Here is a 230,686-nt window from a genome sequence, read left to right on the forward strand (position 1 = left end):
CTATAGAAACTGATTATATGGAGTATCGTTTTAATGGGTCATCTTATACTTGTCAGGCATGGAGAACCTGGCTTAAAGCCCGAGGAAAGGCTTGCCGGCTGGGTGGACATTTCTCTCAGCAGGAAAGGAATCGAAGAGGCTCTTCAATGTGCAGCAGAGCTTGAAAAATTCGAACTGGACCTTGCTTTTGCCTCAGACCTTGTGCGGACGCAGGAAACACTTTTCTTAATATTGTCCGGGCAGAAGAAAACAGGGGTTGTTGTCCATGAGAGAACAGGAAATGAAGAAAATCTAGGGAAAATGGCCTGGTACTCGTATCCTGAAAAGCTCGGTAAAAACCTTATTCCGATTTATTTCACGCCTTCTTTAAACGAGCGCTACTACGGGAAGCTCCAGGGCAGGAAAAAACAGAAAATGGAAGAAAAATACGGAGCCAAAAAACTTGCCTCATGGCGGTGGAACTTTCAGCCAGGCCCACCTGAAGGAGAAAGCCTCAAAGTCGTGTACGAACGTGCAGTGCCTTATTTCAAGGAGAAAATCCTGCCTGCCTTAGAGGCAGGGAAAAATGTGCTGGTCTGTGCTCACCAGGGCAGTCTGAGAGCTCTGGTAAAATATATCGAAGGGATTTCCGATGAGGATATCAGGGAAATCAGGTTTTCCACCGGCGAACTTGCGATATATCAGTATTCTGAGGGCAAGCTAACACGGGAAAACTCTGAGATGAGCCCTGAAACTAAAAAGAACCTCTAAGTTCTTTCTTAAATTCCTTTTTTAGATATTTTTTAGATATTTTTTAGATATTTTTTAGATATATTTTAGATCTTTTTTAGATCTTTTTTAGATCTTTTTTCTCCTGTTTTCTTTCCCACTTTTCTGGTTTCGCAGTTTTACATATTATGGTACTGGAAAGGAGTTTGATCGTAAATGACTCTTCGAATGGTTCTGGCGCCGGAAAAGATTCACATGTAACCCAGAGGCAGAATATAGAGAGGATCTTCGTTTGCTGGCAGTTTAAGCACTTTTCTTACCTCTTCGTCCTCAAAAGCTCCTACTGTACAGGTTCCTATCCCGAGTTCCACTCCCAGGATACATACGTTTTGTGCAGCGTGCCCTGCTTCCATATGAGCATAACGAATGCCTCGACTGCCGTATTTGCCTGTTATCCTTGGATAAACCGCGGAGATTACAAATGAAACGGGAGCATTTCTTATCATGGGCTGTAAGAGAGCAGCTTTTGAAAGTTTCTCCCTCATATCACCGTCAATTTCCCGGACAAGAGTATGGCCTTCGGGAATGTATCTGTAAACCCCAGGTTCAAGCTTTCCATCTTCTCCGGTAACTACATGAATTTCAAGAGGATAAAGCGCACCCGCTGATGGTGAAGTCCTTAAACCGCCATTAGAACTTATACCCTGCGCAGTCCAGAGCAAGCGAGAAATAACGGACTCGGAGAGTTCCCTGTCTTTATATCTTCTTACAGACCTTCGTTTTGCAATGAGTTCCTCGATATGGCTTCTATCCGCAGCTTCTGGCTCAGGCAGTTTGACTTTCATTGGCAGGTCTGTAAGACCCTGATTTCCCATACTTATTTCCCCCATACTTTTGGTACAACATTTTTATTCCTTAATTATCCCTTAATTGTCCCTTAATTATTCCTTAATTATTCCTTAATTATCCCTTAATTATTCCTTAATTATCCCTTAATTAGTTCTTTTCCGTAATTATTCCAATTATTCCTTAATTATTTTGTAATCCGCTTCATTGCTTCTTCCGAAATCCTTTCAGGAGTCCACGGTGTGTCCCAAACGAGCTCGATCTTTGCTTCTTTTACTCCTTCTATTGCTTCGACCTTTCGCTTTACATTCTCTATAATGAGCTCTCCCATAGGACAGCCAGGCATAGTTAGAGTCATTTTTATATGGACCCGATCCCTTTCTACCTCTATCCCATAAACAAGTCCAAGGTCAATAATGTTTATCGGAATTTCGGGATCGTAGCAGGTCTTTAGAACTTCGATAACTTCTTCTTTCGTAACGATGGTACCATCTCCCCTCAAGTTATGGATCTAAAACAATTTTATGCATTCCATCTAATAAAAAGGTGAATAGAATTAAATAAATTTCCCAGAACCTCAACAAAGGCTGTTCTCCAGTTTGAAAACCTGTGTCCAGCAGTGAAATTATTCAAAAAAAATTACGCAGTTGAACTGATAAATCAACAGCATCGGACCGTTAACTGTCTAAAACGTGACTTTAATCCACAGCCTTTGACGTAGTTGATTTTGTTTCTCAAGTGCGTAAGTCCTAGAGGATACAAAAAAGCTAACGAATAGTTACTAACCCAGCTAGTTACCAAACCAGCTCTTTTTTCGATATACATGGATGTACAGGACTGTATAGATTATCGAGGAACTTAATTCACTGAAAAAGTCATTTTCAAACGTTAAATTATATATAAAAATCCTCTTAATTACTCTTACTGTGAAATAAACACAATGGGGGAGTGAATATAGCCGATAATTCAGATAAAGTTGCTGAAAATATTCCAGGACCTTATTATTGTGACTACAACTGTATAGCCTGTAATCTCTGCGTGGATACTGCGCCTGAAAATTTCAAGATGAATGACGACGAATCCAATGCCTATGTATATAAGCAACCTGAAGACGACGAAGAAAAAGAACTTTGTGAAGAAGCATTAGAAGCCTGCCCGGTTAACGCAATAGGAAATGACGGCTGAATGATCGTCTGAGGTAGCAGATGATGTAACGGCTGGTAATTTGTTTGATTTAAGCCAATTTTCTGGCTTTTTTTTAGTTTTATTGATTATTATTGCCTTTTTACATCATTATTGCCTTTTTACATCATTATTGCCTTTTTACATCATTATTGCTTTTTTATACCACTATTCTTCATTATTACTTCCTTTTTAAATTATTGCTTTCTTTTACCGTTTTTTATTGATTTTTCACGGCTTTTGCTTCTTTATTCATTTTCAATTTCAGAATATATTCTGGAAAGCCCCTGCAGGGTAGAGTAACCTTTCCTGGTAATGATATAGTCTCCCCGTTCATTTCGCTGTAAAATCATTCCTGTTTCAAGGAGTTTCTGAAGGTGAAATAGCAGATTCCCGCCGCGCAGGCCTGTAAGTTTGGAAAGTTCGGAAAATGTTTTGCTTTCCCCTGAAAGTGCTTTGAGCATCAGAAGGCGCTGTCGGTTTGCTACCGGCTCGCAAACTTCAGTGACCAGTTTTTCGGGCTCGATTTCGCTAATGTCTATTTTTTTCTCCTCTTCGTTCTTTTCTTCATAGATCTGGAGCGAACGCATAAGTTTGACCTGCTTTTCAAAAAGATTCGTCACTTCCGAAAAACACTTGCTGCAATTTGAGGTTTTAGATTCCTTTTTTACTTCTTCCAGCTTATCCCGATAAAGCTTTATGGTTTCAGCTTCGATCCGGCCTCTTCCAACAAGCCCTGCGGTTTCATGCAAGAGATCACGAAAAGCCTTTTCACAAAAATCCCGCATCCCACAGTCTGCTGTCATCCTGGTATGCATCCTATCACTTGCGTCCTCACAGAGATAGTCTACCATGGGCCTCATGAAGCTCTTTCTCATCTCCTCAATCATCCCTTCAATATGCTGCTGGTTTGCCTTCTGCAAAAACCGTGAAAATTCGTTCCGCAAGGATGTTACTTCTTCCTTAATAGAGTGAAGTTCTTCCCGGTAATAAGTCTCGGAATTTTCGTTAGCTATTTCCATTTTTTATTTGCCTCGGAAACTTTTTAAAAACTGAACTATAAAAAATTAAAATTATTTTAGTTAAAGTTTGTTGTAATCATGGCCAATAATTACTGTTACTAAAAATGCTGTTAATTGAAGGCACCATTGAATGTATTTATTAAAGTTGAACTTGAAGGGCTTACTAATGGTGTTTATTAAGACTGATATTTGAAGGAATAAGTGAAGGGATTATTAAAGTTTGTTCATTTAAGGTCATTTTTCTATACAATCGGAAGTATGTATATAATTATGACGCTCAGGTATATAAATATACACAACCTTTCTGATGCTGGTGATAAATCATGGAATTACAGGATATAAACAACTTCATACAGACCGCAAATGAAGATCAGCTCAAAGCATTTGGTTTTCTGGGGCAATGGATGGCGGAAAACGTCCCAAAGTACTGTAACTGTCCCTCAAAGTGTTCTCAGAACTGTGAACTTGCAAAGGCACTCGGCGGAGCGCTTCAGGCAGCAGGACAGAAGCTTCAGGGACAGTAAGCAGGGCAAACAGGCAAAAATAGGCAAATATAGGCAGAAAAAAGCAGAAATAGGAAGAAATAAGTAAAAATAGGCAGAAACAACTAGAAATAAGCAGAATCCTATCCGGATCTGCGCTCCTTTTATATTTTTAATCTTTATATACTTCTTTATACCATTTAGATATTATCCGGCCTGATATCTCAGAAACTCTTCCTGTGGTGGTCGGAAGCTGGCTGAAAACTGCATTGTGATTTTTATATGAGCCAGAAGATATACTTAATTTAGAATCTAATAGGGGGAACTCAAGATGGAACCAACGACATCAGAAAGGGAAAACTTCTGGAACGCAAAAACCTATGCATTCGTCACCGATAATACAAAGCCTGCAATGAAGTGGGCCATATCCGAACTTAAAAACCGGGGCAAAGACGTCTATGTCATTGATCTTTCCGACAAGCCGGAGCCCGGCTCTTTAAGAAAAGTCTCTGAACTTCCAGCTGGCCTCAACCGCGCCGTACTGGGCGTCACAATAACTGACCCTGGAAACTTTATCTCTGCCCTGAAGGAGAAAGGCATAAATAAAATCTGGTTCCACTGGAAAACAGAAACCGAAAAAGCTGTTGACACCTGCAAGGCAGAAGGCCTTGAATGCATGACCGAACACTGCCCGATGATGTACCTCGGAAGCGGGTTCAGTATACATGGGATACACAGGACGATTGCGAAGATGACGGGGAAGTATTAAAAAGGCGGACTTTACCCGGAACCTTTATTGTCCACATTTTTAAACCCGCTTCCCATTTTCGCCCACTTAACAGCCAGCTTTTGCAGAAATCAATTCGAAAAGCAATATTTGCACACCGGATGATGTCAATTTCAGTGATTTCATACTGGGAAGCAAACTTCACCTATTATTTACTTCAGTATTGGAATATCAACTTAATCAGAATTTAGCTGATGCATCTCACTATCAGAATTTAGCTGGTGCATCTCACTGCAAGCAACGGGATATCGACTAAAAAAAGAGCACAGGATATCATTAAAGAAATTGTTTTCATTCTCCTACTTCACTTACACTCCTACTTCACTTACACTTTTTGATATACCCCGATAATTGCAGGCAGGCAGCATGTCACAAATGGTTTCAGGGGTTGCCACTTGTGCCTGGGCGGGTGCTGCGACTGCTGCGCAGGAAAAACTTGATAACCTCATCGACAAGCCGCAAGGCAATAACAACGATGATGAAGATCAGCCACTGGTCATTGCTCAGCGAGGTCAGGCCCAGGATTCGTTGCAGGAGACGAAGCTCAGTTGCCCTATCTTGAAATGTATGTAGTGGAACAGATTTTTGTAGATGTTATGACTTTATTCCACTAATTTGACAACGGTAGTAAAGTTGTCGTCAGGACTTTTGTTTCGGCCCGCTGTGGATCGATGATGCCAACTACGACCAGAAGAGTGAGATCCTCCACCAGGTTTGTTCACCTTGGTCTTGTAGGTTAGGAATTGTAGGGAAGGCTTCTTGTTTTGTGATGTACATTGTATCCAATAACCCAAAACAAAGAGCACTTATTTTTATTTAACTTTCAAAGTCAGGTTGAAGAATAAAAAATGAAAAGTTGAAGAATAAAAAATGAGAAATTAAAAAATCTAAAATACAAAGATCATGTTTTAAAGAGTTATAGTGCTTATGGCACTTCTAAATTGTGAAATAAATGAATATATCTTTGGGATTAACCTGTTTCTCAGGAAGCTTTTTTGACAATCACTTTTTATCGACAAGTTTTGCTTCCAGGATCTTTAAGGAGCCAGTGTCACCCTGCCATTCAATTTCACTTTTTACAATCTCAATCCGCTTTTTAAAAAAGGGGGCATCGAGCACAACAGTCTCATATTCTCCGCCTTCTCCGGCCATGTGAACCATGTACCGCTTGTTCAGCGCTTTGAGATGCTCAATCGAGTTTACATTAATAGGGCGACCAAGCCAGGACTCGTCAAGGCCGTCAGCTGCGACTCTGACGATCCGGATATCGAGCACTTTTGACATCTCATTGAGCAATTCTTCAGGGTCTCTGTGCCAGAGAGGAGTATAGACCTTAAGCCCCAGGGCATCGCAGATCTTCTTCACCCTGCCTGCCTGGTACTGGGACTCAATTGCACCTACGGATACGCCGTCTACATCTACTTTCTTGAGGGCAAGGGTCAGGTCATCCAGTTCAAGTTCCTTTATTCCGCTGGACTCCTGCTGGATCAGGGGGATTTCACAGGCGGCAGAGATTAGTTCTACCATGTGGAGGTTGACGGAATGGTACATATAGGAATCGTCCCTTGCGGGAACAATATTAATCAGGTGGGTGACTTCATGCCCTTCCTGGAGGGCTTTATATATGGCAAAAATCGAGTCCTTGCCACCGGAAATCAGTGCTGCGAGTTTCATCTGCATCCCTTTTTGTTTTAATATCTATTTCGTACGTCGGGGGGTTATAATGCGTGGATCATTATGTAATATTTTATATACTTTTTGACTTTTGATCATGCTTCGTCGGCATTTGCAATTTCAGCACTCTTTCTCAAGCCTTCCAAAATTAACTTCATAACGAGCTTTCATTTCTTCCCAGGTGGGAAGGTCTGTCTGGCAACCTCGTGCTTGTACAGCAAAAGAAGCTACGGTAGATCCAATTTTACCGCAGGTGGTAAGCGGGTATCCTCTTGTGAAGGCGAGGAGGAATCCTGCCCTGTAAGCATCTCCTGCTCCGGTGGGATCTGAAGCCTGGACAGAAATTACAGGAATTAAAAATTCGTCTTTACCTGTGTAGATCCTGCTGCCCTGAGAATCATATGTGACCACAATGATGTTGATCATCGCCTTGAGTTCCGAGAAACTTTTTCCGGTCATCTCTGAAACTCGCTTTATCTCGTGCCGGTTCGCAAAAAGGATGTCAGTATGAGCGAGTATGAGTTCAAGGTTTTCTTTTGAATACGTAACAAGATCCTGTCCAGGGTCAAAGGAGACGAAGCCGGCAATTTGTGCAAGTTTAGCGTTATACACCGAGTCAGCGGTTGCAAGATGAACAAAATCAACAGGTTCGGGTTCAAGTTCTTTGAATTTTGAAGAAGCTCCCCAGTAAAAATAGGTTGTCTGGTTGTCTTCCCTGTCAGTGAAAATAAAGGCTTTAGAAATTTTCCGGTCCTCAATTCTATAAAGGCGGGAAAGGTCAACATGCGCGTCTGTAAGGAGTTTTTCATATCCTGAACTTACAAAATCTGTGCCTACAGGGGAAATCAACTGGCTCTTTCCACCCAGCTTTGCAATGGCAACCGCAATATTAGCAGCCCCTCCACCAGGATATTCTTCATAGTCAATGACAGGTGATGACTCGTTTTTTCCTGCGATTCTTTCAACATCTACAATGTAATCAAGGGCAGTATGCCCTACGATGGAAATTATTCTGTCCATGTAGTGTCCTCTTTTTTTCATGGGTTGTGAAAAAACCCGGTTCTTTACGCCGGGTCCAACTTTAAAAACAAAGCCTGAAGGAGAGATAAAACTTGCTTTTTTGCTGGGATTCGATCAGTGATAGATACTCTGTTCTTATGAAAAGCTCTTTTCTTAACGAAATATTCTTTTTAGCCTTATAAAGTCAGTCATGAACAAAACCCATAGACATAACTAACTGCATCATAATGTTTTATTCTTTCCCAAAAGGTTCTGGGAAAAAACTTTTATTTTCCTGTTTTGCTCTTATGCTGCTGTTCGCTCTTCTCAGCTGGCCTTTCGAATTCGGTGACTTCCACAACCGTCAAAGGAATGTCCCGGAGAGATTTTCCGATCACAGATTTTGCGATCCTTTCCGCATGTTCGGCAGACTCAGCATCAAAAACTTTCATCTCAAAAATAAGACCTACAAGAGCGGTGTTTGCCGCTATGAAAACACTGCTAAAGGGCTCACCACATACCGGACAGGATGTAGTTCCCACGTCAACCTCTACGAAATCCAATTTAGGATTCAGGCGTTTTCCAGCTTCTGAAATCGCGACTCCTATAGCATCATCAGCCGTCTTTACATCTCTAACCAACCAAGCTGCTTCAAGTACCACATGGAAGTTTTTCATTATTGTCCACCATAATTATTCAGTTATGCACGTTTTTTAAGAAGATTTCCCGATAGGGAAAAGTTTTCACAGAATCTAAAGAATAGAATAATGTATATAAAATTGTTTCTGCTTCAAATAAACAGTATCATGTTTGCTTTTATATGGTTTTTCAGTTAAGTTTTTAATTTTTGGTCCCACAACTTTAATCCTTTCAACTGAGTATCTATGCTTTCTTCCAGAATCAGGTTCAGGCATTTTTAATTTTCTCTAGTCATTTTTCTCTAGTCATTTTCCTCTAGTCATTTTTCTTTTATTCTCATTTCTCATTTATATAGTAAAAAGAGTTTCATCATCAACTGCAAAAACCCCTAGTTTTGCTCCCGCATCGAGCCAGGCGTGACCATAGCTGAAGGAGGCAAGGGCATTTACAGGATCTCTATTTTCCAGAAAATACACCCCATCTTTATAGTAGGCTTCTGCCATTGTATAATAATCCTTTGCAACGGCATACATATGAGACCCCTGGATTGGGGAATATTTGGCTTTCTGGAGGGCTCTTTTTAACATATCCTCGTATCTTTTGACTTTTTCATCAAGATCAGCAGGCATTATAATCACCAGTAGGCGCTATAAACAGTATTCTCTTTTTTACTCCACTTCTTTCATAAATCCTGCTGGGCCTCCTGCAAGTTTCACAAGCGCTTCGGCTTCAAGAAAATGCAGTTTTCCGGGAATTACGAGGATGTGGAGAGGTTTTCCAAAATCAAAGTCCTTGAGTTTTTCCGCATAATCTGCTTTTACGACCGGCTTTTCAGAGCCTGCCCTAGCTATTCCTACTGCAATAGCTCCTCGCATAATTCCTTCTCCCCTTTTTTCCTCAACCTCAAGGAGAAGCTCAAGGGCGGTATTTACAGTCATATAGCCTTTTTCCTTATCTATATCCAGGAACACCAGGGTATGCAGGCCAAGTTCCAGGTTTTGTTTTATAATATCATAAGGAGTTTCCGAGATTATCCTTGTGCCTCTTCTGCTCTCATAGGGATGAGGAATACTTGCGGATTTCCCGAAGCGGTAGTTCTGCAGTCCTGCAAGACCCGAGACAGCCGAGGCAATTGAAGCTCCATGAACCAGGTGGGTCTCTATCCCCAGTTTTTCAGCTCTCAGGCGTAAGTCTACATGAGTTGTGGAGACCATTGTATCTCCGCCAGTCAGGAAGCAAAGATTGCTGTCCTTTGCTTTGGAGAGCCAGTCAGGGTGCTGCTCCACATCCTCTCTTGAAAGCAAAAAGACTTTCTTGCCGTAGAGTTTCTCCATTTTTTCAAGGTTCGTACCCATGAGAACAGATGTATAGAACTCCGCGTAAACCATATCAGCTTCCCTGATAGCCTCAAGTCCCTTTAAAGAAATGTCATATTCGTCGAAAAGGCCCAGACCTATAAATGTAAGCATAGCCCGCTTTAAGAGCCCTGCTAGTTTAAAGCTTTTTGTTTGAGCAGATCCAGGCAATAATTCTTTATTTTCCGAATTTGAGGATATTCTTAACTTATTTATATATGTAAATTAATATTAGAATGGATTTACAACTGTAATTTTTAAAGGGGTTTTTATGGCTAAAGTTACGCTTATTCACGCCAGCTGGTGTACTGCCTGTCCGGCAGCTCGAAGATTCTGGAAAGACCTGAAATCCGAGTATGACTTTGAATACGAGGAAATAGATGTGGAAACTCCAGAGGGGCAGGCATTGATAGATAAGTATGGCATAGTTGGAGTACCTACGACTATTATTGATGGAGAGGTAGCTTTTACAGGCCTCCCGAAAAAAGCTGATGCTATATCTCGTATTAGCTGAGTAAATCTCAAAAGGGTATTCTATTGAAACTGTTTTCTGGGTTCAGGAGGTAAGTATGTATGACCTTATAATCATAGGAGGAGGACCTGCAGGGCTCGCAGCCGGTATTTATGCCGTACGCCTCGGACTTAATACTTTGATTCTTGAAAGAAGTGAAATTAGCGGACAGATTGCGCTTTCAGATCTCGTGGAAAATTATCCTGGCTTTCCAGCTATCTCAGGGCTAGAATTAATGGAAAAATATAAGGCTCATGCTCAGGCTGTCGGGGTAGAAACAAAGATAACTGAAGTCCTCTCCGTTCGCGCTGAAGGAGAAAAGAGAATAATCTCCACGGACAGTGGAGATCTTGAATCAATAGCTGTCATAGTTGCTACAGGTGCAAACCCCAAGCGTCTGAACGTGCCTGGTGAGAAAGAGTTTATCAGTAAAGGGGTTTCTTATTGCGCCATATGTGACGGGCCTTTTTTTAAAAACAAAACTGTTGTGGTGGTCGGGGGCGGCAACTCAGCAGTTACGGATGCTCTTCTTCTTTCAAAAATTGCCAGGAAAGTATATCTTATTCACAGGAGAGACCAGCTGAGAGCTGTTAAAGTCCTTCAGGATAGGGTTTTTGCAACTCCGAATATTGAATTCATTTTTAATGCCCAGATTCTGGAAATCATGGGAGGCAGCGGAGGAGTTCGAAAAGTCGAAAAAATAAACTATAAGGACCTTAAAAGTGGAGAACAGCGCGAACTGGCTACAGACGGTGTTTTTATTTACGTGGGTATTCATCCAAACACTGAAATCATTGACGTGGACAAGGATGATGAGGGCTTTATCAGGACGGATAACTTACTTGAAACCTCAAAGAAAGGAATTTATGCTGTAGGAGACTGTCGTGATACCCCAATCTGGCAACTTGTGGCAGCTGTTAGAGATGGAGCACTGGCAGCTACTGCTGCGAGCGTGTATATAGAGGACTTCAAAAAAGAGACTACATGAAAACTATCTAAATAAGGATATCTGGCTAAAGTTGCTTGAGATTGGTTACCTGAAGAGTCACTCTTGATTAGAGTCACTCTAATCAAGAGTTGCTCTAATCAAAAGTCACTCTAATCAAAAGTCACTCTAATCAAAAGTCACTCTAATCAAGAGTTACTCTAATCAAGAGTTACCCTAATCAAGAGCGATCCTAATCAAGAGCGATCCTAATCAAGAGTGATCCTAATCAAGAGTAATCCTGATCAAGACCTTCAGGCTGAATTTGCCTTAAAGTTTAATTGTTCAAAATTCAAAACTGTTCTTAAATTTAAAAGACGGGACAGTAGACCGTTTCTGCCCCTATTTTTCGTTTTCCGTACTTTTGTTTTTAAGGCTTATTCCAGCATATGGTTGATTTTATCGTAGAAATCTATGATCAGCCTTGTTGCCTCATTGTCCATGTTCAACTGGAAAGTCCGGATTTGCTTTCCCAGAGGCTTTTCTATGACGATGCCCGATGCGATCAGGGGCGTAATAACCCTTGATACGCTGGAGTGAGACAGGCCAGTTTCTTCAGCTATCCCCGAAAGGTAGGTTGATTCGTTCTGGTGTTCAATTAGATTCTTGAGTACTGTCATCTGTGCGGTTTTACCAAAAATTTTTTCCATTGGATCCATTTATATCATCTCAGAGGTGGCTGTTCTCTGTAAGTGATTCTTATTTCCAATATTAACTTGCTATTTACGGTTATAAACTTATCTCCTAATTGGTCAAGCCGACGATTCATAAGAAGTCTTCTGAATATTTGGATAACTCTATACTCTTTAGACTGTGTTAACTTTAAAACAATGTGATTTTTAAAAGATTTGAGAAATGTTTAAAAGCTAAGAAAATATATACTGTATGGTGATGGAGGGTTATGAATAATAAAAATCTTGATCATGAGATTTTGAAATTAATCGAAACACAACCTGAAATAAGTGAGAGAGAGATTGCATCCCGTCTTTCAGTTCCAGAAGAACTGATTAAGACCCGAATCGCAAATCTTATAGACACGCGGCAGAAAATACTAATAATGGGGGATGGAAACAGTGCCCTCAGTATTAAGGCAACACTTGAAGCTGAAAATTATAATGTTGTCAAAGTCCCTGGTGGTTTTTCCTCACTTGAAGCCATAAAAGCTGAAAAACCCGACCTTGTCTTGTTGGATACTGGGCTTGCAGACCTTGAAGGTTTCAAAATCTGCAAACAAATTAGAACAAGTTCAAGATACTGGTGGATACCGGTTATGGTACTCAGTGAAAAAGGAGAGGTAAAAAACAGGATTGAGGCTTTTGAATCGGGAGTTGACGACTACGTTACTACGCCTTTTAACCCTGTGGAACTGCGAGTCAGAGTAGGAATGATCTTGAAACGCACGCATTTCTAACTCCAAATCCAGCTTCTAACAGAAAAACTCTTTTGTATTAAAACTAGTAGGATATAAAGGCCGCTCTGAAGAGCTTTTCAGAGCATCCCTTTAAAATTTTTAATTTTTCTGCGTGTCAGAAATACTTTTATGCATTATAATTATTATTAAATAGATTCAGAAAATTTCCTGTTAAATTCCTTATCGAATGTCTTTATTAAATGTCTCTATCATTATTTTTATGAGCGCCCAAAATTACACTAATTAGTTTATTAAGTGTGCCGGGACTCTTGGGATATTTATCGTTATTATTTTTAAATGATGTTTTTAATAAACTTTAAAAAGACTGGGAGGTATTTAGAGCTAAGTTCGGCCCTAATTAAAGCATATGGTCCTTACATAAGTTTCTCCAGACCAGAGAATTCCTCAATTCCTCAATGTAAAAAGTCGATAATTAGACTTTTGGCAGGCCGTGAGAGGAGTCAATCTTAACTTTTACCAAAATCAAACTTACCGGATTTTTCAGGTTTTATTTTATAGATCAACTTTCCTCATGTCAGGGCAAAAACACTAATTAAATAAAAGAAAGACGGAGGAATTTTGAAGCTATAATAAATATATTTTTATTAATTTTACAAATAATTGAAAAAACATGTATAAAGTTATCTAACTTTATCGAATTCTTGCTCGCTCTGTGAAAACTCTATTTTTAAAATATTAAAGTAAATGAATTTTTCAAAATCCTTAAAAAAGAGCAAAAACATAGATTATCATGTATAACTGTAAATCATGTATAACTGTAAATCATGTATAACTGTAAATCATGTATAACTGTAAATCATGTATAACTGTAAATCATGTATAACTGTAAATCATGTATAACTGTAAATTTGTCTTTAACACAGAAATTATGACATGAAACTGTAGATATCTCCTTATTTTTAGTATGGAGCTAAAGTACAAAATTAATTTAACGCTCTGAAGGCATATTATTATTGCTAGAGTAGATGTGATAAAAAGTGGAAAAACATTATTGGAAAAAGGTGTGGTTGAGTGATGACTTTGAACGAGTGGTACAATACAGGTGTTGCACTCCATGAACTTAGACGATTTACAGAAGCTCTGGATGCATACAATAAGGCTCTGGAAATAAGCCCTGACAATGCAAAAATTCTGTTTAGCAAAGGTATGGTTCTGAAAAGCCTTTTCAGATATGATGAAGCTCTTGATGCTCTTAATAAGTCTCTTCAGATCAATCCTACGGATGCGAAGACCTGGTGCTCTAAAGGTGAACTGCTTGTAGGCCTTATGCAATATAAAGAAGCTATGGACGCATACTACCAGGCTACATATCTCGCTCCTGAAGATCCTGAAGTCTGGTACAGGCGGGGAATGGCTCTGAGGGAAATGAAGGCATACGAAGAAGCTATGGATGATTTTGAGAAGGCTATCTGCCTCTATGAGAAGAATTATAATTTGGGTTCCATGAGCGCAAGTGAGTGGTGCAAGAAGGGTATGGGGCTCTGCAAGATAAAAAGTTATGAAGAAGCCATCAGCGCTTTTAACAGGGCTCTTGAGTTAAACCCTGCGAACGGGAAGGCCCTTTATAATAAAGGTGTAGCTCTCCGCTGGCTTGGAAAACACGATGAAGCAAGACTTTATACCAAAAAAGCCGTGGAGGTTTTTGACAACAAGATAAAGACAAATCCCGATAATGCTCGGTTCTGGTATAATAAGGGAATTGCCCTGAGAGACCTGGAAAAATACGAAGAGGCACTTCAAGCTTTTGAGAGAGCTATCGATATCAATCCAAGTTTTACAAAAGCCTGGATTGGTAAAGGCATCGTATACGACAGGATTAAGAAACACCAGAAGGCAATGGAGGCCTATGAGAAAGCAGTTGATATAAACCCGATGTATTCTGATCTCCTTTGAGTAGCCAGACCTCAGTTTTTTCCATGTAAATCAAAGACCCAGAGCTAGAAGAAGCCGTTAGTCGAAAACTCCTTTCCAGAATTCTCAGGACTGACGGCCAAAAGTTTTCTTTTCTCCTGACATATTTGCACTATGTCGCCTCGTAACTATATAATCATAAATATTTAAATGTTGTTTGCTAAAAAAACATTTTATGCGGAGATATTATTTGTTCAGAACCAATTTTTCATATAATTAATTATAAATAAATTTAATAATTATTATAGTTTGTAAACTAAAGGGAACAGTCAAGTCTACTAGAGTTAGATATATTTTAGGTTCAAATGCCGCTGTAAAGATATGTTAACCTTTGTAAACTTGACTTAATCACTTGAAAACACTTGACTTAATCGCTTGGAGACATATCTATATGAAAGATAATTTACTTGAAAAAGGCGCAATTGTTCAAAGAGACCGTGAAACTTACACAATAGCTCCCCACATTCCAGGAGGTGTTGTAGATCCTGCAACTCTCAGGAAGATTGCTGATGCTGCTGAAAAATATGGAGCAGCGGCTCTTAAAATAACTTCTGCCCAGAGAATTGCAATTGTGGGCTTGAAAGAAGAAGATCTTGATAACATATGGGCTGATCTTGGAATCAAACCAGGAGCAGCTGTAGGACTATGTGTAAGAAGTATAAAGATTTGTCCCGGTACAACTTTTTGTAAGCAGGCAAAGCAAGATTCTCTGGGGCTTGGTCTGAAGCTCGATGAGAAATATCACGGAATGCCTATGCCTTCCAAACTAAAGATAGGCGTCTCAGGATGCCCAAACTCCTGCTCTGAATCAGCTATTAAAGACATTGGGGTAATTGGCACTTCTAAAGGATACACCCTGATGGTGGGAGGTGCCGTGGCTGCATCTCCAAGACTTGGTGACGTTGTAGCAAAGGAATTATCTGAAGAAGAAGTCCTTGAGGCCATTGATAGGATAATTGATTATTACAAAAATTCAGGTACTAAAAAGAGACTTGGAAAATACATTGACGACGTTGGTCTTGAGAATTTCAAAGCTCAAGTCGGGCTATAAGATCCTGGTGCAAAAATTGGCAAAACAGGCTGTCTCAAAACTCGACTCATTCCTACAATTGGGCAATTTATATTGTTGACTTTAAATGTAAGCCGGAAATTATTCTGGAACTAAGGTACACACTTGCTTTAAAATCTAATTTTTTAACCCATTTGTAGAATCAAATGTTATTTTGAGACAACCTGAAAAATATAATTTTTTATTACAATCCCTTGAATTTGAGCCTTCGATGGCAATTCACTGGTTAGTTTCTTGACGGCTTCAAGAATCGAAATAAGTACAACCTTCTTGCCCAAGATAATGATGGAGTTAAAGGGTAAAAAAGTAAGGTGAAAGTACTTTCATTTGTCTGTTCATGTTATTCGAAAAATTTCATGTGCGTTTTTAATGTTTTTATCTCAGCTGTTTTTCAGAGTACAGAGCAACTGTTTTTGGGACAACCTGACAAAATAGTTATTTAAAGCTTAACCAATGAAGCATGGGCTCAACTTTCCAAACTCAATAGATCAAGAAGTGGCCTGCAAACTACAGTTCAAGTATTGAAAATTTCCATGTAAAGTTAGGATAAAATCAAAAATTCCTAAAACCAAAAGCTATTATATAAAGAGCCACAAACCTTAACTGTTGTTTTTACCTAATTTTAGTTTCTTAACAATTATTTTTTTGCTCAGCCAGTAAAGGTGGAACTATGCCTCATATAATGGAATTACTTGGAAAAACAAGAGTCGTCGTAAAAGATGGAAAGGTTATTGAAGTAGGAGAGCCTGAAGTCGAATGGTGCCCCCTCTTTGCCAAAATCTGCGGAATTAAGAAGATCACCCCTGAAGAAGTCAAGAAGAACATGGAATTCAGGATCAATGACTTTGGAATGTTCACCGACAAACGCCTACTGGAACTCGAGGATTTTGTTGGGTTTGGAGCGTCGGAAGTTATGATGACGGGCCTGAGTAGGGGTTTACTCGACACAACAGTAACAGCCTGTGAAGGTGCAGGCACTGTAATTTCCAATAACCCTATTCTCGTTCAGGGCATGGGCGGTAGGATGTCCGGTCTGGTCGAAACCGAACCAATCGATGCCATCATAAACGGCATTCAGGAACGTGGCGGAATTGTGCTTGACCCTTCAACTGCAAAAATGGACCCTGTTGCAGGCATTAAAAAGGCAGCAGAACTCGGGTACAAAAAAATTGCAGTAACCGCAGCTTTCGCAGAAACCGCAAAAGAGTTACGGAAACTTGAAGCCGCACTCGGGCTTGATTTGATAGTAATTGGCGTACATGTCACAGGCTTAAACAGGGAAGAAGCTCAGAGCCTGATGGAAAATTCAGACATTGTGACCAGTTGTGCTTCAAAGCCTATCAGAGACCTCGTAAAGCCTCTTGCTCAGGTGGGAACTGCAGTTCCACTTTTTGCTCTTACCCAGAAAGGAAAGGAACTTGTGATCGAAAGGGCAAAGGATATCAAAAGCCCGATTCTGATCAATACTATGGCTCTACCTGTGCTTCCTGATCACAAACAGCCAAAAGAACTGAAGTAAAAATGGCTTTATAGAGTCATTATTTTTTTCTTTTTTGAAAAGTCAATGTTCTTTTTAAATCAGGCTTTTTAACTTGACGTTGTCAGATTAGACAGTTATTTCAATCGCTGTTATCGATTTCACTATGAACGATATATTTGACCCACGAGATCTACTGATGGCGTTTTACCTGTTAATGTGATATAGTCAAGTTAACTAAGGTTTAAAAAATTAAATTCTTGTTCTGATTACTGGCAAGTATCAAATTTAGACAGGAAAAATTAACGACAGTGAAAATAGTGAAAGTTTTAATAAGCCGGAAATAAAAACAAAAAACGAACACAACAGGGTAAAAATATTTAAAATTAACTATGTTTGGGTGGAAATTTGGGTGGAAATTTGGGTGGAAATTTGGGTGGAAATTTGGGTGGAAATTTGGGTGGAAATTTGGGTGGAAATAGGCTGTAATATATACAAAAATGGGTTAATGTGACAATATCACGTTATTTCTCTAACCATAATATACTGTTGAGTTAAATATAAGAGCGATCTGAGGGGTATTTATAAACTCCATAAATTTTATATGGATTAACTGCTAAAATTAAATGGTAATGAATGAGACTGATCTCTCGAACTAACTAAATTATCCACGAGTGGAACAAAAAGATTTTATTTAGTTACTTTTATTCTTTAATTGTTTGCGCTTACGCAGGGTATAGAGAAAGTACAGAATATAGAGTATAATGATAGTTTGATACTCTTTGTGAAAAGTCTTCATAAGAACTCATTAGAATAAACAGGGGTATTTAATGAGCTCAGTTAAGAAAAATAATTTGATTGTCGGATCTTTTATTCTCCTTGCATTGATGTTATATTTCTTTTCAGGTTTTTTATCTGTAGCAGGAGCTATTATGGGTAATGAACTGATTGCAGAAGAAAATGAGAGGAATGAAGTTTATGAAAAAACTGAAGTCGCTCCTGATTCTTATGAGAATATGGCACAACGCCCATCTTCTATAGAAGGTCTAATTGATAAGGGAAATGCATTATACTTTACAAAAAAATATTCATTATCTATAAACTGCTATAATGATGCACTTAAGATCGATCCTAATTCCTCATTGGCCTGGTATGGAAAAGGACGTTCTCTGGTCGGACTGGGAAAGAATGATCAGGCAGTCAGCTGTTATGAGAAGGCCCTTTCGACTTTTCCGGCCTCTTCCGAAAACTGGTATGATAAGGGTAACAAGCAGCTTGAGCTAGAGAAATATATTGAGGCTGTCAACTGCTATGACAAAAGCTTTGCTGCCAATACTTATCTCTCCACAGTGTGGTATCGAAAAGCTCTTGCTTCTGGGCAGCTGGGGCTTAATCAGGAAGCTCTGAACTCTTATGACAAATCTATCGAACTGAATTCCAATTCTTCCAGCTCTATGCAGATGCAGGGAATGGCTTACCTCGGCCTTGAAAAGTATCCTGAGGCAATTGAATGCTTTGACAGTGCTCTTAGTATCACTCCTGACAATGCTGAACTCTGGTATCAAAAAGGAGTGGTTCTTGATAAGTCCGGTGATTACAAAACTGCAATAGGCTGTTATGACAAAGCAATTTCTTTTAATCCGGATATGGTAAACGCCTGGAATAATAAAGGTGTTAACCTTGAAAAGATGGGAATTTATGATGAGGCACTTACTTGCTACGAGTTTGTTCTTCTTTCAGAGCCTGAAAATCTTGATGTTATACAGAGAAAGGGTGTCTGCCTTGAAAGACTTGGGAGAAATGAAGAAGCTCTTCAATGTTATGACGAGGTTCTGGTCTACAATCCTGGCAATTCCGAGGCCTGGTATAGTAAAGGCTCTCTGCTTAATAAGACAGGTCAGTATGACGCTGCAATAGCATGCTATGATAAGGCGCTTAACCCGGACACAGGGATTCAGGTTGAAGAAATCGGAAGTGATTCACTCGAACAGCTAAGCGCTTATGAAGCTGCACTTCCGTCTTATCCCAAAAATCCTGAATTTAAATCATCTACAGTTAAGATCTGGTACGAGAAAGCCCTATCTTTTGATAAGCTTGAAAAATACGAATCTGCAATTGACTGTTATGATAAGGTTCTTGAAACCGAGTCCGGACATGCTGTTGTCTGGTATATGAAAGGACTGGACCTGGAAAAGCTTGGCAGATATGAAGAGGCAATTGAATGCTATGACCGAGCCCTAAAACTGGGTTCCGGATATGCTAAAGTCTGGTATCAGAAAGGCTTAGACTCTTCAAAAATCAAAGAATACAACGATGCAGTAGAAAGTTATGATAAAGCTCTCGAGATTGACGAAAACTATACACTTGCCTGGGCTGGTAAGGCTTTTGCCCTGGCGAAACTTGGAGAATACGAAAGCTCTCTTACATGTTACAACAAAGTCCTTGGGGCCGTTCCCAGCAGTGCAGTTGCATGGTACAATAAAGGGCTTGCTCTTGATGAACTTGGAAAGCATGAAGAAGCTTCAGAATGCTATAACCAGACTCTCCTGATTGATCCCGAATATTCGGCTGCACGCTTCAAGTTAAACAAAAACATGGAACAGGACTCAACAGAAACTCCAGTATTGGAACACTTTAAAAACAATAGTGCAGATTCCAATCCTTCCCAGGTGCTTTCTGGAGGTTTCTGGGCTTATCTTCTGAACTATGAATACTCAAGTCCAGAAGACCTTGCCGAACCTTCCGAAGATCTGGACCTGTTTAGCCCCGAGGTCAGTTACGATGCTGCATGGTATGGAAAGGCCTCAATCTACAGTAAACTTGGAATGTATGAAGATGCACTTACTTCTTATGATATGGTACTTGCAATTAATCCTGCACGTGCCGAGGCCTGGTATGAAAAAGGCTCGATACTTGATAGGTTAGACAGAAGTGAGGAAGCTCTGGACTGCTACAGAAAAGCCCTGGAACTTGACCCTCAGTCAAGTACAGCCCTTTATGGGATAGCCTCTACTGTAGATGATCTTGGAAAGCTTGAAGAAGCAGTCAGTTACTATGACCAGTTGCTTGCTCTAAACTCCAGCAACTCGGATGCCCTACTTGGAAAAGGTCTTGCCCTCTCGAACCTGAGCAGGTATGACGAGGCAATTTCCTGTTACGCCACACTTCTCAAATCTGAGCCTAAAAACCTTGAGGCTCTCAGAAGTCGGGCTCTTGCTCTGTCGAAATCCAATAAACCCAATGAAGCGCTCGCAGATTACGACAGAATAATTAAGCTTCAGCCTGAAAATTTCCAGGCCCTGGCTGAGAAAGCTTCTTTACTTGAGGCACTTGGCAGGTATCAGGAAACTGCTGCATGTTACGATAGAATGCTTGAAATCTCACCTGACAACAGAGAGATAATTTACAAACAGGGAAGAGCTCTGGAGAACAGCGGAGACTTTGAGGGGGCAGTAGGCTGTTACGACAGAATTCTTGCGCTGGATCCGGGAAATCTGAATGCATATAATAACAAAGGCTTTGCGCTCTACAAGCTGGAAAAATACCAGCAAGCTATTGACTGTTACAATAAAGCTCTGGAGTACAGTCCAGATAATGTTACAGCCTGGTATTTCCAGGGCTGCACTTATCTCACGTTAAGCAGCAATAAAGCAGCCCTTAATTGTTTCAACAAAACAGTACAGCTTAAACCCGATTGTATCACAGCCTGGTATAACAAAGGATACATTCATAACATGATGGGAGAAACTGAAGAAGCAGTTTCATGTTATGACAATGTACTTGCAATTAACCCGAACTCACCTTCAGCCCTCTACAATAAACGGTTTGCACTTTATACTCTAAAGAAACTAGATGAGGCTGCTGTATGCAAGTCAAAACTAGATGAAATCGATCCCGGTTTTGCGGAGGCTCTGCAAAAAAGAGGAACTAAGTTCTTCCTTCCTGAATATTACAATAGTGCTCTGAATTACTCCCTTCCTTCAAGATGGTATGGCGGAGAAGAAAACGTCTCAGGTAATGTAAGTACAAACACGACTGTGCCTCCTCAATCAGGAAAGATAACTGAACTCTCTAACAGCCCGGAAAATAATAGCAGCAATAATAATAGCAGCAATAGCAATAGCAGCAATAGCAATAGCAGCAATAATAATAGCAACAATAATAATAGCAACAATAATAATAGCAACAATAATAATAGCAACAATAATAATAGCAGCAATTATAATACGGAGCTTGATGATGGACAGGAAAGTGAAGATCCAGATTACTGGTATGTTCCTGAACCTGATGAGTGAAGAGAAAATAGCAGTGAAGAATGAAGTATTACAGAACCCGGCTAAAATTCGAAATCCGAAAAATTGAAAATCAGAAACCTTTTCCGGTATGCAGATAAATGCACACCGGCACAATTTGTTTTTATTGTTTTTTATGCTACTAACCTGCTTTATTAACTTTTTTCTGGCTTACTGACTCTGTAACTTTTGCAAATAAAATTTTTTATCCTGAAAGTTTTAAGCTTTATGCTACCCTAACCTAAGTATCCATGACAGACAATTCCAATGAGATCGAGGCAAAGCCTGAGGCTTATGCTCATACCTCGAGAGAAAACAAGCATACACTGGAAGGTTATATCGAAAACCCGGATAACCCCGGTTTCGACCCCTCTTCTTTAAAGCTTGAAATTCCATATAATGTAGTCATAGTTCGGTATGGCGAACTTGCTCTTAAAAGCACAGGAGTTCGGAACTGGTATGAAAAGATTCTGATGAAGAATATTGCGGCAATGCTGGATTCTCGAGATATTCCATATTCCCAGATACGTCGGGAATGGGGCCGAATATTTATCGAGACTACGGATTTCCGCGCGGCGGCAGCAGCTGCTGACGTTTTTGGGATTGTCTCTACTTCCCCTGCATTGACGACTGAACCTACCCTCGAGAATGCAGCCAGTATATGTGCTACCCTGGCTAAGGACCTGATTTTAGAAGGCGAATCTTTTGCCGTCAGGGCCAGAAGAAGCGGGAACCATCCATTTTCTTCAGTGGACATAGGCAGAACCTGCGGAGATGCCGTATGGAGTGCTCTGGAAGAAAAAGGAAGGCACCCTAGAGTTGACCTGAGCTCTCCTGATAAGGAAGTTTTCGTCGAAATGCGGCAAAATCTCGCTTACGTCTATCTGAAAACATTCAAAGGCGTAGGGGGTCTTCCTCTCGGCACGCAGGGAAGTATGGTTGTTTTAATGTCCGGCGGGCTTGACTCTCCGGTTGCAGCCTGGCTTATGATGAAGCGCGGAGTCACGATTATTCCGGTATACTGCAATACTTCGCCCTATGCCGAGAATGCCGCAAGAGAACGCGCTTTTGAATGTATTCGTCAACTCCAGAAGTGGGCTCCAGGGCATCAGTTTAAGACTTATGAGCTCCCTCACGGCCCCAATCTTCGGACCTTTATCGATATCTGCAACCGAAAAAATACCTGTCTTCTCTGCAAACGCATGATGTACCGAGAAGCCTATGAGGTTATGAAAAAAGAAGGTGCAAGCGGAATTATCACTGGTTCTTCCCTGGGACAGGTAGCTTCCCAGACGGCTGCCAATATGTATGCTGAAATCTATCAGCTTGCTATCCCGATTTATCATCCCTTAATCGCCTTTGATAAAACAGAGATAATAGACATTGCCCGCAAAATCGGAACTTATGATATTTCCAGTCAACCCGCAGGCAGTTGCACCGCTGTGCCTGAACGGCCTGAAATAGGAGCAAACTACGACCTTGTTGTAACTGAAGAACAAAAAATGGATATCGAAACTATGGTTTTCAATGCTATGAAAGCAGCAAAAGTCCTGAAGCTCTGAAAAAAGTGATGGTTTTTTCAATTAATATTCAATACTTTCAATTAATTTTTAATTCTTTTAATTAATTTTTAATACTTTTAATTAATTTTGACTAATTTAAATTAATTTTTAAAATTTTAAACTAATTTATTGTATCATTAACTTGAGCTCTAAAAGCTCTCTGATTTTTTCTTTTTTGACCGGCTTTTCAGAAGAGCGGTCTCTATATTTTTACACAGGTCTTCTTCTTTGAAAGGTTTCGAAATATATCCTTCGGGGTCTGTTAGCTTTGCTCGTTCGAGGGTCTCAAAATCAGTACAGGCAGTAAGGTAAATTATGGGTATGCCAAAGCGTGATTTAATAATTCGTGCCGCTTCAATTCCATCCAGATCTCCTTTTAGCATAATATCCATCAAAACGATATCAGCGTTTGTAAGCTCAGCTTCTCTTATTGCTTCTTTCCCTGAACCCACAGCATTCGGAACAGCATACCCTAAATTTTTTAGTCGGTTTTTAATGTTCAGGGCCACAATAGTCTGGTCTTCAACAACCAGAATTTTTGTTTTGTCCATTTTTGTCATCCGTCTTTTGTATTTTTTGAATTGTGTTTCTATTTTTTGTTCATTTACTATTTTTTAACATTTCTAAAATCGCGCTTCTCTATAACTACATGTTCAAAGTCACGCATCTCTAGAACTGCACCCGATTATCTCGATTTTCCCCTTTAACGAAATAACTGCAAGCTATAAGCTATATAAGTTGCAGAGTAATAAACTTCCCAATCTTCTTATTCTCAGGTTTACGTATGACCACCAAAAATTATACATTTATTATAAATTCTTTTTTTATTAATGTTGCTGTTGCCCGGAAGCCTTTTAAAAACTGCTTGAGCACAATCCTTTACAAAAAAGCTTGAGCGAGAACTCCAGCAACAATATGTTCGGCGCAATCAACTGGAGCAGTGATTGTGTCACAACCCTTTTCAAAAAAAAGCTTGACTGCAAACCTTTTGTAAAACTATTTGATAGAAAACAAGACAGCGTTTGAATTTGAAGAACTTATCCTCTAACCCTAGCGTGATAACAACCCTTTTCAAAAAAAGCTTGCCCGCAACCCTTTTGAAAAAAGGCTTGACCGAAAACTCCAGCAACAACAACGTGGTCGGCGTGATCACAAGCTTTTTAATGAAAGGCTTGACCGAAAACCCTGACCATTTGAGTTTGAGATCCTTATCCACAAACTGTAAAATGAATGTAATATTTCTATTTTTATATTTACATTATCTCTGAAGCTAAGATCCATTACCCAAATCCATATCCTTACTTAGTTTTCGAGTTTAGTTAGAGGTGGGAAAATTCAATCCTCTATGTGCAAACAGACATGCAATAAGCTGGTGTTCGTCTCGGGAATGAACATTCCCTGGAGACGTGCACCAAAATTGAAAAAGAGCAGATTCTAAAATGAAATTGAGTTCGGAGGTATTAGACGATTCAACAAAAATCAATAGCAAGAACACCTGAGATAATATGGACTCTTGATATTAATGAAGATGGGAAATCTTATCAGGAAAATTACATGCTCCTGTTTCCCAGGTACGTCAGTGCAATTGACGAAGAATGAAAATTGGCAGCCTTAAAAATAAAATTTTAAAAACACAATCCGGTTTTCAATATCTATCAAATATCGCTCGAGGGTAGATACTCTCGAGCAAATCTCCAAAAACATGTAATGGATAAAACACTAAAAATCATGTAAATGTATAAACTTCTAAAAATCCTGTAAAAACCATGTAGTACCTTACTAAAACCTTACTAAACGAAAATGATATTCTTTGAATAACATGCACAAACAATGAAAGTGCTTGTGGATGGCAGTATTTTCATGCTGAATATTGCTCGAGGGCAGACACTCTCGGGCAAACCTCCAAAACCATTTACTTGCAACCGTTGCGCCGGTTGATCACGCCAATAGGGTTTGGGGATAAGGTTATCAACTCAAACGGTTCTTGGGGTTTTTGGTCAAGCTTTTTTTGAAAAGGGTTTTTGGTCAAGCTTTTTTTGAAAAGGGTTTTCGGTCAAGCCTTTTTTGAAAAGGGTTGCGGGCAAGACATTTTTGAAAAGGGTTTTCGGTCAAGCCTTTTTTGAAAAGGGTTGCGGGCAAGACATTTTTGAAATGGCTTGAAACTTCTCATTTCTGGTCAAAAATTCTGTTTTTACGGTCTTTTGTTAAGGCTGCCTTCTTTTTCTCTACCCGCTCAAGAAGAGCTTTGCCAAGGTTCGAATACTCTTTTTTCACAGTTTTTTCTTTTTTCACGGTTTTTTGGGTGAAAATAGCCTCTTCTTCTTTTTTTCCAAAGAGGCCTGAAAATTGATCAAAAAGCAGAATTGAAGTTTCAAGCAGTTTTTTCTGTCCTGAAAGGTTGCCAGGAGAGAGCTCACCTGCGCGTGTAAGAAGCCCTGAAAACTGTTTAAAGATCTCAAGTAGTTCCTGGCTTTCAGCCTGCTCCCTGACCTCATCTGTCATTTTTGAGAAGTATCGCTCACTTTCAGATTTTGCTATACCAGGCCGGTCGCTGAAAAGGATGAATAAAAGCGCTTGATAAAAGGGATAATAGAATTCTGGAATATGAAAGCCAACAGAGGCTTCGAATGCTTCCTTAAAGTAATTGACGGCTTCTTTCAGCCCATAAATATAAGTAGCTTCATTTTCTGCCCTTAGCGCCCTCCAGAGAGAAGCTCTTCCAAGCGAGCGGAAAGCATACCTTCGGACATAAACGTAAGGATTGTCAGTAAGCGCCTGCAGGTCTCTCCAGGCCTGGGTTTTATCAGGCATGTAGAAAAAAGCAGGTCCAAGAGTCTGTGTTGCCGCCCTTTGTACAAAACTGTCGCTGTGATCGGAAAAACTTAACAGGTCTTTCCAGGCTTTTTCCTTATCTTGCACCTCTACATAGCCTGAAGATAGGGCAAGAACCGCTCCTTTCCGGACTTCGCGGTCTTCAGATGATGCAAGTCTTACAAGTTCGTTCCAGGCTGCCTGCTTATCTTCACAATAGGCAAAAGCAGAAACAAGAAGTTCTGCAGCTCTCCTCCGAAGCCGGACATCCTGGCTTTCAGCAAGCTTTACAAGGTCGAAAAAAACTGTGGACTTTTCCTCAACCGCTGGAAAAACCTCTGAAAGCAGGTCTGCAGCATCCCTTCTGGTGTCTGTCTCCTCTTCCCCGGTCAGTTTAAGCAGTCCGTTCCAGATATCCTGTGTTTTGCCGGTTCGGGAGTAGGCTGCAAGCAGGGATTCTATTGCGCCTCTTCGCATCTGAGGATCCGGATCCGAAGCCAGTTTAATAAGCTTATTTACAGCTTCTTCTTCACCTGAAAGACCAGAGACTGACCCAGTAAATAAATCCGTCATATTTTTTCTTCGTACGTATGCCCTGTTTTCGGCTTCAAGCCCGGAATTATCAGACACTGATTTTTTAAAAAGGTTAGAGACTGGTTTTCTGTCTTCTGTTTTTTCAACCTGGAGACCACCAGTTTTTTCATATTCTCCAGTTTTTTCTTTTTCCCCTGATTTCTCCCCTGATTTCTGTTTTTCTCTAAATTCACCTTCTTTTTCGGGTTTGCTGTCTCCCTCCGATTCATACTCCTCCCAGAGTTTCTCCAGTTCTCCTGAATTATTTTTCCAGGTTTTATCCTGCTCTCCATAGTTGCATTTTCTTATCTCTTCCCACTCCACTTCACTTACCTCAGGTATACTGCATAACTCCGGATAAGCAGAAGTAAGCGTATCCACAACCTTTCGGAGCACAGGGCTATCCTTCATTTCAGCCAGGCGTACAAGCTCGGAATATGCCTCTCTTTTGCAGGAAATATGTGGAAAAGTCTTCGTGAGAATGTTAACCATTGTACTCTGCTTGCCTTCTTCCTCATTACCTGAGAGTTCAATGAGCTCCTTCCATAGTGAGTCTTTATTATCCATACCTGAAAATAAGGATACAAGCGCATCAGCGGCCATGTTCCTGATATAATGATCTCTGGCTTTTGCCAGGCTCAGGAAATCAGTCCAGACCTTTTTCTTGTCCGGCATCTCAGGGAAAATAAAAACCAGGGCATCGATAGCCTGCTTTCGAATATACTCATTCTCGTCATCTATAAGCCTGAGGATGTCACACCATGTTGTTTTCTTATCCGGGATATGAGAAAAAACCGAGGGTAGAGCCAGAAGGGCTTCTTTTTGGACTTCAGGGTTTCCTGATACTGCAAGTTCCATCAGAGTCTCAAGAGTTTCATCCTTCATCTCGTCTGGCATCTGTGTGTAAATAACTCCAAGAGTCCGGGTAGCCTGCTCCCTTATTTTTTCATCCGCAGATTCGCTAGCCAGTTCAAGTACTTCGTCCCAGGCTTCTTCTTTTTCTTCGTCTGTCAGTTCCGGAAAAACAAGGCTCAAAAGCAAAGTCGATTTCTCACGCACATAAGAATATTCTGAGGTTCCCATTTCAAGCAGATCTTTCCAGACCTGCACCTTATCAGGAATTTCCTTTATTAAATATTGAAGTGAGCTGACAATTTCCCTATTTACATCTTCCATGCTTGATCTGGAGTTTATCAGCCCGGCAAGATCTTTCCATGCTCTGTTTTTGTCCGGCATAAGGGAAAAAACACTTATTAGAGCACTGGCTGCAGCGATCATTACGGACTCTGCCGGATAAGCTGTCAAATTCACAAACTTGTCCCATACAAGCTTCCTATCCGGGACATTAGGAAAAACAGCGACAAGTGACTTGACGGCTTCTTCCCGGACTGCTTCATCGTCGTCAGAACAAAGCCTTAACAGATCTTCAAAAGCCTGTCTTCTGTCAGGCAAAGCCTCAAAAAAAGTTCCCAGCTGCTTTGCAGCCTTTATTCTCTCATCCGAAGACTGATTGAAAACTTTATTATGTATATCTGGCTGCTCACTCAAGAATTCCCACCAACTTTGCTATAATGCTGTCCTCTCTAAATATCCTTTATTTACTCTCTCAATCTGGCAGGTTCCCTCATATAAGTATTGATTCTGGATTTTAGCTGGAAGTAAAAATTATTAGTGTCTAACCGGAAATTACTGCCGTCTTTCAGAAATTAATTGCAACCATTATTAAAAACCATTACTGGATAAACTAACCGGACATATGGACAAAATATCTTTTATTAAGTAGAAAGCAAAAGGTGAGGATACAGTTTTCTTGGCTTTTCGTCGAATGCTATATCCGTATAAGTGCCTGGACTGCGTGTAGAGACACCTGATCCTTGTACTCAGGAAAAGTAAAACATGCAATTTCCCCCCTGTTGTTTTCTGGAGGAGATTTAAATGCACATATGATTACACATTGCTTTTCTTCAAGTGTAAGGTAAACAATTAATAGCGGGACGAACCTTCGCTTACACTTTCTAACCTTTCAAAAAGCTTAAATACCTCTGGGTATCAGATAGGTTCTCAATCAAAGATATATTGCATTATATTATTGTTTATTTATGCCATTACAAATTAATTCTTTTAGTCCAAAATTGTTTAACTATGGGCCTGTATCACGCTGAATTATAATGTACTTATATAATTGTGAATTATAGTATCCGATAGGATATAAAAATAGAAGGCTGAAATAATGCGGCAACAGGACGTAATAATTAAACAGTTGGCACAAAAAATAGTAGATTTTATCGAACCTGTTATTCCTTATCTGGTTGTTGGGTCTAAAAAAGCGGCTGAAGAAGCCTGCAAAAAAGTGGGGTCTGGAGTTTGGGAGACTAAAAGAAAGCTCTGGGAAAAACTGTGTTCAACAGAATGCACGGAATTAAAAGAAGCCGCCGCAGATATGATTGTTGCTCCCTCGGATATGGATGTAAGGCAAGTTTTTATTCAGGAGATATTAAAATTGCTTGAAAAAAACCCTGATTTAGTTAAAGAAGTTTCGTCTTTTATGGATTATAAAACAGTACAGAAGCTAATGACCGAAGATAGTTCGTCCAGGATTATAAAACAAACCTCGGAACAAGGTTCAAAACAAACTTTGATTGATAGAATCCAGGTGTTTGACGAATTTAACAGGCTGCTTGAGGTCTTCGTAACAAGAAAAGGTGTTTCTCAGGGTATGGAGCGAGAAGGAATGCCAGATACCGAAAAACCTGTTACTGGTCTGGGAGCCACAGGCGAAAAGAGTCCCAGCGACTTACGAATTGAGCAAATTGCAGAGATTAAACATATCACAAAAACAGATTCTGCAAGAGCCAACGTTGAAAAAACAGATAACGAGATTCAAGATAAGGTTCAAACAGCAAAGGCTCTTTTAATGACAATCTCAAGTCTGGAAAATCCGGAAAAAAGAGGGATTATGGAAGAGGCCCTTGACTTTGCCTCCCGGATCCAGTATGGAGATTTAAGGTCACAGGCCCTCTCCCTGTCTGTCCTGTACCTGGACGAGCCAAAAAAAGCCGAATCTATTGAGAAAGCCCTTGAATCTACCTCCCATATTCAGGATGAGAACGAAAGAGCCCTTGTCCTTTCCTCACTTCTCCCTCACCTGAGAGGACCAGGCAAAGAAGAGCTTATTGAAAATATCTTTTGCTTCTCACACCATCTCCAATATGGAGACACGAAATTCCAGATACTTTCCTCGCTTGTACCGCATCTTTACGGGTTAAAAAATGAAGCTATTATTGAAAGAGCCCTTGAACTCATAGAGGTAATTTTCTCTGACTATCAAAAGGTACAGGCTCTCTCATCTCTTATTCCATATCTAAATGAGCAGAAAAAAGAAGAAGTGCTTGAACAAGCCCTTCAATTAGCTTTTGGCCTTAAAGATAAGGACATGAGGCCCGAAGCTCTCTCGTATGTTCTCCCATACCTGGACGAACCCAGAAAAGAAGAGATTATTGAAAAAGCCCTTAATATGGCGTCCGGAATAAAATCCGAGTCCCAAAAAGCTGAGGCGCTATCCTCACTTGCTCCATATCTTGACGGGCTGGAAAAAGAATAAGTTATGGCTATGTAAAACGTTTATAAATAAGCTGCAAGAGGCTGAAATAATTATAAACATTCAGCCTACTCAGCTCAATTAATCTACTTAGTTATATTGCATAATTTTTATAAAAGTCGTTTATATTATGCGACGAAGAACAATAATAAATTACTCTTCGTATGCAGGAAGAGTGATAACACCTATCTCTGGAAGTGGATAGCCAACAGCGAAATGGTAGAGGTCCTGGAACTCAAGCCCTTTGAGCCCTATAGCCTCATGCAAAGGGTCATCAAAGAAACACCCGATTCCACAACCCCTGAGGCCATATGCTTCGGCTTCAAGGTAAAGGAGCTGCCCCAGAACTCCACACTCCCAGAAAAGGTATGGATATATCCAGGCCCCGAACCTGTTCAGAGGCTCTTCGAACTCCGAGAGCATGCAGGCAGTAAAACAGGCATCCGCAGCTTTTCTCTGTGTACAGGAAAGCTGGGCTGCAAAATAATCCAGAGTTTCTTCCATCAACAGGTAAAATTCAAGGTCTGACGGACAATTTTTCGGTTTCTCCCATAAAAAGTCCGACCTGATCGCAGCTTTAAACCTCTCTTTTTCTCCGGGTTTGCGAAGGAAAATATAAAGTCCCGGAAGCAGGTCCTTTACGTGGTTCACGAAAATAAGCAGGTGAGTAAAGGAACCAAAAGCAAGAGTATTGAAAATCGAGTTGTTTTGCGGAAGGGTTCTTTGCAGCATCGCATAGAAAGTTTCTTTTTCCAGGTATGCGCTGTTATTCATCTCAATAGCACTTCTCCTTCCCCGGATAACTCCGCGCAGAGGAACTTTATCAAGCTTGGACAGGTTCACGAAGCTGCTGGTTTGTAGTGATGAAGCAGTCTGCATATAGGATTTTGGTCCTTCATTTGGTCCTTCATTTGGTCCTTCATTTAGTCCTTCATTTGATTCTTCATTTGATTCTTCTTTTGATTCTTTATTTGATTCTTCATTTGATTCTTCTTTTTTCTCAAAATAATCGGTCCTCTTCTTTTGAGCTGACGAGGCCGCTTTTTCGATACTTACCCATTCAACATGTCCCGGGCTTAAACTGTTAGGAACACCTTCCCAGGAAAGATTTTTAAAAGCAGGAACCGCCCCGGAAGAAATTCTGCCTTTTGTACAGGTCTTTCCTGCCGGATAGACCGCAAGCAGACAGGCAGGTTCCTGTTTTTCAGGACCTTTCTCTCCGGAAATGCCAAGAAGCACTGCAATCTCTTCCGAGCCCATGTCTGCAAGAAGGCTGGTTTTCCAGCCGAGCCCGGCGGCAGCAAAGGTCAGGGCAGCGATTGCATGCCCAATATCATGCTGTGCATATCGAAAGGCTCTGAGCCCGTATTTCCAGGAAACCCGCCAGAAAATTGAACTCAGCCCCACGAAAAAAGTGCCCTCAGGAAAGCCCGAACTTAATAACTCCCAGGTCTCTGGCGAAAATTCCGCTCTGAGTTCAAGGGCATGAGGCAAAGGAGCATAATGGCAGACAGACGGGTTTTTCAGAAGCCCCTTCAAAGGGCCGGAAAGAAGGTACACCTCGGTAGGATGGAGGTTTCCACTTGAAGGATTAACGCGAAGAGGCCATTTTGTACCTTCTGCTCTCTTCCAGGCAGAAATGGCAAAACTGTCAAAAAAAAGCCTTGAAATCGATTTCGCGCTCAGATCATACGGCTTGAGTTTTTCCGGTGAGAAAGCCTGTTCATAGGCAGGAAAAGTCTCAGTTTTTAGACGCTCATCGCTCCAGATCTCCAGATTAAAAAGTCGAGTTCCATGATAGTTAAGGAAGGGATCGGGCTTGAGAGGCAGGTCCAGGTGGTAAGGACCCGGAGCATAAGCTTTGAAGTTGTGTTTACTTGCCTGGTGATAAGCCAGTATGGCTTCAAGTTCCGCTGTCATAATAAGCACATCCGGTAACCGGAGAAATCTAATTCTCAGACAATTTTTTTGGTAAGGAGATCTGCATTTCAGAATCCTTGATGAAAATTAAGCTTTTTTAAGGGCTTCAAGTACGGCTTTTCCAAATGCATCAGCACTTGCAGGATCTCGCCCTGTGACCACACGACCCGAAACCACTACTTCCCTGTCCAGATAGATAACCCCGTGTTCCTTCAGTTCACGTACAGTATCAGGACTTTTGAAGACTGTGCTCTCTTTGCCCTTCAAGATGCCTGTTCTTGCCAGTACTACAGGGGAAATACAGATTGCGGAGATCACCTTTTTCAGGTCATCAGCTCCTTTTACGAGCGCCTGCAGAGCTTTGCTATCCCACAGGTATTTTCTAGAGCCTGAACCCCCTGAGATTACTATTGCATCATAGTCGTCAATTCTGGCGTCTGAGATCGCGATATCAGGCTTGATTGTTCCTCCGAGCGTCCCTTTAGCCGTTTTCTTAGATTCGGCTGCAACAGTAACTTTTAATCCTGCAGCCTCAAAAAGCTGTTTCGGAACAAAACATTCCTCGTCCCTGAATTGCTCCTGAGCGATTACAAGCAGGATTTTCTTATCTTTATACTCGGTTTCTGTCATCTGGTTACCTTCTGTAAACTTGAAAATTAAGAGTCGAAGAAATGAAAAGTGAATGGTTCAGTACCCCTGTTTCCTTAAGGATATGTTATAAACATATAAATGGATACTTCTTTTCGGTAGTGAACAACCTGAGAAAATCTGTGAAGATTCTGGAAAAATGTAGAAAGATTATGAGAAAAAATAGAAGAATTAATAGAAAAGTAGAAAGGTTATGGGAAAAGTAGAAAATTTATGGTAAAAAATAGAATAATTATGATAAAAGTAGAAAGATACTGAGATAGGTGTAAGAAACCAGAGAAAATACATAAAAGACTGAAAAAAATTTTAACTAGTGAACAGTTTTTTGAAGCCTGGAGATAGTTGTGAAAAAATGAAAAAAATGAAATACCATTGTAAAGGGTCTGAGAGTCTCAGAAAGAGTCTGGGGAAATAGAAATCAATGAGACTGTTCCGTGCCCGGTTCAAGTTATAAGGAAATACAGAACAGCGGATATCCCTGCTCCTGCAAAGGTTGCCACTAAATTGACTCCGCTGTTTGAGAGCACTCCCCTTTTCTGAAGCGTAGCCCCAAGGAAACTGTCCACATTTGTCCCGACAAACCCTCCTGCGGTTGTAATAAGGACTGTTAATATAAAATTGTCCGAGATCCCAAGTAAGTATGCAAGGACTCCTATCACTGCAGAACCGAAGATTGCAGCAAGTTCACCAAGTAACGATACGGCCCCATCTACTCCGGGTTCCGAGAGTTTGAGGGTTGTTATCATTCTTGGCCTTCCTTTTGCTGTTGTCCCTATTTCACTTGCCAGGGTATCTCCGGTAGCTGTTGCAACCGTGCCCATATAGGCATAGATGATCGGAAGACTGTGCTCCGGGAAAACCCCGTATGCTACAGCAAGGGCAAGGGCTGCTGTACTATTCGAAAATACGTTTTCGTAACTCCGGATGCCGTCTTTAGCCTGTGCAATTCCTATGGATTCTTTGTATGCATATTTATACTTTGTAAACCCGCCTCCGAGAATAAAAAACGTGAGCAGTAGCAGGTACCAGGAAAGCCCGCTGAAGACAATTATCAGGAATCCTAGAAGGGCAGCACTCAGAAGGGCAGAAACATCTGCAATCTTCGCCCTGTAAGCCAGCACACCCAGGATAAACGAGAATACAAGTGCTACTACCATTTTTTCAGGAGACACCCAGTACCTGAAATCTTCAAAAATCCACATTGTCATGCCTGCACCCAGCGGCACAGAAATATTCTTGTCTATTTTGGAGGGGATTGACTCGAAAAGAGAACCGGTAACCGCCCCGATAACAGCTATGAAGAAAATCAGGTTATATGAAACCGGCAGTTTCTGCCAGTAGACAACCCAGCTTGCGGCAAAGAATGCAGCACTAATCCGAAGTGCCAGGAAAGCCGAGCTCCAGAGTATTGAAAAACTCCTCTTTTTGATTGTCTTCCGCCTTAAATTGGAATCAGGTACAGAATCTGCTTCAGAAAAAGAGGTTTTATGGTTTCCTACTGCCGCAATCGCAAATGCGGCGAGCACTATGTAGAAAGGATAGGTATAAGAAAAGTCTCCAGAAATCACGGAAACAAAGAGCATGAGAGCCAGGGAAAAAACAAGGCTGGTAACATCTCTGTCACACAAAATAGGATTTTTAGAAAACCTTAATCCCAGAAACAGAATGACAGAGATTAGAAAAAGAAGATTAATCCCTGCAAAAGGAGCTATAAGAATGAGCAGGAGATACAGGATATGCATTACAGGAATTCCCTGGCAGAAATCCCCGTTTTTAGTGAATCTGGCAGCTCTGTTCATTATAAGACATCTTTTGTTTTTATTCATTATGGAAAGTTACATACAATAGGCTTATCTTTATAAATAAGTAGTTGTTTTTCTTTCAAAGATAATCTAAAAATATGTATCAAAATTTAAAACGATTTGTTTTAGCAGTTGTAATCAAGGAAAATTTACGCAAATACTTCAAGTCCTATAGAGATTAGTCGATGAATAAAATAACTTTTGCCTCACATTTTATTATTCAAGGTTTCTCTTCTTCGCAGTATCTCAAATTTGCTGTTAATTTGAAGTCCAGTTTTTGTATACTATAGAAAAAACTGATTTCAGATATGGAATTTTCTACCCGATGATTTATTGAAATTTGAGAGTTTACAATAAAAATTGACACACTGCCTTTATGTTTCTTTCTATAAATTATTTAAAATTCTAATCCATAAATATAACCAGAATAAATTGTATATTATTTATAGCCAGCAAAGCTGGATGCTACATATTATGCGGTGAGGGATAAGTATGGAAAACTACGACCTTATTATAATAGGTACGGGTTCTGCAATGAACTACATAAATCCTATTTTTGATTCAAAACCGAAAATGAGAGTTGCCGTTATCGACAAAGATGAACCAGGCGGGATCTGTCTTACCAGAGGGTGTATTCCTTCAAAAATCCTGCTTTATCCTGCCGAACTAATCCGGGAAATTGAAACTGCATCTATTTTTGGAATTAAGCTTGAAATAAAAGACATCGATTTCCTTGCCATTATGGAAAGGATGCGCAGGAGAATTGGAGAAGACATAGAGGCAATAAGGAATAGTTTGGCCGATGACCCGTATCTTGATTACTATCACGAAAGTGCGGAGTTTATCTCACCTTATACCCTGAAAGTAGGTGAAAAAACCCTCCACTCCGACATGATCTTTCTCTGTACCGGCTCAAAACCTTCAATTCCTCCCATTAAAGGCCTCGAAGAAGCAGGATACCTTACAAGTGATACTATGCTTAAGCTCACGGAATGCCCAAAAAAGCTCGCCATCTTAGGAGGGAGTTTCATTGCAGCCGAATACGGGCATTTTTTTTCAGCTATGGGAGCCAGTGTCACAGTTATAGGAAGAAATTTCCAGTTTCTTCCAAAGGAGGAACCCGAGATCTCCAGGCTTGCCAGTATGAAGATGTCGGAGTACATGCAGATCATTACAAACCACGAAGCTATAGAGGTTAGAAAAGAAGACAACGGGCAGAAAACGGTTGTTGTGAGGGATAGAAATTCTGGAAAGGAGGTAAAAGTCACTGTAGACGAGATCCTTGTGGCAACAGGAAGAGCTCCGAATACCGATATTCTCCACCCCGAAAGAGCCGGGATCAAAACCGATACCCAGGGCTGGATTCTGGTGAACGAGTTTCTTGAGACCTCACAACCGAATATCTGGGCATTTGGGGACGCAAACGGAAAATACCTGCTAAAGCACGTAGCAAACTATGAGTCCGGAATAGTTTACCTTAATGCGGTCCTGAAAGAAAAAGTAAAGGCAGACTATCATGCCGTACCGCACGCAGTATTTTCCTGCCCTGAAATTGCTGGAGTAGGCATGAGAGAGCAAGAAGCCATAGAAAAGTATGGAGAGAAAAGAATCCTCATAGGCCTCAAGTTTTTTGAAGATACTGCAAAAGGATCGGCTATGGAAATAAGGGATTATTTCGTAAAAGTGATTCTGGATTCGGAGGAAGAAAAAATCCTGGGAGCCCACATAATAGGCCCTCATGCTTCAGTCCTGATCCATCAGATAATTCCTCTCATGTATACGGAGTCAAGAAGTCCTGAACCAATAATGCAGGGTATGGATATTCATCCTTCCCTGAACGAAGTTGTAACCAGGGCATTTTATTCGCGGCTGCCGCCTGAACATTATCATCACTTTCTTAAACATATCGGGCTTGAGGACTGAAAATGTCTACCCAATGAGACTGAAAAGATCTGCCCAATGAGACTGAAAAGACCTACCCAATGAGGACTGAAAATATCTACTCAATGAGACTGAAAATCTATAATTGTTTAATAACTCAAGTCTCTACACTTTCTTTCTTCACACTATTTTTTTAAGGTCAAAAACCCACCTGCTGATGCCTGGAGCAACGTTTCCAGCCCGCCTGTACAGTACTACTTCAAGCCCCATTTTTTTGTATTCGTCAATCAGCCCAGGAATCTGAGATTCGGCTTTGAAAGTGTAGAAGTGAATATGCCCTTCCTTCCTGACAAGTTTTGTGATTTCAACAAGAAAATGGTCCATTCCATATGGTGTAGGCACTATGGCTCTATCAAACCCGCTACTTGGGACCTGAAGCTCTTTATTTTTTCCCTTGCCGGGAACTGGGCAGGCGGACATGCCAGAAAAAGCCTTATTTCCTACTTTATCACCGTTTTCGATTTTTTCACTATCTCTGACTTTTTTGCAATTCCCACTACATTCGCCATTTTGAGATTCTTTATGGGTTTTTGAATCAAGTATCTGGAAAATCTCTCCAGTCCGAAAAAGATTTTCAAAATCGTCCTGGATTACGGTTACTTGCCCTTCAAGCCTGTTAATCCGGATATTTTCTCGCAGGCAGACACAGGCATCGGGATTTATTTCGATAGCATAAACCCTTGCCCCTTTTCCTGCAGCAGGAAGTACAAAAGGGCCCACTCCTGCAAAAGGGATTATGATATTTTCTCCCGACTTGATTTTTGAAGCTACCCGCCTTCTCTCAGAGTATAGACGGGGATTAAAAAAGACTTTTTTGACGTCCAGCTTATAGGCATAGCCGTTTTCCCTGTGAATAGTCTCAGTCGTGTCCCCAAGCAGAAGCTCAAAGTCCGCAACTCTGTGCTCTCCTTCGAGTTTGCTCACCTTATTAAGCACGGCCCGCGTATTACCTCGCATGGAAAATAGCTTTGAGGCAATAGCTTCTTTATAAGCCCCAAGTTCCGGAGGAATCGAGATTACGGCCACGTTCCCGATATAATCAAAACGTTTCGGAACCATGGGAAGCAGGGGCTCTTCAACTATTCCTCTCATTGCATCTCGCAAGCTCACCTTTTTTCGGAAACTCATTCATATGCCTCTACTTATCAGATTGCAAACTTTCACTTTAGATTTTAGTTTCAGATCTTAGTTTCAGATTTTAGTTCTGCTTTTAGGAAGCATTTTTAATATATGCTTTTTGGGAAAAGGCTGAGATAGTATGGAAAAAGATAAAGCCCAGAAGAAAGCTTAAACGGCTATTCCTTAATAATGCAGGCAGGATTATTTCCCATGAAAATTGTTATAGAGACTCCGAAATACAGTTTCTGGAAATATAACAAAACCGAAAATGGCTATGAAAGGGTTTTCTTTTCCCCTCTGCCCACAATTTTCAATTACGGTTTTGTAGAAGGAACGGAAAGTGCAGATGGCATGGAAGAAGATGTGGTAGTTTTAGGGCCCCGCCTGTCAAAAGGAAGTACACTTAAAAGGGATGCTTTTGACGGAATGGTAAAGTTCCTGGACGATTCGGTCAGGGACGATAAGAAAATCGTATATATCAGCGGGTTTCGCTCTTCTGTTCTGATTGCTTATTACTTCAGGCTTTATGCTCTTTTTAAAGTTTTCTTGTATGCTTTTCGCGAGGGAAGAATTGCAACTTGCAGGTTTGAAGGAATCGAATTCCGAAAATTGCGCTGAGACTTTTAGACCTTTGCCTTTATTTTTAAATTCATACACTTATATTTTAATTGCATATTCAGTCCGCTTCAGGTTCATCTTCAAGTATAAAGATACGTACACCTGCGGCACTTAATTTTACTGACTTGATGCCTTTCAGACAGCTTTCTTTTCGTTTGTAACTGGCTTAAAGCTATAACCTGCCCGATTCTTGCCCTCAACCTGAAGCGATATCTTCCGACTTCGTCTGTAATAAAACAAGTTAGAATTTGTAGTAATATTGTGGGCCAACTGGGGCCAACTGTATACTATATATAATTGAAATAAAAAAAAATTAAAAAAGCGAAATAATTTTGGGATAAAACATATGTGGAATTTGGGTGAACTTAATATAAACTCCTGATTGACAAAAAAGTAAAGAGAAATTTCGAAGAGGTTGAGTCGAAGAAGTTATAGAAACTGAGTATATAAAATATTAAAGAGTATCTCAGCCTTATTTTTCTCAATAGAACTTAGAAAAGTACTAATAATTTAAAGAAGCTTAAAAAAAAGGTGCTTTAAATATGCCTTTTCATGTGATGCTTATCCCGACCCTTGGTTGTCCTGCTAACTGCAGCTACTGCTGGAGTTCCGAAGAAAAGTCCCCGATAATGAGCATTGAAACAATAAAAGAAGTGGTTGAGTGGCTTAAAACTTTTAGAGGAGATGCCGTAACTTTCACTTTCCACGGTGGAGAACCACTTCTGGCAGGGGCAGAATTTTATCGGGAAGCATTGCCTCTTCTGGTTGAGGGGTTGAGTCCCAGGAAAATCGCGTTTGCGATACAGACAAACCTCTGGAAAATGACCCCTGAGATAGCCGAAATTTTTGCGGAGTATGGAGTTCCGATAGGCTCCAGCCTGGACGGCCCAAAGGAACTTAATGACTTGCAGAGAGGAAAAGGGTACTACGACAGAACCATGAAAGGTTATGAAATTGCTAGGGAGCATGGGCTTAATGTGAGGTTTATTACCACTTTCACTTCGCATTCTGTAAAACAAAAGGAAGATATTTTCAATTTTTATCTTGAGAAAGGATTGACGCTCAAGCTGCACCCTTGCCTTCCTTCTTTAAAAGGTGACAACCCTGATAAATGGACTCTTGCTCCTGAGGAGTACGGAGAATTGTTAATCTATCTTCTGGACAGATACCTGGAAAACCTGGGCCGTATTGACGTTATGAACATTGATCAGCTGTGCAAATGTGTATTCACAGGCAGGGGAACGGTCTGCACTTATGTAGATTGCATGGGAGATACCTTTGCAGTCGGTCCTGACGGAGATATATATCCCTGCTATCGTTTTATAGGAATGCCCGAATATGTCATGGGCAATGTTTATGACCGGCCGAGCATGGCAGACCTGGCTCAATCCGAAGCCTGGAAGAAAATGCACCAGTTTAAAGAATATGTGGACACTGCATGCAGCAAATGCGCCCATATCAAATATTGCAGAGGCGGGTGCCCATACAATGCAATAGTGCCCACCGATGGCGAAATAAAGGGTGTAGACCCGCACTGCACCGCCTACAAGATGATTTTTGATGAAATAAACAAGCGTGTCAATGATGAAATGTTTGGGGGTTCAGGTATGGATAATATGTTTATGCCCCAGACAATGAAGCCCTCAAAACCAGGAATAATGTCCCTCATGCTTAAGAAACTCTGAAACAAGCTCAAAATGTATGGGATTATGAACTTGTATGAAATCTATGAAGTAGCCACATTTTTGAAATAAAAAGGGATTTTAGAGGTATTATTGATGAAAGAAAGTTTGAAAATTGTAGCAATGCTCTTTGTTGTTGCTACTGTTGTCTTTGCAGCCGGATGTTCCGAAAAGACAACAAATCAAGGAAACGAAACTTCCGAAAATGTAGTTTCAGAAGACGAAGTTTCAGGTAATGAAACTCCAGGTATCTCAAACCAGACCGCTCCAGCAGTAGCAGAAACACCCTCCTCTGTTGAAGCATCAAACGTAACCGAAAAAACCAATGAAACTGTTGCGGAAGGCAATAACACTGAAAAAACTGAAAATATAACAGAACCTGTAATCAGGAAATCAACTTACGTAGCCCCGCATCAACCCAGTTCGGAAGCAAACCAGATAACCTATACTACATACAATAACAGCAAAAGTAATACATCAACTGCTTCAAATCAGGGTACTCTAAAGATTATATCAAATGGAACAAACACAACTCAGGGAAACACGACTACGACCAGTGATCCGCTGCGAAAACAAAAGATTGCTCAGAATCACACATCCAGTAATGGAACTATAAGTGTCTGAACTACAAGCAACATACTATAAAGCATCCGCGAATGGCAACGAAAACAGAATTTGACCTGTGATTTGACCTGTGATTTGACCTGTGATTTGACCTGTGATTTGACCTGTGATTTGACCTGTGATTTGACCTGTGATTTGACCTGTGATTTGACCTGTGATTTGACCTCGTTTTCTTTTTAATTCTCTATTTTTATTAGTTGAGAGAGTCGTAATAGTCAAAAAACTATTGAATTTATATTGACAAGTTACATATTTTATTTCTTTTTATGTCATCAAGGCTCTTCGCTATTTCGAGTGGGTAACTTACATCTAGCTCCTGAATGTTGAAGTATCATATATAAGGCATGAAAAAAATTGTTGTTGAAAAATCACATTCAAGCTTGATGTTTTCATGTTTTATCTGAATACTTTTTAGTAAGCAATTATTTTCAACCCACGCAAAACAGCGGAGAGCCAATAACTTTAAATAAATAATATCCCTATTAAGCTACGAATGAAAAAACAAATGATTCATTGAGATTAATAAATTAGCTCTTGAATGGATAAGTTAGAAGATTACGGAGTCAGCAAAATCTGAGAGAGCTATTTTCAGAGGAAAGCTATGAGATCTTTTACAGATGAAGAAAGAGAGATTATAAGAAGGAAAATTATAGACCGGGGCAAAGATTGCTTTGCAAGATACGGGATCAAGAAAACAAGCATTGAAGATCTTACTAAAGACCTGGGAATTGCAAAGAGTTCTTTTTATTCATTTTTCAGTAGTAAAGAGGATCTCTTTCTACAGATATTTAAAGAAGAGCGAGAAGCTTTAAAGGACAACTTACTCGAAAATTCATTCCTGAAATACAGGACAGAACCTGATAAAGCTGTAAGAGCTTACCTCCATTACTTGCTGAATATAGTGAATAACCACCCAGTCTGGAAAAAAGTTTTCATAGAAAAAGAGTACGTTGAGCTGACACTCTTCCTGTCTTCGGAAGAAAAAATTAGAAATATTCATAGAGAAAACGTGGCAATGATTCTGCCTTTTTTTGAAGAGTGGGCAGATGCTGGTCTCCTTATAGACAAAAATGCCAGGATTCTTGCCGAAACCACATGCGCGGTTTTTTCCCTCACACGTTTCAGGAACGAAATTGGGGATGAGGATTTCCCGAAGATTATGGATTTTTTTATTGATCTCCTGGCAGAAAATATTGTAAAAAAAGACGAGTAGAGCTAATAAAAGGACAGTGTGTCAATTTTTCTGTAAAATCAGAAATCTAAATAAGTTATTGGGTCGAAAATTCCAAATCGGAAGATCAATTTTGTTCATAGTACTCAAAAACTTGACTTCAAATTTACAGCAAATTTGAGACAATGCCAATAAAAGAGATATGTAGAGCTAATAAAAGGGATGAAGAGAATCCCCTTAAGAGAAAACAGGCTTTTTGAAAAAAACCTGATCATTATCAATAATGTGTATAAGGTGTTTGAATGAAACACATTTTATCTGTTTGTCCAGAGTGCAAAAAAGTTATTGATTCCATTATGTTTGAAGAAAACGGCAAAATAATGTTGAAAAAAACTTGCCCCGAACATGGAACATTTATGGACATTTACTGGTCGGACAGCAAACTATACGACAGGTTCAGACGCTATTCTTATGTGGGCAATGGAGTTTCCAGTGAGTCGACTCTTACTTCTAATGGCTGTCCCTGGGACTGCGGAATTTGCTCCAAACATAAAACAGGGACTTTGCTTGCAAACATCGATGTTACCAATCGTTGTAATCTTAGTTGTCCAGTGTGCTTTGCTAATGCCAAAGCAAGTGGCTTTATATACGAGCCAGATTTTGAACAGATAAGAGAAATGCTGCTGACTCTCCGGAATCAAAAACCTGTTCCCTGCTATGCCGTCCAATTTGCTGGAGGAGAGCCTACAGTCCGGGAAGACCTTCCGAAAATTATCGAAACGGCTCAAGAGCTTGGGTTTACACAGATCCAGATTGCAACTAATGGTGTCAGGCTCGCAAAAAGCCAGGAATACTGTGAAGCTTTAAAGAACGCAGGGCTCCATACTGTATATCTATCTTTTGACGGAGTCTCAGAAGAACCATACATAAAAAATCGAGGATTTAATGCCCTTCCTGTAAAACAAAAAGCTATTGAAAATTGCAGGCAGACCGGCCTGAGTAGTGTTGTGCTCGTGCCCACCCTGATAAAAGGCGTTAATGACCACCAGGTTGGAGATATTGTCCGCTTTGCGGCTAGAAATGAGGACGTAGTGAGAGGAGTAAATTTCCAGCCTGTAGCATTCGCAGGCCGCATTGATCAGGCCATGCGAAAAGAACAGAGAATAACAATTCCTGATCTAGTATCACTCCTGGAAGAACAAACCGATGGAGAAATTCCCAGCTCAGCCTGGTATCCTGCATCTGCCGCAGTCCCCATCATCCGATTCGTGAGTGCGGTGCGAAAGGTCCCGCTTCCTGAGTTCACAGTGCATCCTCTCTGTGGAGCTGCCACTTATGTCTTTGAGAGAGAGGGAAGATTAATTCCTATAAACGAGTTCGTAGACGTGGATGGGTTACTTGAGTTCCTTGAAAGTATTACTCCAGAATTTAAGGGGCAAGGTTCTAACGTAACGAAACTTGCAAAAGTTCTCCGCAATGTACCGCGCTACATTGATGAAGCCAGGAGTCCAAAGGACCTTAAGATAGTCTCCCTCATAAATAATTTTCTTAAAAACGGTACAAGAGAGCATGCTGCTCAATTTCACAGAAAATCACTTTTCCTCGGAGCTATGCACTTTCAGGACCTCTACAACCTGGATCTGGAAAGGGTTGAACACTGCGGAATCCACTATGCTACTCCTGATGGCAAAGTGATTCCCTTCTGCACTTATAACAATTTTCATAGAGAAGGAGTGGAGGCAAAGTATTCAAAACAATATAGGAAAAACATGGAGTTTGATAAGAAAACCCTGGGTGTTATGGAAAGAGAAGCACCTTGATTTCTCCTACAAAGGAAAGAATGAAAATTTTCTAAAAGGCAAAAATATAATTCGGTGGTGTAATACAAAATATTTATATTAGATAAAAAATTAACTGAATGAAATTTTTATATCGAATAAATTGGTTCAATAGAGCCAATAACTTTAACTGGACAAATACATTAATTGTGAAAACTATTCAGAAGAGTAACCATACAAAATGTAAATCTGAATTCAAATCTGATCTTTCTGAGGAAGAAGTTAGAGATGAAAACTAGACCTCGGAAATTCAAAAAATATTATTCATTGACCGAAAAATAAAAGTTTAAAATTATAACGGTTAAAAAGAACTTTCAGGACTCTATTTAAGTAATCAGTAGAAACCCTCAGAGCCTTTGGCACATGCATGAAACATGAGAAACTTTATACTGGTGTTAAAGATTTTCATGGAAAATAATGTGGCATTATACTGTGATGCCTTTCGGTTCATGCCACAGCATTTGCAAGAAAGAAGATTTCTACTGGTTAAGCATTATATATTAATTTTAAAATGTACAGGTGAGCTGGTGAGCCTTAATATAAACAGATATAAATGTGGATACTGTGGTGCCTGTGTGGGAGTCTGCCCTAAAGGAGCACTCGAACTTGTAGAGACCTGGGTCGAAGTAGACGAAAGTACGTGCATTACGTGCGGGATATGCGATCGAATCTGCCCTGTCGGAGCAATTGAGGTAATGAAATGAAGGACAGTTATGATGTTTTAGTTATAGGAGCAGGGCCTGCAGGTTCCATTGCCGCCAGAACTGCAGCCGAAAAAGGGCTGGATGTACTTTTAATCGAAAAACGCCAGGAGATAGGTGACCCTGTACGCTGTGCCGAAGGCGTGAGCAAAGTATATCTCAAAAAACACGTGGAAATTGACAATAGATGGATTTGTGCTGACCTTAATGCCTCCCATATTTACGCGCCGGACGGTACAAAGATAGAGATGGCAGAAGAAATTGCTGGTGGAGAAGTAGGCTACGTCCTTGAGAGAAAAGTGTTTGACCGGGCACTTGCAGAACAGGCCGCCAAAGCCGGGGCGGAAGTGAGGGTAAAAACCAGAGCAACCGGACTTATCATTGAAGACGATTTTGTCAAAGGAGCCAGGCTCATGCATCTTGGAAAAGAATACGATGTACGGGCCAAGATAGTAATAGGTGCTGATGGTGTAGAATCAAAGGTAGGCAGATGGGCAGGCATCGATACCTCTTTAAAGCCGATAGATATAGAAACATGTGCCCAGTACCTGATAGCTGGATTGAACATAGACCAGCACCACTGCGAATTTTACATAGGTAATGAAATTGCACCGGGCGGCTATATATGGGTCTTTCCGAAAGGCGGTGGAAAAGCCAATGTAGGGATCGGGATTCTCGGGAGCAAGACTGGAAAATTCAAACCAAGACCTGTAGACTATCTTAACAAATTTCTGGAAACGAAATTTCCCGATGCCAGGATAGTCGAGATGGTTTTCGGAGGAGTTCCGGTTTCTGGGAGCATTGAGAAAACTTCTACTAACGGACTTATGCTGATCGGAGACGCTGCCCGCCAATCCGACCCTATCACAGGCGGCGGAATTCTTAACGCAATGGACGCTGGAAAGATGGCAGGAGAAGCTGCATATGCAGCTATATCCGCAGGAGATGTCTCCTTCGAAAAACTCGAAGAAGTTTATGAGAAACCATGGAGAGCAACCCTGGGTCACGAAATAGACATGAGCCTCATCGTAAAGAATTGCTTTATCAATCTAAGCGACGAGGACCTCAATTCGCTTGCGTATTCCCTGAAAAATGTAAAATTCGAGAGAATGAGCCTTCTTGACCTGTTACAGGCCCTCTTTAAAGCCAATAAAAAACTTCTCTGGGACCTTCGAGTACTTTTCAAAGACGCCGCAAAAGAAGTGGTAAAGAATAAGCTGAACGCAGACTAAATGTAATATAGAGTAAGATGTAACGCCTGGAAGCCCAGGCACTTTCTTCCATTTATTAGACTTTTTTTAGGAAAACCGAAGCAGAATCCCCGCATTTCCAAACGTGGGATGAATGCGCAATCTGTCTCAGCATCACGTTTTTTGAGCAAATTAGCTCTCCTGAGAGCGTTGAAAATATAACCATTTTCCAGGGATTACTCCGCTTGAGCGAACGAAGTGAGCGAAACGGTACCATCCTCCCGAAACGGGACTCGTGAAGCGAAACTTTTGTGTTCATAAATTACCCCGCTTGAGCGAACGAAGTGAGCGAAACGGTACCGTCCTCCCGAAACGGGACTCGTGAAGCGAAACTTTTGTGTTCATAAATTACCCCGCTTGAGCGAACGAAGTGAGCGAAACGGCCCCGTCCTCCCGAGACGGGACTCGGGTGATGGGACTCGGGTGACGGGAATCAGGTGACGGGAATCAGGTGACGGGACTCGGGCGATTACTTGCTCCAGAACTCGGGCGTAAAAAGTAGAATTACAGTATAGACTTCAAGCCTACCAATCCACATATTTGCAATAAGGACCAGTTTACCCAGAGGTGGAATAGGAGCAAAACTGCCCATTGGACCTACGACATTCAGCCCCGGCCCTATATTACCAAGCGTAGCTATGGACGCAGTAAATGAAGTTATAATGTCCATGCCCAGAACCGAGAGAATCAGGGTGCTTAAGAGAAAGACAAGCAGATATATGACAACAAATGAAACAATCGAATTGACAATCTCATCGGGCACATTTTTATTGTTAAATTTAACGGCTTTTATGGCTCTCGGATGAATAGCTTTGAATAACTCCGCTCGACTGTGCCTGAGGAGAATAAGAACACGCACAACCTTCATGCCTCCACCTGTAGAACCGGCGCAGCCTCCAATAAACATCACCACTATAAGTACCATTTTGGCAGAATCGGACCAGAGATTAAAATCTGTTGTCGCAAATCCTGTACTTGTCATGATCGAAACTATCTGAAAAATGGCAAATCTGAAGGAGTTAAAAAATCCTGTGCCCATATCCCGCCAGAGCAGAATAGCAAGAATCGCGGTTGCTGAAAGGACCAGGACTGTATAGAAACGGAATTCATCGTCTTTAAAAAGAAACTTTTTGTCTATGTAAATTGCCCGATAGTGAAGCGCAAAGTTTGCACCGGCAATGAACATGAAAAAGGTTATTATGAACTCAATAAGAGGGCTATTAAAAGCTTCAACGCTCAGAGCGTAATTGGAAAAACCTCCACATGCCATTGTAGTAAAAGTATGATTAACAGAATCATAAAGGGAGACTCCCGCAAGCAGGAGGACAATAACCTGAAGAAGGGAAATTGCAAAGTAAACTACCCAGAGAATTCTTGCAGTTTCCTTTACCCTTGGCTTTAGTTTATCCTCAGTAGGCCCAGGCGCTTCGGCCCGAAAAAGCTGGCGGCCTGCAACTCCGAGTTTGGGGAGGATAGCGATGAAAAGCACAATAATACCCATGCCACCAAGCCACTGGATCATTCCTCTCCAGAAAAGGATGCCTTTTGGATGGCTTTCTATGTCAGTAAGAATTGTTGAACCTGTAGTGGTAAATCCGGACATGGATTCAAAGATAGCGTTTAAGGGAGAAATCCCATCCAGCATGAAAGGAATTGCACCGAAAACAGCGGCTGCAAGCCAGCTCAGGGCAACGATTGCAAAACCCTCTTTGCGCATCCATTCTTCTTCAGTCTTATAAGTGAGCAGGAGAAAACCTGCAAGGGTAGTTATTAGAATCGAGACCAAGAAAGGAGTTAAACTCTCTCCGTAATAATATGCAACTCCGAGAGGGACTACCATGATCAGTCCCAGGAGCCGGAGCACACCACCAAGTGCATATAAGACAACTCTAAAATTCATGTGGGCCCTCGATTTTAAAAACTAATAGGCTTGTTTGAATTTTTTATATCTCTTTTTACTTAAAAAATTTCTCCACTGCCGAAACCGCGGAAGAAAGCGCAAAAACTATTACCCTATCGCCTTCTCGAATTATGGAATCTCCTCTAGGTATGATGATGTCATCATTATGAACAATAGTGGTAACGATTGCATCTTTAGGGAACTTGACCTTGTTGAGGGATTTTCCTATAATTTTTGAATACTTTGAAGTCGTGTACTCTATGATTTCCGCCTTTTCGCCTTCCAGCATGGTAAGCTTTTCGATACCTTTTCCCATTGTAAGCTTAAGCACTTCATTTACGGTTGCTTCCCTGGGGCTGACTGCCATATCAATCCCAATCATTTCAAAAAGAGGCACATAGTCAGGGCGGTCAGCTCTTGCGATCACTTTCTTTGCCCCCATTTGCTTTGCCAGAAGCGAGCACAGAAGATTTTTTTCGTCATTGTCCGTAACTGCAAGCACGACATCCATATCTTCGATATTCTCTTCCCTCAGAAGGTTGACGTCAGTGCCATCCCCATTTAAAATAAGAGCGTTTTCCAGCATCTCTGCCACTTCTATGCAGCGATTCTTCCTGTACTCGATAATCTTAAGGTCGGCATTCTCATCTTTGTCTATCAATTTGGCAAGATAAAAACCCACAATACCGCAGCCTATCAGGAGAATTCTATTTCTGTGAGGTTCTACGTTCCCAAAGACACGGCCAAGTTCTTCCAGAGCTCTGGGCTTGCCTACAACTACCATATGGTCGTTTGCCTTAATTAGATCATTTCCATGAGGAATAATTATTTCATGTTCTCGAAAAATCGCACTGACAATGCAGCAATCATCAAGCATGAGATCCTGGATTTGCTTTCCTACAAGTTTGTTGTCAGGACGGATGGCAAATTCCATCATCTGAACTTTTCCTCCGGCAAAGACCTCTGTATCTATAGCTGACGGGCTCGAAAGGACCTCGGCAACCTCCGAGGCGAGCGCAAGTTCAGGACAGATCATTGTATCGACTCCAACCTGAGACCTTGAAGTTATAGGCACATCGATATAATCAGGGTTGCTAACCCTTGCAATTGTCTTTGTTTCTTTCCATCCTGGATGAGACCTTATGATAAGTTTTGCAGTCATACAGGCAACAATATTGACTTCATCAACACCTGTGACAGCAACCAGAATATCCGCATCGTGAATAATATTGGCAAGAATATCAGCGTTTGCACCATTTCCCTCCAGAACCTGTACATCGAGTTCATCGGCCCTTCGTGCGACATCCTCATCTTTTTCGACAACAATTACATCGTGTGTGGCGGAAAGAAACTTTGCAATATGATATCCTACCTCGCCTGCCCCTATCACTATTGCTTTCATAAGGTTCCCTCGAAAAAAAAGTTTGATTCCAAATAAATTAACCTGCTTACTTAAGTATTCTTTGGAAAAGGGATCTTAAAAGGGCATATTCTAAGGAATACTCTTTATGTAGAGGAATAGCTTAAGGTTCAGAGCGTTTAAGATGTGTATTTTATTTTACACCTTAACTATGTACTCATTTGACATGAAAGTTCTTTCAAGTACTTTCATTTCTTTGTGCCTGTGATTAGAAGAATTTCATATTATCGATTGAAATTGATTTTTATAAAGTTTTATTACAAGTTAAATTCAGAATTCAAGCTCAAGCCCTACAGGACAGTGGTCCGACCCCATTATTTCACTGTAAATCGAGGAGGATTTTACGTTTTCTCTCAGATTTTCGCTTATGAAAAAATAGTCCAGGCGCCACCCTACATTTCTTTTACGTGCGCCTGTTCTCATTGACCACCAGGAATAATTTCCACCTTCGCGATTAAACATTCGAAAGGTGTCAAGATAGCCAGCAGCAAGGAATTTATCCATCCATGCCCGCTCTTCAGGAAGAAAACCGGATATCATTTCATTTTGCCTGGGACGGGCAAGATCGAGCTCTTTGTGAGCGGTATTTACATCCCCGCAAATGACAAGTCTTTTGCCTTCAGTTTTGAGGGCATTTGCGTAATCTAAAAAAGCTTCGTAAAAATTCATTTTATATTCCAGGCGTTCCAGAGAGGCTTTGCCATTGGGAAAATAGATATTCATTAAGATAAAGTCCTCAAAATCGGCCCGCAGAAAGCGGCCTTCTCTATCAAATTTTTCGATTCCCATGCCAGTTTCGAGCTTCAGGGGCTTTTTCCTGGAGAAGAGCCCAACCCCGCTGTAGCCGTTCTGTTCTGCTGAGACAAAATAATTGTGGTAGCCTGGAATGTTCTTTGCTTCTCTCGGGAGTTTATCAGGAGAAACTTTAGTTTCCTGAATGCAGACAATATCAAATTTCTGTTCCAGCAAAAGCTCAAGAAAGCCTTTTTTCATTGCAGCCCGAAGGCCGTTTACATTCCAGGAAATGAGATTATATTGACCAGACATTTTTTATCCCTAGCGATTTTTTGGAATTTTGCATTACAATAAAGGACCCGGAGAAACAGAATTTAAGCCGTTAAACTGAATTAAGTAAACAAAATTAAACTGGAAATAATTCAGAGTTTTAGTAAATAAATGCTCCCTATTCTATGCAAAAAGCCTGCTTTGAGGATCTCAAATCAGCTTTTAAAATCTCCAATCTGATACCCACTTTTTGCAACCTGCTTTTTGTAGCTACTTTTTCAGTTTATAATTGAGTCGATATAATTGAGTCGATCCCAAAACTCCAGATTGTTTATACTCTCATTTTTAAGTTTCCTTTCCTCTTTCGGAGTAATTATATGTTGAGTAATTATATATTAAAGAAAATAAAAGTACAATTGCTAATTTCCTGTAATTTGCTTCACACGCCATTGTCCGACTGACTTAAGGCTAAACTTGAAGATATGGGGGAAATTTTAGAAGAAAAACCGGTTGGGGAGCCGTGATGTTATGGATCTTAATGAAAAGATAGACATGATAGGGCGTTTATATCTTGGGCTTGAACAAATAGAAGACTGTGAGGAATTCTCATCTTTGATTCCCGAGGTTCGAACAAATTTTGTTTATGCCTCAAAAGAATCAGCCACTCCTGAAGATGTTCTTGCAGTCGATGGGAGGATTTCGGTAGTTGATGGGTTTCCGAAAGCTATAGGAAGAATAAAATTCGGGGCTTCTGGCTATATGGCCCATCTTCTGCTAGAAATCCAGAAAAAAGATTCTGAAATCAGGTCTATTATAGATTTTGCAAATAACCCGAAGATTGCCGAGTTTTTGAAAGATTACTGTAAAGAAAAGGAATGGAATTTTTCAGTTGTAGACCGGCGCTTTGAACCTGATAATATGAAGGATACAGAAGGGGAGGCTATCTCATGGATGGTCGAAGAGGCTATTCGGGCTGCAGGGGGAAAAATACCCAGGATCTTTTACGAGACAGGTGCAGTTGGAAAAGAGCCGGTGAGTATTCTTCTAGGAAAAGACCCGCTAGAGGTTGCAGAACAGATCTGCGAGCTTGCCAGAAACTACCATGAATCAGGGCAAAGAACAAGATAAAAAGAAAAGGCCATATGTGAAAAACAGGAAATGGTACCGAAAGTGGGGAGGAGCGGGGAAAGGGTCATAGAAGCCCTCTCCTCCCATGGAGTAATGAAGAAAACCAGTTTTTCGGCTCTTCAATATATTAACCGGCATCAGGAGGTTGGGATTGCCGAGTTCGAAATCCATTTTGAGATGCGCGGTTTGTTCGCATTTACACAATATTAAATAGTATTTTTGAATATTTAAAATTATGTGCTGTGTTAGTATACCTCATGATAGCACGCCACAATTAATTTAATATTTTGAAAAACCATCGTTTTTCTAGAGAGTGTATAGTTGCCAGCTATAAGAGTCCTCATAAGTACGATTAAAGAAGCGGTCTTAAAATAGAAAACAAAAGTATGAGTACAAAATGAAAAAAAGAAGGATATAAATCAAATCTCTTATGTGAAAAGCAGAAGAAAGAGATAAGTATTGGCTCTTTTCAAATAGGCTTAAACATCTCCCGAGTTTCCAAGCTCAAGCGTCCTTCCTGCTCCGTCAACGATTGTCTTTTTTCCGTCCACATCGATGAACCTTACTGAGACATTTCCATCCTTGTCGTATTTTGTCCAGACCGTGGTATTCTTATCTTCGGACCACATGTACTCGAATCTGGAAGTATTTCCTTTAGTACCGGTTTCTACACAAGCTCTACAGAGAGTTTTGTTTTCAAATTTTTCGGTTCCGGTAATTGTCAAATTCAGGATTTTTCCGGTAGCCGGATCTTTGACCTGAAGCTGAGAACCTACAGGGCACGAGCTGCCATTACCTGACTCAGGAAAACTGACATTTATTTCAGTCTCATTATTTGAAACCGATAATTTTGTTCCCTCTTTAAAGATACAGCCAAAGCTGAGAAATGCTGCAAGAATGAGCAAGATAACTAAAACTCGTTTTTTTGACAAAATCTACCACCTTAATTCGTGAATTTCAATTAAAATATTCAGGGCTTTTCACTCCATTAAATGCCTTTCATTTAAATTCCAAACTATACTTTAGAATACATTGAACAAATATAGGACTTACGCACTTGAGGAACAAAATCAATTACGACAAAGACTGTGGATTAAAGTAAAGTTTTAGACAGTTTACGGTCTAATGCTGTTGATTTTACGGTTTAATGCTGTTGATTTTACGGTCTAATGCTGTTGACTCTTCAGTTCAACTGCATAAGTCCCAAAATATTATCCACTGTAAAATAAAGTCTCGGATTAAAATTTCAAGAGATATATTTAGAATACATTGAATAAATCTGGGTAACACTTATTTTTATACAGAGTTCTTGCTATCCTGCGCATGATAACATATCCCGTATCAAGCGCTCTAGTTGATATTGCAGTTCAAGATAACACTCATTTTTTAATTAAGAATAAAAAGTAATATATTTAAAATAAGAATATATATCTTTTAAAGCAAGAATCCGACTTTCCGCAGATGTCTTGAAAAAAAGAACATTTTTTCGGCTATCGTTTTTGTGCATTTGTTCAATAATTTACAATTATTATCTCAACTGAAACTTCCGGAAATAGAGGTTAGAATATTTCAATGAAGCTTGAATAAGCAGGGTAATTTTCAGAAAAAACGATAGCAAGAAAAATTGTGAAAATTGAATGGACATCTGCGGAAAGTCAGAAGAATGGAAGATATGCCTTTATCGTATCATAAATGGGAGTGGATAGAACGGACGGAAGTCATTTCAAAAGAATTCTGATTGCAACCGATGGCTCGGAAAATGCAGAAAGAGCGGCTTCTTATGGAATTAATCTCGCAAAAGCAGCAGGTGCTGAAGTAGACGTTCTTTATGTAATTTCGACTCAGCACGCAGTAACTACACGGACGGTTAAGGGCTGGAGCGAAGGATTGGAAGAATATCTTACGGATAAGGGGAGAGCTGCAATTAACTATGTCGAAAAACTGGGAAAAGAAGCCGGGCTTGAAGTTAAGCCCGCGTTCCTGAAAGGCATTCCTGCTGATAAGATCCTTGAATATGCTCAGGAAAACAATATTGACCTAATAATAATGGGCACACAGGGTCTGACAGGCATCAAAAAATTCCTTATTGGTAGTGTTGCAGAAAAGGTTGTAAGGCATTCAAGGATTCCAGTAATGGTTATTCGGTAAATGCAGGCCTTATGGGCCTGCTAATTCTTATTTACGATGTCGGAAATTTTTTCTTAGATTTATTCTTAGATTTGCTTTAGGGCTATTTGCTTTAGAGCTATTTGCTTTAGGGTTTGTTCGTAGATTTGTTCTTAGGTTACAGCTTCAATCTTCAAAGATTCCTGAACCTTTAAACACGTCTTTTGCTTCTTCAAGGCTCAGGTCTTCAGGGGGCACGATAATATCGGATTTCAGAAGCTCTTCCGCTTCAATCGGCTCCCCTTTTTCCTTTATTTTGGAGATCAATCTGGCAAGTTCGCTTCGGAACTCCTCGACTTTTCCTTCCTCAACAAGAACCACAATCCGGTTATCAATCTGGTTCAGTTCATCACAGAGAGCTTCAGGTGCCCTGTACTGGCCTTCACCCATAATCCTGATTATCAACTTCAGACCTCCTTTCGTTCTTCCGTGCCTTCTTCTCCGGTTTTTGCTTTTTCAGGCCCTTTTCCGGACTCGGACTTAAGTCTGGCAAGTTCGGATTCTACATTACTCTGGGCACTGATTTTTGCAAGTTCCCTATCAATTTCGTCCCTGCCGCCTGTAAGGTCTTCGAGTGTGCCAGCTTCCATAAGCTCGTCAATTGCCTCAGCCCGCGCTTTCATTTCTTCGGTTTTATTTTCGGCCCTTTCGAGCGCAAGGCCCACATCTGCCATTTCTTCGCTGATACCGGTAACAGATTCGTTTATTTTCACCTGGGCCTCAGCAGCTGAGTACTGGGCTTTAATTGACTCTTTCCGGGTCCTGAAAATCTCCACTTTCGTTGAAAGGCGCTTTTCCGAAGCTATCAATTTTTCCTGCTGCTTTTCAAGATCTGAAACTTCCCTGTCGATTCCCTCGATCTGTTGCGCAAGGGCTGCTTTTCTCTCAAGAGCCAGCCTTGCAAGATCCTCCCTACTAGCAGCAATTGCATCTCTTGCCTGCCCTTCAAGCTTGTCTATATTTTGAACCAGTTTTGCACGCTGGAGTTCAAGGCGCTTTTTTGAACTTGTAACTTCCGCAACTCCTCTTTTCACGTTCTGAAGCAGTTCAAGTTGCCTCTCATAGGAATAGTCCAGTGTTTCCCTAGGGTCTTCCATCTTGTTAAGCACTGTATTCATCTTCGATTTAAATACTGTTTCCATCCTTTTGAATAATCCCATGTACTTTCCCCTTTGCTTTTTTTAAAGATCTCAAGTCGAATAGATCTGCAGTTTCCGTGATTTCTTTATTATTTCTGACAAATTTTTTCCGACACCTAATCCGGCATTTCTGTTATTTTTGTCTATTTGTTTTTATCTATTTTTCGTTGGAGTAATATAATTAGCTTACCTATATTCCTATCTGTGAACTACCACTCAGCAGCAGATTAGAGACAATAATTGAGGTTGCTAAAACCATTAACAGTATTGTACAGTTAATAAAAAGAAATGCTAGAGGGTATCAAAACACTAAGTATTTTATTACTATAATCTATGTAAAATTAAGAAAGTTATATTTCGAACTACCCATATGAAATGACGAAGAGTCAAAATTCTCTGAACCCTGTTATGAATTACCAATCAAGTCTCCAATATCTCTATCTTCTTTCTTTAAGTGCACATATTTTAATTAACATCTGTTTTAAATATATCATTGAAAATTTCTAATTTAAACTATATATTGTTACCAAAATAGATTTAAGTATTAATTTTTAAGATATTATTATAGAATAATGTTAATGCTTAAATAGTAAATCGCCATTATAATTCCTACTAAAAAAGTTCATCTTCCTTCTGAAACTTCAAAAAGTATTGATATTTTGCAAAGAAGGAATATGTTAAGTTATAACTAAAAACGCTATGGGCAACACTCTATAAATATAATACTCTTCGGAAAAGGAGTACAGAAAAGCTGTAGATGTCGCCAGGGAATAAGGAGACTAAACAAAAATAAAGGGGAAATAAAATGGAAACTGAAAACAAAGCTGGATACATTACCGAACTTCCTATTGAAATTCAAAAAATATTTAAAAATCTGGATTTTCCTATAGAAAAGAACGGGATTATTGAACAAGCAAGAAAAAGTAAAGCAATTCCGGATATACTGCGGGAACTTGGCATGCTTCCTGACAAAAAGTACAATAGCGCTGAAGATATTGCAGAAGAACTTCATAAAACTTACATGGGGGTCCCAGTCTAAAAAAAGTAAGTAATTTTCTCATTTGTTTTAATATTCTGCCGCAAATGCGGCAGATCTATTTTCAATGATCTCGTTCCTGATTTTATAAAGTGCTCTATAATTAAATTTTCCCGATATTTTTTACTCTCTTTACATAATGTCCTTAAGGGCTTCAGAAGCTGTATAAACGCTTCCAACTCCAAAAATATACTGAGTTATTCTTATTGCCTGCATTACTTCTTCTTTTGTTGCCCCTTCCTGCATAGCCTGAACTGCAAGGAATTTTACTCCGTTTACCGCACCATTAGCTGCATCCAGGGACATTGCAAGCAGCAATTTGTACTTGAGAGGTATTCCGTCCTCCACGAAAGCAAGTTCGCGTGTGTTTTCAAGCAGGGCAAATAATTGAGGGTCCTGGTCCACAATAACCTGTAATGGATTTTCTGTCAATGTACCATCTCCGTTTCTCTTGAGGAAATCTTGATTTTATTGCCTATTCCATTTATTAGATCCGTTTTTTAATTATTATACCCATCAATTAATTTAAAGTCCTTCCTTCGAACTTTTGACGACAAAAAATATGTTTTTCAGACATAAGGGTCCCGCAGCGCCTTATTAACTCTGAAAGAGTTGTCAAATTTCTTTTGAAAATATATCTGAAAACTTCCCTCCACGCCCGCATGCTCACTAAGTGAGCAGATATCGGGTGGTCGCTGAGGAAAAAGAAGCAAAAATTAATTACTGGATCTTCAGTTGCTTAATTATTATGTTCACTGCCGATTTTGTACTTTTGGAATCTTAGTTTTATTTTGTAATAAGCTGATACTATTTCTTTGTGAAGATAAGAAAATGAGATTCTATAGATTATTTCTTTTCATGTTCATCTGATTTTTTATTCACTATTTCAAACATGTCTGATATGAATTTGTCAGTAGCTTCGCCCAATTCTTTCTCAAGTTTTTTAGCTATTTTAGTTATTTCGTCATCTTTTTCCCAATCATGTACCCATTCTAATGGTGGAATTATTTCGCCTTCTTTTTCCGCAATTTCTCTTTTATGGTTTTCTTTTTCTGTAATAAAAAAGGAGAGAGAAAATAAAATATTTTTAATTTGTAGAAGCATATACAATGTAGATTTAAAAAAATCTTGAATATCCATATGATAATTAGAGTGTTCAACCCCACCAATATCATGCAATATGAAATATCTGTGAGCAATAAGATTTCGTATTTCCTTAATTTTTGTAAATTCCTCTTTTTCTATTTCTTTCTTAATGCTAAACAATGCTACTATGTTTTTATTATACTCTTCTTTCTCCATTAAATTGCCTTTAATTGTTAGAATACTTTTGCCATCCCAAAAAGAAACATTCTCGTCTTTTAAACCCAATTCTTCATAGTCATTAATAAGAAAAGCTACTTTATCATATATGTTGAACGCAATTAGAAAAGCATCTTTGAGAATTTCTACGTTCAAGTAATAATTCAAGCTATAATCACTTTCGTATCTCGGATTATCCATAAATAAAAAATCTGGATGTCTATATTGTGCTAATGTTAGGAAAAATCTAGCTGTTTTATAATCATCAATAAGAGAATACCATTTTTTGAAGAACTTATATGGTCTTATCTGATCATTTATACTACTTATAAAACTTATATTTATTGTATCAGAGTTACTGCGCCCACAATTATTACAATCAAAATGAGTATTCAAAAATAAGTTATGCATTTCACAAAAATTAAAATAAAAATCTTTAAAACTTCCGGGTTGTTTTGAATATACATTAAAGCGTTCTTCAACTATTGTTCTTTTCTTTGGCAATTGCTCTTTCAAAGTTGTTTCCAGATCTACTATCACTTTGTTTTGTTGAATGAAGTCATTTACAAGTTTTTTATAAAAATCATTGATTTCAAATGAAGGATATAATTTTAACCCTATCGCGAGGTAAATCATTGAATCTCTACAAAGTTTCGTTTTATCTTCTTTATTTTCTACTAGCGTAGAAAGAGTCAAACAACATATGCCTCTGTTTCCCCAAGCGTTGTAATGTCGAGGATTCAAGAGAATAGCTCTATCATAACAGTAAAGAGCTTCAAAATGTCTTCCTAAATAATCTAACGTATTTCCTTTATTTATCCAAACAGCCGGTTGATCTTTACAAATTGATAAAGATTCTTGGAAATATTTATTTGCTTTTTCTAAATCATTTATAATTTCTGGATTTAGTTTACCTTCTGCTTCCAAATCATTTTTTGCGAGTTGATAATAAGCATTACCAAGATTCATTGAATAAATTTTTTTGTTTTCTGGATCTTTTTCAATGATCGCTTTAAGGTGATCTATGGCCTCAAAAATATTTTTTCTGGTTTTTGGATCTCCGTTCCAAGAATCAATTAAAACACTGGCTTTTAGACTACGGACAGAGATAATATTTTTGTCGAAACTTAATACTTTATTTATTTTCAACAATGCTTTTTCATACTCTCCAGCATTACAGTAATTATATGCTTCAATATAATCAGCTTTCCAAGGTTCATTATCAATATTCATTTATTAATCATTTTTTAAAAGATACATATAAAATTTATTATTTTATGCACTGTGTAGTTTGCGTGGGTTGACCTCAAACTGACTTTAAAGCTTACTGAAATTTATCTCAATCTTCCACAGGCTTATACAGAATCCATCTGAAAACTTCCCTTCAAGCTTGCATGCTCATGAAGTGAGCAGATATCTGGTGACTACGGATAAAAAGAAGAAAGCTTTTTGTGGAGATATCGTTCAGTAGATAACTTATTGGCTACTGAAAATTACGTAATCCAAGATAAAATAGTTGCTATTTCTACTATCCCGAAGTCGAAATGTGGATTATAGATAAATTGATTATTCCTTTCAGTATAATGGTTTAGAATACAAAAAGGAAAAAGCAAAGAATAGAGTTACTTTTTTGCTGCACACTCCTACAAAGATTCTCAAGGAAATATTTTCTGTATGATAAGCAGTATGATGCCTCCAACTACTGTAATAATAATACCTGCAATAATTTGATGTTCGGGGAGCGATTTTAAGACTCTGAAATATTTATTTTGTTTGGAGATACTGAGATTTATTTTCGGTTCAATCAACAACTTGAATTCTGATTCTTGATTTGTATTTGTTCTTAGAAAAAAATTAGTTTCAGTATCTGTGTATGAAGCTATTTTACTCATATAAAGATCCATTTGTTTTTTAGTAGAAAAGTTCTTAACCATTAATTCATTAGAATGAAAAGAAGAAATATTCTCAACCATTAATTCATTAGAATGAAAAGAAGAAAAATTCTCAACCATTAATTCATTAGAATGAAAAGAAGAAAAATTCTCAACCATTAATTCATTAGAATAAAAAGAAGAAAAATTTTCAACCATTAATTCATTAGAATGAAAAGAAGAAAAATTCTCAGCCGTTAATTCATTAGAATGAAGAGAAGAAAAATTCTCAGCCATTAGTTCACTAAAAAATAAAGTGAAAAAACGCTTCTCATTATCATCTGGTATATCATTTGACATAATTCATGTATCCCTCATCATGGGTCAGTTCTATAATTGAAGTATCAATTCAATAATATAATTATATTATAAAAGTATATAAATATTTTCTTTAAATGTTTCATGTATATGTAACTGCAACAAAAGAAATTAAAAAATCGAAATAACTTTGGATAAAAATAGTAAGGGAATAAACTACAGAACCAACCAAAATTTTACCGAAATTTCGAGACGCTTTCAGTGGACTCATAACTTGGAGATGAAAACCTGCTCCACCCCCAATTCACGTGAATAATTTTGACAATAAAAAAATGTTTTTCAGGCATAAGGATCCCTTAACGCCTTATTAACCCCAAAAGTCCTGCGTTCCTCGAGCGTCTTCCGATTCTTATCGATCTTCTCCTTCGCAAGCTTCATGACGAGCCCAAGACCGGGCTTGACCTCTTCGATGGGCTTTGTCTCGAACAATCCCTCAGCGACTGCTTTAGACCAGATTTCGTTACCCTTCTTGGTGCGGATGAAGACTGTAGACCAGCCATCCGGGCTTCCAACCGAGCCGGTAGATATGTCAGCGAGATTAGATACATAATCGAGGCAGACATGGCAGCCTGGCTGCTCGTACTTATGCGTCTCCTTGAGAGGGACGGTAGCGACATTTCCGCGCTCGGTGTGGACAAAGAATTTTCCCTTCCCAAACTCCATCTTCTTCACGGAACTGAGGCTCTGGTTTGCGTGGTCTTCAACAAGGGCCTGTATGGAATCATATGGGAAGTTCACCATGCAGAAGAGCCCTACTGCGAAGGCAACTTTGCCGGGGACATCCCTCATGTTGATGGGATAGAGCTGAGCCTTCCTGACCGCCTGCATCTGGCAGCAAACACCGGTAATCCCAACCTTGTCGAGACCAAATGACCGTGTTGCCTCCTTGAGCCAGGAGATCTGGGGGCTGATGTTGTATTTCGCCCCCTGTGCCTTGAGGATGTCCTCTCGGTTCATCGCAACAAACGGCCTGGGTTTCCAGGGCAGGTCTCCCTTGCCTGCCACAATAGCCCCGTCGATGATTCCCTGCTCGAGTGCATAAACCATGAGGGTGGTGGCGATTCCACCGTCCTGTGCTTTCCTGAGGATCTCCTTGTCCGTGCTCCGTGCCGAGACGCATGTCACGTATTTGCCGAGATACGGATCTTCAATCATCCTTCTCACCTTCCTTAAGCGCTCCAGCAATTATCTCGCTGATTGCTTCGAATTCAGAAATCACATAAGAGTTGAAGAACGACCTCGGACAGGCGCCATAGCAGGAGCCGCACTTGATGCAGAGGTTAAGGTCACCCTGCGGCTTCCCGAACTCGTGCGTGATCGCCTTCACCGGACAGGATGCAGCGCAAATGCCACAGCCTATGCAGAGTCCCTGGTTAATCACGTCGTTCATCAGGTCACAGAAACATCCGGTCGTACCACGCTTCGCAAGGTCCATGAGAGGCTTTAAGTACCTGCCTGCAAGGGCCTTCTGTTCCTCATTTCCGTCAAGGAGCAGGTACGCCATGACAGCGACGTTCCTTATAAGCTCCGGGCTTGGAGGGCATCCTGGAATGTAAACATCCACGTCAATTAGATCTCCGATAGGGAGGTAAGACTCGTGCTGAGGCTGATTATGCTGCCCGCCACGGCTGAAACGGGTGATGTTACCATAGCTTGCGCAGGAGCCGAGGGCCACAACGATCCTGGACTTCTTCCGTGTCTCCTTTATATCCTCCACCGATTCACGGTCCTGGATGCAGACCGATCCCTCGACGATTGCCACGTCCATCTCCGGGATATGCCGAACGTCGGTAAGAGTGAGGCCGTAGACGAGGTCGGCATAGTCGTCCAGGATTTTAAGAAAACCCTGATAGTTATCGGCCACGGACACGAGGCAGCCGGTACAGCCGCTCAAGTGTACATGCCCGAGCTTGATCTTGTTTGCCACTGGTTTCGCCTCCTTTGTAGCTTCCACCTTCTTAAGCAGTTCCATAATTCATCCCGATTCCCTTCAGTATCTCGGATTACAGTATATCGGATTACAGTATATCGGATTACAGTATATCGGATTACAGTATCCCGGATTACAGTATCCCGGATTACAGTATCCCGGATTTCAGTATCCCGGATTTCAGTATCCCGGATTTCAGTATCCCGGATTTCAGTATCCCGGATTTCAGTATCCCGGATTTCAGTATCCCGGATTTCAGTATCCCGGATTTCAGTATCCCGGATTTCAGTATCCCGGATTTCAGTATCCCGGATTTCAGTATCCCGGATTTCAGTATCCCGGATTTCAGTATCCCGGATACAGTGTCTGAAATGGCTCTCTGTACTTCGTATCCGTATGACCATCTTGAGGTTGACCATCTCAAGGGCAGAAATGTATTTCTTCTGGTATGGCAAGGACCTAGATCAGGATACCGTTCTTAATATACTGGATCGGTTCGGTCAGACCCAGAGTGGACATTCTTGTAACCCCCCAAGAAGAGTTCGTTAACGGTGAGCCACCTGAGCTTGCGAGTCCCCCAAAAATCCGCAAGTTTTATTCCCTTCACCACTGCATGAGCTTCTGGGCGACTACCCTATTCTCCTCGTTCACCACTATCATATGGGTTGCACACGAGACGCACGGGTCATAGGCGCGGATAACCATCTCGGCAATCTGCCAGGGTGCTCCAGTCAGAGCGCGGCTGCAGGTAGGGAAGTTCCAGGTAGTGGGTACAAGCATCTCGTACCGCAGCACCCTCCCCTCCTTCACCCGTGCGATATGAACATCGGTACCGCGTGGCGCTTCGTTCGCGGCCCAGCCCATAGATCCATTTCCCAGAGGAATGTTGTCAGCAAGAACCTTGCCCGAAGTATCCAGGTTGTCAAGGCAGTTGAGGATGGTGTAACAGCAATCGGTGTACTCCATCTGCCTGGCGATGTGCTGGGCGAAGGTGCCTTTCTCGGTAAAGTGCTTGAAGGTAGCAAGCCTTGCTCTCGGGCCGACCTCAACTGGCTGGCCGTCGTAGGTTGGAACAGTATTGCAGGCCTCCATCCGAGGATTGACTCTGGTGCCAACCTTCGTGGTGCCGCCAATCGGATAGCTCGGGTCCTCAAGATCGATGGTTTCCTCACCCATGTACCAGTCCCATGGTCGAGTCTCCTTCCATCGGGTAAAATCCCACATGGGCTTCTCGTCCAAACTGGATGAGCCGTACATTGGGGCCGTGGCCATGACCCCCTGGTTGTGGTATCCAAGCGTCCTGGGAAGCGGGATCTGCTTGCCTGCAACCTCGACAAACTCCCGGTCCTGCATGTTTCTGATTACATTAAGCATGAACTCCATCTGCTCGTGGGCAAGGACAAGACCTTCTTTCGCCAGGTCGGCAATCTTCTGCTTTGCCCTGGGACTTACGTTACGGTACATCCCGCCAACCCTCGGGTTTGAAGGGTGGATAGCCTCTCCGCCTGCGACGGCTCCAATGGTCTGTGCAATCTCGCGGATGCGGAAGATCCTCGTTGCAATGCTCCTTAAAGGCTGCTCCTTAGAAAACGGGTTGATCTTCGTTTCCGTACCCGGGATGTAAAAGTCCGGGAGGATCAGGATATTGTGCAGGGCATGGCTGTGAAGGCGGTTTGCTGCATGCAGAATGAACCGCAGGAGTTTTGCGTCCGTGGGGATCTCGCAGCCAATCGAAGCCTCCATGGCCTCAATACCCGCCAGGGTGTGGGCAATAGGACAGATACCACAGACCCGAGAGGCAATCTTTGGGACCTGATCCATTGTCTTACCTATTGCGAGCTTTTCAATACCCCTGACTGGGGTAATGGAGAGCCAGTCTCCTCGCTCGACAATACCCTCATTATTCACTTTCAGGGTGAGCTTGGAGTGGCCTTCGTGTCTTGTGGTTGGAGAGATCTCTACGACTTTTGTCAATGGTATACCTCGTTTTCTGTTCGGTGTTCTTCAGGCTGTACCGCAGTTGAGGCACTTTCTGTGAGATTATTCTAAAATAGTTTCCTATACACCCTGGACATAAAGTACGTTAACCCCCTTTATTTCTCCATTGCACAGCTATCGTTTTCGATTAGAATACAAAAAATTTTGATCGATTTAAAATTCACAAAGCCCGGTATTCCTAAAACAATATTTAGATCAGTCCTGAACTCCTGACTCATCTGAACTCCTGACTAATCGAACTTTCTACGTGAGAAAGTTGAGGTTAAAGGAGTGATATACCTGGTACGTTGAGGAATGAATCTGAGATCTTCAGGAAATGAGCAAGGCTCAGAACGTCGATGAATTATACCCCCCGCGTCTAAATTTAGACATGAACCGCAGATTTACCTTAAGGATTTCTTAGTGCTGTGCCTACAAGTATTTCGTTTCCAAATTATATCCATAAAATATTATATTGACTTCTATATAATAACGTTGTGCCTCGCATAAGTAGCCTGCCAGACAGCTCTATTTTTCTGGCTATACAACCATAAGCTGATTTCTAGCTTAAGCTACCAAATTGTCTGTTTTCGCCATTTGGCGTATATTTCAAAGCATCCGAACTTGAATCGTCCTCATATCGTAAAAATCAAACTAGTTTCTGTAATTGATAAAGATTAATTATTTATAAACGGCCAATTGTTATTTACTTATTAATATATAATTATTTTTATTCAATGAAACCAATTTTATTCACCAGATTCAAATGATCTAATTTTTTTGGGGGTAAAGAAGGAAAGTGATATTGAGAATTCCTCTGCTAATCCTATGCTTAGCTCTTTCTCTTGGATTAACGCAAGCGCAGACTGGTATGACTGGAAGTATGACCGGAAATATTACTGAGAATATAATGATCAATGATATGGGTAACGTAACCGGAAGTATAAGTGGAACCATGATTTGCAACATGACTGGAATGACTGGAATGCAAAATATGACCGGAAATATGAGAAATATGCCAATGATTGGAATCATAACCGGAAACATAACCGGGGGTCATATAACCACAATGCAGAATATGACCGGAAATATGGAGAATATTCCAATGACTGGAAACATAACCGGAAACATAACAGTGTATATGAAGAATATGACAGAAATGCAGAAAATGAAAAATGCAGAAAATGAAAAATGCAGAAAATGAAAAATGCAGAAAATGAAAAATGCAGAAAATGAAAAATGCAGAAAATGAAAAATGCAGAAAATGAAAAATGCAGAAAATGAAAAATGCAGAAAATGAAAAATGCAGAAAATGAAAAATGCAGAAAATGAAAAATGCAGAAAATGAAAAATGCAGAAAATGACAAAAATATGGAATGTGACAAGAACAGAGAAAACTCATAACTAATCTGTTGCTCGTGCCTAAAAGAATAAAATTCCAAATATGTTATGCGGAAGATCACGGTTTAGATATGAGAATGGGGTTCTTCGTCATTCCCAATGGATAAAATGATTTTCAATTCAAGACAGCATTGGTTTTTGTGGAGACATTACGAGGACATCCACACAAAACAACGAAGAGACAGAAATAACTCGTGAGCTTAAACTTAAGAACACAATTCGGTGTCAATAGAAAAGGCTATGTATCCAAAAACGCGGAACTAAGGATATAATTATTTTCGACCCATATGAAACAGCGAAGAGACACATCTTAAGTGCAATAAGCAAAATATAATATGGAGAATATGGTGGGTATTCAGCATAGCAGTTCCAAGGAAAAGGACTTTGTGGAAGTTCTCGGATTAAGGGAGGAGATCGAGAAAATCCAGTCAACAATTGCTGATTTTGAGACGGGAAAAAAGCTGAATATAGCCATTGTAGCCGAACCTCTTAAAGGAAAAACTACCCTGAGCGACAAAATAGAGAGAATAAATTTAAACAGGGCAGCAAAAATCACTTTTTCTAAAATTGTACAGAATAAAAACGAAATTTCCCTCCCGGATGATACAAAAAAAATTGTAATTCTTGATAACTGTCATTTCCTGTATATGAGAAAGCCAGGTGGTTTTGATATCTTTTATGAGTTTTTGGATATGATTAGTTTTCAGAACAGGATATTTATCACTACCTGGAACACTAATTCCTGGAAATTCTTAAACGAAGCTTTCGGGCTTGGAAAATATTTTCCAGTACAGATCTTCATCCCTGCTTTTGAAAAGGAAAATCTCAGACTTTTTATTCTCAACAGATATGAAAAAGATGAGATAAAATTTGCTAAAGACGAAGAATCCGAAGAAGAACCCTTCTTCTATATAATGAAATATCCTTTAGAGCTAGCATTATTGGGCAAAAAAATTTTCATTCTTGTTCCTAAAATAAATATATCTTATCTCAAGAATCGCCTTCTGAAAAAACAAAAAATAGAAGCTGCTGAAGACCAGGTATTTGAAAAGCTTTACCTGGAATCAAAAGGCAACCCCGGAATTGCTTTGAGAATCTGGGAGCTTGGTCTTGACTATCCTGTTATGAAGCCTAAAAATATAGGCCAATTTTCGTATGAAGTAGACCTTGAATATGAAGAGGCTTTTACTTTGAGCCTTATTCTTTCTTATCAGGGCCTTACAAAATCTGAAATCACCGAAATAATGGGCCCCATGTCGAGCGTGGACAAAATTCTCTACCAGCTCTTAAGCCAGGAACTTATTTTAAAAGATGAAAATGACTCATATCGTGTCAGGCCTGAAGCCCTGAGCAGTGTTACTACATATATGGAAAAACTGAGGCTGGTGTGGTAAGTGGTAGACGGGAACACGAGCAGGGAGCAATTATTAGAAATTTTCAAGTCAGTTGATACGCAAACCCTCATAACTATGGCTCTGATTTTTTTAATTGCATATGTTCTTGGCAGGGTCATTACCATTATCTTATTAAAACTTTCAGAAAAATTGAGCCATACTGGCAGAATAAAAGTAGAAGTAGTCATCCCTATCATAAAATTTGTAATCTACCTAATAGCTTTTTATTTCATCTTTAGAGAAATATTCAAGATTTTCGGACCGGAGATCTTTCTCCTTGCGGGACTTCTGGGTGCAGCCATTGGATTTGGGCTTAAAGATCTTTTTTCAGATATTGTTGGAGGGCTGGTAATTACATTTGAAAAACCTTATCAGATAGGGGATAAGATTTCAATCGGGAATTATTTTGGAGAAGTTACTGATATAGGTCTAAGGTCAACGAAACTGTTCACGCCTGATGCTAATGTCGTTACAGCCCCAAACAGCCTGATTTTCAAAGAAACCGTTGCCAGTGCAAATTATGGGGTCTCGGAAATGATGGTTGTAATAGACCTGTATATTGCAGGAGAGTCACATGTAGAAACTGCAATGAAAATTTTATGGGAAGCAGTCGTGAGCTCTAAATACGTTTATATCTCCAAAGAAAGGCCTGTTATCCTGCTACATAAAGCCCTTCCATTCTACACGAGGTTAAGGGCCAAAGCTTATGTCAATGACCTTAGGGACCAGTTCAAGTTTGAATCCGATGTTCACACAAGAGCCTGGGTAGAATTCCAGAAGAATGGGATCAGGGCTCCCCAGCTCCATATTTTGAATATTCCTTCAATAGAAGAAAAGTATGAATCAGAAGCTATAACTCGGAGAAATATGGGGTCAAATGCAGAAGGTCTTAAAGATTCCAGATAAAAGAGAGCAAATTCACAAAAGTTTTTTCTTTGAGTCTTGATAACAATGTCTGTTGCTTTTGTTTTTTCAGGCTGAAGCATTACATCCAGAGAATTCATAAATGACGATGGCGATTGTATTTGTTTTGTTCAGACTGAATCGCTACATCCAGAGAAATCGCTACATCCAGAGAATTATCGCCCCATAAGGTCGATACTTGTAGCAGTTCCAACCATTATGTCTTTTTCTTTTTCCAGGGCTTCAAGAATATTTGAGACCAAAAGGTGGCTGATTGCTCTCCTTTTCCTGGGTTCAACTACATATCTTAACCGCATTTCGATCCAATTTTCCTCCATTTTCATATAGAGCTTTGTCTGTACATCATAGGTAGTAATAAAATATTTTTGTCCCATTTGACGGAGTTCTTTCTGTGCCAGGTCTTCGAACTCTCCTAAAATTGAGCCTGCAACATTGAGAGCAATCCCCTCAGCTTTTTTCCAGTTGCTCCCATAAATAAGTAGAAACCGAACTTCATCCCAGATAAAGGAGTAATCCCTGGTATAGTTTTTAATCGTCTTATTGAGGGCAAAGCTGTTAGGAATATGGAGAATTCTGCCAGTATACTGATCTGCATCCACCCATTCCCTTATTTCCATTATTGTGGTGCTTATGCTCCCTATATCGAGCACATCGCCTACATTGTCTTCAACTTGAATCCGATCTCCTGCTTTAAAAGGGTGATACAAAATTAGGAGAATCCCTCCGGCTATGTTTCGCAAAAGGTCTTGAAGTGCAATTGCGACTCCGGCGCTGAGAATCCCGTAGGCAATAAACAGGGTGCTAGTTCTCTTGAACCAGATTGCAAAAAGTGCGGCAAAAGCGAGTACTGTGATAAGGATAGATGCAGTTTTCCTCAGAGTGTATCTGTCTCTGGCAGTTGATACTCTTCTAAGAATAAGATTTCCGGTAATGGAATTTATTATATAGGCCAGAAAAATCACAAGCAAAGAGATGAGAAGAGCATCCAGGAGAGACCGGTCCTCGAAGATGTAAAAGTTAGTCAGGTATCGGATATATGCGATAAAAAGTATCAAAATGAGCAAAATAAAAATATTCAGTCTCCTGATAACCCTCATGCATATAAATATAATGTCTTTTATATATCAATATGGCTGCAGTGACCGAGACTCCTTGATGCTTGATTCGGTCAATGTTAGTTTTGGACTAAGAGTTTATCCGAAAAGTAGTTACCTGCTGTAACTTTAACAAGCGGCAATATGTAAAACCGGAACGGATACTCAGATATTATAGCTCTATTGTGATTAGCTCTATTGTGATTAGCTCTATTGTGATTAGCTCTATTGTATTAGCTCTATTGTATTAGCTCTATTGTGATTAGCTCTATTGTGATTAGCTCTATTGTGATTAGCTCTATTGTGATTTTTCAACATGCATTACTGACTTTTCGGATAGACTCTTAGCCAAAGACGCATATATTTCACTTATTTCACTTATTTCACTTCGTCTTTTCAAAACCACCTTCTGCGGTCCATTATCTCATAAAGTTTCACTTTCATAAAATCGGTTATAACAAAAGCCACAAGTGCGTAAATCCAGACAAAACCTGCCAGTTTCCATCCAATTGGAGATATATAGAATCCATATACTGCAACGAGCGTTGCCAGTACTTTTGTAACCACTGCAGCCCAAAAAAGGAGTTTTCCCGGAGGAGGAGACCAGAAGTGCCCCCTGTTGCGGGCAACGAATATGGTCAGGTGCCCGGCTATTGCAAGTTTCAGGAATATAAAAGACTGCAGTACACCCGGACTGAGATAAAGAACTCTGGCTCCGATATAGTATATTGCAAAAGAAAAAACCACACCTACTATTCCCAGAAATGTGGACATTCTCAGGACTTCACGCATATTCCATTTTTCTGGTATTAAGGAATATTTTACATTGTCATACGCAATAGCCATTATAGGAGCATCATTGAGAATAGCAAGCAAAACAATCATTATAGCAGTTACAGGATAAAAATTAAACACAATTATTGAAGTGGCAATAAAAAAAAGCACCCTTACAGTCTCAGCGATTCTATAGATAGAATAGCTCTTCATCCTCTGAAATATCTTACGGCTTTCTTTTATCGCGTTAATAATGGTCGAGAGCCCTGAAATTGTAAACACTATATCTGCAGCGGATTTTGCAGCATCTGTAGCCCCCGCAACAGCAATTCCAGCATCAGCCATTTTAAGGGCAGGGACGTCGTTAACCCCATCGCCCGTCATGCCAACAATATGTTCTTTTTTCTGAAGGAGTTCAACAATCCTGTATTTGTGTTCGGGAAATACCTGGGAAAAACCGTCAGCCTTCTCTACAATTTCCTGGGCTTCGGAATCGGATTTTTCTACGAAATCATCAGCTGTAACTATGTTCGTACCCAGGCCTACCTGGCTTGCTATCTCTTTAGCAATGGCAAGGTGGTCTCCAGTTACCATTTTCACGTCTACTTTAAGGGAGTTTGCCGTCTTTATGGTCTCAGCGGAATCTTCATGCGGTGGGTCATAAAGTCCAAAAAGTCCTGCAAACCTGTATTTTCCTTCCTCTTCTACACAAACCCCCAGGGCACGATATCCTTTTGAAGCCATAGAATTTACTTTTTCTTCTACATTCTGCCTTATTTCTTCTTTATTGCTTGACATACCCAGAATAACCTGGGGTGCGCCTTTGGCAATTTTAAACTCTCCTTCGGGTCCTTTAACCGTAGCTTCAGTGTGCTTTATGACAGGGTCAAATGGAGTGAATTTTGCCACTTCATAAGTTTTTATTTTGTCTTCAAGGGATTCTGTGTCCTTTGCCTTCTGGAGGATCGCATTATCAATCGGGTCATTATCCTCTTCTCTTGAAGCAAGAGACCCATAGATCAGAAGGTCGTTTTCTTTAAAGTCCCCGAAAGGCACTAACTCGGATAATTTTAGCTTGTTCTGAGTAATTGTACCGGTTTTATCCGAACATAGAATGTCCATTCCTGCCATTTCTTCTATGGAGACCAGTTTGCTGACAATAGCTCCTTTGTTTGCAAGTTCGGTAGCTCCTACAGCCATTGAAACGGACATTACTGCTGGAAGGGCTGCAGGAATTGCAGCGACTATCAGAACAAGAGCAAACTGGAGGGTTTCCAGAAAAGGAGTGTGCCTGAAAAGTTCTTCTATAACTAAAACAATTGCAACAATACAGCCTGCAAGGGCAATCAGGTAGTTTCCGATTTTGAGGACAGCTTTTTGAAAGTGGCTCCTGGTCCGAATTTCGGCCACCAGTTTTGTTGTCTCTCCAAAATAGGTATTCATGCCTGTAGCCACAACCAGAGCATTCATTTCCCCTTTCTGGATAACGGATCCTGAATAGGCAATGCCATCAGATTTTTTCTCTACAGGCAGGGATTCTCCCGTTAGGGCTGATTCGTCTACCTGCAGATATTCTCCTTCGAGGAGTTTGAGGTCAGCAGGAACAATATCCCCTGAACGTACACGGACAACATCTCCAGGGACCAGTTCCCGTGCAGGTTTTTGGGTCCATTGTCCTTCTCTGAGTACTCTGGCATTCAGGGCCATTTTCTTCTTAAGAAGTTCAATCGCATTGTCAGCCTTATGTTCCTGCCAGAACCCCACAACCCCATTTAAGATAAGGAGCAAGGAGATGATCACAAAGTCTTCCCATCGATGGATAATACCTGAAATTGCAGCTGCCACTTCGATCATCCAGGGAATTGGACCCCAGAAATAACCTAAAAATTTTCTAAGTGGGTTGACCTTCTTTTCGGAAATTTCATTATAACCATACTGCTTTATCCGATTTTCAGCTTCCGATGAAGAAAGTCCTTTATTACTGGAATCAAGTTTTTTCAGGACTTCATCTGCAGGCAAATCCTTTATTTCATCGATTTTGAGCTTTACATTTTCCCCTATAAATAAGCCCCCAATCCGTGTTTTCCCAATAAAAATGTCCAAAATTCAGACTTATTTGTCCTGTTGATCTCTTCTTGTGGACCTCTTCTTGTGGACCTCTTCTTGTAGACCTCTTCTTGTGGACTTCTTCTTTTGGACCTCTTCTTCCGAACCTGTCATTTTTCGCAGTTGTAAACCTGTATCATAAACCCGATAAAATTCCCATTTAGAACATAGAAGCAGAAAAAATAAAAATATATGACATAACTTATAATTTATTATTGACCCGGAAACCCTGGGACCTCATATATAATGGCAATTTTTGGCAGTGAACCCAGTATCTCCAAATGATAGATGGACTTTACATGCAGCAAGCTAATGCTAACGAAAAAAATAGAGTTGTTCCTGTATTCTGTTTTTTCAAGCTGTTTACACTATTTTTCAAACTATCTGCAGTATTATTCAGGACATTGCATCCCTGGACATTCATGGATATACTGCATAATGTCGCTCATTTTTGCACTGGCCATTGCTACAGACATATCTGCACTTCCGTAATAAATGCGGAGTTCATCGCCCACAAGGATCCATCCACACGGGAAAACAACATCATTAACGTCTCCAGTCCGCTCATACATTTCACGAGGCCCGAAAACCCAGCCTTCTGACCTATGGAGCACTTTTGTAGGATCTTCAAGGTCAAGAAGGGCAAGTCCGAGACGATAGCTCTTTTTAGATGTTGTCTGACGTACCCCATAATACATGATTAACCATCCGTCAGATGTTTTCATTGGCGGAGGGGCCAATCCAATTTTACGTGCATCCCACCATCCACCTTCCCTGGCATACAGAAGAACCTCATGTTCTCCCCAGTATTTCATATCAGGCGAAAAAGATATCCAGATATTTGCCTTTGCACCCGCAATGTTAGATACGGGCCTGTGTAACATTGCCCATTTGCCATTAAGTCTTGTAGGAAAAATAGCAGCATCTTTATTTTCAGGCGGCATTATAGGCCCTACTCTCTCAAAATTAGTGAAATCATCGGTATAGGCAAGCGACGTTAATGGACCAGAGTCCGAAAAAGCCGTATAAGCTATAGCCCATTTTTCCATCTCATCAATGTAAGTTATACGTGGATCTTCAATACCATATATCTCTTCAGAATAGTATGTTGGATCCGAGGAAAAGGTTGGTTTGGGATCAATTTCCCAACCGTCAATTCCATTTTTGCTTTTAGCTACGGTAAGATGGGAAAAACCTCTGTGGTCTTCAACCCGTACCAGTAATATAGTTGTATTGTTGACCATAATCGCTGCAGGGTTAAATACCGAACTGACCTTATACGGCCAATAATCAACTGTAAGTATCGGATTCTTCTTATATCTTACAAATAATTCTCCTTCATCTTTCCAGATCATATTATTCCCCACTCCTCCTGATTTAGAGCCTATCCTAAAATGTGTGACGAATTGAAAATATTACAATGGCCACATACACAATTTGAATAGTGATAGATATCTGGTGATGCTAGTGTCATGGCAAGTTAATTATTGGGCATAATACTTGGTGTCTTCTCATCAGCGTACAACGATTCAAAGTTTACTGGATAAGCAATAACTAAGTTTTCTTGACACTAGATATTGTAGTTAAATACCTGATGATGCTAGATATTATAGACTTATTGTATCTATATATAGACCTATTGCAACATTAAAACACGCTTTTACTGATTTCGGATAAGCTCTAGGTTTTAGATAAGCATTAGATAGGTAAAAAAGCAGGCTTTTTTATTCCGCAATATCAGTAACAGTTATTCTATTGCTGAAAGTTACTAAACTTTTTTGATCTTCCTAAATCTGTTATTCGGCTCTTCTCTGTTTCGAGTGGGTAATTTATACCCACTTTCTATATGTGAGAGTGACATATATAATATTTAGAAAAGTTTGTTGTTGAAAATCACATTCAAGCTTGATGTCTCTCTATTAGATTTGAATACTTTGTAACTGATCAATTATTTTTAATTATTTTTAACACACACAAAACAGCGAAGAACCAAATAAATAAAATGTTATAGAATACAAAGCCTTTTGCATCAATTAATTGTCTAAAAAGTGAAGTAATTCGTTTATTACCTGAGGTAATTGTCGGACAGATTTTAAAGGACAGGGCATTCGTGACCCTCTGCGCTCTCTTAGTAATAAAAAACTAATAGAGCCCCTGGCTGAATGATGCGAACAAAGTTAAGCAAAAATATAAAATTTTGGAGAAAAAAATGAGCGAAATTAAAAGAAAGTTTGACGAAATTTCAAAAAAATATGATGAGCAGAGAAAGAAGTTTATTCCTTGTTTCGACGATTTTTATAGAGTGTCAGTATCCGTGGCATCCGTAAACACGGGAAATCCAAAAATACTGGATATGGGGGCTGGAACAGGACTTTTATCAGCGTTCTTGATGGAAAGATATCCAGATGCCTCATTTACTCTTATTGATATCTCGGAGAAGATGCTGGATATAGCAAAAGACCGGTTTAGAGGTAACTCAAACGTAAAATATATTGTAGCAGATTATTCAAAGTATTCTTTCGTCGAAGATTATGATATAGTAGTGTCTGCTCTATCTATCCATCATCTGGAAGACGAAGAGAAGAAGAAAATTTACAAAAAAAGTTACTCTCTACTTAAACAAAATGGTATTATTATTAATGCCGATCAGGTACATGGAGAAACTCCTTTCATAGAAAACTTCAACAAAAATATCTGGAAACATTATATAGAGAATAGTGGTTTGCCCGAAGAAGAAATCCTCGCTGGTTATGAAAGAACTAAGCTTGACAAGGACTCAACATTAGATCAACAAATCAACTGGCTTAAAGAAGCAGGATTTTGTGATGTTAGCTGTATGTATAAATTCTACCAATTTGCAGTGATGTTTGGGAAAAAGGTATAGTTTCGGGATTATCTTAACTGTTATTTATATTTTATTTTTCACTAACGTTTGGATTTGCAATGTCAGTATAAAAACGTCAGTATAAAATTAACTCAAACAAGCGGTCTCAAAACTATATTTGATTCTATAAGCAGGATAATGTGCTATATTTCAAGGCAAATACATACCTGAATTTCAGAATAATTTTCGATATGAATTTAAAGTCAACAATTCCAATTATCTAATTGTAGAAATGAGTCGAGTTTTGAGGCAACCTGCAAAGAACAAAATTCAAAAAAAATAAATATTTTTGATAGAAGATTCATAATATGTAATATTTTAGTTATCAAAATCGAAACTATTGAATATAATTAACGTGAAATAACCGGGATAAAACATCAGAATAGAAAAGAGAAATCCGAATAAAACTAGCTGACGAGAATGTAAAGAATAAAAGTATAAGTAATATCACCAATAATATTGGTGCAAAGAGCTCAATTAATAAAAGTAGTCAATATTTACTGGTAGTTTCGGACAATGGGTTGGGTTTTCCGGAAGGTCTTGATTTCAGGAACACTGGTTCTTTGGGTCTACAGCTTGCAAACATTCTTGTTGAACAACTGGAAGGCACAATTGAACTTCAAAAAGATTCAGGGACTACCTTCAAAATATTATTTAGGGAAAACAACTAATTATCCGGAGGCTTATCCGATATCAAAGGGGAGATACAATGAAAAAAGCAAAAATTCTGGTTGTCGAAGACCAGAATATAGTGGCTCTTAATATCAGAAACAAACTGAAAAATCTTGGTTATACTGTGCCGGGTACTGCATCCACAGGAGAGGAAGCAATAAGAAAAGCAGAATTGACGAATGCAGACCTTGTTTTGATGGATATCATGTTAAAAGGTGAAATGGACGGAATTGAGGCCGCCCGTGAAATTAAAAACCGGCTCCGAATTCCAGTATTATATCTTACCGCCTATACTGATGATGAAACTCTTGAGAGGGCAAAAACGACAGAGCCTGCAGGATATATTTCAAAACCTTTTAAGGAAGAGGACCTGCACAGCAATATCGAAATGGCACTTCACAAGCACAGAGCCGAAAAAAAAGAAGCTGAAAAAGAAGCTGGCAAAGAAAATGAAAAGACTCCTGAGTAAATGTTTTACTGCATACAGGGACCTGTCAGATCTCGATAAAAACTTTAGACGAAATTCTTACTGGATACAGAGGATTTGAAAACCAGAAAAAAGTAAAATTAAAATTGGAGAAAATAAGCAGAGAGAATAATCTCATCCAATGGTAAAAGGATCCTCTGACTCCTTGTATAAAAGACAAAACACTATTTTGATTCACATGTAAAATTGAAACTAAGAAAGTTTTTTCTTCAAAATGGTTTCTTTCCCTAAAAACATCTTATCTATCTTCATTTTGGATCAATGAGACCCACTAAAAGCTGAAAGTATCCCAGCACTCATTCTTTAGAATGTATCGTCTAACAACTTCTGACCCGCAAACGTTGACCCGCAAACGTTGCGCCGGTTTATCACAAACCGTTGCGCCGGTTTATCACGCCGATAGGGTTTGGGGATAAGGTTATCAAACTCAAACGTTTCTTGGGGTTTTCGGTCAAGCCTTTTTTCAAAAGGGTTGCAGGCAAGCTTTTTTAAAAAAAGTGTGATCACGCTTATTGGTAGTCCAAACGAAATTTGGGTAATTTGGGTAAATATACCCATGGACAAATTGAAAATCAGTGTCTCAAGCCCATAATTCAGCCCTCTTGAGCGAACGACGTGAGCGAAAAGGACACCGTCCTCCCGAGACGGGACTCGGGAAAGAATTATAAAAATCCACAAAAAAATAAGTCAGGCAGAAGAAAGTGCCACAATGGCTTCTGCCAGATCTCCATTTGAGTTCTTCAGGGCTTTCCGGGCTTCATCTTCAGAGACACCGGTCTGCTCCATTACAAGTTTTATATCTTCAGAGGGAATTTCCAGTTCTTTCGGGACTTCTTTTACGTCACCTACGATCTGGTATGTTTCCGAACCCTGGACTTTCATGATAGTGACATTTGCATTCTCTATAATGATATTAGAGTCTGCAGTCTTTATTACTACTTCCTGAACGTCCTTGAGTTCTTTAACATCAATCCCCATCTGTTTCATCATCTGCTTCATTTTAGCCGGGTTCATTCCCCGGCCTCCCATACCTCCCATTCCTGGGAACATAGGCTTACTTCTCCTTTATTTTCGTTTATTTTTCAGATTTAGGTTCAATATCAGCGCAATTTTACTTATTTAATGGCATCCACCACAGGTGCCGCATCCAGCGCCGGCACTTGGATTGCGGATAAGGAATCCCTTTCCGTTTTCGTCCTCAATAAAGTCAATACTGCCCTCAGAAAAGTTCTTCTCTATATCTTTTGCCATAACGAGTTTAATCCCATTACTTTCCATAGTCACGTCATCTTCCTTTGTTTCATCATCAAAGGCTAAGCCATACTGAATTCCACTGCAGGCAACCCCGGCAACAAAAATTCTAAGAGCAAGCTCAGGCTTCTCTTCCTGTTCAATCAGTATTTTCAATTCTGCAGCAGCTTTGTCTGTTACTTCTATCATTTACGCACCTCTTTTTTATTTTTCATACTTACATAGTTGTGGTTTTATTTCCTATAAGATGCCATCCGTTACAGCTCAAGGATAATTTCCAAACTTTATATACTCTTGCATCGGTCAAATATAACATTTATCGTAAAATTGCGCTTTTTTCTGAAAAAGACTTTTTCACAGGAATCTTGGAGGATAGGGTCTGGATTCTTTTTCAAGAAATCCTTTCTATTCTGCCAGTATATATAAATCTATTTTCTATTTTATATATTTTTCTTCTAATACTTTTTTCAGATTCCTGATTCACAGAAATTCAGCATCTTCATCAACAGGCTCCTCAAGAACCTTTGCATTATAAGCATTAATCTCCACGGAGTTACGTTTTCCCTTCACTTCCCAGACAGGGATATACACAAGCTCCATATCGAGCTGTATTTCCTCAGACCTGGGGCCGATATTCCTGTGCTCATATATAACAGCCTGTCCTTCTGTATTGTTAAAACGTATCTCGCGTGTATTTTCCTCTTTAATATAGTCCAGAAGAATCCTTTCTGCCTGTTTTTTGTCCACATTCGGTCTTTTTAACTCGTAATGCACGGCAGGAACCCTTGTAGGTGTGCCAAACCCTTCTATCTCCATCTCTTCCTTTGACTTATTTAGAGCATTAAGAAAACCCTTTCCCTTTCCGGCAATACTCAGGACTTTTGACCTGAAGCGTTTTTCTGCTTCAACATTGTATCTATATTTCCAGAAAGGTACAAACTTTAAAACTGAATCCATAGGGTTGTATATATAGGGTTTTGCAATAATAATAGCCTGGTTTTTAGAAATCCTTGGTTCTACAGACCGTATATTCAGCATTTCGTACGATTCAGTTTCCGGGGCCTCAACCTGTTTCGGCTTCCTTAACTCTTTTTTATCTTCCAAGCTCCGTCTCAGAGGTTGATTTTCAAAATGAATTTTCTCAGCCTCTGATTGCTGGTTCTGCAGAGGCAAGAGATCTTCTTTAAAGTAAGGTTTCTCTCTGGATTCTTTTTTTAACTTCCAGCTTTCGACAGGTAATTCGAAAATTGTTTGCCTGTGCTGGTCTCGTGAATCATTTGATGTTTGAGCCTCCGTTTCAGGATACGAAATCTTTGATTTCTGCTCCAGATTTACAAGAACCGATCTTCCAATTTGAAGAGCCAGTTCATCCCTATTCCAAACATGGATCCCAAGTTCAGCTGCATAATCAATTAATTCTTCAGGCCCTTTCTGGGTCATCACATAGATTCCTGTACAGTCCACTATCTTTTCTGAAAAAGCTTTTATTTCCTCGCGACCTGGCTGTAGGGCACATTTGACATAAGCTTTATGCCTGTTTTTCTCCACAAAAACGTCATACTGGCTGGATATTGTGGCATTGTATCCAGAGGATTTGAAGATATCAACAAGGATTTCTAAAAGGTCTTGCTTCATGATTCTCACTTTCTTATATCCTGCACAGCTAAAATAGTTTATGATTACATTCGAAATTTAATAACCTGGCATATTTTATTATAACTTGATTTTTTTCCCTTCTTAGATCTCCTCAACTTTTATTTCCAGGGATACAAATATTTAAGAAATTAAATCCTAACCACATATATTATGAGTGGAATTATGAGTGGAATCAGGTTTGGAGCAGATTCCTTTTCCACATACGAGGAAGGGATAAAGAAAGAGTGGATCGTAGGAAACGGACTCGGGGGATATGCCTCATCTACAGTAATAGGGACAGGCACAAGGACTTATCATGGACTGCTTGTGGCAGCTCCAGAAAACTCCCCAGGGAGGTTTGTATTGCTTTCTTCCCTTGATGAGGAAATTTCGATTAACAAGGAAGTTTATCGGCTTGCAACCCATAAGTATCCTGGCACTGTTTTTCCTTCAGGCTTTAGTTACCTCTCCAAATTCATCCTTGTTCCTTTTCCTCTCTGGGTTTACCAGCCCGGCGATTTTACCATAAAGAAAAAGGTCTTCATGACTCACAATAGCAACACAACCTGCATTCTCTATGACATCAAGTCCAGGAGAGAAGGAGCTCTGCTAAGGATCTTTCCACTGGTAAATTCCAGAAATTTCCATTACACTGTTCGCTCAGGAGAACTTTCCTTTACTCAGAAAACCGACCCTGAAGGAGTAAAATTGGAAAGCTCCAACGGCTTTACCTTCTCGCTTTCATCCAATCTCCAGTATCATTCCGATCCCAAATGGTATTATAACTTTGAATATGATGCTGAGAAGCAAAGGGGACTCAACTTCCAGGAAGATAATTTCAATCCGGGTTACTTTGAAAGCAAACTCAAACTGGGTACTTCCCATTTTTTCATTGCCGCTTCAACCGAAGATATTTCTTCTCTTACTCTCGAGCAGGTCGAAGAATTCTATACAAGGGAAACTTACAGACAGAATCTTCTTGCCTTCAATTCAAGGCTTACCGAACCCTTTGCTCTTAAGCTTCTCAGGGCAACGGACCCTTTTATAGTGAAGAATCCTTCTTCAGGTGAAAGTACGGTGATTGCAGGATATCACTGGTTTTCTGACTGGGGGCGGGACACCATGATCTCTATGCCTGGCCTGCTTTTAATTCCCCGTCGTTTTGAGGAGGCAAAATTCATTCTCAAAAACTTCTCCAGGAATTGTAAAAAAGGACTGATCCCGAATGCTTTCCTGGCACTTGGAGGGGATCCAATTTATAACACTGTGGACGCTTCTCTCTGGTTTATTCACACTGTGGGCCGATACTTCGCATATACGAAAGACTTCCTTTTCCTCTCGGACGTCTGGGATACTGTGGAGAATATCATAGAGAATTACCGCAAAGGTACGGACTTTGGGATCGGCATGGACTCCGATTATCTTATCCGACAGGGCCCTCAGCTAACCTGGATGGATGCTAAAATAGGGGAACAAGCAGTGACCCCAAGAGCAGGTAAAGCCTGTGAAATTAATGCTCTGTGGTATAATGCCCTGAAAACAGCCTCCAATCTGGGCACCTATTTAGGAAAAAACATATCCTCATATGAAATTCTTGCAGCCGGAGTGGCTTCAAATTTTGAGAGTGTTTTCTGGAACCCTGAGACCAATTGCCTCTTTGACCTCGTGTCTCAGGACAAAGCAGGAAATGAAGTTAAAGACCCTGCGATCCGCCCCAATCAAATCTTCGCAGTAGCCCTGCCTTATACTATCCTTTCACCTGAAAAAGAAAAAGCAATAGTGAACAGAGTTGAAAAAGATCTCCTGACTCCTTTTGGACTTAGAACTCTTTCAAGTGATCATCCCGCTTATAAAGGACACTATCAAGGAGATGCCGCAGCCAGAGATGCCGCCTATCATAACGGGACAGTCTGGCCCTGGCTCCTTGGCGCTTATGTAAAAGCTTACCGGAAGGTTCACAACTATTCTAAAGAAAGCCTTGAAAATATGCGGGCTCTTCTGCAGGGTTTTGATATAAACCTTGAAACTGCAGGCATAGGCACAATTTCCGAAGTATTTGATGGGGATTATCCCTACACTCCAGGAGGCTGCATTGCCCAGGCCTGGAGTGTGGCGGAAATTTTAAGGGCATATGTTGAGGATGTACTTGGGATCAAACCCTGAAAAAAGAGCCAGGTTTAATTTCGTCTCTATTGCGCTTCCCTTAAGATCTAATGCCCTCTCTTTTTTATACTTGTTCTGCAATCTATCTCCCATGATTGATTTTGATTCTTTGAAATCCGAAAAGGGTCTTATCCTTGCTGTGGTTCAGGACCAGCTTAGCAGGGAGGTGCTTATGTGCGCCTATATGAATCGGGAAGCTCTTGAGAAGACCGTGGAGACCGGAATCGCACACTTCTGGAGCAGAAGCAGACAGCAGTTATGGAGAAAAGGAGAGACTTCGGGGCATGTACAGAAAGTGAAAGAAATCAGGGTCGACTGTGACATGGATTCTCTTCTCCTGCTAGTGGAACAGGTAGGGGGAGCCTGCCATATGGGATACAGATCCTGTTTTTATCGAAACCTTGAAGGAGAGGTTGTAGGAGAAAAGGTCTTTGAGCCTGATGAGGTATATAAACCTTAAAATTAAAGAAACTAAAATTGAAAAAACTAAAATTTAAGAAACTAAAATTGAAAAAACTAAAATTTAAGAAACTAGAATTAAAGAAACTAGAATTAAAGAAACTAGAATTAAAGAAACTAGAATTAAAGAAACTAGAATTAAAGAAACTAGAATTAAAGAAACTAGAATTAAAGAAACTAGAATTAAAGAAACTAGAATTAAAAAAACTAAAAAAAATATTGAGTTATTTGTTTCTTATTTCATTTTTATATTTTATGGAGAGGACTTACGCGGTTAAATCAAAAAACAGCGGTATGCAATCTGAAATATACTTATTACAATACTTGTTACAGAATTCTTCGCACTTCATTTTAGCTCATTTACTGCATATAGTCCTATCCATAAAAGACTCAATATACTTTTAGAGTTTCACTGTTTCACTATTTCTGCAATCCGATGCGGAGTGTACAAATGAACCGTATTAGTATAATTTATCTACAGTTTAATCTATTGTTAGGATTGTCAACAATTAACAGTCCCAACAGTCATCCCAATCGTCGCCGAACCATCCGTTGTCACAATCGCATCCCCATCCATTGTCACAACTGCATCCCCGACTGGTACCGAACCAGCTATTTTCTACGAAGTCTAACAAGTTAGTGCCCACTTTATCATTATCTACTACTTTTCGATCAAAGACTCTTTCTCTAGCTGCCTTTTTAACCACTTTTTCTTTAGCTACCTCTTTAACCACCTTTTCTTTAGCTACCTTTTTAACAGCTTTTTCTTTAACTGCCTCTTTAACCGGTTTCTCTTTAGCGACTTTTTCTTTAACTCCCTTTTCTTTAGATACCTCTTTACATTTGCCATCGCTAGTCTTTGAATACCATGCACTTGCTGATGCAGCTGTCAATGATAATACTAAAAAGACAGCTAACAAAATAAAGACTGTTTTCTTTATTTTGTTATATCTTTGTTCTCTCATCTATATCATCTCCATCATTCTGCTAGGTTCGATACAATTTCACCTTTACTGGTTCCCCAATTCACTTTTTATGGGCAAATCTACTTGATTTAAGAATAAGTAATCTGCTTACATTTCTGGAAGACTATCTAATGAGTAAACTATGTTGCTTCATTATTTGCCGCTAAAAGTGATTTTTTATTGTATCGCTAGTTTATTATTATCCAGCGCATATAATAATTGTAGAAATATAAATTAGAAACCGATATTAATTACAATCCGATTTTTGATATTCAAAATAGTTTTAAATATTTATTAGATTACTATATTTATTAAAACTAGAATTTAAAAGTTTAAATGATAATTTTATTCAAAATAATTATGATTAAATTTAACCCAGTACAAAAATTCATTGAAGAATGTTAAATATAAAATCACTGAATTTTGGTACTGAATCCTTGTGTGGCTAATTTTATATAAATAATGTTATCATTATGAATGCATCCAAAAAATAAGATTATTTGTTGAGTTAACGAATACTTGAAGCGACATCTGTCGCAAATAGTCTGAGCGAAAATTCTCCGCCGCTTTTGACCCTAAAGCCCGCCGCTCCTCTGTGACCTCCTCCACCATATTTCTGAGCTATTTCGGCACAGTCTGTAGAGTTCGATCTAAGCGATACCTGAACCATATCATTAACGATCTGCCACATGACAGCTATATCATATTCTGGCTTCTGGTAAACATATTCTCCAATGTCGCTGGCATCCGATGTAGTATTGATAAGTCTCGCTCTGAGACCGTGAAAATTGATGTCTGTGCCTCTTTCAAACGCTTTCTCAATCCTAACTTTCTGTACGTCTGCAAGTGCACGTCCAATTATTAGGTAGAGTTCAACTTTTTCTTTTCCATTGTTGCTCGATGCCAGCAAATCTTTCCAGTCTTCATCTTCTGGGGAATGAATAAGAATTTGGCAAGCTTCCGTAAATGCTGAAATTTCCTCCTTCTTGTCCCCGAATTGCCAGATGTCCCGCCTAGAAATGTACTCAACTGCTGTAGGGAGTGGCTGATCATTTTTAAAATATTCCCATGTAAGCTGGGAGGCAGCTTTTGTGATATCCCTTTTTCCCAGAATGTTTGAGTTCCACAATTCCTTGTGCTCTTCCATTGTCGTTTTGTGATGATCTATCCATATTAATTTTTTTCCTGCTATTTCTACAAGAGTTTCCATATCTGGAAAAGTGAAATCGAGGACATAGACTTCGTTAGCTTCTTCGATTTCTTCTTTTTTCCATGTATTGCCACTATACTGCACTGCAATGCATTTTATTGGATTATAGGTAGTTTTTTCCGTTGCCTCTCTGGCCTGAGCTGCTGAGCACTGACCGTCAAGGTCATCGTGATGATATATAACAATCATTTAGTTCTACTCCTTTGGTAAATCCCTACACTTGTAACTCACATAGTCTGAAATATAGGCAATTATTATTGATGTCACTTGGATAATGACGTTTGCGTATGTTGACATCTAGTTTCCTCCATTTTAATAGGAAAGAGGGTCTGCAAAATTCTTAATTTGCTGCAAACTGTTCCGCATTTTTTATCATACACAACCTTTTTAGTGAAAGAGAGGAGGGAGAATCATTCATCATTTAAAAACTCTCAGTAAATTGCCTATTCTTCCAAGCTATAGTTTAATATTTAACAGTAAAACAAAAAAGAATCGTATTCTTTTCAAATTCGATGGAGAATTTTCCAACTCGAAAAATATGCATAATTTTATCATACATTTATAAAGTTGAATACATCTCTTGAAGTTCTTTTTTAAACTTGGTTAAATTTTTAACTATTTAGTAAATACGTGAAATTTACTTTTACCCATACAATTTGAAGAGGATACAAAGAATCTACTAAATAATATTCCTTAATTGTTTTCAAACAAATTTTTAATCTCGGTAGCTTTGAGATCTTTGATATCTTTAATATTAAAAGTTTTGAAATTTCTTAGAATATTTGATGAATGAGTGCCTAAATCATTATATGCAAATCTCTCAAGGTAACGTTTAAACTGTAAAATTTCATCGGATTGAATTTCCTGATAATCAGGAGAATTTGGCTTGGGATTTGCATTTCTACCTAATCTGGAAAGAACACTCTCTCTCAGACTCGCTAATGTAGTAGGAATGTCAACAATAACTGGATCCGCATTCTGTAAAATCTCGTCTGACAATAAATATATAGTGATTTCTCTTCCATAAGCATTCAATTTGACAGGAACAAAACTTCTTCTTTTAACTAAAAAATCAATTTCGCGGCGAGTAGCTTGTTCCAAATTCCCAGGAATGATACAAACCATTTTTCTATCAATTATTTGACTCTCTTCCTCTAAAGCAAAATCAGGTCCATCTATTATTTTTCCTTCAAAACATGGAACTACTAAATTGCGATAATAACTTCTGGCAATCCCATAAGCTGAAGACATACTATTCAATGGTATTCCAAAGTAATCTGTCATAGGATTCTCTATTAGATCTCCATCTTGCCGTGCTTGAAGAACTTTGTGGATAACCGGCCCCAATTTATTTATGGCTTCTTCCGTTTCACGAGCATTAATCTCAAAGTGGCGATATTGAGCCCTATCAAAAAGCTGGAGATCTTTTTCATTATCTGCAACATCTCTTATTTTGACAGGAACGCAGGGTCTTCCCATTGCATCGATAATAGCCATTTCGTAAAGGACATTTGGATTGTTTCCGGTGACATCAGCAATTACTAGCTGTGCTCTGTCGCAGGAACGGATAATATGGTGCATAATATTCCCGAATTCTGGCACATCAGGCGTGAAGACTTCGAAGTTATTATTCTCAAGAATCTTTTCTACTACATCATGAGCGAGCCATTCCAAAAGTTTAATATGTTTCTCGTTCATTGGCCCTATAACGAAACAACGATTTGTCATAATAACATATTAACTATCAAACTTATAAAACTAGCTACTATAAAGACTGAAATTATAATATATTTATATTATATTAGATAAATAGCAGGGCATCATATTTTATTAATAAAAATAAATTTATAATATAAAAGTTTAATATATAATTTGCAGATAATTCTAATTAAAAATAAACCAATCTACTCAAAAGTGCTTTGTCTATTATTGTGTCAATTTAGTACATTAGCTACATTAATATTAAAATAAAATTAATCATAATAATACACTTTTCGGAATATTTTTTTGATAATCAATACTCCTTACGATAGCGTTTTCTAAATCATCTTCAAATAAAAGAGAAAACAAATGAAACTTGGTGAAAATTGAATACTACCGTTTTTTAGTTTCTAAATACGTCAAATTTAAAAGGCTTCCAAACCGATCATAGGAATTTTAGTATTTTCGTCCGACATAACACTATCAAAAATAATATTAAGTATAATAAGAGTTTGTAACTCATTTGAATCCTACATTAGAACTTATGGTACCGCCTAGGGTATAGGTTATTATATATCATCTAGTTCTATATCTCCTTTTATGGCAGAAGAGAAGCAGATGCTGAGGATTATTCCGGATACGAGTACCGTTATTGACGGGAGGCTTTCGGTTAAGGTCAAAAGTGGGGAATTCAGAGGTGCTGAAATCGTAATTCCTGAAGCTGTGGTATCTGAACTTGAAGCTCAGGCAAATAAGGGTCGGGAAATAGGTTTCAAAGGAATCGACGAACTTTTAGAACTTCGTAAGCTTGCAAATCGGGGAGAAATTAACCTTCAGTTCAGTGGAGTTAAGCCCACTCTTGAAGATATCCAGCTGTCCAACGAAGGCAGGATAGATGACCTCATCCGAAACACAGCTAGTGAAGTAGGGGGACTGCTTGTGAGCGAAGACAGGTTACTGTCTCTAGTAGCTGAGGCTAAAGGGCTTAATGTCGAGTATATGCATCCTAAAGTCCTGGAACCATCCGAACTTCCGCCTCTTAAAGTAGAACATTTTTTTACTGACGATACGATGTCCGTACATCTTAAAAATGGGGTATCTCCTATGGCCAAAAAGGGGCCTGTAGGGGATATACGCTATGTAAAAATTCGTGATGAGCCTGTTACTTCTGCGGAACTTTCCAGTATCTCAAGAGAACTTATTGAAAGGGCCAGACTGGACCCCGAATCTTTTATCGAGATGTCTTCAAGTGGAGCTACTGTCCTGCAAATCCGGAATATGCGAATTGCAATTGCTCACCCGCCTTTTTCCGATGATATGGAAATTACAATTGTGAGACCAACTGTGGTTGTGGACCTTGAACACTACCGGCTGAGCGATAAACTCAAAGAACGGATTGTAAGCCAGCGTGGTATTCTTATTGCCGGCCCTCCCGGAGCCGGAAAGTCTACTTTTGCCGCCGGAGTTGCTCGATACCTGAATGACCGCGGACAGGTAGTTAAAACAATGGAGTCACCAAGAGACCTCCAGGTGCCTCCTGAAATCACCCAGTATTCACCTTTGAACGGCAAGATGGAAAATACTGCAGACCTTTTGCTTCTGGTCAGGCCGGATTATACAATCTATGATGAAGTCCGTAAGACCGGCGATTTTCTTATTTTTGCGGATATGCGGCTTGCAGGCGTGGGAATGATCGGGGTAGTACATGCAACCAGGGCAGTGGACGCAATTCAACGCCTGATAGGAAGGGTTGAACTGGGCGTGATCCCTCAGGTAGTCGATACCGTTATTTTCATTGATAAAGGAGAAGTGGCAAAGGTTCTGGTACTTGAGTTTACCGTCAAGGTTCCTCATGGAATGACCGAGCAGGATCTTGCAAGGCCGGTAATCGTCATTGCCGATTTTGAAACCCGAAACACAGAATATGAAATATATACCTATGGGGAACAGGTTGTTGTTATGCCAGTAGGGCCTCCTACCGAGCTAAGGAAACCTGCCTGGAAGCTTGCGGAAGAGGAAATAAGAAATGTTATTGGCAGGTACGCCTCCGGCCCGGTTGAAGTTGAAGTGACTTCAGACGACAGTGCACTCGTAAAGGTCCGGGAAGACGAGGTACGAAAAGTTATTGGCAAAGGTGGGAATGTCATTGACCGGATCGAAAATGTTCTTGGCCTGCATATTGACGTAAGAGAACTGGAAATCGGAGCCTCAGGGGCTGCAAAAGGCCGGAAGTATGGAGCTGAAAGTAAAGCTCTCCGAGGGAAACTAAAGACAACCAGCTTTGAGGAAGAGCCCAGTGTTTCTTCTGTTCATCCTTTCATAGAAAGAGATAAAAAGCACCTTATTCTTGGAGCACCGGAGCTTGCAGGAAAGGATGTGGAAATATATCTTGAAGACCAGTATCTGTTCAGTGCAACCGTAAGCCGACATGGAGATGTGAAACTCAGGGCGAACTCGGATCTTGCATCTGAGATTCTGGATGCTCAGGATAAAGGAGAAACAATTGAAATCAGAATGATCTGAAAAGTAACTGCCGAAAGATAAATTAGGCAACACAGATAAAGCCGCAAGATAACGGAAAATCACTCATCTTTGAAAGTAAAGTATAAGGTTCTTCATGTTTCTAATAGGCCCTTCACACCTCCAATAGGTCATTCATCCCTTTAATAATTTTTATCCCTTCTGGGGTAATATCAAATAGGGAATACTTGATCGGGACAGCCTTGTCCCGCATTTTCTCAATGTAAAGATATTTCTTTGTCTTTCCGTAGTTGAAATTCTCCTGTGAAGTAAGCCTGATTAACCCGAAAACCATGTAGCCAGTAAGCCTGTGGGTGAGATTATAGGAATCCTCATCCATAACAAAAAGACTTGTGCACCCGTTTTTTAGAAGTATAATGCTTATCGAACTGAATTCATCGGCAAATTCTCTTATGTCATGGTTTATGGCCATTACCCCTATGTTGTCGATAACCATGACATCAACTTCCGAAGACATGGAACTTAAATACTCGATTATATCAATATCCACAGCACATAGCCCTTTACCAAATTTCGAAGCGCTTTTGATTTTGTTCATTTTATCTTCAAAGATATTCTTGATACTGAGGTGTTTACTTTCAACGAAAGGCTTGAGGTCAAGGTTAATGCTTCGGGATTGGCTGAGGATATCTTCCGTAAGCTCTCTTGTAAGAATTAGTATGCACTTCTTCCCTTCATTGCAGCTTCTGTGCAGGAAATGAATTCCAAGAATTGTTTTTCCGGCGCCTGGAGGACCCGTAACCAGAATGCTTTTTCCTTTAGGAAAACCTCCGTCCATTAGCGTATCCAACCCTTCAATCCCTGTAGATAAACTTTCCATACTATCACATCTTAAACTCAGGTATATTTCTTAGTTATTTTAAGGTGTTTTAAGTAATATACTCTTCCTTTAAAAAGTTTATAAGTGGGGTTGGATCATCAAAGGAAAAAGCAATGCTGGAGATAACATGACAAGTTATGTGAATTCAAATTCCAATGTAATCAAAAGCTATGTTAAAAAGCAGGAAAAACGGAAGGAAAAAATCATATTACCAAATGAAAATAATCGATTTCAAGAAATCATTATAACCATAATGAGGGCACGAAGGGTGCACCAGAGCAACTTTGATTCATTTTTAATCAATAAAAACTTATCAATAAAAGTTTATCAGTAAGAGTTTATCAATAAGAATTTCAGAGCTATTTTTCACGATCCAAAACTTGATTAGTTCGAATCTGAGGTTTGTGGAAGTGAGATTAACTGTTTACTATTGCAATTGCATCGCAACTAAAAAAACAAGGATTTTTCCTTCCCGAGAAAAATTCAGGCAAGATGAAGCTCAGGGAGAATAAATCCTTGTATTTCTAATTTTCTGCTTATTTTTATTTATTCATTCTATTGCATGTTAATAGCGTCACAGGACTTTAATTAGCAAATTCAATTTTTAATAGTATTTTTCATGAAGTCGGATTTCAGAAGGGTTATTTCTTATTTCCAGTCTTCAGTTCGATTGTTTTTTCCAAATCTCCGATCTTTATGGTGTACTTGCCTGCCGGCATCCCGGAAGTGTGGTAATTGAATTCGAATTTCCCTTTTGAATTAGCTTTCAGGGTCTGAGATGCCTCAACTTTAAGGTTTACAGAGTCTGCACTCGGGGCAGCATCGCCATCAATAAGAACCTTGTAAGTAAGGGGCGGAATATGTCTCTTAGAAATAACTGCAATTCCTTCAGGTGATGCATCAGAAGACCGCTCGATCCAGAATAATTTTTTTAAGTGTATGTTCAGGTTCTTTACTCCCTCGGTCGTGACCGTAAAGCGGGCATCTTTACCTTTCGGGATCTTTATCTTATCAAGCGAATACTGGTATCTGCCCTCGGTAACAGGGAGCTCCTTTACAAAAGAAACTTGAGCTCCAAGTTCCTCTCCCGGAGAAGCCGTACCTTTTATTTTCAGAGTATCTCCCACAGTCGGATTGGAGGGAGAAATCTGCCAGTCAGTCTTAGCTGCTGACGGAGAAATAAATAAACCAAGCAAAAGAAACACAGACAGAAATCCGAGAACAAGTTTTGTTCTTTTTAATTTCACGAGCTTTATGTTGTTTATATAACTATTAATTTTCACAAGAAACTCCTCTTTTTAAGATTTTATATTAATAAAAACACAAAACATTTTTAAATTATTTTTATTTGATTTTAATATTAAACCCTGGCAAAAAAAATTTTAACTAAATATAAATTTTAGACAATACGTTTTTTAAGATCTAACGTTTGTTTATTGTTAATAAGGATTTTGTCTTATAGCAAAATTATGAGAAATTAAATGCAAATTGTGTATTTTTAGCCTAAAATGTGAAGATATGAAGTCTTTATAGATATAGATATAAATAAATTGATCACGTCATTTAATATATTAAAAAACTAGACTATTTGAGCAAACAAACGTTGATAGTAAAAGTGAGTCCATGAATACTAAAAATATGTGTAAAATAATAATTTTTGTCAACTTTAACAAAACATCAGTCAAATAAATTTTTAAAAAGCCTCAATTAACATACCTTTCCTTAAACTCTAAAATCTGCTTGCTGCTTCCCACAACTGCAATGATGTCTCCTGCCCTTATTGTTGTCTGCTTTTTGATAGCCGTTATGACGAGTTTTCCTCGCTCGATGCCTATTATAGTACAACCGATCTGTCCTTCCAGGTCAAGTTCCTCTATTGACTTGCTGTCAAGAAGAGAACCTTTATCAATGTGGCATTTCTCGATTTCTATGCCTTCGTAAAGCATTATGTCTTCATCGATTCTACAGCTTTTCCCCATGCAGTTTGCAGTCATTTTGGCAAGCATCTGCCCGGCTACTATAGAAAGAGAACCTACATAGTCGGCTCCTGCTTTGTAGATCTTTTCAATCGATTTTACGGAATTTGCCCTTGCTACAATGGTAATTTCCGGATTCAGGTTCCTGGAAATGAGAGTTGCGAAAATAACATTGGTATCGTCATTAAGAGCCACAAACTCAAAGGAAGCTGTCTTTACTCCAGCTGCCAGCAGTATGTCTTCATCTGCCCCGTTCCCAACAAGATGTTCGAAGTCTACGTTTTCAAAAACCTTATCATTAGAGTCCACAACTACAAAGCGAAACGGACTTCCATAAAGTATATCTACTATGCTCTTTCCGACATCCCCATATCCCAGTACGATAAGGTGCCCTTTTGGCTCCATTTCTGCTCCCATGTCCTGTAAATTTTATTCGCCAAATTCAGTTTAGAGTTGTTAGCTTAGAGTTTTTATCCTTAAAGCTTGCCTTTTTACCCGCTAATGCAAATAAATTTGGCGGGCATATTATTTTATTGCAACTGTTTCGTATTTCTTTCAGTTTTGAATCTCAGATTTATGTGTCAATCTCTCCCAGTTTTGAACCTCATATTAATGTGTAAGTTTCTTCAGTTTTGAAAGTTCTCCACGAGTCCCTACCGCCAATAAAACGGTATTCTCCCGGACAATATCTTCTTCCTTGGGATCAAAAGATAGAGTCCCACTATTCCAGATTCCTACAATCTTTGCACCTGTGAGCTGCTGGTTGGAGATTTCCTTAAGTGACTTGCCTATAAGAGGGCTTTTCAGGTAAACGGGAAACTCAACAATATGGACTCCCTCAAAAACCTCAGTCGCCCCCGTAACCCGGCTTACGAGCCTGTCCATTGCCTTCCTGCCAATAAACTCCCCGAACATCGATTTAGGAGAAACTACTGTATCGGCTCCTGCATATTTGAGATATCTTGAGTTAGATTGGTCCTCTACAATAGCAATAATGTTGACATACTGAAATTCCCTGGCAGTCAAAACGATATTCGCATTTTTTTCGTCCGACTTATTTGCAATAAGGAGTTTGGCTTTCTCTATGCCAGCGTTCAGAAGGGTTTGCTTATCAGTCGGAGACCCAAAAATGCAGGGAATATTTTTATAAACAAGTTCCCTGATGAGGTCTTCTTCTTCTTCGACTATTACAAAAAGCATATCCTCCTCGGTCAATTCATCTATCAGGGTTTCAACCAGTTGATTGTATCCGCAGATAATTATGTGATCTTTCATGCCTGAAGAGACCATTCTTGGCATCCTGAACTTGATAACTCTGTCCATCCAGGGAGCAACAACATAGGTTATAAGAAAACCCGAAATCAAGATTATGCCCATAATCTGCACGATTATAGCAAAAAGTCTTCCTGGCAGGGAAGTGAAGACTACGTCGCCATACCCAACGGTTGCAATAGTTGTTGTGGCCCAGTAGATAGCAGTAATAAGGTTTGCATTTTCGGGCTGGTTCTCAAAAATCATGAGATACTCAAAAGTAAAAACATAGATAACAAACAGGAACACAGCCGCTATTTTGTACGCGATATAGGGATGCCTGTGCAGTATCTTCCGAAACCCTGATAACCTGAAATTCTTGCGCCCGGAAATAACCATCTTTGAATCCCCGCCTGAATTTTTCATATAAGGTTAAGCTGAAGCGTCCTGTAGCTGTTTTACTTGTAAACGTCTCGTGGTTTTTACTGGTAAATTTCTTGTGACCTTTACTGGTAAACGTCTTGTGGCTTTTACTGGTAAACGTCTTGTGGCTTTTGCTGGTAAACGTCTCGTGGTTTTTAATGGTAAATGCCGTAACTATCTACTGAAAAACATCTTATAGCCGACTGGTAAGCACCTTATAACCATTGCTGATAAATGGCTTGTGATGCTTGTAGATATTACTGATATTTCTATATATCTCCAGTTTAACAAAAATTTTATGCAAATAATATTTTGGGATTAAACCTGGAAAAGGGTTTTGAAAGTAAAAAGAAAAAAGTAATTGAATGATATTGCATGAATAAGAAACAGGGAAAGAAAGTAAAACCCAAGCCTTATAACTTCCTTGAAGGCCAGGGTTCATCTGAGATTTCGATGTCAATCACATCCACTGTCCTATATAGGGCCCAAATATCATAAATATAAACGAGAACAGGATCAACATCGAAAAGCTCGCTGTGATGGAGTTTGAGATCTTTTCTGAGATTGAATCGTTCCTTGTGAACCGGTATACAAAGGAATAGATGGAATCCTTAAACACGTGTCCTCCGTCCAGGGGTACGGCAGGCAGACAGTTGAACAGTCCTACATAAAAGTTCAGCCAGCCAACCCAGAGCAGAGTATTTGCAATCCAGAAAATCCCTATTCCCAGAGGTTCTGCCCAGCCCACAGGATGGAAAAACTGCATGAAAGTACCTGAAAAACCTCGGAATCCTTCACCTGCAAATCCATAGATGGGAAGTCCAAAGAGAATGATCCAGCCTGCAGGTATGGTTAGCAAGGACGGTATTTGATTCAGGGCTTCAAGATACACTTTTGATTGAGGTATCAACACGGAAATTCCGAGCATAGGGAGTTCCATAACTGCATTATTCCCGTAAATAACTCCTAGGAAACCGTAATCGTTTTCCGAATTAGATGATAGTTGCACATCGAAAACGACAGTGCCTTTTTCAGTGAGGTCGCCTGTGTAGTTTTCAGAGGGAAGAAGTTCTACTTCTACGGTCTGGTTTACCCTTGTGGTTTTCATAAAATTTACGAAACTTGAAACATTTTGCATTTCTGTGTTGTTGATCCTGATCATTGTCATTCCGGTTTTGATCCCTGCAGATTCGGCGGGACTTCCTGAAACAATTCCTCCTACAGACACTCCGCCAATGTAGTCTTCGGGGACTGAGGCAACCTGTAAATCATGCGTGGATAATGTACCGTTTTTTGTGGCATAAATATGAACCGTCTCTCCGGGACTGATTTTTTCGAGGTATGTTTGTAGCTCTTCGGCTGTAGTGATATTGGTATCATCAATCTGTGTTATTATCATGCCGTTCTCAAGCCCTGCATGGGCAGCCGGAGAACTTTCGTTTACACTCATGATCATTGCATCACTTAAAGGCGCGATTGCCCCGAGTACGGGCCCGAAGAAAAGCAGGAAAGCGATAAAAGCCACGGTAAAATTGGCCATAACACCTGCTGCAAGAATCCGGGACCTCTGGGTTCTTGTTGCGCCTATAACAGGTTCGGGCTTCGGCTCCTCAGGCTTTGTGATCTCAGTTTCTTGCCTTGTTTTTTCTTCTTTTTCCCATTTCTCGATTTCTTCGATTGTGGCTGTCAGTGGAAGTTCTCTTGTTGTTTTCTCTTTAGTCCCGAAAAGCTGTTCATCGTCAGGCTCCGCAAAGCCTCCTATAGGAACCAGAGCATACAGGATTCCCATCGATTTAACCCGGATGCCTTCAACTCTGCAAAGAATCGCATGCGAAAACTCGTGCACGACAAGCGTGACTATAAGGGCAATAGCTCCCCAGGTAAAAGGAATGAACTCATTTAATCCCGGAATGAGAAAGATATTTCTCGGAGAGTTATATTTTCCCGGTTCAGGCATGTTTCCGCTAAGGAAAGAAGTATACATCCCAAGATCCGAGATAGCTATGACTATAAACATTGCAATCATGCCTGCAAACATCAGTAAGATTCCAAGGTTTGCAAAGTTTCTCCAGTAAGATTTCGGACGGGCGAGTACATCGAGCAGCTTGAGGCCCTTAGTTGTCCTAATCATAAGGATGGGAAGTGGCCCAAAGGTGCTTATGTTATACTTCTCCAGAATACCTTTCCTGTCAAGAACGGAAACTGCGAACCAGTACAGTAAAAAAATACTCAGTGCAATGCTTGTGCCATTCAAGGGAATTCTCCGAGTTATTGAACTGAACAAATTATAATTAAGCTTAACCGTTCATGAATTAAACGTAAAGTTCGCGAATTAAGCCAAATCAGTTGTTAATTAAATTTAATCAGCTATGAAGTAAGTTAAATTGGTATGTAATCTAGTATAAATTTTAATATTTATTTTAGTATATGGTTTAGTATATATTTTAGTATAAATTTTAGTACATATTTTAATATGAAATTTATATTAAAATTTGGCATGAAATTTAATATAAAACTAATATAAATCATAATATATATTTTGATATGCTTTTTAATATAAAATTTATAGTAATTTTAATATAAACTTTATTTTAAAGCTAATATAAATTTTAATATATATTTTGATATGTTTTTTAATATAAAACTTATATTAAATTTTAATATAAACTTTAATATAAATCTGATATAATTTTTAATATCCATTTTGGTATAAATTTTGAATTAAACTGTATGTACGAATTAAACTGTATATACAAAACTGTTGAGAAAAATATATTTATAAATTTTTTTATTGTTGCTATGTATATATAAACGTTAACATCGTTATTATATAACTCTGCGTATAATGTTCTGCGCCAATTAATTCATTGTGTTAAGTTCTACTGCTCAATATGATATAAAAATATTATATTATGCCTTACTATTTTGAATCAATATATATTCCGTTCCTTTTCAAAAATACTCTTATCTGGAAAAGGATACATAGCAATACATACTAATTATATAAAAATATATATGAAAGTTTATATAATAGCCAATGCCGAGACATTTTATAGCCAATGCCAGGGAGTTCGAATGCCAGGTAGATAGACACTATTTACAGATGGAATAATGTGCTTTAAATTAAATATCTTGTTCACTAAATCAGGTTTCTGTGGAGATCAGGTTTCTGTGGAGATCAGGTTTCTGTGGAGATCAGGTTTCTGTGGAAATCAGGTTTCCGTGAGGTGTCTGCTTATGCTTGGAATTGTGTATATTACCGCAGGAAACATGAAGAATGCGTCACAGATTGCAAGAGAACTGGTTTCAAAGAGGCTTGCAGCCTGTGTGAATATGTTTCCGGTATCTTCGGTTTACCGATGGAAGGAAGAGATTGAAGAAGACAATGAGATTGCCATGTTTGTAAAAACTGATTCTTCACGCTTTGAAGAAATCACAAAGCTTGTAAAGTCGCTACATACATACGAGATGCCTGCAATAGAATTCTGGGGAATTGAAGGAGAAAAGGAGTATCTTGACTGGGTTCATGTTAACAGTTCAGGCGAAGAAACCAAAAAATAAGGCAAGACTTAAAGTTTGAAGGCTGAAGGCCTGAAATCGAAAAACCTAGTTAATAACGGCAATAACTCCCGAATTTAAATTTTTACAGAACTGGTTTACTTATAGAATTAGTTTAATTTTCAAGAGATTCTACTTACAGGATTTTGCAGAATAGTTTGTTTACAGGATTAGGTTTATATGTTAGTTCTATCGTTACCTTATTGGATTCCGTAAATGCGGGAGTAACCAAGCGGTCAACGGTGGCAGACTCAAGATATAATCAGAAAGACTAGATAATATTTGAACTAATCAGATAATTTAGCAACAAGCGGGAGTAACCAAGCGGTCAACGGTGTGCGACTCAAGATCGTATCGCGCAGGCGTTCAGGGGTTCGAATCCCTTCTCCCGCACTAAAATTATTATGGTTTTTCTATTCTTGCTTAAGATATTTTTCTCTTAATTTATCTAATCCGGTTTTAATTTCGCTGAGTTACGGCAAGGAGCCAAGTCAAGAACAACGGATTTAAGATCTGATATCAAAGGATGTCGTGGGTTCGAATTCCATCCCATAGCACTAATTTATATATTAGGAACGGTGGCAAATAAACAACCGTATACATTTTCTCAATCTCAAGCGCGTTTTTAAAGGTTTTTTCAATCATTTCCTCAGACCGCAACTTCTTGTCATCCGCCCTTCCTCTGACAGCAGTATAATTTTCGAGGGGAAAAGCCTAGTGTCAAGAAAATTTAGTTCTTAGTTATCTAATAAGTTCCGAATCATTATACGCTGATAGGAAGCTACCAATGATTATGCTCAATAATTAAATTGCCATGACACTAGTCACGCAGATAATAACAGGTTCAAGGGAATATATTGTGGAGACGAGTTTAAGCTTTGACATTAGATGTTTATTATTGTATATTAGGTTAAACGCTTTACTATGTGATTATTGTCCTATTTTTCAGTTTAATCCATTTATTATTATAATTAATTTTAGAAATACATATATAAGATATTAATAATGAACGTGTAAGGTTCACTAGTTTTATTTAATTTGAAAAATACGTGATAATATGGACAACTCGCTCAATAATTTAATGTTTAATAATTGGGGAAAATCCGGTCCTATTAAAGAAGATAAAAATAGTTACCACTTACTTGCATATCATTGTTTAGATGTTGCAGCTGTTGGAACTCTATTATTGGAAAAAGACAAGCTTTTGGCAAAAAGAATTACAGAATTAACAGGCCTTAATAAGGAAGAAACTCAATCTCTGATTCCCCTTCTTCTAACTCTTCATGATTTAGGAAAATTTTCAGAAAGGTTTCAAAACCTTAAGCCAGATCTGTTAAAAAAACTACGTCATCATGGAAGTAACAGAGCCTATATACTGCGGCATGATAGTATGGGATTTTTCATATGGAATTCCATATGGAAGAGAATATGGGATGAAGATTGTCTTAATTTAAATAATCTGAATTACGACATATATGATTGGACTATAGCAATTGAACCATTGATAAAAGCAGTTACTGGTCATCATGGGAAACCTCCTGAATATGAAATCCATGGAGTTCCTGTAAACTGCAAAGAACTTTTCACGGAAGAAGATACTGAGATTGCTTATATTTTCGTAAAAAGTGTACTCCAGTTGTTTTCAGGCACAGACTTCAATGCTGCAATAAGAGATGACGACAGCGGAGATCCTTTTGAGAATCTGATATTAAAATTCAAAAAATCATCCTGGTTACTTGCAGGTCTTACTGTATTGTGTGACTGGATAGGGTCCAATAACAATTATTTTAAATATGTTTCTGAGCCAATGCCACTTAAGGAATACTGGAACAGGTATGCGCTTAAAAGCGCTAAGGAAGCCCTATATGACTCTGGAGTTTTGCCTTCTACAGTTTCTTTGAATACAGGAATGGAAGTTCTGTTCCCAAAGATTAAAACTCCAAGTCCACTGCAGTTACATGTATCTTCGTGTCCTATAGAAAAGATTCCTCAACTTTTCATAATCGAAGAAGCAACAGGAAATGGAAAAACTGAAGCTTCATTAACTCTTGCACATAGACTGATGTCAGTGGAGCTTGCTAATGGTATATTTATTGCACTACCAACTATGGCAACATCCAATGCGATGTATGAAAGGCTGGTAAGGACCTACAGAAATTTTTTCCAGGAAAATTCAGACCCTTCTCTAGTGTTAGCTCACAGCAGTAACTATCTTTCTGATGAATTTCGGACTTCAATAGGTTTTAGCGAAGTAGAAGAGCTTAAACAATACAGCAGGATTGGAACCACAGAAGATGAAACGATCTCTGCCCAGTGCAGCAGATGGATTGCAGACAGCCGAAAAAAGGCGCTATTAGCTGATGTAGGAGTAGGAACTGTAGATCAGGCTATAATGGCAGTTCTTCCTACATATCACCAGTCCCTTCGAATCCTTGGCTTGACTCGCAGTATACTGATAGTTGACGAAGTTCATGCCTATGATTCATACATGAACACTTTATTATGTAAATTACTTGAACTTCATGCCTCTTTAGGGGGCAGCGCAATTTTGCTCTCTGCAACTATTCCTGCAAAACTCAGACAGAGATTGGCAGATAGCTTTTGCAAAGGATTAGGAGTAGCCTGCGGAAGTCTGAAAGAAACAGCTTATCCGCTCCTGACTCATGTAAGTGAGATGGATGCAGAAGAAATTCAAATTGGCACTCGCGAAGGAACTGGAAGAACAATCTATGTAGAATTTTTCAATGAACAGGCTTCAGTCGAAGAAAAGATTGTTAATACCTCAAAAGAAGGCAAGTGTGTTTGCTGGATAAGAAATACTGTCGACGATGCAGTTGATGCTTATGAAAAACTCGTAAATGTACTGGGAGAAGAAAAAGTAGATCTTTTCCATGCTCGTTTTGTCATGGGCGAGCGCTTAGAAATCGAGAATAGGGTTTTGAAGACTTTTGGAAAAGAATCCAATGAATCTACACGCAAAGGAAAAATCCTGATCTCAACTCAGGTAATAGAACAATCATTGGACCTTGATTTTGATTATATGATAAGTGACCTTGCACCTATCGATCTGCTAATCCAAAGAGTCGGGAGACTCCAACGGCACTCAAAACATGGTAGTCAGAGAGTGCCCATATTTGGTATTTTTGCTCCAGAGCTTACCGAAAATCCACAGGAAAACTGGTATGCTGACTTTTTCCCTAAAGCTGCCTTCGTATACCCTAACCATGGTAAACTCTGGCTTACAGCTCGTCTGCTAGCGGAAAAAGGACAATTTACTGTCCCTGAAGATTTGCGCTTTCTAATTGAGGGTGTTTTTGGAGAACATTCGATAGAAAAAGTTGCTCCAAATTTAAGGATATGGGAAGATAAAGCGGAAGGAGAATCAAGGGCAAAAATTGACGCGGCTAATTTGAATTCATTGGATTTTCATGAAGAGTACAAAAGGACACTTACTCAGTGGGTTGATGATCTTATAACGCCAACAAGGCTTGGTGAAGAAACACTATTAGTTAGACTTACAAAGTGGGATGGAAAACATCTTATTCCTTTCTTTAAAGATGAGCGTTATTCCTGGGAACTAAGCCAGGTAAGTGTAAGAAAAAGCAAGATTAAAAAAGCTAAAAGTTATGAAAAAACACTGGAAGTTGAAGTCAAAAAAGCATTGGATTCAATGCCGGACAAAGGAAAGTGGTCTATACTTGTCCCAATGCTCCCAGCAGGTAACAATGAATGGGCAGGTATTGCTGTAGATGAATACAATCATGAAGTAAAGGTACGCTATAAACAGAAAATGGGCTTAAGTGTAGAAAAGTAAAAAGGAGGGAAAAACATCGCATTTAATCTAATTCATGAAAAATGGATACCAGTCCAAAAAAAGGACGGAACAGAAGAAACTATTGCACCCTGGCAGCTTACTGAAGGCCTCGAATCAGAAAACCCAATTGTGGAATTGGCATTTTCTCGTCCCGATTTTAATGGAGCACTTATACAGTTTCTTATAGGCCTTGTGCAAACAACAATGCCTCCGAAGGATGAAAGAGCCTGGAAAAATGTGTTGATGAATCCACCGTCTCCAAAAGTCTTGAAAAACGCCTTTGAAAAAGTGGCTCATGCTTTTGATCTTGATGGAAATGAAGCACGTTTTATGCAGGATTATGAGCTTAAGGTTGAAGATTTCAAGAAAAAGGACGAAGTCCATATTGAAATGCTCTTGCTTGAGAGCCAGGGAAGAGACCTATTTATTAAGAGCGGAACTGTAAAACAGATTTGTAGGCCTTGTCTTGCCATGGCTCTGTTTACATTACAAACAAATGCACCTGAAGGAGGCAGGGGACATCGTACATCATTAAGAGGAAGGGGACCACTAACGACAATAGTTGGAGGAAAATATCTCTGGCAAACAGTCTGGTTAAATATTATTGAAAGTGAGGAATTTAATAATGAAAAACACGGAAACTCCATGAAAACTAATGATGCCGATATTTTTCCCTGGATGGCGCCAACATGTACAAGTGAAAATGGAAATGAGATTTTTCTTTCCAACGTAAATCCTGCCCGGGTTTTCTGGGCTATGCCTAGAAGAATTGTGGTAGATTATCCACAAGATGAAAAAGACTGCGTATGTGATATTTGTGGACGTAGAATAAAAAATCCGGTAAGCAGTTATTTTACCAAATCATATGGAGAAGCATATGGAGCATTATGGAGGCATCCACTTACTCCTTACTACAACAGTAAAGATCGAAAATTTCCCTATCATGTGAACGAAGGTGGAATAACTTACAAGTACTGGCCTGGATTTGTTTTTAATAATAGTGAAATCGGAGAAAATGCCTTAACGATTCATAAATTCCATGAACGAAAATTAAAACTTTCATACATAGATTCCTTTTTTAAACATGAGCCTCGAATTTGGTTTTTCGGATATGATATCCATAAAAATATTCTTACAAGATGCTGGTATGAAGGGCAAATGCCCTTAATTACGGTAGAAGAGAATTTTAAACTAGATTACGAGCAAACAACAATACAACTGGTAAAAATCTCTGAGTATATTTTGAATAATATAAAGAGTTGCATAAAACTTGCAATTTTTGATCCAGATCATAAAGTAACTGGAAGCTTTTCTTTCATAGAAAGTCGATTCTGGAAAGATACAGAACCCGAATTTTATAACATTCTCTATGAATTGCATACAATAATACTTAATGGAGAAAATAAAGCTGAAACAAAGCTGAAATGGTTGAATTATATGTCAAGGAAAGCTGTGGATTTGTTTGATGAATATTCCCAGTCAGATTTCATAGGAATTGCAAACCCTAAGCGCATAGCAGATGCCCGCAGAGACCTTCTCAAATACAATTCTAAAAACGGAAAAAAAGTAAAGGAGATTTTAGATTTGCCTCTTAAGAATCCAACAAAATGATAAATACAGGTGATCCAGATTGGAAAATAAGAACACGATATCCTTTTCCAACCCCGAAATCCGCCAGATATTTCTTGAGTGGTGGGAAAATCTTGATGAAAGTCGGGGTAAGAGAGCAGAGTTAAGACACAGTCATAATATTAATGAAGTTGCATTTACTCCTTCTTTTCATAGTCTGAGAAAAGAGCTAAGCCGATTCAGAATAAACCAAGAAGCATTAGCTGCAATAGCTGGTGTTCTTTCTCATGTAAAAAGCAATGATACGAATTCAAGTCTTCCAGCCCAAATGGCGACACCTAAACTCGGAAGTAAGAAAGCTGCTGTAAGCGACCTCCGATTTAGAAGACTGCTCACGATAGAAGACAGAAATGAGCTATTTATAACAATGATACGCATAGTCCGGCTTTTAGATGGACGTGTAAATATTTTCGATCTTGCAAAAAGCATTTACTTTTGGAATGAGCGCACAAAGAAGCGATTGGCTTACAAATATTATGAAAATATACCTGTTGAAAAGAAAAAGTAAATTATTCAAAAATATAAGGAGGAAAATTAATTGACAGACTTTATACAGTTGCATGTACTTACGTCGTACCCGCCTTCAAACCTTAACAGGGATGACCTTGGAAGGCCAAAAACTGCAGTCATGGGCGGGACTCAGCGCCTGAGAATCTCTTCGCAAAGCTTGAAAAGAGCCTGGAGGGCTTCGGATATTTTTAAAGAAGCGCTTTCAGGTCATGTAGGTATCAGAACAAAAGAAATGGGAAATTTTGTGTACAAGGCCCTAAAAACTGGTGTAAAATTGACTGATATTCTTGAAGGAAAATCTGAGTTTTCAACTACATATCCAAAAATGGAGGAAAAGAAAGCTGGAGAAATTTCAAAACAGATTGCATCAGTTTTTGGAAAATTGAAAAAAGAAGGATTTGAAATAGAACAGCTTGCTCACTTCAGTCCTGAAGAAATAGGGACTATTGAGAAGTTAATTATAGACCTTTCACAAAGCGGCAGGGAATTAACGGAAGAAGATAAAAATATTTTGAGAAAGAGTAACACTGCCGTTGATATTGCAATGTTTGGAAGGATGCTTGCAGCTAATACTCAGTATAACGTGGAAGCTGCGGTGCAGGTTTCCCATGCAATAACAGTCCATAAAGTTGCGGTCGAAGATGATTTCTTTACGGCAGTAGACGACCTCAATAACGGAGAAGAAGACATGGGTTCTGGACACCTAGGAGAAACCGAGTTCGCAGCAGGACTGTTTTATATTTATATATGCATAAACCGTGATTTACTCAAAGAGAATCTAGGAGAAGATGAGGAACTCACTAAAAAAGCACTCCAAGCTTTTACAGAATCGGCTTTAACAGTTTCACCTACTGGAAAACAAAATAGCTTTGCTTCAAGAGCTTATGCCTCGTATGTATTGGCAGAAAAAGGAAAACAGCAGCCGCGTTCACTTTCGGTTGCATTCCTGAAAGCACTAGAAGAAAAAGATCTCCTTGCTAGTGCCATAAAAGAACTCAATAGTACCCATGAGAAAATTGAGAGTGTTTACGGAAAATGCTGTGAAAACAAAACTGAAATGAACGCTTACACAGGAGAAGGGTCACTCCAAGAGATTTTGAAGTTCGTAGCAGAGTAAAGCCAGCTGAAAGGTGAAATTATGAAAAAATATCTTCTCTTTCGGCTTTACGGACCACTTGCTTCCTGGGGAGACATAGCTGTAGGGACACATAGGCCTTCATATGACCATCCTTCAAAATCGTCGGTGATGGGACTTCTTGCAGCGGCAATTGGTATCAGAAGGAGTGAAGACGATAAACACAGGAAACTTGCAGAAGCCTATAACTTTGCCGTGCTTGTGAATTATCCGGGAACTTTTTTGAGGGATTATCACACAGCACAGATTCCTTCGACCAGTTCAATAAAAAAGCAGAAATATATCCTTTCCCGAAAAGATGAGCTTTCAGTTGAGAAAGAGGAATTAATAGCAGTTCTTTCTACAAGAGACTATTATAGTGACTCATTATATACGATTGCTATCTGGGCAAAAGAAAAATGCCCTGAAGATTGTCCCTATTCTTTGGAATTGATTGAAAACAAATTAAAAGAGCCTGAGTTTGTCTTATATCTGGGAAGAAAGTCCTGTCCTCCAGCTCTGCCTGTAGAAGCTCAAATAGTTAGTGGAGAAAGTCTAAAAGAAGCTCTCGAAAAAGCTGAGTTTAAGTGTGAAGCATTTCTCAAGTTACTGAAAAAAACAGGACAATTAAGGCTTTACTGGGAAGGCGAAGAGGACGGATTTATGCCAGTCCATACAGTTACGCGCAGAGATCTTACTCTGAGCCGAAAAAGGTGGCAGTTTGCTGATAGAAAAGAACACTATACGATGTTGGAATTGGGGGAATAAAATGTATCTAAGTAAAGCAAACTTAAAACCTGATGTTGTGACAAATAAAGAGTTCTGGAAGCTTTCCAGAGATTTTGGAGATAGTTACAGGGTTCACCGTATCATATGGTCGCTATTTGCAAGTAATCCTGAAAAACAAAGGGATTTTTTGTACAGGCAGGATGAAAAAAACGGTTTTCCTTTATTTTATATTTTGTCGGAGCAAGAACCTGAAGCAAATGTAGATTTATGGCAAATAGAATCAAAGGAATACGAACCTCTGCTTTCCACAGGCCAAAGGCTCATTTTTTCATTGAGAGCTAATCCTATTGTAACAAGATGGAATGAGGATGAAAAGGGAGAACCTCATCAGCATCGTCATGATGTTGTGATGGACGCAAAGACCAGAATGGAAAAAGAAGTTATTCCAAAAAACAAGAGACCTCAAGTTCCTGAAATAGTCCAGAAAGAGGGATTTGAATGGCTCAGAAAAAAAGGAGACAATAATGGTTTTGAAGTAGAGGAAGGGCAGGTAATAGCTACAGGTTATCGATGTAATAGGTTCTTTAAGCCTAAAGATAAAAATCGTGGGGTAAAAGGGAAACACAGTGTAAATATAAGTACCATTGATTTTTCGGGGATATTAACTGTAACAGATCCTGAATCTCTAACAAATGCACTTTACAAAGGGATTGGCCCCGCAAAAAGTTTTGGATGTGGACTAATGCTTATCCGCCCTGCAAGTGAGAATTTACTGTGATGGGGACTTACCAGCATGCTACCAAAACTGAAACCTATTACGATAAAGGAGAGATTTTCCCTTTTGTTTCTTGAGAAGGGAGAGCTCGATGTTATAGATGGAGCCTTTGTCCTTGTGGATAAAAACGGCGTCCGAACTCAGATTCCTGTTGGGGGAATTGCATGCCTGATGCTTGAACCGGGAAGCAGGGTATCGCATGCAGCGGCAGTTCTTGCAGCGCAGGTAGGCTGCCTCCTGATCTGGGTTGGGGAAGCTGGAGTCAGGCTTTATTCTGCCGGTCAGCCGGGAGGGGCAAGGGCGGATCGTTTGCTTTACCAGGCACAGCTTGCCCTGAACGACGAGGCACGAAGAAAAGTTGTTAGAAAAATGTATGAGATGCGTTTTAATGAAAAACTCTCGGAGAGCTACAGCGTAGAACAAATGAGGGGGATAGAAGGATCAAGGGTAAGAAAACTTTATGAAATTTTGGCGGAGAGAGCCGGGATAAAATGGAACGGACGCTACTATGACTACGCAGATTGGGATACTGGAGATCTGCAAAACAAATGTTTGAGCTCTGCCACGTCCTGCCTTTACGGAGTTACTGAAGCGGCGGTTCTTGCAGCCGGTTATTCGCCTGCAATCGGTTTCATTCATACCGGGAAGCCCAGGTCTTTTATTTATGACATTGCTGATCTTTTTAAATTTGAAACTGTTGTGCCTGTGGCTTTTCAGGTAGCAGCCAAGAATCCTTCAAATCCTGAAAGAGCCGTAAGGATTGCTTGCAGGGACGCCTTCAGGGAAACAAGGCTGCTGAAAAAAATAATCCCGTCCATAGAAGAAGTTTTAGCTGCCGGAGATCTCCCTATTCCTGAAGAGCCTCCTGAATCCCTTCCTCCTGCAATTCCAAATGAAAGGGGACTTAATGATGTTGGTCATCGTCCTTGAAAACACAACACCTCGGTTAAGAGGAAGATTGACTCTCTGGCTTCTGGAAATTAGAGCTGGAGTATATGTAGGAGAGTATTCGATCAAGGTAAGGGACATGATATGGGAGAATGTAGAAGCCGAATTCAATGATGGGAACATTGAAGGAAGCGCAATTATGATCTGGTCCGCAAGAAATGAAATTGGATTTGATTTCAAAATACTCGGAGAAAACCGCAGAATTCCAAGAGAAATGGATGGAATAAAGTTAATATCCTTCATGCCCGAAACTAAAGTAGAAGAGTAAACTAACCGGAGACGTTATGCTTTTTAAATACTTCATTTTTTATATTAAATATATCATAAAGTATGTTTTATATGTTGACGGAATATTTTTTCCGATTCATACTATAAAAGACAAACAGAGTTCCCCACACGCGTGGGGATGAACCGGAGGACAGCACCTGTCACTTCTATAAATGTAAGAGTTCCCCACACGCGTGGGGATGAACCGGCTCGATCAATTGCGCGACGGAGACCGGACTAGAGTTCCCCACACGCGTGGGGATGAACCGACCAGATGGTAAAGGTGGATGGGAGGCTTAAAGAGTTCCCCACACGCGTGGGGATGAACCGAAGGGTACTGTATGGATATTGATACTGGAAAAGAGTTCCCCACACGCGTGGGGATGAACCGAAAAAACTAAAGTGATTTGGTCAAGCGATAAAGAGTTCCCCACACGCGTGGGGATGAACCGGAGTGCTTCTTAGTAAGTATTATGGAGCAATTGAGTTCCCCACACGCGTGGGGATGAACCGTAAACCCACACGTGAAGGGGTGGAAAGCAGGAGAGTTCCCCACACGCGTGGGGATGAACCGGTATAAAGGCAAGTATGAGAATTCCGTTCTTTGAGTTCCCCACACGCGTGGGGATGAACCGACGTATTGAGCCAGGGTAATTCCCCGGAATTCGAGTTCCCCACACGCGTGGGGATGAACCGTACTCCACCACTGAAATCGTGGGAGCATATGAGAGTTCCCCACACGCGTGGGGATGAACCGATGCTCCGGCGGCAGTTGCACAATTTGATCCAGAGTTCCCCACACGCGTGGGGATGAACCGCTTTCACCGTCTAGGAAACCATCTGCGTCTCCGAGTTCCCCACACGCGTGGGGATGAACCGCTTTAACATTATAGAATCCCACTTGTTTTCCTGAGTTCCCCACACGCGTGGGGATGAACCGGTACTCGTCGCCATTTGCGAGACAGTAAGATAGAGTTCCCCACACGCGTGGGGATGAACCGTAGCCCAGTTAGTACTTCCTCCGGAAATTATAGAGTTCCCCACACGCGTGGGGATGAACCGTAGAGAATATAAAAGAGGCTTTAAAAGAGTCTGAGTTCCCCACACGCGTGGGGATGAACCGATCCCGGCGTTGTCGCTGTAGATCCAATTGCCGAGTTCCCCACACGCGTGGGGATGAACCGGCGTGTTATATTGGAATCGGGAGTGTTTAACGGCGTTCCCCACACGCGTGGGGATGAACCGGAAGTGGACCATATGTGGCTATTAGATCAGTAGAGTTCCCCACACGCGTGGGGATGAACCGCTAGAAGTTTGGAATTATTCCCTGAAGCAATAGAGTTCCCCACACGCGTGGGGATGAACCGGTAGAAATCTATGGTTTTGAGATCGACGGGAAGAGTTCCCCACACGCGTGGGGATGAACCGTATACGAGGTTCTAAATGACATCTAAACGACGAGTTCCCCACACGCGTGGGGATGAACCGTTAAAAGAATATCCCAATAGTCGCCGGGTTGTGAGTTCCCCACACGCGTGGGGATGAACCGTTAAAAGAATATCCCAATAGTCGCCGGGTTGTGAGTTCCCCACACGCGTGGGGATGAACCGTATACACAACAAACGCTATTCTGTATAAGTTAGAGTTCCCCACACGCGTGGGGATGAACCGCTGAAAATAATTACTCTACAGGGAACCTTGCTGAGTTCCCCACACGCGTGGGGATGAACCGACGTAACTGTAATCGTTCCTCAGGGAAAACTCGAGTTCCCCACACGCGTGGGGATGAACCGGTGAGAAACTACAGCAGCACCTATCTTAGCATGAGTTCCCCACACGCGTGGGGATGAACCGTGATACGTCATCCTCAAACGCTGGTTTTGAATGAGTTCCCCACACGCGTGGGGATGAACCGGCTGCTTCTATTTTCACATCCCAACCGTTAGCGAGTTCCCCACACGCGTGGGGATGAACCGATGAGCGAGTGCAATAGGACAGCATGAACAATGAGTTCCCCACACGCGTGGGGATGAACCGATGTGCTTATAACTGAAAAATTAATAGAGGGTGAGTTCCCCACACGCGTGGGGATGAACCGATTTGGCTTGTAATTGTTGTGGATGTGATGAGGAGTTCCCCACACGCGTGGGGATGAACCGTTTTAGCTTAAAATAGTAGTATAAAACTAAAAATGAAATATATCTATTAAAAAAGATAAACTTTAATCTTATAGTAAAAAAGACTACAAATCAATCTAAAGTTTGCAGAGCTTTCGTTATACTGCCACAAAAGAAACAATGGCCTTATTTTATAATTTTCCTTCTTCAATAGCTTGTAATCTCTTTTGGAATTCCTCTGCTATCATTAATTTCCCTTCGATTAATTCTACAGTTCCGACGCTCTAAAATAACAGCATGCCCTTTCGGGTGTGCCTCTCGCCAGGCCTCCGGCGATTCAGGATCCCAATAAGGAATATCTTCCTCAGGGTAATAGATAAATACCTTAATAGCCCTGCTACCTTCAAGATCAAAACTCTTTTCTAAGTCTTCAAGACGTTTTTTAAAACATGCAGGAAAAAACATTTAAACCCATACCTCCATCCACTTCAATTCTTTCAATTGAATCCATTATAGCGCTACGTGTCATCACAAAAACGCCCTGATCAGATACTCCACTAACAGCATGTTTAATATATTTTTTCTATAGGAAAATTCTTGTTCATGATAGCTGAAGACATTAATTTTACCATAATTTTCGGACTTTCACAGCTAATTTTAATGTGCCTGCTATCTTTTAGGATAATGTGTAACACACAACTTTCAGCAAGAGATTCTAAGGTTTACAGCTGCTTTTCTAAATCTCTTAAGAATCTCCTTCAGTCGTCTCAAAAATGGGACTATAAATAGTACTAACACCTTGTGTTTGTGAATTCTCAAGAGCTTCAAGTCTCTTTTTAAACTCATCTAACTCAGTGTCTTTCAGAATCGCATTCTGAGCCTGTAAAGCTTGTATCAGTGCTCTTATGTAACCTAATTTTATGTTATCTCCATCTTGCGGCCTGAACCTTTTTACACTAATCCTTTTTTTGAGATTTTCAATGAGTTCAGCATTGGTCTTAAGCAACGATTCCCTAGAGGAAAATAGTAAGGAATTTTGAAGTTTATTGTTATCGGTTTTCATAATTCCTCTTTATATTCTAGTGGTTCTTGTCTGACACGTTTATACTATCATATTTTTTAAAGGCTTTATACTTTTAAATAAATTTTAATCAACACTATTTATAGAGTATATTTTTGCATTTTAAGCATTGAAGGGAAAAAATTTAGGAGATGATCTTTACTTCCATCCCCTTTCTTTGAGTCTTTCAGCTTCATAAAGCACTCTCTGATATCCTAGCCTTTGTCCATATTCGGGTATCTCTTTATTGAAACTCTCAACAAATTTATTAATGTCATTCACAGTTGATTTGTATTTCGACTTTGCATAGTTTATTAATGCAATTTTCACAAGACCAACAACTTCATATATATTTTGATCCTCACTATAGCTTACAAATGGCTCATAAACTTTTTCGCTATCGAGTGAACTATTTTGGCTCAATGACTCACATGGCTCACATTCTAAAAAGTGATGTGAATCGTTATCGTTTACCTCATTTTTGGCTAATGACTCACAAACCACAGGATTTGACAGCGAAGGATTAAAAATAAAATTTTGCTCTGTAGACTCTTGGGAAATGTATAAATTATCTATTGCATCATCAGTCCCTCTCTCCGTAGAATATGTGATTTTATTAGTATTATCAGTATTTTCACGTATACCGCTATCGTTTAAATGACTCACATTCAATTGTGAGTCATTGTGAGTCATGAGGGTATTTTCGGTAGTATTAGCCATAAATTCTGATGTAAGTCTAACAGCTTTTTCCTTATCTATGGTACAAACTGGCTGATATAGCTTAGAGGTAATTGTGAAAAGGTCTCCTTTATATTCGCAAAACTTGTTTCGGCATGACTTAGCCCTATTGCCTCCGTTACCGGTCTCGGTGTCGGTTTCCACATAACTTGAGAGCCCTTTAACTTTTCCTAGTAACCCCTCGCTGTATCTATCTCTTCCTTCTATTGTGTATCTAAGGCTCGTTGCCTTGATTCCAGTTTTTTCCTGAAGGTCTCGATAGCTAATTTTGCAGCCCGAAGCTGCCTGGATAGCCTTCATGATCTCAATTTCTTTTCCGTTTAGATTTGTAGCGTTGCTGACAGCTGTTCCTTTATAGATTTTTTTAGCTCTCTCGAAATCTTCGATATCTGCGATAAGGTAGCCATTTATAATTTTCCGTTGCCTGTGTTTGAAAACGACTACTGATAGCAAAAGGTCAAGGAATTTATCCCAGTTTCTTCGGTGTTCTTTATCGTTCCATGTTATCGCGTCAACGAAAGGCACGAGAACGTAGTACTCTTTTTCGAATATCATTTCAAAAATTGCCCTGCAAATAAGAATATCATCATCAATAGCTGTGTCAGGTAGACGCACTCTTTTTTTCTGATTTTCATGAACTCTGTTGTCCTGCTCTCCGCTCTCATCTGTATCCCCAAAGAAAAAACGAGTTTCTAATTGTTCATCTTGCATACTACCCACAGAAGAGAACCAAAAAGTTACACGCTTTCGAATTTTGAGGGGTTTTTTCTCTAAATTTGCTGTTAGAGTGATGTAGACAGTTTCTTCTTGAAATGAAGAAGTTGCAGATCTCAGTAAAGGAATGATTTCATTGGTAAGGTTCACATCATCGGTGTAAATGATAGTTCCTTCCTTGATATCATCATCATAAAAAAGAGCCTTTGATGAAAACGCACCAGTAATAAGTTTCCAAGAGGGTAAGAGTTCCTTCATCTGTATAAATACATCACTTTTTCCCGATCCGGTCGCCCCACTCGGTTTCTGGTGCATTCCCAGTTTAGCATTTAGAATCTGAGTGCAGGTAGCCGAACACAAGAGATTTTCCCCAATATTGGTATCTCCTGCATGCAATTTATTCCATGTTCTTAGTATGAAATCAAAAGGGTCACCACTGTCTAAAATATCGTTTGCATTTGCAATTACTTCAGCTGGGTACCTGCTTAATCTATCTTGGCTGGATACTTTCCCGTCAGTTTCAACATTTTCCCTTAAGATCTGTTGCTGTACTTTTCTCTTTTTTGACAGACCTTCATTCATAACCTCTTTATCTCTGAGTCTAGATTCTCTTACCTCGGCAACTGTTGTTTTTATGTCCTTTTGCTTGAGTCTAAACTTTTCCATTACTTCATTATTAACAAAGAGCTCCCATTCTGCTTGCTCCATCCCTTTAAGCTCATTTGAGATGAAAGTCTTGAGGGCTCTAAGCCTTTCTAAGCTCGTTGCATTCGCTGGTATTACTTGTTGATTTAACTTATAGGGCCATAAGCTAACACTTGAATCCATAAGCCCTTTGAAGTCTTCCGGGCTGTGATCCTTCATATAGTCAGCAATATCAATTTTATCAACACCTTCAGGTTTAGGCAGTTCTATCAGTCTGACCTCGATCTCTGTACTTTCAAGTGCTTCAGCTGTATTAAGGGCACCTTTTAAACCCGCCTTGTTTGTCTCGTTATCGTTACAAATATAAACTCGCTTAAGTCCCTTTGTGAGGCTTATTAACTTGAGGTGATCTTTCTCTCTGAACTGCACTGTAACCGGAGAAATGCAAGGAAGGCCAGCCTGTAACATTGCTATGCAATCGGCTACACCTTCCGTAATAATGCAATACTCTGCGCCTCTCAGGCTGTCTTCACCATAAAAATAAGAGTTCTGAACTACAGGGCTTACATATTCATGCTCTTTTTTGTGAACCAAGAGTTTTTTGTATTTCATCCTTTTTTCGCATTCAGCCTCCGGGGTTTCACCTGTTTTCCTACCAATCAAGTAAACAACTTTCCCGTTTTTCCAGTAAGGAAATATTATTCTACCTTTGAAGACTTCCCCGCCTATAATTCCATTATTGACATAAACAAGTCCTGATTTTTTAAGGGTTGTTTTATCCAAGTCTGTTAAATCTCCGCCTGCTGTAGCATAACCGATTTTGAGCTTGTCCACTGTTTCCCGGGTAATCCCCCATTTTTGAAAAATATAATCGTAAAGCACAGGAGTTATGTTTTTATGATAAATTTCTGCAGTTTCGGTATAGATATTATGAATATCAGCCTTTTCTTTCGCTGCATCCCTTTCCTGCTCTGTCATCTCTTCGAGTTCCACGCCTGCCAGATCTGCAGCTATCTTGAGGACTTTAGGAAAGTCGGCCCCGCGTACATCGAGTCCATTAATGTTTCCTATCCAGTCGTATACATCACCTCCTTGTTTATTTTTAAAATCGTACCATGTCTGTTGTTTCTGGTTTACTTTTAGACTTTCTCCGCTACTTCCTGCTTCTCCAACGGTTCCCGCATATCCATCTCCCCCTATATGATGTAGATCTATATCTCGCCCTATCACATCAACGATATCAAGAAGGCTTTTAACCTCTACTTTATCCCGGCTGTAAGTGAAGGGCATTTTAAACCCTCCCAGGAGATCTGTCATTAGGCCTTCTTTCAAAAATGTTCTCAATTTTACATAATCGCCTTTTTTTGTTTGGGATTGTACCCTTTGAAACAAGCTGATAGTAAAGCTGTCTGAGAATGAGCTTGTAACCCATTTGCTTATATCTAACAGCGATTGTTTCAATAGTATTAGGCATCTTGAGTTTTTGCGAGCTGAGGTTGACTGGAACAAAAGCTCGTTTCATTTTCAGCCTCCTCGAAGAGTCTTCACATTTTGAGTTATACGCTTGATTGTACTCAGCCTAAAGTAACAAGTACTGCAATCATCGTAACCGAGAAATTTTGAAAGATCAGGTTCTTCCCCCCAATCGAAATTAGTTGGTGAACTATCTGAAGTCAGCCTAAAGTAACAAGTACTACAATCATTATAAGCTAGAAATTTTGAAAGATCAGATTCATCTCCGTAGACTGAGAAACAGTCAAAAAATTGTGAGAGGTCAGGCTCAGAAGGGAACAAATCAGAATTAATCAAATTTCTCGGGTTTGTAGAACAGTTGTCTAAGCGATTAAAATTAATGCCGGACTTGTTAAGCTCCTGGACAAAGGCGTTTAGGGATTTTGAAACTATGATTGTACTTACTGGGTTGAAATTATCTGTTTTAGTCATTTGGTAATCATCCCAGCATACTTTTTTATTAAAACTCCTATCGCACGCTCAAAAGGATCTGAAGAGTTTTCCAAAAAATCTACCGCTTCTTTTTTGGTTTCATAAGTCTGCTGCGCCCATATGGCAAAATCTTTATCTCTTAATGTCTTATTTTCCATTGCGTGCACCTCTTCTTAGTTGTCTTGGTGTTACGCTCCCGGTTCCCTCAGAGTCTTGGCGGGCCTGTGGAACCGTGGATATTTTCAAGCTGTTGTCCTCAAGCAGTTCAATGTTAACGGAACTGCTCTGACCGAGATTTGCATTTTTTACCCACATTGTAGGTAACGGTACTAAAAAACTGTAATTAGTTTTCTGAATTTTTCTTTCACCGATTTTTAAATTCATATTTAATTCCTTCAATTAGTTTTGTGGCTCTTTTTTTCGTAGTTTTAAAATCATTTTTAAAACCCTCGAAAACATATACGTCCATGTTTCTATATATAGTGAATCTGAGATTTTTCATTATAAATTACATATGTTTTTAGATTTTCAGTAACAAGATACTATTTAATTACAGACTAAAAAGTATATTATAGCATATGTTTAAATACTCACTAAACTTATGATAGTACATGGTTAAGAAGAAAGGAGCTATCTCTAAGGAAAGTGGAATAAAGCCAGACATCATAACATATATTCTCTCAAAAAGAGGACTTGTTAAGGAACTGGAGATTAGAGAATACTTAGATGAAAAGTACAAAAAACTAGAAAAGTACAAAAATATAGAAAAATACAGAATAGTAGATCAGGGTAACGTTAACAGACACCTACATTACTTACTTGAAGAACTCGGTTGTATTGAATTAACTCCTCCTGTTAAGAAGGGTCTTTCTAACCATTGGAATATAGAAAAGCTTAAAAACTTGAAGCAGATTCGTAAGAATTTTCCCGAAATAAAAATGAATAATTATGAAAAGCCTTTAATGATAGTCCTTCAAAAATCGGGTCACAGCATAAGTACTTTTGAGGGGCTTATTATTTATATTCAGTTGCTTTTGTCGGCTTCTTTTTTTAACATGTACATGGAAGCAGATATTAAAATGCTATACCCTAGAGTCAAGAAAAGTTACCAGTGTGTTAAAGGCTTTTACAGGTACCCGCTTATGGATGATGTTCTGAATAAGTGCTACAGTTTATATATTAACCGCAACCAGAGAATTGAAATGTCGAAAGAAGAATTCCGGAAAAGGATAGATGAAATGGCTAGGGAAGACACCGAATGTTACTCGCCAGAACTGCTTTTGGATATGTGGGAAAAGAGATTTCCTGGAATTTCAAAAGAGTCGTTCTTAAAAACATGGGAAGGACATCCCCCTGGAAAGCCGACAGAAATCCCGGAAGGAATATATCTGAATATAAGAGACGAAGATTTGGAAAGATACATGAACTGTTTGGTGGGTTTGAATAAACAGGAACAGTGGGATCTTGATACGGTGTTTTACGATATGCTTCAAGAACACTTTCTTATTCACGATATGTTAAATAACGTTGACACCAATGATGAAGTGGAATTTGCGAGAAAAACGAAAAAAATTCTTGTGAACTACTCCAGGCATCAAAATGATGAAGAAAAAGTTCAATTAGAGTCTGACTACCTGAAATTTGCAAGTGAGATTGTAGTTAAATATAAGCAGCCATCGATTTTTGGCAAAACTTATAACAACCCTGATGATGCATACCAAGCTTTAGAAAAGTTTTACCATGGAGAGTTTAAATCTTCGTCCTTACATTCTAAATAACTGGGATAAATATAATTATTGTTTTTCGGTGGATTTCTTATAAGATTTAGAAGCTCCAACATTGTAGCAGTGTCAGCCTGTCCCAATACTTCAGTTTTTAAGTCCTGCAATACTACGATAAGTTTGTGATCCAGAACCATGGAACAGGTAAAGCAATATTTGGCACCTACTGGGTTTTTTGTCTTACACCTAGGACACTCAATGGGTTTTAATATTTTCTCTTTTTCCCTAATATCGTCATCTATAAAGCCATTCCTTTGAAGAATCTTCTTCTCAATATCTGCACCTGATAAGTGAAGATATGTTGCAGGCATCGAGCTGCTTTTTTCCCAACCGGCGAATATTCTTAATTCCATCTCATTGAAGCCTTGTTTTGCAAGATCAGTTAATCTCCCATGCCTGAAAGCGTGAGGATGCACTTTCTTATTTATACCTGCTTTTTTTGCCAGTCCTATTAGAAGAGTATTAACACTTTGAGGATCAAGGCGTTTGAACTGCCCACCTTGCTTCCGATCTGTAACAAATAGAGGAGCCTGAGAGTTATCCCTATCTGGATGCTGATTAAGCCATAGCTGCAGGTCTGGTACCGAATCAATTAGCCTAATTCTTCTCATACCTGTTTTGCCTGATACGATGAGAACCGCGCCATATTTGTCAAATGAAGCATGTTTTATATTGAGCCCCAAAATTTCTCCTATTCTAGCACCTGAATCCCATAATAACATTACAAGGGCTCTATTCCTTTGCGTGTTTGCAGAATCTACAAGGGATTTAACATCCTCGGGAAAAATAAGCTCGTCTACAGGCAAATTATTTTTAGGTTGCTTCGTTTTGATATTTTCGAAAAGATTTTCAGGTATATTATTGTCCCTGCGTAGGAAATTGTAAAGGTTTCGGATAGCGATAAAATTGTTGTGCGTTGTGGTCTGACTTACTATCTGTCTTCTGTGAAGGAAATAGTCTTCAATTTCACATTTAGTAAGTTCAGTGAACGGTTTGTTATTAAAGAAATCCTTAAGAGGGACAAACTGCCAGAATTCTCCCTTTATAGTAGTTTCTTTTTTACCCGCAAGCCTGCAATATTTCTTGTATTGTTCGATTAACTCAGCGTTTTTTCCTTCAAATTCAGGATAATTTTTGACCACATTCCACACTCCATTAATTCTGCTTATAATAATAAATTGGAGTGCATTGTATATTATCCTAAGTCTTCTCGCGTAAATATAAGAAGACTCAAGATCTGTTCGTGCAGACGTTCAGGGGTTCGAATCCCTTCTCCCGCACTATTTTTAGCTCTTCGTTATTTTGTGTGGATATCCTCATAACGTACTCATAAAAACCAATGCGGTTTTGAATTGAAAATCATCTTATCCATAGGGAATGACTAAGAGCCTTTTTACTCTATCTATTTGGTTTGGGAATGATTGAAATATAATTTCAAATTTTCAGTTTGGGGATTGATCTCTAATTCCATTATCCCAAATAATCATTTTTGCAACAAAGACCCTTGATATTATATTTGACTCATTCCTTAGTGAAACAAATATCATATGACTTCATCAGTAATCCCTCCTCGTTTTAGAATATCTTACTGAAAAAATCAGCACGTAAGCAGGAAATTTTTTACCAAGGTTAAAAAGCTAATTCAAAACATTTATTTTTACTAACTGTTATAATATAAACTGTATAATATCATTCAAAAGAAAAATCGTGATTTAAGATAGTGAAACTTACCCCCCTTAATGTGAAAATTCGTAAAAAAGAGCAAAAGTTAAAAATAAACGGGAATAACTGAGTACACGACAAAAAATCACAAAAACACTAGCTGAGAAAGCATAGGATAGACAGTGTATCCCTGAAAAATATGAGAATCATTTCCATGTGCTTGCTCTTTCCATGCATTCCAACCTCATGATTTAGAGGAATAACAATGATCACAGGTGAACTGAAAAACAAAATCGACCGCATATGGGACACTTTCTGGTCCGGCGGCATAGCAAACCCCCTTGAGGTTATCGAACAAATTACCTACCTGCTATTTTTACGGAGGCTGGACGACCTCCAGACGCTTGAAGAAAACAAATCAGTCCGCCTTAAACGCCCTATGGAACGCCACATTTTTCCTGAAGGCAAGGACGAGAAAGGCCGGTCTTACGAAGACCTGCGCTGGTCCCATTTCAAAAATTTTACTCCGGCAGAGATGTTTACAATAGTCAGCGAACATGTCTTCCCCTTCCTGCGGACCCTGGGCGGAGACGACTCAACCTATGCCAAACACATGGAAGGCGCCCGCTTCACTATTCCCACGCCTGCCCTGCTTTCAAGAGTGGTAGACCTTCTTGACGACGTGCCGATGGAAGACCGCGATACCAAAGGAGACCTATACGAGTATATGCTCGGCAAGATAGCATCTGCTGGCCAGAACGGCCAGTTCCGGACCCCGCGCCATATTATCCGCCTGATGGTTGAGCTTACTTCGCCGCAGCCGACAGACATCATATGCGACCCCGCATCCGGGACAGCCGGATTTCTGGTATGCGCGGGCGAACACCTGCGGGAACACTACCCGAATATCCTGCACGACGAGAAGCTGAAACAGCACTTCCACCAGGATATGTTCCACGGCTTCGATTTTGATAACACCATGCTCCGCATAGGCAGCATGAATATGCTCCTGCACGGCGTGGAAAACCCGGACATCCGCTACCGCGACTCTCTTGCCCAGGACTATTCCAGCGACGAGGAAGCTTATACTCTTGTCCTTGCAAATCCTCCTTTTGCCGGCTCGCTGGACTATGAGAGCACTTCGAAGGAACTCCTGAAGGTCGTCAAGACCAAAAAGACCGAACTGCTTTTCGTTGCCCTTTTTATGCGCCTTTTGAAGCCAGGCGGGCGGGCGGCTGTTATCGTTCCTGACGGCGTGCTTTTCGGCTCAAGCAAAGCCCATAAGGAGCTTCGCCGCATGCTTGTCGAGGAGCAGAAGCTTGATGCGGTTGTTTCACTTCCGGGCGGCGTTTTCAAGCCATATGCCGGCGTTTCTACTGCTATCCTCCTTTTCACGAAAACAAATTCAGGAGGCACTGACCATGTCTGGTTCTACGATATGCAGGCCGACGGCTGGAGCCTTGACGATAAAAGGAGCCCGCTTTTGAGCGAGGACAAACTGGGCCCTGTCCCTTCAACCGAGCTTAACGAAGACGAGCACGCCAAAAATAACCTTCCTGACGTCTTTGCCCGCTGGCAGGAACGCAATAACAGCGAACTTAAACGCGCCAGGACCAAGCAGAGTTTCTGCGTGCCAAAAGCGGATATTGCAGCCCAGGGTTACGACCTTTCTCTCAACCGCTACAAGGAAGTTGTGTATGAAGAAGTGGAATACAGGGCTCCGAAAGAAATACTCGAAAGCCTCGCAAAGCTGGAAGTTGAGATTCAGCAGGGGATGAAAGAACTGGAAGGGATGTTGGGATGAGTCCTTGGCCGGCAATAGAACTTAGTAAAGTTGCAGAAATCGCCGCAGGAGGAAGTGCACCACAAAACTCTAATGATTTTTGTAATATTGGGACTCCGTTTGTGCGTGCTGGAAGCCTAAAACCATTGATAGAAGGAGCAGTAGAATCATCACTGGAACTTTTGAGTGAAGATGTAGCTAAGAAGCATCGATTACGCTTATTTCCTGCAGGAAGTGTTTTATTTGCAAAGAGTGGGATGTCAGCCACAAAAGGCCATGTATATCGGCTTATTTCGTCTGCCTATGTTGTAAATCATCTCGCAGCCATAATATGCGGACCTAATCTAGATTCGGGTTATTTACGTCATTGTTTACAAGTTTTTTCACCAACTCGCCTTATTCAAGATGAAGCCTATCCTTCTATCCGGCTAAGTAACATTGCATCGATGAAAATTCCCCTCCCTCACTTGGAAGAACAAAAAAGAATTGCAGATATTCTGGACCGTGCGGAGGCTATCCGAGCTAAACGTAGAACCTCCCTCGATCAGCTCGATGAGCTAACTCAAGCTATTTTTATAGATATGTTCGGCGGTCATGCAATGAAGGAATGGCCAGTAACAACTGTTGCCAGCGTGGCTCATCCAGGTAAAGGCTCTATACGTACAGGTCCATTTGGAAGCCAATTGTTGCATAGTGAATTTGTAGATGAAGGAATAGCTGTACTCGGTATTGATAACGCTGTTTCCAATGAATTTCAATGGGGAGCGCGACGCTTTATCAGTGAAGCAAAATACAAGGAACTAAAGCGATATACTGTCCGGCCAGGTGATGTTCTAATAACAATAATGGGTACGTGTGGTCGATGTGCAGTAGTGCCAGATGACATTCCTATTGCTATTAACACTAAGCACCTCTGTTGTATCACCCTTAATCAGGAAAAGTGCATACCAATTTATTTGCATGCATATTTTTTACGTCATCCTATTGCACAACACTATCTTGCTCAAACTGCCAAGGGGGCAATAATGGCAGGGCTAAACATGGAGATCATTAAAAAAATGCCGATTTCTATTCCTCCTCTAATTCTCCAAAAAGAATTCGCCAGTCGTGTAGAAGCAATTAACAAGATAAAAACTTCACACAAAAACTCGCTGGCAGACCTTGATGAGCTTTTTGCCTCTCTTCAGTACCGGGCTTTCAGGGGTGAACTGAGTATGATTCCTAAAACTAATGAACAAAGTTTCGAAGGAATAAAGATATGACCAATTTTGCCTTTCTCGAAGCCGAATGGCCTTCTTTGTATGAGGCAGCCGAAAAAGCCTCAAATGCGGTTTATCCTGACCCTCGCACTGCCTGTTTTTACGCTCGCAGGGCTCTGGAACTGGCTGTGCAGTGGATATACAAGTACGATTATTCACTACTCCTGCCGTATCAGGAAAATTTGAGTGCTCTCATTCATGAGCCTACATTCAAAAAAGTTGCGGGAGAGGCAATCTTCAACAAAGCACGGGTCATTATCCAGCTTGGAAACGAGGCTGTGCACAGCAACAGTTCCATTCAGGCATATGATTCAGTGACAGCCGTGAGTGAACTTTTCCACATAACCTACTGGCTGGCACGCACCTATGCGCGAAAAGAAAAGCCTGACCCCGGGCTGAGCTTCAACCCTGATGACCTGCCGAAAACAACAGTCCCGAAGCAGACAATAGAGCAGCTTCAAAACCTGGAAAACAGCCTCCGGGAAAAAGACGAAAAACTCTCTCTACTTCTGGCCGACAAATCCGCAATGGACGAAGAACTAAAACGCCTGCGTGCCGAAGTTGCAAAGGCAAAAGAAGCTTCAGCCCTGCAGCCGGACACACACGACTATTCCGAAGCTGAGACCCGAAAAAGCCTGATTGACCTCCTGCTTAAAGAGGCAGGCTGGGCCCTTGACAAAGCTCAGGACAGGGAATTTGAAGTCTCAGGCATGCCAAACGAAAGCAGGGTCGGTTTTGTAGACTACGTGCTCTGGGGAGACGACGGAAAGCCCCTTGCCCTCGTTGAAGCAAAGCGCACTACCAGAGACCCGCAGGTCGGCCAGCAGCAGGCAAAACTCTACGCCGACTGCCTGGAAAAACAATTCGGGCAAAGGCCGGTCATCTTCTATTCAAACGGGTACGAAAACTGGATCTGGGACGATTCCAGGTATCCTCCGAGGCAGGTGCAGGGTTTCTACAAAAAATCCGAACTTGAACTCCTTATCCAGCGGAGAAGCAGCCGCAGGTCTCTTTCCGGAGCCAGAATTAACTCAAAAATTGCGGACCGCTACTATCAGAGCCGGGCTATCCGCCGCATAGGAGAATCCTTTGAACAGGACAACGACAGAAAAGCCCTGGTAGTAATGGCAACAGGCGCTGGCAAGACCCGTACAGTCATTGCACTCTGCGACCTTCTCATGCGCTGCAACTGGGTCAAACGCGTGCTTTTCCTGGCCGACAGGGTGGCTCTGGTCAACCAGGCAGTAAACGCCTTCAAGCGGCACCTCCCTGACTCCGCACCTGTAAACCTTGTAACGGAAAAGGACACCGACGGGAGAGTATTCGTTTCAACCTATCCGACAATGATGAAGCAGATCGAAGAAATGAAAAACGGACAGCGCCGCTTTGGGTCCGGGCATTTCGACCTTGTAATTATTGACGAAGCGCACCGTTCGGTTTTCAAGAAGTACAGGGCGATTTTCGACTACTTTGACTCTTTCCTTGTTGGCCTTACGGCAACGCCCAAAAATGAAATTGAACGAAATACCTACAGCCTCTTTGACCTTGAACCCGGCGTTCCCACAGACGCCTACCAGCTCGAAGAAGCTGTAAAAGACGGTTTTCTTGTCCCTCCAAAAGCAGTTTCAGTTCCCCTGAAGTTCCAGCGCCAGGGGATCAATTATGACGAACTCTCAGACGAGGACAAGGAACAGTGGGAATCTCTGGACTGGGGAGACGAGGAAGGCGAAATCCCTGACCGTGTAGAAGCCGATGCCGTCAACAAATGGCTGTTTAACAAAGACACCGTAGACAAAGTGCTGGCTCACCTGATGGAACGGGGCCTGAAAGTCGCTGGCGGTGACCGCTTGGGCAAGACAATCCTCTTTGCAAAAAACCAGGCTCACGCTGAGTATATTGCCGAGCGGTTCAATGCCAGTTATCCGCATTTCAAAGGCGAGTTTGCCCGTGTTATAACTTTCAAGACCGAATACGCCAAGAGCCTGATAGACAATTTCTCTATCAAAGAAAAAGCCCCTCACATTGCCATCTCAGTTGACATGCTCGACACAGGGATCGATGTGCCTGAGGTCGTAAATCTTGTTTTCTTCAAACTGGTGCGTTCCAGGACAAAGTTCTGGCAGATGTTAGGACGCGGTACCCGTCTCTGTCCCGACCTTTTCGAACCCGGAACAGACAAACAGTTCTTTTATCTTTTTGATTACTGCCAGAACCTGGAGTTTTTCAGCCAGAACCCGGAAACCACAGACGGTTCACTGGGAGATTCTCTTGGCACGCGCCTGTTCAAGTCACGTCTTGAATTGCTCTCAGTGCTTGACCAAAAACTTGAATCTGACAGCGATTGCGAAGCCGGTGCCGAGACCTCGGAAATATACGGTGAACCGAAAACGGAAGCCGAAGTCCGCTTTTCGGTTGCCGGAATGCTGCACAGCGAAATTGCCTCAATGAACCTGGACAACTTCGTAGTGCGTCCAAGGAGGAGGCTGGTCGAAAAATACTCAAAACCCGAAGCCTGGATAAAATTATCCAGCGAAGACCTCTCCGAGCTTTCCCATGAAATCGCAGGCCTTCCCTCGGAATTACAACCGGAAGCCGAGGAAGCAAAACGTTTTGATCTCCTGGTCCTGAACCTGCAACTGGCTTTACTGCGTGCCGAACCTGCCTTTGAGCGCCTGAGCAATCAGGTAAGAGAAATTGCCGGCCTCCTTGAAGAAAAATCAGCCATTCCAATGGTACGTGGCCAGATGGCTCTAATTCTTGATGTGCAGACCGATGAATGGTGGGAGAATGTGACAACTCCCATGCTGGAATCGCTTAGGCGGCGCCTCCGAAACCTGGTTAAACTGATCGAAAAACACCACAGAAAGCCAATTTACACTGACTTCAAAGACGAAATTGGCAGCGAAACCGATGTGGAACTACCGGGCTTTGCTGAAGCCGGAGATTTTGAAAAGTTTCGCGCAAAGACCCGGGCCTTCCTCCTGGAACATCAGGACAATACCGTAATCCACAAGCTCCGGATGAATATCCCACTGGCTGCACCCGATCTTGACGAACTGGAACGGATACTCTCTGAAAGCGGGCTGGGAGGGCCGGAAGAAATTGTCCGTGCCAGAGAGGTGTCAAACGGCCTCGGCCTCTTCGTGCGTTCACTCATAGGGCTTGATAGGGAAGCTGCAAAACAATCTCTGGCCACATTCCTTACAGGTAAGACCCTGACTGCAAACCAGATAGAGTTCATAAACCTGATAATTAATCATCTTACCGAACACGGGGCAATGGACGCTGCATTACTTTACGAGTCGCCATTTACCGACCTTACGCCACAGGGCCCAGATGGGCTTTTCACCTCAACTCAAATTGATGAATTGATAGCTACATTGGAACAGATCACGGCAACAGCATTAGTGCCCCCATGCTCGCAACAAATTACGGCTTGAAAATCTTTTGAGATGCTTTGGATAAGTAAGACTTTCAAACAATGGCAGGGAATTTATTCAATGCCCATTTTGAATGAACGGAAAAGGGTTAAACATAAATCACACAATTAACATTATTTAAAAAAGAGTTTTCGGAGTGAGTCGACCAAATTTTGTAACTAGCCGACTGAGTTTACTGCCGATTCAATTTAGTAGTTGGTTTTTAGTAAATGTTACGTATTAAGCCCGGAAGCAAGAGCTTTTTACAGGCTTCTTAAGGCTTCGCGGTGTCAACCAAATCCAGAATTCTCAGAGCAAGATGTGCACCGTTTGCTCCATTATCGATCCCTACGCTTCCGACAGGCACTCCTGGGGGCATCTGGGCAATGGAGAGCAGGGCATCGAGTCCGCCAAGTTTCGCGCTTACCGGGACTCCTACTACAGGCCTTTTTGTCCTGGAAGCTACAACCCCGGGAAGGGCTGCGGACAAACCTGCAATCGTAATAAAGACCTTTGCATCAGTGCTTGAGACATAATTTTCAAGTTCTTCAGGGTTCCTGTGAGCAGAGATAACCATTACTTCGTAAGTGTATTTACTCTTTTCAAGCACGGATACCGCACGGTTGGCGATAGGCCTATCGGATTCGGAACCCATAATTACTGAGATATCAACCATTTTTAGCTTCTCCTGAGCAGTCAGGGCAGGCTTCCTTTGCCGCTTAACTCGTTTTGGCGTTCAATGCTCATCCTGATAAGAGTCTCAAAAATAGACTTTACAGACCCAAGATCAAGGTTGAGCTCGGTTGCGGCATTTAAAGCTCTGTTAATTACAACCTCGTTTTGCTTCTGGTCATTTATCGAAGTTCCATTTATTCTTTTTGATTCAAGTACTCTTTCAGCCAGATTTACTCTTCTATCAATGAGGGCAAGAATTTCCCCATCAATCTCTTCTATTTCTCTGCGGACATCCTCAAGTTCGCTCAAGTGAACCCCTCGTTTTCTAAAGACATTGCGTCTCTGTTATTTATAGAGGTTTCTATAACCCTGCCTTCGATCCCACAGCTTTCCCAGGCCGACCTGAGTTCTTCAATCTGGTTTTCTTTGACAAGCGCAACATACGCCGGGCCCGACCCGGATAGACTTACCCCTTTTACACCACATTCCAGGGCTCGAAGAATGCACTCAGTATCAAAACCAAGAGCGCTGCAGTAGAGAAAACCGTTTAAAGTCATTGCTTTTTCATACTCTCCTGCAAGTGCAAGTTCATATGCCATATCTATATACGGAGCAATGAGTTCTGAACGTTTAACATTTGTTTGTGAACTGAACACTTTTCTGTTAGGCGCAAAAATCAGGACTTTGGAATTGTATTCTTCTCTTTTAATCAGTTTCAATTCACGGTTATCAGTGATCACAACTCCGCCGAAAAAAGAAGCACAGGCGTCATCAAAAGACCCTGTTATGGTTACTTTTGCTTCTCTTGCAGCTTTTACCCCAAGTTTCACAGCATCAAGAGGAGGCATTGATTCTCCAATAGCGTTTAAAGTTGCCAGCACAGTTGCATTGGCGGCTGCACTGCTGCTCTTAAGCCCACCTGCAAGAGGAATATTGCTGCTTGTTTTTACCTTGCCCCCAAGTTTAATCTCAAAGTGTTCAAGCACAAGTTCAACACACCTTTCAATAAGAAAAGTGTCTGCTTCAGGCATTCCCTCAATCGATCCGTGGACTTTTTTCTCGCGATCCGAGAGTTCCACCTCTGAATATGTTTTTAAACCAGTTCCAAATGCCGCACCTTTCCAGGTTGCAAATGCCGCGATAATGGTTCCTGCTCCTGATGCGCAGGCGTGCCCTTCAAGTATCATCATGCTGAGAATGCGCTGTTCTTTAATATTTTTTACTGCGTTCTTCACAGGACCCAGGTCTCCTGAAACGCAGAGCTCTGCAACATATTCATAAAAAAAGCGGAAATCCACAAATATAAATAGTAAAGTTAAATCACGTATATAAAAAGAGACTTCTAACTATTATTAGAAAGTTATATTTGAATCAGGAATAAATATTTCTAATTCCAGGTCTAGCAGATTTAATCAAAAACGGGGAATTATTATCGAAACCAGGAAAGTACAGCAGACAGGCGGATCTACTTACATTATTTCTCTCCCTAAACAATGGGCTGAAAAAGTTGGGATCAAAACAGGCACTAGAGTCTCCATTCAACCCCAGCCTGACGGAAAATTACTGATAAATCCCATTCTTGAAGAGCGGTCAATCAAAACAAAAAAAATTGATGTTACAGGCTGTGGAGCAAAAGCACTTGAGCGAGATATTATCGCTGCATATCTCCATGGATATGACAGGATTGAACTTTTCTCGGAAAGGATACTCGTCGAACAGAAGCAAACAATTAGGAAGGTATGCTACAAACTCATAGGTCCTGAAATTATTGAAGAAACCTCAAACTGCGTGATTATCCAGGATCTCCTTAACCCGAATGAACTTCCGATCAAAAAAAGTGTACAGAGGATGTTCCTTATTGCGGCGTCCATGCAAAAGGATGCGGTAAGAGCCTTTAAAACTATTGATTATGACCTTGCACTTGACGTAAGTCAGAGAGATGACGAGGTTGACAGGTTATATCTCCTGATCTCCAAGCAGTTTCGCTCGATTCTCTGTGAAGGAGGAATGCCGGGCACTACAGAAACAGGTATAGAGGAATACCATGAGTTCAGAATGGCGGCAAGCCCGATAGAAAGGATAGCCGACCACGCACAGAAAATAGCAAATACCGCCTCAAAGATGCAAGAGATCGTTGATGATAAGGTGATGGAAGAAGTCGATAAACTCAATGCTGCTTATATGGAACTTGTAAAACAGTCAGTTGAGGCCCTATTTGAAGCGAATACTTCTCTTGCAAATCAGGTAATAGACAACGTTGACAACATGCGCGCATGGGTAGAAGAACTGCATGAATCTATTCTGAAATTGGAATCCAATGAGATTATGATTTCACTCGGGACAGTCGTAGACAGTTTATCCAGAATAGGGGACCTTAGCTCCAATATAGCCGAAATTGCTATAAACATGGCAATTCGGGATAGATAAGCAAAATCCTATCTGAGAAATCAGAAACTCTTTCCAACTTGAAAATGTAAAGGTAAATAATAGATATTTCCAGGTAAAATTTCTATGTGTTTCCAGGTAAAAGCTCTCAAAAGTAATAAAAAAGTTAAATATATAACTAAGGTCTGAAATCGAAATAATAGGCTTAGCTTTCAATGCTCTGAGTTGCTCAAAAAATATATTTGAATTTATAAAACGATCTCAGAGTTTCTAAAAGATATATTGAAATATATAGAGGAAAAATGAGCTGTAAAAATTATAAAAAGAATTAAGTGAGAAAGACACTAGAAAAAATATTCTCATAAAAACGATTTATATTTTTAAGGTTGAATGAATAAAAATCGGAAAAAATATAAAGGAAAGTGCAGAACATCACTGCACATATAAAAATTTAGTACTAACAAAAAGAGTTCGTGAGAGCTCAAAGTCTTCTGGATAACAAGTTTTTTATCTCTGGATAAAAAGCTTTTTTATTAATGTGGTGAGGGAATCAGGCGATAGAAAGCAATTTATATTCTGGTGTTATTTCCACTGAGGCACTTTCTATTCTACCGTAGAAAGGGTCTTGAATTTCCTATTTATTCCCAGGCATACTGGAGAAGAAAAATATCTACAATTTCCCCCAATCCCCTCAGTACGATAAATAGAAGTTACTTAAGTGCATGGATCAATAGATTAAAAATTTAAGTACCAATGCGTAAAGGAAAGCAATCCGAGAAATCCTTAGGTACTATGCTTTTCCCAAGGAGGGAAGCTATGAATATGTTAGAACGATTTAAGGTAAGCTTTTCAAAAATGTTCAATAAACTGTTCAAGAAAAAAGGAGCATGCATAGGAATCTACGGCCCCCCCAATGCCGGTAAGACGACCCTTAGCAACCGGATCCTCAAAGATTGGGTCGGAGCCGAAGAAACAATGGGTTCTGTTTCTCATATCGCTCACGAAACCCGGCATGCCAAGAGAAGGAACGCAGTAAGTATTGAGTCCAATGGACATACAATCAGCCTTGATATTGTAGATACGCCCGGGCTTGCCACAAAAATCGATTTCCATGACTTCATGGAGCAGGGAATGAGTGACTCCGAATCCAAGAAACGGTCCAAAGAAGCAACAGAAGGCGTAATCGAAGCTGTCAAATGGCTGGATGACCTTGATGGTGTCATACTTGTTATGGATTCCACCGAAAATCCCTATACTCAGGTCAACGTAACAGTAATAGGGAATATGGAAGCCAGAAACCTTCCGCTCCTCATAGTAGCAAACAAGGTAGACCTTCCTGATGCCGATCCAGCTGTCATAAAGGAAGCTTTCCCCCAGCATCCTATGGTGCCAGTTTCTGCTCTTGAAGGAGTGGGAATGGACTCGTTTTATGAAGCTCTGGCAAAACAGTTCGGGTGATCTACATGCAGGGAATTCAGCTTGATTTGATATCCGAAGCCAGAATCTCTCAGATGGCTTCAATGGAAAAAGTCCGATACATAATCGATGAGGTACGAAAAGGTAAAATTCTTGTGCTTGAAAAGGGCCTGAACCCGATGGAGGAAGCAAAGCTTATAGAAATGACAATGTCAGCGATCCAGCCTGATGTTTTTTCGGGCATAGAGATGCAGAGCTATCCTGCAAATACGGATGGTTCATTACTTGGTAAAATTTTCAAAAAGCAGAGCAATAAGAGACTTACGGTAATAGGGCCTGCAAACCAGCTAAAAACCCTTAAAAAAGATCGGAATCTCATAAGTGCACTTGTCTCTGCAAGTAAGTAAACGAAGTGGAAGCAATGTGTGCCCAAAAGACCCAAGACGAGGAAGCTATAATATACCCTCCCCAGTCTCTAGGTTCCTTTGAGATGGGCAGGAATGATGTTAACTTAGTCTGTACTTACGGGAAAATTGCCGTATGGTTTGGACGGAAAGTTCCTGATTATATTATAGCGCAGATACTAATCGGAATTTCAAAAGTTGACCAGTCTACGGTTCATGAGTTTGAAATTGTCTGCAGTTTTGATGATATTACAGAATATGAGAGTAAAGGGTACACACTCGTGTCCTACGGAAAAACGGCCGGTGGTTATCGCGTAAATTATAGTATTCCTTTTTCCAATAAAAAAGCCCTTTTTCACTTATCAAAATTTATACTTGAAGAGCTCCAGAAAGGAGAAACACGTAAAGACTTTTATTGGAATGGGAATGACTGTGATATCCAGAGACTCTATCACGAATTTAAAAATAATATTGAAAACTGGGAACTGAAAACTATTAATTATAAAACTGAGTCGCAAACAAGCAGGTAATACCTGAACTGCTTGCATTGCGGCAAGGTGGAAAGAAAGCTTCCGAAACTTGCTCTGAAATCTGACTGTAAATTTAAAGAAGGGTTTTGGTAAAAGTATTTCAGGGGAGTTTTTATCATTAACACAGGCAGGTAACTATTATTAACAGAGACAGATAAATATCATTAACAATAAGCAGGTAAATCAAATTGCGTGCGGCCACCCCAACCTAAAGGATGGGGTATGCTGATGGGCCGCCCGCCCGGTTGTTCTGGTAGTTAGAAATCATCAAGTCTTCTTTGCTCGGATCTCACGAACCTATGCAATTGAGACTCTTCACTCGGTTTTCCTTGCGATTCTTTAATGTAATGCTTGATCGTATCAGCAGTTACGTTTCCAACGGATCGATAGAATTTGCCATTTGACCATAGACTTCCACCCCAATATTGTTTTTTAAGATCAGGATGGAGCTTAAATAGTCTGTAAGAACTGCCTCCTTTTAAATATTGAATTACCTCTGATAGAGAATTACTTGGATGGAACTCTAGAAACAAGTGAACATGATTGTCTACTACTTCCATTGCGTGTATTTTGTAGCCATTTTTAGCGCAAATGTTAATGAGAATTAACTCGCAATCCTTTTTAATTCGCTTATTGTAGAATATACTGTATCGATACTTAGGCACCAACACGATGTGGTAAGTAATCTGACCATAGCCATGGCTAAAACTGTGTAATTCCACTAATATCACATCCTAGCCATAGATGGCTGGCACCATCTGTGGCTATGGTGCCAAAAAAAGCTTATTTTACAAAAAAATAAGGATTTAGAGATTTAAAGTGAAAAGCGAAGAGGCGAGGGTCCACTTCATCCCCGACCTAAAGGACGGGGTATTCGTGACCCTCTGCACTCCCGTAGTAATAAAATTTAATCAATTAATTATTATAGAATTAAGCATTTAACCAGGCACTTAACTCAATGTTTTTCGGAGAACTCATATGGAAAAAGTTCAGGTAAACGACTGCGAAGACGTACTATTATCAATGAGAATGATTTCAGTAAACCTAAGTGAAATAATCGATAAACTTGACAGAAAAGCAATAAAATCGATGATTCAGAAAATTCTGGAAGGCGAAAGAATCTTTTTGATGGGGGCTGGAAGGTCCGGGCTTGTTGCCAAAGCTTTTGCAATGAGGCTTATGCACCTGGGATTCAGCGTGTATGTGGTTGGTGAAACTACAACGCCTGCTGTCCGGCCAGAGGATGTAGTGATTGCTATTTCAGGGTCAGGAGAAACACACTCTATAGCGGATCTCGGAAAAATAGTAAAAGACATTGGCTCAACTCTCATAACGGTTACATCTAAAAAAGAATCTACATTAGGTAGAATCTCAGATGTTGCTATGATCCTTCCAAGCAAGACTAAAAATGACCCTGACGCAGGCGGCTACCTTGAAAGAAACATGCGGGGAGGTTACAAAACCATGCCTCCGCTGGGTACATCTTTCGAAATTACATCGCTTATTTTCCTTGATTCGATAATCTCTCAGCTTATTACGCTTACAGGTGCCTCTGAAGCCGAACTGAAGTCGAGACATACGAATATCGAATGAAAGCTAATCGCCAGAAAGCAGAAGGTAAATCTAAAAATAATTAATTTATAGGGATACAGGAGAGCCTAATTTGAAGGAAATAAAGTTTTCAGAGAACGTAGCCCGAATAGATACCTCAGGTATCAGGAAGATTTTTGAAGCCGCGGGCTCGGACGCTATTAACCTCGGGCTGGGGCAGCCTGATTTTGACACTCCAGAGCATATAAAGGCCGCGGCAATAAAAGCTATAAACGAAGGCTTTACGGGTTATACGGTTGGTCCGGGAATTCCGGAGTTAAGAGCGGCCCTGAGTTCCAAGTTCAAGGAAGAGAACGAGTTCTCGGTTTCCCCTGAGGAAATAATTGTAACTTCTGGAGCATCAGAAGCTCTTGCAATTGCCCTTGCAGCTCTTTTAAACCATGGGGATGAAGTCCTTATTTCAAACCCTGGCTTCGTTTCCTACAATGCGCTGACCGAAATCCTGAGTGGAAAAGCCGTAGGTGTTCCCCTTGCCGAAGACCTTACCATGAAGCCTGAAGCCGTGCTTGAGAAAATCACTCCGAAAACTCGAGTCATCGTTCTTAATTCTCCTTCAAATCCCACAGGCACAGTTGCAAGCAGGGCAGATATAAAAGCCCTGGCCGAGATTGCAGACGACCACAATATAACCATTATTTCCGATGAAGTCTATGAGTACTTCGTTTACGAAGGAGAACACGTAAGCCCTGCCAGCTATTCGGACAATGTGATTACTGTAAATGCGACCTCAAAGAGCTATGCAATGACCGGATGGAGACTAGGGTACGTGGCAGCCAGAAAAGACTACATAAGCCAGATGCTTAAGGTGCACCAGTACTTCCAGGCCTGCGCTAACTCAATCGCTCAGAAAGCCGCTTATGCCGCGGTGACAGGACCCAAAGACTCTATCAAAGCCATGCGAGAAGAGTTCAGAAAGCGCAGGGACGTGCTTGTAAAAGGGCTGAATGATCTAGGAATGGAATGTGCTCTTCCAAAAGGAGCTTTCTACGCTTTCCCGAAAGTCCAGAATTCCGCAGAGGTCGCCTCGAAATTTATCTCAAACGGCGTTATTGTTACTCCAGGCACAGCCTTCGGAAGTGAAGGGGACGGACATATTAGAATTTCCTACGCGGCTTCAATGAAAGATATCGAAAAAGCCTTGAGCATCATGGAAAAAGTACTCTGAGAATTTAGAGATACTGCTCTAATAAAATATTCGGAGAGGATAGCTTAAGGAATAGTGGAAATAATCTGAAGAATCTTCAATAATTTGGAGAATCTTCAGATAACCTTCAGATAATTTTCAGATAACTTTCAGACAACTTTCAGATAATTTTCAGATAACTTTCAGACAACTTTCAGATAACTTTCAGATAACTTTCAGATAACTTTCAGATAAAAAGAATATTTTTCTAGGATTTTTCTTTCTATATCTTTCTCTTCTTCCCATGTTTCTGCTGTCTTTTTCTTTTCCGGCTGTTTTTTTGGTGCGTTTTAGTTTTCCCTAAACTTAAATTATATAATGGTTACCGTGAATGATCGCTTTAGTTTACACTTAATGTTTACGCGTTTTCCATGATATAATTAAACCTGCAATTATTACCGCTAGAAGTGATGGTATATGACTCTGGAATAACAGTTCTTGAGCTGAGTCGCTTTCTTGAGCTGAGTCGCTTCCTTGAGCTGAGTCGCTTTCTTGAGGCAAAACAGCGTTTATCATATTATTTTCTGGATCCGCAACGTGAATATTCTTTTTACCATTCGAATCTGCGATATTGCCAGTCAATATGTTGCCCGTGCTGGAATTATTTAGATTTATGCCGTGATATGAATTATTTGAGGCATTATTGTAATCTAACCTGTTGTTGTTTGATTTTATCAAGAAAATTCCATTATTCTTGTTAAAATTTGCAGTATTATTGCACAGGGTATTACTGTTACTTTCTTGAAAATCTATACCATTCCAGTTATTTGAATTTGCTACATTATTAATGAGAGAATTCAGTTTTGATCCGGTAAGTAAAACTCCTGAATTGCTATTTAATACTGTATTACTGGTAAGATTATTATTATCAGATAAAGATAGAGCAATCCCACTTCCGGAATATGTAAAATTCACAGTGTTATTATTCAACTCATTATTATTGCTTAATTCATATAGATATATACCCTCATGATTAGTTGTGTTTATGTAATTATTGTACAGCCTGTTATAGCTGGAATTCCACAAAAAAATGCCGCCGATGCCACTCATATATGCACTATTATCTGTAAGTGTATTGTTGTACGAGTCATGTAGAAAAATGCCATAACCATTTGAATAGACATTATTTTCCGTTATGATACCGTTATTGGCCCCTTCAAAATAAATCCCGGCTTTATCATCTCCGTATTGATCTATTCCAGCGCCTGTTATGCTAAACCCGCGAATAGTTACGTTATCTGACACAATAGTAAAAACATCATTTTTAGAGTTAGCAGCCTTAACAACCGTATCAAGCGGATTCCCAGAAAGAGAACTGATTATTAATTCTTTGTCAACATATACATTTTCCGTATAGTTTCCCGGAAAAACAAGAACTGTATCGCCAGCAGTTGCATTCTTGATAGCATCCTGTATACTAGCGTAATCTGCTCCTTCACTATCAGTGCCTACTGTGATTGTATCTGCTGATGCACCTGAAATATTTGCCACTACGAAAAACACTATTAAAAAAACAGGTACTTTTTTCATGTATACCTCTTTTAGTTGATTTATGGTTAATCCGTTGATAAAGGTCTTTTTTGGAATGGTATTACTCCGTTGAACTTTCATAGCTTTCCTATACTTTTTTGCCGGGAAAAGTCACTTAATTCTTGATTAATTCTTGATTAATTCTGGATTATATCATCCTGCGTGGTAAGTGTGGTAAGTGTGTCTCAGCCGTTTCAAAGCTAGAACCTATTAGAATATACTAAACTCATAATTTAATTAGAAGAGTTTTAATTTATATTTAATCCTGGTTAGCTCAGATAGACTATTATAAATAGATAATATCTCAACAAAATTAATATACAGATACACAAATTAAAACTAAAAGTATGAACACTGATTAGTAAAATCGAAAGAAATAATTGTTATCAATACATAATTTTTTTACTATAAAAGAGGAAAATTAAAGAATGAAAACTCGATCTGGATATACAGGTCTCTCCTTCCATAAGAAAAGACCTTAAAACAAGTAAAAATCTGAATTTCAGTAGAGATTATGTGTCTATTGGTCCCGGATGTTTAAAATCACTTAATAAAATAGTTCTGGAAAAATATATGAACAAGAAAAATGTGCCTAAGTTGTTTGTACACAAAGGAATTTTTGCGCTGGTCTGCATTTTTTTGTTGCTGACTCCTGCGTCCATCGCTTCAGCAACGGTATCGGGAGGCCGGTTGACAAGTGGTTTTTATGAAATGTATATAAGCACAGCCAGTTTTTTTCTGACGGAAACCCAGATACCTTCTACACTTCTTGCCGAGAGTCTTTCGCTCCCCATGACAGGGACTCGAGACGGAAAAAACAAGCACCTTGAAAAAATCAGCCCCTTCTTACTTCTGGCAGCAGGCATTCTTGCGGGTTTTAATCCCTGCCTCCTTGCGGTAATGGCTTTTCTTGCTTCAGTTACCCTTGTCAAGCATGGAAAAAGAGAGGACATGCTCAAAATCACACTTGGTTTTTCGGCAGGAATCTTTGCCATGTATATGATTGCTGGAATGAGCATCCTCAGTGTTGTTAATTTCCTGCCTGAAATCCAGGAAAGTTTCATAGGAGCTTCAATTCTGATAATTGCCCTGCTCGGCTTCTGGCATATTTTTGATGGCTACTGGCTGAAAAAGCATGCGAGAACCACTTTCCGGACTCCCAAACCATTAAAAAACTTTATGGGCAAAATGGACCAGAACAGCCTTGTGTCGCTGTCCTTCCTTTCAGGAAGTATGTTTTCTCTGGTCAAAGCACCCTGCGTAGGAGCGATTTTTCTCTCACTCCTTAGCATCCTGGCAACAAAAACCGACATTGTCAAAGGAACGTTATACATTGGCATTTACCATATAGGGCTTCTGATTCCCGTAATAGCTCTTGGTCTCCTACTTGCTTTCGGACTCAGCCCGAATAAAGTCACCGAATTCAGGGAAAGATGGAGAGTGGAAATAAGGCTGACGACAGGAATCATACTGATATCCGTCGCCTGGCTCATGCAGCTTGGAGTAATTTAACTAGCTTGACCACGCCGGCCATGTTGCCGGGGTTTTTGCTCAAGCAGCTTTTTAAAAGGCTTGATTCTCAAATACAGTTTGTCACTTGCTTCCACTGAATAAGAAGCTACTGAATAAGAAGCAACTGAATAAGAAGCAACTGAATAAGAAGCAACTGAATAAGAAGCCTTTTTCAGCAATAAGTTTTAAACAGGTTTTCCAGGAATATCCAGACTTTCTCAATCGAAGGAATGAAGATTCTTTCCGAAGGAGAATGTGCATCTTTGATAGTAGGCCCAAATGAAATCATTTCCATACCTTCATACGCCGAACCTATTATTCCGCACTCAAGCCCTGCGTGAATCACTTCAATCTCAGGCTCTTTCCCAAATGTTTCGGTATAAACTTGCTTGCATTTCAAGAGCAGTTCGGATTTCAGGTCGGGCTCCCAGGCAGGATATCCGGGCTCATGTTCAACCCATGCGCCTGCAAGCTTTGCAACTGCTTCCACTTTTCCGCTAATTTCAGCCAGCCTGGGATTGTTTGAACTGCGCTGGCTTGATACAATCATTACTTTGTTTCCAGCCGTCCGCACTGTTGCAAGATTATTAGAGGTTTCAACAAGCCCCTGAATAACGTCCGACATCCTATAAACTCCATGCGGCAGCCCCAGGATCATTTTTATAAGTTTGTCTTCAGTCTCTGGCGAAAAAACCCGAACATGAGATACTTCCCCTCTGGGGACCTTATCGTCTGCAACTTCAAAGATTATTTCTCTGCTAATTTCCTCAAGATTCAAAATAAGTCCAGGATCAGTTTTTGCATATTCAGCTTTAAATGCATGCCTGAGATATGATATGGTTTCGTCGGCTTTTTCGAGTTTTTCCCTGTGGAGTACAATAAAGGCTTCTGCAGTACTGGGAATTGCATTATGGACACTGCCACCGTTAAGCAGGACAAGCCTTACATTTTCTGCCCCAAGCTTTTCCCTTAGTTTGGCCAATGCCAGAAAGAGCAACTGTATCCCGTTTGCGCGCTGTTTGTTGATTTCAACCCCGGAATGACCGCCTTCCAGTCCCTCAACCGAGAGTCTGAAAAATTTGAATAAATTTTCTCTTTTAAAGTCAGGTTTTTCCCACTCAACAGGAAGTGTGATCAGCGAATTCTGCCCGCCTGCACACCCTATTACAAAAACGCCTTCATCCTCGGAGTCAAGGTTCAGAAGCCTTTTTCCTTCAAAAAAGCCAGTCTCAAGTCCTCTCGCTCCTGTCAAGCCTGTTTCCTCGTCCACCGTAAAAAGCAGCTCAAGTTGTGGATGCCCGATTTCTCCGTTCTTCCCCGCTTCTGCCAGTACCAGTGCAAGTGCAAGGGCAATCCCATCGTCCGCACCTATGGAAGTCCCATCTCCTCGCATCCAATCTCCGTCGCAAATGCTTCTTATAGGGTCTCTGGAAAAATCGTGCCCGGAATCCTTACATTTCTCGCAGACCATATCCATATGCCCCTGCAGAATAAGTGTGGGAGAATTCTCAAATCCAACCGTTGCAGGGGCTTTGATAAGCACATTATTTAAGGAATCGGCTTTTACCTCAAAACCTCTGGACCGGCCCCATTCCTGCAGCCAGATTGAAATCTGTTCTTCATGCTTTGAACGTCTCGGGATTTTATTGATTTCTTGGAAGACTTCGAGGATCTGTTGAGTTTTGGGGTGCATAGGAATCAATTTTTTATTTTTTTACATGAGTTATTTTTAGGGTAATTTCTAGGGTAATTTCCAAGGTAATTTCCAGGGTAATTTCTAGGGTAATTTCTAGGGTAATTTCTAGGGTAATTTCTAGGGTAATTTCTAGGATAATTTCTAGGGTAATTTCTAGGGTAATTTCTAGGATAATTTCTAGGGTAATTTCTAGGATAATTTCTAGGGTAATTTCTAGGGTTGTCTTTAGGAGTTATTGATGTTATCAGAGTTATTATTAGGTTGCTATTAAAGTGTTATTTGTTTAGTTTACGGATTCACATATTTTTATAATTTATTGAAAACTGTCATGTAGTTTGAATAAGTTTGCATAATATACCCAAATTATATATTCAGTTCGAGTTTTCAGGATTATGTGATTTATTGCTTTGTAATTTAAGGCAAAAATTCAAAATTCTAAGACCTGATGAGTATAACATAGTAATACCAATGTTTCGATACAAAAATGTAAACAACAAAAATGAGATAAGGCGATAGACGTTTTAAGTTTGCTTAAAATCAGTTAAAGAACTGGATTATTGCGTAAAATCAGATAAGGAACTGGATTGGGAGTCAGTTTCAAAATTTATATAAAAAGGTAATTCTCAAATCTGAATAAAATTACTTTCACCATTTTTATCCAGATTTGATCGATGATCCTCACGATCCTTTAGTTTTTACTTTTTTCTCATTTTTATTTAAGGTTTATTGATTTTCAGCGTATATTCCAGGTCTGGTATTTGTTGTCACTGTTATGTAATTTGTCTTCGTTACAGTACTGCCGCCTGCCACATTGCTTACTGTAAGTGTAACCTTATATTTTCCTTCCTGTAAATACTCATGTTCTGGATTCTGTTCCCTTGAAATTGTCCCGTCTCCAAAACTCCATTTCCACTTGGTCGGTATTCCTGTACTTTTATCAGTAAATTTAACGGCTAATGGTGCTTTTCCTGAGGTAGGTGTTGCAGAGAATGAAGCAACAGGTTTTGTTACCACATTTATATAGCCTGTTTTTGTTGCTGTGTTACTGCCTTTATCATTTGTTGCTGTAAGTTTAACAGTATAACTCCCTACTTTGGAATACTTATGCGTTGGATTCTGCCTGGTTGAAGTTGTTCCGTCTCCAAAATCCCATTTCCATTTAGTCGGATCTCCTGTGCTAGTGTCAGTAAAAGAAACAGTTAACGGAGCTTTTCCTTCAGTAGGATTGGCAGAAAAGTTTGCTACAGGAGCTAGTGAGAGATGACCTATAAACAGCCCGAAAGCAGATGGATTGCTTCCTACAGGAACAGTAGCTATAACAGTATTGGTTGCTGCGTCAATTACAGAGATAGTACTATCCCACTGATTCACCACATATACCTTTGTTCCATCCGGTGTGACTGCAACTCCACAAGGAGTGCACCCTACAGGAACAGTGGCTGTAACAGTATTTGTAGCTGCGTCAATTACAGAGAGCTTTCCACTATAGTCGGAGTTCGTCACATATACCTTTGTTCCATCTGGACTAACTGCAATCCCAAAAGACCATCCTCCTGCAGGCACAGTAGCTGTAACAGTGTCTGTTGCTGTGTCAATTACAGAGACAGTCCCATCATAGTCGGAGTTCGCCACATATACCTTTTTTCCATCCGGGCTAACTGCAACTCCCGAAGGTCCATTTCCTACATCTACCGTAGCTATAACAGTATTGGTTTCGGCATCAATTACAGAAACAGTGTTGCTGCCCCTGTTTGCCACATATACCTTTGCTCCGTCCTGGTTGACTGCAATTCCCTGTGGATAACTCCCTACAGGCACCGTGGCTGTGACAGTATTTGTAGCTGCGTCAATTACAGAGACAGTGTTACTGTCGAAGTTCCCCACATATACCTTTGTTCCATCCGGGTTAACAGCAACTCCCCACGGATTGGACCCTACAGGTATACTGGCTGTAACAGTATTAGTAGCTGCGTCAATTACAGAGACAGTATCACTGTCGAAGTTCGCTACCCATATCTTTGTTCCATCCGGGCTAACTGCATTTCCATAAGGACCTCCTTCTACAGGTACAATGGTTGTAACAGTGTTTGTTGCTGTGTCAATTACAGAGACAGTGTTATCCCCACTGTTCGTAATATATGCATACGTCCCTGCAGACGAAGCGCCTTGCTCAGTAGTTGCGGATGCCGCAGATGAAACAAAAATTAAACATAAAATCAGAACTGCTGATGCTAAGGCGGCTGATTGCAATTTTTTGTTAGTTTTCATTTATCCTACTCCTCCATTCTTCGTTATTCTAACATTTTTCATGCCGCAATTGTTTCTTCAAAATATAGCATTGATTTCGTTAGTAGTCTATTGCAAAAATCTCTTTACAATAGTGTATAAATTTACAAAATTTATTAAAAAACTTATATCTTGTCCTTTATATAAAGCACTTTCCAAAATTATTATATTTATATTATTAATTATTTGATTTGTTGAAACGAAGTACGCAATTTAATTAACATTTCATTATTAAAACAGTTGAAGGCTTTTTGTTGCTGTTTTTCAGCTGAATTGTAGATACGAGTTAAGAACACTTCAATCATAAGTACTAATTGAGAATTTCAAACACTTACAAAGAGTTAATAAATTAAAAGAAAGACCAATCACTCAAAATCGAAAAGAGGAGAATATAAACTAAGGCTAAAAGGGTTGGTTTTGTCATATCTGATTGATGATCATACATACCCTTTAGCCTTGATCTTTTTATCGTTTCAATTTATAATTTATTTATTTTCAGCATATATGCCAGGTCTGGTATTTGTTGTCACTGTTATGTAATTTGTTTTAGTTACAGTACTGCCACCTGCCACATTGCTTACTGTAAGTGTAACCTTATATTTTCCTTCCTGTAAATACTCATGTTCTGGATTCTGTTCCCTTGAAATTGTTCCGTCTCCAAAAATCCATTTCCATTTGGTCGGTATTCCTGTACTTTTGTCAGTAAATTTAACGGCTAATGGTGCTTTTCCGGAGGTAGGTGTCGCAGAGAATGAAGCAACCGGTTTTGTTACTACTTTTATATAATTTGTTTTTGTTGCCGTGTTACTGCCTTTAGCATTTGTTGCTGTAAGTTTAACAGTATAACTTCCTACTTTGGAATACTTATGCGTTGGATTCTGCTTGGTTGAAGTTGTTCCGTCTCCGAAATCCCATTTCCATTTAGTCGGGGAGCTTATGCTTTTGTCAGTAAATGCAACCGTTAATGGTGCTTTTCCTTCGGTGGGTGCTGCAGAAAAGTTTGTGAAAGGAGCCAGTGAGATAGGACCTATAAACTGCCCGAAAGCAACCGGACCATTTCCTACAGGCACGGTGGCTGTAACAGTATTAGTTGCTGCGTCAATTACAGATATAGTGTTGCTGTAATAGTTCGCCGCATATATCTTTGTTCCATCCGGTGTGACTGAAACTCCAAAAGGATGATCGCCTACCTCCACCGTAGCTATAACGGTGTTTGTTGCTGTATCAATTACAGAAATGATGTTGCTTTCTTCATTTGCCACATATACCTTTTTTCCATCTGGACTAACTGCAACTCCTAAAGGCCATTCTCCTACAGGCACGGTGGCTGTGACAGTGTTTGTTGCTGTGTCAATTACAGAGACAGTGTAGCCGGCATTCGTCACATATGCCTTTGTTCCATCTGGAGCAACTGCAATTCCAAAAGGAGTGTCTCCCACATTTATCGTAGCCGTAACAGTGTTTGTAGCTACATCAATTACAGAGACAGTGCCAGTGTCAAGGTTCGTTACATATACCTTTTTTCCATCCGGTGTGACTGCAATTCCATTGGCATTTTCTACAGGTATAGTAGCTGTAACAGTATTTGTAGCTGTGTCAATTACAGAAACAGTGCTGCTACCCCGATTTGCCACATATACTTTTGTTTCTTCAGGGTTGACTGCAACTCCAATTGGATAACTTCCTACAGGCACAGTGGCTATAAGAGTGTTTGTTGCTGTGTCAATTACGGAGACAGTTCCTCCGTCAGTTTCCACCTGTTCCGTTGTTACTTTTGAGGATTTTGATTTCGCGTCAACTGATAGTGAAAGGGTATTTTCATAGTCCTCTACATAAAAGTTCGCCACATATACTTTTGTCCCAGATGGGTTGACTGCAACTCCAGCAGGTTCGTATCCTGCAGGCACAGTGGCTGTAACAGTGTTTGTTGCTGTGTCAATTACAGAGACAGTACTGCTGAACTCATTTGTAATATATGCATATATACCTGCAGACGAAACGCCTTGGTCAGTATCTGCGGATGCCGCAGATGAAACGAGAATTAAAAATAAAATCAGAGCTGCTGGTATTAAAGCTGCAGATTGCAACTTTTTGTTAATTTTCATTGATCCTACTCCATTATTTTTCTTTTCTTTAATATTTTTAATGTAAACTGGTCTCTTCAAAATCTAGTACTGATTTTGCTGATCGTTTGCTGTAAAAATTTCTTTTCATAAAAGCAAAAAATCTGCAACATTATCTATAAATAGTGATGGCTTGTCCTTATATAAATCACTTTCTGAACTTATTATATCTTTGTTGATATTTATTTTATATGTAAGGCCAAACATACAATTTAATTAACAGTTTGTTGTTAAAACAGGTAAAGGCCTTCTGTTGCTGTTTTTCCAGTTAAAGAGTTAATCCCAAAACTAATATTTGCTTCCTGGGCCTTGTATTTTGAATAATCAATCAAGCTCATGATCATGAAAACAATTCTGAGAATTCCTAATGGACTTAAAAAGAGTTAATAAATAAAATCAGGATATTGTATCCTGAAATTATTTCGCAGATTAAAAACTCTACGAAAGTTTAATACCTTATACAATAGCAGGCAACACATAAGTTCAATTTTGTTAAATTTTGAGTGAGTTCCAACTTAATTTTAGTAGCGAATCTTTGATCAATTCCGAAAAAGCAAGTGCATTCATTTTATTTGAGTAAAATCAAACTGTACCGAATCACTTACTGTTTTTATTCCGGGAATCTGGACTTCTGCTCCCGCAAACTATCACTTTTTTCGGATTTTTTACATCTATCGGATTCTTTCCATTGTTTTAAATGCCAAAAATTATTGGAAAAGTATTTTAGTAACATCTACAATATATTTAGCGTGAAATTCCAATAATGGGAAGGATTTACATGTTTTTTGAGCCCGTGCTGATAAAATATAAAACTTATTTGAAGCGCTATTACGGGTTTTTGCGGCTTTTAATAATAGCTGAGAGATTTACCTTTCTTTTCCTGCTTATGATTTTATTCAATGCCTACGAGTTTGCTTATTTTCTTCCCGGAATGACGACATTTTCTAAAACCCAGAACTACATTGACCCCTACAGGTTCAATATTATTTTAATGGCTGTGGGAGCGGTTATAATCACTTTTTTCGCAGTTGTCTGCGATAAATTACTCAGGAAAAAAGGGGAATTTAACCTCATAAGCTTGCTTGAAAGGAACTTTCCGGGGCTCAGGACAAAGCTAGGTACGGCCTGCGATAACAACCAAAATTTTAACATAGTTACAAATAAACTTTTTCTTGATGTTCTCAAAGAATTAATCGGCATTGATATCAAAAAAATTGCTCCACTCAGACAGATTCTCCGCACATTTGTGATATTTTTGCTATTTAGCGGATTGATTGTTTTCTGTGTAGCTGAAGATTTTAGCTTTGACATTTCTCCAAGCCAGTTGAAAGAGAAAATTCCGGATTTACCGGCAGGAAAGGCAGCAGGCGATGTGGAAAATGAAACTGTTGATGATACCGAGTATGGTGTAGAGGCTGTCATAATAAAAAACGGAGAACAGATTGAAATGGAGATCAACCCGAGCCTGGGACTTGGATTTACAAACCAGGTCGATTCAGAGACCGCAAATGAATTAAATGGAAGCTCAAACGGCTCTAAAAAAGGATTCAGGTACAGCCAGTCCTATAGTGAAGAACTGCCTGAAGAATATGAACCGCTGATAAAGCAGTACTTTGAAAAGCTCTCATCTTGAAAAAAGAGGAGTTCCAATGCGAGAAATACAGGAAGTCCAGCTTGAAGATTCGGAACTTAATTTAAAACCAACATATGAAAAAGCCTCTGAAATTTTCGAGGTTATTTTTAAAGAGATAGGCAATGCCATAGTCGGCCAGAAAGAAATGATAAGGCAGATCCTTATAGCCATGCTGTGTGAAGGGCACGTGCTGGTAGAAAGCAACCCCGGTCTGGGTAAAACCCTGACCATATCCACAATTTCCCAGATTATGAACATGAAGTTCAGCAGGATACAGTGTACTCCTGACCTCATGCCTGCGGATATAACAGGCACCGACATAATCGAAGATGATGAGAAAGGCTCCAAACGCTTCAAGTTTAAACAGGGCCCGGTTTTTGCAAATATTGTCCTTGCTGATGAGATCAACCGCGCCTCGCCAAAAACCCAGTCTGCGCTGCTTGAGGCTATGCAGGAAAAGCAGGTGACAGTGGCAAATACTACATATCTGCTTGACAAACCCTTTTTTATACTCGCTACCCAGAACCCGATTGAGATGGAAGGAACCTATGCCCTGCCCGAAGCCCAGCTTGACAGGTTTTTGCTGAAAATCCAGCTGCAATATCCGGACAAAGAAGAGGAGTTTGAAATTGTAAACCGGTATGCTGAGGCATTCAGACCTGCTGTCAGACGGTGCATAGACAAAGAGACCTTCCTTGAACTCCAGCAGATCACCCGGAGAATTCCAATTTCAAACAAACTAAAAAGGTACGCAATCGAGATCGTAAACCAGACCCGAAATCTGCCTGAGCTTATAGAAGCCGGCGCATCCCCGCGTGCTTCAATAGCCCTTATTCTCTGTGCAAAAGCAAATGCGTTTCTTGACAACCGGGGATACGTCGAAAAAGAAGACGTAGACGCTATGGTACTCCCTGTCCTTCGCCACAGGATTATTCTCTCATTTGAAGCTGCACGGAACAATACTACCAGCGATAAAATTATACAAAAAATCCTCGAGGATAAAAAACAACTGTATAACGAACGAGATCGTGGCTGAAATTGGAGATAAGCACGGCTGAAATAGGAAATAAGCGCGGCTGAAATAGGAAATAAATCTGTTAGGAGGCCGGGGTAGATATGGTCGGATGTAATGGAAAATGGCAGGGAGTCGGGATAAGTATGGCTGGAAGTGTAATAGAAAATGGCTGGAAGTATTGGTTGGAGGCAGAGACAGGATATGGACGGTAAAAAACATAAGATAGATATTTCATTCCTGACTCAGCTCGACAGGTATGCACTCCCGATCAGGAACAGAGTAGCAGCCATTCATTCAGGCAGCCATCTCTCAACAAAGAAGGGATCCGGGCTTGACATTGTAGACCACAGAAAATACAATCAGGGGGATTCATTAAAGAAAATTGACTGGAACCTCTATGCCCGTACTGAAAAGCTGTATATACGCAGGTTCGAAGAGGACAAAAACCTGAACATGGTAATACTGCTTGATGCCAGCACCAGCATGCTCATTCCTGAAAATAACCCTAACAAATTCGAATACGCATCAACTGTAGCTATAGGAATTTCTTACATCGTAATGCGATACAACGACCAGTATATGATTGCAACCTTTGCAGAGAATGTAGATTATACTAAAGCCCTCAAAGGAAGAGATGAATTTCTTCGGACCATTGACAACCTCTCCCGAATCTCAGTCAATGGAAAAACAAAGCTTGCAGACTGTGCAGATTCCATATACCCCAGAATAAAGTCAAAATCAATGGTCCTGGTAATTTCAGATTTTCTGGATGATCCTGACTCTATCCGATATGCTGTCCACAGGTTGTGCAGGCATGAACTCGTGCTTATACATCTCTATGACGAAACCGAGATCAACCTGCCTGAAACCGTAGACGGCACAGTCAAATTTATTGACAGTGAAACAAACGAAGAGTTCAGCATCTCAGTGGGTCAGGAATTCAGGAAGGAATATGCAGCCGAATTTGGAAAGCATATGGCTGAGCTGGATAAAATCGCACACGATTTCAAGATCCCCTATTTCAAAATCAGTATTGATAATCGGCCTATTGACACCGTGCTCATGGTCATAGGTAAAGGGTGACTCTGCCTATGGATTATGAATTTCCCCTGGGTCTGGCTGCGCTTGCAGGTGTAATTCCCCTGATTATTGTTTACTTACTTAAACCCCGCCCAAAACTGATAATCCTGCCTTCTTTGATGTTTGTCCGGAAAATCAGCAGGAATGCATTCGATTCCAGGCGTAAGCTCAGTAAAAAAATAACAGACCCGCTCTTCTTTTTACAGTTACTTGCACTGATCCTCCTGGCGTTTGCCATTGCAGGTCCTCTACTTGAGAATCTTACGAAGGAGTCGGAAAGAGTTGTGGTTATTATAGATTCGTCTGCCAGCATGGCTGTGCCTGACAGAATCGAGGCTGCAAAATCCATAGCAATAGAAAGCCTGGGCAAGGAAAACACGATTATCGCTGCCGAAAGCATGCCTGTGGTACTTGGAAAAGCGATAGAAGCCACTGATGCTGAAGAGCTAATCAATAGTATGGAAGTCAGGGATACTTCTGGCGAGATTCCTGAAGCTATTCTGACCATTATAAACGACGAGGGAAATCAAAAAGCAAAAATTGTAGTCATCTCCGACTTTGAAAACTGGGCAGGCAAAGCCCCTGAAACATATATCAAAATCGCCAGGGCGAAAGATATGGAGCTTGAGTTCAGGCAGGTCGGCAAAGCAGCTTCCAATTATGCAATTATAAGCGGATATCTCAAAGACCGAAATGACGGAACCTATGAGTACACCTGTACTGTCAAAAATTTTAATAATGAAAGTGTGAAGCTCGATGTGCAGCTGGAAAGCAAATCAGGCCTGATTTCCACCCAAAAAATAAGCGAGCCTGTATCGCTTGGGGAATTCGGGACCCAGCAGATAAAATTTTCCAGTATTCCTCAGGGGATATCCACCGTGAAAATTCTCAATAAGGATGCAGTACCCTGTGATAATATTGCCTGGATTTCTATCCCTGAAATCAAGCCGAAACAAATGCTGATATTAACAGACCTTGAAACAACCCTTGACACAATAAACCCTGACACAACAGACCTTGACCCGGCAATAAGCAAATCTCCTGTGATTACGGCCTTGTCCCTTATGCCTGGCCTTTCGGTCGATGTACAGCACGACCTTCCACACGAACTTCTGGCAGGTGTTGAAAAATATGATACTATTGAAAAATATGATACTATTCTCATAGATTGTGAGCATAAACCCCTTCCGGCTTCCACCATAAAGAAAGTCGTTTCTTACGCGCAAAGCGGGAAAAACCTGATAGTTATAGGAAACGGATGCCTGTATAATTCTTCGGAAATGCATGAGTTATATCCTGTCCTTCCTGTAGAGATCAACTCAATTGAGGAAGACTCAAGCCATACGATTGAGACCGCAGGGAGCGGGACAAAGGTTTTTGAGGGAATTTCATTTAACGAAGTGTATACTCGAAAATACCTGGCTGCGGTTCCGCGTGAAAATTCCCTGGTGCTTGCCGGACTCAAAGGAGCAGGGCCTGTAGTCTGTACCTGGAAGATTAACAACGGGACAGCAACTTATGTGGGGATTAGCGATACTACTGGAAATGATGCGTGGAACAATTTCCCTACGGTTCCCACGTATCCGGTATTCTGGGTAAAGCTTCTCAAATACTTATGGGGAATCGGAGACATCAGTGAAACAAATGTAAATACAGGCGGATACGAGGCGTTTGACCAGAATGTCAGAGTCAAAACCCCTGGGGAAACGATCAGCAATAAATTCGTTTACTACGATAAATGCGGGCTTTATGAGCTGAACCAGAAAACCGTTGCAGCTAACCTCTATGATTCCACGGAGTCAAATACCTTTACTGAGAATCGATTAAATCTGACAGGTGAGAGCAAAGATATACAGAAAGAAGACCTGTATACGAAATCACCTGACAAACTCCGAAAATACCTTATTTACGCCCTTCTGCTCCTTCTTGTTCTTGAGAACGTGCTCATGTTCAGGAGGAGAATAATATGAGCTTTGATTTTATGAGTTTTGATTTTATGAGTTTTGATTTTATGAGCTTTGATTTTATGAGCTTTGATTTTATGAGCTTTGATTTTATGAGTTTTGGTTTTCTATATAAATCCGAGTTGCTTCTCCTCCTGCCTCTTGCGGTTTTTCTGCTTTTCGGACTGGGGAAAAAAGCCAGTAAAAAACATCTGTTTTTTCATGTACTTGTTGCATTCCTCCTGATCCTGGCACTTGCAGCTCCGTATTCCGCAGAGATAACTTCCCCAAAGACCAATCAATCCAGGATAACCATAATTTCGGATGAAACCGCAAGTATGGAAATGCTTCAGAAGGGAGTTCCGCAGGATATATTCGAGAAACTTAGCGGCAAAGTTCCTGTTACGGTTGCAAGCATTTCAGGCTCGCAGACTTCACTTGGGGATGCTATTCTGCAGCAGGCATCACCTGAAAATTATGTGCTTATAGTTTCTGACGGGCAGAGCAACTCAGGTACTTCAATTGAAGACGCACTTTCCTACTGCTACAAAAATGGCTTTCCTGTAGCTGCACTTATTCCTGATGCGGTTAAAGAAGACCTCAGCGTAGAGATTGAAGGAGAAAACGAACTTGTAATCGAAAATGAGGCTCCGTTCAAGGTTCATGTCCGTAAGTCAACTGAAAATGAAATGAAGTATGAGCTGAGAGTTACGGTTGACCGTAAGCAGGTGATGGAAAAGAAGGTTACCCAGACCGGGAGGATAGAAAGTTTTGATTTCAACCACACATTCGATACACTGGGGCCGCATACGATAAAAGCAACACTTCATCCAGCAAGCATAAACGTTAAAGACCTGGATTATTTTGAAAATAATAACCAGTACATGAAAGGTGTATATGTCACGCCAAAACCGAAAGTACTTTTTGTGACCGATGAACCTGATTCGCCTCTGGCAGCCATACTTAATGAGGTTTATGAAGTACATACTGCACGGTCATCTAGTTCCCTTTCATCTGATCCCCTTTCATCTGGTTCTCTTTCATCTGGTTCCCTTTCATCTGATTCTCTTAACGGCATGGATGCAGTTATAATCGACAATCAGGCAGTATCGACAATTTCAAGTTCGGAAGTTGAAGTCCTCAGGAAGTATATCATTAATGGCGGCGGCATGGTAGTGGTCGGCGGAGATGCTTCTTTCGACTATCCTGCCGAAAATACATATCAAAATACGCAATTCGAGGAACTTCTGCCTGTTACATCCAGTCCTTCAAACTGGAGAGGCGGCAGGAATATTGTCCTGATGCTTGATGTCTCGCCGAGCACCCTGCAAAGTAACAAAATTGGAGGGCGTGTTTTAGATGACATACTCTCCAATGCTATTGTGCTTCTTGAAAACGAGCACCTGAAAGATGCGAGGGTGGATGTTATCACATTCGGGAGCAAAGGACAGGACATTACAGACGGTTTTGTGGACATGTCCAAAGAATCGAATATAGTATGGCTTGAAGGCGAGATCAGCAAAATTACCCCATCAGGAGACTCGACATCACTTGAACGGGGAATGTTAACTGCACGCAGCCTGCTTAGAGGACAGAACAGCAGTTCAGATGCTGAAATTATAATCGTTTCTGATGGTGGGATAGGCAATAAATACGAGGGTGATGAAACGTTTGAACAGGCGGTAAGCTGTGCGGATTCGCTTCGGGAAGAGGGAATTGGCATCCATTTTGTCCATATCCACTCTCCAAGCACTGAGCGCCAGGTCAATCCCAATGGCAATTATTACGCTTACCTCCTGATGAATAAAATCGGTTTATCGAAAAATTATAACAGGATTGAACCGGGACAGCGGGTAAATGTCAGTTTTTCTGCGAGATCGGATGAGTCTGAGGAGATAGAAGACGATTATTCCAGTGGTACACTGATTGTCTATGACCCCAGGCATTTCATTACAAAGGAAATCTCGGAAATTCCCTGTGATCTTCTGGGCTACAATGAAGTAAGCCCAAAGCCGGAAGCAAACCGTCTTGTAACAACCAGGCTGGGAAAACCCGTAATCACAGTCTGGAGACTTGGCCTTGGCCGGGTTGCAGCTATTACAACTGACAATGGATACGGTAATGGAATTCCCTGGGCTCATGCGCTGTACTCCGGAAACGACAGTCTTGTGATTACAAGAACCCTGAACTGGGCAGTTGCGGATATCGAGATGTACGAGAGCCTCCAGTTAAAAATTCCTGACCTTAAAATAAACCAGCAGGGCAGGGTCCTTATTACAACCAGGGAAGAAGGAATTCCTGAGCTTTATTTTGACAAAAAGCCTATGGAAATAACACCTCTCGGAAACAATATGTACGAATCATATGTCACCCCAACCACCTTTGGACTCCATAAAATATCCGAAAAGCCTGCTGGCGTAAATCATACTGAGGAATTTATACCTGAAAGCTTCGGCATCGAAGATATTTCATGGAGACCTGCCTCTGCGAACTGCCCTGATGAGTATATGTATGTAGGCGAAAACCCATTATTCCGAACAGCCCTGCTCGAAAACGGCGGAAAAATTTATACAGCAGCCGATATTTATTCCCGGATAACAACCGATTCCATGACCCGTACCGAAAAGAAAGCCGTGGCAAAAATAATGTATACTAAATATATCCTTGTGCTTGCCTTTCTCATATATCTGATATATACGGTATATCACACCTATAACACCCGTATGAAGTAAGCTGTATTCCAGGTTGATTTTCATCTGCATAAGGCCAATTTCATCTGCAATTACTTTACCTGTATTCTTTTATTCTGGAACTTTCTTTCAGAGACTTTTTAATATCGTCTGGGACCGTCAAAATATAACATGGATTCCGATAACAGTTGACCGTCATCTTTCAAAAAACAAGAAAACAATAAAAAATCTTGAAAATAATAAAAAGTCTCTTCTTTAATTCTGAAATAATATTCTCTTATATCTTACTAAAAATTTTGAGTTGTTTCAGAGCGTAGTTTACAAGATTGTACGATCATTAAATTAATGAAACAAGCGTTTGTTTAATGAACTAAAGTTAGCAAGATACACAAAAAAAGAGAAATAAAATAAGGTTAACTGTTAAAAATATTATATACAATAACTGTGTAGTATAAATTGCGTTCTCATCTCTTTAACACCCCACTAGCAAAGAGCACCTACTCCAGAACATTACTCCACAATAAGGGATATAGAAAGAGAAATTCGCAACGATGAGTCAAGTACCTCAATACCTCTTCCCCAACTATAATAAAGTGAGTCTCTTGAATACCGTTCGGAACTCCCAGGTTTTTTCGGATGAGAACGCTACCTCATTTTATAAAAAATTTTTAAGAACGTTACAAGTACCTTTTATCTGGGCGACATCCGAGTCCTTCGCTCGCTTTCCGTCATCCGAGTTCGTTATTTGAGCATTGTATGCCAGTTCAAATTAATTATTCCTGGCAACAATACTTTGATATTGTACTTGAATCATTCTTAAGTATATCCGGCATCAATGCAAGGAGAGTTTGGCTCCAAACGATAATCGTGTATACTCTGGTTTACAAAGAGAGGATCTGCATAGATGTCTGTACTTGATGTGCAGTTTCGGTAGTTACCTGCAGAGTTATTGTACAAACAGTTATTTTCCAACACAAAAGTGTGTGTTTCAGGTAGATAATTGATTACTGCATATCCGGTTCCCTCAGGGTCTGTTTTGCACTTCTGAGTATTTACGATTATGTTGTTACGAACAACTGTTGTGTATTTTGTGCCTATGGATGAAAGACTGAGACGAGCTTCATAGGTAGGAGAAACGTGGGATCCTGTAGGTAACATATGAATAATTGCCGCATGATACACTCCGTCAAAGATATTGTTTTCGATGAGAGTATTGTAAAACCCACTTGTTATTATACCCCCTACCAGGTCAATATTTGGGTTCATGCCAGTATTATAAAAGATATTATTAAAAATGTGGACATTCTGGGCTTCTTCCCTGGGATAAGAATCTAACCAACCTATCAACCAGATTCCGGACCCATAAGTATCATGGATAGTATTGTTATATATTTCTACATCGTTAACGACCCCTGTTGTTTTTTCAACCATAATGCCAGAACCACCTGCACTCCAGTGATAAAAGGAATCGATTACGTTATCATGAAACTTCACATGATTTGAATTTAAAACTCTAAGACCACAATCCGTTCTGATGGTTATTTTATTGTCCCATGTCTCTAAATTCTGGCAATCTTCTGCAAAAAAAGCATTGTGGCCCGTTTTATACACAGAGTTATTGTAAAATTGAACCTTGGAACTGTGGTCTATTTTCAATCCGTCTCCGTGTCCATCGTGCATGTACATATCATGAACTTGAATGTCCGTGGAATTGCAGAACTGGATCATATTGTAAAATCCATATCCATTCGTTTTATCTAGATTATTGTCATGGTTTCCGTCTATTTCAAATCCTTTTATAGTTACTCCATTTATTTTGTTACTGTCCATCTGAGTTATCAGTGGCTTATCAACTGCCCAGCCCGCGTTGTCTATAAGTTTAATTACAGCTGTAGGATCGCCTTCCAGGGTCGTGTTATTTCCAATAAAAATACTATCTGAGATGACGTATGTATATGGGCCTTTTAAATGAACAGTTGTAAACTGCGGATCTTCCGCAACATATTTAAGAGCTTGATTTATCTCTACCTGATCATCAATTCCATCGCAGTTGAAGTCTCCACTTCCATCTCCAGTTACAGACACCGTCTTATTCTGTATGAGGTTACCATAGCATAGATTATCTAAATATAATGGATTGTATGTGGTATTATTTTCCGTCATTGTAGCCGTACTATTTTGTTCAGTAACTGCAGATGTCGTAGATGAAAAGAAAATTAGGAATAAAATCAGAACTGACGACATTAAGTTTACTGAAAAATACTTGTCCACCCGTTTCATTATTATATGCCCTGATCATTTATTCTTTATTAAAAAATATTGATATTATTTTGGAAAATTATATAGTTAAACTTTTCCATTAAAGAACAATATTTTAATATTAATATAATTTGAGAGAATTTATAGTACTGTTTTAAATTTGCTGTAAAATAAAAGTCAATATTTTGTGTGCTGAAGGATAAACACATCTTTTGATATTGAATTCTCCAAACAATAACTTTTGAGATTTATAGTTTTCAAAAAGTCAGCACATTATGAAATACCACACTACTGAATTCTTTATGGTGGCAAAAGGCTCTGTCCTTCTAAAGTGCAACTCTCGCTGTCCTCCCGAAGCTAAATTAGTTTCTTTATCTAGATTTATCTAGAAATTACCCCTCTTGAGCGAACGAAGTGAGCGAAAAGGGTACCGTCCTCCCGAGACGGAACTCGGGTGACGGAACTCGGGTGACGGAACTCGGGTGACGGAACTCGGGTGACGAAACGCAATTCGGATGTAGAAACCCTTAAAATAGTGTAAAAGCTTAAAACAGAAGGGTAATGGAAATGCTTTACCGAAAAGTACCAGAGAACGGAGATGAACTTTCTATACTTGGGTTTGGGTGCATGCGCCTTGCGGTCAGGGACGGAAAGATAGATGAAGAAAGAGCTACCCGGCAAGTTAGATACGCAATCGATCACGGAGTAAACTATATCGACACGGCCTGGCCGTATCATATGGGAGAAAGCGAGCCTTTCCTTGGCCGGGCCCTTGCAGATGGATACCGAGAAAAAATTAAACTTGCTACAAAACTTCCCTCCTGGACAATAAAGAGTAGGGAGGATATGGACAGGATCCTGAATGCCCAGCTTGAAAGGCTCAGGACTGACCATATCGATTATTATCTTGTGCATGGACTTGTTGGGCTTTTATGGGACAAAATGGAAAAACTTGGAGTGCTGGATTTTCTTGACAGAGCAAAAGCTGACGGCCGAATTATAAATGCAGGTTTCTCCTTCCACGGATCTGCAGGGGATTTCAAACGGATTGTGGATGCATATCCCTGGACTTTCTGTCAGATCCAGTATAACTTTCTGGATGAAAAAAACCAGGCAGGAACGGAAGGGCTTGAGTATGCTGCTTCAAAAAACCTGAGTATTATTATCATGGAACCCTTGCGCGGAGGCAAGCTGACAAATCCTGTACCTCCTGAAGTGCAGAAGATCTGGAATGAAGCTCCTGTAAGGCGCACTCCAGCCGAATGGGCCTTTCGATGGATCTGGAACAGACCCGAGGTTACGGTTGTGCTTTCAGGCATGAATGAGGAATCCCATATTGAAGAAAACCTGAAAATCGCATCTGAAGCCTATCCGAACTCCCTGACCGACGCCGAACTGCAGCTTGTAAGAAAAGTGGAACAAAAATACAGGAAACTTATGAAAACCGGTTGCACAGGCTGTAGATATTGTTTGCCCTGCCCTTCAGGCGTGGACATTCCTGGCTGTTTTGAGATCTTCGATAACTTTTACCTGTCAGGCAATGAAAGGGAAGCAAAACTTATGTATGCATCAAAACCCGGAGGAATAATAAGAGGCGACGTGCCAGGGTATGCTTCCCAGTGCGTCCAGTGTGGACAATGCGTTGAAAAATGCCCACAGCACCTGGATGTTCCTTCCCTTCTCGAAGCCGTGAAGGAAAAATTTGAGGGAAAAGACCTAAGAGGATGGAAGATTTTCGCGAAAAAGACGTTTAGGAAGGAATAAAAAAGAATTTGAAATGCATAATTTTTGTTACTTTCAATTACTTTACTTTATTTTACTTTACTTTTTAGTTTTTGATGTTGCTTTTTCGTTCAACACTCCTTGTCTATCTAAAAAGCTTTTCCAAGATTACACCCGAAGCCATAATATTTTTCATTCCCTGGGTTATATAATAATAGGCTTGATTTTCTCAATATCGGTTTTTCCTTTTTCATCGAAAAAGGATTCATCGGCTTTGATATCCAGGCACCGACTTTGATATCCAGGATTTCTCTTGCAGGGTATGGAGCCCTATATCAAAGTTATGCAGAAGCTTGCGCTCCAGGACAACAGGAAATTCACCCACATAAGGGGCAGGCACAAGCTTGCTTCTTACCGGCGTCAGGCAAAACTTATCTTCATCCCTTCCACCTGCGGTTCCAAAGTTATCGGTCTGTTTTAAATAAGCTTCTGATGTGGTACTGATTGTAAATGCCCTATTTTCCATGATGCCCGCATAGCTGTAAGTCGCTTTTCTTAAAGATACGCTAACGCATGGAGGGGGTCGAAACGATAGCAAGAAAATAATTCATTTTAAGAGAACATCTGCGGAAAGACAGGTGTACAGGTAATCCATTATTTAACTCCAACTTCGAATTTGTTTCATTTTACATAATCATCCCACAGTACTAAGATGAAATTGGAATTTACCCAACGTTTAACCTTTTACGTCGTCTGTAGTTGTATTAGACATCAAACTTTCATATAATTTTAAGTTTATAATCTCATTTCAGGATACAACACTAAAAATGAAGTATTCAAGGGCCGAAGTATTTAAGAGTCCTTATAAGTATTAAATCAGTAGATTTAAAAGATTCTGGCGGAATCTAAAGTTCAAAAAAATTATTCGTTAAATTAAATTTCTATAATTTTTTCTGTTTCTGAAAGTAAGCTTATATTTAATCCAGTAACTTCAGGACTGTCAACAGGAAACAGCGCTGAGACAAAAAGAGCAGGAAAACATGGTAATTAACGGAGGCAATCTATGATAGTAAAAACATTAAAGTTGATTTCCCGTTTTGCGATGGTGCTGATTATATTGAGTATTGTCCCTACAGGGGCTTTTGCTTCAGAAAACGCAACCCTGGAAAACTCGACGGATCTGATTTATGGTCCGGGATCTTGTCCTTCTTGTCCTGCAGGCAATATAAGCGAAGAAAATTACACTGAAGTTCAGGCAGACATGCTGGACTCAATCAGTAAGAGAATTACTGAACTTCAAAATCTTTATATTGAGATAAGTAAGGTTTCAAATGCATCCGACTTCCAGACGGTTTTGTCTAGAAAAAGGCAGGCAAATGAGGGTATGGAAAATGACGGAAAGAATGTGGAACCTGATGAAATGCAAACAGAGACTGACGAAGGGCATGAATTTTGTCATATCCTGCTTGAAAACATAACTGATGAAAATTTCACTGATGTTCAGGCTGTTATCCTTGATTCCCTCCAGAATATGACTGAAAGAGCCGAAGCCGCTCAAACCAGGCTTACAGAAGCCGGCGATAGCAGCAAAGCTGAAGAGCTCAACGAGAAGATTACTGAGATTCAAGACCTGTATACCGAGGTGAGTGAAGCCTCTACTGCAGCAGAACTCAAAGAAGTCCTGTTAACCCATGAACAGGCAAAGGCACTTGATTCCGTTGAGGAGAAAATAGAGCTTCTTAAAGCCAGAGTGAACGAAAGCGAAAACGCGAGTGATGAACAGCTCAACAGCAGTATTACTGAACTTACGGCCCTGATGAAAGATATCAAAGGAGCCGAGTCTTTTGACGAACTGAAGAAAATAATGCACTCATCCAGGGATTCCGCAGTGTAAAAACAGAAAACGTATATCGACGCTTCTGTGCAACAAAAGTCTTCGGCTCTATTGGCCGCCCTGGCCGAATTCAGGATAACTCAACTGAAAGTAACGCAAACGTCAGCATTGGAATCTAACGCAAAAGTCCCAACCGATTAAAGAACCATAACCTGCCGAAAAGAGAAATATCCCCCCTGAACGTAACTCTGAGAAATTCACCCTCCTGATAGAACTTCAGCACCTTTGTCTCAAGATCAGCCTGTTTTACCCGCAACCGTTAACCCACAACCGTTGCGCCGGTTTATCACAAACCGTTGCGCCGGTTTATCACGCCGATAGGGCTTGGGGATAAGGTTATCAGACTCAAATGGTTCTTGGGGTTTTCGGTCAAGCCTTTTTTGAAAAGGGTTGCGGTCAAGCCTTTTTTCAAAAGGGTTGCGGACAAGCCTTTTTTGAACAGGGTTGTTTTAAAAAGACTTGATACCATGTCGACAGCTTTTTCCGGGAAAAGCGTTGAGTTTTAGTATTTCAGCTTCAACTTCATCCCGCAGAAAGGACAGAAGTTGGGGGCAGTGGTGAGATTCAGGCTTCTGGAGCAATATGGGCAGGTCAACCCGATTCCATTTTTCTTCTCGTTAATTGCGTTTTGGTGGGCTCTGGACTCCTTTGTTTCTTCAACAGAAATTGAAAGTTCAAGCTCTTTAAGAGAATTCATATTGCAGATATCACCTGAGAGTGTTGAAGTTTCAGTCCGAACTTCAGAATCATCATCTGTCAAGCGGCTCCTAATAACAGGCTTTGTTCCAGGATTTTCGGTCTCATCAGGAGTGGGTGCAGGTGAGGAATTTGTTTTATTAATTTTTTCAAGAGCTTTCAATGCAGCCCTTCGCACGCAGGCATCTGTACTTTCAGTAGCTCTGATAAGCCCTGCAACTGCCTCTGGGGTTCCGATTTTCTCAAGTGAGCAGATAGCGGCTTTTTGCATTGGGCTATCAGGTTTTTCAAGGATTTCCACCAATTTAGGAACAGCTTGCTGCGCTTTGAGATCCCCAAGCGCAGAAGCCGCAGCTTCTCTCACTGCTGCCTTAGTGTCATCCAGAGCTCTTAAAAGGCCTGAAATGGCTTCATTAGTGCCTGATCTTCCAAGGCCCAGAACTGCTGATTCCCTTACCGAATTATCAGGGTCATTAAGAGCTTTAACCAGTCCTTCTATGGCTTCAGGGGCTCCGCTTTTTCCAAGAGCACAGGTAATCGCCTTCCTGACGGAGTTTTCATATATATCAAAAGCTTTAACCAGTCCCCGAACCGCTTCCGGAGAACCTATATCTCCCAGGGCATCTGCAGCGCGGCTCCTCAGATACCAGTCAGGGTCATCCAGGGCTCTCAAAAGCCCTGCAACTGCTTCAGGCGTTCTGATTTTCCAAAGAGTTTCAATTGAAACTTTTCTTATATCCCTGCTCGAAGCTCCGAGAGCCTTGACCAGCACAGGCACTGAAGTTGACACACTTACAATTTTGCAAAGCGTTTCGGATGCAGTTTCCTGCACAGGTTGTCTTGGGTCCCTGAGGATTTCCATTAGCTCATCAAGCACATCCGACTTACCCCTTTTTCCCAGGGTTTCGGCAGCTTGCTGCCTTGTTTTGTTATCCGAGTTTTCAATTGCCTTTACCAGGCAGAGAGCAGCTTCATAAGTGTCGATTTTTCCAAGGGCTATTATTGAAATCCTTCTCAGCGAATAATCCGGATAAGATAGGGATTTCTCAAGGGCGTAAATTGCATCTCTTGAGCCTATCCTCATCAAGGATTTCACCGCTTCCTTCTGGACAAACCTGTCCCTGTCCTCGAACCCTTTCACAATGCCTGAGATAGCTTCAGGTGTGCTAATTTTTTCAAGAGAAGCAATTGCAGTCTTTTTAACCGGACTATCAGAATCATTAAGAGCATTTATAAGACCAGGGATAGCTTCCGGCATGTTGAGTTTTCCCAGGGCTTCTGCAGCGGCAGCTCTTACTTTCGGATTTGAGTCATCCAGCGCTCCAATCAGCGCGGTTAAAGCACAAGGATCCCCTAGATCACCAAGTTTTTCGGCAGCAGTTGCCCGGTTTCCTGCAAAGACCGAGCGTTCCAATTTCTTAATAAGATTTTTGATATCGTCGTCCATTTTCCTTCTATCCCCCATTGGTGTAAAGCTTATCAGGAACCTCTAAAATATAAAAAATATTTTAAAGTATGCAGCCCGATATACTGAAAATAAATAGGATGTCTTTCAGTCTTTTAATTCTAAAATTGGCACTTTCAATTCCTGTTTTTCCAGAGCCTTATGCGTATCTAATTTTTACATAGATGGCAACGTCTATTTAAGCGAGACTGAAATATTGCAAATGACCCTCTTCTTTATACCATTAAACTCAGCTCTTAATCTCCCTTAACATTCTACATTTTTTAATATATTACATTCTATGATATATGAACTTTTAGATTGTTTTTATAAATAATATGTATATTCGATTGCCTGTGTTTTCTCCTAAAATTATTTCGTTTTTTGAATATTTGTAAATCCATTATTGGGGAAATTAGAATCACTTCTGAAATAGATTTTTCACAATTTTTTTGCTGGAACAAAGATTGTCCTGATTATGGAATTAATAATCAAGGAAATATAGTCCTTAAAGAAAGATATGGTAAAAAGAAATATATGGTAAAAACAACCATGCGCTTCTTGAATGTAAAAATTATGAAAAATGTTTTAGTGAAACGAGAGGTACAGTATTTTTTCAACTTAACACTCCTGAAAAAGAAATTCTAAAAACAATATCTCTGATTCCCGAGAAAGGAGGAATTCGTGGACTTGCGAGAGCTACTGGACATAGTAACAGAAGATTTCTCCTTTTCCACCACGAAGGAAAACGTAGTAAAGAAAAAGATAAAAAATTATGTAGTTGAAAATATTCAACGTATTATTTTTGGAGATCCTAAAAAAATATCTGAAATGCTTGGAGCTAATTCGGATGATTACATTGGTACTTCATATATAGAAAGGATAAATCTTACGATCAGGACATCTCTTGTAAGATTTGTAAGAAAAAAGGTGAATTTCAGTAAAATAATGAAGAAGCATACGAAAACATTTGATTTATTCCAAGCATGGATAACTTTATAAAACCTCACGACTCTCTAAAATTAAGAATAGACTCTGAAATAGAAAATGGTTACAAAGAACTCCAGCAATTGCAGAAGGAATAACAGATCGCATAACAGATCATATATGGAGTTTAAAGGAATTACTAATGTTTAGAGTTCCTGTTTAATAACTAAGGGACACAACCCTGTTGTTATCTTATTTTTTTGTTTTATCTTACTTTTTTGTTATTATTCTATTGTTGTTATAAAGTTTAACTTTGAATACTTATTGAGTTAGTTGTCAAAAGAAAATTCACAGCTACGTCCTTATAAGTTTAAGAGTTCGCGTGTAAAGGCAAACTACACAATAAAATATGGATAAGAGGTAGAGGTCTAAGCTATCCTCAAACGATTTAGGAACCTTTACTGGGAGTTACCTTGATTACTCTACCTCCACTGGTATTATTTCCAGCTTGAATGTTCTCCAGAATACGTTCCTTCTTTCTTTGGGTACTACTTATACGCTTAGTTACGTTTTCTGTTTCAGTTACATTTTCTGCTTCAGTAACTGCTTCAGCCGGAGTTACTTCTGTAACAGGAGTTTCTTCTACAGCCTCAGTTGCGGTTACAGCTTCCTGAACCGGAGTTACAGCTTCAGCTCCGGTTACTGCTTCAGCCTCGGTTATGGCCTGTTCTGGAGTTCCTGTTTCATTTGGAGCCCCACCTTCCTCACCAGCGCATCCTATAGCCAGGAATACACCGAACAAGACTATCAGAATAATCAATGCTTTTTTCATTATTTTCCCCCATATATAATTATATACGTTATTAATTGATACTTTATAATTGATATCTGGATTTTATAACAATTCCTACTAGATTCTGAACATAATTCATCATATGAGATTAAAAATGGCTATATGCCAGGATATTTCCCCTTTATTGTGTTTTTTGAATGTAGTAAGATCCGGATTCTTTATATTCCATTCAATTTCCTTAAGTTATAATACTGGGAATTCCAATATTGTTAAATGATTTTTTAATGACTTTTTGGGGGGAAGTCATGAGAATAAAATCCATTAATCCTTACACTGAAGAAGTAAACTGGACATACGATTCTTTTTCTTTTGAAGAATGCGAGTCCATGATTGAAAATTCCAGGACTGCGTTTTCCGGGTGGAGTTCGTTGTCTGTTGAGGAAAGAACAAAATACTTCTCAAGGGTTGGGAAGGTCCTCAGGCAGAATGCCGAAATTTATGCCGAAATTATCACGAAAGAAATGGGAAAACCTATCAGGCAGTCAAGGGACGAAATTGAAAAATGCGCCTGGATCTGCGATTATTATGCAGAAAACGCGGCCGAATTCCTGAAAGATGAAGTTGTGGATATCGGAGCTGAGAAAAGCTACGTAACCTTTGAGCCTCTGGGAGTAATTTTCGGCATAATACCCTGGAGTTTCCCGTTCGAGCATGTTTTCAGGTTTGCAGTACCTTCAATGTGTGCAGGAAATGTGTGCATAATCAAACATGCTTCAAATGTGCCTGCTTCGGCCCTTGAAATTGAAAAAATCTTTCTTGAGGCAGGATTTCCTGAAAATGTTTTCAATACCCTGTTAATTGACTCAAAAACTGCAATGGAAATTATTGAAGAAGAACTGGTAGATGGGATTTCACTTACTGGCAACATAGACGGAGGCTCGGAGATAGGTGAACTTGCAGGAAGCCTGGTAAAGCCTCTCGTACTTGAGCTGGGAAGTTCGGACCCTTTCATAGTACTCGAAGACGCTGATCTCGAAAGAGCTACGCAGGTTGCTGCAAAGTCCAGTTTTCTAAATACCGGACAGAGCCATATTGCTGCCAAGCGATTTATTGTCCTGGAAACGATTGCTGTGGACTTTATTGAGGCATTTGAGCTTGAAATGCAGGAACTGAAAATCGGGGACCCTATGGATGAGGAAACCGATATTGGGCCTCTTGCAAAGAAAGAATTTCTTGATAGTCTTGAAAGAGTACTTAAAGACGCAAAAAAGAAAGGTGCAGAACCTCACGTTTACGGAGAAGAGCATATTAAGGGTTTTTTCTTCAGGCCAACCCTCATTCCTGCAGCCAGTACCGATATGAAGGTTTGTAATGTAGAGGTTTTCGGGCCCATTGCCCCGGTAATCACAGTAAAAAACGAAGACGAGGCCGTCAAAGTCGCAAACTCCACAGAATTCGGGCTTGGGGCTGAAATATGGTCCCGAGACCTTGAAAGGGCTCAGAGGCTGGCAAAAAGAATAAAATTCGGATCAGTTGCCATTAATGGAATGGTTAAATCCGACCCGAGGTTGCCTTTTGGAGGAGTAAAAAAATCCGGAATCGGGCGAGAGCTTTCTCATTATGGGCTCAAGGAATTTGTGAACATAAAGACGGTTGTGGTCAACAAGTGAGTCTAAAGGACTGAGAATTGATTGAAGTTTTTATTGAATAAACCTTGTCCAGAATTAATTAAAAGAATTTGTTTAATCAGTCTACCTACTTGATTAACAGTCTAGCTGCTTAATTGATAATCTAGCTGCTTAATTGATAATCTACATGCTTAATTGACAGTCTATTTGTTTAATCTTGAAAGTTTATTTATTAAAGCCTAAAAATTTGTTTAATCCTAAATAGTAAACTCAATTAAGGTTAACAAATAACTTAACCAAGGCTTATAAACAAACCTGATTTAAGGAAAATTCGGCTTAAATAAAAGCCATAAAGCTATATTGGAGTTTTTTCATGAAAGCTTCGGATCTTTTTGTTGCCCAGCTTGAAGAAGAAGGCGTTGAGTATATTTTCGGACTGCCAGGCGAAGAAAACCTTGACCTGCTTGAGTCCCTGAGGACTTCCAGAATCAAACTGATCATAACAAGACACGAACAGGCTGCGGCTTTTATGGCTGCGACATATGGAAGGTTGACCGGAAAGCCAGGAGTCTGCTTTTCAACACTTGGACCCGGAGCCACAAATCTTGTTACAGGCGTTGCCCAGGCACAGCTTATAGGAGCACCTCTTATTTCTATATCCGGACAGAAGTCTCTGACTGACAACTGGCAGGCCCGTTTCCAGCTTGTAAACACTGTAAGAATGATGGAGCCTCTCTGCAAAAAGGCTGTATCCATTACCGATCCGGGAATGATCCCTACCGTGATCCGTAATGCCTTCAAACATGCCGAAGCTGATAGGCCGGGAGCTATACATATTGAGCTTCCGGAAGACGTAGCTGAAGAAGAAACTGAGGCGACGGTGCAGAAGCGAAGTGAAATTAAAATTCCTTACCCCGATCCTGAGGCTGTAAAAAGAGCTGCGACTATGATCTGTGAGGCTAAAAATCCCCTGATCATAGTTTCATCAGGAGCAAACCGAAAAGCTATCACTGAGGAGCTCGAAAATTTTGTCGAGCAAACAGGCATCTACCTGGTGCATACCCAGATGGGGAAAGGAGTTGTTCCTGATGACTGCAGCTACAGTCTCTTTGCCACAGGAATTCATGCAAGGGACTATGTTAACTGCGGAATTGACGGGGCTGACCTTATTATCACTATTGGTTATGATATAGTCGAATATCCTCCTTACCTGTGGAACGGTACACTGGACAAACAGATCATAAATATTGATTTTGTGGAATCCGTGCCTGATAGGTACTTTAACCCCACAGTAGAAGTCATAGGGAATATTGCTTCTTCAATCCGGGAACTTGCTGCAAGTATTCCGGAGAAAAGGGAGTTTCCTATCTTTGAACACACCAGGAATTTCATTGAAGAAAAAATAAATGCTGTTGCCAGGAAAAGCTACCCTCCTGTTCCACAGGCTGTAGTTAAGAGTGTCAGAAAGGCGCTGGGGAGAGAAGATATAATTACACTGGACAATGGAATTTATAAACTCTGGTTCGCTCGCCTTTACAAGACCTATGCTCCCAATACTGTGCTCCTTGATAATGCTCTTGCAACCATGGGTGCAGGTCTCCCTTCAGGGATTACTGCTAAGCTTCTTCATCCGGAGCGCCGCGTGCTTGCAATCTGTGGGGACGGGGGTTTTATGATGAACTGCCAGGAACTTGAGACCGCAATCCGCTATGGAATTCCTGTTGTTGTCCTTATCCTCAATGACAATGGTTTCGGCTTTATTAAGTGGAAGCAGAAAAAAATGCATTTTGAGGATTTCGGGCTGGATTATGGAAATCCTGATTTTTCTCTCTTTGCCAGGAGCTTCGGGGCTGTTGGTATCAGGATTAAGGAAGACGACGACCTTGCAGAAGTTCTGGAGAAAGCTTTTGCCTTGAATAAGGTGGCAGTTATTGAGTGCCCGATTGACTATTCCGTAAACTATGAAACTTTCTCGATAGAATTGGGAAAGCTTACATGTAAGTTCTGATTGGAAACCGATTAAAGGGACATTCCCTAAGGGAGACTGAAATTCCGACAAATACTTGGTCTGGCTTGATAAATAAGGAAAAAAGCGTTAAAACAAATAAAGCGTTAAAATGAATTAAAAGCGCTTAAATTGGGTTAAAAGTTATTGATTAATAACTAAGTTCATGGCAGTAAAGCCAGGAAAATGAACGAGAGAAGTGTTTCCCACATTAGTTACAGGTTGACTGATTATAAGTTGACTATGGGATTATTAACTAAAAAATTTTAGTTATACCGCCTCGGGACCAATCAATTTGAATTTAAGACATTTGATAGTATAAATTTAAGCGGTTCTTAAGCTTGTGGTTTCATGTCCTGATTTTAAACCTGACTTCCAAAGCAAGAGGTTGCCACAGGTTAGTTGAATCGCAGATTAAAGTTACTATAAGTGAATAAAGTGTTTCAGGCATCCTCAGTTAAGGTATCCTTTTCTTTCAAGCCATTCAATCTGAGGCCTTGTATATTTCCAGGTAACATCGGCTTTGGAGTCCTGAATTTCCCATGGGTTCGCTATGACTATATCGCCTTCGCGAATCCACATTCTCTTGTTTTTGGACCCGGGAATTCGTCCCATTCGGACCACACCGTCCATACACTGTAGTGTGACTCTTTTAGAACCGAGTAAACTTAATACTGTTGCCAGAACTTCGTTTCTGTCCTTTCGAGGAGTGCGTACTCTTGTTACTTCATGAGTATCTCCTGCAACCGATTTTTTTGATCCTGAGTTTTTCTGTCGGATAATGCTTCTATAATTAGCCAAATTAATTCCTCCAATACTGGTTTTGTTTCAACTGCTTTAATTTAAAATAAGCTTTCTCTGATTTTAGTCTCAGTTCGGCTTGTTTTTCCGTCTTTCCGGATATCTTTATAGATTTATACCATAGAGATCTTAACATTTTTAGGGATACTTGGTTAGATTCTCTGATTAAATTGTTATTTTTTGTTCTGTTTTTATTTTCCAAGAAATCTCCCAAATAAAAGGTAAAAACAAAGAGAATAGTCAGTGAAAGTGAATTGAGTATCAATTCGGACTATATCTTAAACTGGCTCAGCTTTGATATAGATGCGCAGATATTAGTATATTTGAGACCTTCAGTGATTACAAAGTTCTTATTTGTCAATAAACCGACCTTCCTATGGTCTGTTTGAATGGAACTTCGGTCTCAACCCTGTATTCAAGTAGCCAGAACAGATAAACTTGTGAATTTCGCTCGGGTTGCCGTTACCGCCTCTGAAACCTTCTCGGTGAATTTTTCGGTTGCCGACAAGGTAAGAATTTCCTCTCATAAAAACCCATTTTCCTCTGTCATAAAAACCCATTATTGTTTCACCTCCGTTTATAGCGGATACATATATTCGATAAAAACATGATCGGATATCATCGATAAAACAAAAATGGAGCTATTAATAACAGATTATATATCTCTTTATTTTCAACCGCTTCTACGTAGTTATTTACTTATATAAATTTTCCTGTGAACAAATGGCCAGAAAAGTCCAAAAATTCAAAGTAAATTAAAAGAAATAAAGATCTTTTTCAAGAAATAAGCATCAATATACTTGAAATAAACATCAATATACTTGAAATAAACATCAATATACTTGAAATAAACATCAATATACGTGGGAACTTGTTGGCTTAATTTAAATAATTACAAAAGAAGACTCAGTACCAACATATAGTGATAAAAGTAAAATTCAAAATCACTAGATTTTGTAAATGGTTATCATCCGTGTAATAAAACTTAGTTATTCAAGTCTTTAGATAGCGAATGTCGATTTTGATAAAAACTGGATTCTTCTTGCTAATTCAGGTTTTTTATCAAAAATGCAAAAATCACTGGATTTTGGAACAGAGTCCAAAAGAATCTAAAATACATAAATCAATTAGAAGAATATTATTATCGTTCAAATAAAAATATTATTCAATACAATATATAAAAGAAGAGAGTCCGTTTTGCTGCTCAAACTAAACGGACATAATTTGTAAAATAGAATATTTTGAGTGAACCTAGAATTAATATCTGTTCTCTCTGGGTTTCCTATGTTTAGGAAGACACTCTCTGCAGTAGACTGGTCTGTCAGGGTCAGGCTTGAAAGGAACCTGAGTTTCAGCGCCGCAGTCAGAACAGATCGCGGTGTACATTTCCCTGGGACCTCCGAAACCTCCACGGTTGCTGTCTCTTCCCCTGAAGGAATTTCCTCTGTCATTAAAAGCCATTTTCTTTTCACCTCCGCTTACAGCGGATAGTCCATAGTTTAAAAATAAGGTTGTATATTACTCTTTGATTAAAAACAGAAACTAGTTTTTAATAACAGATTATACATCTCTTTATTTTTAATGTTCTTAGTATACGGTCAAATTATATAAGTTTTACTCATAAAAATCAAAATCACGCCGAAATTTTTGCTGCTTTAGAGTTGCTTCTGCTTATTAAAAAACTCTGACCATATAGTTTCTTACGGACAGAGACACAGTTGCAAGTTGAATTCCACTATCCAGATGAGAAAAACTAAGAGGATGAACTACTCCTTCCTAAACTCCTTGAATTTCTCAGAGTTTTGAGGGAGAAACTTACAGGACGCAAAGCCCAAAAAGAATACTTAGTGTTCTTATCTTAGTATTCTTCTCGTTCCATTCTCCCGCCTATTGGCGACGAGTCTACAGGGCCTACTCCACATTTTGCAGGTGAAGGAATATCAAAATGTAAAATATACAAGCGTGATAATACTTGAGATGCTATTAAGCTTCCGGCTTTCATTTCATCTATCACTTGTTGGCTCTCGCAGAAAATTGTTGAGTACGGGGAACTTCCCGCCCTGGAGTTAAAAACTAAGTTAGTGAAACTGAGTAAGTGAGTGAGTCAGCTAAATAAATTAAAGGCTGTGGAGTGAATTATAAACAAGTTATAAAAGTTGAAGTTGAGTTAAAAAGAATAAAGGTAAGGTGAAGAGATTAAAGGCAAGAGCTTGAAGAGGGAATATGTAAGTGGGAAGAAGTTAACCGCAAACTGTTAAAACTGGAGTATAATCAGAGTAAGCTGGTTTTATCAAGTTTTACGGTACTATTTCGGTACTTATTTGAGGTACCCTTTTCTCTCGAGCCACTCGACCTGGGGCCTTGTGTACTTCCAGATCACATCGGCTTTAGAATCCTGAATGTCCCACGGAGCGACGATTACTACGTCCCCCTCATGTATCCACATTTTCTTATTTTTGGACCCGGGAATCCGGCCCATTCGGACTACACCGTCCATACATTGCAGTGTAACTCTTTTTGAACCAAGTAAACTTGATACTGTTGCCAGAACTTCGTGATTTTCCCTACGCGGTGTGCGTACTCTTGTTACTTCCTGAGTAGCGGGCACTGAACTTCCAGTTCCTGCTTTTCTTTTTCTTATATTGCTTCTATAGTTCGCCAGGTTAATTCCTCTTATTATTAGTTTGTTATGTCAAATTTATTGCGATCTGCTTTTATTACTCTGCTTTTATTATGTCATATTTATGACGCCAGATTTTTCAAAGCTTCTGTATCTACGGATGCATCATGTACTTTGATGTTAAGGTTCATAAATGGATAGGGATTAAAGAACCCTTTAAGATCTGAAATCCCGGAAAAAACCTGAATCTCAGGAAGCGTTCTCATTTCAAAGATTCTTAAAGATCCTTTAATTGTTCTTAGTGTTATTTTTCGTTTATACTGAGAGTTTGCTTCAAACACCTCATAGCACTTTTACATCATAGCACTTTTATTTCACATACAAATTATAAAAACGCCTGTAATAGTACTCAGGCCCCACTCAACAAACAAATTGTAAAGAGTCATTAAATTCAGGGTTCCGATATCCTTCACCAGCTATAAGGTAAAAATATAGCTTAAAAATGGAATATGTGTTGAGATTTTTCAAAATCAACACTTTACCTTGAGTTTTACTTAAGAAGCTTTATTTTAAAACTTCCTGTGGTTAGGAAGGCAATCCCTGCAATAAACTGGCCGGCCTTCGGTCGGTTTGAATGGAACCTCAGTTTCAACCCCGCAGTCAGAACAGATAACCTTGTGCATTTCTCTGGGGCCGCTGTTGCCGCCTCTGAAACCTCCGCGGCCGCTGTTTCGGTTGCCACCACGGTAGGAACTTCCTCTGTCATTAAAACCCATTTTCGTTCACCTCCATTTGCAACGGATTCATATGCTCGATAAAAACATGATCGGATATAACTTATTATTTAAAAACAAAAATGGAGTTTTTAATAACAGATTATATGTCTCATTATTTTTACTATAATACATAACCACTTCCATGTTATATAAGATTAATCCAAAAATAACTGAAAAAAATAGAAGCGGACTCCTCAAAATCACATTCTGCCCCCCCTCCAAAAAATAAGGTGATTTTGCAACAACTAACTAAACTTTTTTGAGTCAGTTGTGAGCACATGCTCAACAAAATCAATGATTTTGGCTTGAATCCCACAATGTTCAAAAAAATCCAGTTTAAATTTTGAGAATTCAATAATAATTTCGGCAGATCTAACGATATGTAATGAATATTAACTCATTAATAGGGAATAAAGAGTAAAATTAGTAATATACTATAATTCAATAATAATTTCGGCAGATCTAACGATATGTAATGAACATTAACTCATTAATAGGGAATAAAGAGTAAAATTAGTAATATACTATATAACTAAATAAATTAAGTTGTGTTTTTTGAGAGGGGTCGGAGTGCGAGCTCAAAGAGAAAAGATTCTGTATGAGAATTATATATAAGAATAAAAGAAGTTTGAAGAATAAAAGGAGTCTGGAAACCTCTGTTACAGAAAGGTTTCCAGTGATAAAATTAAAATAAGAAAATTCTGGAATTTCTGGATTTAGAACTTTCTGTGGTTTGGTAGGCAGTCTCTGCAGTAAACCGGTCTTCCTTCAGTTGGCTTGAATGGAACCTGTGTCTCTACACCACAGTCAGAACAAACGGCGGGGTACATTTCTCTGGGACCGCTGTTGCCACCTCTGTAACCTCCGCGATTGTTGTCCCTATTTCCCCGGTTGCTATCTCTTCCCCTGAAAGAGTTCCCTCTGTCATTAAAACTCATTTTCGTTTCACCTCCGCTCATAGCGGATATAGTCTAGGTTGCTATAAAAATAAGATCTATACATTCTTTTATTAAAAACAAAAATGAAGTTTTTAATAACAGATTATATGACTCTTTATTTTTACTGCCAATATTTCCCAAGCTCTTATCGTATATAAACATATCTGCGAAGACAGTAGTTTAATCTTTAGAATCTCAAGTTAGCTTTTAAAATATCTAATCTAATTCGATACTGTTTTTAGCTTTTAAAATCTCTAGTCTAATTCGATACTGTTTTATCCCAAAATTATTTCTCATTTTAAATATGGCTCTTTGTCATTCCCTGTGGATAAGATGATTTTCAATTCAAGACCGAATTGGTTTTTATGAGAATATTATGAGGATATCCACACAAAAAATTGGAAACGATGGGAAAATAAATATTATCTTAAAAAAAATTCTGTTTTATTTTTACGTTAGGGGGTCGAGATGTAAAAAACTTTATACGAGTTGCAATCTACGTTTTAGCCGTAGCAAGTAGTATGTTAAGAAGATAATCTACGTTTTTGGTGATTTTTACCACATCAACTGTTAACTATAAATACTATTTTTCTCTCTATGGTACTCTACAAATGTAAGCCAGAACTCAAATGTAAAAACATAAATCATAAATTATATAATATAATTTCAATACATTCCGGAAGTAAAATAATTTTTATAGTTTTAACATATTTTGTTTAATCCTTCCACTAATATAGAATTCTATTGTGAGTTGAGAGAAATAAGGTGCATACTGCATTTGACTATAACTTAATTCACTGGAAAAAATTGAGGTAGTTTAGGGTATGAAAAGATACGATGTAATTGTTGTTGGGGCGGGCATAAGTGGACTTCTTGCAGCGCTTACTCTTTCAAAGCATGGAAAAAAAGTCCTTGTTCTTGAAAAAAGACGAAATTTGGGCGGGAACTGCAACAGCTACATGGTAGATGGCTATCAGGTAGATACAGGAGCACATGCAATTACCCATCTTATTGAAGGGCCTCTGAAGAGGTTGATGGATAACTATTTCGATTTTTTACCTGTGTTTGAAGACTATGGACATTACTATGTTCGAACTGAAAATGCTTTTGTCAAAATTCCTTCCAACCTGAAAGATTTCGTGACTTTTGATGTACTTCCAAGAAAAGACAGGGTATTGCTTTCACAGACCCTTACAAAAGCCTTTACCCTTTCCTCATTCGGAATAGATCTGTCCAACCAGTCAGTATATGATTTCCTGCCGAAAAGTCTTTCAAAGGAAACTTACGACTTTGTGGATACCATATCAGCTTTTCTCTCTGGCAGGTCAATGAAGGAAACTTCTGCCCAGCGTGTTCTGTCTGGAAGCAGTTTTGTCAGAGACAGCATCACCCAAGAACAATTTGATGCAATGATCGGAAGACTGGAACAGAAAAAATCCCAATCTACAGAGTCTATCCTTGCCTCAATCCTTCCATATCACCTCCACGCTTCTCTTCAAGCCAGGATGACAAAGGTCACCCAGCCCTTTACCTCTCTTGAAAGGCTTGCAACAAATAATGTAAATTATTCTCAGGGCTATCCCAGAAAAGGCTTAAAAGCCCTGCTTAACGCCATTCTTTACTCTCTGCCGGAAACTGTTGAAATCAAAAATGAATGTGAAGTTAAATCCATCCTTGTACAGGACGGAAAAGTTTCAGGCGTAGAAGCCGATGAAATCTATAACTCTGACCTTGTTATCTACACAGGTTTTGCAACCGAGCTTCCCAGACTTATAAAAGATCTCCCTGAAGAATATATGGAAAATCTGAGAGGTATCGTCCATAGTAAAAGCCTGACCATCTGGCTTGGACTGGAAAAAGATTTTCCCGATTTTAATTATACGGGCTCAGAGATCTGGTTCAAGGATTTCGCCTACTGGGCAACTCCTATAAGTAACTATGACCCTTCGCTTGCCCCAAAGGACAAGCAGCTTATTGGATTTTCCTTCGTGATTGATGAAAATAAAAACGAAGAACAGGAAACAGAAAAGGCCTACGAAACGATTTTCCGGGCTCACCCAAACATTGAGAAATATATCGATATGCAGCACGAACAGATAATGGTCCCGGAAAAAGCCGCAGTTACGATTGACGGGAAATTTGCAGATATTCGAACCCCTGTTCGCAACCTCTATGTAGCGGGCACTGATACTGACAAGCGCAGCATGGGAATTACCCGGGCTTCATATTCGATTATTGAGCTCCTGAAGATTCTTAATGAAGATGGGAATCTTCATTAAAGTATCTGTTTTATGTTAGAGCAGGAAAAATAATATTCTGACTAATACTTCAGGACAGACCAATGTTTTATCATAATTTTTATTAATTGGAATAGGACTTACGCACTTGAGCAACAGAATCAATTACGGAAAAGACTGTGGATTAAAGTCGCGGTTTAGACCGCTGGTGGCCTGTTGCTGTTGATTTTCAGTTCAACTACGTAAGTCATGGAAAAAGTTAGTGATATTTCAGATTTTAAAAGAATATTAAACTTTAAAAGAAATATTACGCCTTATATCTGGGCCAACAGGCATAATTTTCTCTTTTTTCAGATGACTGTGAAGTTAATCGAAAGTTTTTCATTTTCAGATAGGTTTTTTCTATTATATAGAAATTTTTCATTTCTGCTTCAACTTTTTTTATTATTATAGTGAGATTCTCTTGCTTTTTTTCAAAAAAATCAATCAAAATATATTTATAGTATTTATTGTTGCCCGCATATTATTTAACACAAAATATATATACCATCTGCGCTGAGGCAAAAGATATATATAGATAAGGAGGCAATGAGATTCCGATATCCGGCAAGTGGAAAACTAATTCCTGACCGGCCAAACGTGAAAAACAAAAAGAAGTGATAATGGGATGACAAATACTGAAATCTTTGATAAGTTACGCGACGCAATCGTAAATCAAAACGTCGCAGGTACTCCAGAGCTATGCAAGGAAGCTCTGGCTTCAGGAATTCCGGCACTTGACATTATTACAAAGGGCCTTTCCGTTGGAATGAAAATTGTCGGTGACAAGTTCGAAGCCGCCGAGATTTTTTTGCCTCAAATTATGATGTCCGGAAAAGCAATGAGCAATGCAATGGAAGTCCTTACCCCTGAACTTGAAAAGAACAAGAAAGAGAGAGAAGAAGCAGGACTTGCCATCACCTTTGTTGCAGAAGGGGATATTCACGACATTGGTCACAGGCTTGTTACCACAATGCTCGGAGCAAATGGGTTCCAAATCTTTGACCTTGGAGTTGATGTGCTTAATGAAACCGTTGTAGAAGAGGCTGCAAAGCACAAGGGAAAAAAAGTCCTCTTGGTAGGCTCTGCCCTTATGACCACCTCCATGCTTGGCCAGAAAGACCTTATGGACAGGCTCAGAGAAGAAAACCTGAGGGACGATGTAAAGTGCATGTTCGGAGGAGCCCCTGTGTCTGATAAATGGATTACCGAGATTGGAGCGGATGCAACTGCAGAAAACGCTGCTGAAGCTGCAAAAGTTGCACTTGAGGTAATGAAATAATCCTGGGAGGCAAAAGAAAATGACATTTAGAAAGTCCTTTGATTGCTATGATTTCTACGACAGGGCAAAAGTAGGAGAAAAGTGTACTCTGGACGACTGGGACCTCATGAAGATCCCTATGAAAGCAATGGAACTCAAGCAGAAGTACGGGCTTGACTTCAAGGGAGAGTTTATCCCAACAGACAAGGATATGATGGAAAAACTCTTCAAGGCCGGCTTTGAGATGCTCCTTGAGTGCGGAATTTACTGTACCGATACCCACAGGATCGTAAAGTACACTGAAGACGAAATCTGGGATGCGATCAACAATGTCCAGAAGGAATTCGTGCTCGGTACAGGCAGGGAAGCAGTAAATGTCAGGAAGAGAAGTGTTGGGGATAAGAAAAAGCCAATTGTACAGGGTGGACCTACCGGTTCTCCAATATCGGAAGACGTGTTTATGCCTGTTCACATGAGCTATGCCCTGGAAAAGGAAGTAGACACCATCGTTAACGGTGTAATGACTACAGTGCGTGGAAAAGCGCCTATTCCAAAAAGTCCATACGAGGTCCTTGCCGCAAAAACTGAAACAAGGCTGATTAAGAATGCTTGCGCCATGGCCGGTAGGCCTGGCATGGCTGTCTAGGGCCCAGAGACCTCCCTGTCCGCTCAGGGAAACATTTCCGCGGACTGTGCCGGCGGAATGACCTGTACGGACAGCCACGAGGTCTCGCAACTCTGTGAACTTAAGATCGATCTCGATGCAATTTCAGTAATTGCTCACTACACTGCAAACAGCGACATCATTATGGATGAACAGATGCCGATCTTTGGCGGGTACGCTGGCGGCATTGAAGAAACAACTATAGTCAACATTGCAACCCACATCAACTCAGTTGTCATGAGCAACGCAAGCTGGCATCTGGATGGGCCTGTCCACATCCGCTGGGGTTCAACCAACACCAGAGAGACACTGATGATTGCAGGCTGGGCATGTGCAACAATTTCTGAATTTACGGATATACTGTCAGGTAACCAGTACTACCCATGCGCAGGCCCATGTACTGAGATGTGTCTGCTCGAGGCTTCAGCCCAATCCATTACCGACACAGCATCAGGCAGAGAAATCCTCTCAGGAGTAGCCTCAGCAAAGGGCGTCGTTACCGACAAGACCACAGGTATGGAAGCCAGGATGATGGGAGAAGTAGCAAGGGCAACTGCAGGCGTAGAAATCTCCGAAGTAAATGTAATCCTTGACAAGCTTGTCGCCCTCTATGAGAAGAATTATGCAAGCGCACCAGCAGGAAAGACCTTCCAGGAATGCTACGACGTAAAGACCGTAACACCAACTGACGAGTACATGCAGGTCTACGACGGAGCAAGGAAGAAGCTCAAAGAGCTTGGACTTGTATTCTAAAATAAAAATAAACATAGTTTATTAAAAATGAAAACTGCTTTCAAAATAGAATTCAGTTGAGAAGTTGCTTAATTCTTCAACTGTGTCTGGACTTTTAGTCCAGATTTCCATACTTTTGAGGTACTTTCTGAATACTTTGAATACTTTCTGAATCCTTATTGAGTGCTTTTTTTCTATACTCCTCTTCACTGTCGGTATATATTTAGCATGAAAAGGTACCATCTGCAAGCAGTTTCATTGGTTGTGCATGTTATTCAAAGAATGTCATGTTCGTTTTTCTGTGGAAGTAACATCCTTTTTGAGTGCATCTATTCTTTCAGGCGCAGGTACATAATCCAAACTGGTTGATTTTGATAAGAGGAAGGCATTAATTGACTCAAACAAAGTTGTACAAATGAGTTTCCTGCAATAAGTACCGCACCCTGAATATCAGATTTGTAAAAAAATAGAATAGCTGCTTGCGAGAAAACGGTTAGAGACGGACAAGAAGAAGGGAATGAAACTTATCCTTCATAATAATCGTTTTGGTCGTGGTGTGTGAAATGAGGCTTTAAGATCTACCCGCAAGCAACCGGATTCTTATTACCTATAAGTAATATTTATATTTTTCGATGAGTGCTATTTCATAATAACAATTTCCAGTTTATTCCGACCTTCAAGTGACGAAACATTTCTCAACAGTGCTTTTTCCATGACAAAGCTCATATTCTCACATATCCATACTTACTTGAGAGAGAACCTGGGGGCATGAAGGATTATTCTACCGCTCGATGAAAACGAAGCTTTGGAACTGGGACTTACTCTGGTTAATGAAAGAAATGAAACCGAAATCAAAGAAGTCCTTAGCTACCTCTTCGAGCTTGCACTGAAATACGCAAAAGAAGGACAGGAAAACGACACAAAAAGATTGATTGAATATATCAAAAATATAGGAAAAGCGGCAGCTATTGCAAGGCTTGAACCGATTGTTGTCAATACGCTTCTGCTTTTTCCCCAAGTTGCCACAGAGGCATGCAAGCAGAATATGGAAAATGCTCTTGTGAGCATAGCACTCGCATTCGGAGAGATTGGAAAGACCGCAGCAGGACAAAAAATGGAGGCTTCCGCAAGGATCGCGTCTTCCTGCCTTGGCGAGATGGGAAACACTGCAGCTTCGCGAGGAGCTAAAAAGGAAACAATTGCAGTTATTTTCGCTCTTGGGGAGATTGGAAAAAGCGTTACATGGCAAAAGCTTGGTGATGTTGCAAGCAGCACAGTTGTCCTTCTCGGGGAAACCGGAAAGGCTGCTGCAAGCCAGAAGTTTGAGGACGCGGTATTAAACGCCGAGCTGTTGCTACAGGAGATCGGGACAGGGGCGATTGAAAAAAACCTGAAAGAAACTGCAGACATGAGTGTGCGTTCTATCCAGGATATAGGAAAAACTGCAGATCTCCAGGGGCTTGATAAGGCTTTGCTTCAGGCAGCCTATTCACTCGAAGCAATTAAATTTAATGCCGAAGACCGCTATCTGATGAGTGCATCCATAATTGCTGAAGTAGCTCTCCTGCACTTTGAAAGATTGAAAATTGAGAGACTGGAAGATAAGCTGAATAAAATTTCCAGGGGAAAGAAAAGATCACCAGGTACAGGTTTATGAACTGTTACACTCAGTTTAACGATTATTCATATTGAGTTAATCAGTTTGAGTTAATCAGTTTGAGTTAATCAGTTTGAGTTAATCAGTTTGAGTTAATCAGTTTGAGTTAATCAGTTTGAGATTAAATCGCAACTCCCGCCTTCTTTACAGGGAAAAGAGTGCAGGAAGGATTATCTGGTCTTAAGGTGCCTTTTCCCAACATAAACTTTTAGTGGGGTGTTCTGAACGTCTATTTCAAACGAAACAGGGGCAACGGATCTCGGGCTAACTTCAGTTAAGGAAAATGATGAGCTTGGAGTATTACGATCCATAGATTTCCTTACGGAACGAGGAACCGAATATATAAATAGAAAACTTGAGCCCGATGCAAAAAAGGCTGTTATCTGTATAAGGGACATAGGTAGCGCGGCTGTCTTTCAAAAAATGGAAATTGGAGTATTTTTATCACTTTTTTCGCTTGGAAAGATGGCTGAAATTGCAAGAGAGCAGAAAATGACTGATACCGGTTTAAGCATCCTTTACTCTCTCTGCGCAATTGGTAAAGCAGCGGTTGGGCAAAACATGGAGTCTGCGGTCAGGATTGCAGTCGCATATCTTGGAGAAATTGCGAACTCTGCCTCACTTCAGAAGACGGAGAGAGAGGTGCTTGCAGCAGCTCTTGCTATAGGGTCCATAGGAAAGGAAACCTTCGGGCAGCAGAGTATCCGGGTTCCGGAAAACGGAGGATTTCTTCCTCCAAAGTCATGTATCCTTTTATCTCAACCTCCTGGAAAAGAGGCTATTCTCTTCTCTAGAGAATTTCCGGGTATTTTTAGCCTGCTTGTTCAACAGGGAGGAGAAGCTGATTCTCTTCAGGATATTCCTGTCCTTTTGGAGAGCGAATCTTCTTATACGGGTTTTACCGAGTTTGAGAATCTAATCATAAGAACTGCTAATTCTCTAGGAACAATGATTTTTGAAGTTAAAGATAAATTTTTAATAAGCCACATGCTTATGACAAAACTTGCCCTTGACACTCTCAATGGATCTGAATATATACACGAAGCCGAATCTCTTGATTGAAAACTTATAAAATTTTAAAATGCCGTTTTATCCGAATAGCTTTGATTCTGATTGTGTTCCTGGGAATCACCAGATTTCATGGGAACTGTAAAACTGGGAATCAACATAATTGAGTTCATGCGTCTTCTGTTAAGTGAGAAATTGTGACAAACTGTGTCCATTTACACAATGCTTGCTAAATATTTTATCAAGTTATAAGCTGAACCAGAGTATCGATTTCACGTAAATAGGCCAAAATTGAAAGCGCTGGTTTCTAATGCAAAATCGATACTTTCTGGCAAGAAAATTCCTTAACCGATGACCAATATAATTGAGTTAAGTGGCTGCATTGGTAGAGTACTGAAAACGGTTCTAATTCTAGCTACTGTTGAGTGGTTTGAGAAATGCGGGAAACTTTAACATTTAAGGTATATTTTTCAGAATATATATTTCATAATGATTTTTATTCCCATTATTCCTCTTACAAGTTGTTATAAAATCAAGATTTCTTTTTTGCCAGGTTAATTTTAGTAATTTTAGGGGTCGTTGGTTCATGGAAAGGAAATTCACTCAGGCTATTCTCATAATTTCCCTATTTATACCTTGGACAGTAATTACTCAAGCTGAGGCTGCGGTTGTAATTGTAAATAACAGTGGAGATAATAACAGTGGAGCTGGAAATTATACTTCGATCCAGGAAGCTATCAATAATGCACATGACGGGGATACAGTCCTTGTTAGCCCTGGTGTATACAGTGAAAATATAATAGTCAACAAGAAACTTACAATTCTCTCCCATGCCATGCTCTCAGGCAGCCAGACTAACCGCACTTATATTATAAGTACAGCTTCTGACAATGCGGTCTTCAGTATCAGCTCAGATAATGTGACGATAAACGGTTTTCATATTGCAGGAGGTCCTTTCGAAAAGAATACATCTCAGGAGGTTGGACTTTACCTTGAAGGTGTAAGAAACTGTTCTTTAAAGAACAATACGCTGATACTAACTGATAAGGGGATTGTTCTCAAGAATTCTCAGGACAACTACCTTAATGGAAACCTTGTAAGCTTCGGGAATGAGGGAGTTGTGCTTGATAATTCAGAGGAGAATGTACTGTCAAACAATTGGGTAATGAAAAATAATCAGGGAATTTCGCTGAATAATTCCTTTAACAATACTCTTGTTAACAACACAGCAGGTTCAAACGGAGTGGGCATTCTCCTTCAAACATCTCAGGGAAATAAGCTTGCTTATAACCTCATTTTGAAAAATGAATATGGGGTTCTCGGCCAGAAAGCATGGTCCAATATTTTAACCAATAACAATCTTTACCTTAATGACATTGGTGTGGACCTCAGGAGTTCATCAAATAATTCGTTCTATGAAAATGAATTTATTAACTTTCTGAATGCCGTAGACGAAGGAAATAATATATGGAACAGTAGCTCGGCAGGTAATTTCTGGAATGATCATACAGGGATAGATTCCGATGGAAATGGTGTAATTGATAATCAGTACGTCATTAACCATATCATCGGAGCAATTGACTATATGCCTATGGTAAATATGCCTATGGTAAATAGGATTTCTTCAGGCAATAGCTCCAGAGCTTTGGGAGCTAATGGCAACATTTTGTTGTCGCTATTTGAAAAAAAATACCCCGAAAACTCAGCGAGTAACCGCAAAAAAGGAGTTGTTATCGAAACAACCGAACTTGGACAGATAAACAAATTCCTTGAGAGAGGCCCGGTCTTTTTGAAACTTGGAGCTGAATGGTGTGGAGCCTGCCAATCTATGAAACCTATTATCGATGAGCTGGCTTCCAGGTACGGAGATAGAGCAACAATAATGTCCATAAATATAAACAAAAATCCTCAACTTGCAACTTATTTTGATGTCGGCTATATTCCAGACTCTTCCATGATTATGGGTATTGAAAATGGAACATATGTTTACATGCAGCTAGATGGGAATATTACCACAGATAGAGTAAAGGCAAGAATTGTTGGACTGAAAGACAAAGAAGTGTACGAAAAAGTTCTGGGAAACGCCCTTGCCTATAAAGAAAAAGACAAATCGGGATGAAAGAGTCCATTGGTACGTAATTTCAACTGAATTCAAAACATACTTTCTGAAAAAACGGAAACTCTTTTTTGAATGAACTGCTTCGGTTACAAAATAGTAACACTAATAACCTCGTAACTTCATAGAGTAAGCCAGACTCTATTTCCTGCGCAGCCCGTATATCTTACGCAATAATCTGAAGTCGAAAATAGTGATGAAACATACAGGCAAGAATTATAAAACCTGCGGGATAAAAGTTGAAGCTTAATGTGTTCTATCAATAATAAAGGACGCTAAAAATGAAGAGGGATACTAACAATAGAGAGGGGCAAAAAGAATGATTACATTAAATGAGGCAGAGGCAGTTGAAGTAAGTTTATCTGCAGTTGACGAGGGAGATGAGAGCAGAGCTTTCCAGGCCCTTGACTCCCTTACAGGAATTGCGGCAGATTTCCTTTCAGAGAATGAAGAGGCAGATGCCGAGAGAGTTATCCTATCGATTGAGAGTGGCGCACAGGCAGCTGCAGAGAGAGAGATGGAGCTCGTTACGATCAATTCTATCCTGTCCCTCGGGAAACTGGCAAGGAAAGCAGCAGACAAGGGATTTGAGTCTGCCCTGGGCAGGGCTTTCATAGCAATCGGAAAACTTGGAAAAACTGCAGCCGCACATTCCCTTGAAGCCGGTTCAAAGGTCGCTGCTACAACCCTGATGGAGATCTGGAACTTCTTCCCAGAAAAGTGGGATCAGGAAAAAGTAATTGCCTTTTCTTTGCTCTTTAAAGAGATCGGAATCTCTGCTGCTATAAATGGTATGGAGGACGTTGTACTCAGTGCAGTAACGGGCCTGGGAGAGATCGGGAAAAAGGTTGCAGCAAAAAGCCTTGAACTTGAAACTATAAGCAGCATGCTTTTGCTTGAGGAAATAGGTAAGATTGCAGCTGAGAATTATTTTGATGAAGCTCTGAGTTCAACAGCGCTTTCCATAGAAGAGATAGGAAAACTATCTGTAAAGAAGGAGCTTAATGACGCCGTTTTGCAGTGCCAGTGGACACTTGAGACTCTGAGAGTCCAGGCTGAAGAAAAGGCTCTAAATAACTCCTCAATTGTGGCGGAAGTAGCTCTGGATAACTTTAAAGATATCAGTTGTACGGATTCCGAAGAAAAAATGGAGAAGTTCCAGGAAATAAAAGTTCTTCAGAAAAAAATCCAATCTACTCTGTAAATTCAGGGAAGAGAAATTTTCTAACTCATCTATTTAGGACTTACGCAGTTGAACTGAAAAATCAACCACAGCAAACCGTTAACTGTTTAAAACGGGACTTTAATCCACAGTTTTTACCGTAATTGATTCTGTGTCTCAAGTGCGTAAGTCCTATATTGATATGACAAAGCGTAAAACCCCTGAGTTTAACTCAGGGGACATGGATAACTCAGGAAGCCCATAAGTCTTTTACTTAGGGGTAGTCCATGCTTCAAATGTAAGAGAAAAGTATTTCGTATGTATGCGCTGCGGGAAAACAAAAATAGTTTCTGAACCAAAAAACGAATAAGATTCCAGAAAAACTTAAAAAACCTGATCTTTATCTGTTGATCTGATTCTTACTTATAATTGGGCCACACTTGCCCAATTATTTATATGTTTCTATGAATTTTTTTTAATCCCATTAAATTGATACCTTAATTACGCAGGTGTTTATAGAAAAACGCTCTCTGCTAATGAAAATTTTAAGTTCATGAGCATTCAAGAATCTCCTTTATTTTTGTAAATTTTCTAGTTTTATGTTTTCAGATAATTGCTGGATGAAAGACTTATTAGCGCCAGAAAAACTATATAGTTTCATCTCACAAATTATTTTGATAACATGCAAAATTTTGACAACAGACAAAAATTGGAGCCCCTCCCCATGATCTGCAGTCACCACAATTTTTTTCAAAATGCCCCGGATTTAATCCCCAGAGAGATCTTCCCTTGCTGTTCCGTGGAAGACAGTGAAATTAAACTCATCTCTGGACCCACTCATGCAGGTAAAACCACCTTCATGAGCCAGGTTGCCAGTAATATGGTTGGAGTAAAAATTTATATTGATTTTGAAGATAGTCAGATACCGGAGCCGGGATCTGGAGATTTACAGGCTATTGAGGAGACTGCAGCCGAAATCCGCAAAAAAGAAACTGAAGACGGAGAAGGGCGAATTTTCTACTTTTTTGATGAAATCCAGAATCTTCAGGGCTGGGAGAACTGGGTTGACAGGCTTCACAGGCAGGGGGCAGAAATTTATCTAACTTCATCGAGATCAAAATTAATAAATGAGTTTTCTTCCAGGTTTTCAGGTAGATGTAAAATTTTAAGGCTTTTTCCTTTCTCTTTCAGGGAATACCTGCAGATTAAAGGTAACAGAATAGCAGAGCCTAATTTTCTAACGCCATCAAGCAGTGATGAGCTATTATGCATGTTTTTGCAGTATTTCGAAAACGGTGGTTTTCCGGATGTAATCAAAAAAGATGACATCAGTCTTTCCCGTAAATATTTTGAAGAAGAGTTGAAAAAAGGCGCTGCAGCCGGATATGATGTCCAGAAGTTAAAAAAGCTTGTCATATTTCTAATTTCGAACACGGCTTCGGAATATTCCCTCGATACCCTGAAAAAAATTAGTGGAATCGAAAGCGGGGAACTCATAAACACCTATCTGGACTATCTAGAAGACATTTTCTTACTTTACAGGGTCCCAAAACTCAACAGCCTCCAGGAAAGCGGGAAGGAAAAATATGTTCCCTGTAAGATTTATGCAGGCGATACCGGCCTTTTCAAAGCAGTATATCCCGGTTACCCTGACAGCCTTGGACTGAGATTTGAAAACCTTGTGTTCCTTGAACTGCTGAGAAGGGAAAAACAGGTATTCTACTTCAAGAACCAAAGAGAATGTGATTTTATCATTAAGGAAAAAGACAGCCAGAAAGTTTCGGCTGCAATTCAGATTTCGGTTTGCTTCGGAAACCCTGCAGTAATGGAAAGAGAAATTCTGGGGCTTACGGAAGCTCTGGACGAGTACGGCCTTGAAGAGGGGCTTATTCTGACAATGGACGAAGAAGAGACCATTAGAGTTGACGGCAAAAACGGAAAAAAAATAGTCATGGTTAAATCAGTGTGGAAATGGATGCTGGAATAAAGAAAATAAAGAGCAAAAAGGCGACATTCATGTAAAATGTTATAATAACTCCCGAACCTGTGCTGAAATATGTAACAGAAGGTAAAAATGAAAAGAAACCGGAACGTGAATATTCCAAACTTAATTTTCTATTCGGGACTTTTCCCGAAATCAGAAAGTCTTAAGGGAATAGTTCAGGTTCCTTTTATTCTGAGATCTCTGTTTGTATTTCGCTACTTTGATTCTTGTTTTATACTTAAGTTTCTTACACTGAAATTTCACCAAGAATGACATCTTTTTCCGCAGCTTTTCCTTCTTTTGCTTCTCTCTGGGAATAAAACCAGAGTGGGATGTAGAGACAAAGCACGAAAAAACCTACCCCTGTAGTAGCCCAGCCTAGTTCAAGGCTGTTGAGGTAAATTATCCCTACAAGAAAGAAGGGAACATTCAAAATTGCCGTTGCCAGTGCTACGTTTTTCCAGCCGCGTGGGGCTTTAAAGGGTCTTTCTAACCTTGAGAACTCAGGGTCATTCCTTACTTTGAAATACGTATAGAGACTGATTCCGTTAGCACACATATACCCGATTGCAGAAGCTGCAAGAATTGCAGTAGGATTTCCCAAAAGGATTAAACACATATTGAACATGGCATCTGCAGCCATTGCATTCATCGGGTGTCCGTGAGAGTTCAGTTTGCTTAGAAATGCGGGAAGATTGCCTTGAATTGACATTGAATAAATTGACCTTGCCGAGGAGAGAAATGCAGTTTGGATAATCAGTAGCATGGCTCCGATAAGCATTATTATCGAGATGGAAGCCCCAAGAGAACCTAGAGAGATATTTGCAAGAGGAAGCATAGGAGACACAGGCTGGACAATTACTTGATCAACTCCAAGAGTGCCTATTACAGATGTCTGAACCAGTATATAAAGCACAAGACAAATTCCTCCGCAGACTAGTAGTGCTTTTGGAGTATCAGTATTAGGGTTCTTGTATTCTGGCCCGTAAATTGCTGCTGTTTCCCAGGCACAAGCACTCCATTCTGCCATTGCGAAAAGCCCGAAAATGATGAGTACATGTTGCAGGTCCCAGGTCCAGTCAACAGGGAACCAAGAGCCTGTGATATTAGCAATATGAAAGTCCCCTGTGAGGAATGGAGCAAGTGTAATAACCATAAGAGGAATCAAAGAGACTACCGCTAAGACGTACCCTGCTCTTGCTCCATTCTTGAGTCCTTTTGAATTTATAACTGCAAGGGAGCCAAAAATAAATCCACCTACCAATAAGGAAAGGAAAGTCTTGGGGATTACGGCAAGGGCTGGTATCAAGCCCTGAAAGTAGTCCCCTATCAGGATCGCATAAATTGCAAGCACAGGACTCCAGCCGAACCAGTAACTCCAGGCGCTGAAACCACCTATGAATTTACCAAACTTAAATTTTCCTTGATTAATTTTATTCGAATTTGAGCCAAAAACGGTTTGGGTATAACCTGGCAAACCCGATGCCTTAGGAAAAACCGTTGCAAGCTCTCCGAATGCGAGGTTCTGGATAAAGCCGAGTAAAATAGTCAGGCCCCATAATATTATTGAAAAAGCCCAGACATAGCCTGTAAAGTAACCTATCGACGGTAGGATTAACAAAGGAACGCCAAGAGCTATTGCAAGCCCTTGCTTCCAGTCAATACTTCTTTCAAGCTCCTTTGGCTCGCAGTGTGCCCTGCTGCAATCTCCTGCTGGATTCAGGTCAGTTTGAGGATGGGAAGGATAATGGTCACTGCTCATAAAATCACCTTTATTCAAATTTTTTAGGCAATCTGCTTTCTGAATAGGTTGCAGGAATTAATTTTAATGTCGAGCAACTTTTCAATGTTCATTTTTGCAGCAATACCTTTTGCAGCGCCTGGTACTGACGTTATAACCCCGATATCTAGCTCCTCACGCAGCTCGCGCATAACGTGCTCGTCCACAAGGTCCATCTTGTCGACCCCGAGTTTTTTTGCGACGTACTCTTTTGCCTCGCCTATGCGCATATTTTTCGAGAACTCCATCCTTGCAACAAGGTCACCTGCAGCCCTAATTCCAGTCATACCTGAAGCCATTATGTGGGAAATCGGCATACCCATCGGGTCGCCGACTCCTATCTATATGCCGTCGACGCCTGCAATTTCGACCATCGCCTTGCTTGCTCTGGTAACCGCATCAATCGGAGGAGTTTCAAGCATTGGAATTCCGCCAACTCCCATTCCCATATTTACGTGACAGGGAATCGGAGACGCTTCGACTGCAGCCTTGATGAAAGTAACTGCACGGGCAAGGTTCCAGGCTGAGGTCTTGCTGGTGTTGGTGTTGCATACTGGTCCGAAAACATTTGCTCCGGCTTTTGCAATAAGCGGAGCCTGTTCATGTGGCCATAAACCTGCGAGTCGCACTCCATCGTATTCCAGTTCTCCGTGCATACCAAGTACCATCTCGCCAGCCATGCCTGCTTCAATGTACATATCAGGGAACTCTTTTCTAAGGGCCTGGATTGCATAAAGTGTGCCGTACATATCTCCGTCGCCTGCCGCGCCGGTTGTATCAAAGTTAACACCGTCAGCCCCGGAGGCAAAAAGTTTCTGCATGACCCAGACCGTGTCTCTGGTAAGGTGTTCGGCAGCGTGTTCCATGGATTCTTTTGCCTTATCAATCTTGAATAGCTTCATAAGGTCGCCAGGGTTCTCAAAGGGCCCATCAGGGGTGTAGTAAAGTCCCATATTGGGCATCGCCCCATAAAACAACGGAATGATCATGTTTTGCTGACAGACTTCCATTGCCTGACACTCGTTTGATACAACAGGTTTTACCAGCTTGAAACTGTAATCAATGTGCCCGAGTTCCATCGTGTCGGCACCAAAAGCACGCTCGTGCATCATGCAGCCAACTAAACGGCTGGAAGGAATGCCAACTCCACTGTTACCCTGATCACCATCAAGCCTGATAGTACCAATGTCGTGTGTCACAGGAATTTCCATACCCTGTTCGACGCTCACAGCCTTGCCGGGCATGATAAGGATCTCTGCAAGCTTGTCTATTTCATTGGCGCTCAGGGTAGGGATCTCGCCAAGGTCGGCAGCGTTTGCAGTACCGGCTTCGATTTCCGCCATTATTTTTTCTTTGGTAAGGAAGACACGTTTCCCGTCTCCCATTCTCAAAGCGTATTCGGTTGCCATTTTTTTAATTCTCCTTTTGACAAACTTAGTTTAGATGATATCGATTTTATTGAGAGTTGAGGCTCATAGCAGCAGTTCTTTTGCTTTTGCCACGGCTTCGCTTGCGTTTTCAGCATAGCAGTCTGCACCGATTTTGTCAGCCCAGGACTGGGTTGCAGGGGCTCCGCCTACCATAACCTTTACTTTACCTCTGAGTCCTTCTTCCTTGAGGAGTTCAATTACCTCCCTCTGCCCCTGAAGGGTCGTCGTCATAAGGGCGGAAATGCCGATCATATCAGCATTGACTTCCTTTGCCTTTTCTACGAAATTCCTTGTAGGCACATCCCTGCCAAGATCATAAACTTCAAAACCTGAGGACTGGAGCATAGTAGAGACTATTGACTTGCCGATATCATGGACGTCGCCCTCGACAGTTCCGTTTACGATAACTCCCAGTTTCTTTTCCTGTGTGCCTGCTGGCAAATCTTCTTCAAGCAGCTTTACCCCGGCAGTCATTGCGTCGGCTGCCATCATCACATGGGGCAGGAAAAGTTTCCCTCTCTCAAAAAGAGTTCCTACCTGGTTCATGCCTGATGAGAGCCCTTTTTCTATGATCTCTTCTGGAGGGAGCTTTAACTTCGCTTTTCCTACCGTTTCGATTACTTTTTCCTTTTTACAGGAGATTACCGCATCAGCAATCTCAAGGAGTAATCCTTCTGTATCTGCCATTTTTTTTCGGTCCCATTTTTATTTGGAAGTAGTTGACGTTTTTCTTTATAATTATTAGGAAAACGGTAAGTTAGTTCCTATTAATGTTATATATATTTTTCTAAAATTATATAATAAGGTCTTAAAAATATAAAGGAGACTATAAAAGAACAGCAAATACGAATGTAAAAATTTTTCATAAAGAGTCTAACTTTCAAAAATAGGACAAAGTTCAAAAAAGCTTTGATGTTAAATAATTTTGGGAATTTGTACTGTTTATATATCTTCAGCTTAACATTCTTCAGTGACATTATCTTCCTAGAGATCAAGTATATATTTCATTATCAAAAATAGAAGTATTAGGGGAGTAAGAAAATAGTGTACTATTCTTAAGATAAGGGGATCTGAAGATTCTTTATGGAAGAAACAGAATACGCTATTTTTCTATTAGATAAATTAATTGGAAGTCTCTGTCTACTTCATTACGAATTATGTGATCGATAATTAACGTATTTGTTAAAACATAAATTCAAAATTATAAATTATAAAACACGGAATTTTATCAGGGGGAATAGGCATGGAAGTAGAAAGTAGAAAAAAGATGAAAAAAACACATACTGGGCCAAAGAATATTTGGGAAGGCTTTTTTAAGGATAAAACACACGGAGGGCATAGATATTCGTCTGAGGAGTTTCTTGCTATGGAAGCCAGGGAAAAACTATTCCACCTCGACGGAGGCAAAACGCTGCTTGACTTCGGGTGTGGTTCTGCAGAACTCCTGACCTACTATGCTCCTGAATATGACCAGCTTTTAGGAGTAGACTTTTCCCCATCCATGCTTGGAGAAGCAAGTAAAAGGATCAGTCAAAGAAAATGTAATAATATTGACCTTATACTTGCTGACCATGAGACACTCTGGGAAAACCTTGACTCAAACTTTGATCGAATAACTGCAGCCGGAGTGATTCAGTACTTAACGTTTCAAGAAATTGATGACTTTATTGCTAAGGCATCAGAGTATCTCAGTACAGACGGTAAAATAGTATTTTTTGACATACTGGACCCGCGATTATACCCATTGTGGAAACTAGGAGTATTTGCACCGAATGCAGGGCTTTTAAAAGCTTTGTACCGAGTAGGTTGCGATTTTCAGAGTTCAATATTGTCGGCCTTAAAAAACCGTCCGAGAAACATTTACGGTTTTACCCACAACCCTTACAAAATCCAGAAAATTGCGAACAAACACGATTTAGAGATGCGCTATATACAATCAATGTACTATGAATATAAGTATCATGCAATAATGTTTCGGACTTAAAAGAATGAACTGAAAAAAGCAAATGAATTCCTAAAAAGTGGAAGAAACTTTACCTTCTTATTTCATCATTTACGGGAAAATGAATTAGTGAAGTACTGGACTTATATTTCATTCCACTTTAATTTGCTGGTTTCTGTTTGTACTGCTACCTTTTTTATTTTTCACTGTTAAGCTGACAGTATATGTCCCTGCACTATAGTACGTGTGTACAGGATTCCTTTCTCTCGAATGTGGAGTATTGTCTCCGAAACTCCATTCCCATGATGTAGGACTACCCGTGCTCTTATCTGTGAATTCAACTTTTAAAGGAGATTTCCCTGATATAGGGTAGACCAAAAAAACAGCAACCGGAATTATGTCTTGTTCCAACTCTACCTTTGCTTTTTCCTTGAAGCTTTGAATTATTTCCTCTGAACATTCACATAACCTGTCATGATCTTCCTGAGACTCTTTTTTGTAGTCACAAGTTTTTTTATGGATATATTTTGGATCACAGTTTTTCAGGTCATATATATCTGTTATATCGGCAAGTAGCCAAAGTTTGAACGCTAAATCTTTGTCCATTTTGAGGTATTTGACTAAATCCGAGTTTTTATCCATTTCCGTGTAATACTTTGCCCTGTCTATATATAGTTGGAGTTGTTCCTCCGTATAGCTTCCAAGAGTCTTTTTCATTTCGTTTAATAGACAGTTAGTTCCTTCTCCTTGATTTCGGGTATCAATGTTAAATCGATTTATAAGTATACCCATATTATTATTGAAGCTTTCAAGTTGTTCCCTCATATAGCTTTCAAGTGTGTTTTTTCTCTCGTTTAGTGGACAGTTAGTACCTTCTTCTTGATTTCGGGTATCAGTATTAACTTTATTTACAAGTACACTCATATTATTATTGAAGCTTTCAAGTTGTTTCCTCATACAGCTTCCAAGCGTGTTTTTTCTCTCGTTTAGTGGACAGTTAGTACCTTCTCCTTGATTTCGAGTATCAATATTAACTTTCTTTAAAAGTAAATCCACATTATTATTGAAGCTTGCAAGTTCTTCTATTTTTCTTATTTTTGCATTATATAGAAGATATGCAAGGTCTTCGTCAAGCCGCAGTTTTGTGACAAAGCAAGAGTTTTCGACTTTGTATCCAACCCTGGCATCGAATTCATTCTTTTTATCACCGGGAAGAAGCTCCTGAACCCAGGCAAAGATCCATGCCTCTATCGTTTTGGTGAATACTCCGGCAAAAAAAGAAAACACGAAAACAAAATAATTATTTATTTCTTCAGCTTTTCCTAGTCTTAGAAGGTGATTTAGCAAATAGAAGCCTACTAGCGCTATAAATGGTGCAATAAGAATTCTTCTGAAATATGACCAGGCAATACTTGTCTTTTTATATTCCGGAATAAGTTGTTCGAATGTTTCTTCAATACTTAAAAGAAGGTAAGAAAGGACGCCAATAAATGATGCAGCGATTATATAGACCGGAAATTGCAGTTTCGTTATTCCATAAAATGTAATATAGTCTATTTTCTGATAATCAAAATATAAAAGCACTGTAGGCCATATAAGGACTACAAAAATTACAATAAAATTTCTAAATATATCGTGAAGCTCCATTATCAAGTTAATTCTGTCACTTGCGTTATTTTCATATTTTTTTCTTTTGTTATATTCATACTTACTAGCCGTGTATATAAAAAATAATATCAAAGCAATGAGGGCATAAAGAACCAGTTTTAGTATCAAATTAACTGGGTGAAGCCACAGAAGAACCAACAATGACGCTATAAGTAAAAACGTAACAAAACAGAAGTTCATCCTATCAAAAAAACGGCATAGCCAGAACAAAAAGAGAAGAGATCCAAGAAAAAGTGGTAATAAAAGAATACTTGGAAACATTTGTGTGTTTCTTACAGTACCATCTACTGTGCCATTTACAGTACCATCTACTGTGCCATTTACAGTACCGTTTATAATGCCAATTATTGTTTTATTTGTTTCGTTATATATTGTACCATTTATTTTACCGTTTATTGAGCCATTAATCTCTGCTATTGTGTCATTTGAATTCGTATTTGTTTCATTGTTTGCTTCTGCTGCCCAGGTCCCCTGAACCAGCAAACTAAAAGTGAAAATTATTAATAGAAATTTACAGACTCCGCTTCCCCTCCCCATAAATAGTAATTTGTAAATTCAAATATAAATATATTCTTTTTTATATATATTATGTTGAATGTGGGCCCCACCTACTCTTCTGCCATTTCCTTCCAAAAACAGCACAGTTCATTTACATGTACAATCAGACCAGTAAATCCTCAATCCCTGCCTCTCTCACAATATCGATCGCCTTAACCTCTTCTTCCTGAGTCAGGCGGCGTCCAATCTCCGGATACTCCATAGCCCGGTAGCATGGCCTGTACTGGAACATCAGGTTGAACCTGATTTGAGGGATATGTTTTGCAACCCATTCGGCAATCGGCCTTGTACAGCATTCCAGATGGCCTGGCAGGACAAGATGGCGAAGGAGAATTTCTGAGGTTTTGTAGGCGAATTCGAAATTTGGCTGCACGATTTCCAGGTAATTTTTTATTTTTGAATATTTCCGGGCGCATACATCGTTTCCGTATTTAAAATCTCCAAGATAGACATCCACAACCCCTTCGAGGATTTCTGCAATTTCAGGGGAATGGTACATATTTGAGTTCCAGACCACAGGCGTATTTACAGAGATTTCCCGGACTATCTTCAGGACGGTATGCGCGTGCGGAGTCGGGGTAACGAAATTTACGTTCCTTGCCCCGTGCATTCTCCGGAGGTCGATAAGCTTTGCAAGTTTCCTGGGCTCAATTCGAATTCCAGCATCATGACAGGTCGAAATATCCCAGTTCTGGCAGTAAACGCAGGCAAAGGTACAGCCTGTAAAAAAGATCGTGTGAGATGGTACAAGCTCAGGCTCTTCTCCCATGTGCAGGAACTCAGAAGCATAATTGGAAAGGTCTGTCAGCCTGCAGAATCCTTTTTCGCCGGCTTTCCTGTCAACCTCACAGCGCCACCCACAGCACTGGCATTTTTTCAGCATTCTGTCTACAATCGCAATTTTAAGGTCAAGAAGAGAGGGACTGGCTTTTGGAAGCTCCAGGAAGCTTCTGGTAAAAAATGCCAGCCTGTCATTTGCATTTTTATAGTCAAGGACTTCCGCGGCTTCTCGTTCAAGGTCTTCTTTGAGTTTTCGGTACTCTTCGATCTCGTTACCATGAATTTTCCTTAGCTCTTCAAGCTGCATGCCTGGATCAAACTGGACCGGAATTCTTTCGGTTATCTTAAAAAGGGAAGGCATTTCATCTCTCTGCACCTTGAAGTAACGTTTCAGGTACTTCGGGGCTGCCATACTGAAATATTATTCCACATGGGTTAAAGGTTTATTGTCTGTTTCTTCTGGTTTTAATTCCAATATCCGGTTCTGATTTTTAGTTCTGATTTTTAGTTTTGAGTTCCAGTTTTGAGTTCCAGTTTGAGTTCCAGTTCTGATTTCCGGTTATGATTTCCAGTTCTGATTTCCAGTTTGAGTTCCAGTTCAGACTTCTATTTTGATTTTTTAATTGCTGATTTTGCTGGTTTATTAAATCTGGATTTACATTCATTAGCGTACTTTTTAGAAACGAATAGGCTTTTCCAGGCTCTTCACATGCAAGGTTATAAGAATAAAAAGGCTTTTAACACTTTTTGACTGCTATCCTCACGGGTAACTCTAAAAATTCACATAAGCAGGTTGGGAACGAAAATGGAATGGTTCTTTCTTTTTATCGCAGGTCTTTTTGAAGCAGCCTGGGCAATAGATCTGAAATATACGGAAGGTTTCACGAAGCTTTATCCAAGCATCTTCACCGTCGTGTGCATGTCTCTTAGCTTCTATTTTCTTTCCCAGTCCCTGAAGACTCTGCCAATCGGAACCAGCTATGCGGTCTGGACCGGAATCGGGATTATCGGCACTACGATTCTTGGAGTCCTGCTCTTTAATGAGCCCATGGACTTTGCCAGGGCTTTCTGTGTTATTTTAATATTCTCAGGGATTATCGGGCTCAGGATAATTTCTCCATAACCTTTTGCAGAACTCCTGTTCTTTTTCAGGGCCTTTCCTGTACTACTGGAAGTAGACCTTTTTCTGCGGTTGGGAGCCAAAAATTAAAAACCTGCAAGACAATTTATAATGGGATTAAACCCGAGGGTTGTTTTGGTTCCGATTTTATCTTACCTTTTGATCAAGTGGTCAAAAATTAGCTTTAAAGATGCCCGCGGGAGACTTTTGGGGGAATATTCTGGTTACGCTTGACAGCACGACAATTAGTCTCTGGGATTTAATGTCCCTTCTGTTTGTACTTCTGTTTCTCTATGCAATAATCTACCCGCAGTCGCAGCTAAAACAAATCCGGTTGCGGCGCATGGCAAAACTGAAAGCTATGGAAAAAAGCCACGGCTGCAAGGTGCTCACTATGATTCACAGGCGGGAGGCAATCTCTCTTTTCGGGATACCGGCCTACCAGTACATAGATGAAGAAGATGCCGAGCAGATCCTGCGCTGGATAAGAAAATACAAAGATTATCCGCTTGAGCTGATCCTGCACACGCCAGGCGGTCAGCTCCATTCCAGTATCCAGATCGCACGCGCCCTGCGGCGGCACCCGAAAAACACGAAAGTTATTATTCCTCACTATTCGATGTCAGGAGGCACAATCATCGCCCTTGCCGCAAATGAAATCGTGATGGATAAGGACGCGGTTATCGGGCCAATCGACCCCCAGATAGGAGACTTTATTCGCGGGATGTACCCTGCCCCCTCCTGGATATATGCTGCAGAAACAAAAAAGGAACAATCCGATGACATCACCCTTGTTATGAGCGATATCTCAAGAAAAGCCCTCAAATTCACCAGAAATGTTGCAAAAGAGCTTCTTGAAGGCAAAATCCAGCCAGGCCCGGCTGGGGAAAGCAGGCTCGACGAAGTGGTCGAAAAACTGGTCAGCGGAGAAATGATCCACAGCACTCCTCTCTCAGCCGGCGAGGCAAAAGAAATAGGGCTTGCTGTCAGTACGGATTTTCCAGAGGACGTGCACGAGTTTATGAAACTTTTCAAGCCTGTAAAGAAGAGTGTGGAATACACTGAGTAAACTGGAATGAAAATTGGCTTGAAGAAGTGAAGTTAGAGAAGTTTAGGCCTTGGAAATAAATTTACATAACCTATTAAATTTATCCATTATTTCATAGGATATTTTTATTCAACCCGTTTTTATCTAAAAACTTTAGTTCAAACTACTGTGAATTTTATTCAAACTCCTGTTTTCTTCACCCTTGCACTCTCTTCACTCAGCCCTGCCCATATAACCTTATACTCTAGCTGTTCAAGCACTGGATAATAGAGGCTGCGGTCAAGCCCGAAACCTTCAAAAACCTTTACCGCGTCAGCATACGTTTCTACTGCACCCGGTCTTTCAAGTTCTTGATCTATTCTCTCAAGCAGTTGTCTGTGAATTAAGTAGTTTTCAAGGAGTAAGTAATTTTTATATTTCTCCAGATCTTCGACTTTTCCGAATTCTTCGGCTTTTCCGGATTCCCTGATTTCTTCTAACTCTCTTGCTTTTTCGAACTCTCCAGTTCTTTCTGATTCTCTGATTTTTCCGAACTCCTCGATTTCTTTCAGTTCTCCAGCTTTTGCGAGCCTGTCTGCAACCACTTCCTTTAAAGCATCTGGCAGGACTCCTTTTCCGACTGCGATTTCCTCAAGGTTTACCAGTTCTCCTGAAATTGGAAATTCCATTTCCTCCAGTCTTGACCGGTCTTCTAAAAGCTTTTTTCCCTCGTACTTTCTGAGTATTTGCATGACTTCGTTTGCAGGGATTTTTTTGTCAAAGAAGATTACGTCCTGCGAAGGGAAATCCTTTTCAGAACACTTGAGTTTTCTGTCAATCAGGAGAATTACAGGTTCCTTTACCTGCTTGAGCTTCTCAATCTTATTTTCCAGATATTCGGGAGTCCAGAAGCCCACTATTTCCAGGTATACCCTCATTCCGTCCCTATGGAGAGAGAAGTCCGGGACAAAAGCGTATTTTCCGGCTTTAAGAATCGTTGGCTCCCTTTTTATTTTCCAGCTTCCCAAACTGAGGCTGCCAAACATCTGCTCAAGAGTGCTGTCATAGGTAGCTTCTTCGGCATCGATTTCCTCAATCCTGGCTTCTTTTCCGGCTTCTTTTCCAGCTTCTTTTCCGGCTTCTTTCCCAGCTTCATATTTTTCCTTTTCTTCTTTAATTTGAAGCTCTGGCGAAAGGGCCTCCGGGTACACTGCTGCTTCAGGAGTGATTTTGAAAAACTTTTCCGAGTCATCAAGGGTAAAATTCAGGATGCGTTTCCCCTGGTAGCCTTTGTGAAGAATGCCTGCCTTGAGCCTCCAGCCTTTTGACCTCAGCAGTGCAGGAAAGATTTTTGCAAAGGAATTTCCATAGCGCTCCGAGATCCGAAAAAGAGAGGCAGGCCCGTCAAGATGCAGATGAACGGCTTTTAGTTCTTCGAAGTTTTCTCTGGTTTTTCCTTCCTTTCCTTCTTTTTCTCTATTGATTTCTCTATCGATTTTGCCTGTTTCCTCATCAGTATCTTCAAGGGAATACATAAGCCCTGAACGAAGGATTTTCCAGAGGATTTTCTGAAAATCGCCTTTTATCCAGATGTCGAGGTCAACTGCACGGAAAAGCAGAGTCTGAGTCAGAGAAATATTGTACTGTTTTAAGAGTTCTGCAGGAGAAAGGGGTACGAAGCTTTTGACGACCTGGTTTTCCTCAAGGTCTGCCCAGAGTGCTTTTTCAAGTTCTTTTTCCGAAATTGAAAGTTTTTTTGCAGCTTTTTGCAGAGCCTCTTTTCTCTCGGCAGGAGAAAGTGCCATGCCTCCGCAGGCTTCAAAAACAGCTTCTCTCGCCAGAGACGGGTCAACAGCTGCATCTGTTTCTATAACGGTGCGCCTTCCAAGCAACTGGGAAAGACCCCGGATAAAGCGGTAATTCATTTCCTCGTAACCATCAAGTTCAGCCAGAAGATCACCATAGGTTTTTCCGATATGCTGCTCGAAAGTCTCTATCAGAAGCCTTGCAGGTTCAAGGTTTTCGGGATCAAAAGCTGCGTATACAGGCTTTATTTTCCCTCCGGAGATGCGGGTTACAAGAAGGTCAGAAGTGAGCAGGTGAGCCGCCTCCTGAGCTTTTTTCGTTCTTCATCTGTTTTTCCTTTCCTTGTTCTTTTTTTATCTGGCTTTCCTTTCCAGGCTCTTTTTTTATCTGGTTTTCCTTTCCAGGCTCTGTCTTCATTTGATTTTCCTGCGTTGATCTTCCAGAGCCTTTTTGATTTGAAACAGCTTCTTTTCTTCTCCTGGCAGTTCCGGCTTCGGTCGTTTCTTCTGAGATAATTTCATAAAGTATGGCTTCTTTTCCTTCTTTCTTCCTGAGGATCCTTCCAAGGCGCTGGATATACGCTAATTTACTCCCTGTACCGCTTGCTATAATCCCTATGTTTGCCTCGGGGACATCTATGCCCTCGTCAAGAACCTTTGAAGTAACTACAGCCCTGTATTTTCCTTCCTTAAACTTTTCAAGGATGGAATTCCTTTCTTTTGCAGACGTTCTGTAAGTGATTGCAGGGATAAGAAATTCCCTGGAAATCCGGTGGACAAGCCGGTTATGTTCCGTAAAAATGAAGACCCTATCTTCCCTGTGTGCATTCAGGATCTCTTTTAATTTTTCAATTTTCGACTCCGTGTTGAAAGCAAGTTCTCTTGCTGCGTTTCTTGCAAGAAGGGCTTTTCTGGCTTCAGGGTCTCTCCCGCTTCTCATAACCAGTTTCTGAAAATCCCCTGGCCCCCGAAGAACCATCCCGGTTTTCCGGAGATAATCTGTATAAGCCGAATAACATTTGTCGTATTCTTTTCTTTCCTCATCCGTAAGTGCAGCAGCTATCCGTTTTATTCTGTAAGGAGCAAGGTGGCTGCCTGCAAGTTCCGATACGTGCTTTTCGTATACTTTTCCCCCGACAAGCCTGTTAAGCTCCGAGTGTAATTCGTCTTCCCGTTCGTAAGTGGCTGTCAGCCCAAGCCTGTAAGGCGCTGCGGAAAACTCAGCAATGCTCCTGTATCCGGTTGCAGGCAGGTGGTGGACTTCATCAAAAACAAGGAGACCAAACCTGTTCCCGAGAGTTTCGGCATGAATGTAAGCAGAATCATATGTGGAAACGGTTATCGGAAGAATTTTCTTCTCCCCGCCCCCAAGCTTTCCGACTTCCATTAAAAAGGCTTCTTCAAGCTGTTTTTTCCATTGTTCAAGCAGATCAAGCGTCGGGACAACCACAAGGGCAGGGGTATTGCAGCCTGCAATTGCCCTGATCCCAACAAGAGTTTTTCCGCTCCCTGTTGGCAGGACAAGCACTCCCCATCTATTATTTTCTCCCCAGGTCACAAGAGCTTCGGCCTGATAATCCCTTAACTTAAGTTTCTTTCCGGACGCTTCATAAGCTGCTGCCAGGTCAGGACAGGGAAGGAGGTCAAGCACTTCGTCTTTAAAAGGGATCTTAGAATTTTTCAGATAATCTGTTATATCTCTGTAATAAAGAGCAAGAGCTCTAAAATTTCCGCTTCTTTCATCCCAGACTGCATTGGGAACTCTCACATTACCTTCTATAAGAAGCGTTCCCTGCTTGAAGCTGATTTTGATCATTGTTTATTAAAAGTCTGGACATTATATATAATAATTGAGTTATCAGCCTCGGTTTCCATTGCCCTATTTTCTTCCAGTTAGAGTACTGCTCTCCAATCCGAGTTCCGTCACCAGATTCTCATCTCGGGTGGACTAACCCTTTTCGCTCACTTCGTTCGCTCAAGAAGGCTGAATCATAATAAAGATGCTTGACTACGTTTTCAACTATCTCAGGATGTTTAATTTACCCGAATTTTTGTATGGATCATCCCGACAAAACAAGCCTGAAGAAGGAAAAAGATAGCTTTGTTTGAGGCAAATACCTGATTGCTTTTTTTCTTTTGTTCAGGTTATTTATAGTTTTATTCCAATATAAACATTAAAAAATTTATCTTTATCGTCAACGGGGGCGTAATAAATGATACATCTATGGGAGTATGATTCTCGCAAGCTTAACGGCTTAAACATGCCGCAATTGATGAGCGAACTTGAAAGAATAGGAAATGAAGGGTGGGAACTGATTCTGATGAAGAACGATATCGATGAAGAAGGCAGAGTAACTGCAATTTTCAAGCGGAAAAAAGAAAGTGAGACTATAGCTTTATAACTCTACTTTTGTATTCTCTTTAAATTGAGTGGAAATCTCTCACCTTCCACTCACCGAGCTTTTTTCTCTGATTAGCTGGACTAGAGATGGCATTTTAAATTCACAAGAAGGTAACCAGTTACAGCGGTGGGAAGGACAAGGGGAAGGGTCGCGAATAACCCCGCAAGCCCTTTTCCCCGAAAATCACGGCCTTACAAACACATAAGCCATGATTAACGCCACGCAAAGGAAGAGAATAGAAGATATGGCTATACCCGGAGCTTAAGAAATAAAGGAAACCATATCTTGCCCAGCATGGAAATCATTTTTTATGTTTTTAGCTTATTTTTTTATTCGGATTCAGGCGTAAATCCGTATTTTTCCAGTATTTCCTGTCCTTCGTCTCCAGTCACGAAATCCACGAATTCCTGTGCTTCTTCTTTGTTATCAGAAGCAGAAACTAAGGCTATAGGATAACTGATTGAAGTATTAACAGGGACGGTAGCAACGATTTTTATAGTTCCGGGGTCTGCGGTCTTTGCATCGGTCATGTACACAAAGCCTGCGTCAACCTCTCCTCTTTCCACGTATGTGAGTACTTGTTTAACGTCTTCAGCAAGTATCGTCTTATCTTTTAGCTGGTCCCAGAGTCCTGCGTCAGTCAATGCCTGGGTTGTGTATTTACCTACAGGGGCAGTTTCGGGGTTTCCAATGCTGATTTTTCCCACATCGGAGGCTGTCAGGTCTTTTATTCCGGTTATATTAAGATCGCTGTTTACAGGGACTATGAGCACAAGGGAGTTCTCAGCAAAGTCTTTCCTTGTACTGTTGTCGATGAGGGTCTCATTGGCAAGCATGTCCATGTTTTTCTGGTCAGCAGAAGCAAAAACATCAACTGGAGCTCCTCCTTCTATTTGCTTACGCAGGTTTCCTGACCCTGCAAAATTTAAATTCACATCCGTGCCGGGGTTTTCAGTTTCAAACTGGGATTCCATATCCGTAAAAGCTTCGGTAAGGCTGGCAGCGGCAGATACTGTTATAGCGTCAGGGTTCTGTTCAGAAACCGACGTTTCATTTGTGGCTGCACCCGTTTCGTTTGTGGCTGGAGTAACAGTTTCGTTTGTAGCTTCATTTCCATTACCAGTACACCCTATTGCAAGGAATACTCCTAATATTACTAACAGAACTATCAGTTCTTTTCTCACAATTTCACCTACTCAAAATATTATTATAATTAAGTACTTACGCGGTTGAATTCAGAATTGATAACAATGAACCTGCGGCAATACAAGTTGTTTTTTTATTTTACTCATGCCTGTATTTTCTGACAAGGCAATATTATGTTATAAGTCGCGTTAGTCAGAGGAAATATATGGCAAATAATGCGTTATGTTTACTAGTACATAACGTTTTTCTCACATTTCTTTTAATAGTATAAGAAGATTCCCGGTGCCGGTCTCAAAGAGAATTTTAAGATCGACTTATGGATAGTTTACAGTCGGATACAGCTCTTTAACAAATCTTTTTGGCTCTTCGTTGTTTTGTGTGGATATTCTCATAATATTCTCATGAAAACCAATGCAGTCTTGAGTTGAAAATTATCTTATCCATACAGAATAGCGAAGAGCCATCTTTTTATACCAGGATTTAACAGATACCGGAATTTCATGAAAAACAAATCGTAAAATAAGACAGAATCAAAATTAAAAGAATAATTAGCCCTTATTTTTTGAGGTGAGCATTTTTAGGTCATTGCACTATTAGTTAGTTGGTGTTATTTCCAAAACATTTTTAGTGGCTTATCGTACCTTTTTTGCAATTCAGTAAGGTTAATAGCATGCTTGATGCACGAAACATAAGGCATTTTTTTCAGCACCGGAAAATTAATCACGAAAACATCAACCGTGTAATGATGGAATACCAGAAAATCAACCGAATAACGATGAAATACCAAAAATCAACCGAATAATGGCGGACTAACAAAAATCAACCACATAATGGCGGACTACCCATTTTTAAGATTCCGAATAAACTTTTGTAAACTCCGCACCAAGCGTAATCATAATTGAGGAATAGTAAAACAGAAGAAATAATCCTATAACAGACCCTAATGCTCCATATACGCTTGTAGGGTTACTGTATGCAAAAAAAAGTGCAATAGCGTATTTTCCTATTGTTACAAGAAATGCTGTTACGAGAGCCCCTACAAAAACCGATTTCAAATCAAAACTCTTATCGGGAAGCACTCTATACACAAGTATGAAAAACAGCACAAGAATAAGGAAGCTGGCTATTGGACCTGTATAATCAGCAATTACAGGTGAAAATGGTAGAAATTGCTGGAACAATTCTGAAGCCGCATAAAGAAATCCTTCAACAAATATGCTCATTACAAGCAGCCCTCCAAAGAAAATAACAATAACAAAGGACATGATTGCATCCTTTGTAAAATCTTTAATGCTACTGGATTCAGCGGGTTTGATATCCCATGCTCTCTCAAGGAAATTCTTCAATTGCCTGAAAACGTTACTCGCACTCCAGAGAAGAAATACAAAACCTATTAATGCGCTTATTGAGAGAGAATTTAGTTCCGGAATACGTTCGAAAAGTAGAATTGTCATATTGATGATTCTCTCATCAGCGGCTCCTTGCAGGTGGTTTATTATTGTACTCTGGAGATTTTCAGATTTCAAAAAAATACTCCCTATAGATACTGAAAATAACAGGAGAGCAGGAAGACTCAGTACAAAATAATACGCCAGCGCGGCGCTGTAAGTCATTGCATCATCTTCCAGCCATTCCTTTATCGTTCTGGTAACCAGATTTCTTACGTATTCCCGGCTCATATTTTCCCCGATATGTAATATATTGCACTTTTATTAAATAGTTCTTATTAAATTTTGTGGACTTTGCTGTTTCTGCAAAGGATGGAGTAAAAAAGAAAATAGAATAGGGTCCTCCAAAATCAGTGTGTAAATTAAGATCCCAAAATGCTTATTTGAGATTATATGTATGTAATTTGAGTTCCCCAAGCAAAAATACACTCGAAAAATCCAAATTTTAAAATAATAACTAAAATTAAGCTTTAAAATTGAGAACCGAATGTAATAATAACTTTATTTTTGACAAACTATATTTATTTGTAATTATGGCATTCGATCACATTTTTTCTTTATACTAAATTTAACATTAAAGAAGGACTAATCAGCATCTAAAACTGAAATTGAAAGAATATTTTACTTTAAATACAAAATAAATTGTTTTTCATATGTATTTTACTCTGGGGGATAATGAAACAATATTTAATCTCAAAAATAAAGCTCATTAATCCTTAAAAAGCGGACCAATTTTTAAGGACCCTAAAATAGAAATTATTAATGAAGAGAAAAATAAAATAAAAAGGAACATTTAGAAGATTTTTTTAATATATATTGTGTGAAGAATTGGAAAATAATGACTGAAAATAATTTAAATGAAATAAAGCAACTCAATTTTTGTACTCGTGTATATGCTCTCTATAGTGAGCATGTAAATGTTCATGCACAAGCTTGCCGTGAACGTGCATGTGTTCATGGATAAGATTTGTAGAAAGTAAAAGTTCCCTGTTATTGAGCACCTTTTCCACATCTCCATCCACAACAATTCTATGATCTTCACCCATTACTATGGCTCTTTTGCTAATCTGCGCTACTGTTTCAAGGTCATGAGTAGCGGTAATTATCGTCTTTCCTGCCTTCCCAAGTTCCTGTAATAGCTCTATCAACCAGAGCTGAGTCCTTGGGTCCAATCCTGCAGTGGGCTCATCCAATAGAAGGACATCCGGGTTATTAGCCAAAACAGCGGCTATACAGACTTTTTTCTTCTCTCCTCCACTCAGTGTATGAGGATATCGATCTTTAAGCTTGGTAATTCCAATCATCTCCAGGACTTCTATCACTCTGGTTTTAACTTCTTCCAGAGTCATATTGAGTTGCAGGGGTCCAAAGGCAACCTCTTCATAAACTGTGGACGAGAAGAGCTGTACATCTGAGTTCTGAAAGACAAATCCTACTCTTTTCCTGAAATAAGACCTGAATTCATTATCTTTAATGGCATCAAAAACATCTTCGCTTATCTGATTGTCAAAAGCATAGAATTCTCCCAAAGTAGGATATATAAGTCCATCCAGAAGGGTCAGTAGAGTCGATTTCCCACTCCCATTAGAGCCCATTATAGAGATTTGCTCACCTGGCATCACCTTGAAGCTGATATCATTTAATGCATTTATTTTTCCAACATATGTATATGATACATTCTTCACATCAAAAATTGTTTCCATGTTCATATCACCTTATGATGTTATGGGAGATCAACACTAGCAATACGCTCATGGATATCGCAATTGCCACTGAAATGTAATCGCGATTGCGCATTTTGAACTCCTGCATTATCTTAACATCACCATTGTACCCTCTGGACATCATGGATGCATGAACTTTTTCACTTGTATCCAGAGACCTTATTAACGTATAGCCGATTCGTCCACCAACCCATTTCTGCTCCTCGAACATGCCTCCAGTCTTTATGGTCCTGGCTTTCTTGGCAATGTATATCTCCCGCACCATATCAGTTAGCAGAAAAATGTACCTGTAGGCCATCTCCAGCGTGAAAACATAGATTTTAGGAACTCCCACCGAGCGCAGGGATTTAAAAAGAACCTGCTGAGGCGTGGTGAGAAAAAGCAAAACTACGGCAGATACGCATGCTGCGACACGCATTATAAATATCACAGCAGAGTTGACGCCTTGTTTGGTGATATATATGCTCTCGGGGAGTGAAAACGGTCCCAGGTGTGCCCCAGGGCCAAGATAAGCTAACCTGATAAGAGGGTCTCCTGGAAAGAAAACATTGAAGATCATTGGTATGGCGATGATTCCTGCAAAAATTGGTATGAAGAGCCACACCCGCTTGATAAAGAATAAGACATCGATCTTGCTGAGATATGCAAAAAGCAGAGTAAGCATATAAACAAAGATCAGTACTCTCAGGTCTCCGATTAAACTCGTTGCGAATATCACGGTCAGGATGGAAATCAACTTGGCTCTAGGGTCCAAACTTTGCAGGAAACCATCGCGTTTCGAGAAGCTATCCGAGACAAAAGCTTCTTCCAAAAAGCCAAAGATTCCGTCAATCGTTTTTCCTATAAAACCCTTCTTACCGTGATGCACCGCTGAGCACTGACATGAAACGGTATCTGTTTTTTTCATCCAATCTGGGACCATTGTTAACCCACTCTAAAACCTGAATTCCAGCTAGTATTAAAATATGATATGAGTTAATTATAAAAATAAACAAAAATTAAAATTATAAAAAGGTGCCGATGTTTATACAAAATTTTATATTCCAAAAGTTATGGAAAAGGAATTCCACATAAAGAGAACCAAATTATAGAGAATTTCAATAAATCTCATTAATCTATGTTTTATAAGTATTATAAACGATCCCTCAAACTTACGGGTTTATTGAAATTCTCACAATACCAAATATTTGTGGCTTTTCGTCATTCCCTATGGATAAAATGATTTTCAATTCAAGACCGCATTGGTATTTATGGAGACATTATAAGATATCCACACAAAACAGCGAAGAGCTATATTTGTTTTCAATATATGACAAACTCACGGCAATATTTAAAAATTTTAATTTTTGGCAGCTTTTTTTCCTATAAAATACAGTAGGCCACCGCATATTACTACTCCTATCACTGCTGACAGAATATATGCTACAGAAGACATAGTCATCGACTCATCGCCGCCCGCAAAAGCATAATCAGGCATTGGAGCGCTCCAGAAATCAGAGAGCTCCTCAAGCCCTGGAGGCACAAAACCGAGCTTCTCCTTGACCTCTTCAGGTCCCCACTCACCGAAGGTTTCGCCGACGGCCAAAAGACCTAATGGTGCAAAAATCATAAGGATTATCAAGCCAATGCTTAAGTTTCTTATTATTTTCTCCATGTTTTTACCTCAGGCTGTAACTGCCTTCTTCATTTCTTTCTTTTGTGCTTCGGATGTTTCCACATAAAGTATAGATGTATCCGTTTTCTGGATATAGGCAAAAATAAGTGCTGTAATCAGTGCTTCCAGGATGCTAAATCCAAGAGCATGCTCCAGTACCATGGCAGGAACAGTTACACTCAATGGGTAGGGCATATAAAGTGGGGTTCCAGCTGCAGTGTGATGCAAAATGGGCTGTATTCCGAATTCAACACCTGTACAGAAAGCTGCGATTGTTAAAGATAAGTAACCAGCTATAGCCGAAGCAATAACTCTTTTAGAGGACGTGATTTCAGAATTTCCGCTAATAAACTTGTAAATATAGTAACCGACAAAAGGCATCACCACTCCCATGTTGAAGCAATTCGCGGCTATGGCCGTTATTCCCCCATCACCGAACATCAATGCCTGTAACACCAGAGCTACAGAAATAGATATAACTCCTGCCCATGGACCCAGGACTATGCCGATAATTGCACCTCCAACAGCATGACCTGTGCTACCTCCAGGAATAGGTACATTGAACATCATTATTACAAATGAAAAAGCAGCTGATAGTGCCAGCAGAGGGACCTGTTTGGACTTAAGTTCTGCATTCAGTTTTTTTCCAGCGTAATACCATATCGGAATCATAATGATCCAAAACGCGGTATAGGTATACGGCCCTAAATATCCATCTGGAATATGCATTTTTATTTCTTCCTATATTTATTTATTATAAATATAACTTTGCCTAAAAAGAAATCCCAGCTTCTTTAAATATCTTGCAACATTTTGCTGGTTATTTTTCTAAACAATGCCTTGACATGGCAGTATTGTTGAGTACTACTTATATATATTTTGGTATTACTTTTTTTGATAAATTTGTATTTAGATAGAATTCAATATTCATATTTAACATAAAAATAAAATTAAGTATTCTTATCTCTGTCTTTTTATATCCCGAAATAGTTCTAATTAAATATTTTTTATTGGCTTTGTAGAAATTCTTTCTGTAAATCAACATCAAAAAGCTGAAAGACGTGAGTAAAAATAGATCAAACCATTCAGTTCAAATTAATGGAGATTTTTTGGAGAATATTTACGGAGCCTTCTATCTTTCTTTAATTATCTGAACCTTATCCCTATCTGCTTTCACAGACCGGGTAAAAAGAAGTTCAGGCACTTAAACTATTCAGGAAGTGGTTTAAGGTTTGTGTCTGTTTGCTAGAGACATATTATCTATACTACTAATTAATATTTAATACTTACTTCTTATTTTTTATTACTATATATTATTTTTTCCAGGTTTATTATTACGCATTTGGGGAAAAATCAGTTTGAAGAAATCAGTTTGAAGAAATCAGTTTGAAGAAATCAGTTTGAAGAAATCAGTTTCTTGGAAAGTATACTGTCTAATAATAGTTGGCAAACATTGAAAATGAGTGGAGAACCTTAAATTAAGAAAATTTTTTAATACGTCTCGTTCTCAGAACCTTATGTTACAACCAGGACAGAAAAAGGTAGAATAAGTTCCTCTGTTACTCTGAATAAAAAAGATCCCATATGCCCTAACATTTTTATTGCTAAGGGAGTGAAAAGGGTTACGAATACCCGGTCTTGTGTTACATAATTCCATGTAACTTTTAAATAATATTTGCGTTATAAACTGTAATTATTTTCTTATTATGTATTTATCTGAGAATCTATACACTAGTGTCGAGTCAATCATCAAGGATTCAATGATTACGAATAATTGCAATCGATTTTATGCGACATTTTACTGTTAACTCGACACTAGTTCTGAGACTTTCATTGATTTGGGAATAAAATTGGTTTTGGGATGAACTATAGCATTGTCTGTATTTTCTTTTCGACTTTTTTCAATTCAATCCACGAAGGCTCAGGCCGCGGATACTCTTCAAATATAAAGATTGCCGGCTTTTCCCTGCACGGATTAAATTATGATGCAAGGGTCTTGAGTGGTTGAATGCGGAGGCGGAGTCTATACCTGAAATTCTTCCTGATCTCGCCTATCATCTTCATTTCAGCATTGTCAAGGATTTTTGCGCGGTGAACGATCAGGAAATATCCAATTATGAAGGCTGTGTACTCCCAGAGTGCTCCGGTAAGTAGATGTGCATTCTTGGCTGCGAGCATGGACCCGACCATCAAGATAACGATAAAAGTTAATTTCCTGTACATCGAGGTGAAAGGATGCATATTCTGCTTTCTCCAGGCCCTTAAAGTCATCAGAACTTCGATGGATGAAAAGGACACTGCAGTCCCTATAGCTGCACCTACCATGCCATACTCAGGTATAAGCATGAAATTGACTGCGATATTAATGCCTGCACTTGCAACTGAGCACTTCATAAGGAAATCCGAGTCACCAGAGGCTAACAGAGTATGATAGTTAAACCCGAAGTACGAATTTGTTATGAAGCCCAGGGCAAGGATACGCAGGGCTGTGGAGCCACTTACGTATTGCGCTCCATAGAGCTTTGTAATAAAGTACTCGGGATACACGAATATGAGTGCGAAGAGAGGGAATGTAAGCAGGAAACACCATTTAGTCATTACCTCATAAATTGAGCCAAGTGGAGCAGTCTCGTTTTGACCCCAGAGCTTTGATGTAACAGGGACATAAACAAAGCCTATGGAAGATATTACCAGAGACAAGAACCCTACAAGAGGGTATACTGCATTGTAAATTCCAACGATTTCAGCCGACTTGAAATAGCCAAGCATTATTGTGTCTATCCAGCTCATAATGTTAAGCAGAGTTGCGGTTATCAAGAGTGGAAATGAATACCTTATTAACTGCCTGGTTGTGTCACCAAATTGAATTTTCCTTTCCTGCTTGACTGTCTGCTTGATTGGAGGCTTCTTTATAAAGTACACGGACATTATGCCAAAGGTAAAGATCATTGAGAGCAGATCCGCAAATACGACTCCCTTCAGGGAAGCATTGATAAATACGGCAACTGTGGCAAACCCAAGTAGAGATACCGGCCTTATAATGTTATAGAAATACATGTTAACATTCGTACGGTCGAATCCTCTGTAGATTGCTACTGTCAGGTTCAGAAGTATGGTAAACGGAACTGCAAAGATAAGAGTCTTCACTACGGACAGGACTTTGCCCTGTGCATCAAAGCCATTTCCTGCCAGAGTATGGAACAGGGAGGGTGATACAAGAATTGAAAGCAAGCCTGCAATCAAGCCCATAATCATGGCTGAGATTATTAATTCATGCACCTTCTGTTCCTCATGCCTGCCCCTGAAGAACGCAATATATCTTGGAACTCCTTCATTGAGTCCAAGGGTTGCGATTGCACCTGTAACTGAGATTACAGTGAGTGCAAGGGCATATGTGCCAAAGTCGGCTGGCGCAAGGTGTGACGTGAGCACTTTTTTGGTGATAATGTCGAGAAGCATTCCGATGAAGGTTCCTGCAAGTATTACACCGGAACCTGCCACTATCCGGTTGACCGAGTCGTTAACTGACATGTTAACACCGTCTTACTGAGTTTAGTTCCCGACTCTCTGGGTCAACGGGCAGGAGCAATGTTCGGTTGCTTTGCCAGTGACTACTTGTAAAACGTTCTCAGTCGACTGAAGGTTAAAGCCTGAAAAGTCTTTCTTCGCAGTTTGCAGGATAGATAAACCTGGCTTTTCAACCTTACAGGTACTACCAGATAGGGTACTGTTACTGTATTCAATGAAAAATCTCATTTCGGGGTTTAGGGTTTCAAAGTTAGTTGTTTCGAATTCCTTTGAACATCTGTAAGTTTTAAGTTTGTCCGTATATCGGCCTTTTTGCTCAATTTTTTGTCTGGCGACCTCTTTCTGAGCTTCCGAGACAAGGTCTATTTCGGGTTTCTTGATAAGCTGCATGATTTCTTACGACCTTCAGGATTGGATCGGAGCTAAATCTTGGATTGGATCGTGGGGTCAACTTCCAGGTTGTACAGGGGTTGAGTCCTGTTGGGTCCCAAACTGACTCGAATGCGGATCCTGGGCTAATCCTCGGTTAGGTGCCGAATAATCGAAGCTGATTTTGGGATAATTCAGGAGGATCCCTGTTGGATCACAGGTTGGATTGGGTTAAACCCCGAAGACCCCTGTTGGATCACAGGTTGGGTTTTGGGTTGAATCGCGGGTTGGATGGGTTGGATCCATTTTAGGATCTCAGTGAGTTGCAGGGTGAATCCTGGGTAAGATTCATGGCTGGATTATGAAAGACGGATCTGGGTTTTACCCGCCTTGCATTAATTCTGATTTGCTTCTGCTAATTTGCATCTTAATTCAATGAACGCTTTGTCTGTTTTTCGAAGCTTGGAATCTGTTTTTGCATTCCTGGAACAGCTTACGAAACTCATCGAGTCTTTTTCTTTTCTAACTCCATAAGCGTCCGTAACCAATTTAGCCTTCAGAGGGCTGGCAGAGCAAATTCCGGATTATGTCGTTTTTTCTGAAACTTGAAGGAGAATAACTAAATATATATTTTTCAAAGTTCCCCCAAGATTTCCACGAAGTACCTCATCGACTTAATATAAAAGCTTTTTGGAATCATCCCTGCATTATCATAATGAGGTAAGATCGCGGCCTGAAAGAAACCTTATTTACTATGTCTCCTGTCAAAGATCGGTTGGATTTCGCTTCTCGGCTTTTGCAGCTTTAACCTGAAGCGATTTTCAAGGCAATTAAAAACCTCAAATTGAGGAAATAAGCCTTCAAAGAAGGTTTCAACTCTTTGAAAATCCTGCTTACCCATACAGGATAATCCCAATTTCTTTTATTTGGTCAGGAACAATCCTGATGGAAAGGAGTTTTTTCGGTATTATTCAAATGCAGCCAGAGTAGAAAAAACGTTTTCGAAGATAAATATCTTGAAATGGAACTTTTTAAATATCAGTAGTAATCATTTGAATTATTTTTTATAACTTCACTGAATATATTTAGGGTAATATTTGATACTCATTATAATTTACTTAATATGTACTTATTCATCAGTACAGAAGTAAGAAAAAGTCTTCATCAGTATGAAGTAAATAAGGAAAGGAAAAATGAAGGTTTAAAAACCTCAATTTGTTATTTAATTTTTCGTTATTCTAATTAATTTTTTGGCTCTTCGTGGTTTTGTGTGGATATCCTCATAATATTCTCATAAAAACCAATGCGGTCTTGAATTGAAAATCATCTTATCCATAGGGAATGACGAAGAGCCTAGTTTTTGTTAGGTTCCGCTATAGTTTTTGTTAGGTTCAGTTACAGTTTTTGAGGGATTATGTTACCGTTTTTTAGGTTCAGTTATCATTTTTACTCGATTCATCTGCCGTTTTCATTTAATTTCCTGGTTTTACTTTTCTGTACAGGAACACAGCAAGCAAGGAAACTGCTCCGTAAAAGATTTCAAACCCTGGAGCATCTGTTTTATTTTCAAGTGCATATTCAACACTTGAAGTATTTATTCCTCCATTCGCTTCTTCATTAAGGCCGGAAGCTTCTGATCCATTCTGGGAATCAAGCTCCACATTGGCAATTCCACTGTCCTCAGTTTGATTGTAATAGGTTCCGTTACCGCCTGCCTCAACATTTGTCATGTTACCGGAACTTCCATTTGCAACTGTTGCGTTTTCGCCAGCTTCGGAATCATCGGTAATATTGTTCCCGGAGATGTTTTCTACAGGATAGGTAACCATAACAGGATGTGTGACAATTACTGCGGCAGTTTTTGAATCTGTTCCATTTTTATTCGTAGCGCTGAGGGTAACAGTGTAAGTTCCGATTGTCGTAAACACGTGAACAGGGTTTTCCTCCGAAGAGTCGATTTTCCCGTCACTCTCAAAGTCCCAGCTCCACGAGTCTGCATTTTCGGACATGTCGGTAAACTGGACTGAAAGAGGAGCAGAACCATTGCTATTGTTCATTTCGAAGTTTGCTACCGGAGGTCCGGACCGCTGTGAGTTGGAAGACGAAATCAGAGGTAACTGATCAGAGTAGGTACTTTGCGAGAGCCTGTATTCGGAATCCGCAATTCCATCTCCATCCGCATCGACTGCTGTATCCGAAAAACCTGTACCATCAGGTTCTGCCCAGAAATTGCCTCCAATGTAGGAACCGCCGACAATATTCTCGCCTTCGGTCTTTTCTGTGTTGTAGGCATTTCCGACTCCATTTTGAACCTCTGCATTGACGGTGTTGTTGAAATAGTTATTATAAATCAGATTGTCGTCACTCTCTGGACAGACGAAAAGGCCGTAAACGTCGTTTGAGGATACGTTATTGCCTGTAAGTGTGTTACCGTCGGAAGTGCTGATATGGACACCAGTGTCTTTATTTTCCGAAGCCGTATTTCCGGAGAGGGTATTATTGGTCGAGTCCGATAATAAGATTCCATATTTTTCATTATCTGTAATCACGTTATTTGACAGCTTATTGCTTTTAGAGTTCGAAAGGTAAATTCCATAACCGTTGTTCAGGATTTTGTTATTCTCAATGATACAGTTATTACTTCCTGATAGATAGATTCCTGCATAGCTGTTTTTTGTTCCTGTAATCCCAAGTCCACTAATTTTCACGTTATAAGCCTTTAAAGAGATTACATGATTGTCTGAGCTCTTAGCCGTAATTATCGTGTCATCAGGATTCCCAGATTCCGAAGATATTACGAGGTTATCTTTGTCTATTTTAATATTCTCGGTATAGATTCCTGGTTTTAAGATAATTAAATCACCTGAGACTGCATTATCCAATGCGGTTTGTATCGAATCTCCAGGCTGGACGTAAACCTCAGCCGCAGCTCCGATACCCGAGCCTAATGTTAAGAGAAGAAAGACTGCCAGTAAAATAGTTAACCTGTTCAATTTGATTCCCCAGTACATTCAAAGTATGGGTGATACTTCGATTAATTAACCGGAAATTAATATAAAGGAATATAAGTATATTGGTACATATTATAGTGAAATTATGGTATTAATGTGCATATTGGGGTATTATTTGCCAATACACGGTTAAAAGATTCAATTTAATTTAATATTATTTAATAAAGGTTAAATTAATCAAAGAAACTCTATATAAGCTGGCACAAATGAGTTGAAAAAATATAAAACGTTAAAAATGGATTGATTAATGTGTAATCACCTTATCTGAAAAGAAAAATAAGCAAATTGGTTTTTAATGTGCCTGAGAAATAATATACACAGTATAAGAAAAAGTAAACTGCCCTTGGTCTGTTGATATATATTGCTCTCTCTCACCTTGAGTCTATAAGCAAGTCTATAAGCGCAAGTCTATAAGCTATCCAGAGCCATTGTTAACTTCGTTAAGGCTACCGTCATAACAGGAACGAAATGATTGCAAGTATGATAAAGATTATGACGAGCCACTTTGCAATCTCCATTGATAAACCGGCAACTCCCCTTGCGCCCAATATATATGCAATCAATGCCAATATTAAAAAGACCACAGCAAGTCCTATCAAATCCGCTATATTTCACTCCCCCAGTGATTATTTCCCGATAAATTAATAATTAGATTGAAGGTATTTATAATTTGACTGTCAAAGTAAGTCGTTTTGTTATCTATTGACATCTTTTTTTAATTGAAATCGTTCCTATTAAGATTAGATAAAACTATTCTAAGTACTTCCTGGCCATCACAATTAAACCGCATCGGGTTCTGTAGTCAGACACCAGAATGTAATTAAGGAATGACACAAATATGATACCAGTATATGATACCAGGTGGTTTTGTTGACAAGGATGATTATTTAGGAAAGTGGAACAATGGATCAATTCCCAAACTGAAAATTTGAAGTTATATTTGTATCATTCCTGATCATCTGAATTTCAAAAAATTTTTTGAGTTTCCTGCAAAAAAGTTTGAATAATGTCAAATCTGAATTATAATATCCGCAAACGTTATCGATCCAGCATCTGGCTTTGAACTGTATCATATCTGGCTTTGAACTGTATCATATCTGGCTTTGAACTGTATCATATCTGGCTTTGAACTGTATCATTGGTCTCGATACAGAATACTTTCTCGATACAGAACACTTAATGCTTAAATTTGAGCAGGCAGCCTTTCAAAACGCAGCTGCTGCCTGAGGCCCCTTTTTCTTTTTCTCTGCAAATTTAACCGCTTCTGTCAGTTCTTCTCCAACCGCAACGAGCAGCTCAGGTGTGAGCATACCCTGGGAAACCAGCACTCCTCCTGCATCTCTTATTGCCTGTTTCAGGCTTTTTGCCCATAGGTGTTCGATAATAAGAATAGCAGCGGCGGTACCTTCAGGTATAGCCTCGGTTATCTCCAGAATATCTTCTTCAGTGATTCCATAATTCTCCTGGGCTGCTGCCAGGATTCCTGCCTCTGTGCCTCCTATAGCTCCTTCTTCACCGCCAGCCCCATACCCTATAAGTCCCCCAACGACAGCACCAAAATGCATTCTTTCCTCTTCATCCAGTTGTGTAGCCTCAAGAGACTTGATATTCCCAGCTTCGTCTTTCCATATGAACAGCAAATCAATAAGCCTGATCATTCCTTTATTCATGACTGACTCAAGTTCACGGCGGATCTGGCCGTGGAAGTTCGGATTGTCGAATACTATGACTAAAAGCTGCATTGGCCCATACATTACTTCATCCATTTATTTACTCCCCCATTTGAAATTCTTTCCAGTTCTGCTGTCCCGTTTCTGTTGTGCTGCTTTTCACGGATAACTGGTGGTCACATTAATGAGCTATGAAATCTCGTACAATTCCTGTAGTCTTCTTCCCCCTCTGTCAGGAACTCTACAATCAAAAAACAATCACAGCAGTATTAACACAAAAGATGTATAAAATTTAAAATATATATAAACGAGCATATATAAAATTCAGGTTAAGATTACGAGTGAACAGGCAAAAAATATAAGCGGATTTTATTGTATCTTTACAAAACCGATAGCTTCCGAGTATCTCTTCATCGGTCCAGATTTTAGTTTTCTTCTTCCTGCCCTGCACTTTCCTTAGCCTCTGCTTCATTTCCTACTGGGCCCATCAATCTGGCAAGCCATCTGGTTTCCTCAAAACTCTCCAGGATAATCTTCAAAACCATGGTAAGAGGCGTGGCAAGCAGCATTCCTGTAGCTCCAAGCACATAATTCCAGTAGAGAAGGGACAAAAATACAATAGCTGGAGATAGTTTCAGGCCTTTTCCTGCGAGTGAAGGAAATATTACGTTTTCAGTGAGTGCATTGACTATCGAGATAGCAATAATAACAGCCAGAGCTCCTATAAGCCCATACTGGATTAGCCCGAAGAACGCGGGTGGAATTGTAGTTAGAGCCAGGCCTATATATGGAATATAACCAAGAAAAAATGCCATGACACCCCAGAAAACCGCAAAGTCGATACCTCCTATAAGGAGAATAACCGTAATTCCGATGGCCGTAACAAGATTTACCTCTGTTCTTATAACAATAAATTCTATCAGACCCTTACCAAATTTATTCAGACGTGATTCGAATACGAGCTGTTCTTCAGCTTTTTGTTCTGTTTTTTCCTGAGCTCCGGCAGCGCCCAGCAACAAAAATGCTGCTGTGACTATGATTATTCCAACCGTTGTCCCGGCATTTATGAGTCCGTTAAGGACGCTTACCATAAAGCTGACTGCAAGTGATGCAATACCACGAAAAACGGACTGCAGGGATAGGTCTTCGGTGGATGGAAGATACGGTAAAAGTTCGTCCAGGATCTCTATCAACTGACTCTGATAGTTTGGAAGTTGGTTTCCAATCTGGATTGCAGCACCTACAATCACTGCCCCGAAAACCGAGATAAATAGAGTTAATAACAAAATTACCAGAAGCACGCTCAGTACTCCGGGAATGCCTTTTCGCTTGACCCAGCGGACAGGTGGGGTAAGTATCAGTGCGACGAAGATAGAGAAAAATACGGTTGTGAGTATCGGAGATATTTCCTTCATTCCTATTGTCAGGATAACAGCAAAAGTACTGTACACTAAAATCTCAGCAGGTACCGAGATTCTATTTATTTTCATATTTTGCAATTCCCCCCATGTCATTTTACAGTAAGCTGATTTTTTATTTCATAACCCGTTAACACAGGTTGATTGATTAACGCCTCCAGATAAATATTGTATCCGATAATCTTTATAGAATAGGGGAAGATTATCTGGTTAGCTTTCCAACCCCTGAAACCATAATAACACTCGAACCTTCTCCCAAATCTAGTTCAAACTAATGGCTCTTCGAATCATCCCACACCTGTTTTCATGAGCAAATAGATGTAAAACAATATATATTCAAATTGATTTATAATATCTTGCATTTTTATGAGCTTAAGATATCGTTGTGAATTTTAAGGAAGACTATGTATTAAATCGCGGAGTATTGCCATAATACGCCACCTTTTGCCCGCAAAATTTTGAATTTCCAGTTTAAAGTATTTTCCATGAAATAGCTTTCCTGTAAATTCGGTAATATTTTCTGAGATTTATCCTGGATTTATGAGCCTGAAGATGTCCTGTATGGAGTTATCGGCCAGAAATTCGAGAAAGTTTTCCTTACTTACACCGAGTTCTTTTAAATTCAGCATGGTTCTTCACATCTCTTGCTATAGTTTCCTTCCCATAGGCAACTGCTTCACACAAGTGTTTCAAAATAAGTTCTAAAATTAAAAACATTCGATTAACTGCGAATATTTTTTGAAACCAATTAATATAAAATATATATTATATATATAACCATATTATGCGTCTTGTTCAGGTACTCATTCCAGTGGGTAAGCGACAGCCTGTGCTCGCCGTGCTAGATGACGAAGGGATAGACTATGCCGTATGGGACGAAACAGGCAGAAAAGACTTTGAAGCCCTTGTCCAGTTTCCAATTCCTCCTGTTGGTGTGGAACCAGTACTTACCAGATTGCGCAAGGCTGGAATTAGCGAAAATACCTATACTATCGTCCTGACACCTGAAACTATAGTATCAAGACGCATTGAAGTTCTAAAACAGCGCTACTCTGGAACCCGTATCTCGCGAGAAGAATTGATTGCACGTGCAGAGAACCTCGCACCTGAAACTTCTACTTATCTTGCGTTTCTTGTTCTGAGCACGATTATTGCAACTGGAGGACTCTTGCTTGATTCGGCTGCAACAATCATCGGAGCAATGGTCGTGGCTCCACTTATGGGGCCTGCAATTTCTGCAAGTGTAGGCACTGTTCTTGACGACAGAAAACTTGCGTCTCGAGGAATTAAGATGCAGATTGGAGGGCTTCTGCTCGCAATTGCAGTGGGTGCCCTTATCGGTATACTTCTTAAAGAATCGATACTTTTGCCACCTGGCCTTGATATCCGAGAAATATCCCAGATAGCCGAGAGGACCAGCCCTAATTTCCTTTCTCTTTTCCTTGCTCTGGGATCGGGTATAGCAGGAGCTATCAGTATTATCCGGAATGCAGGGTCTGCCCTTGTGGGTGTTGCGATTGCAATCGCTCTCGTTCCACCAGCTGCAACGGCAGGGCTGGGACTCGCATGGGGGCTACCCTTAGTAGCAATTGCAGCTGCCGTGCTCGTGCTTGTTAACCTGCTTGCTGTCAACGTGTCAGCCCTCATAATGTTCTGGGTTTCCGGTTTTCGTCCGGTAGAGAAAGAAGCAGTTGTACATGCCCGTTCTTCTGTGATCTCGCATGTAGCTTTACTTGTCATTGCAATTGCCTCACTCTCTGTAGCTCTTGGGCTTGTTACCTATTCTTCTTTTCAGACATCTCTTGTTGAACAGGAGATTAACGGAGAAATGATAGCTATGTTCAAAGATCCCGAATATGCAGAAAAGGATTTGACACTTGAAAAAGTTACAGTCGGCTATATGCCTTTAGATTTCTTGTTAAAAAAACCTGTAAAAGTATCCCTCCTGATAGGCCGCAAAGTAGTTCAGGAAGTCCCTCCAGATATGGCCAGTAAAGCTGCTTACCGCCTGACAGAAGCTACAGGTAAAGATGTCAGAATTAATATTGGCTTTGTAGAGTCACAGAAATTCCCGTAAGTGCTCCATTAAGAATCTTCTGCCTCATATCATAAGAATCAATTTTCTCAATCTCATATTCAGGCTTAACAAAATCCAGTTTTTCCTTTTTGCTCGTAAGATTATGTGCTAGTTCTCTTACCTTCAGGAAGATAACATAGCTCCAGATGCTTTCTTTTCCCCGGTAACTTACTTTTTTGTTCAGCATATTGGAAAATTCATTAACAACCTTCCTGGCTCCTGTAAGCTTTAATCCAGGATTATGATTTTCTGTCCTGATAAAGTCCTTACCTTCCATAGCCCCACTTTCAACCAGGCCAATAACCACCGGATCAACAAGGAACCTGAAAGGCTCCCGAAGGTCATAATGCTAAGCTGTTATATTGTGTCGTTTCCGTTCAAAAGAGGAAGCTTCATTAGAAATCAACCTCCTTTTTTTCTTTGAGAATTTTACGCAATAAACAATGGCGATAACATGAACTATAGCAAAATGACAAAGGACGATTTTGACAGAATTCTTTACACACGTCTTAATGAGGAAACTCTTCAGTCAATAGTTAATATTCCGGGTGTTTCTGAAATAGTATCCAGGCATTTCAATAACGATACACTTCTTAACGAGGAAACTCTTCAATCAATAATTAATATTCCAGGCGTTTATGAAATAGTGTCCAGGCATTTCAATAATGATATACTTGAAGCGTGGGAATATGAGCAGTATATAAAGGTTAAAGAGATTATAGAAAGAATCGAGTTGTGGAATCCAGAATTCCAGCGAACCATAGTACTGTTAAATTTACTGAACAAATTAACTGAAATTCTTTACGATACCCTGGATCTAAAACTGGACAAATATGTTAACCTTCGAGCACTTCCGGTCAGGGAGTTCCACAAAGAAACTGTGGAAAAATATTCAGCATATCCTATCTGGACATGCGATTTTGAAGGGTCCTGTCTTGTTGGCGCGGAGAAATTTGAAATCGAACCTATCGATTTAATTCTTCACCGCTTTGGGGATGAGTAAAGGGTCCTGTGTGAGCTGATCCCAAAACGCAAAATTGCTACTCTGAATATCGTATTCTGGATTATCAATAAGAGCTTCTGATCCTGAAAAAATAATTATGAAACTCTTATTGATATGGAAATGAAATTGGTTTTGGGATGAGCTCCTCGAGAAACTACTCCATTGATTCTCGATTAAGGAGTTTTCTTGCCTGAAAGCTATCGATTTTGCATTAGAAGCTGGCCTTAAATTTTGGCATATTTACATGAAATCAATACCATGTTCCATCTCACAATCTATTGCAACATTTGATAAACTTTCTGGAACTGAAGACAATTTATCACATTTATCACTTAACCGCAGACGCATGAACGCCGATATTAAGAAAGCATCAATTAAAAAATTGATATTCAGGCGGTCTCAAAACTGCATTTGATTCTACAAATTGGTTAAAATATTCGACTTCAAGGTGAATATATACCTGAATTTCAAAATAATTTCCAGATACAACAGTGAGGGTTAGTCGTGAAGATAGTCGTGAAGATTAGTCGTGAAGATTAGTCGTGAAGATTAGTCGTGAAGATTAGTCGTGAAAACATTCATGGAGCTTGACACTAAGAAAAAGAAGAAAGAAAACAGTCCTTGGAAGCATTTATGCCGAAGATCTTTACGAAGGAAAAAAGTAAGAAAAGCTTATTGGATGGAGAAAGCAGAAAACCTGTCCCGATACCGGGTTTTTAGCCCAAATTTTGCTTTCTCAGGCCTTGTCTTCATGGCTTTTCCTTGCAACGCAACTTTCGAGTGATGCACCTGCAACAGCTTTTGCAACCGCAGGCACTACACGCCTGTCAAGAGGGTCAGGAATTATGTAATCTTCAGAAAGTTCACTGAACGTTACGATCTCCGAAAGAGCGCGCGCCGCAGCTATTTCCATCTCAGGTGTTATTTTTCTCGCACAGGTGCTGAGAGCACCTTTGAAAACCCCAGGGAAGCTCAGGCAATTATTAAGCTGATTTGGAAAGTCCGACCTGCCCGTAGCAACAACCCTTGCTCCTGCCCGCTTTGCGGCATCAGGCATTATCTCAGGTAGAGGGTTTGCCATAGCCATTACAATTGCATCTTTTGCCATGGAATGAACCATTTCCTCACTGATTACCCCTCCCACGGAGACACCGATAAAAAGGTCAGCTCCCGGTAAAGCATTTTCAAGCCCCCCTTTCAATTTTCCATGATTTGTGAGCCTGGCAATTTCCTCTTTTACGGGGTTCATGCCGTTTTTCCGGCCTTCATACACGAGCCCTTTACTGTCGCAGACAAGAATTCTTGCCGGATTTGCTCCTGCTCGAACCAGGAACCGGAAAATTGCTACTCCTGCCGCCCCCAGGCCTGAAATCACTATACGGAGTTCATTTAACTTTTTATTCACAATTTTAAGGGCATTGAGAAGCCCGGCAAAAACTACAATGGCTGTCCCATGCTGGTCATCATGCATAACTGGCAGATCGAGTTCTTCACGCAGTCGCTCCTCTATTTCAAAGCAACGAGGAGCGCTGATGTCTTCAAGGTTAATACCTCCGAATGCAGGAGCCAGATACTTTACCGCTTTTATCACTTCTTCGGTTTCCTGTGTATCCAGGCAAATTGGGAAGGCATCAATGCCTGCAAATTCTTTGAAAATTATTGCCTTTCCTTCCATAACAGGCAGCGCAGCATAAGGACCTATATTCCCAAGCCCCAGCACTGCCGATCCATCTGTGATAACAGCAATAGTATTTCTCTTCAGGGTATAGAGGTAGGCAAGTTCAGGGTCCTTGACTATCTTCCTGCACGGCTCGGCAACCCCTGGTGTATAGGCGACGCTGAGGTCGTGTATCGTTTGAAGGCTAACTTTACTGGCAACCTCCAGTACGCCCCCAAGCCGTCGGTGCACGGCAAGTGATTCCTGATATAAGGATGTGTGTGGATCAGTGCCTTTTTCCTGGTACTTTTCCAGACCCTTTCTTGAATCCTTTTCCAGAGTTTTTTCGGAATTTTTTTCCAGATCTTTTCCGGAGTTCTTTTTCAGATCAGTTTCCAGCTCTGAGTCTGAGTGCATATTTTTGATCGCAGTACCTCCTGACAATACTTAATATTGTAGCAAAGCCTTAATGCGACTAAGTTCTAAGAACTAAAAATTCCTTATAATCTTAATGCTGTTAGCACAGCCTTAGTCCTATTAAATTTTAAGAAATAAACTTTCCGGTGTAATAGTCTACGAAGGCCGTAGATAAACCCACTGGCTAGAATTATGAAACTGGTCCATTGAACCAGCCGACTTTAACTCACCGACCTGAATTAACTGCCTTAATTCTATGTTTACTGGAGTCTTTTCAATCCAGAAAATTCCCGACCGATTGAATTGCGGAAAAACTCGGCTGGCAAGAATTAATGCACTCTATCATTACCGCAGAAAAGATATACTATTTAAGAAGAATAGTCCAGTATGCAAATTAACGGAATAGCTCGTGATACTCTTAATTTTATCTTGGAGGCTAGTAAGTCCATGGCTCCCCAGGAATTTGCCGGACTTTTGCAGGAAAAAGATGGGATCATCACTGAAGTTCTTATACTACCTGGCACGGAATCCAGTGATTCAAATGCCGTCCTCAGGCTCTATATGATGCCGAACATCAAAGCCGCAGGTTCAGTCCACAGCCATCCAGGCCCGAACCGCAGCCCTTCACAGGCTGACCTGCTACTCTTTTCAAAAACAGGCAACTGCCATATCATAGTTGGCCGTCCCTATGATAGTCAAAGCTGGACATGCTATAACAGGGAAGGAGAAGTAATTGAGCTTCCCGTGCTTGATGTTGAATTTGATGACTATGAAGAGATTTGACTCAAGAACCAGCTCGGAAAAACACTCGTCCTCCATGAATAAATCATCACTTTTGGAAACATTCATCCAGTCAGATACACTTTTCTGCAAACACGGTCATTAACAAAAAAGTACGGTATCCATAGCTGGCAAGCAATATCAAATAAACGACAGGTAGCTAGCAAATAAACGACAGGTAGCTAGCAAATAAACGACAGGTAGCTAGCAAATAAACGACAGGTAGCTAGCAAATAAACGATAGGTAGCCGGCAGATAGTCATTAAACAGTTACCAAATAATTAATAAAAATCTATCAAATAACCAACAAATGGCTGTCAAATGATCAATAAGTAGCTGCCAAATAATCAGCAAATAACTACAAAATAATCGCAAATAACCGGCAAAAGCTTTCAGGATAGGGATATAAATAACTTTAGTTAGTTATCTTAATTTTCCGGCTGTTGACCGGATGCAAATCCCTACCTTCATTCTGGTAGCCTACCAAAAATGTTTTATTTACAGATACATATTATTTAGAGGATACATCCGTACTTAAGGTATCTGAAAATAAGTGATATCTTGCTTCAGAGGTTGTATCCGGGCAAACACTCTGGGACTAAGACCAGGTGGCCTTCATATAACTGGAGGTAGTAATCCGAATGCCTACATGCCAAGATTGTAGATTTTATACGGCTATTGATGAGCTAAAAGGCGAATGTTTCAGCCTGGGTTTTGAAGTGCGCGGAAAAACCGATTCCAAGAAGTGCCCGGAACGGGCTTTCAGGCCAAACAAAGGCCCCAAATCCAGAAAATCCGGAGCGCATAACTACTGAAAATGTGAAAAATAAAAGGCAGAAAAAGCTCAGAAGGAAGAAAGAGCTAGCTCAAAAAAGAGGTTTAAAATGTTAAAATGAATTGAAGCGAACCTCCAGCCCTAACATAAATTCCGGTGTACCTGAATAACTTACTTTTTGTTTGCCGGAATTAAACAAGCTTAAACGAAATATCATTAAATTTTTTTGTTTTGTATCTATTTTTAGTACTATTATAACTATTCAGCCCAGGAAAAACAACATCATTAACCTGATTTAACAGAATTCAAGGGGTAAATTTCAGAAAATATATTTTATTTGATTATTGGCTATTGATTGCGTTTTTTCAATCCTCAAGAGTTAGAATTCAGACATACCGATTTCATCAAAATCAATATCGATCAATAGATTCCGGAAGGCTGAATAGTAACCAATTTTATAAGGATTGATGGCCAGTGAAAACAGCGATTGTTTTAAAGCTTCAAGTTCCATTTTCTACTCCAAAATATGATGAGAGAAAATGGAACAATTATTGTATTTTTCAGTGGTTGAAAATCCATTAAATTTGAAGAGAATGCCTGATTTGATAGTATAGTTTCTACTATTTTTTGCTTCATTCCCTTTCTTTGAGGGACTCAAGAGCTTTTTTGACTATAGTGCGGTAGTAACCGGTATCAGTCGAATAGTGTTCTTTTGCAAGTTTTGAGTTTTGATCCTCCTCTACCTCAATTGCCCTTATCCTTTCAAGAGTCTGTTTTGCAGTATCAAGCACCCAGAGATCCCGGGTAAGTTCATCTACCTGCTGGATAGATTCTGGACGGATAGAAGTAAGGACATTCCCATCATCTGTAGTATAGGTACTGGTTTTGCCCACAACTGCTACAAAAGCTGGCAGTTCACACTCGGCAAGAAATTGAGCTGCTTCGGGCTGATACTGTCCGGCATAGACCAGGAAAGAACCTGTCGGGTCCGAAACTCTTCCCCTCCAGTACTCAGAATCAGTGCCGATATCTTCTTTTTCGATAAGTGTGCCAACAAGGAAGATACGGTTTACTTTAGCTCCCGTGGGCGTCAGGACATACTGTGGAGCATACTGATCAGTTTCATCCCTTGAAGTCAGATTCGAATCCTTCAGTTCCTGGGCAAAAACCCTGCGGGCAGCTTCTCTGAAAAAACCTGGCATTTACTGCACCTCCATCCTGGCAAGTGTTTCATTAAGAGACAGCATTTCATCAAGCATCTCTCTATCCAGAGAAGTTTTTGGATTAATGGAATCCACAAGGATATAGCGATCAAGCTTGTGCCCGGTTACAGTATAGTACCTGCCTACCAGCTCATGTTTTAGATTATCCAGCACTACTCCGGGGTCGAGAGCGTCAGCGGCCATTGCAATTGCAGTATTAAGAGAAAGCCCTGCAAGCTCCTCGGTAAGTTCTCTGTTAATCAGGATGTCCTGAGTGGAAGTTCCGGAATCCAGAACCGCTTTTATCCTCAGGTCGTATTCACCTTTTACTTTTCCGTGCTCTGGACAGGCACCCTTAACCAGAGCCCTTTTACATTCGGGACAACGTTTTATGAGGCCTGAACCGGTCTGGATGTCCACCATTGCTCCGAAGTATGTGGAAGTCAAGGACCCGACTTTGATATCTTCATCAAGTTCTTCTATGGAACTTGACCGATTAAGCTGAATCTGGATCTTACCTCCCCATTCGTTGACAACTACATTTTTCAACATGTAGCTTTTGCCCTCTTCCATGTCAGGAAGCTCGGAACTGGCCCAATTAGTAAATTTGATAACCCCTGTGGGGTCTCCTATAAGCCCTGCCTGTTCAATCGATTCATGAGAGTTTTCCCAAAGTTGAACCACTTTTCCTTTAACTGTAGCCCACTGGCCTCCGGCAAGGTCAGAGATGTTTCTGAGTTCAGACTCCCTTGCAGCCGGGATGAAGTCCCCGCCTCCAACTCCAATAGCCTCATCCAGTTTTTCGATAGAAGTATTCCTATTAAGCTGTACCTGGAACCTGTCATTGTACTCTCCTACGACAACGCTCCTGAATAAATAACTCTCACCCTGTTCAAGCCCAGGCAGTTCGGCATTTTTCCATTCGGTAAACTTTATAATTCCTGTTTCATCTCCCAGGAGCCCCACCTGAGAGATTGATTCGTGAGTGTTTTCCCATAGCTGGACAACCCTTGCCTTAATATTTGCCCATTGCCCATTTTCAGAAATATCTATTATCTTGGTAAGCTGCGGCTCAGCCTGCCTGGTATAAAATTCATTTTTAGGAATAGAGTATTTCTTCAAAAAATAATTGGTCACACTACGCTGGGCTTCGTTTGAAGGAACTTTAAATTTAGTAATCAGTTCGTCAAGTCTGCTTTCGATATCCTCTACAGGTACGTCGATGCCAAGCTTTAAAAATCGATCTCGAATAGATTCAGCTGTCTGTTTCATTCTTCCTACCTCAAGCCTCTTGTTTATCTTTATTTATAGAGAGGCGTTTTAATCTACAACGCCACAGCATATAAAGTTAAGGAAAGCGGAGTGAAAGTATTCGTATCAAGGCCACAATCGGTATCCGGTAAAGCTCTTCTTAAAGATTGAGAAACCATGAAGAATTGGCCCCTGAAACTCAATCTTATGCAGAGGAAAAACTATTATTTTGAGACTGTTTTTAAATTCCCTATGCATAATACCTGCTTCCTGCTTGAGTTCAATTTTGAACTTACTTCAATTTTCATTCAAATTTTTTCTAAGAGACTATGTGTACATACTATACTTAAACTTATTTATGCAGAGATTTTGTAGCATTGTTACAAAGAGCCGGTTCGGCCTTTGTAAATAAATTGAAAAAACGTCCACACTTTCCCAAATACTCATTCAAATAGATTTTTTCGGAGGCTCATATTTTTTAAAAAATTTCATTCGGTTTTTGGGAGCTGAGTCCCGTAAAGGTCAGCTCCATTAATATATCCTTGTTAATATATTTTATTTAACAGTAGTGCTTCCAGAGTAAATTAAGGATTTGCTTCGGACATCCACTATTTTTATAAATATGCAGTCCCCCTGACTAAGGTCAAGCGGACTGCGAGGGTCGTCATAATCATATTTAAGATCAAAAGTGGCTGAATCCCCTACTTTGAAGACCCCAAGCTCCGTGAAATTGAGGTAACATTGTTTGTCTCCTTTCTGAATAATAACTTTTGTCTCATCATCAGATTTGAAATTAATTGTATCTCCCCCAAGGTGCTCGATTACGAACTTGAGGACAGTTCCACCTTTGGTTTCGTTTGAGTTTTCATCTTGGCCTTCATCCGGGGGTTCACTCAAGTCCGGGTTCTGAGATTCAATTGCAGACTTTGAGGCATCTTCTCCGTTTACTGAAACCAAAAGGACAAGATCCTGAAAATCAACACCATCGGTATTCAGATTTTTATTACTCAGCTCAAAAAGATATATAACTTCGTTTTCCTTGAGCTTGATACTACCGTTTTCAATGTATTCTTTTACAAAGTCTTCAATCGAGTCCTGACCTCGGAATCCAGGGATATTAGGAACATCGTCTCCGTTCTTAAGAACCTTCAAATTAGGTGAATTGGTCGAAGTGCTAACTTCAAGGATTTTTCCCGGGATATTATTCTGGTTATTCCAGTTATTCCAGTTATTCCAGTTATTCCAGTTATTCCAGTTATTCCAGTTATTCTGGTTATTATTAGGTTCAACATATTCCCAGGAGCAAGCCTCAACCGTTACAGGCGTATCTGCATTATAGGAAATTGGAGACTCCCAGAAGCGAGGATTTTTTTCATCATTGATATTCCCTTCCGATGCATTCGTGTAATCTCCCCAGGGATCATAAGTATAGTCCCCTAACTTGAGACGGCAAGTAACCGGAGACGGTCCCTCGTTCATAATTAAAGCACAACCAAGCACAGTTGCATTGACTGTGAAGTTTTCCTTCGGTACTACTGTATTGTTGTTTATCACACTGAAATTCACGGTAAAACTCGCTTGAATACTATGACTGGACGATACATTATTGAAGGTATAGGTGGAAACCGGTCCAGCGGAATTCCCGTCAACCAGCACATCAAGAACCTTATAGTTTTCATCAGGTATCATACTGAAGATCTTATTGCCGCCAGCAGTCACAGAGATACTTCCCTCAGGAGAAATATTACCTCCAGACCCCGAAGAAGCCTCAATTAAATAGCCGGCTGGCGTCGTTTCATCCTGCGTTGGTGTCTCTGCGTTCTGCGTTGACGTCGTCTCATTTTGCGAGAAATTACGAGCTTCGATAAAGAGATTGGCACTGGGTGCACTTTCCGGTATATTGGGATACACTATTGATGCAGCAAGTATGATGGTCACCACAACCATTAATATTTGCCCGTATACTTCTGAGACTGCCTGACACTTCTCGCCAAGTATCCTTGACTTTTTACCCTCCACGATAAAAATCACCTTGTAAAGATTTGTTTTATAACAATTTAAACAGCCACTCTTTGATATTAATTTAACTGTTTTGAAAAACTGTTCATTTTAGGTGTTATAATGATTGATTACTCAAGGCTAAAAAGAGAAATTTCATGTAGTTCAGTGTATAAAAATCTTATTAGTCAACCGGCATATAACATTCAGAAACACGGGACTTATGACCGATCACGCTTTAGGATTATCGAAGATGTTTCATATTCTGAGGTGTAGTGAAGTGTCCAGTTTAGATAAAGAGTATGAACGCAGATTTTCAGGATTAATCGAAAAAGTGACCCTTAAAACTGATTTTCCAGAAACTTTACAACTAGTGAATATTTTTTACTTTTTGACTTTATAGAAATTTTAAAGTATTCAGAAGGAATTTAAGGATTGGAGTAATATTTTCAGCATGTTGTCACAACTATTTATCAAATGTGTGGCAGTTAATGAAACGTTCAATAGAAAAAGTTCCTTAAGAATTGTCCGGGTTTTCAAAGGTTAGGAAGCATAAAACATAAAAAGTAGGAAAGACATACAGGATTTTATGAAATAAATAAGTTTCGAGACTGTTAAAAAGATAAAATTGCCTGTAAAAGCTAGAAAATGGGATGGAATTCTTATTAGAATTACTGGATTCATGTTATGGAGTTGTTTATCTTGTAGGAAGAACTTATTTCTCAATTACGTAGGATTACTTTTTTATTGTTAGCTGTACCTTATTCAGATATAAAACTCTAAATATATTTACAGATAGTTTATTCGTATAAAACTTTTGAAGGTAACGTATAAATTCTAAAAAAGGTTCTTAAAATTATGAAAGCTATTATCCTTGCAGCAGGAGAAGGGCTGCGCTGCAGGCCTCTTACTCTAACTCGTTCAAAAGTAATGCTTCCTATAGCCAACAGACCTATTTTAGAGCATGTAATAGGTTCGCTTGAAAAAAATGGAATAACTGACATTATATTGATTGTTGGATATAAAAAAGAACGCATAATGGACTATTTCGAAGACGGGCTAAACTTCGGAGTGAAAATAAAGTACGTTGAACAGAAAGCTCAGCTTGGGACTGCACATGCAATTGAGCAGGCAAAAAAATGGATTGACCCCGAGGACTCGGTATTTCTCGTGCTCAATGGAGACAACCTGGTGGAACCGAAAACTATAGCGGATCTTCTAAATAATTATGAAGGGGATGCAAGCCTTCTAACTGTTCAGATGGAAGAGACTGCAGGCTATGGTGTGGTTCTGAAAGAAAAAAAGAGAGTCACAAGAATTCTGGAAAAAAGGCCTGGAGACCTGAGCCGTATTGTAAATACAGGAATTTATATTTTTACGCCGAAGGTCTTTGAAACCATCGAAAAAACCCCGATATCCGAAAACGGGGAGTATGCAATAACCGATACCCTTCAGCTTATGATTGACGAAGGGAAAATCATTACTTCCGTCCCTACCGAATCAAAATGGCTTGATGCTGTCCATGCTTGGGACTTATTAAAAGCTAATGCCATAGTCTTAAATTCAGCCAGGGAACCGAAGCTTGAAGGGGAAATTGAAGAGGGAGTTTTCCTCAGTGGAAAGGTGGCAGTAGGAAAGAATACAAGGATTCGCTCAGGAACTTACATTGTAGGCCCTGCAGTCATAGGGGAAAATTGTGATATAGGTCCCAATGTAGTTATTCTTCCCTCCACAACAATAGGAGACAATGTATCGATCAGGTCATTTACCGAAATACAGAACAGCATAATAATGAATGACTGCAGGATATACTCTCATGGGCAGATCTCTAATTCCATAATTGGAAGCAACAATACAATTGGCTCAGGTTTCTTTGTTGAAGAAAAAGAAGGTCTATCGATCATTATGAACGGAAATATTCATCGAGCTCCCAAACTCGGCACCATCTTCGGAGACGACAACCGGATTGGGAATAGCGTACTTGTAAAGGCCGGAGTAACAATAGCTGTTGACTGCCAGGTGGAATCTGGAAACACCATATACAGGGATCTGTCCCGTCATTCGGTTGTTCTTTAACCCTATAAAGGTGGAAAAATGTGTGGAATTGTAGGATATGCAGGGGAAAACTCTGCTGCATCTGTCATCATAGAATCTCTCAAAAAACTTGAGTATCGTGGATATGATTCTGCTGGGATTTCAATTCTGGGCAGCGGAATCGATACTTACAAGTCAGTGGGTAAAATCGTAAACCTTGAAGCCACAATCCCAGAAGGAATAAGTGGCAACATCGGAATAGGGCACACCCGCTGGGCAACCCACGGAAGACCCAGCACAATAAACGCTCATCCGCATACCTCTGGAAACCCATGTAAGATCTCAGTTGTGCATAACGGAATAATAGAGAACTACATGGCATTGAAAGAACAACTTACTGCAGAAGGATATGAATTCAAATCGGAAACTGATACCGAAGTGATCGCACACCTCCTGCATAAGCACATATACGGTAAGCCAGATGGAAGAGAAGCAAAATGCGAACTTCTTACAGGACTGCGGAAAGCGCTAAAAGAGATCGAAGGTTCTTATGCTCTTGCAGTTCTCTGTGCTGACGAACAGGGAAAACTTGTGCTTGCTCGGAAAGACAGCCCACTGGTTATAGGACTCGGCAAGGGAGAGAACTTTGCCGCATCGGACGTAACTGCTTTTTTGAATTATACAAGGGATGTAATTTTTGTAAATGACTTTGAAACCGCAGTTCTAACTCCTAACAGCGTAGAGATCTTTGACAGAGAAGGAAAAGTCCGCGAAAAGAAGATAGAAAAGATCGAGTGGGACTTTGAAGCTGCCGAAAAAGCCGGTTACGAACACTTTATGCTCAAGGAAATTCACGAGCAGGTGAGTGCGATTCACAATACACTTGCAGGCAAAGTCTCGGAACTTGAAGGAACGATAGATCTCAAAGAACTTAATATGGCCGATGAAGAGATAAGGAAACTTTCAAGAGTCCAGATTCTGGCATGTGGAACCTCCTGGCACGCAGGGCTGCTTGGGAAATACCTTTTTGAGCAGCTTGCAGGAATTCATTGCGATATAGACATCTGCTCGGAGTACAGGTACAGAAGCCCGGTTATAAGTGATGGAACCCTTGCCATTGCAATCACCCAATCCGGGGAGACTGCAGATACCCTCGCGGCTGTTAGGGAAATAATGTCCTACAACTGCCCTACACTTGCTATTACAAACGTTGTAGGAAGCACTATTACAAGAGAAGCTAACAGTGTGCTCTATACCAGAGCAGGACCTGAGATCGGAGTTGCCGCGACCAAAACCTTCAGTACCCAGCTTACACTTCTTTATCTGCTTGCTGTCAAGTTCGCCCTCTCAAGAGGTAAGCTAAGTCCTGATTATGTTAAAGGATTCATTACGGGTCTAAGAAAAATACCAGGTCAGATTCAGCAGATTCTCAACCAGAAAGAAGCAGTGAAGGAATGTGCAGAGAATTTTGCTCATGCAGATAACTACTTCTTCCTCGGCAGGAACCTTAACTATCCGATTGCCCTTGAAGGAGCTCTCAAATTAAAAGAAATTTCATATCTGCATGCTGAGGGTTTTGCCGCAGGCGAACTGAAACATGGACCGATTGCGCTGCTTGAGAAAGGAACGCCTGTAGTTACTATTGCAACAAAAGGGCAGACTTACGATAAGGTGCTGAGCAATATAAAGGAAGTAAAAGCCAGGGATGCAACGGTTATCGCAGTGGCCGATAATAAAGACACCGAGATCGGAAAATATGCGGATGTTGTTCTTACAATACCTCCGAGTAGCGAATTGCTTTCTCCGTTGCTCAGCGTTGTAGTCCTCCAGCTGCTTGCTTATTATACTGCTCTTGCTCGTGGGTGCTCGATTGACAAACCACGCAATCTTGCAAAAAGTGTCACAGTTGAATAATTAAATGCCCGAAAATTTAAAAATTAAAAAACAAGATAATTTAGAGAAAAAACTTTAGAAAATTTGGGAATGGGATATATGAAACTCTTCGGATCTTCAGGAATAAGAGGGATAGCAAACAAAGAAATTACGCCCGAACTTGCACTTAATGTAGGGCTTGTACTTGGAAGCCGAAAAAAAACTGCAGTTATCGGGAGGGACCCCAGAGTTTCGGCCCCTATGATCGAGCATGCCCTGATTGCGGGAATGACTGCAACAGGCTGTGCTGTCACAGAAATAGGCCTTGTATCTACCCCAACCCTGGCATATGCATCCAGAGAATACGAATGTGGTGTAATGGTTACAGCCTCCCACAATCCCTCAGAGTATGTAGGGATCAAGCTCTGGAACCCTGATGGCATGGCCTTTGACTCGGCGCAGCAGGAAGAGATCGAAAAAGCGATTGAAGATGCGGACTTTTCCCTGGTTCCCTGGGACCTGATAGGCAAGTTCGAAGAAGACGGAAATGCTATCCGGGCCCATATGAATATGATCAAAAAGCTTGTAGGAAGTTCCAGCCTGAAAGTTGTACTGGACTGCGGATGCGGAGCGGGAGGAACAATTACCCCCTATCTCCTCCAGGAGCTTGGTTGTGAGGTAATAACCCTGAACGCTCAGCCTGACGGCCACTTCCCTGCGAGAAACCCTGAGCCAAATGACGAAAACCTTTCCATGCTCAAAAAAGCCGTTGTGGATTTCGGAGCCGCTCTTGGAATCGCACATGACGGTGATGCGGACAGGATGATGGCAGTGGACGAGAAAGGCAATTTTGTTTCAGGAGATGAAATGCTTGCAATTTTTGGGCTGTATGAGTGCAGCGGTAAGAAAGGAACAGTCGTCGTGCCTGTGGACACATCAATGATGGTTGGGGATTCTCTTAAGGGTTCGGAGATTGTGAGGACAAGAGTTGGGGACGTTTACGTCGCAGAGGGCATAAAAAAGTGTGGTGCTATCTATGGAGGCGAGCCATCAGGAAGCTGGATTTTCCCGAAGATTTCCTACTGTCCGGATGGGATTTATGCAGCCGCAAAACTTGTTGAGATTGTCAAGGAAAAGAAGTTAAGCAAGCTTCGAGAAGAGCTTCCCAGGTACGCCACAAAAAGAGGAGCCCTTCCCTGTGCAAATGACAAAAAGGCAGAGTTTATGGAAAAAGTTAAGGCTAAACTCGAGCCCATGGGAAAAGTCCTTGATATCGACGGTATTCGCGTGGAAATGGACAATGGCTGGGTACTTATCCGCCCCTCGGGAACGGAAGCAAAAGTTAGAATCACAGCTGAAGCCCGGGAAAATGTTGATGAGATTTTCGAGATGGCTGAAAAGCTAGCAAAGGAGGCACTTAAATGAAAGCGGTTGTCCTTGTGGCAGGCAAAGGCACAAGGATGGAACCTCTAACTTCCGGCTGTCCTAAAGTTATGCTCCAGGTTGCAAACAAGCCAATCCTCGAACATATACTCAATTCAGCCATAGAAGCAGGCATTGAAGGCTTTGTCTTCATTACTGGTTATCTCGAAGAGCAGATCAAAGAGTATTTCGGGGACGGAAGCAAATGGGGAGTAAGCATAGAGTATGTACAGCAGAAGGAGCAGTTAGGGACTGCAAATGCAATAGGCTGTGCAAAAGACTATGTTGATGGAGCTTTCCTTGTACTTAACGGAGACATGCTCATAGGAAAGGAGGACTTAAAAGCCCTGGTCTCAAGGACAGAGGAAGCTGTCATCTGCGTAAAAGAAGTGGAGAACCCGTCGGATTTTGGAGTGCTTGAAACTGAGAATAATAGAGTTGTCAGGATAATAGAAAAGCCTAAAAATCCTCCTACTAACCTTGCAAATGCCGGAATATATCTCTTCAGGGAATCTGTTTTTGACTTTATTGACAGAACCCAGGCTTCAGTGAGAAATGAATTTGAGATTACGGACTCCATCCAGATGTTGATCGATAGTGGAGCAGCCGTGGGTTACAGCCCTCTCGGAGACAGATGGATAGATATAGGGTATCCCTGGGACCTCCTGAAAGCAAATGAGTACCTCCTGAAAGACCTTAAGAGCAGCTTTGAAGGTACCGTGGAACCGAATGCTACGATAAAGGGAGAGGTTGTAATCGGAAAAGACACTCTTATCAGGAACGGTTCTTATATCGAAGGCCCGGTGATAATAGGAGAGAACTGCGATATCGGCCCTAATTGTTTTATCCGTCCTTCTACTGCAATCGGGAACCATGTCAGGGTGGGAAATGCTGTAGAGATAAAAAATACGATTATCATGAAAGATACTCATGTGGGACACCTGAGTTATGTTGGAGACAGCATTATCGGGCACCGCTGCAACTTTGGAGCTGGTACGAAGGTTGCAAACCTCCGCCATGATGGAAAAAACATAAAATTAATGGTAAAAAGCAGGATTCTTGACTCGGGCAGGAGAAAACTCGGAGTGATTATGGGAGATGACGTGCATACCGGTATCAATACAAGTATAAATATCGGCACGATAATGGAAAAAGGAAGATATACATATCCTGGAGAGATTGTCAAACATTAACCTTTGATACTAAGGAATGATAAAAATATAACTTCAAATTCTCGGCTCTTCGTCATTCCCTGTGGATAAGATGATTTTCAATTCGAAACCGAACTGGTTTTTATGAAGACATTATGAGTATAGCCACACAAAACAACGAAGAGCCAAATTTTCATTTTGGGAATTGATCTATAGAGGCTGTCTTAAAATTCAAATCATTTACATTCGTCATCAGTTAAGATACGCTCTGTTAAAAACGTGTTACTATTATCCTGTTTTTCTGTAAACCTGTAACGTAAATCAAGATGCGTAGATAAATGTAGTAGTATATCGATTCTCAAATATATACATAATAAGAAAATAAATACAGCTTATGACGCAAATATTATTTTAAAGTCACATGGAATTTTGTAACACGGAAAACGCAGCCTGTCGCATAGTGATTCTATCTGGATATTACAACTACGGAAAGCACGGAAAGCACGGAAGAAACACGCCTTTACTACTGATTTGCGTGTCTTCCGTGCTTTCAGTGGTTTTTAAAAAATTCATTTTTGACATACTTTGGAATCGATGCAGTAGTCATGTTATGGTTAACTGATCCCTTAACCGAAGACGCATGAAATCATTTTACAATTGGATGATAGGCAACGTTCCGTTTAAATTCATATTACGCACTCGATGTATAAAATCAAATACAATAAACATCATGGTTTAAATTTTCGTTTTGGACATTAGCAGTTTGACACTCCGTTTATCAATTCAAATGCATAAGTCCTATCCCAATTATAGAACCAAATTTAATTTTACGACGCTCTCTCTGAGAATAGACAAAACTTTCCAGCTTTATTCTAACAGATTTTTTAAATTTATCTTTAAAAAATCTTTCCCGGCCTGTCTTCGTTTATGGCTCTGACCCTTCTGAGCAATACAGGATGGGTTGAAAACAGATTGGTAGTCCAGACCCAGAAACCTTCAGGACTTATTGTGGCTTCAAGGTATTCCTCATAATCAACAACTTTGTAGAGGTGTTCGCCTGCTGAAAGAACTATGAGTCCTTTTTCGCCTGAAGGAACAAGCCGAATTGCAATTCTGTCCGAGGTATATTCCCTTGCCCGGCTCAGGGCAGTCCATAAAAAGTCCTTGAGGACAGGCACAAAAGCAATTGGAAAGATAGAAAGATTGTAGAGCAGGGTCACATGGCCTGCCTTTATGTGGGCCAGCTCATGAGCAACGATAAACTCAAGTGAATCAAAATCTCCTTCTCTATATGCGACCTCAACTATATCCGCGTAAAAAACCACATAATTTTTTCGGAAGTACAGCCGGGTAGCAAACGCGTTTAACAGTCCACCTTCCTGGATTAAAAAAGCATCCGGAACTTCTTTAAAGTTCAGTTCATGAGAAAGGCGTTTTATGATTTCATAGAGTTCAGGAAACTGCTTTTCTGAAAGCTTGATCGCATTTGACATCATTCCTCCGTAGGTCTGCCCGGAAACAAATGAGAGAAAAGCAATCGCTGCCGGAACTACCAGTATATATTCAGGTCCCAATTCTTCAGGATATAAAAGCGGAACTGTCATTAGTGTGACATAAATAAAAATACTGATCAGCAGACAGATAACAAAAAGAGGTATTTCGGCAGGATGTCTGAGATTTCTTACTTCGCTGTCTAGCAAGTTATTCTTTCCTCTACTTTTTCTAAAGATTGAAAATACATTATTAAGTTAAGTAAAGAGTATATTACATAGTAATTACATATTAATTTTATTAACAAAGATGGCGTTAGGCCTCATGAAACATATCTAATCCTTTCATTCTCATGAAGCTCAAGCAAAAGAACCATGTAGAGAAAAGGAGATTGAGATATGGAGAAATCCTTTCTTTTTTAAAAAGTAGCCAGGAGCAAAAGTAAAGAAATTATTATTTTGCCGTTAACAACCGTTTTTACCATTGACTTATCTATTGCGATGTCTCCTTTCCCTTAAAATAAAAAATTATTTCAGTATGATTAAATTATTATTGTTTTGCACGATTTCGAGAGAAAATCTGAAGACCAGAAAATAATAAAAAGTCTTATTAATTAACAGAATCTGTCAAATTTAAGGTTATTCGCTAATCGATTAACCCTTCTTTAAATTTGGAATTAAATTTGAAGAGAGTACTTTTAAACTGCCGTATTAAGCGCAATACGGATTATATGTAGTACTCAACATAGAAACGGTAAGAAACCTGAACTTCTTCGAGCTCCCTGGTTTCCAGTTCAAAATCAGACTGGCTGGTTTTGTAAATCTTATCTCCAACATTCTTAAAGGTGACTTCACATTTTATATTTTCTGGAAGTTGAGCCTCGAAGCTGCCGCATTTATTACGGATTCCCATGACAAGCTTTTCGATTTCTGCGGTACTGAAGACTTTTTTCTTTACAGGGACGTAATTTACCTCAACTATCAGTTCTTCTTTGCTCGTTAAGTCTGCCCAGAAGCCGGAAAGTTCGGTTCCTTCTATCCTGTAGTCCTGAAGCTCAAAACTTCTCGTGATTGTATTCTTCATTTTACCTTCTTCCATATGCGTAATTTAGAAAGTGGATATATATAAACTATCTTAAAAACAAAGCAGATTCTTAAGAACACAGTTATTCTTTATTACATCAGGAACTTACATCAGGAACGCAAAGGATCACGAATACCCGTTCCTTCAAGTAGGGAATGAAGTGACCTCTTTCCTCTTTGTTTTTCTCTTCAAAAGCGCATAAGATTCCTCGAATAACAGGCACAAACAAATGAAAGTACTTTTCACCTCACTCTTCTTTGACTATCGGCATCGTCATTACCTTGGGTAGTAATGGTGCCCTAATTTTGGTTTTTTGAAATTTTGCCAAAATTAACGAAAAAGCGTTAAAAGCAAAAAATTGCATAAAGTAACTTAGTTAATCAAAAAATTAGATTTGATGCCTGTAAAATAGCATCGCAAAATATAGGTGGATATAGAGTTCAGTGATAAAAACCTAATTTAAGACATACATTGTTAAAAAAATAGCATTTTATGTGATTTTTTATAACTTGAGTAAAAACACAAATAGTAGTTACATATTGAAAATTTAAATAAGGCATTTTTCTTTATTACACAACTAAAAGGTACTATAATTAAAATTATTGGCAGAAAAATTCATTAAATTGAATTCAAACTGCTTTGAACAAATTTTTTGGTAAAATATATATTACTATCTAATATTATTGAAAAAGAAAACATTTTATAAAAAACAGTGAACCTCGACTCAGTACCAAAATCTAGTGATGAATGTAAAATTCAAAATCACTAGATTTTGTAATTGGTCACAATCCTTGTAATACAACTTAGGGATTGACGTCTTTAGATACCGAATATTGATTTTAGTGAAAACCGAATTTTTCTTGCTAATTCAGATTTTCAATCAAAAAATGCAAAAATCACTGGATTTTGGACCAGAGTCTGAACCTCAAATAAATAATTATTTAAAGCCCGCCCGCAGGCGGGAACTTGAAATTGATTGAAATTACTCTGCCGGAGCTTCTGCTGCGGCTTCGAGACCGAGAAGAGCTTTTATGGATTTGCTTCCGTACTCAACGACTTTTGCATTTATCTGGACAATGTCATGAGCAATTTCCTTGCCGCGGACCATCTTTCGCCTGCGCTGCCCTGGATGTTTAGGGGTATACCCCACACCTACTGCCATCAGAATTCTCTGTCTTCTGGGGCCTGGAAGGTCGGGTTTCATAACAAAACCGCTGCCATCACAGCCGCCTGTGATCTTGACTTTGTAGCCGGACATACCGAAAATTGAACCATCAACAACGTCGCCTATTGACTTTCCGATTAATGCGTTTGCCTCAGCGTCTTTTACATCGACCTGGTAAGCACGCCCTTCCTTTGGGTCAGAAACTACAACTTTGAAATTAGCCATGTGAAATCCTCCAATATCAAATTTACTTTTAATAATTCCTTTGCCTTGCCTCTTCATCCGAGACTTAACCCGGATTTTCCTGAATTTTTACCTGAGCTTTCCGTGCATTCAGAACATAATTTCTGAATATAATTATGCACTTGTAAGCATTATTTTGCCCAGAAAGGATTATCTTTTCTTTTCAGGGAAAGAAAAATATCAAGAGTTTCCTTTTCATCGGTTGAAAGAGAATCGTAGATCTCGTGCTCAAGAACTTTTGCATGCCTCTCAGGCACATTGATATAGAGCACGTCTTCCTCTTTGATCTGCCTGCCTACGGTTGCACCGTCAATTGCCATTGCAACCTCTTTGCCTACCCCTGCAGACGGGATATTCTCTCCTTCGATCTGCAGGCCTTTGATCTTGCCTACAACGTTTCCGTTCTCAAGCATCACATCGGCATTTGTCCGC

At 40.0% G+C, this 230,686-nt stretch carries 184 protein-coding genes, 1 tRNA gene, 4 pseudogenes and 1 CRISPR repeat array (1 of these 190 running past the window's edge); of the genes and pseudogenes, 88 read left to right on the top strand and 101 right to left on the bottom strand.

The genetic code is table 11. From position 1 onward, the window contains the following. Nucleotides 1–33: 33 nt before the first annotated feature. A complete protein-coding gene (locus MSKOL_RS09335; protein ID WP_197078865.1) occupies nucleotides 34–750 on the top strand; it encodes a histidine phosphatase family protein in 717 nt (238 codons plus the stop codon). Nucleotides 751–959: 209 nt separating this feature from the next. Here the strand turns inward: MSKOL_RS09335 and MSKOL_RS09340 are convergent, their stop codons facing one another. Both MSKOL_RS09340 and MSKOL_RS09345 read right to left on the bottom strand, forming a co-directional pair. After that, a complete protein-coding gene (locus MSKOL_RS09340; protein ID WP_197078749.1) occupies nucleotides 960–1,583 on the bottom strand; it encodes a SagB/ThcOx family dehydrogenase in 624 nt (207 codons plus the stop codon). 158 nt (nucleotides 1,584–1,741) lie between these two features. Beyond that, nucleotides 1,742–2,056, bottom strand: coding sequence for a metal-sulfur cluster assembly factor (locus tag MSKOL_RS09345; RefSeq protein ID WP_231592158.1), 315 nt, complete (start codon nucleotides 2,054–2,056; stop codon nucleotides 1,742–1,744). 452 nt (nucleotides 2,057–2,508) lie between these two features. Between MSKOL_RS09345 and MSKOL_RS09350 the strand changes: the two genes are divergently transcribed. Then, the gene (locus MSKOL_RS09350) at nucleotides 2,509–2,739 is read left to right on the top strand and encodes a ferredoxin (protein WP_048120468.1); all 231 of its coding nucleotides are present in this window, start codon (nucleotides 2,509–2,511) and stop codon (nucleotides 2,737–2,739) included. A gap of 245 nt (nucleotides 2,740–2,984) precedes the next feature. Here MSKOL_RS09350 and MSKOL_RS09355 read toward each other — a convergent pair whose 3' ends face one another. Beyond that, entirely contained in the window at nucleotides 2,985–3,758 is a 774-nt protein-coding gene (locus MSKOL_RS09355; protein WP_048120470.1) for a winged helix-turn-helix domain-containing protein, read from the bottom strand. A 323-nt stretch (nucleotides 3,759–4,081) separates the two neighbouring features. Here MSKOL_RS09355 and MSKOL_RS09360 point away from each other — a divergent pair, with 323 nt between their 5' ends. The 3 genes from MSKOL_RS09360 to MSKOL_RS20085 all read left to right on the top strand — a co-directional run bounded on the left by MSKOL_RS09360 (nucleotide 4,082) and on the right by MSKOL_RS20085 (nucleotide 5,600). After that, complete coding sequence (locus MSKOL_RS09360) at nucleotides 4,082–4,282, top strand: hypothetical protein (protein WP_048155580.1); 201 nt, start codon at nucleotides 4,082–4,084, stop codon at nucleotides 4,280–4,282. A 289-nt stretch (nucleotides 4,283–4,571) separates the two neighbouring features. After that, nucleotides 4,572–5,009, top strand: coding sequence for a CoA-binding protein (locus MSKOL_RS09365; RefSeq protein ID WP_048155582.1), 438 nt, complete (start codon nucleotides 4,572–4,574; stop codon nucleotides 5,007–5,009). 384 nt (nucleotides 5,010–5,393) lie between these two features. Next, on the top strand, nucleotides 5,394–5,600 hold the full coding sequence (locus tag MSKOL_RS20085) for a hypothetical protein (RefSeq protein WP_048155587.1): 207 nt from the start codon (nucleotides 5,394–5,396) through the stop codon (nucleotides 5,598–5,600). A gap of 429 nt (nucleotides 5,601–6,029) precedes the next feature. On the opposite strand, the gene MSKOL_RS09375 is transcribed toward MSKOL_RS20085, so the two are convergent. The 6 genes from MSKOL_RS09375 to dph5 all read right to left on the bottom strand — a co-directional run bounded on the left by MSKOL_RS09375 (nucleotide 6,030) and on the right by dph5 (nucleotide 9,808). After that, entirely contained in the window at nucleotides 6,030–6,701 is a 672-nt protein-coding gene (locus MSKOL_RS09375) for a diphthine--ammonia ligase (RefSeq protein WP_048120476.1), read from the bottom strand. 120 nt (nucleotides 6,702–6,821) lie between these two features. Beyond that, entirely contained in the window at nucleotides 6,822–7,721 is a 900-nt protein-coding gene (locus MSKOL_RS09380; RefSeq protein ID WP_048158267.1) for a carbohydrate kinase family protein, read from the bottom strand. Between the two features lie 266 nt (nucleotides 7,722–7,987). Then, entirely contained in the window at nucleotides 7,988–8,377 is a 390-nt protein-coding gene (locus MSKOL_RS09385) for a DUF555 domain-containing protein (protein ID WP_048120478.1), read from the bottom strand. Between the two features lie 75 nt (nucleotides 8,378–8,452). Then, nucleotides 8,453–8,614, bottom strand: coding sequence for a hypothetical protein (locus MSKOL_RS20090; RefSeq protein WP_156151027.1), 162 nt, complete (start codon nucleotides 8,612–8,614; stop codon nucleotides 8,453–8,455). A 72-nt stretch (nucleotides 8,615–8,686) separates the two neighbouring features. Beyond that, nucleotides 8,687–8,968 carry a DUF357 domain-containing protein gene (locus MSKOL_RS09390; protein ID WP_048120480.1) on the bottom strand — a complete coding sequence of 94 codons (282 nt, stop codon included), beginning with the start codon at nucleotides 8,966–8,968 and terminating at the stop codon, nucleotides 8,687–8,689. Nucleotides 8,969–9,007: 39 nt separating this feature from the next. Then, a complete protein-coding gene (gene dph5 / locus MSKOL_RS09395) occupies nucleotides 9,008–9,808 on the bottom strand; it encodes a diphthine synthase (RefSeq protein ID WP_048158268.1) in 801 nt (266 codons plus the stop codon). Between the two features lie 157 nt (nucleotides 9,809–9,965). On the opposite strand from dph5, the gene MSKOL_RS09400 reads away from it, so the two are divergent. Continuing rightward, complete coding sequence (locus MSKOL_RS09400) at nucleotides 9,966–10,208, top strand: thioredoxin family protein (protein ID WP_048120482.1); 243 nt, start codon at nucleotides 9,966–9,968, stop codon at nucleotides 10,206–10,208. A 55-nt stretch (nucleotides 10,209–10,263) separates the two neighbouring features. After that, nucleotides 10,264–11,193: an NAD(P)/FAD-dependent oxidoreductase gene (locus tag MSKOL_RS09405; RefSeq protein ID WP_048120484.1), complete on the top strand. Its 930-nt coding sequence runs from the start codon at nucleotides 10,264–10,266 to the stop codon at nucleotides 11,191–11,193. A 374-nt stretch (nucleotides 11,194–11,567) separates the two neighbouring features. Here MSKOL_RS09405 and MSKOL_RS09410 read toward each other — a convergent pair whose 3' ends face one another. Then, on the bottom strand, nucleotides 11,568–11,849 hold the full coding sequence (locus MSKOL_RS09410; protein WP_048120486.1) for a helix-turn-helix domain-containing protein: 282 nt from the start codon (nucleotides 11,847–11,849) through the stop codon (nucleotides 11,568–11,570). Nucleotides 11,850–12,091: 242 nt separating this feature from the next. On the opposite strand from MSKOL_RS09410, the gene MSKOL_RS09415 reads away from it, so the two are divergent. The 6 genes from MSKOL_RS09415 (at nucleotide 12,092) to thiI (ending at nucleotide 22,933) form a co-directional block, all read left to right on the top strand. Next, entirely contained in the window at nucleotides 12,092–12,601 is a 510-nt protein-coding gene (locus tag MSKOL_RS09415) for a response regulator transcription factor (RefSeq protein ID WP_048120488.1), read from the top strand. 1,035 nt (nucleotides 12,602–13,636) lie between these two features. Beyond that, nucleotides 13,637–14,515: a tetratricopeptide repeat protein gene (locus MSKOL_RS09420; RefSeq protein WP_048120490.1), complete on the top strand. Its 879-nt coding sequence runs from the start codon at nucleotides 13,637–13,639 to the stop codon at nucleotides 14,513–14,515. A gap of 409 nt (nucleotides 14,516–14,924) precedes the next feature. After that, the gene (locus MSKOL_RS09425) at nucleotides 14,925–15,584 is read left to right on the top strand and encodes an NAD(P)/FAD-dependent oxidoreductase (protein ID WP_048120493.1); all 660 of its coding nucleotides are present in this window, start codon (nucleotides 14,925–14,927) and stop codon (nucleotides 15,582–15,584) included. A gap of 688 nt (nucleotides 15,585–16,272) precedes the next feature. Continuing rightward, complete coding sequence (locus MSKOL_RS09430) at nucleotides 16,273–17,121, top strand: methanogenesis marker 8 protein (protein ID WP_048155590.1); 849 nt, start codon at nucleotides 16,273–16,275, stop codon at nucleotides 17,119–17,121. A 788-nt stretch (nucleotides 17,122–17,909) separates the two neighbouring features. Continuing rightward, entirely contained in the window at nucleotides 17,910–21,374 is a 3,465-nt protein-coding gene (locus MSKOL_RS09435; protein ID WP_048155593.1) for a tetratricopeptide repeat protein, read from the top strand. A 248-nt stretch (nucleotides 21,375–21,622) separates the two neighbouring features. Further along, nucleotides 21,623–22,933 (top strand): tRNA uracil 4-sulfurtransferase ThiI, encoded by a 1,311-nt coding sequence (thiI, locus tag MSKOL_RS09440; RefSeq protein ID WP_231592159.1) that lies wholly within the window; start codon nucleotides 21,623–21,625, stop codon nucleotides 22,931–22,933. Between the two features lie 149 nt (nucleotides 22,934–23,082). Here thiI and MSKOL_RS09445 read toward each other — a convergent pair whose 3' ends face one another. Further along, nucleotides 23,083–23,484 carry a response regulator gene (locus MSKOL_RS09445; protein ID WP_048155599.1) on the bottom strand — a complete coding sequence of 134 codons (402 nt, stop codon included), beginning with the start codon at nucleotides 23,482–23,484 and terminating at the stop codon, nucleotides 23,083–23,085. Between the two features lie 1,615 nt (nucleotides 23,485–25,099). Next, a complete protein-coding gene (locus MSKOL_RS09455) occupies nucleotides 25,100–27,865 on the bottom strand; it encodes a HEAT repeat domain-containing protein (RefSeq protein ID WP_048155606.1) in 2,766 nt (921 codons plus the stop codon). A 682-nt stretch (nucleotides 27,866–28,547) separates the two neighbouring features. On the opposite strand from MSKOL_RS09455, the gene MSKOL_RS09460 reads away from it, so the two are divergent. Further along, nucleotides 28,548–29,918, top strand: a complete 1,371-nt coding sequence (locus MSKOL_RS09460) for a hypothetical protein (protein WP_048155611.1) — start codon at nucleotides 28,548–28,550, stop codon at nucleotides 29,916–29,918. A gap of 150 nt (nucleotides 29,919–30,068) precedes the next feature. Here MSKOL_RS09460 and MSKOL_RS09465 read toward each other — a convergent pair whose 3' ends face one another. The 3 genes from MSKOL_RS09465 to MSKOL_RS09480 all read right to left on the bottom strand — a co-directional run bounded on the left by MSKOL_RS09465 (nucleotide 30,069) and on the right by MSKOL_RS09480 (nucleotide 34,282). Further along, the gene (locus tag MSKOL_RS09465) at nucleotides 30,069–31,835 is read right to left on the bottom strand and encodes a nitroreductase family protein (protein WP_048155614.1); all 1,767 of its coding nucleotides are present in this window, start codon (nucleotides 31,833–31,835) and stop codon (nucleotides 30,069–30,071) included. An 87-nt stretch (nucleotides 31,836–31,922) separates the two neighbouring features. Next, nucleotides 31,923–32,465, bottom strand: a complete 543-nt coding sequence (locus MSKOL_RS09470) for a DJ-1/PfpI family protein (protein ID WP_048155618.1) — start codon at nucleotides 32,463–32,465, stop codon at nucleotides 31,923–31,925. 461 nt (nucleotides 32,466–32,926) lie between these two features. Continuing rightward, nucleotides 32,927–34,282: a TIGR00297 family protein gene (locus tag MSKOL_RS09480; protein WP_048155624.1), complete on the bottom strand. Its 1,356-nt coding sequence runs from the start codon at nucleotides 34,280–34,282 to the stop codon at nucleotides 32,927–32,929. Nucleotides 34,283–34,777: 495 nt separating this feature from the next. On the opposite strand from MSKOL_RS09480, the gene MSKOL_RS09485 reads away from it, so the two are divergent. Continuing rightward, complete coding sequence (locus MSKOL_RS09485) at nucleotides 34,778–36,208, top strand: dihydrolipoyl dehydrogenase (protein WP_048155627.1); 1,431 nt, start codon at nucleotides 34,778–34,780, stop codon at nucleotides 36,206–36,208. A gap of 138 nt (nucleotides 36,209–36,346) precedes the next feature. Here the strand turns inward: MSKOL_RS09485 and MSKOL_RS19275 are convergent, their stop codons facing one another. Next, complete coding sequence (locus MSKOL_RS19275) at nucleotides 36,347–37,354, bottom strand: class I SAM-dependent methyltransferase family protein (protein WP_048155630.1); 1,008 nt, start codon at nucleotides 37,352–37,354, stop codon at nucleotides 36,347–36,349. Between the two features lie 201 nt (nucleotides 37,355–37,555). Here MSKOL_RS19275 and MSKOL_RS09495 point away from each other — a divergent pair, with 201 nt between their 5' ends. The 3 genes from MSKOL_RS09495 (at nucleotide 37,556) to MSKOL_RS18770 (ending at nucleotide 40,269) form a co-directional block, all read left to right on the top strand. Continuing rightward, nucleotides 37,556–37,963 carry an inorganic diphosphatase gene (locus MSKOL_RS09495; RefSeq protein WP_048155634.1) on the top strand — a complete coding sequence of 136 codons (408 nt, stop codon included), beginning with the start codon at nucleotides 37,556–37,558 and terminating at the stop codon, nucleotides 37,961–37,963. Between the two features lie 542 nt (nucleotides 37,964–38,505). Then, entirely contained in the window at nucleotides 38,506–39,648 is a 1,143-nt protein-coding gene (locus tag MSKOL_RS09500; RefSeq protein ID WP_048120519.1) for a TIGR04083 family peptide-modifying radical SAM enzyme, read from the top strand. Nucleotides 39,649–39,741: 93 nt separating this feature from the next. After that, on the top strand, nucleotides 39,742–40,269 hold the full coding sequence (locus tag MSKOL_RS18770) for a hypothetical protein (protein WP_052725402.1): 528 nt from the start codon (nucleotides 39,742–39,744) through the stop codon (nucleotides 40,267–40,269). Between the two features lie 15 nt (nucleotides 40,270–40,284). Here MSKOL_RS18770 and MSKOL_RS20095 read toward each other — a convergent pair whose 3' ends face one another. Beyond that, nucleotides 40,285–40,488 carry a hypothetical protein gene (locus tag MSKOL_RS20095; RefSeq protein WP_156151028.1) on the bottom strand — a complete coding sequence of 68 codons (204 nt, stop codon included), beginning with the start codon at nucleotides 40,486–40,488 and terminating at the stop codon, nucleotides 40,285–40,287. A gap of 382 nt (nucleotides 40,489–40,870) precedes the next feature. Between MSKOL_RS20095 and MSKOL_RS09510 the strand changes: the two genes are divergently transcribed. The 4 genes from MSKOL_RS09510 (at nucleotide 40,871) to MSKOL_RS09525 (ending at nucleotide 45,211) form a co-directional block, all read left to right on the top strand. Then, entirely contained in the window at nucleotides 40,871–41,482 is a 612-nt protein-coding gene (locus MSKOL_RS09510) for a TetR/AcrR family transcriptional regulator (protein WP_048120521.1), read from the top strand. A gap of 260 nt (nucleotides 41,483–41,742) precedes the next feature. Then, nucleotides 41,743–43,260, top strand: coding sequence for a tetraether lipid synthase Tes (gene tes / locus MSKOL_RS09515; RefSeq protein ID WP_048155636.1), 1,518 nt, complete (start codon nucleotides 41,743–41,745; stop codon nucleotides 43,258–43,260). A gap of 545 nt (nucleotides 43,261–43,805) precedes the next feature. Beyond that, entirely contained in the window at nucleotides 43,806–43,982 is a 177-nt protein-coding gene (locus MSKOL_RS09520) for a 4Fe-4S binding protein (RefSeq protein ID WP_048123860.1), read from the top strand. Beyond that, complete coding sequence (locus tag MSKOL_RS09525) at nucleotides 43,979–45,211, top strand: digeranylgeranylglycerophospholipid reductase (protein WP_048155639.1); 1,233 nt, start codon at nucleotides 43,979–43,981, stop codon at nucleotides 45,209–45,211. The genes MSKOL_RS09520 and MSKOL_RS09525 overlap by 4 nt, the downstream gene beginning before the upstream one ends. A gap of 55 nt (nucleotides 45,212–45,266) precedes the next feature. On the opposite strand, the gene MSKOL_RS20100 is transcribed toward MSKOL_RS09525, so the two are convergent. The 4 genes from MSKOL_RS20100 to MSKOL_RS09540 form a co-directional block, all read right to left on the bottom strand. Then, nucleotides 45,267–45,488, bottom strand: coding sequence for a hypothetical protein (locus MSKOL_RS20100; RefSeq protein ID WP_156151029.1), 222 nt, complete (start codon nucleotides 45,486–45,488; stop codon nucleotides 45,267–45,269). A 210-nt stretch (nucleotides 45,489–45,698) separates the two neighbouring features. After that, entirely contained in the window at nucleotides 45,699–47,129 is a 1,431-nt protein-coding gene (locus MSKOL_RS09530) for a TrkH family potassium uptake protein (protein WP_048155642.1), read from the bottom strand. A 55-nt stretch (nucleotides 47,130–47,184) separates the two neighbouring features. After that, a complete protein-coding gene (gene trkA / locus MSKOL_RS09535) occupies nucleotides 47,185–48,531 on the bottom strand; it encodes a Trk system potassium transporter TrkA (RefSeq protein WP_048155645.1) in 1,347 nt (448 codons plus the stop codon). A gap of 288 nt (nucleotides 48,532–48,819) precedes the next feature. Continuing rightward, nucleotides 48,820–49,596 carry an exodeoxyribonuclease III gene (locus tag MSKOL_RS09540; RefSeq protein WP_048120532.1) on the bottom strand — a complete coding sequence of 259 codons (777 nt, stop codon included), beginning with the start codon at nucleotides 49,594–49,596 and terminating at the stop codon, nucleotides 48,820–48,822. Between the two features lie 486 nt (nucleotides 49,597–50,082). On the opposite strand from MSKOL_RS09540, the gene MSKOL_RS09545 reads away from it, so the two are divergent. Then, on the top strand, nucleotides 50,083–50,682 hold the full coding sequence (locus MSKOL_RS09545) for a thiamine-phosphate synthase family protein (RefSeq protein WP_048155648.1): 600 nt from the start codon (nucleotides 50,083–50,085) through the stop codon (nucleotides 50,680–50,682). Between the two features lie 30 nt (nucleotides 50,683–50,712). After that, complete coding sequence (locus tag MSKOL_RS09550) at nucleotides 50,713–50,892, top strand: hypothetical protein (RefSeq protein WP_048155650.1); 180 nt, start codon at nucleotides 50,713–50,715, stop codon at nucleotides 50,890–50,892. A 269-nt stretch (nucleotides 50,893–51,161) separates the two neighbouring features. Here MSKOL_RS09550 and MSKOL_RS09555 read toward each other — a convergent pair whose 3' ends face one another. After that, on the bottom strand, nucleotides 51,162–51,614 hold the full coding sequence (locus tag MSKOL_RS09555; protein WP_048120536.1) for a hypothetical protein: 453 nt from the start codon (nucleotides 51,612–51,614) through the stop codon (nucleotides 51,162–51,164). 760 nt (nucleotides 51,615–52,374) lie between these two features. Between MSKOL_RS09555 and MSKOL_RS09560 the strand changes: the two genes are divergently transcribed. Next, on the top strand, nucleotides 52,375–52,830 hold the full coding sequence (locus MSKOL_RS09560; protein ID WP_197078750.1) for a universal stress protein: 456 nt from the start codon (nucleotides 52,375–52,377) through the stop codon (nucleotides 52,828–52,830). Nucleotides 52,831–52,974: 144 nt separating this feature from the next. Here the strand turns inward: MSKOL_RS09560 and MSKOL_RS09565 are convergent, their stop codons facing one another. After that, entirely contained in the window at nucleotides 52,975–53,253 is a 279-nt protein-coding gene (locus tag MSKOL_RS09565) for a hypothetical protein (RefSeq protein WP_048120538.1), read from the bottom strand. A 2-nt stretch (nucleotides 53,254–53,255) separates the two neighbouring features. After that, nucleotides 53,256–54,008: a PspA/IM30 family protein gene (locus MSKOL_RS09570; RefSeq protein ID WP_048155653.1), complete on the bottom strand. Its 753-nt coding sequence runs from the start codon at nucleotides 54,006–54,008 to the stop codon at nucleotides 53,256–53,258. Nucleotides 54,009–54,792: 784 nt separating this feature from the next. Between MSKOL_RS09570 and MSKOL_RS09575 the strand changes: the two genes are divergently transcribed. Beyond that, the gene (locus tag MSKOL_RS09575) at nucleotides 54,793–55,026 is read left to right on the top strand and encodes a DUF2795 domain-containing protein (protein ID WP_048120542.1); all 234 of its coding nucleotides are present in this window, start codon (nucleotides 54,793–54,795) and stop codon (nucleotides 55,024–55,026) included. Between the two features lie 129 nt (nucleotides 55,027–55,155). Here MSKOL_RS09575 and MSKOL_RS09580 read toward each other — a convergent pair whose 3' ends face one another. From MSKOL_RS09580 to frhA, 7 genes are all read right to left on the bottom strand, one after another. After that, nucleotides 55,156–55,455 (bottom strand): carboxymuconolactone decarboxylase family protein, encoded by a 300-nt coding sequence (locus MSKOL_RS09580; protein WP_048120545.1) that lies wholly within the window; start codon nucleotides 55,453–55,455, stop codon nucleotides 55,156–55,158. Between the two features lie 414 nt (nucleotides 55,456–55,869). Further along, entirely contained in the window at nucleotides 55,870–57,558 is a 1,689-nt protein-coding gene (locus MSKOL_RS09585; RefSeq protein ID WP_048155656.1) for an LA2681 family HEPN domain-containing protein, read from the bottom strand. A 422-nt stretch (nucleotides 57,559–57,980) separates the two neighbouring features. Next, on the bottom strand, nucleotides 57,981–58,556 hold the full coding sequence (locus MSKOL_RS09590) for a hypothetical protein (protein ID WP_048155659.1): 576 nt from the start codon (nucleotides 58,554–58,556) through the stop codon (nucleotides 57,981–57,983). Between the two features lie 297 nt (nucleotides 58,557–58,853). Further along, nucleotides 58,854–59,729 (bottom strand): coenzyme F420 hydrogenase subunit beta, encoded by an 876-nt coding sequence (gene frhB, locus MSKOL_RS09595; protein WP_048155662.1) that lies wholly within the window; start codon nucleotides 59,727–59,729, stop codon nucleotides 58,854–58,856. Then, nucleotides 59,722–60,546: a coenzyme F420 hydrogenase subunit gamma gene (frhG, locus tag MSKOL_RS09600; RefSeq protein WP_048155664.1), complete on the bottom strand. Its 825-nt coding sequence runs from the start codon at nucleotides 60,544–60,546 to the stop codon at nucleotides 59,722–59,724. The genes frhB and frhG overlap by 8 nt, the downstream gene beginning before the upstream one ends. Further along, a complete protein-coding gene (locus tag MSKOL_RS20105) occupies nucleotides 60,465–60,959 on the bottom strand; it encodes a hypothetical protein (RefSeq protein ID WP_156151030.1) in 495 nt (164 codons plus the stop codon). Before MSKOL_RS20105 ends, frhG begins: the two co-directional genes overlap by 82 nt. A gap of 148 nt (nucleotides 60,960–61,107) precedes the next feature. Next, on the bottom strand, nucleotides 61,108–62,478 hold the full coding sequence (gene frhA, locus MSKOL_RS09610; protein WP_048155669.1) for a coenzyme F420 hydrogenase subunit alpha: 1,371 nt from the start codon (nucleotides 62,476–62,478) through the stop codon (nucleotides 61,108–61,110). 874 nt (nucleotides 62,479–63,352) lie between these two features. On the opposite strand from frhA, the gene MSKOL_RS09615 reads away from it, so the two are divergent. The 3 genes from MSKOL_RS09615 to MSKOL_RS09625 all read left to right on the top strand — a co-directional run bounded on the left by MSKOL_RS09615 (nucleotide 63,353) and on the right by MSKOL_RS09625 (nucleotide 66,182). Next, nucleotides 63,353–63,685: a hypothetical protein gene (locus MSKOL_RS09615; protein WP_156151031.1), complete on the top strand. Its 333-nt coding sequence runs from the start codon at nucleotides 63,353–63,355 to the stop codon at nucleotides 63,683–63,685. 532 nt (nucleotides 63,686–64,217) lie between these two features. After that, complete coding sequence (locus tag MSKOL_RS09620) at nucleotides 64,218–65,276, top strand: hypothetical protein (protein ID WP_231592162.1); 1,059 nt, start codon at nucleotides 64,218–64,220, stop codon at nucleotides 65,274–65,276. Further along, entirely contained in the window at nucleotides 65,277–66,182 is a 906-nt protein-coding gene (locus MSKOL_RS09625; RefSeq protein WP_048155672.1) for a mechanosensitive ion channel family protein, read from the top strand. A 173-nt stretch (nucleotides 66,183–66,355) separates the two neighbouring features. Here the strand turns inward: MSKOL_RS09625 and MSKOL_RS09630 are convergent, their stop codons facing one another. The 3 genes from MSKOL_RS09630 to MSKOL_RS09640 all read right to left on the bottom strand — a co-directional run bounded on the left by MSKOL_RS09630 (nucleotide 66,356) and on the right by MSKOL_RS09640 (nucleotide 71,529). Further along, the gene (locus tag MSKOL_RS09630; protein ID WP_231592163.1) at nucleotides 66,356–67,255 is read right to left on the bottom strand and encodes a mechanosensitive ion channel family protein; all 900 of its coding nucleotides are present in this window, start codon (nucleotides 67,253–67,255) and stop codon (nucleotides 66,356–66,358) included. Nucleotides 67,256–67,690: 435 nt separating this feature from the next. After that, complete coding sequence (locus tag MSKOL_RS09635) at nucleotides 67,691–70,171, bottom strand: plasma-membrane proton-efflux P-type ATPase (RefSeq protein ID WP_231592165.1); 2,481 nt, start codon at nucleotides 70,169–70,171, stop codon at nucleotides 67,691–67,693. A 395-nt stretch (nucleotides 70,172–70,566) separates the two neighbouring features. Further along, a complete protein-coding gene (locus MSKOL_RS09640) occupies nucleotides 70,567–71,529 on the bottom strand; it encodes a glycosidase (RefSeq protein WP_048155675.1) in 963 nt (320 codons plus the stop codon). 854 nt (nucleotides 71,530–72,383) lie between these two features. Between MSKOL_RS09640 and MSKOL_RS09645 the strand changes: the two genes are divergently transcribed. The 3 genes from MSKOL_RS09645 to MSKOL_RS09650 all read left to right on the top strand — a co-directional run bounded on the left by MSKOL_RS09645 (nucleotide 72,384) and on the right by MSKOL_RS09650 (nucleotide 74,199). Continuing rightward, nucleotides 72,384–73,058 carry a class I SAM-dependent methyltransferase gene (locus MSKOL_RS09645; protein WP_048155679.1) on the top strand — a complete coding sequence of 225 codons (675 nt, stop codon included), beginning with the start codon at nucleotides 72,384–72,386 and terminating at the stop codon, nucleotides 73,056–73,058. Between the two features lie 476 nt (nucleotides 73,059–73,534). After that, entirely contained in the window at nucleotides 73,535–73,729 is a 195-nt protein-coding gene (locus MSKOL_RS21060; RefSeq protein WP_369799543.1) for an ATP-binding protein, read from the top strand. A gap of 38 nt (nucleotides 73,730–73,767) precedes the next feature. Continuing rightward, a complete protein-coding gene (locus tag MSKOL_RS09650; protein WP_048155682.1) occupies nucleotides 73,768–74,199 on the top strand; it encodes a response regulator in 432 nt (143 codons plus the stop codon). A 321-nt stretch (nucleotides 74,200–74,520) separates the two neighbouring features. Here MSKOL_RS09650 and MSKOL_RS09655 read toward each other — a convergent pair whose 3' ends face one another. From MSKOL_RS09655 to MSKOL_RS09670, 4 genes are all read right to left on the bottom strand, one after another. Continuing rightward, entirely contained in the window at nucleotides 74,521–74,895 is a 375-nt protein-coding gene (locus MSKOL_RS09655; protein WP_156151032.1) for a hypothetical protein, read from the bottom strand. Between the two features lie 9 nt (nucleotides 74,896–74,904). Then, complete coding sequence (locus MSKOL_RS09660) at nucleotides 74,905–75,267, bottom strand: nascent polypeptide-associated complex protein (protein ID WP_048120564.1); 363 nt, start codon at nucleotides 75,265–75,267, stop codon at nucleotides 74,905–74,907. Nucleotides 75,268–75,336: 69 nt separating this feature from the next. After that, on the bottom strand, nucleotides 75,337–75,657 hold the full coding sequence (locus tag MSKOL_RS09665; protein WP_048120566.1) for an iron-sulfur cluster assembly accessory protein: 321 nt from the start codon (nucleotides 75,655–75,657) through the stop codon (nucleotides 75,337–75,339). 291 nt (nucleotides 75,658–75,948) lie between these two features. Beyond that, a complete protein-coding gene (locus MSKOL_RS09670; RefSeq protein ID WP_048158273.1) occupies nucleotides 75,949–77,103 on the bottom strand; it encodes a hypothetical protein in 1,155 nt (384 codons plus the stop codon). A 183-nt stretch (nucleotides 77,104–77,286) separates the two neighbouring features. Between MSKOL_RS09670 and MSKOL_RS09675 the strand changes: the two genes are divergently transcribed. The 3 genes and pseudogenes from MSKOL_RS09675 to MSKOL_RS21625 form a co-directional block, all read left to right on the top strand. Next, nucleotides 77,287–79,266 (top strand): amylo-alpha-1,6-glucosidase, encoded by a 1,980-nt coding sequence (locus MSKOL_RS09675; RefSeq protein WP_048155689.1) that lies wholly within the window; start codon nucleotides 77,287–77,289, stop codon nucleotides 79,264–79,266. Nucleotides 79,267–79,357: 91 nt separating this feature from the next. Next, complete coding sequence (gene hisI, locus MSKOL_RS09680) at nucleotides 79,358–79,726, top strand: phosphoribosyl-AMP cyclohydrolase (RefSeq protein ID WP_048123866.1); 369 nt, start codon at nucleotides 79,358–79,360, stop codon at nucleotides 79,724–79,726. Between the two features lie 14 nt (nucleotides 79,727–79,740). Further along, a pseudogene (locus MSKOL_RS21625) lies at nucleotides 79,741–80,130 on the top strand (pentapeptide repeat-containing protein); the annotation flags it as partial. Nucleotides 80,131–80,234: 104 nt separating this feature from the next. Here the strand turns inward: MSKOL_RS21625 and MSKOL_RS09690 are convergent. The 3 genes from MSKOL_RS09690 to MSKOL_RS09700 all read right to left on the bottom strand — a co-directional run bounded on the left by MSKOL_RS09690 (nucleotide 80,235) and on the right by MSKOL_RS09700 (nucleotide 83,574). Next, nucleotides 80,235–80,690, bottom strand: a complete 456-nt coding sequence (locus MSKOL_RS09690) for a hypothetical protein (RefSeq protein WP_048120571.1) — start codon at nucleotides 80,688–80,690, stop codon at nucleotides 80,235–80,237. 508 nt (nucleotides 80,691–81,198) lie between these two features. Then, a complete protein-coding gene (locus MSKOL_RS09695; RefSeq protein ID WP_048120572.1) occupies nucleotides 81,199–82,089 on the bottom strand; it encodes a DHH family phosphoesterase in 891 nt (296 codons plus the stop codon). Nucleotides 82,090–82,593: 504 nt separating this feature from the next. Further along, nucleotides 82,594–83,574, bottom strand: a complete 981-nt coding sequence (locus MSKOL_RS09700) for an STING domain-containing protein (RefSeq protein WP_156151033.1) — start codon at nucleotides 83,572–83,574, stop codon at nucleotides 82,594–82,596. Between the two features lie 627 nt (nucleotides 83,575–84,201). Here MSKOL_RS09700 and MSKOL_RS09705 point away from each other — a divergent pair. After that, the gene (locus MSKOL_RS09705; RefSeq protein ID WP_048155694.1) at nucleotides 84,202–86,124 is read left to right on the top strand and encodes a PINc/VapC family ATPase; all 1,923 of its coding nucleotides are present in this window, start codon (nucleotides 84,202–84,204) and stop codon (nucleotides 86,122–86,124) included. A gap of 112 nt (nucleotides 86,125–86,236) precedes the next feature. Here the strand turns inward: MSKOL_RS09705 and MSKOL_RS09710 are convergent, their stop codons facing one another. From MSKOL_RS09710 to MSKOL_RS09735, 5 genes are all read right to left on the bottom strand, one after another. Beyond that, nucleotides 86,237–86,962 carry an RAD55 family ATPase gene (locus tag MSKOL_RS09710; RefSeq protein WP_048155698.1) on the bottom strand — a complete coding sequence of 242 codons (726 nt, stop codon included), beginning with the start codon at nucleotides 86,960–86,962 and terminating at the stop codon, nucleotides 86,237–86,239. A 641-nt stretch (nucleotides 86,963–87,603) separates the two neighbouring features. Further along, nucleotides 87,604–88,245, bottom strand: a complete 642-nt coding sequence (locus MSKOL_RS09720; protein ID WP_052725403.1) for a hypothetical protein — start codon at nucleotides 88,243–88,245, stop codon at nucleotides 87,604–87,606. Between the two features lie 420 nt (nucleotides 88,246–88,665). Further along, nucleotides 88,666–89,355 (bottom strand): TrkA family potassium uptake protein, encoded by a 690-nt coding sequence (locus MSKOL_RS09725; protein ID WP_231592169.1) that lies wholly within the window; start codon nucleotides 89,353–89,355, stop codon nucleotides 88,666–88,668. Between the two features lie 192 nt (nucleotides 89,356–89,547). Next, the gene (locus MSKOL_RS09730; protein ID WP_231592170.1) at nucleotides 89,548–90,615 is read right to left on the bottom strand and encodes a TrkA family potassium uptake protein; all 1,068 of its coding nucleotides are present in this window, start codon (nucleotides 90,613–90,615) and stop codon (nucleotides 89,548–89,550) included. A gap of 457 nt (nucleotides 90,616–91,072) precedes the next feature. After that, entirely contained in the window at nucleotides 91,073–92,866 is a 1,794-nt protein-coding gene (locus MSKOL_RS09735; protein WP_048120584.1) for a site-2 protease family protein, read from the bottom strand. A gap of 917 nt (nucleotides 92,867–93,783) precedes the next feature. Between MSKOL_RS09735 and cutA the strand changes: the two genes are divergently transcribed. The 10 genes from cutA (at nucleotide 93,784) to cas2e (ending at nucleotide 103,957) form a co-directional block, all read left to right on the top strand. Further along, complete coding sequence (gene cutA, locus MSKOL_RS09740) at nucleotides 93,784–94,173, top strand: divalent-cation tolerance protein CutA (RefSeq protein WP_231592171.1); 390 nt, start codon at nucleotides 93,784–93,786, stop codon at nucleotides 94,171–94,173. Between the two features lie 307 nt (nucleotides 94,174–94,480). Beyond that, nucleotides 94,481–94,563: transfer RNA gene (locus MSKOL_RS09745), tRNA-Leu, on the top strand. Nucleotides 94,564–95,251: 688 nt separating this feature from the next. After that, nucleotides 95,252–97,984, top strand: coding sequence for a CRISPR-associated helicase/endonuclease Cas3 (locus tag MSKOL_RS09750; RefSeq protein WP_048155704.1), 2,733 nt, complete (start codon nucleotides 95,252–95,254; stop codon nucleotides 97,982–97,984). Nucleotides 97,985–98,014: 30 nt separating this feature from the next. After that, entirely contained in the window at nucleotides 98,015–99,595 is a 1,581-nt protein-coding gene (casA, locus tag MSKOL_RS09755; protein WP_255352000.1) for a type I-E CRISPR-associated protein Cse1/CasA, read from the top strand. A 19-nt stretch (nucleotides 99,596–99,614) separates the two neighbouring features. Beyond that, nucleotides 99,615–100,121 (top strand): type I-E CRISPR-associated protein Cse2/CasB, encoded by a 507-nt coding sequence (gene casB / locus MSKOL_RS09760; protein ID WP_052725405.1) that lies wholly within the window; start codon nucleotides 99,615–99,617, stop codon nucleotides 100,119–100,121. 30 nt (nucleotides 100,122–100,151) lie between these two features. After that, nucleotides 100,152–101,240: a type I-E CRISPR-associated protein Cas7/Cse4/CasC gene (gene cas7e, locus MSKOL_RS09765; RefSeq protein WP_048155710.1), complete on the top strand. Its 1,089-nt coding sequence runs from the start codon at nucleotides 100,152–100,154 to the stop codon at nucleotides 101,238–101,240. Nucleotides 101,241–101,261: 21 nt separating this feature from the next. Continuing rightward, on the top strand, nucleotides 101,262–102,005 hold the full coding sequence (gene cas5e, locus MSKOL_RS09770; protein ID WP_048155713.1) for a type I-E CRISPR-associated protein Cas5/CasD: 744 nt from the start codon (nucleotides 101,262–101,264) through the stop codon (nucleotides 102,003–102,005). A gap of 1 nt (nucleotide 102,006) precedes the next feature. Beyond that, complete coding sequence (cas6e, locus tag MSKOL_RS09775; RefSeq protein WP_048155716.1) at nucleotides 102,007–102,744, top strand: type I-E CRISPR-associated protein Cas6/Cse3/CasE; 738 nt, start codon at nucleotides 102,007–102,009, stop codon at nucleotides 102,742–102,744. A 15-nt stretch (nucleotides 102,745–102,759) separates the two neighbouring features. Then, the gene (gene cas1e / locus MSKOL_RS09780) at nucleotides 102,760–103,671 is read left to right on the top strand and encodes a type I-E CRISPR-associated endonuclease Cas1e (RefSeq protein ID WP_048155720.1); all 912 of its coding nucleotides are present in this window, start codon (nucleotides 102,760–102,762) and stop codon (nucleotides 103,669–103,671) included. Next, nucleotides 103,649–103,957, top strand: coding sequence for a type I-E CRISPR-associated endoribonuclease Cas2e (cas2e, locus tag MSKOL_RS09785; RefSeq protein ID WP_231592172.1), 309 nt, complete (start codon nucleotides 103,649–103,651; stop codon nucleotides 103,955–103,957). The genes cas1e and cas2e overlap by 23 nt, the downstream gene beginning before the upstream one ends. Nucleotides 103,958–104,074: 117 nt before the next feature. Next, nucleotides 104,075–106,115: direct repeats of the CRISPR family, unit length 29 nt; unit sequence GAGTTCCCCACACGCGTGGGGATGAACCG. Between the two features lie 165 nt (nucleotides 106,116–106,280). Here cas2e and MSKOL_RS09790 read toward each other — a convergent pair. The 6 genes from MSKOL_RS09790 to MSKOL_RS09815 form a co-directional block, all read right to left on the bottom strand. Further along, the gene (locus tag MSKOL_RS09790; protein ID WP_048155727.1) at nucleotides 106,281–106,538 is read right to left on the bottom strand and encodes a hypothetical protein; all 258 of its coding nucleotides are present in this window, start codon (nucleotides 106,536–106,538) and stop codon (nucleotides 106,281–106,283) included. 280 nt (nucleotides 106,539–106,818) lie between these two features. Beyond that, nucleotides 106,819–107,136: a hypothetical protein gene (locus MSKOL_RS09795; protein ID WP_048155730.1), complete on the bottom strand. Its 318-nt coding sequence runs from the start codon at nucleotides 107,134–107,136 to the stop codon at nucleotides 106,819–106,821. Between the two features lie 156 nt (nucleotides 107,137–107,292). Then, the gene (locus MSKOL_RS09800) at nucleotides 107,293–110,520 is read right to left on the bottom strand and encodes a toprim domain-containing protein (protein WP_048155733.1); all 3,228 of its coding nucleotides are present in this window, start codon (nucleotides 110,518–110,520) and stop codon (nucleotides 107,293–107,295) included. 1 nt (nucleotide 110,521) lies between these two features. Continuing rightward, a complete protein-coding gene (locus MSKOL_RS09805) occupies nucleotides 110,522–110,752 on the bottom strand; it encodes a hypothetical protein (RefSeq protein WP_048155734.1) in 231 nt (76 codons plus the stop codon). Between the two features lie 418 nt (nucleotides 110,753–111,170). Continuing rightward, a complete protein-coding gene (locus MSKOL_RS20125; protein WP_156151034.1) occupies nucleotides 111,171–111,332 on the bottom strand; it encodes a hypothetical protein in 162 nt (53 codons plus the stop codon). Further along, nucleotides 111,322–111,558: a hypothetical protein gene (locus MSKOL_RS09815; RefSeq protein ID WP_048155741.1), complete on the bottom strand. Its 237-nt coding sequence runs from the start codon at nucleotides 111,556–111,558 to the stop codon at nucleotides 111,322–111,324. The genes MSKOL_RS20125 and MSKOL_RS09815 overlap by 11 nt, the downstream gene beginning before the upstream one ends. A 227-nt stretch (nucleotides 111,559–111,785) precedes the next feature. Between MSKOL_RS09815 and MSKOL_RS09820 the strand changes: the two genes are divergently transcribed. After that, nucleotides 111,786–112,952 (top strand): hypothetical protein, encoded by a 1,167-nt coding sequence (locus MSKOL_RS09820; protein ID WP_048155743.1) that lies wholly within the window; start codon nucleotides 111,786–111,788, stop codon nucleotides 112,950–112,952. On the opposite strand, the gene MSKOL_RS09825 is transcribed toward MSKOL_RS09820, so the two are convergent. After that, a complete protein-coding gene (locus MSKOL_RS09825; RefSeq protein WP_048155745.1) occupies nucleotides 112,910–114,097 on the bottom strand; it encodes a tyrosine-type recombinase/integrase in 1,188 nt (395 codons plus the stop codon). The two genes, MSKOL_RS09820 and MSKOL_RS09825, sit on opposite strands and share 43 nt — an antisense overlap. Before the next feature lie 785 nt (nucleotides 114,098–114,882). On the opposite strand from MSKOL_RS09825, the gene MSKOL_RS09830 reads away from it, so the two are divergent. From MSKOL_RS09830 to MSKOL_RS09840, 3 genes are read left to right on the top strand one after another with little or no spacing between them, the layout of a single operon-like run. Beyond that, nucleotides 114,883–116,421 carry a class I SAM-dependent DNA methyltransferase gene (locus MSKOL_RS09830; RefSeq protein ID WP_048155748.1) on the top strand — a complete coding sequence of 513 codons (1,539 nt, stop codon included), beginning with the start codon at nucleotides 114,883–114,885 and terminating at the stop codon, nucleotides 116,419–116,421. After that, complete coding sequence (locus tag MSKOL_RS09835) at nucleotides 116,418–117,662, top strand: restriction endonuclease subunit S (RefSeq protein WP_048155752.1); 1,245 nt, start codon at nucleotides 116,418–116,420, stop codon at nucleotides 117,660–117,662. Before MSKOL_RS09830 ends, MSKOL_RS09835 begins: the two co-directional genes overlap by 4 nt. Further along, nucleotides 117,659–121,099, top strand: coding sequence for a DEAD/DEAH box helicase family protein (locus tag MSKOL_RS09840; protein ID WP_048155754.1), 3,441 nt, complete (start codon nucleotides 117,659–117,661; stop codon nucleotides 121,097–121,099). Before MSKOL_RS09835 ends, MSKOL_RS09840 begins: the two co-directional genes overlap by 4 nt. A 253-nt stretch (nucleotides 121,100–121,352) precedes the next feature. On the opposite strand, the gene MSKOL_RS09845 is transcribed toward MSKOL_RS09840, so the two are convergent. From MSKOL_RS09845 to MSKOL_RS09855, 3 genes are read right to left on the bottom strand one after another with little or no spacing between them, the layout of a single operon-like run. Continuing rightward, nucleotides 121,353–121,754, bottom strand: coding sequence for an AIR carboxylase family protein (locus tag MSKOL_RS09845; protein ID WP_048155757.1), 402 nt, complete (start codon nucleotides 121,752–121,754; stop codon nucleotides 121,353–121,355). A gap of 20 nt (nucleotides 121,755–121,774) precedes the next feature. After that, on the bottom strand, nucleotides 121,775–122,062 hold the full coding sequence (locus MSKOL_RS09850; RefSeq protein ID WP_048120597.1) for a chorismate mutase: 288 nt from the start codon (nucleotides 122,060–122,062) through the stop codon (nucleotides 121,775–121,777). Next, nucleotides 122,059–122,940: a shikimate kinase gene (locus MSKOL_RS09855; RefSeq protein WP_048158278.1), complete on the bottom strand. Its 882-nt coding sequence runs from the start codon at nucleotides 122,938–122,940 to the stop codon at nucleotides 122,059–122,061. The genes MSKOL_RS09850 and MSKOL_RS09855 overlap by 4 nt, the downstream gene beginning before the upstream one ends. Before the next feature lie 601 nt (nucleotides 122,941–123,541). Between MSKOL_RS09855 and MSKOL_RS21630 the strand changes: the two genes are divergently transcribed. From MSKOL_RS21630 to MSKOL_RS09875, 4 genes are all read left to right on the top strand, one after another. Beyond that, complete coding sequence (locus MSKOL_RS21630) at nucleotides 123,542–124,180, top strand: phosphate uptake regulator PhoU (RefSeq protein ID WP_332310011.1); 639 nt, start codon at nucleotides 123,542–123,544, stop codon at nucleotides 124,178–124,180. Nucleotides 124,181–124,954: 774 nt separating this feature from the next. Next, the gene (locus MSKOL_RS09865) at nucleotides 124,955–125,596 is read left to right on the top strand and encodes an Era-like GTP-binding protein (protein ID WP_048123872.1); all 642 of its coding nucleotides are present in this window, start codon (nucleotides 124,955–124,957) and stop codon (nucleotides 125,594–125,596) included. A gap of 5 nt (nucleotides 125,597–125,601) precedes the next feature. Continuing rightward, the gene (locus MSKOL_RS09870) at nucleotides 125,602–125,961 is read left to right on the top strand and encodes a DUF2073 domain-containing protein (protein WP_048120601.1); all 360 of its coding nucleotides are present in this window, start codon (nucleotides 125,602–125,604) and stop codon (nucleotides 125,959–125,961) included. A gap of 14 nt (nucleotides 125,962–125,975) precedes the next feature. Further along, a complete protein-coding gene (locus MSKOL_RS09875) occupies nucleotides 125,976–126,488 on the top strand; it encodes a hypothetical protein (protein WP_048120603.1) in 513 nt (170 codons plus the stop codon). A gap of 257 nt (nucleotides 126,489–126,745) precedes the next feature. Here MSKOL_RS09875 and tnpA read toward each other — a convergent pair whose 3' ends face one another. Next, a complete protein-coding gene (tnpA, locus tag MSKOL_RS09880) occupies nucleotides 126,746–127,210 on the bottom strand; it encodes an IS200/IS605 family transposase (protein ID WP_048155206.1) in 465 nt (154 codons plus the stop codon). Nucleotides 127,211–127,466: 256 nt separating this feature from the next. On the opposite strand from tnpA, the gene hxlB reads away from it, so the two are divergent. Both hxlB and MSKOL_RS09890 read left to right on the top strand, forming a co-directional pair. Beyond that, the gene (hxlB, locus tag MSKOL_RS09885) at nucleotides 127,467–128,081 is read left to right on the top strand and encodes a 6-phospho-3-hexuloisomerase (protein ID WP_048120605.1); all 615 of its coding nucleotides are present in this window, start codon (nucleotides 127,467–127,469) and stop codon (nucleotides 128,079–128,081) included. A gap of 70 nt (nucleotides 128,082–128,151) precedes the next feature. Further along, the gene (locus MSKOL_RS09890) at nucleotides 128,152–129,264 is read left to right on the top strand and encodes a pyridoxal phosphate-dependent aminotransferase (protein ID WP_048155758.1); all 1,113 of its coding nucleotides are present in this window, start codon (nucleotides 128,152–128,154) and stop codon (nucleotides 129,262–129,264) included. Between the two features lie 369 nt (nucleotides 129,265–129,633). On the opposite strand, the gene MSKOL_RS09895 is transcribed toward MSKOL_RS09890, so the two are convergent. Beyond that, the gene (locus MSKOL_RS09895; protein ID WP_197078751.1) at nucleotides 129,634–130,812 is read right to left on the bottom strand and encodes a nitrous oxide reductase family maturation protein NosD; all 1,179 of its coding nucleotides are present in this window, start codon (nucleotides 130,810–130,812) and stop codon (nucleotides 129,634–129,636) included. A gap of 573 nt (nucleotides 130,813–131,385) precedes the next feature. Here MSKOL_RS09895 and MSKOL_RS09900 point away from each other — a divergent pair. After that, nucleotides 131,386–132,324 carry a cytochrome c biogenesis CcdA family protein gene (locus MSKOL_RS09900; RefSeq protein WP_231592173.1) on the top strand — a complete coding sequence of 313 codons (939 nt, stop codon included), beginning with the start codon at nucleotides 131,386–131,388 and terminating at the stop codon, nucleotides 132,322–132,324. Between the two features lie 172 nt (nucleotides 132,325–132,496). On the opposite strand, the gene MSKOL_RS09910 is transcribed toward MSKOL_RS09900, so the two are convergent. The 3 genes from MSKOL_RS09910 to MSKOL_RS18780 form a co-directional block, all read right to left on the bottom strand. Next, entirely contained in the window at nucleotides 132,497–134,017 is a 1,521-nt protein-coding gene (locus tag MSKOL_RS09910; RefSeq protein ID WP_048155764.1) for an aminoacyl-histidine dipeptidase, read from the bottom strand. Between the two features lie 726 nt (nucleotides 134,018–134,743). Beyond that, entirely contained in the window at nucleotides 134,744–136,288 is a 1,545-nt protein-coding gene (locus MSKOL_RS21065; RefSeq protein WP_052725406.1) for a PKD domain-containing protein, read from the bottom strand. Between the two features lie 503 nt (nucleotides 136,289–136,791). Beyond that, a complete protein-coding gene (locus MSKOL_RS18780) occupies nucleotides 136,792–138,411 on the bottom strand; it encodes a PKD domain-containing protein (RefSeq protein ID WP_052725407.1) in 1,620 nt (539 codons plus the stop codon). A gap of 796 nt (nucleotides 138,412–139,207) precedes the next feature. Here MSKOL_RS18780 and MSKOL_RS09925 point away from each other — a divergent pair. From MSKOL_RS09925 to MSKOL_RS09945, 5 genes are all read left to right on the top strand, one after another. After that, nucleotides 139,208–140,062, top strand: coding sequence for a hypothetical protein (locus tag MSKOL_RS09925; protein WP_048155765.1), 855 nt, complete (start codon nucleotides 139,208–139,210; stop codon nucleotides 140,060–140,062). Between the two features lie 16 nt (nucleotides 140,063–140,078). Next, nucleotides 140,079–141,098: a MoxR family ATPase gene (locus MSKOL_RS09930; protein WP_048158281.1), complete on the top strand. Its 1,020-nt coding sequence runs from the start codon at nucleotides 140,079–140,081 to the stop codon at nucleotides 141,096–141,098. 180 nt (nucleotides 141,099–141,278) lie between these two features. After that, nucleotides 141,279–142,160 carry a DUF58 domain-containing protein gene (locus MSKOL_RS09935; RefSeq protein WP_048155768.1) on the top strand — a complete coding sequence of 294 codons (882 nt, stop codon included), beginning with the start codon at nucleotides 141,279–141,281 and terminating at the stop codon, nucleotides 142,158–142,160. A gap of 8 nt (nucleotides 142,161–142,168) precedes the next feature. Beyond that, nucleotides 142,169–144,127, top strand: coding sequence for a VWA domain-containing protein (locus MSKOL_RS09940; protein ID WP_048155770.1), 1,959 nt, complete (start codon nucleotides 142,169–142,171; stop codon nucleotides 144,125–144,127). Further along, nucleotides 144,124–146,832 carry a membrane-associated protein gene (locus tag MSKOL_RS09945; protein ID WP_231592174.1) on the top strand — a complete coding sequence of 903 codons (2,709 nt, stop codon included), beginning with the start codon at nucleotides 144,124–144,126 and terminating at the stop codon, nucleotides 146,830–146,832. The genes MSKOL_RS09940 and MSKOL_RS09945 overlap by 4 nt, the downstream gene beginning before the upstream one ends. A 774-nt stretch (nucleotides 146,833–147,606) precedes the next feature. Here the strand turns inward: MSKOL_RS09945 and MSKOL_RS09955 are convergent. Then, nucleotides 147,607–148,953 carry a right-handed parallel beta-helix repeat-containing protein gene (locus tag MSKOL_RS09955; protein ID WP_231592175.1) on the bottom strand — a complete coding sequence of 449 codons (1,347 nt, stop codon included), beginning with the start codon at nucleotides 148,951–148,953 and terminating at the stop codon, nucleotides 147,607–147,609. Nucleotides 148,954–149,616: 663 nt separating this feature from the next. Between MSKOL_RS09955 and MSKOL_RS09960 the strand changes: the two genes are divergently transcribed. Further along, entirely contained in the window at nucleotides 149,617–150,813 is a 1,197-nt protein-coding gene (locus MSKOL_RS09960; RefSeq protein ID WP_048158283.1) for an aldo/keto reductase, read from the top strand. 223 nt (nucleotides 150,814–151,036) lie between these two features. Here MSKOL_RS09960 and MSKOL_RS19290 read toward each other — a convergent pair whose 3' ends face one another. Next, nucleotides 151,037–151,369 carry a flavin reductase family protein gene (locus MSKOL_RS19290; protein WP_231592176.1) on the bottom strand — a complete coding sequence of 111 codons (333 nt, stop codon included), beginning with the start codon at nucleotides 151,367–151,369 and terminating at the stop codon, nucleotides 151,037–151,039. A 465-nt stretch (nucleotides 151,370–151,834) separates the two neighbouring features. Here MSKOL_RS19290 and MSKOL_RS09970 point away from each other — a divergent pair, with 465 nt between their 5' ends. After that, nucleotides 151,835–152,665, top strand: coding sequence for a hypothetical protein (locus MSKOL_RS09970; RefSeq protein ID WP_048155775.1), 831 nt, complete (start codon nucleotides 151,835–151,837; stop codon nucleotides 152,663–152,665). A gap of 286 nt (nucleotides 152,666–152,951) precedes the next feature. On the opposite strand, the gene MSKOL_RS20130 is transcribed toward MSKOL_RS09970, so the two are convergent. Continuing rightward, nucleotides 152,952–153,134: a hypothetical protein gene (locus MSKOL_RS20130; RefSeq protein WP_156151036.1), complete on the bottom strand. Its 183-nt coding sequence runs from the start codon at nucleotides 153,132–153,134 to the stop codon at nucleotides 152,952–152,954. A 33-nt stretch (nucleotides 153,135–153,167) separates the two neighbouring features. Next, entirely contained in the window at nucleotides 153,168–154,808 is a 1,641-nt protein-coding gene (locus tag MSKOL_RS09975) for a HEAT repeat domain-containing protein (protein ID WP_048120626.1), read from the bottom strand. 681 nt (nucleotides 154,809–155,489) lie between these two features. On the opposite strand from MSKOL_RS09975, the gene MSKOL_RS09980 reads away from it, so the two are divergent. Further along, nucleotides 155,490–155,807, top strand: coding sequence for a hypothetical protein (locus MSKOL_RS09980; protein WP_156151037.1), 318 nt, complete (start codon nucleotides 155,490–155,492; stop codon nucleotides 155,805–155,807). A 373-nt stretch (nucleotides 155,808–156,180) separates the two neighbouring features. Here the strand turns inward: MSKOL_RS09980 and MSKOL_RS18790 are convergent, their stop codons facing one another. Next, complete coding sequence (locus MSKOL_RS18790; RefSeq protein ID WP_052725409.1) at nucleotides 156,181–156,564, bottom strand: hypothetical protein; 384 nt, start codon at nucleotides 156,562–156,564, stop codon at nucleotides 156,181–156,183. 266 nt (nucleotides 156,565–156,830) lie between these two features. On the opposite strand from MSKOL_RS18790, the gene MSKOL_RS09990 reads away from it, so the two are divergent. Further along, the gene (locus tag MSKOL_RS09990; protein WP_048155777.1) at nucleotides 156,831–158,195 is read left to right on the top strand and encodes an NAD-dependent succinate-semialdehyde dehydrogenase; all 1,365 of its coding nucleotides are present in this window, start codon (nucleotides 156,831–156,833) and stop codon (nucleotides 158,193–158,195) included. Between the two features lie 331 nt (nucleotides 158,196–158,526). After that, entirely contained in the window at nucleotides 158,527–160,161 is a 1,635-nt protein-coding gene (locus MSKOL_RS09995) for an acetolactate synthase large subunit (RefSeq protein ID WP_048155780.1), read from the top strand. 450 nt (nucleotides 160,162–160,611) lie between these two features. On the opposite strand, the gene eif1A (MSKOL_RS10000) is transcribed toward MSKOL_RS09995, so the two are convergent. From eif1A (MSKOL_RS10000) to MSKOL_RS19300, 6 genes are all read right to left on the bottom strand, one after another. Continuing rightward, nucleotides 160,612–160,941 carry a translation initiation factor eIF-1A gene (gene eif1A, locus MSKOL_RS10000; RefSeq protein WP_156151156.1) on the bottom strand — a complete coding sequence of 110 codons (330 nt, stop codon included), beginning with the start codon at nucleotides 160,939–160,941 and terminating at the stop codon, nucleotides 160,612–160,614. Nucleotides 160,942–162,216: 1,275 nt separating this feature from the next. Next, entirely contained in the window at nucleotides 162,217–162,420 is a 204-nt protein-coding gene (locus MSKOL_RS19295; protein WP_082091092.1) for a CxxC-x17-CxxC domain-containing protein, read from the bottom strand. 856 nt (nucleotides 162,421–163,276) lie between these two features. Beyond that, nucleotides 163,277–163,621, bottom strand: a complete 345-nt coding sequence (eif1A, locus tag MSKOL_RS10020; RefSeq protein ID WP_369799544.1) for a translation initiation factor eIF-1A — start codon at nucleotides 163,619–163,621, stop codon at nucleotides 163,277–163,279. An 80-nt stretch (nucleotides 163,622–163,701) separates the two neighbouring features. Next, entirely contained in the window at nucleotides 163,702–163,845 is a 144-nt protein-coding gene (locus MSKOL_RS10025) for a hypothetical protein (protein ID WP_156151038.1), read from the bottom strand. A gap of 303 nt (nucleotides 163,846–164,148) precedes the next feature. Continuing rightward, nucleotides 164,149–164,355, bottom strand: coding sequence for a CxxC-x17-CxxC domain-containing protein (locus tag MSKOL_RS10030; RefSeq protein WP_048120641.1), 207 nt, complete (start codon nucleotides 164,353–164,355; stop codon nucleotides 164,149–164,151). 716 nt (nucleotides 164,356–165,071) lie between these two features. Continuing rightward, entirely contained in the window at nucleotides 165,072–165,293 is a 222-nt protein-coding gene (locus MSKOL_RS19300) for a CxxC-x17-CxxC domain-containing protein (protein WP_082091094.1), read from the bottom strand. Between the two features lie 824 nt (nucleotides 165,294–166,117). On the opposite strand from MSKOL_RS19300, the gene MSKOL_RS10035 reads away from it, so the two are divergent. The 8 genes and pseudogenes from MSKOL_RS10035 to MSKOL_RS10090 all read left to right on the top strand — a co-directional run bounded on the left by MSKOL_RS10035 (nucleotide 166,118) and on the right by MSKOL_RS10090 (nucleotide 178,156). Further along, on the top strand, nucleotides 166,118–167,572 hold the full coding sequence (locus MSKOL_RS10035) for an NAD(P)/FAD-dependent oxidoreductase (protein WP_048155786.1): 1,455 nt from the start codon (nucleotides 166,118–166,120) through the stop codon (nucleotides 167,570–167,572). Between the two features lie 625 nt (nucleotides 167,573–168,197). Next, a complete protein-coding gene (locus MSKOL_RS10045) occupies nucleotides 168,198–168,851 on the top strand; it encodes a methyltransferase cognate corrinoid protein (RefSeq protein ID WP_048155792.1) in 654 nt (217 codons plus the stop codon). A 19-nt stretch (nucleotides 168,852–168,870) separates the two neighbouring features. Beyond that, nucleotides 168,871–170,247 (top strand): annotated as a pseudogene (locus tag MSKOL_RS20135) (monomethylamine:corrinoid methyltransferase). Between the two features lie 784 nt (nucleotides 170,248–171,031). Beyond that, the gene (locus tag MSKOL_RS10065) at nucleotides 171,032–171,883 is read left to right on the top strand and encodes a hypothetical protein (RefSeq protein ID WP_231592177.1); all 852 of its coding nucleotides are present in this window, start codon (nucleotides 171,032–171,034) and stop codon (nucleotides 171,881–171,883) included. A 423-nt stretch (nucleotides 171,884–172,306) separates the two neighbouring features. Further along, nucleotides 172,307–172,945 carry a hypothetical protein gene (locus MSKOL_RS10070; RefSeq protein WP_197078752.1) on the top strand — a complete coding sequence of 213 codons (639 nt, stop codon included), beginning with the start codon at nucleotides 172,307–172,309 and terminating at the stop codon, nucleotides 172,943–172,945. A 532-nt stretch (nucleotides 172,946–173,477) separates the two neighbouring features. Next, the gene (locus tag MSKOL_RS10075) at nucleotides 173,478–175,010 is read left to right on the top strand and encodes a NosD domain-containing protein (RefSeq protein ID WP_052725410.1); all 1,533 of its coding nucleotides are present in this window, start codon (nucleotides 173,478–173,480) and stop codon (nucleotides 175,008–175,010) included. A 316-nt stretch (nucleotides 175,011–175,326) separates the two neighbouring features. Beyond that, nucleotides 175,327–176,211: a hypothetical protein gene (locus MSKOL_RS10085; protein ID WP_048155804.1), complete on the top strand. Its 885-nt coding sequence runs from the start codon at nucleotides 175,327–175,329 to the stop codon at nucleotides 176,209–176,211. Between the two features lie 682 nt (nucleotides 176,212–176,893). After that, on the top strand, nucleotides 176,894–178,156 hold the full coding sequence (locus tag MSKOL_RS10090; RefSeq protein ID WP_231592179.1) for an ATP-binding protein: 1,263 nt from the start codon (nucleotides 176,894–176,896) through the stop codon (nucleotides 178,154–178,156). 244 nt (nucleotides 178,157–178,400) lie between these two features. Here MSKOL_RS10090 and MSKOL_RS10100 read toward each other — a convergent pair whose 3' ends face one another. From MSKOL_RS10100 to mtbC, 3 genes and pseudogenes are all read right to left on the bottom strand, one after another. Further along, nucleotides 178,401–179,915, bottom strand: coding sequence for an APC family permease (locus tag MSKOL_RS10100; RefSeq protein ID WP_048155814.1), 1,515 nt, complete (start codon nucleotides 179,913–179,915; stop codon nucleotides 178,401–178,403). Nucleotides 179,916–179,938: 23 nt separating this feature from the next. After that, nucleotides 179,939–181,342 (bottom strand): annotated as a pseudogene (mtbB, locus tag MSKOL_RS10105) ([dimethylamine--corrinoid protein] Co-methyltransferase). Between the two features lie 63 nt (nucleotides 181,343–181,405). After that, nucleotides 181,406–182,050 (bottom strand): dimethylamine corrinoid protein MtbC, encoded by a 645-nt coding sequence (mtbC, locus tag MSKOL_RS10110; RefSeq protein ID WP_048120666.1) that lies wholly within the window; start codon nucleotides 182,048–182,050, stop codon nucleotides 181,406–181,408. Between the two features lie 556 nt (nucleotides 182,051–182,606). On the opposite strand from mtbC, the gene MSKOL_RS10115 reads away from it, so the two are divergent. Then, on the top strand, nucleotides 182,607–183,347 hold the full coding sequence (locus MSKOL_RS10115) for a methyltransferase domain-containing protein (RefSeq protein WP_082091096.1): 741 nt from the start codon (nucleotides 182,607–182,609) through the stop codon (nucleotides 183,345–183,347). A 108-nt stretch (nucleotides 183,348–183,455) separates the two neighbouring features. On the opposite strand, the gene MSKOL_RS21070 is transcribed toward MSKOL_RS10115, so the two are convergent. Both MSKOL_RS21070 and MSKOL_RS10125 read right to left on the bottom strand, forming a co-directional pair. Continuing rightward, the gene (locus MSKOL_RS21070; protein WP_048155817.1) at nucleotides 183,456–185,510 is read right to left on the bottom strand and encodes a PKD domain-containing protein; all 2,055 of its coding nucleotides are present in this window, start codon (nucleotides 185,508–185,510) and stop codon (nucleotides 183,456–183,458) included. A 124-nt stretch (nucleotides 185,511–185,634) separates the two neighbouring features. Further along, nucleotides 185,635–186,723 carry a radical SAM protein gene (locus tag MSKOL_RS10125; RefSeq protein ID WP_048120668.1) on the bottom strand — a complete coding sequence of 363 codons (1,089 nt, stop codon included), beginning with the start codon at nucleotides 186,721–186,723 and terminating at the stop codon, nucleotides 185,635–185,637. Between the two features lie 393 nt (nucleotides 186,724–187,116). Between MSKOL_RS10125 and MSKOL_RS10130 the strand changes: the two genes are divergently transcribed. Further along, nucleotides 187,117–187,434, top strand: coding sequence for a multidrug efflux SMR transporter (locus tag MSKOL_RS10130; RefSeq protein WP_048155820.1), 318 nt, complete (start codon nucleotides 187,117–187,119; stop codon nucleotides 187,432–187,434). A 187-nt stretch (nucleotides 187,435–187,621) separates the two neighbouring features. Continuing rightward, the gene (locus MSKOL_RS10135; RefSeq protein WP_231592180.1) at nucleotides 187,622–188,500 is read left to right on the top strand and encodes a hypothetical protein; all 879 of its coding nucleotides are present in this window, start codon (nucleotides 187,622–187,624) and stop codon (nucleotides 188,498–188,500) included. Between the two features lie 158 nt (nucleotides 188,501–188,658). On the opposite strand, the gene MSKOL_RS10140 is transcribed toward MSKOL_RS10135, so the two are convergent. Both MSKOL_RS10140 and MSKOL_RS10145 read right to left on the bottom strand, forming a co-directional pair. Beyond that, nucleotides 188,659–190,557, bottom strand: a complete 1,899-nt coding sequence (locus tag MSKOL_RS10140) for a DUF790 family protein (protein ID WP_048155825.1) — start codon at nucleotides 190,555–190,557, stop codon at nucleotides 188,659–188,661. After that, on the bottom strand, nucleotides 190,544–192,079 hold the full coding sequence (locus MSKOL_RS10145; protein WP_048155828.1) for a DEAD/DEAH box helicase: 1,536 nt from the start codon (nucleotides 192,077–192,079) through the stop codon (nucleotides 190,544–190,546). The genes MSKOL_RS10140 and MSKOL_RS10145 overlap by 14 nt, the downstream gene beginning before the upstream one ends. A 397-nt stretch (nucleotides 192,080–192,476) precedes the next feature. Between MSKOL_RS10145 and MSKOL_RS10150 the strand changes: the two genes are divergently transcribed. Beyond that, nucleotides 192,477–192,665: a hypothetical protein gene (locus MSKOL_RS10150; protein ID WP_048120677.1), complete on the top strand. Its 189-nt coding sequence runs from the start codon at nucleotides 192,477–192,479 to the stop codon at nucleotides 192,663–192,665. Nucleotides 192,666–192,994: 329 nt separating this feature from the next. On the opposite strand, the gene modA is transcribed toward MSKOL_RS10150, so the two are convergent. From modA to MSKOL_RS10205, 12 genes are all read right to left on the bottom strand, one after another. Then, nucleotides 192,995–193,849: a molybdate ABC transporter substrate-binding protein gene (gene modA / locus MSKOL_RS10155; RefSeq protein WP_048155832.1), complete on the bottom strand. Its 855-nt coding sequence runs from the start codon at nucleotides 193,847–193,849 to the stop codon at nucleotides 192,995–192,997. Nucleotides 193,850–194,659: 810 nt separating this feature from the next. Next, nucleotides 194,660–195,490 (bottom strand): YihY/virulence factor BrkB family protein, encoded by an 831-nt coding sequence (locus MSKOL_RS10160; RefSeq protein ID WP_048120681.1) that lies wholly within the window; start codon nucleotides 195,488–195,490, stop codon nucleotides 194,660–194,662. A gap of 641 nt (nucleotides 195,491–196,131) precedes the next feature. After that, complete coding sequence (locus MSKOL_RS10165) at nucleotides 196,132–196,962, bottom strand: energy-coupling factor ABC transporter ATP-binding protein (RefSeq protein WP_048155836.1); 831 nt, start codon at nucleotides 196,960–196,962, stop codon at nucleotides 196,132–196,134. Between the two features lie 7 nt (nucleotides 196,963–196,969). Next, nucleotides 196,970–197,905, bottom strand: coding sequence for a cobalt ECF transporter T component CbiQ (gene cbiQ, locus MSKOL_RS10170; protein WP_048155838.1), 936 nt, complete (start codon nucleotides 197,903–197,905; stop codon nucleotides 196,970–196,972). Between the two features lie 417 nt (nucleotides 197,906–198,322). Continuing rightward, nucleotides 198,323–198,637 (bottom strand): PDGLE domain-containing protein, encoded by a 315-nt coding sequence (locus tag MSKOL_RS21075; RefSeq protein WP_048120687.1) that lies wholly within the window; start codon nucleotides 198,635–198,637, stop codon nucleotides 198,323–198,325. A gap of 9 nt (nucleotides 198,638–198,646) precedes the next feature. Then, complete coding sequence (gene cbiM, locus MSKOL_RS10180; protein WP_048155844.1) at nucleotides 198,647–199,366, bottom strand: cobalt transporter CbiM; 720 nt, start codon at nucleotides 199,364–199,366, stop codon at nucleotides 198,647–198,649. Between the two features lie 1,251 nt (nucleotides 199,367–200,617). Continuing rightward, a complete protein-coding gene (locus MSKOL_RS10185) occupies nucleotides 200,618–202,168 on the bottom strand; it encodes a flippase (protein ID WP_048155849.1) in 1,551 nt (516 codons plus the stop codon). Between the two features lie 21 nt (nucleotides 202,169–202,189). After that, a complete protein-coding gene (locus MSKOL_RS10190; RefSeq protein ID WP_048155854.1) occupies nucleotides 202,190–202,555 on the bottom strand; it encodes a hypothetical protein in 366 nt (121 codons plus the stop codon). A 1,451-nt stretch (nucleotides 202,556–204,006) separates the two neighbouring features. Next, a complete protein-coding gene (locus MSKOL_RS10195) occupies nucleotides 204,007–205,527 on the bottom strand; it encodes a NosD domain-containing protein (RefSeq protein WP_052725411.1) in 1,521 nt (506 codons plus the stop codon). A gap of 470 nt (nucleotides 205,528–205,997) precedes the next feature. Beyond that, complete coding sequence (locus tag MSKOL_RS19305) at nucleotides 205,998–206,129, bottom strand: DUF1328 family protein (RefSeq protein WP_231592638.1); 132 nt, start codon at nucleotides 206,127–206,129, stop codon at nucleotides 205,998–206,000. A 621-nt stretch (nucleotides 206,130–206,750) separates the two neighbouring features. Beyond that, nucleotides 206,751–207,311, bottom strand: coding sequence for a DUF1269 domain-containing protein (locus tag MSKOL_RS10200; protein WP_048155865.1), 561 nt, complete (start codon nucleotides 207,309–207,311; stop codon nucleotides 206,751–206,753). Between the two features lie 329 nt (nucleotides 207,312–207,640). Beyond that, nucleotides 207,641–208,705: an AI-2E family transporter gene (locus MSKOL_RS10205; protein WP_048155871.1), complete on the bottom strand. Its 1,065-nt coding sequence runs from the start codon at nucleotides 208,703–208,705 to the stop codon at nucleotides 207,641–207,643. A 712-nt stretch (nucleotides 208,706–209,417) separates the two neighbouring features. Here MSKOL_RS10205 and MSKOL_RS10210 point away from each other — a divergent pair. Beyond that, the gene (locus tag MSKOL_RS10210) at nucleotides 209,418–210,710 is read left to right on the top strand and encodes a TIGR00341 family protein (RefSeq protein WP_048155874.1); all 1,293 of its coding nucleotides are present in this window, start codon (nucleotides 209,418–209,420) and stop codon (nucleotides 210,708–210,710) included. Here the strand turns inward: MSKOL_RS10210 and MSKOL_RS10215 are convergent. Then, nucleotides 210,673–211,044, bottom strand: a pseudogene (locus MSKOL_RS10215) (CRISPR-associated endonuclease Cas1); the annotation flags it as partial. The gene MSKOL_RS10210 and the pseudogene MSKOL_RS10215 overlap by 38 nt on opposite strands. A 120-nt stretch (nucleotides 211,045–211,164) precedes the next feature. Between MSKOL_RS10215 and MSKOL_RS10220 the strand changes: the two are divergent. Beyond that, complete coding sequence (locus tag MSKOL_RS10220) at nucleotides 211,165–211,713, top strand: hypothetical protein (RefSeq protein ID WP_048155882.1); 549 nt, start codon at nucleotides 211,165–211,167, stop codon at nucleotides 211,711–211,713. 736 nt (nucleotides 211,714–212,449) lie between these two features. On the opposite strand, the gene MSKOL_RS10225 is transcribed toward MSKOL_RS10220, so the two are convergent. Beyond that, nucleotides 212,450–213,787, bottom strand: a complete 1,338-nt coding sequence (locus MSKOL_RS10225) for an NADP-dependent malic enzyme (protein ID WP_082091099.1) — start codon at nucleotides 213,785–213,787, stop codon at nucleotides 212,450–212,452. Nucleotides 213,788–214,174: 387 nt separating this feature from the next. On the opposite strand from MSKOL_RS10225, the gene MSKOL_RS10230 reads away from it, so the two are divergent. Beyond that, nucleotides 214,175–214,570 carry a Mov34/MPN/PAD-1 family protein gene (locus MSKOL_RS10230; protein ID WP_048155885.1) on the top strand — a complete coding sequence of 132 codons (396 nt, stop codon included), beginning with the start codon at nucleotides 214,175–214,177 and terminating at the stop codon, nucleotides 214,568–214,570. Between the two features lie 638 nt (nucleotides 214,571–215,208). Then, nucleotides 215,209–215,382, top strand: a complete 174-nt coding sequence (locus MSKOL_RS20725) for a hypothetical protein (protein WP_197078753.1) — start codon at nucleotides 215,209–215,211, stop codon at nucleotides 215,380–215,382. Between the two features lie 339 nt (nucleotides 215,383–215,721). Here the strand turns inward: MSKOL_RS20725 and MSKOL_RS21365 are convergent, their stop codons facing one another. From MSKOL_RS21365 to MSKOL_RS10250, 4 genes are all read right to left on the bottom strand, one after another. Further along, nucleotides 215,722–215,853, bottom strand: a complete 132-nt coding sequence (locus MSKOL_RS21365; RefSeq protein WP_255351922.1) for a hypothetical protein — start codon at nucleotides 215,851–215,853, stop codon at nucleotides 215,722–215,724. A gap of 121 nt (nucleotides 215,854–215,974) precedes the next feature. Then, nucleotides 215,975–216,544, bottom strand: a complete 570-nt coding sequence (locus tag MSKOL_RS10235) for an RPA family protein (RefSeq protein ID WP_048155887.1) — start codon at nucleotides 216,542–216,544, stop codon at nucleotides 215,975–215,977. Continuing rightward, nucleotides 216,545–217,816, bottom strand: a complete 1,272-nt coding sequence (locus MSKOL_RS10240) for a replication protein A (protein ID WP_048155888.1) — start codon at nucleotides 217,814–217,816, stop codon at nucleotides 216,545–216,547. A 534-nt stretch (nucleotides 217,817–218,350) separates the two neighbouring features. Then, nucleotides 218,351–219,814: a type IV pilin N-terminal domain-containing protein gene (locus MSKOL_RS10250; protein ID WP_048155896.1), complete on the bottom strand. Its 1,464-nt coding sequence runs from the start codon at nucleotides 219,812–219,814 to the stop codon at nucleotides 218,351–218,353. 837 nt (nucleotides 219,815–220,651) lie between these two features. Here MSKOL_RS10250 and glmU (MSKOL_RS10255) point away from each other — a divergent pair. The 5 genes from glmU (MSKOL_RS10255) to MSKOL_RS20150 all read left to right on the top strand — a co-directional run bounded on the left by glmU (MSKOL_RS10255) (nucleotide 220,652) and on the right by MSKOL_RS20150 (nucleotide 226,894). Next, nucleotides 220,652–221,869, top strand: a complete 1,218-nt coding sequence (gene glmU, locus MSKOL_RS10255; RefSeq protein ID WP_048120717.1) for a bifunctional sugar-1-phosphate nucleotidylyltransferase/acetyltransferase — start codon at nucleotides 220,652–220,654, stop codon at nucleotides 221,867–221,869. A gap of 18 nt (nucleotides 221,870–221,887) precedes the next feature. Next, nucleotides 221,888–223,741, top strand: a complete 1,854-nt coding sequence (glmS, locus tag MSKOL_RS10260; RefSeq protein ID WP_048155899.1) for a glutamine--fructose-6-phosphate transaminase (isomerizing) — start codon at nucleotides 221,888–221,890, stop codon at nucleotides 223,739–223,741. 78 nt (nucleotides 223,742–223,819) lie between these two features. Next, a complete protein-coding gene (gene glmM, locus MSKOL_RS10265) occupies nucleotides 223,820–225,124 on the top strand; it encodes a phosphoglucosamine mutase (RefSeq protein ID WP_048155902.1) in 1,305 nt (434 codons plus the stop codon). Further along, nucleotides 225,121–226,314, top strand: a complete 1,194-nt coding sequence (gene glmU / locus MSKOL_RS10270; RefSeq protein ID WP_048155905.1) for a bifunctional sugar-1-phosphate nucleotidylyltransferase/acetyltransferase — start codon at nucleotides 225,121–225,123, stop codon at nucleotides 226,312–226,314. Before glmM ends, glmU (MSKOL_RS10270) begins: the two co-directional genes overlap by 4 nt. 379 nt (nucleotides 226,315–226,693) lie before the next feature. Continuing rightward, nucleotides 226,694–226,894: a hypothetical protein gene (locus MSKOL_RS20150; RefSeq protein WP_156151039.1), complete on the top strand. Its 201-nt coding sequence runs from the start codon at nucleotides 226,694–226,696 to the stop codon at nucleotides 226,892–226,894. A 274-nt stretch (nucleotides 226,895–227,168) separates the two neighbouring features. On the opposite strand, the gene MSKOL_RS10275 is transcribed toward MSKOL_RS20150, so the two are convergent. The 4 genes from MSKOL_RS10275 to infB form a co-directional block, all read right to left on the bottom strand. Then, on the bottom strand, nucleotides 227,169–227,972 hold the full coding sequence (locus MSKOL_RS10275) for a M48 family metallopeptidase (protein WP_052725412.1): 804 nt from the start codon (nucleotides 227,970–227,972) through the stop codon (nucleotides 227,169–227,171). Nucleotides 227,973–228,489: 517 nt separating this feature from the next. Continuing rightward, nucleotides 228,490–228,861 (bottom strand): hypothetical protein, encoded by a 372-nt coding sequence (locus MSKOL_RS10280; protein WP_048155908.1) that lies wholly within the window; start codon nucleotides 228,859–228,861, stop codon nucleotides 228,490–228,492. Nucleotides 228,862–229,828: 967 nt separating this feature from the next. Continuing rightward, the gene (locus MSKOL_RS10285) at nucleotides 229,829–230,236 is read right to left on the bottom strand and encodes a 30S ribosomal protein S6e (RefSeq protein WP_048158289.1); all 408 of its coding nucleotides are present in this window, start codon (nucleotides 230,234–230,236) and stop codon (nucleotides 229,829–229,831) included. Nucleotides 230,237–230,385: 149 nt separating this feature from the next. Beyond that, a protein-coding gene (gene infB / locus MSKOL_RS10290; RefSeq protein WP_048120728.1) for a translation initiation factor IF-2 crosses the window boundary here: on the bottom strand, nucleotides 230,386–230,686 show its end. The gene runs 1,475 nt beyond the window's last position; 301 of the gene's 1,776 nt are visible here — the last part of the coding sequence; its start codon lies off the right edge, out of view; it ends in the stop codon at nucleotides 230,386–230,388.

Origin of the sequence: Methanosarcina sp. Kolksee (assembly GCF_000969945.1) — an archaeon.
Lineage (GTDB): Archaea > Halobacteriota > Methanosarcinia > Methanosarcinales > Methanosarcinaceae > Methanosarcina > Methanosarcina vacuolata.

What these genes read in the sequence shown, in the direction of transcription:
- MSKOL_RS09335 (WP_197078865.1), top strand. Translation starts at nt 34, where the DNA reads ATGGGTCATCTTATACTTGTCAGGCATGGAGAACCTGGCTTAAAGCCC.
- MSKOL_RS09340 (WP_197078749.1), bottom strand. Translation starts at nt 1,583, where the DNA reads ATGGGAAATCAGGGTCTTACAGACCTGCCAATGAAAGTCAAACTGCCT.
- MSKOL_RS09355 (WP_048120470.1), bottom strand. Translation starts at nt 3,758, where the DNA reads ATGGAAATAGCTAACGAAAATTCCGAGACTTATTACCGGGAAGAACTT.
- MSKOL_RS09360 (WP_048155580.1), top strand. Translation starts at nt 4,082, where the DNA reads ATGGAATTACAGGATATAAACAACTTCATACAGACCGCAAATGAAGAT.
- MSKOL_RS09365 (WP_048155582.1), top strand. Translation starts at nt 4,572, where the DNA reads ATGGAACCAACGACATCAGAAAGGGAAAACTTCTGGAACGCAAAAACC.
- MSKOL_RS20085 (WP_048155587.1), top strand. Translation starts at nt 5,394, where the DNA reads ATGTCACAAATGGTTTCAGGGGTTGCCACTTGTGCCTGGGCGGGTGCT.
- MSKOL_RS09375 (WP_048120476.1), bottom strand. Translation starts at nt 6,701, where the DNA reads ATGAAACTCGCAGCACTGATTTCCGGTGGCAAGGACTCGATTTTTGCC.
- MSKOL_RS09380 (WP_048158267.1), bottom strand. Translation starts at nt 7,721, where the DNA reads ATGGACAGAATAATTTCCATCGTAGGGCATACTGCCCTTGATTACATT.
- MSKOL_RS09385 (WP_048120478.1), bottom strand. Translation starts at nt 8,377, where the DNA reads ATGAAAAACTTCCATGTGGTACTTGAAGCAGCTTGGTTGGTTAGAGAT.
- MSKOL_RS20090 (WP_156151027.1), bottom strand. Translation starts at nt 8,614, where the DNA reads ATGCCTGAACCTGATTCTGGAAGAAAGCATAGATACTCAGTTGAAAGG.
- MSKOL_RS09390 (WP_048120480.1), bottom strand. Translation starts at nt 8,968, where the DNA reads ATGCCTGCTGATCTTGATGAAAAAGTCAAAAGATACGAGGATATGTTA.
- dph5 (WP_048158268.1), bottom strand. Translation starts at nt 9,808, where the DNA reads ATGCTTACATTTATAGGTCTGGGCCTTTTCGACGAATATGACATTTCT.
- MSKOL_RS09400 (WP_048120482.1), top strand. Translation starts at nt 9,966, where the DNA reads ATGGCTAAAGTTACGCTTATTCACGCCAGCTGGTGTACTGCCTGTCCG.
- MSKOL_RS09405 (WP_048120484.1), top strand. Translation starts at nt 10,264, where the DNA reads ATGTATGACCTTATAATCATAGGAGGAGGACCTGCAGGGCTCGCAGCC.
- MSKOL_RS09410 (WP_048120486.1), bottom strand. Translation starts at nt 11,849, where the DNA reads ATGGATCCAATGGAAAAAATTTTTGGTAAAACCGCACAGATGACAGTA.
- MSKOL_RS09415 (WP_048120488.1), top strand. Translation starts at nt 12,092, where the DNA reads ATGAATAATAAAAATCTTGATCATGAGATTTTGAAATTAATCGAAACA.
- MSKOL_RS09420 (WP_048120490.1), top strand. Translation starts at nt 13,637, where the DNA reads ATGACTTTGAACGAGTGGTACAATACAGGTGTTGCACTCCATGAACTT.
- MSKOL_RS09425 (WP_048120493.1), top strand. Translation starts at nt 14,925, where the DNA reads ATGAAAGATAATTTACTTGAAAAAGGCGCAATTGTTCAAAGAGACCGT.
- MSKOL_RS09430 (WP_048155590.1), top strand. Translation starts at nt 16,273, where the DNA reads ATGCCTCATATAATGGAATTACTTGGAAAAACAAGAGTCGTCGTAAAA.
- MSKOL_RS09435 (WP_048155593.1), top strand. Translation starts at nt 17,910, where the DNA reads ATGAGCTCAGTTAAGAAAAATAATTTGATTGTCGGATCTTTTATTCTC.
- thiI (WP_231592159.1), top strand. Translation starts at nt 21,623, where the DNA reads ATGACAGACAATTCCAATGAGATCGAGGCAAAGCCTGAGGCTTATGCT.
- MSKOL_RS09445 (WP_048155599.1), bottom strand. Translation starts at nt 23,484, where the DNA reads ATGGACAAAACAAAAATTCTGGTTGTTGAAGACCAGACTATTGTGGCC.
- MSKOL_RS09460 (WP_048155611.1), top strand. Translation starts at nt 28,548, where the DNA reads ATGCGGCAACAGGACGTAATAATTAAACAGTTGGCACAAAAAATAGTA.
- MSKOL_RS09465 (WP_048155614.1), bottom strand. Translation starts at nt 31,835, where the DNA reads ATGACAGCGGAACTTGAAGCCATACTGGCTTATCACCAGGCAAGTAAA.
- MSKOL_RS09470 (WP_048155618.1), bottom strand. Translation starts at nt 32,465, where the DNA reads ATGACAGAAACCGAGTATAAAGATAAGAAAATCCTGCTTGTAATCGCT.
- MSKOL_RS09480 (WP_048155624.1), bottom strand. Translation starts at nt 34,282, where the DNA reads ATGAACAGAGCTGCCAGATTCACTAAAAACGGGGATTTCTGCCAGGGA.
- MSKOL_RS09485 (WP_048155627.1), top strand. Translation starts at nt 34,778, where the DNA reads ATGGAAAACTACGACCTTATTATAATAGGTACGGGTTCTGCAATGAAC.
- MSKOL_RS19275 (WP_048155630.1), bottom strand. Translation starts at nt 37,354, where the DNA reads ATGAGTTTCCGAAAAAAGGTGAGCTTGCGAGATGCAATGAGAGGAATA.
- MSKOL_RS09495 (WP_048155634.1), top strand. Translation starts at nt 37,556, where the DNA reads ATGAAAATTGTTATAGAGACTCCGAAATACAGTTTCTGGAAATATAAC.
- MSKOL_RS09500 (WP_048120519.1), top strand. Translation starts at nt 38,506, where the DNA reads ATGCCTTTTCATGTGATGCTTATCCCGACCCTTGGTTGTCCTGCTAAC.
- MSKOL_RS18770 (WP_052725402.1), top strand. Translation starts at nt 39,742, where the DNA reads ATGAAAGAAAGTTTGAAAATTGTAGCAATGCTCTTTGTTGTTGCTACT.
- MSKOL_RS09510 (WP_048120521.1), top strand. Translation starts at nt 40,871, where the DNA reads ATGAGATCTTTTACAGATGAAGAAAGAGAGATTATAAGAAGGAAAATT.
- tes (WP_048155636.1), top strand. Translation starts at nt 41,743, where the DNA reads ATGAAACACATTTTATCTGTTTGTCCAGAGTGCAAAAAAGTTATTGAT.
- MSKOL_RS09525 (WP_048155639.1), top strand. Translation starts at nt 43,979, where the DNA reads ATGAAGGACAGTTATGATGTTTTAGTTATAGGAGCAGGGCCTGCAGGT.
- MSKOL_RS20100 (WP_156151029.1), bottom strand. Translation starts at nt 45,488, where the DNA reads ATGAACACAAAAGTTTCGCTTCACGAGTCCCGTTTCGGGAGGATGGTA.
- MSKOL_RS09530 (WP_048155642.1), bottom strand. Translation starts at nt 47,129, where the DNA reads ATGAATTTTAGAGTTGTCTTATATGCACTTGGTGGTGTGCTCCGGCTC.
- trkA (WP_048155645.1), bottom strand. Translation starts at nt 48,531, where the DNA reads ATGAAAGCAATAGTGATAGGGGCAGGCGAGGTAGGATATCATATTGCA.
- MSKOL_RS09540 (WP_048120532.1), bottom strand. Translation starts at nt 49,596, where the DNA reads ATGTCTGGTCAATATAATCTCATTTCCTGGAATGTAAACGGCCTTCGG.
- MSKOL_RS09545 (WP_048155648.1), top strand. Translation starts at nt 50,083, where the DNA reads ATGGATCTTAATGAAAAGATAGACATGATAGGGCGTTTATATCTTGGG.
- MSKOL_RS09550 (WP_048155650.1), top strand. Translation starts at nt 50,713, where the DNA reads ATGGTACCGAAAGTGGGGAGGAGCGGGGAAAGGGTCATAGAAGCCCTC.
- MSKOL_RS09560 (WP_197078750.1), top strand. Translation starts at nt 52,375, where the DNA reads ATGGGAGTGGATAGAACGGACGGAAGTCATTTCAAAAGAATTCTGATT.
- MSKOL_RS09570 (WP_048155653.1), bottom strand. Translation starts at nt 54,008, where the DNA reads ATGGGATTATTCAAAAGGATGGAAACAGTATTTAAATCGAAGATGAAT.
- MSKOL_RS09575 (WP_048120542.1), top strand. Translation starts at nt 54,793, where the DNA reads ATGGAAACTGAAAACAAAGCTGGATACATTACCGAACTTCCTATTGAA.
- MSKOL_RS09585 (WP_048155656.1), bottom strand. Translation starts at nt 57,558, where the DNA reads ATGAATATTGATAATGAACCTTGGAAAGCTGATTATATTGAAGCATAT.
- MSKOL_RS09590 (WP_048155659.1), bottom strand. Translation starts at nt 58,556, where the DNA reads ATGTCAAATGATATACCAGATGATAATGAGAAGCGTTTTTTCACTTTA.
- frhB (WP_048155662.1), bottom strand. Translation starts at nt 59,729, where the DNA reads ATGATTGAAGATCCGTATCTCGGCAAATACGTGACATGCGTCTCGGCA.
- frhG (WP_048155664.1), bottom strand. Translation starts at nt 60,546, where the DNA reads ATGGAACTGCTTAAGAAGGTGGAAGCTACAAAGGAGGCGAAACCAGTG.
- MSKOL_RS09615 (WP_156151031.1), top strand. Translation starts at nt 63,353, where the DNA reads ATGACTGGAAGTATGACCGGAAATATTACTGAGAATATAATGATCAAT.
- MSKOL_RS09620 (WP_231592162.1), top strand. Translation starts at nt 64,218, where the DNA reads ATGGAGAATATGGTGGGTATTCAGCATAGCAGTTCCAAGGAAAAGGAC.
- MSKOL_RS09640 (WP_048155675.1), bottom strand. Translation starts at nt 71,529, where the DNA reads ATGATCTGGAAAGATGAAGGAGAATTATTTGTAAGATATAAGAAGAAT.
- MSKOL_RS09645 (WP_048155679.1), top strand. Translation starts at nt 72,384, where the DNA reads ATGAGCGAAATTAAAAGAAAGTTTGACGAAATTTCAAAAAAATATGAT.
- MSKOL_RS09650 (WP_048155682.1), top strand. Translation starts at nt 73,768, where the DNA reads ATGAAAAAAGCAAAAATTCTGGTTGTCGAAGACCAGAATATAGTGGCT.
- MSKOL_RS09660 (WP_048120564.1), bottom strand. Translation starts at nt 75,267, where the DNA reads ATGTTCCCAGGAATGGGAGGTATGGGAGGCCGGGGAATGAACCCGGCT.
- MSKOL_RS09665 (WP_048120566.1), bottom strand. Translation starts at nt 75,657, where the DNA reads ATGATAGAAGTAACAGACAAAGCTGCTGCAGAATTGAAAATACTGATT.
- MSKOL_RS09670 (WP_048158273.1), bottom strand. Translation starts at nt 77,103, where the DNA reads ATGAAGCAAGACCTTTTAGAAATCCTTGTTGATATCTTCAAATCCTCT.
- MSKOL_RS09675 (WP_048155689.1), top strand. Translation starts at nt 77,287, where the DNA reads ATGAGTGGAATCAGGTTTGGAGCAGATTCCTTTTCCACATACGAGGAA.
- hisI (WP_048123866.1), top strand. Translation starts at nt 79,358, where the DNA reads ATGATTGATTTTGATTCTTTGAAATCCGAAAAGGGTCTTATCCTTGCT.
- MSKOL_RS09690 (WP_048120571.1), bottom strand. Translation starts at nt 80,690, where the DNA reads ATGAGAGAACAAAGATATAACAAAATAAAGAAAACAGTCTTTATTTTG.
- MSKOL_RS09695 (WP_048120572.1), bottom strand. Translation starts at nt 82,089, where the DNA reads ATGATTGTTATATATCATCACGATGACCTTGACGGTCAGTGCTCAGCA.
- MSKOL_RS09705 (WP_048155694.1), top strand. Translation starts at nt 84,202, where the DNA reads ATGGCAGAAGAGAAGCAGATGCTGAGGATTATTCCGGATACGAGTACC.
- MSKOL_RS09710 (WP_048155698.1), bottom strand. Translation starts at nt 86,962, where the DNA reads ATGGAAAGTTTATCTACAGGGATTGAAGGGTTGGATACGCTAATGGAC.
- MSKOL_RS09725 (WP_231592169.1), bottom strand. Translation starts at nt 89,355, where the DNA reads ATGGGAGCAGAAATGGAGCCAAAAGGGCACCTTATCGTACTGGGATAT.
- MSKOL_RS09730 (WP_231592170.1), bottom strand. Translation starts at nt 90,615, where the DNA reads ATGAAAAATTCAGGCGGGGATTCAAAGATGGTTATTTCCGGGCGCAAG.
- MSKOL_RS09750 (WP_048155704.1), top strand. Translation starts at nt 95,252, where the DNA reads ATGTTTAATAATTGGGGAAAATCCGGTCCTATTAAAGAAGATAAAAAT.
- cas5e (WP_048155713.1), top strand. Translation starts at nt 101,262, where the DNA reads ATGAAAAAATATCTTCTCTTTCGGCTTTACGGACCACTTGCTTCCTGG.
- cas6e (WP_048155716.1), top strand. Translation starts at nt 102,007, where the DNA reads ATGTATCTAAGTAAAGCAAACTTAAAACCTGATGTTGTGACAAATAAA.
- cas1e (WP_048155720.1), top strand. Translation starts at nt 102,760, where the DNA reads ATGCTACCAAAACTGAAACCTATTACGATAAAGGAGAGATTTTCCCTT.
- cas2e (WP_231592172.1), top strand. Translation starts at nt 103,649, where the DNA reads ATGATGTTGGTCATCGTCCTTGAAAACACAACACCTCGGTTAAGAGGA.
- MSKOL_RS09790 (WP_048155727.1), bottom strand. Translation starts at nt 106,538, where the DNA reads ATGTTTTTTCCTGCATGTTTTAAAAAACGTCTTGAAGACTTAGAAAAG.
- MSKOL_RS09795 (WP_048155730.1), bottom strand. Translation starts at nt 107,136, where the DNA reads ATGAAAACCGATAACAATAAACTTCAAAATTCCTTACTATTTTCCTCT.
- MSKOL_RS09800 (WP_048155733.1), bottom strand. Translation starts at nt 110,520, where the DNA reads ATGCCCTTCACTTACAGCCGGGATAAAGTAGAGGTTAAAAGCCTTCTT.
- MSKOL_RS09805 (WP_048155734.1), bottom strand. Translation starts at nt 110,752, where the DNA reads ATGAAACGAGCTTTTGTTCCAGTCAACCTCAGCTCGCAAAAACTCAAG.
- MSKOL_RS20125 (WP_156151034.1), bottom strand. Translation starts at nt 111,332, where the DNA reads ATGGAAAATAAGACATTAAGAGATAAAGATTTTGCCATATGGGCGCAG.
- MSKOL_RS09815 (WP_048155741.1), bottom strand. Translation starts at nt 111,558, where the DNA reads ATGAATTTAAAAATCGGTGAAAGAAAAATTCAGAAAACTAATTACAGT.
- MSKOL_RS09820 (WP_048155743.1), top strand. Translation starts at nt 111,786, where the DNA reads ATGGTTAAGAAGAAAGGAGCTATCTCTAAGGAAAGTGGAATAAAGCCA.
- MSKOL_RS09830 (WP_048155748.1), top strand. Translation starts at nt 114,883, where the DNA reads ATGATCACAGGTGAACTGAAAAACAAAATCGACCGCATATGGGACACT.
- MSKOL_RS09835 (WP_048155752.1), top strand. Translation starts at nt 116,418, where the DNA reads ATGAGTCCTTGGCCGGCAATAGAACTTAGTAAAGTTGCAGAAATCGCC.
- MSKOL_RS09840 (WP_048155754.1), top strand. Translation starts at nt 117,659, where the DNA reads ATGACCAATTTTGCCTTTCTCGAAGCCGAATGGCCTTCTTTGTATGAG.
- MSKOL_RS09845 (WP_048155757.1), bottom strand. Translation starts at nt 121,754, where the DNA reads ATGGTTGATATCTCAGTAATTATGGGTTCCGAATCCGATAGGCCTATC.
- MSKOL_RS09855 (WP_048158278.1), bottom strand. Translation starts at nt 122,940, where the DNA reads ATGATACTTGAAGGGCACGCCTGCGCATCAGGAGCAGGAACCATTATC.
- MSKOL_RS09865 (WP_048123872.1), top strand. Translation starts at nt 124,955, where the DNA reads ATGAATATGTTAGAACGATTTAAGGTAAGCTTTTCAAAAATGTTCAAT.
- MSKOL_RS09870 (WP_048120601.1), top strand. Translation starts at nt 125,602, where the DNA reads ATGCAGGGAATTCAGCTTGATTTGATATCCGAAGCCAGAATCTCTCAG.
- MSKOL_RS09875 (WP_048120603.1), top strand. Translation starts at nt 125,976, where the DNA reads ATGTGTGCCCAAAAGACCCAAGACGAGGAAGCTATAATATACCCTCCC.
- hxlB (WP_048120605.1), top strand. Translation starts at nt 127,467, where the DNA reads ATGGAAAAAGTTCAGGTAAACGACTGCGAAGACGTACTATTATCAATG.
- MSKOL_RS09895 (WP_197078751.1), bottom strand. Translation starts at nt 130,812, where the DNA reads ATGAAAAAAGTACCTGTTTTTTTAATAGTGTTTTTCGTAGTGGCAAAT.
- MSKOL_RS09900 (WP_231592173.1), top strand. Translation starts at nt 131,386, where the DNA reads ATGAACAAGAAAAATGTGCCTAAGTTGTTTGTACACAAAGGAATTTTT.
- MSKOL_RS09910 (WP_048155764.1), bottom strand. Translation starts at nt 134,017, where the DNA reads ATGCACCCCAAAACTCAACAGATCCTCGAAGTCTTCCAAGAAATCAAT.
- MSKOL_RS21065 (WP_052725406.1), bottom strand. Translation starts at nt 136,288, where the DNA reads ATGAAAACTAACAAAAAATTGCAATCAGCCGCCTTAGCATCAGCAGTT.
- MSKOL_RS18780 (WP_052725407.1), bottom strand. Translation starts at nt 138,411, where the DNA reads ATGAAAATTAACAAAAAGTTGCAATCTGCAGCTTTAATACCAGCAGCT.
- MSKOL_RS09925 (WP_048155765.1), top strand. Translation starts at nt 139,208, where the DNA reads ATGTTTTTTGAGCCCGTGCTGATAAAATATAAAACTTATTTGAAGCGC.
- MSKOL_RS09930 (WP_048158281.1), top strand. Translation starts at nt 140,079, where the DNA reads ATGCGAGAAATACAGGAAGTCCAGCTTGAAGATTCGGAACTTAATTTA.
- MSKOL_RS09935 (WP_048155768.1), top strand. Translation starts at nt 141,279, where the DNA reads ATGGACGGTAAAAAACATAAGATAGATATTTCATTCCTGACTCAGCTC.
- MSKOL_RS09940 (WP_048155770.1), top strand. Translation starts at nt 142,169, where the DNA reads ATGGATTATGAATTTCCCCTGGGTCTGGCTGCGCTTGCAGGTGTAATT.
- MSKOL_RS09945 (WP_231592174.1), top strand. Translation starts at nt 144,124, where the DNA reads ATGAGCTTTGATTTTATGAGTTTTGATTTTATGAGTTTTGATTTTATG.
- MSKOL_RS09955 (WP_231592175.1), bottom strand. Translation starts at nt 148,953, where the DNA reads ATGACGGAAAATAATACCACATACAATCCATTATATTTAGATAATCTA.
- MSKOL_RS09960 (WP_048158283.1), top strand. Translation starts at nt 149,617, where the DNA reads ATGCTTTACCGAAAAGTACCAGAGAACGGAGATGAACTTTCTATACTT.
- MSKOL_RS09970 (WP_048155775.1), top strand. Translation starts at nt 151,835, where the DNA reads ATGATAGTAAAAACATTAAAGTTGATTTCCCGTTTTGCGATGGTGCTG.
- MSKOL_RS20130 (WP_156151036.1), bottom strand. Translation starts at nt 153,134, where the DNA reads ATGGTATCAAGTCTTTTTAAAACAACCCTGTTCAAAAAAGGCTTGTCC.
- MSKOL_RS09975 (WP_048120626.1), bottom strand. Translation starts at nt 154,808, where the DNA reads ATGGACGACGATATCAAAAATCTTATTAAGAAATTGGAACGCTCGGTC.
- MSKOL_RS18790 (WP_052725409.1), bottom strand. Translation starts at nt 156,564, where the DNA reads ATGAAAAAAGCATTGATTATTCTGATAGTCTTGTTCGGTGTATTCCTG.
- MSKOL_RS09990 (WP_048155777.1), top strand. Translation starts at nt 156,831, where the DNA reads ATGAGAATAAAATCCATTAATCCTTACACTGAAGAAGTAAACTGGACA.
- MSKOL_RS09995 (WP_048155780.1), top strand. Translation starts at nt 158,527, where the DNA reads ATGAAAGCTTCGGATCTTTTTGTTGCCCAGCTTGAAGAAGAAGGCGTT.
- MSKOL_RS19295 (WP_082091092.1), bottom strand. Translation starts at nt 162,420, where the DNA reads ATGGCTTTTAATGACAGAGGAAATTCCTTCAGGGGAAGAGACAGCAAC.
- MSKOL_RS10025 (WP_156151038.1), bottom strand. Translation starts at nt 163,845, where the DNA reads ATGAGAACGCTTCCTGAGATTCAGGTTTTTTCCGGGATTTCAGATCTT.
- MSKOL_RS10030 (WP_048120641.1), bottom strand. Translation starts at nt 164,355, where the DNA reads ATGGGTTTTAATGACAGAGGAAGTTCCTACCGTGGTGGCAACCGAAAC.
- MSKOL_RS19300 (WP_082091094.1), bottom strand. Translation starts at nt 165,293, where the DNA reads ATGAGTTTTAATGACAGAGGGAACTCTTTCAGGGGAAGAGATAGCAAC.
- MSKOL_RS10035 (WP_048155786.1), top strand. Translation starts at nt 166,118, where the DNA reads ATGAAAAGATACGATGTAATTGTTGTTGGGGCGGGCATAAGTGGACTT.
- MSKOL_RS10045 (WP_048155792.1), top strand. Translation starts at nt 168,198, where the DNA reads ATGACAAATACTGAAATCTTTGATAAGTTACGCGACGCAATCGTAAAT.
- MSKOL_RS10070 (WP_197078752.1), top strand. Translation starts at nt 172,307, where the DNA reads ATGGAAATTGGAGTATTTTTATCACTTTTTTCGCTTGGAAAGATGGCT.
- MSKOL_RS10075 (WP_052725410.1), top strand. Translation starts at nt 173,478, where the DNA reads ATGGAAAGGAAATTCACTCAGGCTATTCTCATAATTTCCCTATTTATA.
- MSKOL_RS10085 (WP_048155804.1), top strand. Translation starts at nt 175,327, where the DNA reads ATGATTACATTAAATGAGGCAGAGGCAGTTGAAGTAAGTTTATCTGCA.
- MSKOL_RS10090 (WP_231592179.1), top strand. Translation starts at nt 176,894, where the DNA reads ATGATCTGCAGTCACCACAATTTTTTTCAAAATGCCCCGGATTTAATC.
- MSKOL_RS10100 (WP_048155814.1), bottom strand. Translation starts at nt 179,915, where the DNA reads ATGAGCAGTGACCATTATCCTTCCCATCCTCAAACTGACCTGAATCCA.
- mtbC (WP_048120666.1), bottom strand. Translation starts at nt 182,050, where the DNA reads ATGGCAGATACAGAAGGATTACTCCTTGAGATTGCTGATGCGGTAATC.
- MSKOL_RS10115 (WP_082091096.1), top strand. Translation starts at nt 182,607, where the DNA reads ATGGAAGTAGAAAGTAGAAAAAAGATGAAAAAAACACATACTGGGCCA.
- MSKOL_RS21070 (WP_048155817.1), bottom strand. Translation starts at nt 185,510, where the DNA reads ATGGGGAGGGGAAGCGGAGTCTGTAAATTTCTATTAATAATTTTCACT.
- MSKOL_RS10125 (WP_048120668.1), bottom strand. Translation starts at nt 186,723, where the DNA reads ATGGCAGCCCCGAAGTACCTGAAACGTTACTTCAAGGTGCAGAGAGAT.
- MSKOL_RS10130 (WP_048155820.1), top strand. Translation starts at nt 187,117, where the DNA reads ATGGAATGGTTCTTTCTTTTTATCGCAGGTCTTTTTGAAGCAGCCTGG.
- MSKOL_RS10135 (WP_231592180.1), top strand. Translation starts at nt 187,622, where the DNA reads ATGCCCGCGGGAGACTTTTGGGGGAATATTCTGGTTACGCTTGACAGC.
- MSKOL_RS10145 (WP_048155828.1), bottom strand. Translation starts at nt 192,079, where the DNA reads ATGATCAAAATCAGCTTCAAGCAGGGAACGCTTCTTATAGAAGGTAAT.
- MSKOL_RS10150 (WP_048120677.1), top strand. Translation starts at nt 192,477, where the DNA reads ATGATACATCTATGGGAGTATGATTCTCGCAAGCTTAACGGCTTAAAC.
- MSKOL_RS10160 (WP_048120681.1), bottom strand. Translation starts at nt 195,490, where the DNA reads ATGAGCCGGGAATACGTAAGAAATCTGGTTACCAGAACGATAAAGGAA.
- MSKOL_RS10165 (WP_048155836.1), bottom strand. Translation starts at nt 196,962, where the DNA reads ATGGAAACAATTTTTGATGTGAAGAATGTATCATATACATATGTTGGA.
- cbiQ (WP_048155838.1), bottom strand. Translation starts at nt 197,905, where the DNA reads ATGGTCCCAGATTGGATGAAAAAAACAGATACCGTTTCATGTCAGTGC.
- MSKOL_RS21075 (WP_048120687.1), bottom strand. Translation starts at nt 198,637, where the DNA reads ATGGAGAAAATAATAAGAAACTTAAGCATTGGCTTGATAATCCTTATG.
- cbiM (WP_048155844.1), bottom strand. Translation starts at nt 199,366, where the DNA reads ATGCATATTCCAGATGGATATTTAGGGCCGTATACCTATACCGCGTTT.
- MSKOL_RS10185 (WP_048155849.1), bottom strand. Translation starts at nt 202,168, where the DNA reads ATGTCAGTTAACGACTCGGTCAACCGGATAGTGGCAGGTTCCGGTGTA.
- MSKOL_RS10190 (WP_048155854.1), bottom strand. Translation starts at nt 202,555, where the DNA reads ATGCAGCTTATCAAGAAACCCGAAATAGACCTTGTCTCGGAAGCTCAG.
- MSKOL_RS10200 (WP_048155865.1), bottom strand. Translation starts at nt 207,311, where the DNA reads ATGGATGAAGTAATGTATGGGCCAATGCAGCTTTTAGTCATAGTATTC.
- MSKOL_RS10205 (WP_048155871.1), bottom strand. Translation starts at nt 208,705, where the DNA reads ATGAAAATAAATAGAATCTCGGTACCTGCTGAGATTTTAGTGTACAGT.
- MSKOL_RS10210 (WP_048155874.1), top strand. Translation starts at nt 209,418, where the DNA reads ATGCGTCTTGTTCAGGTACTCATTCCAGTGGGTAAGCGACAGCCTGTG.
- MSKOL_RS10220 (WP_048155882.1), top strand. Translation starts at nt 211,165, where the DNA reads ATGAACTATAGCAAAATGACAAAGGACGATTTTGACAGAATTCTTTAC.
- MSKOL_RS10225 (WP_082091099.1), bottom strand. Translation starts at nt 213,787, where the DNA reads ATGCACTCAGACTCAGAGCTGGAAACTGATCTGAAAAAGAACTCCGGA.
- MSKOL_RS10230 (WP_048155885.1), top strand. Translation starts at nt 214,175, where the DNA reads ATGCAAATTAACGGAATAGCTCGTGATACTCTTAATTTTATCTTGGAG.
- MSKOL_RS20725 (WP_197078753.1), top strand. Translation starts at nt 215,209, where the DNA reads ATGCCTACATGCCAAGATTGTAGATTTTATACGGCTATTGATGAGCTA.
- MSKOL_RS21365 (WP_255351922.1), bottom strand. Translation starts at nt 215,853, where the DNA reads ATGGAACTTGAAGCTTTAAAACAATCGCTGTTTTCACTGGCCATCAAT.
- MSKOL_RS10235 (WP_048155887.1), bottom strand. Translation starts at nt 216,544, where the DNA reads ATGCCAGGTTTTTTCAGAGAAGCTGCCCGCAGGGTTTTTGCCCAGGAA.
- MSKOL_RS10240 (WP_048155888.1), bottom strand. Translation starts at nt 217,816, where the DNA reads ATGAAACAGACAGCTGAATCTATTCGAGATCGATTTTTAAAGCTTGGC.
- glmU (WP_048120717.1), top strand. Translation starts at nt 220,652, where the DNA reads ATGAAAGCTATTATCCTTGCAGCAGGAGAAGGGCTGCGCTGCAGGCCT.
- glmS (WP_048155899.1), top strand. Translation starts at nt 221,888, where the DNA reads ATGTGTGGAATTGTAGGATATGCAGGGGAAAACTCTGCTGCATCTGTC.
- glmM (WP_048155902.1), top strand. Translation starts at nt 223,820, where the DNA reads ATGAAACTCTTCGGATCTTCAGGAATAAGAGGGATAGCAAACAAAGAA.
- glmU (WP_048155905.1), top strand. Translation starts at nt 225,121, where the DNA reads ATGAAAGCGGTTGTCCTTGTGGCAGGCAAAGGCACAAGGATGGAACCT.
- MSKOL_RS20150 (WP_156151039.1), top strand. Translation starts at nt 226,694, where the DNA reads ATGGAATTTTGTAACACGGAAAACGCAGCCTGTCGCATAGTGATTCTA.
- MSKOL_RS10280 (WP_048155908.1), bottom strand. Translation starts at nt 228,861, where the DNA reads ATGGAAGAAGGTAAAATGAAGAATACAATCACGAGAAGTTTTGAGCTT.
- MSKOL_RS10285 (WP_048158289.1), bottom strand. Translation starts at nt 230,236, where the DNA reads ATGGCTAATTTCAAAGTTGTAGTTTCTGACCCAAAGGAAGGGCGTGCT.